General features: G+C 71.4%; 215 protein-coding genes and 2 pseudogenes (2 of these 217 cut by a window edge). 113 read left to right on the forward strand and 104 right to left on the reverse strand.

The genetic code is table 11. The features are described 5' to 3' along the window. The 3 genes from ABD236_RS11325 to ABD236_RS11335 form a co-directional block, all read left to right on the forward strand. Nucleotides 1-62 carry the end of a VOC family protein gene (locus ABD236_RS11325; RefSeq protein WP_344073123.1) on the forward strand. It extends 325 nt beyond the left edge of the window, so the window shows 62 of its 387 coding nt (coding positions 326-387); the start codon falls outside the window, past its left edge; its stop codon occupies nucleotides 60-62. A gap of 128 nt (nucleotides 63-190) precedes the next feature. After that, on the forward strand, nucleotides 191-856 hold the full coding sequence (locus ABD236_RS11330; protein WP_344073125.1) for a nitroreductase: 666 nt from the start codon (nucleotides 191-193) through the stop codon (nucleotides 854-856). A gap of 89 nt (nucleotides 857-945) precedes the next feature. Next, complete coding sequence (locus tag ABD236_RS11335) at nucleotides 946-1308, forward strand: VOC family protein (RefSeq protein ID WP_344073127.1); 363 nt, start codon at nucleotides 946-948, stop codon at nucleotides 1306-1308. A gap of 103 nt (nucleotides 1309-1411) precedes the next feature. Here ABD236_RS11335 and ABD236_RS11340 read toward each other — a convergent pair whose 3' ends face one another. The 3 genes from ABD236_RS11340 to ABD236_RS11350 form a co-directional block, all read right to left on the reverse strand. Then, on the reverse strand, nucleotides 1412-2890 hold the full coding sequence (locus tag ABD236_RS11340; protein WP_344073129.1) for an MFS transporter: 1479 nt from the start codon (nucleotides 2888-2890) through the stop codon (nucleotides 1412-1414). Nucleotides 2891-3245: 355 nt separating this feature from the next. After that, nucleotides 3246-3908 carry a CatB-related O-acetyltransferase gene (locus tag ABD236_RS11345; RefSeq protein WP_344073133.1) on the reverse strand — a complete coding sequence of 221 codons (663 nt, stop codon included), beginning with the start codon at nucleotides 3906-3908 and terminating at the stop codon, nucleotides 3246-3248. Further along, complete coding sequence (locus tag ABD236_RS11350) at nucleotides 3889-5355, reverse strand: MFS transporter (protein WP_344074213.1); 1467 nt, start codon at nucleotides 5353-5355, stop codon at nucleotides 3889-3891. The genes ABD236_RS11345 and ABD236_RS11350 overlap by 20 nt, the downstream gene beginning before the upstream one ends. Before the next feature lie 149 nt (nucleotides 5356-5504). Here ABD236_RS11350 and ABD236_RS11355 point away from each other — a divergent pair, with 149 nt between their 5' ends. After that, nucleotides 5505-6074, forward strand: coding sequence for a TetR/AcrR family transcriptional regulator (locus ABD236_RS11355; RefSeq protein WP_344073137.1), 570 nt, complete (start codon nucleotides 5505-5507; stop codon nucleotides 6072-6074). A 28-nt stretch (nucleotides 6075-6102) separates the two neighbouring features. Here ABD236_RS11355 and ABD236_RS11360 read toward each other — a convergent pair whose 3' ends face one another. Both ABD236_RS11360 and ABD236_RS11365 read right to left on the reverse strand, forming a co-directional pair. Then, nucleotides 6103-7143, reverse strand: coding sequence for a S1 family peptidase (locus tag ABD236_RS11360; RefSeq protein ID WP_344073140.1), 1041 nt, complete (start codon nucleotides 7141-7143; stop codon nucleotides 6103-6105). Nucleotides 7144-7567: 424 nt separating this feature from the next. Beyond that, entirely contained in the window at nucleotides 7568-8149 is a 582-nt protein-coding gene (locus tag ABD236_RS11365; protein ID WP_344073142.1) for a TetR/AcrR family transcriptional regulator, read from the reverse strand. A gap of 32 nt (nucleotides 8150-8181) precedes the next feature. Here ABD236_RS11365 and ABD236_RS11370 point away from each other — a divergent pair, with 32 nt between their 5' ends. From ABD236_RS11370 to ABD236_RS11385, 4 genes are all read left to right on the forward strand, one after another. Further along, nucleotides 8182-8307 (forward strand): hypothetical protein, encoded by a 126-nt coding sequence (locus ABD236_RS11370; RefSeq protein ID WP_344073145.1) that lies wholly within the window; start codon nucleotides 8182-8184, stop codon nucleotides 8305-8307. Nucleotides 8308-8456: 149 nt separating this feature from the next. Beyond that, nucleotides 8457-9629, forward strand: a complete 1173-nt coding sequence (locus tag ABD236_RS11375; RefSeq protein ID WP_344073147.1) for an agmatine deiminase family protein — start codon at nucleotides 8457-8459, stop codon at nucleotides 9627-9629. A 252-nt stretch (nucleotides 9630-9881) separates the two neighbouring features. Next, on the forward strand, nucleotides 9882-10241 hold the full coding sequence (locus ABD236_RS11380) for a hypothetical protein (RefSeq protein ID WP_344073149.1): 360 nt from the start codon (nucleotides 9882-9884) through the stop codon (nucleotides 10239-10241). Between the two features lie 187 nt (nucleotides 10242-10428). Then, the gene (locus tag ABD236_RS11385; RefSeq protein ID WP_344073151.1) at nucleotides 10429-11793 is read left to right on the forward strand and encodes a VWA domain-containing protein; all 1365 of its coding nucleotides are present in this window, start codon (nucleotides 10429-10431) and stop codon (nucleotides 11791-11793) included. Nucleotides 11794-11866: 73 nt separating this feature from the next. On the opposite strand, the gene ABD236_RS11390 is transcribed toward ABD236_RS11385, so the two are convergent. Further along, a complete protein-coding gene (locus ABD236_RS11390) occupies nucleotides 11867-12763 on the reverse strand; it encodes an NAD-dependent epimerase/dehydratase family protein (RefSeq protein ID WP_344073154.1) in 897 nt (298 codons plus the stop codon). A 145-nt stretch (nucleotides 12764-12908) separates the two neighbouring features. On the opposite strand from ABD236_RS11390, the gene ABD236_RS11395 reads away from it, so the two are divergent. Both ABD236_RS11395 and ABD236_RS11400 read left to right on the forward strand, forming a co-directional pair. After that, on the forward strand, nucleotides 12909-13898 hold the full coding sequence (locus tag ABD236_RS11395; RefSeq protein WP_344073156.1) for a GlxA family transcriptional regulator: 990 nt from the start codon (nucleotides 12909-12911) through the stop codon (nucleotides 13896-13898). A gap of 110 nt (nucleotides 13899-14008) precedes the next feature. Beyond that, nucleotides 14009-14755: an endonuclease/exonuclease/phosphatase family protein gene (locus ABD236_RS11400; protein ID WP_344073158.1), complete on the forward strand. Its 747-nt coding sequence runs from the start codon at nucleotides 14009-14011 to the stop codon at nucleotides 14753-14755. 68 nt (nucleotides 14756-14823) lie between these two features. On the opposite strand, the gene ABD236_RS11405 is transcribed toward ABD236_RS11400, so the two are convergent. After that, entirely contained in the window at nucleotides 14824-15678 is an 855-nt protein-coding gene (locus ABD236_RS11405) for a GNAT family N-acetyltransferase (protein ID WP_425543858.1), read from the reverse strand. Nucleotides 15679-15738: 60 nt separating this feature from the next. Between ABD236_RS11405 and ABD236_RS11410 the strand changes: the two genes are divergently transcribed. Next, nucleotides 15739-16383, forward strand: coding sequence for a hypothetical protein (locus ABD236_RS11410; RefSeq protein WP_344073162.1), 645 nt, complete (start codon nucleotides 15739-15741; stop codon nucleotides 16381-16383). A gap of 114 nt (nucleotides 16384-16497) precedes the next feature. Further along, complete coding sequence (locus ABD236_RS11415) at nucleotides 16498-16956, forward strand: hypothetical protein (RefSeq protein WP_344073164.1); 459 nt, start codon at nucleotides 16498-16500, stop codon at nucleotides 16954-16956. Nucleotides 16957-17023: 67 nt separating this feature from the next. On the opposite strand, the gene ABD236_RS11420 is transcribed toward ABD236_RS11415, so the two are convergent. After that, the gene (locus ABD236_RS11420) at nucleotides 17024-17398 is read right to left on the reverse strand and encodes a peptidoglycan-binding domain-containing protein (protein WP_344073166.1); all 375 of its coding nucleotides are present in this window, start codon (nucleotides 17396-17398) and stop codon (nucleotides 17024-17026) included. Nucleotides 17399-17572: 174 nt separating this feature from the next. Here ABD236_RS11420 and ABD236_RS11425 point away from each other — a divergent pair, with 174 nt between their 5' ends. Together ABD236_RS11425 and ABD236_RS11430 are read left to right on the forward strand one after the other, a co-directional pair. Then, nucleotides 17573-17719 carry a hypothetical protein gene (locus ABD236_RS11425; RefSeq protein WP_344073168.1) on the forward strand — a complete coding sequence of 49 codons (147 nt, stop codon included), beginning with the start codon at nucleotides 17573-17575 and terminating at the stop codon, nucleotides 17717-17719. Nucleotides 17720-17761: 42 nt separating this feature from the next. Further along, on the forward strand, nucleotides 17762-18154 hold the full coding sequence (locus tag ABD236_RS11430) for a DUF3662 domain-containing protein (RefSeq protein WP_344073171.1): 393 nt from the start codon (nucleotides 17762-17764) through the stop codon (nucleotides 18152-18154). 168 nt (nucleotides 18155-18322) lie between these two features. On the opposite strand, the gene ABD236_RS11435 is transcribed toward ABD236_RS11430, so the two are convergent. Beyond that, on the reverse strand, nucleotides 18323-19735 hold the full coding sequence (locus tag ABD236_RS11435; RefSeq protein ID WP_344073173.1) for a family 2B encapsulin nanocompartment shell protein: 1413 nt from the start codon (nucleotides 19733-19735) through the stop codon (nucleotides 18323-18325). Between the two features lie 509 nt (nucleotides 19736-20244). Here ABD236_RS11435 and ABD236_RS11440 point away from each other — a divergent pair. Together ABD236_RS11440 and ABD236_RS11445 are read left to right on the forward strand one after the other, a co-directional pair. After that, complete coding sequence (locus tag ABD236_RS11440; RefSeq protein ID WP_344073175.1) at nucleotides 20245-21798, forward strand: hypothetical protein; 1554 nt, start codon at nucleotides 20245-20247, stop codon at nucleotides 21796-21798. 15 nt (nucleotides 21799-21813) lie between these two features. Continuing rightward, on the forward strand, nucleotides 21814-22569 hold the full coding sequence (locus ABD236_RS11445; RefSeq protein WP_344073177.1) for a bestrophin-like domain: 756 nt from the start codon (nucleotides 21814-21816) through the stop codon (nucleotides 22567-22569). Between the two features lie 104 nt (nucleotides 22570-22673). Here the strand turns inward: ABD236_RS11445 and ABD236_RS11450 are convergent, their stop codons facing one another. From ABD236_RS11450 to ABD236_RS11460, 3 genes are all read right to left on the reverse strand, one after another. Beyond that, nucleotides 22674-23288: a DUF3995 domain-containing protein gene (locus ABD236_RS11450; RefSeq protein WP_344073179.1), complete on the reverse strand. Its 615-nt coding sequence runs from the start codon at nucleotides 23286-23288 to the stop codon at nucleotides 22674-22676. A gap of 118 nt (nucleotides 23289-23406) precedes the next feature. After that, nucleotides 23407-23751 (reverse strand): DUF1036 domain-containing protein, encoded by a 345-nt coding sequence (locus ABD236_RS11455; protein WP_344073181.1) that lies wholly within the window; start codon nucleotides 23749-23751, stop codon nucleotides 23407-23409. A 13-nt stretch (nucleotides 23752-23764) separates the two neighbouring features. Further along, the gene (locus ABD236_RS11460; RefSeq protein ID WP_344073183.1) at nucleotides 23765-23992 is read right to left on the reverse strand and encodes a hypothetical protein; all 228 of its coding nucleotides are present in this window, start codon (nucleotides 23990-23992) and stop codon (nucleotides 23765-23767) included. A gap of 417 nt (nucleotides 23993-24409) precedes the next feature. On the opposite strand from ABD236_RS11460, the gene ABD236_RS11465 reads away from it, so the two are divergent. The 5 genes from ABD236_RS11465 (at nucleotide 24410) to ABD236_RS11485 (ending at nucleotide 33302) form a co-directional block, all read left to right on the forward strand. After that, the gene (locus ABD236_RS11465) at nucleotides 24410-25561 is read left to right on the forward strand and encodes a terpene synthase family protein (protein WP_344073185.1); all 1152 of its coding nucleotides are present in this window, start codon (nucleotides 24410-24412) and stop codon (nucleotides 25559-25561) included. A 61-nt stretch (nucleotides 25562-25622) separates the two neighbouring features. Next, nucleotides 25623-26999 (forward strand): FAD-dependent oxidoreductase, encoded by a 1377-nt coding sequence (locus tag ABD236_RS11470; protein WP_344073187.1) that lies wholly within the window; start codon nucleotides 25623-25625, stop codon nucleotides 26997-26999. A 49-nt stretch (nucleotides 27000-27048) separates the two neighbouring features. Next, a complete protein-coding gene (locus tag ABD236_RS11475; RefSeq protein WP_344073189.1) occupies nucleotides 27049-27765 on the forward strand; it encodes a hypothetical protein in 717 nt (238 codons plus the stop codon). A 226-nt stretch (nucleotides 27766-27991) separates the two neighbouring features. Further along, the gene (locus tag ABD236_RS11480) at nucleotides 27992-30160 is read left to right on the forward strand and encodes a M4 family metallopeptidase (protein WP_344073191.1); all 2169 of its coding nucleotides are present in this window, start codon (nucleotides 27992-27994) and stop codon (nucleotides 30158-30160) included. A gap of 250 nt (nucleotides 30161-30410) precedes the next feature. Further along, nucleotides 30411-33302, forward strand: a complete 2892-nt coding sequence (locus ABD236_RS11485) for an ATP-binding protein (protein WP_344073193.1) — start codon at nucleotides 30411-30413, stop codon at nucleotides 33300-33302. 41 nt (nucleotides 33303-33343) lie between these two features. Here the strand turns inward: ABD236_RS11485 and ABD236_RS11490 are convergent, their stop codons facing one another. Then, a complete protein-coding gene (locus ABD236_RS11490) occupies nucleotides 33344-33856 on the reverse strand; it encodes an RICIN domain-containing protein (RefSeq protein WP_344073195.1) in 513 nt (170 codons plus the stop codon). Between the two features lie 391 nt (nucleotides 33857-34247). Between ABD236_RS11490 and ABD236_RS11495 the strand changes: the two genes are divergently transcribed. Next, a complete protein-coding gene (locus ABD236_RS11495) occupies nucleotides 34248-34508 on the forward strand; it encodes a GlsB/YeaQ/YmgE family stress response membrane protein (protein WP_344073198.1) in 261 nt (86 codons plus the stop codon). 80 nt (nucleotides 34509-34588) lie between these two features. On the opposite strand, the gene ABD236_RS11500 is transcribed toward ABD236_RS11495, so the two are convergent. Then, on the reverse strand, nucleotides 34589-35797 hold the full coding sequence (locus ABD236_RS11500; protein WP_344073200.1) for an FAD-dependent monooxygenase: 1209 nt from the start codon (nucleotides 35795-35797) through the stop codon (nucleotides 34589-34591). 82 nt (nucleotides 35798-35879) lie between these two features. Between ABD236_RS11500 and ABD236_RS11505 the strand changes: the two genes are divergently transcribed. Continuing rightward, nucleotides 35880-36488, forward strand: coding sequence for a TetR/AcrR family transcriptional regulator (locus ABD236_RS11505; RefSeq protein WP_344073202.1), 609 nt, complete (start codon nucleotides 35880-35882; stop codon nucleotides 36486-36488). On the opposite strand, the gene ABD236_RS11510 is transcribed toward ABD236_RS11505, so the two are convergent. The 3 genes from ABD236_RS11510 to ABD236_RS11520 are packed head-to-tail and all read right to left on the reverse strand — an operon-like array spanning nucleotide 36480 to nucleotide 40559. Further along, nucleotides 36480-37508 (reverse strand): hypothetical protein, encoded by a 1029-nt coding sequence (locus tag ABD236_RS11510; RefSeq protein WP_344073204.1) that lies wholly within the window; start codon nucleotides 37506-37508, stop codon nucleotides 36480-36482. The genes ABD236_RS11505 and ABD236_RS11510 overlap by 9 nt on opposite strands. Then, a complete protein-coding gene (locus ABD236_RS11515; RefSeq protein WP_344073208.1) occupies nucleotides 37505-38788 on the reverse strand; it encodes a CHAT domain-containing protein in 1284 nt (427 codons plus the stop codon). Before ABD236_RS11515 ends, ABD236_RS11510 begins: the two co-directional genes overlap by 4 nt. Nucleotides 38789-38792: 4 nt before the next feature. Continuing rightward, nucleotides 38793-40559, reverse strand: coding sequence for a TIR-like protein FxsC (locus tag ABD236_RS11520; RefSeq protein ID WP_344073210.1), 1767 nt, complete (start codon nucleotides 40557-40559; stop codon nucleotides 38793-38795). Nucleotides 40560-40759: 200 nt separating this feature from the next. Here ABD236_RS11520 and ABD236_RS11525 point away from each other — a divergent pair, with 200 nt between their 5' ends. The 3 genes from ABD236_RS11525 to ABD236_RS11535 all read left to right on the forward strand — a co-directional run bounded on the left by ABD236_RS11525 (nucleotide 40760) and on the right by ABD236_RS11535 (nucleotide 45386). Beyond that, nucleotides 40760-41056: a trypco2 family protein gene (locus tag ABD236_RS11525; RefSeq protein ID WP_344073212.1), complete on the forward strand. Its 297-nt coding sequence runs from the start codon at nucleotides 40760-40762 to the stop codon at nucleotides 41054-41056. After that, nucleotides 41053-44142, forward strand: coding sequence for a tetratricopeptide repeat protein (locus ABD236_RS11530; protein ID WP_344073215.1), 3090 nt, complete (start codon nucleotides 41053-41055; stop codon nucleotides 44140-44142). The genes ABD236_RS11525 and ABD236_RS11530 overlap by 4 nt, the downstream gene beginning before the upstream one ends. A 194-nt stretch (nucleotides 44143-44336) precedes the next feature. Continuing rightward, nucleotides 44337-45386, forward strand: a complete 1050-nt coding sequence (locus tag ABD236_RS11535) for a trypsin-like serine peptidase (protein ID WP_344073218.1) — start codon at nucleotides 44337-44339, stop codon at nucleotides 45384-45386. 181 nt (nucleotides 45387-45567) lie between these two features. Here ABD236_RS11535 and ABD236_RS11540 read toward each other — a convergent pair whose 3' ends face one another. After that, on the reverse strand, nucleotides 45568-45939 hold the full coding sequence (locus ABD236_RS11540; RefSeq protein WP_344073220.1) for a hypothetical protein: 372 nt from the start codon (nucleotides 45937-45939) through the stop codon (nucleotides 45568-45570). 570 nt (nucleotides 45940-46509) lie between these two features. Here ABD236_RS11540 and ABD236_RS11545 point away from each other — a divergent pair. Beyond that, complete coding sequence (locus ABD236_RS11545; protein ID WP_344073222.1) at nucleotides 46510-47229, forward strand: hypothetical protein; 720 nt, start codon at nucleotides 46510-46512, stop codon at nucleotides 47227-47229. A 202-nt stretch (nucleotides 47230-47431) separates the two neighbouring features. On the opposite strand, the gene ABD236_RS11550 is transcribed toward ABD236_RS11545, so the two are convergent. Then, nucleotides 47432-48202: a helix-turn-helix domain-containing protein gene (locus tag ABD236_RS11550; RefSeq protein ID WP_344073224.1), complete on the reverse strand. Its 771-nt coding sequence runs from the start codon at nucleotides 48200-48202 to the stop codon at nucleotides 47432-47434. Between the two features lie 306 nt (nucleotides 48203-48508). Between ABD236_RS11550 and ABD236_RS11555 the strand changes: the two genes are divergently transcribed. Together ABD236_RS11555 and ABD236_RS11560 are read left to right on the forward strand one after the other, a co-directional pair. Beyond that, on the forward strand, nucleotides 48509-52303 hold the full coding sequence (locus ABD236_RS11555) for an nSTAND1 domain-containing NTPase (RefSeq protein ID WP_344073225.1): 3795 nt from the start codon (nucleotides 48509-48511) through the stop codon (nucleotides 52301-52303). Between the two features lie 124 nt (nucleotides 52304-52427). Further along, on the forward strand, nucleotides 52428-52853 hold the full coding sequence (locus ABD236_RS11560; protein WP_344073227.1) for a DUF3592 domain-containing protein: 426 nt from the start codon (nucleotides 52428-52430) through the stop codon (nucleotides 52851-52853). Between the two features lie 90 nt (nucleotides 52854-52943). On the opposite strand, the gene ABD236_RS11565 is transcribed toward ABD236_RS11560, so the two are convergent. The 4 genes from ABD236_RS11565 to ABD236_RS11580 all read right to left on the reverse strand — a co-directional run bounded on the left by ABD236_RS11565 (nucleotide 52944) and on the right by ABD236_RS11580 (nucleotide 56226). Further along, the gene (locus ABD236_RS11565) at nucleotides 52944-54752 is read right to left on the reverse strand and encodes a DUF6528 family protein (RefSeq protein WP_344073229.1); all 1809 of its coding nucleotides are present in this window, start codon (nucleotides 54750-54752) and stop codon (nucleotides 52944-52946) included. A gap of 317 nt (nucleotides 54753-55069) precedes the next feature. Beyond that, nucleotides 55070-55336, reverse strand: a complete 267-nt coding sequence (locus tag ABD236_RS11570; RefSeq protein WP_344073231.1) for a DUF4235 domain-containing protein — start codon at nucleotides 55334-55336, stop codon at nucleotides 55070-55072. Between the two features lie 6 nt (nucleotides 55337-55342). Next, nucleotides 55343-55858: a DUF3618 domain-containing protein gene (locus ABD236_RS11575; protein ID WP_344073233.1), complete on the reverse strand. Its 516-nt coding sequence runs from the start codon at nucleotides 55856-55858 to the stop codon at nucleotides 55343-55345. Next, nucleotides 55855-56226 carry a phage holin family protein gene (locus ABD236_RS11580; protein ID WP_344074214.1) on the reverse strand — a complete coding sequence of 124 codons (372 nt, stop codon included), beginning with the start codon at nucleotides 56224-56226 and terminating at the stop codon, nucleotides 55855-55857. Before ABD236_RS11580 ends, ABD236_RS11575 begins: the two co-directional genes overlap by 4 nt. A gap of 400 nt (nucleotides 56227-56626) precedes the next feature. On the opposite strand from ABD236_RS11580, the gene ABD236_RS11585 reads away from it, so the two are divergent. The 7 genes from ABD236_RS11585 to ABD236_RS11615 all read left to right on the forward strand — a co-directional run bounded on the left by ABD236_RS11585 (nucleotide 56627) and on the right by ABD236_RS11615 (nucleotide 65667). Then, nucleotides 56627-57616 carry an alpha/beta hydrolase gene (locus tag ABD236_RS11585; protein WP_344073235.1) on the forward strand — a complete coding sequence of 330 codons (990 nt, stop codon included), beginning with the start codon at nucleotides 56627-56629 and terminating at the stop codon, nucleotides 57614-57616. Nucleotides 57617-57630: 14 nt separating this feature from the next. Continuing rightward, entirely contained in the window at nucleotides 57631-59175 is a 1545-nt protein-coding gene (locus tag ABD236_RS11590; protein WP_344073237.1) for a DUF8189 domain-containing protein, read from the forward strand. Between the two features lie 65 nt (nucleotides 59176-59240). Next, nucleotides 59241-60653, forward strand: coding sequence for a DUF8189 domain-containing protein (locus ABD236_RS11595; RefSeq protein WP_344073239.1), 1413 nt, complete (start codon nucleotides 59241-59243; stop codon nucleotides 60651-60653). Between the two features lie 27 nt (nucleotides 60654-60680). After that, on the forward strand, nucleotides 60681-62687 hold the full coding sequence (locus ABD236_RS11600; protein WP_344073241.1) for a DUF8189 domain-containing protein: 2007 nt from the start codon (nucleotides 60681-60683) through the stop codon (nucleotides 62685-62687). A 159-nt stretch (nucleotides 62688-62846) separates the two neighbouring features. Further along, nucleotides 62847-63626: an FHA domain-containing protein gene (locus ABD236_RS11605; protein WP_344073243.1), complete on the forward strand. Its 780-nt coding sequence runs from the start codon at nucleotides 62847-62849 to the stop codon at nucleotides 63624-63626. 6 nt (nucleotides 63627-63632) lie between these two features. Beyond that, nucleotides 63633-65159, forward strand: a complete 1527-nt coding sequence (locus ABD236_RS11610; RefSeq protein WP_344073245.1) for a serine/threonine-protein kinase — start codon at nucleotides 63633-63635, stop codon at nucleotides 65157-65159. An 85-nt stretch (nucleotides 65160-65244) separates the two neighbouring features. Then, nucleotides 65245-65667 (forward strand): DUF6003 family protein, encoded by a 423-nt coding sequence (locus ABD236_RS11615; protein WP_344073247.1) that lies wholly within the window; start codon nucleotides 65245-65247, stop codon nucleotides 65665-65667. Nucleotides 65668-65677: 10 nt separating this feature from the next. On the opposite strand, the gene ABD236_RS11620 is transcribed toward ABD236_RS11615, so the two are convergent. Beyond that, the gene (locus tag ABD236_RS11620) at nucleotides 65678-66256 is read right to left on the reverse strand and encodes a dihydrofolate reductase family protein (RefSeq protein WP_344073249.1); all 579 of its coding nucleotides are present in this window, start codon (nucleotides 66254-66256) and stop codon (nucleotides 65678-65680) included. 277 nt (nucleotides 66257-66533) lie between these two features. Between ABD236_RS11620 and ABD236_RS11625 the strand changes: the two genes are divergently transcribed. Continuing rightward, entirely contained in the window at nucleotides 66534-67328 is a 795-nt protein-coding gene (locus ABD236_RS11625) for a thioesterase family protein (RefSeq protein ID WP_344073251.1), read from the forward strand. A gap of 202 nt (nucleotides 67329-67530) precedes the next feature. Here the strand turns inward: ABD236_RS11625 and ABD236_RS11630 are convergent, their stop codons facing one another. Beyond that, on the reverse strand, nucleotides 67531-67878 hold the full coding sequence (locus ABD236_RS11630; protein WP_344073253.1) for a DoxX family protein: 348 nt from the start codon (nucleotides 67876-67878) through the stop codon (nucleotides 67531-67533). 413 nt (nucleotides 67879-68291) lie between these two features. On the opposite strand from ABD236_RS11630, the gene ABD236_RS11635 reads away from it, so the two are divergent. From ABD236_RS11635 to ABD236_RS11660, 6 genes are all read left to right on the forward strand, one after another. Beyond that, on the forward strand, nucleotides 68292-68927 hold the full coding sequence (locus ABD236_RS11635) for a DUF6629 family protein (protein WP_344073255.1): 636 nt from the start codon (nucleotides 68292-68294) through the stop codon (nucleotides 68925-68927). Nucleotides 68928-69036: 109 nt separating this feature from the next. Then, nucleotides 69037-69363: a hypothetical protein gene (locus tag ABD236_RS11640; protein WP_344073258.1), complete on the forward strand. Its 327-nt coding sequence runs from the start codon at nucleotides 69037-69039 to the stop codon at nucleotides 69361-69363. Between the two features lie 190 nt (nucleotides 69364-69553). Continuing rightward, entirely contained in the window at nucleotides 69554-70144 is a 591-nt protein-coding gene (locus ABD236_RS11645) for a hypothetical protein (RefSeq protein WP_344073260.1), read from the forward strand. Nucleotides 70145-70243: 99 nt separating this feature from the next. Beyond that, nucleotides 70244-70606 carry a DUF1304 domain-containing protein gene (locus ABD236_RS11650; protein ID WP_344073262.1) on the forward strand — a complete coding sequence of 121 codons (363 nt, stop codon included), beginning with the start codon at nucleotides 70244-70246 and terminating at the stop codon, nucleotides 70604-70606. Continuing rightward, complete coding sequence (locus tag ABD236_RS11655) at nucleotides 70603-71169, forward strand: TetR/AcrR family transcriptional regulator (RefSeq protein WP_344073266.1); 567 nt, start codon at nucleotides 70603-70605, stop codon at nucleotides 71167-71169. The genes ABD236_RS11650 and ABD236_RS11655 overlap by 4 nt, the downstream gene beginning before the upstream one ends. A 153-nt stretch (nucleotides 71170-71322) precedes the next feature. Continuing rightward, a complete protein-coding gene (locus ABD236_RS11660) occupies nucleotides 71323-72087 on the forward strand; it encodes a polysaccharide deacetylase family protein (RefSeq protein ID WP_344073269.1) in 765 nt (254 codons plus the stop codon). A gap of 30 nt (nucleotides 72088-72117) precedes the next feature. Here ABD236_RS11660 and ABD236_RS11665 read toward each other — a convergent pair whose 3' ends face one another. After that, on the reverse strand, nucleotides 72118-72912 hold the full coding sequence (locus ABD236_RS11665; protein WP_344073271.1) for an SDR family NAD(P)-dependent oxidoreductase: 795 nt from the start codon (nucleotides 72910-72912) through the stop codon (nucleotides 72118-72120). A gap of 106 nt (nucleotides 72913-73018) precedes the next feature. Here ABD236_RS11665 and ABD236_RS11670 point away from each other — a divergent pair, with 106 nt between their 5' ends. Further along, on the forward strand, nucleotides 73019-73675 hold the full coding sequence (locus ABD236_RS11670) for a TetR/AcrR family transcriptional regulator (RefSeq protein ID WP_344073274.1): 657 nt from the start codon (nucleotides 73019-73021) through the stop codon (nucleotides 73673-73675). A 46-nt stretch (nucleotides 73676-73721) separates the two neighbouring features. On the opposite strand, the gene ABD236_RS11675 is transcribed toward ABD236_RS11670, so the two are convergent. Together ABD236_RS11675 and ABD236_RS11680 are read right to left on the reverse strand one after the other, a co-directional pair. Then, nucleotides 73722-73895, reverse strand: coding sequence for an alpha/beta fold hydrolase (locus tag ABD236_RS11675; protein WP_344073276.1), 174 nt, complete (start codon nucleotides 73893-73895; stop codon nucleotides 73722-73724). Nucleotides 73896-73972: 77 nt separating this feature from the next. Beyond that, nucleotides 73973-74245, reverse strand: a complete 273-nt coding sequence (locus tag ABD236_RS11680) for a DUF3253 domain-containing protein (RefSeq protein ID WP_344073278.1) — start codon at nucleotides 74243-74245, stop codon at nucleotides 73973-73975. Nucleotides 74246-74382: 137 nt separating this feature from the next. Here ABD236_RS11680 and ABD236_RS11685 point away from each other — a divergent pair, with 137 nt between their 5' ends. The 4 genes from ABD236_RS11685 to ABD236_RS11700 all read left to right on the forward strand — a co-directional run bounded on the left by ABD236_RS11685 (nucleotide 74383) and on the right by ABD236_RS11700 (nucleotide 77892). After that, complete coding sequence (locus tag ABD236_RS11685) at nucleotides 74383-75066, forward strand: alpha/beta fold hydrolase (protein ID WP_344073280.1); 684 nt, start codon at nucleotides 74383-74385, stop codon at nucleotides 75064-75066. Between the two features lie 127 nt (nucleotides 75067-75193). After that, on the forward strand, nucleotides 75194-75694 hold the full coding sequence (locus tag ABD236_RS11690; RefSeq protein ID WP_344073283.1) for a VOC family protein: 501 nt from the start codon (nucleotides 75194-75196) through the stop codon (nucleotides 75692-75694). A 64-nt stretch (nucleotides 75695-75758) separates the two neighbouring features. Continuing rightward, nucleotides 75759-76592 carry an alpha/beta fold hydrolase gene (locus ABD236_RS11695; RefSeq protein ID WP_344073285.1) on the forward strand — a complete coding sequence of 278 codons (834 nt, stop codon included), beginning with the start codon at nucleotides 75759-75761 and terminating at the stop codon, nucleotides 76590-76592. A 169-nt stretch (nucleotides 76593-76761) separates the two neighbouring features. Next, nucleotides 76762-77892: a threonine synthase gene (locus ABD236_RS11700; protein WP_344074215.1), complete on the forward strand. Its 1131-nt coding sequence runs from the start codon at nucleotides 76762-76764 to the stop codon at nucleotides 77890-77892. A 133-nt stretch (nucleotides 77893-78025) separates the two neighbouring features. Here the strand turns inward: ABD236_RS11700 and ABD236_RS11705 are convergent, their stop codons facing one another. Then, nucleotides 78026-78550: a MepB family protein gene (locus ABD236_RS11705; protein ID WP_344073287.1), complete on the reverse strand. Its 525-nt coding sequence runs from the start codon at nucleotides 78548-78550 to the stop codon at nucleotides 78026-78028. Between the two features lie 175 nt (nucleotides 78551-78725). On the opposite strand from ABD236_RS11705, the gene ABD236_RS11710 reads away from it, so the two are divergent. Beyond that, nucleotides 78726-79379: a class I SAM-dependent methyltransferase gene (locus ABD236_RS11710; RefSeq protein ID WP_344073289.1), complete on the forward strand. Its 654-nt coding sequence runs from the start codon at nucleotides 78726-78728 to the stop codon at nucleotides 79377-79379. Between the two features lie 28 nt (nucleotides 79380-79407). Here ABD236_RS11710 and ABD236_RS11715 read toward each other — a convergent pair whose 3' ends face one another. Then, a complete protein-coding gene (locus tag ABD236_RS11715) occupies nucleotides 79408-79878 on the reverse strand; it encodes a MarR family winged helix-turn-helix transcriptional regulator (RefSeq protein ID WP_344073291.1) in 471 nt (156 codons plus the stop codon). Nucleotides 79879-80368: 490 nt separating this feature from the next. Between ABD236_RS11715 and ABD236_RS11720 the strand changes: the two genes are divergently transcribed. From ABD236_RS11720 to ABD236_RS11730, 3 genes are all read left to right on the forward strand, one after another. Continuing rightward, on the forward strand, nucleotides 80369-81604 hold the full coding sequence (locus tag ABD236_RS11720) for an MFS transporter (protein WP_344073293.1): 1236 nt from the start codon (nucleotides 80369-80371) through the stop codon (nucleotides 81602-81604). A 199-nt stretch (nucleotides 81605-81803) separates the two neighbouring features. Beyond that, entirely contained in the window at nucleotides 81804-83021 is a 1218-nt protein-coding gene (gene fabV / locus ABD236_RS11725) for an enoyl-[acyl-carrier-protein] reductase FabV (protein WP_344073295.1), read from the forward strand. Nucleotides 83022-83183: 162 nt separating this feature from the next. Beyond that, on the forward strand, nucleotides 83184-84059 hold the full coding sequence (locus ABD236_RS11730) for an NmrA/HSCARG family protein (RefSeq protein ID WP_344073297.1): 876 nt from the start codon (nucleotides 83184-83186) through the stop codon (nucleotides 84057-84059). Between the two features lie 14 nt (nucleotides 84060-84073). Here the strand turns inward: ABD236_RS11730 and bla are convergent, their stop codons facing one another. Continuing rightward, on the reverse strand, nucleotides 84074-85009 hold the full coding sequence (gene bla, locus ABD236_RS11735) for a class A beta-lactamase (protein WP_344073299.1): 936 nt from the start codon (nucleotides 85007-85009) through the stop codon (nucleotides 84074-84076). Nucleotides 85010-85404: 395 nt separating this feature from the next. Between bla and ABD236_RS11740 the strand changes: the two genes are divergently transcribed. Then, nucleotides 85405-86094: an antibiotic biosynthesis monooxygenase family protein gene (locus tag ABD236_RS11740; protein ID WP_344073302.1), complete on the forward strand. Its 690-nt coding sequence runs from the start codon at nucleotides 85405-85407 to the stop codon at nucleotides 86092-86094. Nucleotides 86095-86112: 18 nt separating this feature from the next. On the opposite strand, the gene ABD236_RS11745 is transcribed toward ABD236_RS11740, so the two are convergent. Continuing rightward, complete coding sequence (locus tag ABD236_RS11745) at nucleotides 86113-86655, reverse strand: GNAT family N-acetyltransferase (protein WP_344073304.1); 543 nt, start codon at nucleotides 86653-86655, stop codon at nucleotides 86113-86115. A gap of 315 nt (nucleotides 86656-86970) precedes the next feature. Next, the gene (locus ABD236_RS11750; protein WP_344073306.1) at nucleotides 86971-87834 is read right to left on the reverse strand and encodes a LysR family transcriptional regulator; all 864 of its coding nucleotides are present in this window, start codon (nucleotides 87832-87834) and stop codon (nucleotides 86971-86973) included. A 163-nt stretch (nucleotides 87835-87997) separates the two neighbouring features. Between ABD236_RS11750 and ABD236_RS11755 the strand changes: the two genes are divergently transcribed. After that, on the forward strand, nucleotides 87998-88597 hold the full coding sequence (locus tag ABD236_RS11755) for a short chain dehydrogenase (protein ID WP_344073309.1): 600 nt from the start codon (nucleotides 87998-88000) through the stop codon (nucleotides 88595-88597). Nucleotides 88598-88733: 136 nt separating this feature from the next. Beyond that, on the forward strand, nucleotides 88734-89963 hold the full coding sequence (locus ABD236_RS11760) for a serine hydrolase domain-containing protein (protein WP_344073311.1): 1230 nt from the start codon (nucleotides 88734-88736) through the stop codon (nucleotides 89961-89963). An 83-nt stretch (nucleotides 89964-90046) separates the two neighbouring features. Here the strand turns inward: ABD236_RS11760 and ABD236_RS11765 are convergent, their stop codons facing one another. Continuing rightward, nucleotides 90047-91426 (reverse strand): condensation domain-containing protein, encoded by a 1380-nt coding sequence (locus tag ABD236_RS11765; protein WP_344073313.1) that lies wholly within the window; start codon nucleotides 91424-91426, stop codon nucleotides 90047-90049. A 314-nt stretch (nucleotides 91427-91740) separates the two neighbouring features. Here ABD236_RS11765 and ABD236_RS11770 point away from each other — a divergent pair, with 314 nt between their 5' ends. After that, nucleotides 91741-92325 (forward strand): anthrone oxygenase family protein, encoded by a 585-nt coding sequence (locus ABD236_RS11770; RefSeq protein WP_344073315.1) that lies wholly within the window; start codon nucleotides 91741-91743, stop codon nucleotides 92323-92325. A gap of 77 nt (nucleotides 92326-92402) precedes the next feature. Here ABD236_RS11770 and ABD236_RS11775 read toward each other — a convergent pair whose 3' ends face one another. Together ABD236_RS11775 and ABD236_RS11780 are read right to left on the reverse strand one after the other, a co-directional pair. Then, nucleotides 92403-93443, reverse strand: a complete 1041-nt coding sequence (locus ABD236_RS11775) for a vWA domain-containing protein (protein ID WP_344073318.1) — start codon at nucleotides 93441-93443, stop codon at nucleotides 92403-92405. 199 nt (nucleotides 93444-93642) lie between these two features. Further along, nucleotides 93643-94017, reverse strand: coding sequence for a VOC family protein (locus tag ABD236_RS11780; RefSeq protein ID WP_344073320.1), 375 nt, complete (start codon nucleotides 94015-94017; stop codon nucleotides 93643-93645). 209 nt (nucleotides 94018-94226) lie between these two features. Here ABD236_RS11780 and ABD236_RS11785 point away from each other — a divergent pair, with 209 nt between their 5' ends. Next, nucleotides 94227-95033: a VOC family protein gene (locus tag ABD236_RS11785; protein WP_344073322.1), complete on the forward strand. Its 807-nt coding sequence runs from the start codon at nucleotides 94227-94229 to the stop codon at nucleotides 95031-95033. A gap of 122 nt (nucleotides 95034-95155) precedes the next feature. On the opposite strand, the gene lanL is transcribed toward ABD236_RS11785, so the two are convergent. The 3 genes from lanL to ABD236_RS11800 form a co-directional block, all read right to left on the reverse strand. Further along, the gene (gene lanL / locus ABD236_RS11790) at nucleotides 95156-97894 is read right to left on the reverse strand and encodes a class IV lanthionine synthetase LanL (RefSeq protein WP_344073324.1); all 2739 of its coding nucleotides are present in this window, start codon (nucleotides 97892-97894) and stop codon (nucleotides 95156-95158) included. Nucleotides 97895-97907: 13 nt separating this feature from the next. Continuing rightward, the gene (locus tag ABD236_RS11795; protein WP_180357040.1) at nucleotides 97908-98069 is read right to left on the reverse strand and encodes an SflA family class IV lanthipeptide; all 162 of its coding nucleotides are present in this window, start codon (nucleotides 98067-98069) and stop codon (nucleotides 97908-97910) included. A gap of 195 nt (nucleotides 98070-98264) precedes the next feature. Further along, nucleotides 98265-99260 (reverse strand): GlxA family transcriptional regulator, encoded by a 996-nt coding sequence (locus tag ABD236_RS11800; protein WP_344073329.1) that lies wholly within the window; start codon nucleotides 99258-99260, stop codon nucleotides 98265-98267. Nucleotides 99261-99331: 71 nt separating this feature from the next. On the opposite strand from ABD236_RS11800, the gene ABD236_RS11805 reads away from it, so the two are divergent. Next, on the forward strand, nucleotides 99332-100648 hold the full coding sequence (locus ABD236_RS11805) for an MFS transporter (RefSeq protein ID WP_344073331.1): 1317 nt from the start codon (nucleotides 99332-99334) through the stop codon (nucleotides 100646-100648). Between the two features lie 39 nt (nucleotides 100649-100687). Here the strand turns inward: ABD236_RS11805 and ABD236_RS11810 are convergent, their stop codons facing one another. Then, entirely contained in the window at nucleotides 100688-101233 is a 546-nt protein-coding gene (locus ABD236_RS11810; protein ID WP_344074216.1) for a GNAT family N-acetyltransferase, read from the reverse strand. Nucleotides 101234-101320: 87 nt separating this feature from the next. Here ABD236_RS11810 and ABD236_RS11815 point away from each other — a divergent pair, with 87 nt between their 5' ends. Next, nucleotides 101321-102220 (forward strand): NAD-dependent protein deacetylase, encoded by a 900-nt coding sequence (locus ABD236_RS11815; RefSeq protein ID WP_344073333.1) that lies wholly within the window; start codon nucleotides 101321-101323, stop codon nucleotides 102218-102220. 110 nt (nucleotides 102221-102330) lie between these two features. Here the strand turns inward: ABD236_RS11815 and ABD236_RS11820 are convergent, their stop codons facing one another. The 3 genes from ABD236_RS11820 to ABD236_RS11830 form a co-directional block, all read right to left on the reverse strand. Next, nucleotides 102331-103047 carry a VOC family protein gene (locus tag ABD236_RS11820; protein WP_344073335.1) on the reverse strand — a complete coding sequence of 239 codons (717 nt, stop codon included), beginning with the start codon at nucleotides 103045-103047 and terminating at the stop codon, nucleotides 102331-102333. Nucleotides 103048-103173: 126 nt separating this feature from the next. Next, the gene (locus ABD236_RS11825) at nucleotides 103174-103365 is read right to left on the reverse strand and encodes a hypothetical protein (RefSeq protein WP_344073337.1); all 192 of its coding nucleotides are present in this window, start codon (nucleotides 103363-103365) and stop codon (nucleotides 103174-103176) included. Next, complete coding sequence (locus ABD236_RS11830; RefSeq protein ID WP_344073339.1) at nucleotides 103362-103574, reverse strand: hypothetical protein; 213 nt, start codon at nucleotides 103572-103574, stop codon at nucleotides 103362-103364. Before ABD236_RS11830 ends, ABD236_RS11825 begins: the two co-directional genes overlap by 4 nt. 60 nt (nucleotides 103575-103634) lie before the next feature. Between ABD236_RS11830 and ABD236_RS11835 the strand changes: the two genes are divergently transcribed. Beyond that, nucleotides 103635-103862 (forward strand): hypothetical protein, encoded by a 228-nt coding sequence (locus ABD236_RS11835; protein ID WP_344073341.1) that lies wholly within the window; start codon nucleotides 103635-103637, stop codon nucleotides 103860-103862. A gap of 164 nt (nucleotides 103863-104026) precedes the next feature. Here the strand turns inward: ABD236_RS11835 and ABD236_RS11840 are convergent, their stop codons facing one another. From ABD236_RS11840 to ABD236_RS11865, 6 genes are all read right to left on the reverse strand, one after another. After that, complete coding sequence (locus tag ABD236_RS11840) at nucleotides 104027-106774, reverse strand: alkaline phosphatase family protein (RefSeq protein ID WP_344073343.1); 2748 nt, start codon at nucleotides 106772-106774, stop codon at nucleotides 104027-104029. Nucleotides 106775-106777: 3 nt separating this feature from the next. Next, nucleotides 106778-108136 carry an ABC transporter permease gene (locus ABD236_RS11845; RefSeq protein ID WP_344073345.1) on the reverse strand — a complete coding sequence of 453 codons (1359 nt, stop codon included), beginning with the start codon at nucleotides 108134-108136 and terminating at the stop codon, nucleotides 106778-106780. After that, nucleotides 108133-109158, reverse strand: coding sequence for an ABC transporter ATP-binding protein (locus ABD236_RS11850; RefSeq protein ID WP_344073347.1), 1026 nt, complete (start codon nucleotides 109156-109158; stop codon nucleotides 108133-108135). The genes ABD236_RS11845 and ABD236_RS11850 overlap by 4 nt, the downstream gene beginning before the upstream one ends. A 193-nt stretch (nucleotides 109159-109351) precedes the next feature. Further along, nucleotides 109352-109765 carry a hypothetical protein gene (locus ABD236_RS11855; RefSeq protein WP_344073349.1) on the reverse strand — a complete coding sequence of 138 codons (414 nt, stop codon included), beginning with the start codon at nucleotides 109763-109765 and terminating at the stop codon, nucleotides 109352-109354. 171 nt (nucleotides 109766-109936) lie between these two features. Continuing rightward, the gene (locus ABD236_RS11860; RefSeq protein WP_344073351.1) at nucleotides 109937-110854 is read right to left on the reverse strand and encodes an endo-beta-N-acetylglucosaminidase H; all 918 of its coding nucleotides are present in this window, start codon (nucleotides 110852-110854) and stop codon (nucleotides 109937-109939) included. Nucleotides 110855-111071: 217 nt separating this feature from the next. Next, nucleotides 111072-111809 (reverse strand): SDR family oxidoreductase, encoded by a 738-nt coding sequence (locus ABD236_RS11865; protein WP_344073353.1) that lies wholly within the window; start codon nucleotides 111807-111809, stop codon nucleotides 111072-111074. A 206-nt stretch (nucleotides 111810-112015) separates the two neighbouring features. On the opposite strand from ABD236_RS11865, the gene ABD236_RS11870 reads away from it, so the two are divergent. Beyond that, complete coding sequence (locus ABD236_RS11870) at nucleotides 112016-112831, forward strand: helix-turn-helix transcriptional regulator (RefSeq protein ID WP_344073355.1); 816 nt, start codon at nucleotides 112016-112018, stop codon at nucleotides 112829-112831. On the opposite strand, the gene ABD236_RS11875 is transcribed toward ABD236_RS11870, so the two are convergent. Then, nucleotides 112825-115368 (reverse strand): collagenase, encoded by a 2544-nt coding sequence (locus ABD236_RS11875; protein ID WP_344073357.1) that lies wholly within the window; start codon nucleotides 115366-115368, stop codon nucleotides 112825-112827. The genes ABD236_RS11870 and ABD236_RS11875 overlap by 7 nt on opposite strands. A 362-nt stretch (nucleotides 115369-115730) precedes the next feature. Between ABD236_RS11875 and ABD236_RS11880 the strand changes: the two genes are divergently transcribed. Beyond that, complete coding sequence (locus tag ABD236_RS11880; RefSeq protein ID WP_344073359.1) at nucleotides 115731-116774, forward strand: YihY/virulence factor BrkB family protein; 1044 nt, start codon at nucleotides 115731-115733, stop codon at nucleotides 116772-116774. Between the two features lie 74 nt (nucleotides 116775-116848). Here the strand turns inward: ABD236_RS11880 and ABD236_RS11885 are convergent, their stop codons facing one another. The 5 genes from ABD236_RS11885 to ABD236_RS11905 form a co-directional block, all read right to left on the reverse strand. Further along, entirely contained in the window at nucleotides 116849-118702 is a 1854-nt protein-coding gene (locus ABD236_RS11885) for a PIG-L family deacetylase (RefSeq protein ID WP_344073361.1), read from the reverse strand. A 68-nt stretch (nucleotides 118703-118770) separates the two neighbouring features. Next, nucleotides 118771-119619, reverse strand: coding sequence for an alpha/beta fold hydrolase (locus tag ABD236_RS11890; protein WP_344073363.1), 849 nt, complete (start codon nucleotides 119617-119619; stop codon nucleotides 118771-118773). Between the two features lie 242 nt (nucleotides 119620-119861). Next, the gene (locus ABD236_RS11895; RefSeq protein ID WP_344073366.1) at nucleotides 119862-120338 is read right to left on the reverse strand and encodes an SRPBCC family protein; all 477 of its coding nucleotides are present in this window, start codon (nucleotides 120336-120338) and stop codon (nucleotides 119862-119864) included. A gap of 153 nt (nucleotides 120339-120491) precedes the next feature. Then, nucleotides 120492-121106 carry a GDSL-type esterase/lipase family protein gene (locus tag ABD236_RS11900; RefSeq protein ID WP_344073369.1) on the reverse strand — a complete coding sequence of 205 codons (615 nt, stop codon included), beginning with the start codon at nucleotides 121104-121106 and terminating at the stop codon, nucleotides 120492-120494. Between the two features lie 94 nt (nucleotides 121107-121200). Further along, the gene (locus ABD236_RS11905; protein WP_344073371.1) at nucleotides 121201-122586 is read right to left on the reverse strand and encodes an AMP-binding protein; all 1386 of its coding nucleotides are present in this window, start codon (nucleotides 122584-122586) and stop codon (nucleotides 121201-121203) included. 176 nt (nucleotides 122587-122762) lie between these two features. On the opposite strand from ABD236_RS11905, the gene ABD236_RS11910 reads away from it, so the two are divergent. From ABD236_RS11910 to ABD236_RS11925, 4 genes are all read left to right on the forward strand, one after another. Further along, entirely contained in the window at nucleotides 122763-123194 is a 432-nt protein-coding gene (locus ABD236_RS11910; RefSeq protein WP_344073373.1) for a nuclear transport factor 2 family protein, read from the forward strand. 315 nt (nucleotides 123195-123509) lie between these two features. Beyond that, on the forward strand, nucleotides 123510-123773 hold the full coding sequence (locus ABD236_RS11915; protein WP_344073375.1) for an ABC transporter permease: 264 nt from the start codon (nucleotides 123510-123512) through the stop codon (nucleotides 123771-123773). Between the two features lie 32 nt (nucleotides 123774-123805). Next, nucleotides 123806-124549, forward strand: coding sequence for a hypothetical protein (locus tag ABD236_RS11920; RefSeq protein WP_344073377.1), 744 nt, complete (start codon nucleotides 123806-123808; stop codon nucleotides 124547-124549). 6 nt (nucleotides 124550-124555) lie between these two features. Next, nucleotides 124556-125944: a hypothetical protein gene (locus ABD236_RS11925; RefSeq protein WP_344073379.1), complete on the forward strand. Its 1389-nt coding sequence runs from the start codon at nucleotides 124556-124558 to the stop codon at nucleotides 125942-125944. 81 nt (nucleotides 125945-126025) lie between these two features. Here ABD236_RS11925 and ABD236_RS11930 read toward each other — a convergent pair whose 3' ends face one another. The 4 genes from ABD236_RS11930 to ABD236_RS11945 form a co-directional block, all read right to left on the reverse strand. Then, a complete protein-coding gene (locus ABD236_RS11930) occupies nucleotides 126026-127096 on the reverse strand; it encodes a M14 family metallopeptidase (protein WP_344073382.1) in 1071 nt (356 codons plus the stop codon). Between the two features lie 9 nt (nucleotides 127097-127105). Further along, a complete protein-coding gene (locus ABD236_RS11935) occupies nucleotides 127106-127423 on the reverse strand; it encodes a hypothetical protein (RefSeq protein WP_344073384.1) in 318 nt (105 codons plus the stop codon). Between the two features lie 181 nt (nucleotides 127424-127604). After that, a complete protein-coding gene (locus tag ABD236_RS11940; RefSeq protein WP_344073386.1) occupies nucleotides 127605-128348 on the reverse strand; it encodes a TetR/AcrR family transcriptional regulator in 744 nt (247 codons plus the stop codon). 161 nt (nucleotides 128349-128509) lie between these two features. Beyond that, nucleotides 128510-129442, reverse strand: coding sequence for a hypothetical protein (locus ABD236_RS11945; RefSeq protein ID WP_344073389.1), 933 nt, complete (start codon nucleotides 129440-129442; stop codon nucleotides 128510-128512). Between the two features lie 283 nt (nucleotides 129443-129725). Here ABD236_RS11945 and ABD236_RS11950 point away from each other — a divergent pair, with 283 nt between their 5' ends. Then, the gene (locus ABD236_RS11950; protein ID WP_344073391.1) at nucleotides 129726-131864 is read left to right on the forward strand and encodes a M4 family metallopeptidase; all 2139 of its coding nucleotides are present in this window, start codon (nucleotides 129726-129728) and stop codon (nucleotides 131862-131864) included. Nucleotides 131865-131980: 116 nt separating this feature from the next. Here ABD236_RS11950 and ABD236_RS11955 read toward each other — a convergent pair whose 3' ends face one another. Beyond that, nucleotides 131981-132763, reverse strand: a complete 783-nt coding sequence (locus ABD236_RS11955) for an ArsR/SmtB family transcription factor (protein WP_344073393.1) — start codon at nucleotides 132761-132763, stop codon at nucleotides 131981-131983. A 183-nt stretch (nucleotides 132764-132946) separates the two neighbouring features. Between ABD236_RS11955 and ABD236_RS11960 the strand changes: the two genes are divergently transcribed. Beyond that, the gene (locus tag ABD236_RS11960; RefSeq protein WP_344073395.1) at nucleotides 132947-133810 is read left to right on the forward strand and encodes an AraC family transcriptional regulator; all 864 of its coding nucleotides are present in this window, start codon (nucleotides 132947-132949) and stop codon (nucleotides 133808-133810) included. Nucleotides 133811-133933: 123 nt separating this feature from the next. Here ABD236_RS11960 and eno read toward each other — a convergent pair whose 3' ends face one another. After that, entirely contained in the window at nucleotides 133934-135205 is a 1272-nt protein-coding gene (gene eno / locus ABD236_RS11965; RefSeq protein WP_344073398.1) for a phosphopyruvate hydratase, read from the reverse strand. 260 nt (nucleotides 135206-135465) lie between these two features. Here eno and ABD236_RS11970 point away from each other — a divergent pair, with 260 nt between their 5' ends. From ABD236_RS11970 to ABD236_RS11995, 6 genes are all read left to right on the forward strand, one after another. Further along, nucleotides 135466-136929: an extracellular catalytic domain type 2 short-chain-length polyhydroxyalkanoate depolymerase gene (locus ABD236_RS11970; protein WP_344073400.1), complete on the forward strand. Its 1464-nt coding sequence runs from the start codon at nucleotides 135466-135468 to the stop codon at nucleotides 136927-136929. Between the two features lie 107 nt (nucleotides 136930-137036). Beyond that, nucleotides 137037-138302 (forward strand): MalY/PatB family protein, encoded by a 1266-nt coding sequence (locus ABD236_RS11975; RefSeq protein WP_344073402.1) that lies wholly within the window; start codon nucleotides 137037-137039, stop codon nucleotides 138300-138302. A gap of 50 nt (nucleotides 138303-138352) precedes the next feature. Continuing rightward, on the forward strand, nucleotides 138353-139285 hold the full coding sequence (locus tag ABD236_RS11980) for an aminoglycoside phosphotransferase family protein (RefSeq protein ID WP_344073403.1): 933 nt from the start codon (nucleotides 138353-138355) through the stop codon (nucleotides 139283-139285). Between the two features lie 75 nt (nucleotides 139286-139360). Beyond that, nucleotides 139361-140293 carry a class I SAM-dependent methyltransferase gene (locus tag ABD236_RS11985; RefSeq protein WP_344073404.1) on the forward strand — a complete coding sequence of 311 codons (933 nt, stop codon included), beginning with the start codon at nucleotides 139361-139363 and terminating at the stop codon, nucleotides 140291-140293. Next, nucleotides 140290-140808, forward strand: a complete 519-nt coding sequence (locus ABD236_RS11990) for a hypothetical protein (RefSeq protein WP_344073406.1) — start codon at nucleotides 140290-140292, stop codon at nucleotides 140806-140808. Before ABD236_RS11985 ends, ABD236_RS11990 begins: the two co-directional genes overlap by 4 nt. An 86-nt stretch (nucleotides 140809-140894) precedes the next feature. Beyond that, nucleotides 140895-141803, forward strand: a complete 909-nt coding sequence (locus ABD236_RS11995) for a hypothetical protein (RefSeq protein ID WP_344073409.1) — start codon at nucleotides 140895-140897, stop codon at nucleotides 141801-141803. Between the two features lie 25 nt (nucleotides 141804-141828). Here the strand turns inward: ABD236_RS11995 and ABD236_RS12000 are convergent, their stop codons facing one another. Then, nucleotides 141829-142737 carry a hypothetical protein gene (locus ABD236_RS12000; protein WP_344073411.1) on the reverse strand — a complete coding sequence of 303 codons (909 nt, stop codon included), beginning with the start codon at nucleotides 142735-142737 and terminating at the stop codon, nucleotides 141829-141831. 349 nt (nucleotides 142738-143086) lie between these two features. On the opposite strand from ABD236_RS12000, the gene ABD236_RS12005 reads away from it, so the two are divergent. Next, complete coding sequence (locus ABD236_RS12005; protein WP_344073413.1) at nucleotides 143087-143833, forward strand: class I SAM-dependent methyltransferase; 747 nt, start codon at nucleotides 143087-143089, stop codon at nucleotides 143831-143833. Nucleotides 143834-143896: 63 nt separating this feature from the next. Here the strand turns inward: ABD236_RS12005 and ABD236_RS12010 are convergent, their stop codons facing one another. Continuing rightward, a complete protein-coding gene (locus ABD236_RS12010; protein WP_344073415.1) occupies nucleotides 143897-144514 on the reverse strand; it encodes a LysE family translocator in 618 nt (205 codons plus the stop codon). Nucleotides 144515-144625: 111 nt separating this feature from the next. Between ABD236_RS12010 and ABD236_RS12015 the strand changes: the two genes are divergently transcribed. After that, the gene (locus ABD236_RS12015) at nucleotides 144626-145078 is read left to right on the forward strand and encodes an Lrp/AsnC family transcriptional regulator (RefSeq protein WP_344073417.1); all 453 of its coding nucleotides are present in this window, start codon (nucleotides 144626-144628) and stop codon (nucleotides 145076-145078) included. 28 nt (nucleotides 145079-145106) lie between these two features. Here the strand turns inward: ABD236_RS12015 and ABD236_RS12020 are convergent, their stop codons facing one another. After that, nucleotides 145107-145685 (reverse strand): TetR/AcrR family transcriptional regulator, encoded by a 579-nt coding sequence (locus ABD236_RS12020; RefSeq protein ID WP_344073419.1) that lies wholly within the window; start codon nucleotides 145683-145685, stop codon nucleotides 145107-145109. 70 nt (nucleotides 145686-145755) lie between these two features. Between ABD236_RS12020 and ABD236_RS12025 the strand changes: the two genes are divergently transcribed. Continuing rightward, a complete protein-coding gene (locus tag ABD236_RS12025; RefSeq protein ID WP_344073422.1) occupies nucleotides 145756-146649 on the forward strand; it encodes an NADP-dependent oxidoreductase in 894 nt (297 codons plus the stop codon). Between the two features lie 87 nt (nucleotides 146650-146736). On the opposite strand, the gene ABD236_RS12030 is transcribed toward ABD236_RS12025, so the two are convergent. The 4 genes from ABD236_RS12030 to ABD236_RS12045 form a co-directional block, all read right to left on the reverse strand. Continuing rightward, on the reverse strand, nucleotides 146737-149466 hold the full coding sequence (locus tag ABD236_RS12030) for a glycosyl hydrolase family 65 domain-containing protein (protein ID WP_344073424.1): 2730 nt from the start codon (nucleotides 149464-149466) through the stop codon (nucleotides 146737-146739). Nucleotides 149467-149619: 153 nt separating this feature from the next. Then, a complete protein-coding gene (locus ABD236_RS12035) occupies nucleotides 149620-150699 on the reverse strand; it encodes a hypothetical protein (protein WP_344073426.1) in 1080 nt (359 codons plus the stop codon). Between the two features lie 18 nt (nucleotides 150700-150717). Further along, nucleotides 150718-153900, reverse strand: coding sequence for a hypothetical protein (locus ABD236_RS12040; protein ID WP_344073428.1), 3183 nt, complete (start codon nucleotides 153898-153900; stop codon nucleotides 150718-150720). Nucleotides 153901-154124: 224 nt separating this feature from the next. Then, a complete protein-coding gene (locus tag ABD236_RS12045; RefSeq protein ID WP_344073430.1) occupies nucleotides 154125-154343 on the reverse strand; it encodes a hypothetical protein in 219 nt (72 codons plus the stop codon). A 163-nt stretch (nucleotides 154344-154506) separates the two neighbouring features. Between ABD236_RS12045 and ABD236_RS12050 the strand changes: the two genes are divergently transcribed. The 5 genes from ABD236_RS12050 to ABD236_RS12070 all read left to right on the forward strand — a co-directional run bounded on the left by ABD236_RS12050 (nucleotide 154507) and on the right by ABD236_RS12070 (nucleotide 158536). Then, nucleotides 154507-155052 carry an RNA polymerase sigma factor gene (locus tag ABD236_RS12050; RefSeq protein WP_344073432.1) on the forward strand — a complete coding sequence of 182 codons (546 nt, stop codon included), beginning with the start codon at nucleotides 154507-154509 and terminating at the stop codon, nucleotides 155050-155052. 20 nt (nucleotides 155053-155072) lie between these two features. Beyond that, nucleotides 155073-155825 (forward strand): hypothetical protein, encoded by a 753-nt coding sequence (locus ABD236_RS12055; RefSeq protein WP_344073434.1) that lies wholly within the window; start codon nucleotides 155073-155075, stop codon nucleotides 155823-155825. A 45-nt stretch (nucleotides 155826-155870) separates the two neighbouring features. Further along, complete coding sequence (locus tag ABD236_RS12060) at nucleotides 155871-156917, forward strand: ROK family protein (RefSeq protein ID WP_344073436.1); 1047 nt, start codon at nucleotides 155871-155873, stop codon at nucleotides 156915-156917. Nucleotides 156918-156937: 20 nt separating this feature from the next. Continuing rightward, nucleotides 156938-157903, forward strand: coding sequence for an ROK family protein (locus ABD236_RS12065; protein WP_344073438.1), 966 nt, complete (start codon nucleotides 156938-156940; stop codon nucleotides 157901-157903). Between the two features lie 138 nt (nucleotides 157904-158041). Beyond that, nucleotides 158042-158536, forward strand: a complete 495-nt coding sequence (locus tag ABD236_RS12070) for a hypothetical protein (protein WP_344073440.1) — start codon at nucleotides 158042-158044, stop codon at nucleotides 158534-158536. A 94-nt stretch (nucleotides 158537-158630) separates the two neighbouring features. Here the strand turns inward: ABD236_RS12070 and ABD236_RS12075 are convergent, their stop codons facing one another. Beyond that, the gene (locus ABD236_RS12075) at nucleotides 158631-160043 is read right to left on the reverse strand and encodes a family 2B encapsulin nanocompartment shell protein (RefSeq protein ID WP_344073441.1); all 1413 of its coding nucleotides are present in this window, start codon (nucleotides 160041-160043) and stop codon (nucleotides 158631-158633) included. Nucleotides 160044-160941: 898 nt separating this feature from the next. On the opposite strand from ABD236_RS12075, the gene ABD236_RS12080 reads away from it, so the two are divergent. From ABD236_RS12080 to ABD236_RS12090, 3 genes are read left to right on the forward strand one after another with little or no spacing between them, the layout of a single operon-like run. Further along, nucleotides 160942-162327: a family 2 encapsulin nanocompartment cargo protein terpene cyclase gene (locus ABD236_RS12080; protein ID WP_344073443.1), complete on the forward strand. Its 1386-nt coding sequence runs from the start codon at nucleotides 160942-160944 to the stop codon at nucleotides 162325-162327. A 15-nt stretch (nucleotides 162328-162342) separates the two neighbouring features. Continuing rightward, nucleotides 162343-163215, forward strand: a complete 873-nt coding sequence (locus ABD236_RS12085) for a geranyl diphosphate 2-C-methyltransferase (RefSeq protein ID WP_344073444.1) — start codon at nucleotides 162343-162345, stop codon at nucleotides 163213-163215. A 54-nt stretch (nucleotides 163216-163269) separates the two neighbouring features. After that, nucleotides 163270-163875, forward strand: a complete 606-nt coding sequence (locus ABD236_RS12090) for an ArsR/SmtB family transcription factor (RefSeq protein ID WP_344073445.1) — start codon at nucleotides 163270-163272, stop codon at nucleotides 163873-163875. A gap of 9 nt (nucleotides 163876-163884) precedes the next feature. On the opposite strand, the gene ABD236_RS12095 is transcribed toward ABD236_RS12090, so the two are convergent. After that, complete coding sequence (locus ABD236_RS12095) at nucleotides 163885-164097, reverse strand: DUF4287 domain-containing protein (protein ID WP_344073446.1); 213 nt, start codon at nucleotides 164095-164097, stop codon at nucleotides 163885-163887. A gap of 156 nt (nucleotides 164098-164253) precedes the next feature. Here ABD236_RS12095 and ABD236_RS12100 point away from each other — a divergent pair, with 156 nt between their 5' ends. Both ABD236_RS12100 and ABD236_RS12105 read left to right on the forward strand, forming a co-directional pair. Further along, nucleotides 164254-164874: a TetR/AcrR family transcriptional regulator gene (locus ABD236_RS12100; protein WP_344073448.1), complete on the forward strand. Its 621-nt coding sequence runs from the start codon at nucleotides 164254-164256 to the stop codon at nucleotides 164872-164874. A gap of 41 nt (nucleotides 164875-164915) precedes the next feature. After that, nucleotides 164916-165755 carry an alpha/beta fold hydrolase gene (locus tag ABD236_RS12105; RefSeq protein ID WP_344073450.1) on the forward strand — a complete coding sequence of 280 codons (840 nt, stop codon included), beginning with the start codon at nucleotides 164916-164918 and terminating at the stop codon, nucleotides 165753-165755. 9 nt (nucleotides 165756-165764) lie between these two features. On the opposite strand, the gene ABD236_RS12110 is transcribed toward ABD236_RS12105, so the two are convergent. After that, nucleotides 165765-166715, reverse strand: a complete 951-nt coding sequence (locus ABD236_RS12110) for a MerR family transcriptional regulator (RefSeq protein ID WP_344073452.1) — start codon at nucleotides 166713-166715, stop codon at nucleotides 165765-165767. A 137-nt stretch (nucleotides 166716-166852) separates the two neighbouring features. Between ABD236_RS12110 and ABD236_RS12115 the strand changes: the two genes are divergently transcribed. Continuing rightward, nucleotides 166853-168379, forward strand: coding sequence for an alpha/beta hydrolase (locus ABD236_RS12115; RefSeq protein WP_344073455.1), 1527 nt, complete (start codon nucleotides 166853-166855; stop codon nucleotides 168377-168379). A gap of 67 nt (nucleotides 168380-168446) precedes the next feature. Here the strand turns inward: ABD236_RS12115 and ABD236_RS12120 are convergent, their stop codons facing one another. After that, entirely contained in the window at nucleotides 168447-169403 is a 957-nt protein-coding gene (locus ABD236_RS12120; RefSeq protein WP_344073457.1) for a GlxA family transcriptional regulator, read from the reverse strand. Between the two features lie 91 nt (nucleotides 169404-169494). Between ABD236_RS12120 and ABD236_RS12125 the strand changes: the two genes are divergently transcribed. After that, on the forward strand, nucleotides 169495-170088 hold the full coding sequence (locus ABD236_RS12125; RefSeq protein WP_344073459.1) for an MBL fold metallo-hydrolase: 594 nt from the start codon (nucleotides 169495-169497) through the stop codon (nucleotides 170086-170088). A gap of 89 nt (nucleotides 170089-170177) precedes the next feature. Here ABD236_RS12125 and ABD236_RS12130 read toward each other — a convergent pair. Together ABD236_RS12130 and ABD236_RS12135 are read right to left on the reverse strand one after the other, a co-directional pair. Beyond that, nucleotides 170178-172019: pseudogene (locus ABD236_RS12130) on the reverse strand (glycoside hydrolase family 3 protein); the annotation flags it as partial. Nucleotides 172020-172369: 350 nt separating this feature from the next. Continuing rightward, nucleotides 172370-173209, reverse strand: coding sequence for a LysR family transcriptional regulator (locus ABD236_RS12135; RefSeq protein WP_344073463.1), 840 nt, complete (start codon nucleotides 173207-173209; stop codon nucleotides 172370-172372). A gap of 115 nt (nucleotides 173210-173324) precedes the next feature. Here ABD236_RS12135 and ABD236_RS12140 point away from each other — a divergent pair, with 115 nt between their 5' ends. Further along, on the forward strand, nucleotides 173325-174020 hold the full coding sequence (locus ABD236_RS12140) for an SDR family oxidoreductase (RefSeq protein WP_344073465.1): 696 nt from the start codon (nucleotides 173325-173327) through the stop codon (nucleotides 174018-174020). A 25-nt stretch (nucleotides 174021-174045) separates the two neighbouring features. On the opposite strand, the pseudogene ABD236_RS12145 reads toward ABD236_RS12140, so the two are convergent. Further along, nucleotides 174046-174621 (reverse strand): annotated as a pseudogene (locus ABD236_RS12145) (methyltransferase domain-containing protein); the annotation flags it as partial. A 140-nt stretch (nucleotides 174622-174761) separates the two neighbouring features. On the opposite strand from ABD236_RS12145, the gene ABD236_RS12150 reads away from it, so the two are divergent. After that, nucleotides 174762-175361 (forward strand): DUF6058 family natural product biosynthesis protein, encoded by a 600-nt coding sequence (locus ABD236_RS12150; protein WP_344073467.1) that lies wholly within the window; start codon nucleotides 174762-174764, stop codon nucleotides 175359-175361. A gap of 39 nt (nucleotides 175362-175400) precedes the next feature. Here the strand turns inward: ABD236_RS12150 and ABD236_RS12155 are convergent, their stop codons facing one another. Further along, nucleotides 175401-176396 carry a hypothetical protein gene (locus ABD236_RS12155; protein ID WP_344073469.1) on the reverse strand — a complete coding sequence of 332 codons (996 nt, stop codon included), beginning with the start codon at nucleotides 176394-176396 and terminating at the stop codon, nucleotides 175401-175403. 216 nt (nucleotides 176397-176612) lie between these two features. After that, nucleotides 176613-178064 (reverse strand): amidase, encoded by a 1452-nt coding sequence (locus tag ABD236_RS12160; RefSeq protein WP_344073471.1) that lies wholly within the window; start codon nucleotides 178062-178064, stop codon nucleotides 176613-176615. Between the two features lie 173 nt (nucleotides 178065-178237). Between ABD236_RS12160 and ABD236_RS12165 the strand changes: the two genes are divergently transcribed. Further along, nucleotides 178238-178861: a TetR/AcrR family transcriptional regulator gene (locus ABD236_RS12165; RefSeq protein ID WP_344073474.1), complete on the forward strand. Its 624-nt coding sequence runs from the start codon at nucleotides 178238-178240 to the stop codon at nucleotides 178859-178861. 104 nt (nucleotides 178862-178965) lie between these two features. Beyond that, complete coding sequence (locus ABD236_RS12170) at nucleotides 178966-179430, forward strand: Crp/Fnr family transcriptional regulator (RefSeq protein WP_344073477.1); 465 nt, start codon at nucleotides 178966-178968, stop codon at nucleotides 179428-179430. A 57-nt stretch (nucleotides 179431-179487) separates the two neighbouring features. Here ABD236_RS12170 and ABD236_RS12175 read toward each other — a convergent pair whose 3' ends face one another. From ABD236_RS12175 to ABD236_RS12205, 7 genes are all read right to left on the reverse strand, one after another. Then, complete coding sequence (locus ABD236_RS12175) at nucleotides 179488-180060, reverse strand: dihydrofolate reductase family protein (protein WP_344073479.1); 573 nt, start codon at nucleotides 180058-180060, stop codon at nucleotides 179488-179490. Nucleotides 180061-180310: 250 nt separating this feature from the next. Continuing rightward, nucleotides 180311-183232, reverse strand: a complete 2922-nt coding sequence (locus ABD236_RS12180; protein WP_344073481.1) for a glycoside hydrolase family 48 protein — start codon at nucleotides 183230-183232, stop codon at nucleotides 180311-180313. A gap of 227 nt (nucleotides 183233-183459) precedes the next feature. Next, the gene (locus tag ABD236_RS12185) at nucleotides 183460-184164 is read right to left on the reverse strand and encodes a DUF6766 family protein (RefSeq protein WP_344073483.1); all 705 of its coding nucleotides are present in this window, start codon (nucleotides 184162-184164) and stop codon (nucleotides 183460-183462) included. A gap of 82 nt (nucleotides 184165-184246) precedes the next feature. Then, nucleotides 184247-184687, reverse strand: coding sequence for a hypothetical protein (locus tag ABD236_RS12190; protein ID WP_344073485.1), 441 nt, complete (start codon nucleotides 184685-184687; stop codon nucleotides 184247-184249). Nucleotides 184688-184940: 253 nt separating this feature from the next. Then, on the reverse strand, nucleotides 184941-185138 hold the full coding sequence (locus tag ABD236_RS12195) for a hypothetical protein (RefSeq protein ID WP_344073489.1): 198 nt from the start codon (nucleotides 185136-185138) through the stop codon (nucleotides 184941-184943). Between the two features lie 153 nt (nucleotides 185139-185291). Beyond that, nucleotides 185292-185783, reverse strand: coding sequence for a hypothetical protein (locus ABD236_RS12200; RefSeq protein WP_344073491.1), 492 nt, complete (start codon nucleotides 185781-185783; stop codon nucleotides 185292-185294). After that, nucleotides 185780-188269, reverse strand: coding sequence for a molybdopterin oxidoreductase family protein (locus tag ABD236_RS12205; protein WP_344073493.1), 2490 nt, complete (start codon nucleotides 188267-188269; stop codon nucleotides 185780-185782). Before ABD236_RS12205 ends, ABD236_RS12200 begins: the two co-directional genes overlap by 4 nt. A 231-nt stretch (nucleotides 188270-188500) precedes the next feature. Between ABD236_RS12205 and ABD236_RS12210 the strand changes: the two genes are divergently transcribed. The 5 genes from ABD236_RS12210 (at nucleotide 188501) to ABD236_RS12230 (ending at nucleotide 192721) form a co-directional block, all read left to right on the forward strand. Next, nucleotides 188501-189160, forward strand: coding sequence for a diguanylate cyclase (locus ABD236_RS12210; protein WP_344073495.1), 660 nt, complete (start codon nucleotides 188501-188503; stop codon nucleotides 189158-189160). 206 nt (nucleotides 189161-189366) lie between these two features. Continuing rightward, entirely contained in the window at nucleotides 189367-189753 is a 387-nt protein-coding gene (locus ABD236_RS12215) for a VOC family protein (protein WP_344073497.1), read from the forward strand. Then, complete coding sequence (locus ABD236_RS12220; protein WP_344073499.1) at nucleotides 189750-190391, forward strand: TetR/AcrR family transcriptional regulator; 642 nt, start codon at nucleotides 189750-189752, stop codon at nucleotides 190389-190391. The genes ABD236_RS12215 and ABD236_RS12220 overlap by 4 nt, the downstream gene beginning before the upstream one ends. A gap of 158 nt (nucleotides 190392-190549) precedes the next feature. After that, nucleotides 190550-191410, forward strand: a complete 861-nt coding sequence (locus ABD236_RS12225; protein ID WP_344073501.1) for a DUF72 domain-containing protein — start codon at nucleotides 190550-190552, stop codon at nucleotides 191408-191410. Nucleotides 191411-191536: 126 nt separating this feature from the next. Beyond that, on the forward strand, nucleotides 191537-192721 hold the full coding sequence (locus ABD236_RS12230) for an alcohol dehydrogenase catalytic domain-containing protein (protein WP_344073503.1): 1185 nt from the start codon (nucleotides 191537-191539) through the stop codon (nucleotides 192719-192721). A gap of 38 nt (nucleotides 192722-192759) precedes the next feature. On the opposite strand, the gene ABD236_RS12235 is transcribed toward ABD236_RS12230, so the two are convergent. After that, on the reverse strand, nucleotides 192760-193773 hold the full coding sequence (locus ABD236_RS12235) for an SDR family NAD(P)-dependent oxidoreductase (protein WP_344073505.1): 1014 nt from the start codon (nucleotides 193771-193773) through the stop codon (nucleotides 192760-192762). A gap of 102 nt (nucleotides 193774-193875) precedes the next feature. Here ABD236_RS12235 and ABD236_RS12240 point away from each other — a divergent pair, with 102 nt between their 5' ends. Continuing rightward, nucleotides 193876-194520 (forward strand): flavodoxin family protein, encoded by a 645-nt coding sequence (locus ABD236_RS12240; RefSeq protein ID WP_344073508.1) that lies wholly within the window; start codon nucleotides 193876-193878, stop codon nucleotides 194518-194520. 16 nt (nucleotides 194521-194536) lie between these two features. Here the strand turns inward: ABD236_RS12240 and ABD236_RS12245 are convergent, their stop codons facing one another. Then, entirely contained in the window at nucleotides 194537-195337 is an 801-nt protein-coding gene (locus ABD236_RS12245; RefSeq protein WP_344073511.1) for a SigB/SigF/SigG family RNA polymerase sigma factor, read from the reverse strand. 229 nt (nucleotides 195338-195566) lie between these two features. On the opposite strand from ABD236_RS12245, the gene ABD236_RS12250 reads away from it, so the two are divergent. Beyond that, nucleotides 195567-196067 (forward strand): hemerythrin domain-containing protein, encoded by a 501-nt coding sequence (locus ABD236_RS12250; RefSeq protein ID WP_344073513.1) that lies wholly within the window; start codon nucleotides 195567-195569, stop codon nucleotides 196065-196067. A gap of 19 nt (nucleotides 196068-196086) precedes the next feature. On the opposite strand, the gene ABD236_RS12255 is transcribed toward ABD236_RS12250, so the two are convergent. From ABD236_RS12255 to ABD236_RS12270, 4 genes are all read right to left on the reverse strand, one after another. Further along, entirely contained in the window at nucleotides 196087-196863 is a 777-nt protein-coding gene (locus tag ABD236_RS12255; RefSeq protein ID WP_344073515.1) for a metallophosphoesterase family protein, read from the reverse strand. Further along, nucleotides 196860-197117: a BON domain-containing protein gene (locus tag ABD236_RS12260; RefSeq protein ID WP_344073517.1), complete on the reverse strand. Its 258-nt coding sequence runs from the start codon at nucleotides 197115-197117 to the stop codon at nucleotides 196860-196862. Before ABD236_RS12260 ends, ABD236_RS12255 begins: the two co-directional genes overlap by 4 nt. Then, nucleotides 197114-197812 carry a nucleotidyltransferase family protein gene (locus ABD236_RS12265; RefSeq protein ID WP_344073519.1) on the reverse strand — a complete coding sequence of 233 codons (699 nt, stop codon included), beginning with the start codon at nucleotides 197810-197812 and terminating at the stop codon, nucleotides 197114-197116. The genes ABD236_RS12260 and ABD236_RS12265 overlap by 4 nt, the downstream gene beginning before the upstream one ends. Before the next feature lie 144 nt (nucleotides 197813-197956). After that, the gene (locus ABD236_RS12270; protein WP_344073521.1) at nucleotides 197957-199429 is read right to left on the reverse strand and encodes an aminotransferase class I/II-fold pyridoxal phosphate-dependent enzyme; all 1473 of its coding nucleotides are present in this window, start codon (nucleotides 199427-199429) and stop codon (nucleotides 197957-197959) included. A gap of 185 nt (nucleotides 199430-199614) precedes the next feature. Between ABD236_RS12270 and ABD236_RS12275 the strand changes: the two genes are divergently transcribed. The 3 genes from ABD236_RS12275 to ABD236_RS12285 all read left to right on the forward strand — a co-directional run bounded on the left by ABD236_RS12275 (nucleotide 199615) and on the right by ABD236_RS12285 (nucleotide 202016). Further along, nucleotides 199615-199836: a hypothetical protein gene (locus ABD236_RS12275; protein WP_344073523.1), complete on the forward strand. Its 222-nt coding sequence runs from the start codon at nucleotides 199615-199617 to the stop codon at nucleotides 199834-199836. Between the two features lie 148 nt (nucleotides 199837-199984). Beyond that, nucleotides 199985-200308 carry a plasmid stabilization protein gene (locus tag ABD236_RS12280; protein ID WP_344073525.1) on the forward strand — a complete coding sequence of 108 codons (324 nt, stop codon included), beginning with the start codon at nucleotides 199985-199987 and terminating at the stop codon, nucleotides 200306-200308. Nucleotides 200309-200492: 184 nt separating this feature from the next. After that, complete coding sequence (locus ABD236_RS12285) at nucleotides 200493-202016, forward strand: FAD-dependent oxidoreductase (protein ID WP_344073527.1); 1524 nt, start codon at nucleotides 200493-200495, stop codon at nucleotides 202014-202016. Between the two features lie 78 nt (nucleotides 202017-202094). Here the strand turns inward: ABD236_RS12285 and ABD236_RS12290 are convergent, their stop codons facing one another. From ABD236_RS12290 to ABD236_RS12305, 4 genes are all read right to left on the reverse strand, one after another. Continuing rightward, nucleotides 202095-204164 (reverse strand): catalase, encoded by a 2070-nt coding sequence (locus ABD236_RS12290; RefSeq protein ID WP_344073529.1) that lies wholly within the window; start codon nucleotides 204162-204164, stop codon nucleotides 202095-202097. After that, complete coding sequence (locus tag ABD236_RS12295; protein ID WP_344073531.1) at nucleotides 204161-204712, reverse strand: type 1 glutamine amidotransferase domain-containing protein; 552 nt, start codon at nucleotides 204710-204712, stop codon at nucleotides 204161-204163. The genes ABD236_RS12290 and ABD236_RS12295 overlap by 4 nt, the downstream gene beginning before the upstream one ends. Before the next feature lie 74 nt (nucleotides 204713-204786). Next, on the reverse strand, nucleotides 204787-205200 hold the full coding sequence (locus ABD236_RS12300) for a CBS domain-containing protein (protein ID WP_344073533.1): 414 nt from the start codon (nucleotides 205198-205200) through the stop codon (nucleotides 204787-204789). A 114-nt stretch (nucleotides 205201-205314) separates the two neighbouring features. Next, a complete protein-coding gene (locus ABD236_RS12305) occupies nucleotides 205315-205668 on the reverse strand; it encodes a DUF6479 family protein (RefSeq protein WP_344073535.1) in 354 nt (117 codons plus the stop codon). A gap of 182 nt (nucleotides 205669-205850) precedes the next feature. On the opposite strand from ABD236_RS12305, the gene ABD236_RS12310 reads away from it, so the two are divergent. Continuing rightward, nucleotides 205851-206945 (forward strand): carboxylate-amine ligase, encoded by a 1095-nt coding sequence (locus ABD236_RS12310; protein WP_344073539.1) that lies wholly within the window; start codon nucleotides 205851-205853, stop codon nucleotides 206943-206945. Nucleotides 206946-207005: 60 nt separating this feature from the next. On the opposite strand, the gene ABD236_RS12315 is transcribed toward ABD236_RS12310, so the two are convergent. Together ABD236_RS12315 and ABD236_RS12320 are read right to left on the reverse strand one after the other, a co-directional pair. Beyond that, nucleotides 207006-207386: a hypothetical protein gene (locus ABD236_RS12315; protein WP_344073541.1), complete on the reverse strand. Its 381-nt coding sequence runs from the start codon at nucleotides 207384-207386 to the stop codon at nucleotides 207006-207008. Between the two features lie 75 nt (nucleotides 207387-207461). Continuing rightward, complete coding sequence (locus tag ABD236_RS12320) at nucleotides 207462-208475, reverse strand: DNA topoisomerase IB (protein ID WP_344073543.1); 1014 nt, start codon at nucleotides 208473-208475, stop codon at nucleotides 207462-207464. 231 nt (nucleotides 208476-208706) lie between these two features. Between ABD236_RS12320 and ABD236_RS12325 the strand changes: the two genes are divergently transcribed. Continuing rightward, nucleotides 208707-209156, forward strand: coding sequence for an SRPBCC family protein (locus ABD236_RS12325; RefSeq protein ID WP_344073545.1), 450 nt, complete (start codon nucleotides 208707-208709; stop codon nucleotides 209154-209156). Between the two features lie 80 nt (nucleotides 209157-209236). On the opposite strand, the gene ABD236_RS12330 is transcribed toward ABD236_RS12325, so the two are convergent. Beyond that, on the reverse strand, nucleotides 209237-209581 hold the full coding sequence (locus ABD236_RS12330; RefSeq protein ID WP_344073547.1) for a hypothetical protein: 345 nt from the start codon (nucleotides 209579-209581) through the stop codon (nucleotides 209237-209239). Nucleotides 209582-209791: 210 nt separating this feature from the next. Here ABD236_RS12330 and cpt point away from each other — a divergent pair, with 210 nt between their 5' ends. Then, entirely contained in the window at nucleotides 209792-210322 is a 531-nt protein-coding gene (gene cpt, locus ABD236_RS12335; protein ID WP_344074217.1) for a chloramphenicol phosphotransferase CPT, read from the forward strand. On the opposite strand, the gene ABD236_RS12340 is transcribed toward cpt, so the two are convergent. The 3 genes from ABD236_RS12340 to ABD236_RS12350 form a co-directional block, all read right to left on the reverse strand. Further along, a complete protein-coding gene (locus ABD236_RS12340) occupies nucleotides 210323-210967 on the reverse strand; it encodes a LysE family translocator (RefSeq protein WP_344073549.1) in 645 nt (214 codons plus the stop codon). It abuts the gene before it with no gap. 182 nt (nucleotides 210968-211149) lie between these two features. After that, nucleotides 211150-212394 (reverse strand): MFS transporter, encoded by a 1245-nt coding sequence (locus ABD236_RS12345; RefSeq protein ID WP_344073551.1) that lies wholly within the window; start codon nucleotides 212392-212394, stop codon nucleotides 211150-211152. Nucleotides 212395-212638: 244 nt separating this feature from the next. Beyond that, a complete protein-coding gene (locus ABD236_RS12350) occupies nucleotides 212639-214813 on the reverse strand; it encodes a TerD family protein (RefSeq protein WP_344073554.1) in 2175 nt (724 codons plus the stop codon). A 345-nt stretch (nucleotides 214814-215158) separates the two neighbouring features. On the opposite strand from ABD236_RS12350, the gene ABD236_RS12355 reads away from it, so the two are divergent. Further along, nucleotides 215159-215956, forward strand: coding sequence for a SigB/SigF/SigG family RNA polymerase sigma factor (locus tag ABD236_RS12355; RefSeq protein ID WP_344073556.1), 798 nt, complete (start codon nucleotides 215159-215161; stop codon nucleotides 215954-215956). Nucleotides 215957-216226: 270 nt separating this feature from the next. Then, nucleotides 216227-217738, forward strand: coding sequence for a glycine betaine/L-proline transporter ProP (proP, locus tag ABD236_RS12360; RefSeq protein WP_344074218.1), 1512 nt, complete (start codon nucleotides 216227-216229; stop codon nucleotides 217736-217738). Between the two features lie 70 nt (nucleotides 217739-217808). On the opposite strand, the gene ABD236_RS12365 is transcribed toward proP, so the two are convergent. Beyond that, the gene (locus ABD236_RS12365) at nucleotides 217809-218456 is read right to left on the reverse strand and encodes an HhH-GDP family DNA glycosylase (protein WP_344073558.1); all 648 of its coding nucleotides are present in this window, start codon (nucleotides 218454-218456) and stop codon (nucleotides 217809-217811) included. Nucleotides 218457-218504: 48 nt separating this feature from the next. Continuing rightward, nucleotides 218505-218948, reverse strand: a complete 444-nt coding sequence (locus tag ABD236_RS12370) for a universal stress protein (RefSeq protein WP_344073560.1) — start codon at nucleotides 218946-218948, stop codon at nucleotides 218505-218507. 255 nt (nucleotides 218949-219203) lie between these two features. Here ABD236_RS12370 and ABD236_RS12375 point away from each other — a divergent pair, with 255 nt between their 5' ends. The 3 genes from ABD236_RS12375 (at nucleotide 219204) to ABD236_RS12385 (ending at nucleotide 221394) form a co-directional block, all read left to right on the forward strand. Then, entirely contained in the window at nucleotides 219204-220064 is an 861-nt protein-coding gene (locus ABD236_RS12375; RefSeq protein ID WP_344073563.1) for a hypothetical protein, read from the forward strand. 67 nt (nucleotides 220065-220131) lie between these two features. Continuing rightward, nucleotides 220132-220719 carry an RNA 2',3'-cyclic phosphodiesterase gene (gene thpR, locus ABD236_RS12380; RefSeq protein WP_344073565.1) on the forward strand — a complete coding sequence of 196 codons (588 nt, stop codon included), beginning with the start codon at nucleotides 220132-220134 and terminating at the stop codon, nucleotides 220717-220719. 228 nt (nucleotides 220720-220947) lie between these two features. Then, nucleotides 220948-221394: a lamin tail domain-containing protein gene (locus ABD236_RS12385; protein WP_344073567.1), complete on the forward strand. Its 447-nt coding sequence runs from the start codon at nucleotides 220948-220950 to the stop codon at nucleotides 221392-221394. 92 nt (nucleotides 221395-221486) lie between these two features. Here the strand turns inward: ABD236_RS12385 and ABD236_RS12390 are convergent, their stop codons facing one another. Beyond that, a complete protein-coding gene (locus ABD236_RS12390; protein WP_344073570.1) occupies nucleotides 221487-222896 on the reverse strand; it encodes an aminopeptidase P family protein in 1410 nt (469 codons plus the stop codon). Between the two features lie 139 nt (nucleotides 222897-223035). On the opposite strand from ABD236_RS12390, the gene ABD236_RS12395 reads away from it, so the two are divergent. Further along, the gene (locus ABD236_RS12395; protein WP_344073571.1) at nucleotides 223036-224019 is read left to right on the forward strand and encodes a helix-turn-helix transcriptional regulator; all 984 of its coding nucleotides are present in this window, start codon (nucleotides 223036-223038) and stop codon (nucleotides 224017-224019) included. 9 nt (nucleotides 224020-224028) lie between these two features. Here ABD236_RS12395 and ABD236_RS12400 read toward each other — a convergent pair whose 3' ends face one another. Continuing rightward, nucleotides 224029-224988: a helix-turn-helix domain-containing protein gene (locus ABD236_RS12400; RefSeq protein WP_344073572.1), complete on the reverse strand. Its 960-nt coding sequence runs from the start codon at nucleotides 224986-224988 to the stop codon at nucleotides 224029-224031. Between the two features lie 121 nt (nucleotides 224989-225109). Here ABD236_RS12400 and ABD236_RS12405 point away from each other — a divergent pair, with 121 nt between their 5' ends. Beyond that, nucleotides 225110-226049, forward strand: partial view of a saccharopine dehydrogenase NADP-binding domain-containing protein gene (locus ABD236_RS12405; RefSeq protein WP_344073573.1) — the 5' portion only. It continues 92 nt past the right edge of the window; 940 of the gene's 1032 nt are visible here — the first part of the coding sequence; it begins with the start codon at nucleotides 225110-225112; the stop codon falls past the right edge of the window.

The following is a 226049-nucleotide window of genomic DNA, read 5'->3' on the forward strand; positions in this document are numbered from 1 at the left end:
ACCGGTGGCGGGTCCTGCTGGACCCGGCGGGCCACCCGTTCTGCATCACCACCCTGGTCTGACCCGGGCTCTGACTCTGACAGAGCTCTGACCGGACAGTTCATCAGGCGCCTTCCCTGGGCCCCTTGTTCCTCGGCATCGACCGCCGCCTACCGTGGAAGGGCCGGTCGAGGGAGAGGACGCCGAAGCCGTGGACGTATATGAGGCCGTGGACAGCCGCCGGGCTGTACGGGCGTTCAGCGAGGAGCCGGTGCCCAAGGAGGTACTCGAGCGGGTGCTGGCCGCGGCGGCGCGGGCCCCGTCGAGCGGGAACCTCCAGCCGTGGCATGTCTATGCCGTCTCCGGTGAGCCCCTGGCCGAGCTGAAGAAGCGCGCCACGGCCAGGGCACTCGCCGGAGATCCGGGGGACGCCCGGGAGTATCCGATGTACCCGGCCGAGTTGGCCTCCCCGTATCTCGACCGCTTCTCCGGCGCGGCTGCCCAGCGGTACGAGGCGCTGGGGATCGCGCGCGACGCCCCGGGCAGACCCTTCAAGATCGCCGCCCTGAACTCGCAGGCGTTCGGGGCGCCGCTCGTCCTGTTCTGCTACCTCGACCGGGCGATGGGGCCCGGACAGTGGGGCGACGCCGGGATGTACCTGCAGACGGTCATGCTGTTGCTGAGGGCGGAAGGGCTGCACAGCTGCCCGCAGGTGATGTGGACGATGTATCGCGAGACCGTCGGCCAAGTCGTGGGGGCCGAAGACAGGTTCGTGCTGTTCTGCGGCGTCTCCGTGGGGCACGAGAGGGAGGGCGTGCCACGGATGCGCACCGGGCGGGCGGCCATGACGGAGACGGTGAGCTTCATCGGCCTGTGACCGCCCCCCGGCCGCCGAAGTATTGGCGAGGGACACCGGTGACGGCAGGATGGGGGGGCCGGCCGTCACCACGTAAGGAGCCCGACCTCATGCTCGCTGCCGTCGATCACGTACAGCTCGCCGCTCCGCCCGGCAGCGAGGAGCGGCTGCGGGAGTACTACGGGAACGTCCTCGGTATGACCGAGATACCCAAGCCTCCGGCCCTCGCGCCGCGTGGCGGTTGCTGGTTCCAGGCCGGACCGGTCCAGCTCCACCTGGGTATCGAGACGGACTTCCGGCCCGCCAAGAAGGCGCACCCAGGACTGCGGGTCACCGGGATCGAGGCATACGCCGCCCGCCTGGAGGAGCGGGGCGCGCAGGTCGTCTGGGACGACGACCTGCCGGGCCACAAGCGCTTCTACTCGGAGGACCCGGTCGGCAACCGGCTCGAATTCCTGGAGCCGGTGCAGTAGTCGGGCATACGCGTCGCGGTGGATGCGCACACGCCACGACCCGGGTGCAGGCTGATAGCCCCGGCCCCGGCCGCAGTTGTGGCCGGGGGCCGGGGGGGGTGGCTCAGTCGGCCTGGGTGTCCGTCTGCTTGGGCAGGCAGAACATCAGGGCCCACATCAGGGCGAGGAGGCTGCCGACCCACCACAGGACGGTGATGAAGGCATCTCGGTTGAGTCCCGCGTCGGGTGTGCCCCCGGTGGCGGCGAAGAAGACCAGGGCGGTCAGCGCGGTTCCGAAGGCGATGCCCAGGTGGATAGCCGTGTTGAACAGGCCCGAGGCGGCTCCGGCGTCCTCATGCGGGATACCGGCCAGCGACATGTCGGCGAGCGGTCCGCTGACCATGCCGAGGCCGAAGCCGATCAGTACCACCGGAGCTGTCATCGCCACGAGTGTCAGCTCCGCCTGGCTGCCGGCGACCTGGAACCCGTAGGCGGCCATCGCGGCTAGGGCGATGAGGGCTCCGGCCTGCGGCAGGCGGCGGGCGAACCGTCCGGCGCTCTTCGCCGCGACCGTCGCGCCGGCCAGTTCCCCGAGGGAGAGCAGCACGAAGGCCAGGGCCGCGTGGAAGGGACTCATGCCCAGGCCGTCCTGAAGGTAGAGGGTCCAGGTCATGAAGAACAGTCCGCACAGCAGACCGAGCGCCAGCTGCGCGGCCGTACCACCGGAGAACTGCCTGCCCCGGAACAGGGACAGGGGCACGAGGGGCGCGTTGTCCTGCTTGCGCTGCTGATGGCGCAAGAAGACGCCGAGGACGAGAAGACCGGTGGCGAGCAGGGCGAAGCACCACAGCGGCCAGTGACGGAGGTGTCCCTCGGAGAGCGGGAAGACGATCAGGACGATGGCCGACGCGGACAGCAGCACGCCGGTCAGGTCCAGCCGGTCGGCCCTCTTCACGGTCGACTCGGGAATGAACCGGCGTCCCAGAAGGAGCACGGCGAGCCCGACGGGCACGTTGACCAGGAAGATCGGCCGCCAGGACAGCCCGAACAGGTCCGCCTCGGTCAGCAGACCGCCCATCACCGGGCCCAGGACATTGGCGAGCGACATGACGGCTCCGTACAGGCCGAACACCCTGCTCCGGTTCTGCCCCTCGAAGGTGACATGAAGGGTGGCCAGGATCTGCGGAATCATGAGCGCCGCGCCCACGCCCTGGAGGGCACGGGCGCCGATCAGCACGCCCGGCCCGGCAGCGAGGCCGCACAGCAGCGAGGCCGTGGTGAACACGACGGTGCCGATCAGGAGGATCCTGCGCCGGCCGTAGAGGTCGCCGAGGCGCCCGCCGGTGATCAGCCCGATGGCGATGGGCAGGGAATAGCCGGTGGTCAGCCACTGCACCGCGTCCGGTCCAGCTCCGGTCGACTGCTGGATCGCGGGCAGGGCGGTCAGGACGACCGACTGGTCGATCATGTCCATCAGCTCGGCGCCCAGCAGTACCAGTAGGGCGATCCAGGCGGCCAGGCCCCTCTTCGACGGCCCGGACGTGGGGTGGGTCGGGGGGCCGGTGGTGTGCTGCGGCTCGTTGCCGAGCGCGGAGGAAGACACGAGAGAGGACTCCTGATCCAAAGAGATCGGGAAGCCCTGCCGACAGCCGCACCGGGGCCGAACAACACGAAACCCGGGGCAGACGGCAGAGCTGCACCCGGGAAAAGACAGAACAATGCGGGGGAGGGTGACGCAACTCAGACCAGCGCGACGTCCGCCCCCGAACACGTGCGACATATCGGCACGCGGGGAACACGGACGACTACATGGCCTGGTTGATAAGAAGTCACCTCAAGATCGACGCAGAAGGAACAGAAACTCTCAGAAAGAGCAGGAACTCCGGCTGCTGCTGCCGAGACCTCCGGCGCAGCAGCCTGACCACGATATGACACTTCGGGGCTCTTTGCCCATGGGATTACGCACCCGACCGATCGTCGTGGAGCGCGGCGGCCTCCTCCAGGTCGGTGACGGTCCCCGACATGATCGTCCGTACGTGCCTGGTGATGTGCTGTACGGGCCAGTCCCACCACGCCACGGCGAGGAGTCGGGCGATGTCCGCGGCGTCGTAGCGGGTACGGATGAGCCGGGCCGGGTTGCCGCCGACGATGCCGTAGTCGGGGACGTTGCCGGTGACCACGGCGCCGGCGGCGATGATCGCGCCGTGACCGATCCGTACACCGGGCATGACCGTGGCGCCGTGCCCGAACCACACGTCGTTGCCGACGACCGTGTCGCCCCGGCCGGGCAGGTCGGTGATCAGGTCGAAGTGCTCCGCCCAGGAGCCCCCCATGGTGGGGAACGGGAAGGTGGAAGGGCCGTCCATGCGGTGGTTGGCGCCGTTCATGATGAACCGGGTGCCCGCCCCCAGCGCGCAGTACTTGCCGATGACAAGCCGCTCGGGACCGTAGTGGTAGAGGACGTTGCGCGTCTCGAACGCGGTCGGGTCGTCGGGATCGTCATAGTAGGAGAAGTCACCGACCTCGATCAGCGGCGACTTCACCAGCGGCTTGAGCAGCACCACACGCGGGTGCTCGGGCATCGGGTGGAGCACGGTGGGGTCAGCGGGAACGGGCGGCATCGTGGAGGTGGTTCCTCTCTCGTGGGTCGGTGGAATGTCGCGGCGCCGCGGAGCCTTCCCCGGGCGTGGACCTCGCCAACCACAGGCCGGTGAACACCGCGGTCGTCAAGGTGACGGCGCCGGCCGCGATGAAAGCACTGTCGAGGCCGGTCTCGAAGGAGGCGCCGCCGGACTGCCGGGTGCGGACGACGGCTCCGAGTACCGCCACGCCGAGCACCGCGCCGATCTGCCGGGTGGTGCTGCTGATGCCGGAGGCGAGGCCGCCTTCCTGCGGGCTGACCGCTTGGATGGCCGCTCCCGTCAGCGGTGACAGCGTCAGGGCGAAACCGGTGCCGACGACTCCCAGCCGCCACCACACGTTCCCGTAGCCGGTGTCGGCGTGCACCACACCCAGCGCCAGCAGTCCCAGTCCTGCCAGCGCCAGGCCGGTGGTCACCACGACACGGAAGCCGTACCGGGCGGCGAGCCGGCCCGCGTACGGGCTGACGACCACCATGGCGAGGGACATCGGCAGGGTCTGCAACCCGGCGCGCAGGATCGAGCTGCCCTGGACGTACACGAAGAACTGGGAGAAGAAGAACGACGAACCCATGAGCGCGAACCCCACCACGACCATGGCGGTGTTGGACACGGTGAACAGCCGCTGGCGAAACAGTCGCAGCGGCAGCATCGGCGCACGGCGACGCGCTTCCACGGCGACGAAGGCGCCCAGGAGGACCAGCGCGGCGGTGAAGCTGCCCAGGATCACCGGCGAGGTCCAGCCGCGGGCACCGCCCTCGATCAGCCCGTAGGTCAGCACCCCCACCCCCAGAACGGACAGCACCGTCCCCGGGATGTCGATCGCGGGGGCGCTCGGATTGCGGGTCTCTTCCAGGCTGCGCAGACCGACCAGCAGAAGGACCACGCCGATGGGCAGGTTCACCACGAAGATGGCGGGCCAGCCGAAGGCATCGGTCAGCACGCCGCCGGCCACCGGGCCTGCGGCCAGACCGATGCCGCTGAGTCCGGCCCACAGCCCGATCGTCTTGACGCGTTCTTGCGGTACGGGATAGGCGGCGGCGAGCAGGGCGAGCGAGGCGGGGCTGAGCGCGGCGGCCCCGATGCCCTGGAGCACCCGGCCCGCGATCAGCCAGCCGAGCGAGGGCGCGAGGCCGCACACCACCGACGCGGCGGTGAACACCGCCACGCCGGTCAGGTAGACCCGCTTGCGGCCGAACCGGTCGGCGAAGATACCGCCGGACAGCAGCAGCATGGCGACCAGCAGTACGTACGCGTCGACGATCCATTGCAGACCGGTCAGCTGAGTGTGCAGCCGGTGCTGCATATCGGGCAGCGCCGCTCCCACGATCGTGTTGTCGAGCAGAACCATGAACTGGCCGAGGCAGGTCACCGTGAGCAGCACGCCCCGGTGGGAACGACTGCCTACGACCGCATGCGATGCAGCGATGGGGATCCCTCTCAATCGTCGGTTGCTCCGGCCCCGCTGACGCGGGTGGCGGTGCACCTGAACGCTCTAATGCAGTCGGTGACTGCGTTAGGGGACTATAGGGAGGGTCGGCCCACAAACGCAAGCACTAGCTGCGTTAAGGTGGGGGCATGAGCGAACGACAGCCAGTCCGGCGGCCCGGCGGGCGCAGTGCGCGCGTCGGCGCGGAGGTGCACCAGGCCGTCACCGACCTGATCAGCGAACGCGGCTACGGCAACTTCACCGTCGGCGAGGTCGCGGCCCGCGCGGGCGTGGCCGACAGCAGCATCTACCGCCGGTGGGGCAACCTGGAGTCCCTGCTCACCGATGTGCTGCTCACCCGCCTCAACGCGCAGTCACCGATGCCCGACACCGGGAGCCTGGACGGCGATCTGCGTACGTACGCGGCCACCGTGGCCCGCGAGATCACCGGACCCGACGGTCTGGCGGTGGTACGCCTGGCCGTCGCCCTGTCGAACAACGGTCAACAGGGCATGCGGGCCGGCGACCTCCTCCGCGCCGAACGCATGCGGCAACTCCAGGCGATGCTGGATCGCGCCCGCGACCGCGGGGAGCGCGCACCCGACGCGTTCGGCGTGCTGGATCACATCCTGGCCCCGATGTACATCCGCGTCCTGTTCGGCATGGTCCCGCTCACCCCCGACTACGTCGACGGGCTGGTCGACCGCTTGCTGCTGTGACTCCACTCCGTCCCTGGACCGGCCGTCGCTATACGCGAGCAGGACCGTTTCCGGTGGTGACGAGGGTGAGCCCGTAGCGCTCCAACAGGGGGTTGATCGGCTGGTAGAACGAGGTTCCGCCGGTGGTGCAGTTCCCGGTGCCACCTGACGTGACGCCCTGGGCCTGGTCACCGGCCACGTAGGGCCCACCCGAGTCGCCGTGCTCGGCGCAGACGCTCGTACGGGTCACTCCGGTGACTGTCCCCTCGGCGTGGGCCACGGTGACGTCATGCTGCTCGATGATGCCGCAGTGCCATCCGCTGGTGGAACCCGATCGGCACACGGACGCGCCGACGAGCGCTTCGGCCGACCCCGTGATCTCAAGCTCCCGCGCGCGTCCGCCCTTGACGTACGGGCGCGCCGCCCAAGCGCTGTTGGTGGCCACCCAGGCCATGTCGGCGCCGGGGAACACCGAGGCCCGGAAGACCCCCTGATCCCGTTTGTTGAAGCCGCGGGTGGTGGTGCCCTTCCTCCCGCAGTGACCTGCGGTGACGAAGCCCTTTTCCTTGCCGCGGGTGACGGCGAACCCTACGCTGCACCTGCCCCCGTCCGTCGGACGGTAGAAGGCGTCGCCGCCTCGGATGCCGTGCAGCAGGTGGGGTTGCTGCTGGACAGTCTGGACGCTCAAGAGCGCCGCATCGACTCCGGCGCCGGCGATCAGTTCCCGAGCGGCGGCCCTGCTCCGCGCTTGCACGACCACCCTGTTCGTCCGCACGTCGACGTACCAGACAAGCGTGCCGAGCCCGTGACGGCGCACGGCGGCCCGGTCCAGTCGCGACTTGGCGTTCGTGAGTGCACGAAGGCTGTGCCGCACGGACTTGCCCTCGGCCCCGTCGGCCGCGATCGCGGGCACGCGCGCAGGGTCGGTTGTCGCCACGATGACACGCGAGGAACCTGCCCCCTCCACCCAAGCACCCGCGAACGCCGCGCCCAGAACCCAGGCCAGGCGCCTGGCCACGACCGCCCCCGCCGCCTCATTCCTCAGCCGTGCCCGGGCCTGCTCACGGCTGAGGCCAAGGTCGATCCGCATCGCACCCTGCACATCACGTACCGCACGGCCACGAGCGAGCCCGGCCGGGGCCGCCGTCGACGTGTTGGGTCCGGCACCGAGCACGAGAGTGGCAACGGCCGCGGCAACAACCGCCCATACGGCTCCAGTACGTCCTGGCGGCATGATGCGCCTTCTCATGGTCGAAGGTGTGCAGGAAACCATCTCAATAGTGACTGAATATCACCAAAGAAGGTCAATGCCACGCCGCTCTACGCCGTGAGTCAGGCCTGTGAGTCCCTGCGGGCGCTCCTGACCGCGTACGACGGCAAGACGGTGGCCGATCTTGCCCGCAAGATCTCCTGACGGGCGGTGGTGTACAGATGCTCGCCGGTCTCGCCCTCGAAGACAGCTGTGACAGCCGTGCCGGGTTCTCGGCGACGAGCCAGACCCAGGGGCGCGAGATCTAGCGCTGCCTCAGCCGCGCCAGCTCCACCTCGATGGCCTCCGTCATGAGCGCGCGGGCGTGCTCGATGGCGATTCCACCACTGAGCCACCGCATGCTCAGGCCTTCGAGCAGGGCCGTCAGTCTCTCGGCCGCCGCCGCGAGCGCGGCCGCCGGGGCAAGCGGCTGCACCTGTCCCAGCAGGGCGGCCACCTCCTGCACCCACGCCAGCGTCGCGCGGGCCAGGTCCTCGCGCAGCACGGGATCGAAGACAGCGCTCGCCCGCAACTCGCCCCAGGCGGTGCTGTTCTCGCGTACCTCAGGGGTGTCCTGGAGCTCCAGGAGCAGCACCTGGTCCAGCTCCTCGCGGGGACTCAGCGGCTCCTCGTCCGGACCCTGGGCCGTGGTGTACCGCTCGGCGCGGTCGTTGATGAACTCCAGCGTCTGGCGCAGGACTCCGGTGCGGTCCTTGAAGTGGTAGTAGATCAGGCCGGTGGACACCCCGGCCTCCTCCGCGAGTTCTTCCACGCGAAGGCCGCGGACCCCGCGCCGGGCGATCACCCGGGCGGCCGCTTCCAGGATCTGAGTACTGCGAGACGCCATGTCAGAACCCTATCCGGGCTCCGGAGACACGCGTGCCCACAGCCCACCCTGCCGGTTTCCCCGCGTACGCCGTACTGGCTCAGCACGACGGCCACGACGACCACCACGGCCACGACGGTGACGACAGCCACGGACCCCTCGACAGCGAGCTGATTTGACTGAAAATTCAGTCAGTGCCACAGTGGCGTACGTGCCCGGCCCCCCACCCGCGTGAGGACACGGACCCCGCACACCCGCCGTCGCGCGCCACCCCCACCCGCCCGCCGCATCCGGATACCCTCTCCTGCGCCCACGATCGGAGCACCTCGTGTCCCACCTCTCCCCCACCCGGCGCACCGCCCTGCGCACCCTCGCCGGCATCGGCGGCGGACTCTCCCTCGGCGCCACGGCATGCGACCCCGACAGCTCCTCCCGGGCCGGTGAGACCACCCGCCCGAGTGGGGCAGCGGCCTCCCGAGGCGCCCACGGCGACCGGCGCTTCGGCGCCGAGTGGGAGAGCCACACCCGTACGTTCATGTCCTGGCCGGCCCTCCCCTCCGTCTGGGAGGAGGACCTGCCCTACGTACGCGAGGACATCGCCCGCATCGCCCGCGCGGTCGGGGAGTACGAGGCCGTCGTGGTGTTGGCCCGCCCCGACCAGGTGGCGGCCGCGCAGCGGGCCTGCGGATCGAAGGTCGAGGTCATCGCGCTCCCCGTGGACGACCTCTGGGCCCGCGACATCGTGCCTGTCTTCGTCGAGGACGCGGGCAAGGTCGTCGGCGTCGACTTCAACTTCAACGGCTGGGGCAACAAGCAGGAGCACACCAACGACGCCCAAGTGGGCCGCAAGCTGCTCGCCGAGTACAAGGTCCCGCGTGAACAGGCGCCGCTGGTCGCCGAGGGCGGTTCCTTCGAGACCGACGGCGAGGGAACCCTCCTCGTCACCGAGAGCTCGATCGTCAACGACAACCGCAACCGCGGCAAGAGCCGCGACCGGATCGAGGACGAGCTCATCGAGACGCTCGGCGTGGAGAAGGTGGTCTGGCTGGCGGGCGTCCGCGGCCAGGACATCACCGACGCGCACGTGGACAGCCTCGTACGGTTCACCGCCCCCGGCGTGGTCCTCCTCGACAAGGCGTTCCCCGGCTCTCCCCCGGACTCCTGGTCCCGCTCGGCCGACCAGGCCCGCTCGGTACTCAGCAGGACCACCGACGCACGCGGTCGGCGCTTCGAGATCATCGACCTGCCCCAGCCCGACCTCGACAAGATCACCGGCAAGGGTGACGACTTCGTGTCCACCTACGCGAACTTCTACGTCGCCAACGACTCCGTCTTCCTGCCCAAGTTCGGCGACAAGCAGGCGGACGCGCGGGCCAAGTCCATCCTCCAGGAGCACTTCCCCAAGCGGGACGTCGTCCAGATCAAGATCGACACCATCGCCTCCGGTGGCGGTGGCATCCACTGCTCCACGCACGACCAGCCCGGAAAGCCCGCCGCCTGAACGTGACCGGGAGACGAGGCCAACAGCTCCCGCCACCCCGCCCAGCCGGGTGTAGAGCACGTCCCGTGCGGTGCCGCATGGCTTGTCCGGGCCATTCACCCGGATGGCGGGCGGAGGATCGATACGTCGGCCCACGCGCGGGTGACACCGCGCATCAGGGGCCGCCGTCAGGGGATTTGGCTGAGCAGATCCGGCAGCATGTCGGAGTCCGGCTTCGGGGAGGCCGCCAACTCCCCAGACGGAACGGGTTTCATGCGTCTTCGCCACACCGCCGCCGCCGTTTGCGGTGCGCTCGCACTCCTCCTCACCCAATCGGCGTCCGCGAGCGCCGCCACCGGTCACTTCTCCTACAAGTTCATCGGCCTCGACGGCGCGCCGCAGTCCGTCACCCTCCACGACCCGGTCAGTCCCGGCTGCGTCGTCCTGCCCGAAGTCGCGGACCCGGGCTCCTCCGAGCCTGCCTTCGCCCCGCACAACGACACCGACGAGTGGGTCATGGTGTTCACCGAGCCCGACTGCACCGGCGACTCCTGGACTCTGCGGCCGCACGGGAACCCCGCCACGGATCGCCTCAAGCTGCGCTCGGTGTTCCTGACCGGCCGCACCCAGTGAGGGGGTAGCCGCTGGGGTTCTTGCCGTATCGGGTGACAATGCCCCGCCGGTCGCCGGTCGCTGGTATCGGGCCGTCCCGGCCGGCAAGCGGCCGTTACGGCAAGTCCCCTGTTCACGTCGTCGGCGGGCGCGTAGCCGAGCTGATCAAATATGGGTCGTCGGCGCCAAATCCAGGCACACTGGCCGGATGACGACTACATCTATGGTCCAGGGCGCCAACATTCAGATCGCCGCCACCGTCGTACGCGCCGAACTCGTCTGGAAGCAGGCGGGTGATGGCCTCGACGCCGATGCGTCCGCGCTGCTGCTCACCCAGGAGAGACGGGTCCGCGACGACAACGACCTCGTCTTCTACAACCAACCGCGCCATGCGTCCGGCACCGTACGGCACTTGGGAAAGCACGACGACGGGGACTCCGTCACGGACACGGTGGAGGTGGAACTCGGAGCGCTGGAGCCGGATATCGAGCAGATCTCCCTCTGCGCTTCCCTCGACGGCGGTACGTTCGGTGAGCTCTCGGGGCTGCGACTGCGGCTGCTGGACGCCCAGTCCGGGGTGGAACTCGCCCTGTTCGAGATGGCGGCGACGAGCGAGACGGCGTTCATCGCCGGTGAGCTCTACCGCCGCGGCACGGGATGGAAGTTCCGGGCCGTGGGGCAGGGCTATGCGTCGGGGTTGGCCGGGCTGGCGACGGACTTCGGTATATCGGTGGCCGAGGAGCCCGAGCCCGAGCCCGCGGCGGTATCCGAGCCCGCGGCCACACGCCCCCCGCAGATGCAGCCGCAGAGCGAGGACAGCCTGCCCGTCGACATGCGCAAGCGTCTGGATCTGCGCAAGGAGAAGGTCGCCGTCTGCCTCACCAAGCACGGCGCGCAGGGTGTCTCAGCACGCGTGGTGCTGGTCCTCGACGCCTCGGGGTCGATGAGCAGTCTCTACAGAGACGGTGTGGTCGCCGATGTGGTGGAGCGCATGGCCGCTGTGGCCGCGCAGTTGGAGGACGACGGCACCATGCAGGCCTGGGCGTTCGCCACGGAATCGACCCAGCTGCCCGACCTGCGTATCGGTGAACTGCCCACATGGTTGCAGACCCATGTTCCGGCCGGACGGGGGCCGCGCTTCGAACGGCTGGTGAAGCATCGGGGGTTCTTCGGCCGTCGGGGCCGCGAGGAGATGCAGGACATCGGGTGGGGGAACGAGGAGCAGAAGGTCATCGCCCAGGTCCGCGCATACGTCAAGGAGAACCCGGCGGCCGTGCCGACCCTGGTCCTCTTCTTCTCCGACGGCGGCGTCTACAACGACGTGCAGATCGAACGTGAGCTGCGCAGTGCCGCCGACGAGCCGCTCTTCTGGCAGTTCGTGGGCCTGGGACAGGCCGACTACGGCGTGCTGGAACGATTCGACACACTGACGGGCCGTCGCGTCGACAACACCGGGTTCTTCGCCGTCGACGACATCGCCAAGGTCTCCGACGAGGAGCTGTACGACCGCCTGCTGTCCCAGTTCCCCTCCTGGCTGACGGCGGCTCGGGCGGCGGCCATTCTGCCCGCGTAGTCGGGGAGCCAACGGCGTCATTGAATGACCGGCTACGGGCGGGCCGGAGAGTTCCGGCCCGCCCACCACCCCATCAGCCCGTCAGCGCCTCGCACAGCGTTGAGGGCTTCAGCCCGAAGGTGTCGCGGATGTCGCTGTCGTCCACGGTGAACGGCCGCTCGGACATGTATCCCATCTCGGCGAACTCCCGCCACACCGTGTCGGTGAACGACAGCAGCGCCAGCTCCCGTTCGGTCAGCGACCCAAGCCGCGGTTCGGGCGCTTCGTGCAGGGCCGCGTACTCCACCGCCGCCCGGCGCAAGGTCGTGGTGATGACCGGGGCGTGCCAGGGGCGGCCCCAGGACCGCCCGTTGCCACCGACCGCCACCAGCGCCGCCGCGACGTCCTCGGTGTACGAATACGAGTGCGCCGCGTCGGGGTCGCCCTGGACGAGGGCGAGTTCGCCTTCGCGGACCCGGGGCGCGACCAGCAGCGTGAACGGCGAGACCGCGCCGGGGCCCAGGTACTGGCCGGCCCGTACTTCGGTGACCCGCAGCCGCCCCGCGTCGTGGGCGCTCTTCGCCTGCCGCCACAGCTCGGCCCGTACCCGGCCCTTGCGGGTGTGCGGGGCCATCGGGGTGCGCTCGGTGAGCGGCTCGGTGCTCTGCTGGTAGCCGTAGTGGTTCCCGAGCATCACATAGTCGGCCCCGGCCCGCTCGGTCGCGGCGAGGATCGACGCGAACAGCGGGGGCATGGTCTCCGGCCAGGTGTGGTAGGCGGTCATGGCGGCGTTGAAGACCGTGGCCGCGCCTGCCAGCGCCTCGGCCAACTCGTCGGTGCGGCCCGCGTCCAGGGCGATCCGCTCGATGCCGGGGTGGTCCGGGCCGCTGCCACTGCGGGTGATGAGGCGGACCCGCCTACCGCTGTCGGCCAGTTGTCTGGCGGTCGCGATCCCGGTCGCGCCCGCCCCGATGACGACTGATTCAGCCATGACGTTCTCTCCGTAATCCTGAAGGGTGAACGCCTCCCGCACGGGGAGACGCGGTGCGCGGGGGCCCGGCCGCGAACCCAACTCTGCCCTCCGGCCGCGGGGTAGGGTCAGTGGCCTGAATGCCACGAGGTCCAAGGATCCAGCCATGCATCCCATGCACCCCATGCACCGTGTCGCCGTCCTGGCCGTTCCCGCGGTCAAGCCCTTCGACCTGTCGATGCCGTCGGTGCTGCTCGGCGCCGCCGACATCGGCGGGCATCCGGGCTATGAGGTGACGGTGTGCACCGCCGCACCCGGCGCGCTCGCCGCCTCCGGTGGCATCGACGTGGTGGTCCGGAACGGCCTGGAGGCTGTCGCGGCGGCCGACACCGTGATCGTCCCCTCGACCGCCGCCCGGCACGACACCGAGCCTGCCGCTCTGGACGCCTTGCGGGAGGCGGCCGCCGCAGGCAAGCGCATCGCGTCGATCTGCAGCGGCGCTTTCGTTCTCGCCCAGGCCGGGCTCCTCGACGGCCGGGCCGCCACCACCCACTGGGCCCTGGCCGACGAGCTGCGGCGCGCCTTCCCCGCGGTGCGCGTGGACGCCGACCGGCTGTTCGTCGAGGACGGACCCATCGTCACCGGTGCCGGGTCCGCCGCCGGGATCGACCTGTGCCTGCACCTGATCAACTCCGACTACGGCGCGGCCGTGGCCAACGCGGCGGCCCGCGCGGCCGTCGTCACTCCCGTACGGCACGGCGGGCAGGCGCAGTTCGTGCAGACCCCGCTGCCGGCCGCGACCGACTCCTCCTTGGACGCGGCTCGTACATGGGCACTACGACATCTGGACCAGCCGATCTCCTTGCACGACCTGGCCGGTCACGCGAGGGTCAGCGTGCGGACCCTGACCCGCCGCTTCACCGCCGAGACCGGTGTGACCCCGTTCCAATGGCTGCTCCAGCAGCGGTTGCTGCGGGCCCGCGAGCTGCTGGAGACCACCGATCTCACCGTCGACCTTGTGGCGCGCCGCAGCGGGCTCGGCTCCGGCGAGTCGCTGCGCCAGCACCTCAACCGCCAGATCGGCATGAGCCCGGCCGCCTACCGTGGTGCCTTCTCCCACCGCAAGAGCGTGAAGGCCGGTCGTGACCACCCGTAACCCGGCCCGGACGTGGGCGTTTCGGGTATAGATGGAGATGTTCGCGATCGCCTCTTGGGCGGCTGCCCGCCACACAGGGAAACCCGCCCCACAGGGAAGAAAGGGGAAGCGTGGAGGATCTGCCCAGCTCGGCGACGGAGCCCGACGGCTCCGCGGTCGTGCGCCTGCTCAGCTACAACATCCGCTCGATGCGCGACGACGTCACGGCCCTGGCCCGGGTGATCCGCGCCTGCCGACCCGACGTGGTCTGCGTCCAGGAGGCGCCCCGGTTCTTCCGCTGGCGCAAGGCCGCTGCCCGCCTCGCGAGGACATCCGACCTCGTGTACGTGGCGGGCGGCGCCACCGCCTCCGGCCCCATGATCCTCTCCTCGCTCCGCGCCCACGTGGAGCACACCGAGGACGTCCTGCTCCCCCGCACCCCCGGTCTGCACCAGCGCGGCTTCGCCACCGCCGTGCTGCGCTTCGGCCGGGCCCGGCTCGGCGTGCTCAGCTGCCACCTCAGCATCGACGACCAGGAGCGGTACGAACAGGGCCGCCTGCTCCTGGAGAGGCTCTCCGCGCTGAACGTCCCGCACGCCGTAGCCGCGGGCGACCTCAACGACCGGCCCGACGGCGACACCTTCGGCCTGCTCGCCGGTGCCCTCCAGGACGGCTGGGCGACGAAGCCGTGGGGGCGCGAGCACACCACCCGGCTGGGCGATCCGCTCCAGCGCATCGACGCCGTCTTCGCGACGGACGGCATTCAGGTGCTGGGGTGCGGAGTGCCGATGGGCCTCGCCGGCGTCTCGGAACAGGACCTGCGGGCGGCGACGGACCATCTGCCGGTGCTGGCCGCTTTGCGGGTGCCGCCCGCCTAGCCACGTCATTCCGCAGGCTCTGGCAGGTCAGCCGGGCGTCGAGCCGGGCCTTGAGCCGACCTGTGACCCTACGACCGGGCCGGCTGATTGGCGATCAGAAGGGTGACCCCCGCAGGCCGGAAGCCCAGGTGGGCGTATATGCGGGCGATGGATTCGTCCGCGTACGCGAGGAACACCGTCCGCACCCCGTGGTCGCGGGCGTGAGCGGCCAAGGCAGCCGTGACAGCCGCGCCCAGGCCCTGGCGGCGGGCGGTGGGGAGGGTGGCGACGCCGCCGATCTCGGTGGCGCCTTCGGCCGGGTGGTAGTGGCCGGCCGCGAGAGGCGTGTCGTCCGGCGCGAAGGCGGCTATGAGGACTTTGTGCCCGGCGAGGAGGGTGGGCCTGGCCGCCTCGACCGTGCCGTCCTCGACCAGGTCCTCGGCCGTCGCCGACAGCTCAGCGGGACCCGCCGGACCGACCGCGGTGCCCACCTCCGCGAAGGCCAAGCGGGGCAGCGCCAGCACCTGGGGCAGAGCCGGGTCGTCGTCCGTCACCACGCGCAGCGTGACGCCGTCGGGCAGAGGTGGCTCGGGCAGCGGACGGTGTGGGTCGAGGACCATGAGCGGCCGCTCGTCCACGGGGAGCCCGGCGGCCTCGATACGGGAACGCAGCGCCGGAGCCGTCTGGGCGAGCCACTCGAAGGCTTCCGGTACGCCGAGTTCGCGCTGCCGGGCACGCACTCGGGCGATGTCGTCGCCGGTGCTGGCCACGCCGTCGCCCGCGACGGGCTGCGCGTGGCTCGGGCCGCCGTAGTACGGGGTGCCTGGTTCCTTCCGTACGAACAGCCGCAACGGGCCAAATACCTCGGCGTCTGCGAACAGCAGGGGCACCGCGGCGTAGTACTGCTCGATCCGGACACATAGCGAGTCACTCATGCCACGCATCTCACCATGGGGCATGAGCATGTCGCACCTGAGAGGGCAGTCATCCACTACTCGGAGGAGGTGAAGGAGAACAATCTGACCGACGGAGTCGCCGCGCTGATCAACATTGCGGGAACCTTCATCACCCTCCTCAAGAACAAAGAGGTCGGCGCCCAGCTGCCGCTGGACGCGGTCCAGGCCCTGCGCCCCATGACAACCGACTATCCGAGCTACCGGCGCCAATTGGCGGAGTGGGAGGTGTCGCCGGGGGCGGCCTTCCTGGCCGGGGCCGGTCGGTGGGAAGAGGCGACCGCTGTCGGCGAAGAGGCCATCGGCCTGTACCGGAAACTCGCCGCCGAAAACCCCGGCGACGACGAACTCACCTACCGCATCTCCTGGGCACAAATCGCGGTCGCCATCGACCTCGCAGCCAAAACCGAACTCCAGCCCAAGGCAACCGACCTCACCCTCGCCGCCACCGACAACCTCCGCACCCTCGCCACCAACTGCCATCGCCCTCCTGCGGGAGGCCGTGGACCTCTACACGCCACTGGACGCGGCGGACCACGCCAGCTACGGGCCGAAGCTCGCCGAAGCCAAGAAGCAGCTGGCGGCACTGCAGACCTGACCGCCGTACGGCACGACATCCACGGACCTCAACCACCCCCCAGCGGTCGCGCTGACCACCGCCGCTGGGGGCGTGGCCGTGGCGGCGGCAGCCGCTGAGAGACCTGAAGAAGGGCCTCCATGTAAACTGGCGACAGAATTTCAACAGGCCGAAGAAGCGCAGCGAATTGGGTCCCGAGTCTTCTCGGCGTGCCATTCACATCCCGGGCGACCATGTACATAGAATCCGAACACCTCTCGAACTGGATCGAGAAAGGACGGGCGACCCCGCTCCCCGTCGCATCGAGCCGCTCGTTCGACGAGTATCTGTGCACCCTGCCATGGGGCCCCTCCCGGCTGGACTGGCACAGCATCCCGTTCTCGTCGTTCGACTACCAGGAGAACGGATGGTCGGGCCAGTCGGCCGTCGACTGGGCGAAGTCCAACCGGCTCCTGGACTCCACGCACGCGTTCATCATGTACTCGGCGTCCGAGCCCGGAATCCTCTGCAGTGCCACGGACGCGTTCTACGAACTGGACTACCTGACCATGGGCAGGGTCCACCCCGCATACATCTGCGCGGCCGTCCAGGGCGAAGAGGGACCGGTGCTCTCGTTCGAGAGGTTCGCCGAATGGGACGGGTTCTCCGCCGTGATGACGCCACTGTCCTCGGGATGTACTCGGATGGCATGAGTACGTTAACGCCGCCGCCGGGCTTCCTGGGGCACCTGGTGGGGTGCCGCCAGGAAGGTGGCGGAAATCAGTGGGTGCTGGGCAGGTAGGCGTAGCAGCCGTACATGTCCTTGGTCGCCGAGAGGATGGCGTCGCCGGTCTTGGGGCCGACCACACCGTCCTCCTGAAGGCCCGCCCAGTGCTGGAGGGCGTACACCGCCCCATTGGTGTCCTGGCCGAAGGCGCCGTCCTCGGCGACGACGTGGTACCCGGTCTGGTAGTGCAGCGAGTTGGAGATCTTCTGGACGCACAGCACGCTGTTGTACGCGTTGGCCTTGCCGTAGCCGACCCAGAGGGAGCCGGAGTTGGGGACGGCCTGGGCGGTACCGCCCAGGGCGGCGACAGTGGCCAGGGCGGCGGTCGCGAAGACGAAGGCGCCACGACGCTTGATGGTGTTGCTCAAGGTAACTCCAGTGCGAGAAAGAGCATGGATCGCTGGTCTCCGGAGTTTGCCGTGGTCCTCTAACAGGTCGCCAACACGAGCCTGGCCGGGCCGCGGGGACGCGTTACGCGCCCGTCGGGCATCGTTGCGACGTTGCCGGGTAGACGATCCCCACACAGGTCGAGGGAGGGTCACATGTCCGGATTGATCACGCGTATCAAGCAGTTCACCCGTACTCCCCAGGGACAGCGGGCGATCGCATCGGCCCGGCGCGCCGCCGCCGACCCGCGCAAGCGCGACCAGGCGCGCAAGCTCTTCGGGCGGCTGCGCGGGCGCCAGTGAGGCGGGGGTGAGGGGACGGCCATGGGTATAGCGTGGGGAACGTTGACGCGTTGGGAGCGGGCCCTGGAGCGGTGGCAGAGCGCTCTGCTCTCCAAGGTCCACCGGCAGGAACCGGTCGAGTTGGTCGGCGCGCTGCACGACGAGTGCGACAGCCACGCCGTGGTGTGCAGCCAGGCCCGCGTGGTCGTCCCGAACGCCTACGCGGTGGAGCTGGACACGGTGGTGTACGCGGAGTTGGTACGCCACGGCTGCGCCGACGTGGGAGAGGTGCTGACGGACGACCTCGTACGCCATGGGCGGCGCCAGGGGTATGAGTGGGCGGGGCCGTTGACCATACGCATCACAGCGACTTCGCTTCCTCCCGGCGATCCCTACCGGGTGTACAGCACCCCCATGCCCCATGTACGCGCCGATGCCTTCCCGACGGAGGGCTGAAACACGGCCGTCGGACGGTGTGACGAGCAGGGCGTCAACCGACTCGGCACGACGGACATACCCGCGTTCATGGACCTTCATCGATGCGAGCGTGCCGTTCCTGGAAGCAGCGACGCGCCAGCGCCGGCGCCCCGGGGGAAGGGCCGGTTCCCCCGGGGCCGGGTTGCCTCAGTGCCAGCGGCTGACTTCCACGTTCTCCATCACCCCGAGGGCGTCCGGGACGAGGATCGCGGCGGAGTAGTAGGCGGTGACCAGGTAGGAGATGATCGCCTGCTCGTCGATGCCCATGAAGCGGACGGACAGGCTGGGTTCGATCTCGTCCGGGATGCCGCTCTGCTGGAGCCCGATGACACCCTGCTCGTCCTCGCCGGTACGCATGCACAGGATCGAGGTCGTCCGGGCGTCGCTGACCGGGATCTTGTTGCACGGGAAGATCGGGACACCGCGCCAGGTGGGGATGCGGTGGCCATTGACGTCCATGGACTCCGGCACCAGACCCCGCTTGTTGCACTCGCGGCCGAACGCGGCGATCGCGCGCGGGTGGGCCAGGAAGAGCTTGCTGCCCCGGCGCCGGGAGAGCAGTTCGTCCATGTCGTCCGGGCTCGGCACCCCCTCGTGGGGCTGGATGCGCTGCCCGTAGTCGCAGTTGGCGAGCAACCCGAACTCGCGGTTGTTGACGAGCTCGTCCTCCTGGCGCTCGCGCAGCGCCTCCACCGTGAGCCGCAACTGCTGCTCGGTCTGGTTCATCGGGTGGTTGTAGAGGTCCGAGACCCGGCTGTGGACCTTCAACACCGTCTGCGCGACGGAGAGTTCGTACTCACGCGGCGCGCCCTCGTAGTCCACGTACGTGTGCGGGATCACCGACTCGCCGACATGGCCGGCCGACAGGTCGATGGCCGCCTCGCCGTACTTGTTGGTGCGCTGCTGCGGGACGACCGCCGCACCGTCGAGGTGCGCGCGCAGCGTCTCGGCACGCTCGGCGAGGTTGTCGACGTCTGCCCGGGACAGCGTCAGGACCGTACAGGGAGTGGCCGTCCTGAACGAGTTCTCCCACACCTGGGGCTGCCCGGTCAGGGCGGCTTCACCGAAGTAGGCGCCGTCCGCGAGGGCTCCCAGCACCGTCTCATCGCCGTAGGGGCCCCTGCCGACCTTCTGTACGCGGCCGTGGGCCAGCAGGAAGACCATGTCCTGCGGATCCCCGGCCGTGGCCAGGACCGTGCCCGCCGGGTACTCGCGCTGCTCGCAGCGGCTCGCCAGCTCGTGCAGCACACCGTCGTCCGCGTAGTCGCGCAGCGCGGGCAGCTCCCCGAGCTCCGCCGGGATGACCTCGGTGCGGTCGCCGGTCTGGACGAAGGTGACACGGCCGTCCCCCACCTCGAAGGCAAGCCGCCGGTTCACCCGGTACGTGCCGCCCTGCACCTGCACCCACGGCAGCATCCGCAGCAGCCACCGGGAGCTGATCTCCTGCATCTGCGGCACGGACTTGGTGGTGGTCGCCAGCTTGCGCGCGGCCGCCGTACCAAGGCTCTGTTGACGGGGAAGCCCTCCGGCCCGCACTTCCTGGTCGGAATCAACTGACATGATAAAACCCTCCGCTGACATACGGGATCTGCCGCCACCAGAATCCGCCCGGATCACCATTCGTGTCACCACACCGGAGGGTGAATGAATTTCCTTTCTCACGCCTGAGCGACGAGGACTTTAACCCCTCGCTCGGAGGTACGAACGAAAGCCCGGGATTTCTCACCGAAGTGCCGGTAGTACATACGGATGGAGCATCCTTCCATATGGATTGAGCATTCTTCAGTCAGCGGTATTTCCTCTCTTTCAGGCGTTTCCATTAACCTTATGAGCCGCTGCAATGAGGGCCGTCGACTTCTTGGCGGTCGCGGGCGGCCTGCCGGACGGCGCCGCGCCGCCGGGCGCGCGTCGACGATCGGCCATCAGGGCGACATCGAGCAGGAAATACGATCAGCCCGGCATGCCTACAGCCCCGGCGGGCGCTCCGCGGTGACCATCCCTGTGACAGCGGTCGCCGAGGAAGGGGTGCCGGGATGAGGCTGCGCCGCACACATCCGGCAGGCCGAAGCATGGCGTTCGTCGCCGTCTGCACCTTCGCCGCCGCGCTGCTCGGCACGCTGACAGCTCACGCGCCGACGGCCCGCGCCGGCGGAGTCGGTGAGCACGGCCTTCAGCTGACGGTCACCGTGAACACCCGCCCGGGACTGGGCGCGCTCCAGCCCGGCATCCGGGTGGGAGCGCCCGTGGTCAAGGTCTACCGGCTGACCAACCGCAGCGGGGCCGACCTGTCCTCCGTACGCCTCGCCGACCCGGACGTGCCGCCCTCCACCATCGACTGCGGCGGCTCCGCCCAGCCGGGTCACCTGCGGGCCCTGTCGAGCACCGTCTGCACGGCCCGGTTTCCCGCCGTGCCCGGCCTCCACATCGGATGGACCGTAGCCAGCGGCACCGTCCCCTCCCTGGCGATGGGAATGAAGGCTTCGGCGCGCAGCGGCTATACGGGAGTGGGCGGGAGGCTTTCGCTGGCCGAGAGCTCCCGGCTCACCAGTTTCACCGAGGCCGAGGTGCGTTACGTCCTGACCAACCCCGGCAACAGGGCGGTGTACGACATCCAGTTGACCGATCCCGTGCTGGCGCCGGGCCGTATCGACTGCGGCGGCCGGGCCGGCGTTCCCGAGCTCTCGCCGGGCATGACCGTGACGTGTACGGCGCAGGTCGGCCGGCCCCCGGGTACGTACCACAGCGCGGGCACGGCCGGCGGCAGCGACTGGACGGTCACCCTCGGTCCGGCAGGGGGCGATGAGGGGCCGCCGGTCCTCACCGCTCACGCCGACACCTCCTTCACCCTTCTCCCTCCCCCGGCCATGCCCCCGCCGCTCCTACCGGGCCCGCAGGCTTCCGGCCCGCGGGTTCCCGGTTCGGTGTCTCCCCGGCCTCGCGGTGCCCCCTCAGCACAGCGGTCGCCCACCGTGCCGGGTGCGGCGAGACCTGCCGCGCCGGCCGTGCCCGCCGTGCCCTTCCCCTTCCCCCGCTCCCTGGTGTTGGGGGGTACCGCCACACCGCTGGGGCAGCCGCCCGCGGCACCCGGCGCGCCCGCTCCGGGGGCGCCGCTCGGTGCCGCCGCGCCGCCGTCTCTCTTCACCGCGCCCCTGACCGCTCCCGGCCCTGTGCCACCTCCCGGCGCACTGGCACCTGCGGTACCCCCGGTGCCCCTGGCGCCGCCCGGCATCGCCGCAGTACCGCCTGGCCCTGGGGCGCCGCCCGGAGTTCCCCCGGCACCGCCCGCGGCACCGCCGGACCTCCCCGGAGCACCCCCCGGAGCCGCGGCCGTACCGCCCGCGATCCCTGCCGTACCGCCTGCGGCCCCCGCTGTCCCACCAGGGCCCGGTGGGGGTGTCGTCGGCGCCGCGCCCGTGCAGCCTCCGGCTCCGGTCGCGCCTCCCCAACCCCCGCCGCCCCGGCCGCCCCAGCCGCCCCGTGGCGGCGTACAACAACTGGCGATCCCCCCGAAGCTGCCGCGCGGCAGCAAGGAATCCCCGGACATGTCCATGGTGGTCGTCCTGTTGCTCCTCCTCGTTCCCGGCGCGCTCGCGGCTGCGCTGCTGGGCTCACGCCGCCCGTGATCCAAGGGGAATTCCGTGCCGAACACCTTGCAGAGCCTCGCCGTCGTCGTGGGAGCGGCCATGGTCGCCGCCGCGGTGGTCGTCGTCAAAGGCCGCCTCTTTCCACCGGACCCCGACGAGGAGCCGCGCGAGGACGTCGCCGAGTACATCTCGATGATGGTCGGCGTCCTCTACGCGCTCGTACTGGGGCTCGCCCTCGTGTCCGTGTGGGAGACCAGCAGCAGTGCCTCCTCCCACGTGCAGGCCGAATCCAGCGCGCTGCACGAGACGTACCTGCTCGCCGAGGCCCTGCCCCCGGCCGAGCGCGCGCAGGTGCGCGCCGCCTCCCAGCAGTACGCGCATCAGGTCGTCACCACCGAGTGGCCGCGCATGACAGCAGGCGAGAGCCTCGGCCCCGAGGGCTGGAGAACGCTGGAGCAGCTGCGCGCGGCGAGCCGGCTCCCGGCCACGGCCACGCCCGCCCAGCAGCTCGCCCTCCAGGAGATCCTGTCGCAACTGGGCACCCTCGACGAGGCACGGCGCGGGCGAGAAGGCGATGCACAGAGCAGCCTCTCCCCCGTTCTGTGGCTCGGCCTGATCATGGGCGGGGTGTTGACCGTCGCCTTCATGTTCATCTTCGGCATCCGCCGCAGCCTGACGCACATCGTGATGGTCATGGGCCTGGCCGGATTGATCACGTTTCTGGTGCTGCTCATCCGCGAACTCGACGCCCCGTTCGGCGACATCCTCGGCACCGACCCCTCCGCCTTCACGCGCTACTTCCCGGCGTGACGGCACGCGGTGTTCTCCACCGCGGCCGGGACGAGGAGATGCTCGGGCGCCCTTTCCTCGCCCGGTGGAGCCGGCAGGGCTGCTCGGCGGCCTGTGCGGGGCCGTCAGCCGATCCCGGTGATCATTGATCCCAGCGACAGCAGCAACGCCCCCAGTGCACCCACCGCACCGTAACGGCGCACCTCGATCCGCGTATCCAGTCGACGGACGTACCGCAAGGTGGCGGCGGCGAACGCCAGGCCGCCAACGATGAACCACGGCCCCCACAGGCAGAGATACCAGAGAGTCAGCCCGGCCAGGTCAGGCGCGACCGAGCGGATCCCGGCCTCGACCAGCACACCATGAACGAGGAAGAGACAACCGTGCCAGACGAGCAGCACCGCCGCGCCGCCGCCGCAGAACACCAGGAGACGGCCGACCCGTCTGCCGCGCCTCTGTGCGAGGCCGATACCGATGAGGGCTCCGAAGACCTTCAGAAGACCCGTCACCCACAAGACGGCCACGAACCACGCCACGCGCTCATCGGCGAGTTTCACCAGGGACGGTGACACCGTCGTACGCGCTCCGAAGGTCGTTCCCGTAGCCCAGACGAAACTGGGTACCGCGAACAGGAGCCCCCATGCCGCCGCAGCGAACCCCGGCCAAACGCCCGGGTGTAGCCGGGGTGCCCGGGCCGGGGCCGGGTGTGGTTCGTCGCCAACAGAGAGCTTGATCGTCACGACTCCATCCTGGCAGCGCCATACGCACGCGATGTCATCCGCGCTGACGATCGGCCTCCCCCATACGGGCTACCTCGCGACGGATCTCCCCAGGCACGGCCGTCGTTCCCTCCAGGGGTCAGGGCACCAGATTGACGGTGTAGTTCGTGAACCCATTGACGTCGAACTCGCGGAAACCCTCGTTTCGAGTGGGTGGGTCGCACCGGTTGAGGCACCACTCGAAGGCGGTGTTCGTGACACAGGTGACGACGGGCCCTGCCCATACCGCGCCATCGGCGGCCTCGGCGTGGAAGTACCAGAAGCGGTTGACGGCCGACACGTTCGCGCCGTCCACGGCCACCGTGGCACCCGGCCCGATGTTCCACCAGCCGCGCTTCAGCCAGCCCTCCGGGCAGTTCGGGAAGCGCTTGATGTAGCTCACCGACACGAGCGTGCTGTAGCTGTTGCGGAAGAACAGCGTCATCGGATCTCCCCCTTCAGCTCTCGGTCGGAGTGAGCCGGAAGCTCGGGCCCGCGCTCTCCGACAGCGCGTGCTCCTCGGTCAGCAAGAGGCCCGGCCGGTGGCGGGCCACCCCCTCCGCCTCCACTTCCACGGCCTCCTCGGCCGCGACGGGCGCGGCGGTCGCCCGGTCGGCGCTCGCGACCTCCGCGTCCAGATCCGTGGGGGCCGCCACGCCCGTGTCATCCTCGGGTTGTTCACTCATGCTTCCCCTCCTGCGCTCCATGCCGGGGCCGGTGGACCGGCGTCGACATACCAACAAGCTGGACACTTAGCGTAAACAGCCAACTTCGTTGAGTGACAGGGCGTGCGAGGGCGCGGACGTCGCACATATCGCGACGGGCGAGCGCCATCCGTACGGGAAGCCAACGCGCCCCGCCCCCAGTGGGGCGGGGCGCGACTGACGTGACCGGCGGTACGGGGTGCGCCGGCGATCCCCAGGTCGCGCCGCGAGGACATATGGAAGGCATCAGGACGCCACCCCCTCAATGTTGACTACGAGAGCGACGTGGCTCTTCGGTTGTGTCCGCCGCAGTAGTACCGTGCGCCTGTTTCCTTCGACACCGCACCAGGCTGCCCGCGCGCTCGGCACAGGAGCTACGGCAGCCCAAGGGGGTCTGCCATGAAGCCGGGAACCGACAGAGCCACCCGGCATGCCCAGCCCGGCGTGATCGCCGCTGGCGCGGCGCCCGCGACCGGCCGTCCCGGATTCGACAGACGCCGCCACGACGCGCTGCCCGACGGTATCTGGGCCCTTCGTACTCCCGTGTCTCCCGCCACCGACCTGGCGAGCGCCGCCGACCTGGCGAACAGCCACGTCGTGGCGTGGGCACGCGGGCACGGGCTGGTGCGGTCCGACGCCGCCGAGGACCGCCTCGCCTCCGTGCGCCTGGGGGATTTCGCGGCGCGCGTCCATCCGACGGCCTCGGTCGACGACCTGCTGCTCACCACCGACTGGATCGCCTGGCTGGACTTCCTCGACGACCAGAACGACGACCGTCGCAGCGCCCTGGACCCGCAGCGGTTCGAGGCCTTCCTGGCAGGCGTCGCCGACGTGGTGTCCACCGGTTCCGGCCGCGCGGCCACCGGGCCGATCGGTGACGCGTTGGCCGACCTGTGGGCCCGGACCCGCGACCGGGCCGGGAGCGGGCTGCGCCGCCGACTGCGTCTGCACGTGCTGGAATACCTCACCGGCAACCTGCAACAGGCCGCCTACCGCCGGCTTGGCGACCTCTGCGACCTGACCGAGTACGGAGTACTGCGCCGGGCGGCCGGGGGGATCCTGGTGACGTTCGATCTCATCGAGATCGTGGGCGCTGCCGAACTGGCGCCCTCGGTGTACTTCAGCCGCACCTACCAGCGGCTGCTGACGGCCGCCGCCGACGTCGTGTGCTGGACGAACGACGTCCTCACCGTCGAGAAGGAGACCGCCGCGGGAGACCTGCTCAACCTGGTCACCGTGCTCCAGCGGACGCGCACCCGCACCCGGACGCGCAACGAGGCCCTTGCGCGAGCCCGGGCCCTCCTCACCCGCCGCCTCGACGACTTTCACCGGGCTGAAGAGGATCTGCCGGGACTGTGCGCGGCGCTGGAGTTGGACCGTACGCAACAGCAGGCGCTGGCCGCGTGTGTCGGCCTGTTGCGGGCGTGGATGCGTGGCCACGCCGACTGGGGCATGTCGACGAGCCGCTATGCCTGTCCGCCCGCCGACCCCGGGTATCTGGAAGAGCTCATCCCCGGTTCCGCGCACACCGGGCCGGCCTTGGACACATGATCTCCCGGCGCCCCGCGCCGCGCGGGCGTCGGCGCCGGGGCCTGATGACTGGAGGATGAACATGGCGAACCCAGCGGGCATACGGTTCCCCGGGCAGGCGGTGGTCATCGGAGCGGGGATCGGGGGCCTGACCGCCGCGCGGGTACTCGCCGACCACTTCGAGCGTGTCGTCCTCCTGGAGTCGGGCGTGCTCCCGGCCGTGGCAGGGCCACGCGACGGCGTCCCGCAGGCGCGGCACGTGCACGGGTTGCTGGCGCGGGGTGCGAAGCAGTTGGAGGTGCTGTTCCCGGGTCTCCAGGCCGAGTTGATCGCGGCGGGAGCGCCGCTGTTCGACCACGGTCTGTTCGCCTCGACGACGGTGTTCGCCGGTCTCGTGCCCCGCGCGCGGACAGGTGTACGGGCCCATGGCTTCTCGCGGGACCTGCTGGAGTGGTCGCTGCGCCAACGGGTGGCACAGCATCCGCAGGTCACGCTTCGCGACCGCTCCCCCGTCACGGGGCTGCGCTGGAGCCCGGACGCGAGCCAGGTGGTCGGTGTCCGGCTGGCGGACGACGAGATACTGGACGCCTCGTTGGTGGTGGATGCCTCGGGCCGGTTCTCGAAGCTGCCGCAGTGGCTGGTGGATGCGGGGTATCCGCGGCCGGCGGTGAAGGTCGTCGACGCGGGGCTGGCGTACGCGACCATGGCCTTCGACGCCCCCAGCCAGGACTTCGAAGCCCTGCAACACATGAACAGCGCCCCGGACCTGACCCGGGGCGCCTTCGTCCTGCGCATCGAGGGCGGACGCTGGCTCGCGACCGTCTTCGGGGCTCTCGGCGACCACCCGCCCACCGACGAGACGGGCTGGCGGGAGTTCGCCGCGCAGCTGGGCAACCCCGACCTCGACAAGCTCCTCGCGTCCGCGACGCCCGTGAAAGAGGCCGGCGTCCATGGGTTCAAGCGCACCGAGAACCGTCGCCACGCGTACACGGCGATGCGGCGGTGGCCCCGGCGGCTGGTGGCGATCGGCGACTCGGTGGCAGCCTTTGACCCGGTGTTCGGGCAGGGCATGACCGTATCGGTGCTCCAGGCCCAGGCCTTGGGCGAGACCCTGGCGGGCGCGGACGACCTGGACGCGGTCGCGCGCCGGGCCCAGCGCCGGGTCGCCGCGATCGTACGGACTCCCTGGCTGATGTCCGTCAGCGAAGACCTGGCGTGGCACCACTACCGCGAGCGCGGCTCGCTGCCGCTGTGGCTGCGACCCGCGCTCTGGTACAAACGGCGGCTCCTGCGCCTGGCGGTCGTCGACGCGGAGGTGTACCGCGAGTTCCTGAGCGTTTATCACATGCTCAAGCCACCGACCGCACTCGTCGGCCCGAGGACGCTGGCCAAGGTCCTCTTCAAGGTCCGAGGCCCCGGACAGGGTGAACCCGCGGCGCGGCGCGGCGGCCCCCGGTAGAGCCAGCAAGCAGCCAGGAGCCAACGGCAGAAGCGAAGGGCGGTCGAACATGTCGCAAACTCAGCAGATCAGGTTAGGTGCCTGGGCCGGAATCGCGAACCTCCTGCTCTCCCTGGCCGTCCTGCTCACCACCCGGGACTCCTGGAAGTTCTGGCCGGTCCGCGGTGACTCCGACGCGGAGTACGCGGCCTGGTTCGACCAGCACTCGGCGGGAGCGTTCGCCCAGACCTTCTCCACGAACATCGGCGCGCTCCTGGGCATCTGGTTCGCCTTCTCCCTCACCCGGGCCCTCCGGCTGCCCCATGACTCCCTGCTGTCCTTCGTCATCCGCACGTCGGCCACCGTCATCGTGGCCGGCATGCTCGTCGTGAACGCGATGTTCAGCGTGACGAGCACCCCGCAGCTCATCGACGACCCCCGGTCGTGGCCGCTGCTCCGGGCCTTCACCGAAGCGTGCCTGCACACCTTCTACGGACTGCTCACCGTCTTCGCGCTCTTCCTCCTGGCGGCGGCTGCCGCGATCCACCGGAGCCGGGAACTCCCGGCCTGGACAGGGTGGACGGCGTTCGCGGCAGGCCTCATCACCCTCTCGGGAAGCGCGATCTCCCTCGTACGCGCCGGATGGCTGGCCCCGTTGTCCCTGCCCTCGGTCACGCCGTTCTTCCTCTTCTGGCTGTGGGTGGCGGCCGTCAGCGTGGTCATGCTGCGCCTGCCCGCGCGAGAGGCGCGCGAGCGAGGTGGAGAGGCCGGGGACAGCGAGCGCTGAGCCTCCCCCGCGCTTTCCCCGATAGGGAAACCCCTCGCACCGCGCGCAGTGCCTGGCAGCCGTGCCCGCCCGTTCCGGACACTCATGCGTCGGCGCCTCTCCCCCAAGAGCCGTGCCGACAGCGCACCCGCAGGCCGTGCCTCCCCGAAACGACCTGCCCAGCACCGGCGGACGCGCCCGCGCGTGACCCGCCCACCTGCACGAAGTGAAAGGAACCCCCACTTCCATGGCCATACGAAGAGCCGCGAGATTACTGACGGTCACGCTGGCCTGCGTGTCCGCGTCCGCCATCGCCCTGCCCGCCGCCACGGCGGCTCCCGTGTCGTCCCCGGGGCCCGCGCGGGCCGGGACCGGGGCGTTCAGCGCGGCCGGTTACACGGCTGATCCGGCGCCCGCCGTCCGCAGCCGTGTCGTGGAGGCCGCGCGGAAGGCGCTCGCGGCTCACTCCAAGGACGCCCACAAGGCGGACGGCGACGCGTTCTCGGTGCGCAACCTGGTGGTCGACCGGGACGGGGCGGCATCCGTCCGTTTCGACCGTACGTACAAGGGGCTGCCGACCTACGGCGGCGACGTCGTCGTGCGTCTGGAGAAGGACGGCACCTACCGGTCGCTGGCGACCGGATCGCGGGCTACGGGGGCGGTCTCCACCGAGCCCCGGCTGGCCGCGTCCCGCGCCGCGCAGGTGGCGAAGGAGGCGTTCCGCGGCCGCGTCGACTCGGTCTCCGCCTCGCATCTCGCGGTGCGGATGAAGGGCACCGACGCCGCCCTGGTCTGGGAGACCGTGGTCGCGGGTGTGCGCCCGGACCAGACGCCGAGCCGACTGCACGTCCTCGTGGACGCCCGTACGGGCAAGGTCGTACGGACCAGCGACGAGGTGAGTACGTTCGCCGCAGAGGGGGCGGCGCACGCCACGGCTGCGGCAGCGGCGCCGAGGACCGGCGCCGCTGCCCCCGCGGTCGCGGGAACGGGCGCGACGATCTACAGCGGCAGGGTCTCGATCGACGTCACCCAGAGCGGCAGTGGCTACTCGATGCAGGACCCCTCGCACGGCAACGGCTACACGACCAACCTCAACCACGCCACCAGCGGGACGGGTTCGGTCTTCACCAGCTCCAGCGGAACCTTCGGCAACGGCTCCACCGGCGACCCGGCGTCCGCCGGCGCGGACGCGCACTACGGGGCGGCACAGACGTACGACTACTACAAGAACGTGCAGGGCCGCAGCGGTATCTTCGGCGACGGCCGGGGGGTGCCCTCGCGTACGCACTACGGCAACGCGTATGTGAACGCCTTCTGGGACGGGTCCCAGATGACATACGGCGACGGCCAGTCCAACGCGCGTCCGCTGGTCGAACTCGACGTCGCGGGGCACGAGATGAGCCACGGCGTCAGCGGCGCGCTCACCGGGTGGGACGAGACCGGTGAGACCGGCGGTATGAACGAGGGCACCAGCGACATCTTCGGCACGATGGTCGAGTTCTACGCCAACAACCCGGTGGACAAGCCCGACTACACCATGGGCGAGCTCATCAACATCAACGGCGACAACCGGCCGCTGCGCTATATGTACAACCCGTCGCTCGACGGCCGGTCCCCCAACTGCTGGGACAGCAACAACGGCAGCCTCGACCCGCACTTCTCGATGGGCCCGCTGAACCACTGGTTCTTCCTCACGGCCGTCGGCAGCGGCGACCACGGCTACGGCAACAGCCCCACCTGCAACAACTCCACGATCACCGGACTCGGCAACGACAAGGCCGCCAAGATCTGGTACAAGGCGCTGGCCTCCTACGCCAACAGCAGCGAGAACTACCACCAGGCACGTATCGACTCGCTGAAGGCCGCCGCCGACCTGTACGGCACGCACTGCGCCGAGTACAACACCGTCGACGCGGCCTGGGCCGCGGTCAGCGTCACCGGCGCGGACCCCGTCCCGGGCAGCTGCAACAGCCAGCCGGGCTCGCCCTCGGTGACCAACCCGGGCAACCAGAGCGGCGCGGTCGGCACCGCCGTCTCCTTGCAGATCCGGGCCACCGACCCGGGAGGCAAGGCACTCACCTACAGCGCGAGCGGTCTGCCCGCCGGGCTGTCGATCGGCTCCTCCACCGGCCTGATCACCGGCACTCCGACCGCCGCCGGCACCTCGTCGGTGACCGTCACCGCCAAGAACACCGACAACGCCACCGGCACGACCTCCTTCACCTGGACCATCACCGACGGCGGCCCGCCGCAGGGCTGCGGCAACCTGCCGGCCTGGAGCGCGAGCACCAGTTACGTCCCCGGCGACGAGGTCGCGCACAACGGCCACAAGTGGTCCTCGCAGTGGTACTCGACCGGCGCCGAACCGGGCGCGCCCGGCTCCTGGGCCGTCTGGAAGGACGGCGGCGCCTGCTGAATCACGCTCGTTGAGCGTCCTCAACACCCGTACGTGATCGGGCCGTTGGTCTTGCGACCGGCGGCCCGGTCCGCGTGCGGGCGAGCGCCCGGTAGCGTGGGGATTGGTCTTGACCTTTCCCCAGGAGCGGTCCTACATTCGGCGCGGCGCAATGAATGGCAGGTTCATGATCGCTGACTGAGGCATGAACTCTGCGGGCTGGACCATGACCTCCGCGGCATGGCCAAGGATGTGTCCGGAAGGGCTTGCGATGACCGAGCCGATCACCCTGCCGACAGACGGCCCGGCCCATCCTCGGCCGCCAGCCGTCGAGCGGGATGCCCTGTGCGACACCGTACGGGCCCATCTGCTGCGCGCGGGAGGCGTCCTGCTCACCGGCCCGGCGGGCATCGGCAAGACCACGGTGGCCTCCGAGCTGGCCGCACAGCTGCGCTCGCGCGGCCACCGGGTGCTGCGCTGTTCACCCTCCCCCGCCGAGCGCGACAGCCCCTTCCTCGGGCTCATCGACCTGCTGGTCGGCGTCGGCGAGGACACTCTCGCGGCGCTGGCCGCCCACGAACGGACCGTGCTGGAAACCACCCTGCTGCGCAGCCCGCAGGCCTGGGCAGCCGACCCTCTCGCGCCGACCGGCCCGCTCGGTGGGCGCGACGCGCTCGTCCTGCGGATCGCCGTCCGCAAGGTCCTTTCCGTGCTCGGCGCCGCCGCCCCACTGCTGCTGGTCATCGACGACGCGCAGTGGCTCGACCGGGCCACCGCGGACATCCTCAAGTACGCAGCCCGTCGCGCCGACGCCGACTTGTGGGTGCTCGTCACCGCGCGCACGGGCTCCTCGGGCGACGACGGGGGCCCCGCCGACCGCTCGGCGGGCGCGCAGGAGCTCTGTCCGCAGCCGGTCCGCCGGCTGCCCGTACCGCCCATGACCGCCCACGAGATCGCCGAGCTGTTGGAGCGGCACGACCAGCCCAGCTGGCCCCGCCCGCTCGTCGCCCGCCTGCACCGGGCAAGCGGCGGCAACCCCCGCACCGCGCTGGAGCTCAGCTCCGCTCTGGACGAGCGCGCCCGCAGGCACGAACTGCCCGGCTCCGCCGACCCGCTCCCCGTCCCCGAATCCCTGCGCCGGCCGATCCTCGACCGCGTCGACGCCCTGCCCGCCGGTGCCCGCCGGACGCTGGTCGTCGCGGCCGCCGCCGCGCGTCCCACCGTGGAGCTGCTGCGACGCGCGGGCCGCCACGACGCCGCGGCCGACCTCGACACCTGCCTGCGGCACGGCATCCTCGACGTCCTGCCGGGCACGGACCACGGCGTCATCCGCTTCCTGGATCCGCTGACGCCGATGGTGCTCCAGAGCGAAACCCCCTACGCCCACCAGATGGCCGCACACCGTGCCCTGGCCGACGCCTCCGAGGACCCCGTCGAGCGCGCCCACCACCTCGCGCGGCTCACAGCGGGCCCCGACCCGGCCGTGGCGGCCCGGCTCACCGCCGCCGCCTCGGCGGCTCGCCGTCGCGGCGCTCCCAGGACGGCGGCGCGACTGGGCCGCCTGGCCGCCGAGTACACCCCCGCCGGGCAGGCGCACGCCGACATAGCCCGCAGGCTGACGGCCGCCGAGGACGCCATCGAGGCCGCGGACCTCGACTTCGCCCGGCAGTTGGCGCACGAGGTGCTGGGCGAGGCGCGGCGGCCGGCTGAGCGGGTGCGGGCCTGGAACGTGGTCATCGACTCCTGCGGCCAGGCGATGGCCGAGATCGCGGACGTCTTTCCGGAGGCGGTACGCGACGCCGGTGGCGACCCCGTGCTGCTGGCCCCGCTGCACTACCGGATGAGCTGGCGCGAGTGGATGGTCGGTGGCTCCGCGCCCCGGGCCCACACCCACGCCGTGCGCGCCGCCCAGCTCGCGGCGCGCACCGGCGACCGGCGCACCGAGCTCATGGCGCTCACCCAGCAGGCGGCCCTGGAGCTCTTCCTGGGACTCCCACAGGCCGAGGTGACCCTGGCCGCCGCACTCGCCGCGCCGCACGACGTCCACGCCATGATCCACCACAACGGGCCCCTGTACCTCAAACACCGCTTCCACCTGGTGCACGACGAACTGGACGAGGCCAGGGCCGAACTGCGCACCCTCGTCTACCGGCTGCGCCAGCGCGGCTCGGCCGACAGCCTCAGCCAGTGCCTCATCGGCCTGGCGCAGGTCGAGATCCAGCGCGGGCGCTGCCGCCCGGCCCTGACCATCGCCCGGCAGAGCCTGCGTATCACCGAGGAGTCGGGGCTGAGCCAGGGGCCCGCCTGGTACGCGGTGTCGCTCGCCGAGACGGCGGGCGGCAGCCTCAGCCAGGCGCTCTCCGCGGCGGAGACGGCCCGCCGCCACAGCGAGGACGACGACGACCGGCTCTTCCTGCCCCGGGCGCTGCACGCCGAGGGAAGGATCAGGCTGTTCAGCGGTCAGTACGGGCAGGCCGTCGAACTCCTGCGGCGTACCGCCGCGTTGGAGAGCGCGCAGGGCCAGCGGGACCCGGCGACCCGGCGGTGGCACGCGGACCTGGCGGAGGCCCTGGCGGCCTGCGGCGCGCCGGACGAGGCGGAAGCCGTAGTCACCCGGGCCCGCCGCCAGGCCGAGCGGCTCGGCCGGCCCGGGGTCCTGGCCACGCTCGACAGGGCGGCTGCGACGGTCAGCGTGGCCCGGGGTGAACTCGGCGACGGGGCAAGAGGGTTGGAGCACGCCGCAGCGCGGCTACGGGCCACCGGATACCCCCTGGAGGAGGCGCGCACCCAGGTGACCCTGGGCCGGGTGCGGCGTCTCCTCGGCGACGAAGCCGCCGCCCGCGCCGCTTTCGCGGGCGCGCTGCGGATCTTCACCAAGTCCGGCGCCCGCTCCTGGGTCTCCCTGACCCGCGCCGAACGCGACCGTACGCCGGACGGCTCGGCCTGCGCCCCCGAGGGAGGGTCCTGGGCCGAACACCTCACGACGACCGAGCGCAGCGTCGTGGCCCGCGTCGCCCAGGGTGCCACCAACCGCGAGATCGCGGCGGGCCTGGTGGTCAGCGTGAAGACCGTGGAAGCGGCCCTCACGCGCGCCTACCGCAAGCTGGGCGCCAAGTCGCGCGTGGAGATCGCGCGCATGGTGCTGACACGGCCTGCGGGGTAGGCCTGGGTGGGGGGTGGCCAGGGGCGGCCCGGCGCGGGTCGTCAGCCGTGCCAGAGCTGGGTCGCACCCCCGTAGCAGTCCCACTGCGTCACCGCGGTGCCGTTGGTGTGACTCCACACGGCGTCCAGACACTTCCCGCTGTCCACGTTCACGACCTCGTACCCGTTGCCCACCGCCCGCAGGGTCCACTTCTGCGTCGCGCCGCCGTAACAGTCCCACTGGTTGACGACCGTGCCGTTGGTGTGACTCCACACCGCGTCCAGGCACTTCCCGCTGTCGGTGTTCACGATCTCCTGGCCGTTCCAGCTCCACTGCTGGGTCGCGCCGCCATAGCAGTCCCACTGGTTCACCGCGGTGCCATTGGTGTGACTCCACACCGCGTCCAGGCACTTGCCGCTGTCCACGTTGACGAAGTAACCCCCGGCGGCCGCGAGGCCGGGGCCGACGGGCTGGGGCCGGGCGCCGGCCGGCGCGGCCGCGACGAGACTGCCGCCGATGAGGGACGCGACCCCGACCGCGAGAGCGGCCATGCGCTTGGTGTGCGTGCGTGCCATGAGGTGGTGCTCCTTCGCTGGTGACCACTGGTGAGGTGGGTACGAGCCCGACCCCGGCCGCGTCCTCGGCCCGAGATCGTTGTGGCATGACCCCATCACCATGGGTCCGGCGGTGCTGACGGGGGAATCCCGAGAACTTGGGGATTGACCGCATCCGCCGCTCGGGAGCCCCGACTTCGCCGGCGAGGCCCGACGTCGCCCCACGCGCGGCCGCGCGGTCGTGCCCCTGGACGAGATCCGCCAGCGGCTTCGCACCCTCAGACCCCTCGAGGAACTGTGGGCGCCGTGGTCTCTGCAACATCATGACCAGGGCTTATTCCAGGAGGAGTCGGGGTGTGAGCAAGCGGTGGGCGGGCATCCGTGCAGCGTACGACTTCGAGGAAGGGACGGCATGGAAATCTCCGGCATCATCACCGCCATCATCATCGGCGCCATCATCGGCGTGCTGGGCCGCCTCGCCCTGCCCGGCCGCCAGCACACCGGCTTCCTGTGGACCATCGCCGTCGGCATCGTCGCCGCCCTGGTCGGCACCGCCATCGCCGCCGGATTCGACGTCGCGGACACCAAGGGCATCGACTGGATCGAACTGGCCATCCAGATCGCCCTCGCCGCGGTCGGTGTCGCCGCCGTGGAACGCCTCAAGGCCCGCTGACCTGCGGGGTGAACGCTCGTGTCGGCCGCCCGGCGAGTAGCTCCGGGCGGCCGACACGTGCGTACCGTGACAACCTCCGCCTACCCCCGCGGGCCTCGGACGACGTCGACCGCGGCCAACTCGTCATGGCCGGGCGGCTCCCAGTCGAGGATCGGGGCGAGCGACTTGAACATGGCCGAGGCGGGAGTCAGGCGGAGCAGTAGGTTGCGTACAGCAGTGGCGGGGGCGGACTGCCACTGGGCGGCGGCGCCGATCCGGTCGGAGCGGCGGGCGATCGACTGCGTACGGGGGCGTCGGTCCCGGTCGTAGGCCGCCAGCGCGGACTCCACGTCGGTATGGGTGTCCAGGAGCGCGGCGAGCGTGACCGCGTCCTCCAGTGCCTGGTTGGCGCCCTGGCCCAGGTTCGGGGACATGGCGTGCGCGGCGTCGCCGAGGAGCACGGCGCGACCGGTGGTGAAACCGGCGAGCGGCGGCAACGTATAGATGTCGTGGCGCAGCACCGCTTCCTCGTCGGCGGCCTCCAGCAGTCGGGGAATGGGGTCGTGCCAGCCGCCGAAGCGGCGGCGCAGCTCGGCGAGTTCGCCGCCGGGAGCGCGTCGGCCCTCGGGTGCGTTGGCGACGCCGAAGAGGTAGGTGCGGCCGTCCGCCAGCGGGGCGATCCCCACGCGCTCGCCCCGCCCCCAGGTCTCTCCTCCGGCCGGAAGTCGCCCGCCCGCGTCGACGACGAGACGCCAGCTGGTGTATCCGGTGTAGCGCGGTGCCGGGGCCTGCGGCCACAGGGAGCGCCGGACGGTGGAGTTGATCCCGTCCGCGGCGACGAGCAGATCGGCCTGTGACACGCCCCCGTCGTGCCGGACCTCGACCCGTCGGCCGTGCAGCGCCACCCCGGTGACCCTGGTGCCGCCGCACAGCGTGCCTGCCGGAAGGGCCGCACGCAGGGTGTCGAAGAGGCGGGCGCGGTGAATCATCACCAACGGGCCGAAGCGGCCGGCCAGTTCCTGGGTGTCGGTGCGCGACAGCCAACGGCCCGCGGTGTCCCGGATGCCCGCCTGCGTCTCGACGAGGGCCTGCCCTCGGACCTCGTCGCCCATGCCCAACGCGTCCAGCGCGCGCAGGCCGTTGGGCCACAGCGACAGCCCCGCCCCCACCTCACCGAAGGCGGCGGCGCGTTCCAGCACCTTGACCTGCCAGCCGCGACGGATCAGCGCGAGGCCGGTGGCCAGTCCGCCGATCCCTCCCCCGACCATGATCGCGGAGCGTTCCCCGGCACCGGGAGCCGCTTTGCTCATCGAAATCCCCCCTCTACATCTGTAGTGGACGCCCTTGACTCTACACTTGTAGAGACGCAAGCGGAGCCCAGGAAGGAAACCAGTGACCCAGACCACACTCCGGCGGCAGCGGCTGGCCGACGCGGCGATCAGCACCCTGGCTGATTCCGGGATGCGCGGACTCACCCACCGCGCGGTGGACCAGGCGGCCGACGTCCCTTTGGGCTCGTGCTCGTACTACTTCCGGACCCGCCAGGACCTCCTGCAAGCCGCCGTCGAGCGCCTGGCCGAACTGGACATCGACGAGATCGACGACCGCCCCGCCCTCATCGGGCCCGCGAGCGTCGCCCAGATCGCCGAGGCCACCGCGGACCTCATCCAGCACTGGACCACCGCCGGACGCGAACGCATGCTCGCCCGCTACGAGCTGGCCCTGGAGGCCCCCCGCCGCCCCGAACTCCGCGCCGCACTCCACAAGGCGGGCAGCCGCCACCGGGCCGTGGCCGCACATCTGCTCGCCTCGGCGGGCGCCCCCGACGCCGCCGCACAGGCCAACGCTTTCGTCGCCCTCCTGGACGGCATACTCCTCAACCAGCTCACCGCCGCGGCCCCCCACCAACTCTCCCCCGAGCAGCTGCGCCACAGCGTCCTCACCCTGATCCACACCTGCACCACACCGGCTGGACCGGGGGCGGAACGCCGGTCAGCGTGAATAGTCCGCGAGCGTGAGCAACAGGTGGGCCGACTCGGTGCGTACGTGGTCGGAGTGGGCGCCTGCCGGGTTGAGACGGCGGCCCCGTACGTACACGTCGGAGGCGTCGACGTTGACGAAGCGGTGGTCGAGCGCGGCGAGCGGGTACCGCTCGTCGAGCGGCAGCAGTCGCGTGGTGGACAGGGGGGCTGGTGCCGGGCCGATCCCGGAGTGCCCGATGCCGGGCTGCCGCTCGGCTCGCAGGTGCCAGAAGCCCGTCGCGCGGTCGTGACGGGAGTACGTGGCCACGACCGGGCCCCGCAGAGGAGCCCCCTCGTGTGCCTCACTCGGCAGGAGGTGGGGGAACAGCGAGAGGAACGCGTCACGCCGTGCGGCCATCTGGAACAGCAGCATGCTGTCCGCGGTGAACGGGCGGGTGGACGGGTGGGCGGCCGCGCCCCAGCCGAGGGTGTCGTCGAGGCGGGCGTCGGCCGCCCACTGCACCGCCTCGCACAGGAAGCGGCAGCCGAAGGAGTGGCCGACGAGGTGCAGATACTGTCCGTCCCGATTGGCCATCACCGGGGCGGCCCGGGGGTCGGCGCGCTCGGTGTCCAGATAGCCGAGCAGCCGGCCGAGGATGTGGGCGGCGTGTCCCTTTCCGTCGCGGGCACCCATGGCGTGCGCCCGGTCCCGGATGCGGCGGTAGCCGGCAGGGGTGACCGGGCTGGAGGACGGCCAGCGCACCACGACACACCACGGGCGGAAGCCCTCGGCGGCGAGACCGGGGTAACGGCCCGGCGCCGCTGTCAGGTTGCTCCGTGCCATGGTCAACAGCCGTGTGGCGGTGCGCTGGGCGGCCTTGGGGGAGGTCTGCCAGCCGTGCACGTAGACGAGGATGTCGGTTGCCCAAGCGGGCGGGGCCAGGCGCTCGGCGAAGTAGTCGCGCAGCCATGGCCCGGCCACCGGCTCCCCCGACTCCGCGTCGAGCAGCCACCCCGTCTCGTCCAGGTCCACGGTCGCCACCACGGCGCTGTCGCTCATGCCCCGCCTCCGGGTGCCCGGTCCAGCCGCGCGTCCATGCCGCTGTACAGCCCGTAGGCGAGCCCCAGCGGGTTGCGGTACCGGGCGGCGAAGTGCCGGGCCAGGTCGTTGGTGATGCGGCCGGCGGTCGCCGTGCCACGCAGGTACCGCGTGACGAATGCGAGCGCGTACTCGGCGGCGAACGCCTGCGGCATCGCGATGTGCGGGCCGAGCACGCCCTCGGCGCCGTGGTCGATGAGCATCCGCCCGAGGAACGCCCGGTCGGCGTTGGCCGCGGCGACACCGGTGTGACAGGCGTTGAGCAGCACGAGCGGCCGGAAGCGGCTGTGCCGGTGGGCCGCCCGCAGCTCACGGACGCTGTACCCGTCGAACGGCGTGCCGTCCGTGAGCCGGATGGCCAGGATGGGCGGCTCGGGCTCGTTGGGTATGAAGTCGCCGTGGCACCAGAAGTACGTCAGCTGCTCGTCCAGATCAGGACGTGCGAAGTCCCGGACCAACTCGTCGTACGTCGTACGCACCGTGCACTGTGTGCCCTCGGCCAGCACCGACGCCACCTCCTTCGCCCGGGTCGCCCGGCCCACGCCGGGGTCGTGGTTCAGGCTGACGGTGGGGCGCGGGGGTGCCGTACGGGCCGGACCGAGCCACGCGTAGGCCGCCCCGGTGTGCTCGATCTGGTGCCGGTGGCCGAGGAACCGCGCGAACAGGCCGTCCAACTCCGCTGTGGATGGCGTGGCTTCCCCGCTGGTGCACAGCATCGGCCAGGGCAGTTGCAGATCGGAGTCGAACCGCACCCGGAGCCCTTCCTGGGACAGCGCTGAGCGCAGATAGGAGCGGAACATCTCGGTCTGTACGTCGTCGCCGCCCAGCAGCGTGTCGAAAAGCAGGGATTCCCCGGCCCGGGCCAGATCGGCGACCCGCCCGCACAGATGTTCCTCCGATTCGGCGCTGAGGTCGGCGGCGGTGGCGTACGGGCGGTGCCGGCCCGGAAGATCGCGTCCCTGGGAGTCGACCGGCTGGAAGTCGACGAACCTCCTCTGCCAGTGGGCGCGGAGCCGTGCCGCGGCACTGTGGACGTCCTCGGGCCGCACGCTCAGATCGGCCTTGTGCTCGGTGCCCTGGAGCGCCGCGACCGAGGCGCCGGACATCCGGGCCCGGATCCGGCCGCCGCCGAGGACGTCGAAGCTGACGCGCAGGTCGGGCGGCTCCGTCTCCAGGTGCGGCAGGAAGCGGAAGCCGTCGCTGGGGTCCTGGACGACATGGGTGGTCAGGGAACGGGGCATCGGCTCAGTCCCTCCCCCGGTGCGGTCCCGCCGCCCCCGTGCTTTCTGCCCCGGTGGGCTCGGGGCCCCCGACGTCCAGGTCCGCCTCCACCTGTTGCAGGACGACGCCGGTGTCGTGGTGCAGAAAGGTGAACCGGATCCGGTGTCGGCCGGGCTCGGCTGCCCTGACGCGGAACCTCGCGGGACTGGAGTCCCCAGGACCGTACAGCGCTGTGGCCGGTATGACGTCCGCGCCGCTCAGCGGCACCGCCACGATCTCCAGCACGGGCCGCGCATCCGGGCGCGCCCACGGGTGCCCGTCCTCGGCGACCAGCTCGACCGCCAGGCGCAGGGCAGCGCCGGCACGGGCACGGTCGTCCAGGAGGATCACACGGGCGTGACAACCCGGAAGGGCCGCGGCCGCGGGCAGAACCGGGTTCCTGGCGGGGGCATGGGCCTGCTCGCGGGCCTGCTCGCCCGCCGATCGAGCGGAGCCCGCCGACAGAAGGCTGTCCGGAACGCGGAAGGCGCCCGCAGCCATTTCCCTCGGGCCGAGCAGGCGCGGTCGCTCGGTGTGGGTGCCGCCCGCGGGCGCGTAGACCTCCGCGTATCTCAGGTACTGCTGGTTGGCTGCCTCGACGACCTGGGGCAACAGCCGCCCGAAGGCCTCCATGCTCGCCACGCCGTCGGCCGCGGGCCGGGAGGCGGCCCGCCCCTGGCGCAGCTTGACCGGCATGGTCTCTTCCATCCGGTACGTCAACTCGGCCTCCGCCGCCCGGCTCTGCCGGTCGTCGCGGTTCCACGGGACGACCACGCTCACCCACGGCCGGTGCTCGGCGTCGAAGGCCGCCAGCCGGGCCCGCCGGTCCTCGTCCGTCAGCGCCCAGCGGTCCACCAGCAGGATCTCGGGCCGCGAGGGACGATGCCCGCTGCCGAAGCGCGGCGCCTCCTCGTCGAACGACGACACGGTGACGTTGTAGTTGAGGTTCCGTGCGAGGTCCTGGGCGACATACGCCAACGGCCGTGCGGCGACCGGGTGATAGGGGTTCCAGTCGAGCGGGCTGTCGCCGTAGTACGCGTCGTCACGGCCCTCGGGCAGCTCATGGCGGGTGGGCGCGGCGACCGTGATGTGCAGGCGGCGCGGCGCCGGCGACGCGGCGCCGAACGCACTGGGCGCCGTACGGTAGTCCAGGTGCCGCCCGGGGGCGATCTGGGTCTCGTCGGCGACTCTGACGATGCGTTTGGCGAGCTCGTAGACCGCGCGTTCGTACTCCTCGGCGAAGATGCGCAGCTTGATCAGCCCATAGAGGCCGTCGGTCACATAACGGTCGCCGAGGGCCCGGTGGTTGAACTGCAACCGCTCGGCGGGCCCCGGCAGTTGATCCGGCGGGACCGGCACCCACAGAGCCGGCACGATCGCCTCGACCGGGCGGTTGGTGTGGCCCCGGTGCTGGATGGCGCGCTGCGCGAACGCGTACCACTCCCGACCGCACGTCTCGCTCGCGAAGTAACGCGGCGAGAACAGCGGCACGAACACCCGGCAGGAGGCGAGGGCTCCGCTCAAGCGCTCCGACCAGCCGTCGCCGAAGCGTATCTCCCGGTCCATGAAACCGGGGGGCGCGTCGGCGGGCAGATCCGTCAGGGCCATCACATGGCCGCACAGATCGCGGAAGAGCCGCTCCACCCACATGTCGGGGTCCGCCCCGCCCGCCCCGTACCTCGGCGTCTGCGCGTAACTCAGAAAGAAGTACGGCCGTTGATCGGCCGGACGCCGCTGCGCTGATGCCTGCACACGACCCCCGAAGCTGTTTCCCCGCTCCCCGCTGCGAGGCCAGCATAGGCTGCGCTGTGGGCCACGGTGAAGGCGGCGCTTTCGCACAAAGTGTCGGTCCGGACCTGGGAGTTCGCGAGGGCGGTCGAGGGGCTGGCGGCCCACGGGCCCGTGCGGAAGGATGCGGCGGCGGCAGTGATCATGAGCGACGGGGGCACGGGATGACGACGGACGGCAATGAGATCACCGAGGCGATCGAGCAGTTGCGTACGCAGTTGGCCCAGGCGCAGGAGTACGGCAAGGACGCGCGGCTTCAGTTCCAGATCACGGAGGTGGAGATGGAGTTCCTCGTCGAGGTGCGCAAGGACGCGGGCGGATCGGGCGGCGTCCGTCTCGGCGTGGTCAAGCTCGGCGCCGACGCGAAGGTGGCGCAGGGCACGACCCACCGGCTGCGCCTCAAGCTCGATGTACGCGACACCCTGACCGGGGACCCCGCCACGGTCTCCGGCCGCCGGTGACGGCTTCGCGGGGCGAGGACCGGTACGAGGGCAGTCCGGCGTTGCACCCGGGGCTCGTGGCGGTCACCGCGGGCCCGGTGGACGCGGAGGGCCGCAACGAGTTCTCGTCCGGGCGGCTGCTGGCGCCGTCGCTGGTGCTCACCTCCCGCCACGGCGTGACCTTCACGGACGGCGGACACCGGCCCGACATCACCGTCAGGGCCGTCGTCGGCGGGCGGGGAGCGGTCCGCCTCACCCACCCGGTGCCGGGCGCCGTGGTCTGGCAGGGCGACGCCGGGCTCGACGCGGCACTGCTGCGGCTCGGCACCGAGGCCGCCGTCGTATCGGCTGTGCCCGAGCCGCGCTGGGCCGAGATCACGGGCACCGAGCCGGTCACCGTCGCCGTGACCGGCATGTCGGCCGCGGCGGCGCGCAGCACCGGCGACGACACGGAGACCGAGACCGTACGCGGAGTCCTGGACCCTCTGACGTACACGCGCAGCGACCGTTACGCCATCGACGTGTCGACCGCCTGGCCGGCCGGCTGGGACCAGTGGTCGGGCATGTCCGGGAGCGCGGTCGTCCACAAGAGCGGCGCCCTGCTGGGGGTCGTCGCCTGGAGCGACCGGCCGTACGAGGGACGGCGGCTGACGGCCGTCCCCGTACGGGCCCTGCTCGCGGATGCCGGGTTCCGGAGCGTCCTTCGCGAACTGACCGGCCACGACCCGCTGTTGCGGGCGCTCGACCCCGAACGCCCGGCCGGCTCCGCCCGGATACCGGCCGCTCCGGGTCCGGCCGAGGCGGTCCGTACCACTCTCAAGGCGCCGCCCCGCCAGATCGTGGACCGGGTCGCCGAGCGCCGCCGCCTGCCCGAGCTGGTCGCCGGGAACCTCACCGGGCGGCCCGAGCTGGTGCACGCCATCGTCGGCATGCCGGGCGTCGGCAAGTCGGCCCTGGCCCGGCACCTGGCCCATCAGCTCGCCGCCGACTTCCCCGACGTGCAGTTCGAGCTCGACCTGTACGGCCACACCCCCGACCGTGCGCCGCTGGACGCACACGCCGCGATGGAGGCGCTGCTCACCTGGGCGGGCATCCGTGGCGACGACGCGCCGTCCCTGGACGCGAAGGCAGCACTGTGGCGGAACTGGCTGCACGGCAGACGCGGGCTGCTGCTGCTCGACAACGCGGCCTCGCTCGACCAGGTGTCCTGTTTGCTGCCCGGGGACGACAGCAGTCTGGTCCTGATCACCAGCCGTATCGCGCTGCACGACCCGGACCGCATCACGCTCACCGCGCTCGACGTGCTGCCCGCCGACGAGGCGGTACGGCTCCTGGCGGCGGGCGCCGGACTCACGGCGCGGGAGGCGGCCGACCCCGCCCTGGAGGAGATCTGCCGGGCGTGCGGGTTCCTGCCGCTGGCCGTGCAGGCGGTCGCGGCCCGGCTGCGCTTCGAGGAACCGGCGGAACTGCTGCTCGCCATGCGGGAGACGGACTCGCCGCTGCTGGAGATCCCGGACGCCGACCGGCGGGTCGGTGCGGCGTTCGCGGTGTCCTGGCAGGCGCTGGAGGCGGCGGATCCGGTGCAGGCGGGCGTGTTGCGGGTACTGGCCATGCATCCGGGTTCCGAGCTGGAGGTGGAGGCGTGCGCGGCGATGACCGGGCTGGCGGTGCGCGAGTGCCGCCGCCGCATGGCCGACCTGGCCGAACGGCATCTGCTGCAACGCCACGGCCGGGGGCGCTTCGGCTTCCACGACCTGTTCCTGGCCTACGCCCGCAACCTGGCGTTGCGGCAGGAGCCGCAGGAGCGCTGGGACGAGGCACTCGACCGGCTCTTCACCCACCAGCTGAGCCGGGGCGAGGCCGCCCGGGAGGCGCTGGCCACCGGAGCGGGCGAGCCGGGCGCCGCCCGGGCCTGGCTGGAGGCGGAGCGCGGCAATCTGATCGCCGTGACGGTGGCCGCCGTCGAACGCCGCTCCCCGCACGCCAGACGCCTCGCCGCCCTGGCCCACACCGTCCTGGGCGGCCTCGGCGCCAGCACGGAACTCGCCAGGATCTGGACCACCATGAGGGATGCCGCCGTGGCCGACCACGACCAGCCCAGCCTGGCCGACGCCCTGCGGGGCCTGGCCGACACGGAACGCACACGCGGTCAGTCCAGTGCCGCGCGCGCCAACTACCGGGCCGCACAGGAGCTGTACGAGACCCTGGGCGACCGGCGCGGCGAGGCGGACACCCTGTGGGGTCTCGCCGAGACCGAACGCTCGCGCAGCCGCTACGACGACGCCCGTGCGCTCTTCACCGACGCCCTGCGCGGCTACGAGGAGCTCGACGACCGGGCGGGCCGCGCCGACGCGCACTGGGGTCTGGCCAACGTCAGCGTCTCGCAGGGCCGTTACGAGGCGGCCATCGCCGAGTTCCGCCGGGCGCGCGAGCTGTACGCCGAGCTCACCGACCGCCGGGGCGAGGCCCAGGCACTGCGCGGCCTGGCCGACATCGCGCGCAACCGGGGCCGGGGCGTCGAGGCGCACGAAGGCTACCGGGCCGCCCTGGCCACGTACGAGGAGATCGGCGACGTACGCGGACAGGCCCAGGCACTGCGCGGCCTCGGCCATGTGGCCCGGGTCGACGGCCGGCACGACGAGGCCGCCGACCTCTTCGTCCGGGCCCGCGACCTGTCCCGCCGCATCGGCGACCGGCGCGGGGAGGCCGACATGCTGCGCGGCCTCGGCGACGTCCAGCGCCTGCGGGGCCAGTACGCCCAGGCCCGCGAGACACTGTCCCGCTCCGCCGCCGTCCACCGCGAACTGGGCAACGCGGGCGGCCTCGGCTTCACCCTGCGCGCCCTGGGCGACACCGAACGCGCCGACGGCCACCCGGACCGGGCCCGCGCCGCCTACGACGAGGCCCGCAGCGCCTTCGAACAGGTCGGCTCCCGCCGCGGCCTGGCCGACATCCTGTGCGCCCTGGCATCCGTACTCCCCCACCCCACCGAGGCCCGCACCGCGTACACCGAAGCGCTCGCCCTCTACGAGGAACTCGGCGCGGAGAGCGCGGCTGCGGGGTGCCGGGAGCGGGTGGCGGGGATCGATGGGGGGATGCGGGGGTAGTGGTGGGCCGGGCTTGCCGGGTCTTGCCGGGTCTTGCCGGGGTGGGGGTTTTGCGCGGGCGGCAACCCCACCCCCGCCCACACGTCGTACAGAGCAGGCGGGGCGCTCACGAACCCCCGCCGTACCACTCGGCGGCGTCCTGGTCAGGCAGGCTCCGCCTCCCCCTCGTACGTGAAGTACCGAGAAAGGCAACCATGACAGCCATACGCTCGGCGTTCCCGCCCAGGATCGCCACCGCGGGAGCCCTCCTGTTGAGTGCGGTCACCGCCGCCGTGCTGCTGCCGGCCGTGGCCCTCGCCGCGGAAGCGGAGCCCATCACCACGCATTCCGGCGCCACCACGGAACAGGAGCGCCGTCAGGTCGATGCCTACTGGACTCCCGACCGTATGAAGCTGGCGGGCGCGCTGATCCCCGAGATCACGCCCGTTCCGGAAGACGACAACACGCCCGACGACCCACGGCCGCTGCCCGCCGACACACCTGACCCCGGAGCCACTTGGACGCACGCGGGGGCCGTGGGCAGGAGCGTCGGACGGCTCTTCTTCACCTTTTCCGACGGCTACGACGGCAGTTGCACCGCGACCGTCGTCAACAGCGCAAACCGCAGCACCGTCATCACCGCAGCCCACTGTCTGCGGAGCGTGGGGGCTCCCGGCACCCACGGCACCTGGAACCACAACCTCTATTTCGTGCCGGGCTATCGCAACGGCACGAAACCTCTCGGTGGCTTCAGCATCAAGAGCATGGCCACCTCCTCCCGCTGGAACGCCGACCCGGGCAAGACGACCTCGGAGGACGTCGCTGTCGCCGGGTACGACACCGGCGTGCTCGTCGCCCACCGGTCGGTCGAGGGGCGAAGGATCGCGGAGGTCACGGGAAGCCAGAAGATCGCGTTCACCGAGCCCGTACCGGACGAGTTCGTCCATACCTTCGGATACCCGAAGGGCCGTCTCAACGACCCCTCGGCCAAATACGCCGGATCCCGCATGATCCACTGCGCCGGACCGGCCCGGCCGGGTCCCAAGGCACCCCTCCTGTGGGGTGAGTCCTGCGACATGTCGAGCGGGGCGAGCGGCGGGCCCCACTTCGCGCGGTTCGACCCCCGCACCGGCACCGGCACCGTCGTCGGCGTCACCACCACCTCCGACGATCTCGCGGGCGGCCCCACACCCACCCTCTACGCCACACGTCTGGGCGGCAGCGCCCACCGCCTCTACGACTGGGCACAGACCCGGGTGGTCTGAGACTGGGCACGGACCCCGGTGCTCTGACGACGGCCCGGTTCCCACCGCGCCCTCCGTCACCGGCCTCGGCGGCGCGGCCGCCGAGGCCTTCGCGGGCAACGTCACAAGCCGCCCGTGAGGTGCATCCCGGCGGGCCGGCCCGAGATCGGGCCGGCCCGCCGGGTCCGTCCGTCCCCGACGGTCACTGGCAGAGCACGAACGCCGTCAGTGACTGCGCCGCCGCCCCGGTGTTCCGGCCCCTGACGACCCAGCCGTCCCCGGACGCGTAGCTGTCGGTGAGGAAGATGTCCCAGCCGCTGGTCTGGCCACCGCCACCGGTCGGCGCCGTTCCGGCCGGGCAGTACACGTAGGCACTGCCGTTCGAGCCGCCACCCACCGATACCGACGTGCCGAACACCGGCGCCCCCGCTTGGGCTGCCGACGCCTTCACCGCTCTCGGGGCCGGCTTCGGTGTGCCGGAGCCCGACTCCGACGCCGCCGAGGCCGCGGTCGCCAAACCGACCACCGCGACGATCGCAGCCACCAGACCTGCGGCTTTCCCCCTGATTGCCATACCGTTCCCCCTTTGAAACGGCCGGGCCGGTCGACCCGGCACACCCTCACTGTGCCGGGCCACCCTCCCTCGTGGCCATCTTGTTCCCGCTGAACGGAACACGGGTTGGTTTAACCCATGTGGGTGACACCGCGGCCCGACAGGGAGCCCCGAACGTGTCCTCGTAGCACTTGCGTACGACATCGACGTCGCCCCCTCCCCCCGCCGGAACCCGGCACCTCTGATCAGCCCGGCTATCGGTGACGCGCGGGCGTCAGACCTGCGCGGTTTCAGGCGGTACGAACCGTCGCGTGACGGCCGTTGGTATGACTCCCCGAACTCAGCTCGCCTCATGGAGAGTTGATGACAGCGGGTGCACGACGAAAGCCACCGAGCCCGCCGTTCGCGCGCAACGCGCGCGTGCGGCACCGAAGAAGCAGCCGATCGACAGCCGTCAGGGCACGTCCGATTGGGCCTGGCCCCACGTATGACACACCAGAGGCGCGCATCGCGTCCCAAGGGTGTTCAGTGGAAATGAAAGGCCCTTACCGGGGCATTCCAGGCATTCAGGTAATTGAAAGGTGTTCCACCGTGCATCTGCTCCCCCGTCACCGTCGTCCGCTGTGGCCCCTGGCCCTCATCGCCGCGGCCGGAGTGATCGCCGCGGCGCCGACCGCTGCCGCCGCCACCACGCAGGCGACCTCCCCCGCATCCGCTGCGGCCGAACAGAACCCCACCCCCACACCCCCGGCCCCGCCGCAGGCTCCGGCCGCGCCGGCCACGGAGCAGCACCACGACGCGGCCGCCGCCCAGCCGGCCACGCCGCAGACCCCGGCAACGGACGCTCAGCAGCAGGCGGTCAAGCCCGCGAACCCCGCGGAGAAGCTGCCGGCCAAGCCGGCCGTCCCCGGGCAGAACATGCCCGTCAAGCCGGGGGCACACGACCCCGCGCCCCAGGTGCCGTCCGTCCCGGCCTCCCCCACCACGGTCACGCCGTCCACGGAGCAGCACCACGACCAGGCCGCCGCACAGCCGGCCACGCCTAACAGCCCGGCCGCCCAGGCCACTCCGGACAAGCCGGCCACGCCGCAGACTCCCGCGCTGGACGCGCAGCAGCCGCCCAAGCCCGCGTCCCCCGCCGAGCACAACCCGGCCAAGCCGGCGACCTCCGCGGAGAACATGCCGGCCAAGCCCGCGGCCCCGGCGGAGAACATGGCCAAGCCCGCCGTTCCCGCGGAGAACATGGCCAAGCCCGCCGCCGAGAACAAGCCCGCCGCCCAGGAGTGGCAGCTGCCCACGGCTCAGCCGTAGGTCGCGGCGCCGCACGCCTGACCGAGCGTGCAGGAGAGGGCAGGAGACCCCAGCGGGACCGCTCCCGCTGGGGCCGACCTGCTCTGCGAACCGCCCACCTGCCCAACGAACCACCTGCCCAACGAGCTGGCTGCTCTGCGATCCAGCACCCCCTCCGACCACACCACCCGGCTCCCACCGGACAGTTGCGCGCTCGCCCCGGTCACAGTCTCCGGGCATGCGGCAGTCGCGCAAGGTTCGCGCTGGCCAGCCGCGCCGCGTGCCGGGTGACGGCCGTCGCGGTGACGATCCGGCGGCTGTCGAGGACGGTTGTCCCGATGGCGGCGACGACCTTGCCGGTACGGGTACGGACCGGCGCCACCACACAGGACATCACCACCTCGTCCTCCCAGTGATGGACGGCCGCGCCCTGCTCCTGAGCGGCCCGCACACGCCTGGCCCACTCGGAGGGGACCTGGCCGGGCGGCCGCGTCCAGGCCGGTGCGGCGGCCGCCATGACGACCTCGGCGGCGTTGCCCGGCGGCAGGACCACCCCGTGCCGGTGGGGGAAGACCGGGTCCGCCGCTCCCGGCAGCCCGTCGACGATCACCATATGTCCGGCGACGGGAGCCGCGATGGCGACGGCGTATCCGGTCGAGGCCGCGAGGTGCCGCAGGGGCAGCGCGGCGGCCCGGCCCAGTAAGCGATGGGGTGTCCAGGAGCTGCTCAGGCGGACGATCGTGCCCCCGATGCGGTAGCGGCCCGCCCGTCGCTCCACCGCACCCACCGCGGCGAGCTGATCCAGCAGGCGGTGCGCGGTGGTCTTGGGCAGCCCCGCCTCGACCGCGAGCTCGCTGAGTCCCGCCTCCTCCATCCGGGCCAGTACCTCCAGCAACTGGAAGGCACCTTCCAGGACACTCCGCCCGGCCGGGGCCTTCGCCGCGGTGTGCCGGGCCGCGTCACCCTCCTCCGGTCCCGCGACCCGACCGTCCACCGGCACAACCGAACCTCTTCTCGTGGCACTTGGGCGCGTGGGCATACGGTCGGCGAGCTCCATGGGGACTCCAGAGGTGGAGGCCCCCGCACGTCGCGGCGTGCGGGGCGCCAGGCGTCTTGACGGCGGGCGCGGAACGCGCCGATCAGCCCCGAGCCCCCGCCGCCCACCACACCGGGCCCGGATCGCGCGAGTCGGGATCGCGTCAGCGAGTCTGGCGCAGAGACCACACGCCAAGGGAAGACGTAGTCCGTATCCTTTTCCGGGCGGGATCGTGGATACGGCCGTTGAGCTGGGGGAACCGGAGTGGGTGGCGGTTCGGGTTTCGGGGCGGAGTTACGCCGTCTGCGTGGGGAACGGGGTTTGTCGCTCGCCGAGTTGGCCACGCTGACCCACTACAGCAAGGGCTATCTGAGCAACGTCGAGAACGCCCGCAAGGCCCCTTCCGCCGAACTCGCCCGCCGACTCGACACGGCGCTCGGCGCCGACGGCGAACTGGTGAAGCTCGCCGACGCCCGCCACGAACCCCCGTTCCCTTACCGGGGTCTGGCGGCGTTCGAGCCGGAGGACGCCGACTGGTTCTTCGGCCGCGAGCGGATGACGGCCGATCTGGTGAGCCGGGTCCGTGCCTGTGTGTCCGGTTCCTTGCCGCTAGCGGTGTTCGGCGCCTCGGGGGCCGGCAAGTCCTCGCTGCTGCGCGCCGGGCTGGTCCCGGCACTCGCGCGCGGCGCGCTCGCCACGCCCGGTTCCGCCGACTGGCCGGTGCTGGTGATGACCCCCACGGCCCACCCGGTGAACGCGCTCTGCGAGTCGGTGGCGGAGTCGCTGGCGCTTCCCCTCGAGACGGTACGGAAGCGTGTACGGGAGGGTATCGGTTCCGGAGGGTTGAGTTCCGTGCTGCGGACCGCGCTCGCGGGCCGACGCATGCTCCTGGTCGTGGACCAGTTCGAAGAGGTCTTCGCCGTCTGCGAGGACGAGGCCGAGCGCTGGTCGTTCGTCACCGCCGTCTGCGACGCCGCCCGCCCCGGCCCGGACGCCCTCCCGGCGGCCGTGGTGGTCCTTGGCATACGCGCCGACTTCTACAGCCGGTGCCTGGACCACCCCGAGCTGCTGCGGGCGGTCCAGGACAACCATTTCGCGGTGGACGCGATGGCCCGCGAGGAGCTCGTCGAGGCGATCACCGCGCCGGCCCGGGCCGCCGGGCTCGTACTGGAGGCCGGCCTGACCGAGCTGCTGCTGCGTGACCTCGGCGTGGCCCCCGGCAGCGCCCACACGACGTACGAACCGGGCGCACTGCCCCTGCTCTCCCACGCACTGCTGGCCACCTGGCAGCACCGCGCCGACTCCCGGTTGACCGTGGCCGGATACCAGCTCACCGGTGGTATCCACGGCGCCGTGGCGACCACCGCCGAGCGCGTCTACACCCGGCTGGATCCGACCGCCCAACAGGCGGCCCGCCAGGTGCTGCTGCGCCTGATACGCGTTGGCGAGGACGGCTCCGACGCGCGCCGCCGGGTCGCGCGTGACCGGCTGGTGGAGCAGTGCGGCGGGCAGGCCCCGCAGATCGTGGAGGCGCTGGCCGCGGCCCGGCTGCTGACGCTCAGCGACACCACCGTGGAGATCACACACGAGGCGTTGCTGCGCGCCTGGCCGAGGCTGCGGGACTGGCTCGCGGAGGACCGCCAAGGACTGCGCGCGCTCGACCAGCTCGCCGAGGCAGCAGACGCCTGGGAGGCCCTGCACTACGATCCGGACACGCTGTTCCGCGGCACACGCCTTGCCCTGGCCGGTCAGTGGGCCGCCGACCATCGCGACGCGCTGTCCGAACGCGAGGAGCGGTTCCTGGAGGCGAGCCTGGCCGCCGAGACCGCCGAGCGGCAGGCGACCCGGCGCCGCACACGGCGACTGCGCCAGCTGGTCGGCCTTCTCACCGTCCTGCTGGTGATCGCGTCGATCTCGGTGGGGTACGCCATGGACGCCGAGCACCAGGCAAAGGAGCAGCGCAACATCGCCGTCGCGCGCAGGGCCGCGAGTGAGGCGGCGGCGCTGCGGGAGAGCAACCCCGCACTGTCGATGCAGGTGAGTCTGGCCGCGTATCGTCTGGCGCGGACCGCCGAGACCCGCGACACCCTCCTCGGCTCGTTCGCCCTCCCCTACGCCAGCCGTCTGGTCGGCCACACCGCGGACGTGGTCTCCCTGGCCATCGGCCCCGACGGCCACACCGCCGTCACCGGCAGCGCGGACCACACCGCCCGGCTGTGGGACATCACCGAGGACCACCGCCCACGGCAACTGGCCCTGCTCAGCCAGGCCGACGAGGTCAAAGCGGTCGTCTTCGCCCCCGGCGGCCGGCTCCTGGCCACCGCCGGCGGCCACACCGCCCGCCTGTGGGACGTCTCCGACCCACGCCACCCCCGCGCACTGGCCGAGCTGACCGGGCACGACGACACCGTCAAGGCACTCGCGTTCAGCCCGGACGGCCGCACCCTGGCCACCGCGAGCAGCGACCACACCGTACGGCTGTGGAACGTGTCCCAGCCCCCACACCCCCAGCTCCTCTCGACACTCACCGGACACACCACGCAACTGGGCACCGTGGCGTTCAGCCCGGACGGCCGCACACTGATCAGCGCCGCCGACGCCACCCCCTGGGTGTGGGACGTCAGCGACCCGCGCCACCCCCGCACCATCGGATTCCTCAGCGGCCACACCGGAGGCGTCAACGCGGCGGTGTTCAGCCCCGACGGCCACACCGTGGCGACCGCCGACTGGGACCACACCGTACGGCTGTGGGATCTGACCCGTCCCCGCTCCCCGCGCGCGCTGGCCACCTTGACGGACCACGCGGCCATCGTCTGGTCGGTGGCCTTCAGCCCTGACGGCCGCACCCTCGTGTCGACGGGGGACGGCGCCCGGCTGTGGGACGTCTCCGACCTCGGCCGTCCCGTCCGTATGACCACCGTTCCCGGGTTCCGCGCCGCCGCGTTCACCCCGGACGGCCACACCCTCGCCACGACCGACGTCGACCACACCGCCCGCCTCGTCGACCTGCGCGAGCTCCCGCTGGTCGGCCACGCCAACGTCGTGGTGGGGATCGCCCTCAGCCCGGACGGACACACCCTGGCCACGGCCAGCTGGGATCGCACGGTACGGCTGTGGGACGTCACCGACCCCCGGGGGCGACGCCCGCTCGCGACCCTCACCGGCCACACCAACTTCGTACGGTCGGTCGCCTTCAGCCCCGACGGACGTACCCTGGCCAGCGGCAGCGACGACGGCACCGCACGGCTGTGGGACGTGGCCGATCCCCGCGCCCCGCACCCCGTCACGACGCTGGAGCCCCAGTCCTCGGAAGTAGCCGCCGTCGCCTTCAGCCCGGACGGCCGCCGACTGGCCACCGGCGCGTACCAGAGACTCAAGGTGTGGGACGTCAGCACCCGCGACCACCCCAGGGAGGTGGCCACCCTGGACGGCTTCCCCCATATGATCTGGGCGGTCGTCTTCAGCCCCGACAGCCACACCCTGGCCGTCGGCGGGGGTCAGGGTGTCACCGCCCGCTTCTGGGACATCGCGGACGGCCGTCATCCACGTGAGCTGGCCTTCCCCTTCGGCAGCACCGACACCGTCGCACCCGGCGCCTTCAGCCCCGACCGTACGGTCCTGGCCACGGTCAGCAACAACCTCGACAACGACAACCTCGTACGGTTGGTCGACTTCGGCCGTCCCTCCCGGCCACGGCAGTTGGCCACGCTCACCGGCCACACCGGCAAGGTCCGCGCGGTGGCCTTCAGCCCCGACGGACGCACCCTGGCGACCGCCGCCAACGACAAGACCATCCGGGTGTGGAACATCGCCGATCCACGGCATCCCGCGCTCCGCGCCACCCTCACGGGCCACACCGACAGCGTCACCTCGGTGGTGTACCTGCCCGACGGCCACACCCTGGCCACCGGCAGCGACGACCACACCGCACGGCTGTGGAACACCTCCACCGACGAGGTCGCCACCCGGGTCTGCGCCACGGTTCACCCGGCGATCACCCGCCCCGAATGGGACCGCTACTTCCCGGCGACGGCTTACCGGCCCCCGTGCACCGGTTGAGGCTCACCTGGGGTTGGCCCACGGACAAGCCAGGACCGGCGGGCAGGCCATCGTCGCCGCCACCGACGTCGCACAGGGTGGTGAACGCCGCAACCAACCGCCTGGCGCAGGCGTCGCGTAAGGCATGGAACGCGCATGGCTCGTCACCCTCATTCCCCTGACCATCGGCACGGTCTTCCTCAGCTTCGGCATATACGGCCTGCGCCGCGCCCGTGCGCTGCGCCGCAACGGCGTCACCGCCAGGGCCCGGATCGTGCGCCATGAGGTCGGCCGCAGCGACGAGGGCGGCACGTTCTACTACCCCGTGGTGGCCTGGACGGCACGGGACGGACGCACCTGCGAGTACGCGTCCAGGTTCGGCCGGGGAAGTGTCCGCGGCGGCTTCGGCGTCGGGAGTCACGCCGTGGTCCTGTACGACCCCGAAGCCCCGGACCGGTTCACGATCCAGGGCTGGGACATGAAGGGGGTGGAACTGCTCTTCACCGTGGTGGGAGCGGTCTTCACCACGGGCACGCTGACCGTACTGCTCATCCGGCTGCTGACCCTCTGAGAGCCTGCCCGTGAACCCCGGCCGACCCCGGCCACCGCACCGCCGGGGCGTGCGCGCACCGGCATCGCACACGCCCCTTGCGTCGAGTGGCTACTGGTAGCTCGGCACCATCCACCGCGCGCGGTAGTGCTGGCTCTGGTTCCACCAGCGCGTCAGGTCGGTGTGGCCGCCGGTGGTGACGAAACGCAGCCACGACGTCGTGTAGCTCGGGTTGGTGTTCGACCCCTCGCAGCCGTCCGCGCAGGTCGTCAGCCGCTCCCCGGAGACCGGGTCATTGCCGATGCTCTTGACCAGCGGCTGTACGTTGAGCTCCTTCTCCGCGAGATAGTCGGTGCACCAGTGGTTCTCCATGCCGCCGCCGCTCACCTGCTGGGGCAGGGGCCACCGCAGCGAGCCCTTGTAGCAGCCCGCACTGCCCGACTTGGAGAACTGGACGATCCCCGCGTTCGCCGCCACCCACAGCCGGTCCGGGTCTCCGTACACCGGCTCCAAGTCGTGTCCCCAGGCCGCGGCGAGGCCGCCCGAGGAGATCTGCTGGGGCAGCGCGAAGGGCTCTCCGTCGTCGAGCGTCCCCGTGGCCGGATCGTAGGTGTAACGGACCAGCGCATGCCCGCCGATCGCCCACAGCGAGCTCGTCGACGGGTCGTAAAGGACCTGGTGGGCGGCCTCCAGCGGCTTGGAGGACAGCGGTTTGGCGGGGCCGGGGGTGGGGCTCGTCGGGTCGCCTGTGGCCCGCGCGTACACCGCGACCGTGCCCGTCTTGCTCGACGCGACGGCGACGTTCCCGTCCGGCAGCAGCTCGGCCCCGTGCACATTGCTCACACCGGCGTCACCGACGTTGTACGCCCACTTGTATCCGGACAGCGACGGGTAGGGGATCACCCCGACGAACCCGCTGTTGCCGTCCGTGACCACCATGACCTTCTTGGCCGGGTCACCCTCGGCGTACGCCCCGGCGGGCCGCAGCCGGTGGTCCGTGCCGCCGCCCCAGGCGCGGGTGGGGAAGAGCTTCCCGGCCGGGTCCGCGACCGAGTGGTACGCGTCGGGCAACCAGCGCTGGTACGGCCCGTCGGCCACCTTGCCCGATCTGAAGAACTCGATCGCCGGAACGTCCGCCGGGTAGCCCCCGTTGGCCACCGGCTTGCTGTTGCCCGCGCTCACGACCGACGAGGTGTCATCGAACTCGATCTCCAGCGTGGGCGCGTTGTACGCCGCGTCGCAGGCGTAGACGGACGCGCTCGGGTTCATCGAGCAGAAGTCCTTGTACGCCTTGCTGTCGAGCTCGCCCGCCGACAACTGGATCCCGTAGTTGGGCAGCGCCCCCGTCGAGCTCGTCCACGCGCGCACCATCGCGGTGACGTCGAGGCGGTGGATGCCGTTGGAGGTCGCCGGGTCGAACGGCCGCGCCTCGTCGGCGCATCCCGCGCTGCCCACGCCGAAGTTGGCGGAGGCCTGGTAACCGGCGGTGACGGCGGGCCGGGTGGCCCACGTGACCGTCTTCTCGTTCCAGGCGGCGGCGACCGGGTCGGCGTACATCCACCAGCCGTCACAGGAGCCGGTGTACGAGTTGTAGAGCCGCAGTGCGGCACTCTTGATGGCGACACCCTTGAGCCGGGCGACATCGAACTGCACATAGCTGCGGTAACGGGTGGTCCCGTTGTCGGGCGAACCGATGTGCAGCACGCTGCCGGCGGAGTGGTCGCGCGCGTCGGTGCTGCTGACATACGTGTCCTGCACCCGCTTGACGATGTTGCGCGGCCCGCTCTGCACGACCGGCGAGACGGCCGGCGTCACGGTGTAGGCGTCCTGGGCCACCGCCGCGCCGTCGGAAGAGGTCCGCGCGGTCGCGGGCACCGCGCCGAGGAGCGCGGCGACGAGGACCACGGTCCCGCCTGACATGAGGCGACGTATCCCCCGCCGCCGCACCGAATTTCGTCTCACTTCACACCTTTCGCCTGCTCCCGGCCTCCCTCCGAGGCCGGGGCAACGCTAACGGGTGCGTGTCCTGCGCCGGTCCACCCGGTCGGATACTCCGGGGACGGGCGGGATCAGTGAGCCGCGAACGGACGTGTGATACCGGCCGACCGGCCCGCAGGGACCCAGTGTCGGGGGCCGGCGGAGACGGGTGCGGTCACCAAGCGGCACGGGGCCCGCCCCGGCTGCGGCAGCCGGGGCGGGCCCTTCCTCCACGTGCGCGTAAGCCGGACTCGTACGCTTCAGCCAGGCCAGGTCCCCGTCAGGCTGCGCGTGGCGGTCGCGCCGGCGCGGTCGACCGCCGCCTTGACCCCGGCGAAGATCGCGCCTTGCAGCGACGCGGCGAGCAACACCTCACGCCACGAGCGTTCTTCGTCGGTGGCGTCGGGGGCGTCGTCCTCGTGCCCGAGCATCTTCCACGCCTGCTTGAACAGCGCTCCCGCCGCCATACCGCTGAGGGCTCCCAGCGCCAGGCCGACCGGCTTGTAGGCGATCTTCGATGCCTTCACCCGAACTCATCCCTTCCGACGACGGCAGGCCAGCCACACCACGACAGTCGTGCCCACTGCCGTCAGCAACAGCTTGCGGTGGTCCCGCGCCATCCGCACCCCCTCGGCCGTCTTCTGCCGTACGGGCTCGGGCGCCTTCTCCTCCCACAGCTGACCGGCGTGGGCCGCCTGGACCCGGGCCTGCTCGGCGGCCTGGGCGGCCTTGCCCCTGACCGGGTCGGGCAGCCTGTCCTGCGCCAGATGGGCCAGGTCGGCGGCCTTCACCTTCAGCTCCTCGGCCTTGGCAGTGGCCTGTTCCCTCAGCTCCTCCGCCTTGACGACCGCCTGTTCCCTCAGCTCCTCCGCCTTGGTGGCCGCCTGCTCCTTGAGCTCGGAGGCCTTCTCGTGCGCGCGTGCCTTGACGTCGGTCTTGGCCGCCAGCGCCTCGACCGTCTGTCCGAGCTCGGAGCGGGTCTGCTCGACCTGCTCGCGCAGTTCCTCGGGGCCGGAGGCGGTGGGGTCTCCGTGAGACGGCTCGGTCATCGGTGTGCACTCTCCTTGATCTCGGCCACATCGGCCTTCACGTTCTCGATCGTCTGCTCAGGTACCGGCGGCGCGGCCCGGCCGACCTGCTTCTTCCCGAGCATGGCCATGACCGCGGCGACCACACCCAGCACTGCCGTCACGATCAGCGCCGCGGCCCATACCGGCAGCGGCACCGCCAGTGCGGCGATCGCGGTGGCGACCAGCGACTGCGCCATGAGGAAGCCGACGACTCCGGCGCCGCCGAACAGGCCACCGCCCTTGCCGTAGCGCTTTCCCTTCTCCTTCATCTCCGCCTGAGCCAGCCTCAGCTCGCCGCGTACCAGCTCCGTCAGCTGCTGCGCGGCGCGCTGGACCAGCTCGCCCACCGGCTCCTGGCTCGCGTTGCGGTCCGATCCGGCATGGTGCGGCTGTGTGTTCGACACGGCGGTCACCTCCCGTCCCACTCGTCCTACAGCCGGCCGCATCGTGCGTCCGGCCCTCCGATGAGGACGCGGGTACCCCGAAACGGCGAGTTCAGGGGGCGGGGTGGCCCACCTGCGACGACAGGCATCCGGGCACCCGCCCCCACAAGGTCCGCCCGCCCAGAAGTGTCACCGTTCCCTTCACCTTGAGGGTCCAACGGCCAGACTCCTAGCCCACCCGGGCACCCCCTGTCAGTCCGTAACCTTCCGGATTCTCCGCCCGGCGGCCCCGTCACTACCCTCCGAAGCTCCTGTCACACGGCGGTCGGTCCCACGGCCGCCGCGCTTCCCCCAGGAGGTCACGTTGAGCGCGCACCACCCCACCCGCAGGAGCATCCTCAAGTCCGCCGGCGGGCTCACCGCCGCCGCGGCCCTCGGCGCCGGCGGCGTGCTCGCGGCAGCGACGACGGCCTCGGCCGCCGGCGACGGCTTCGGCCTGCGCATCGTGGACCGCAACGAGGGCGACCCGAGGATGTGGTACTACCGCTTCCAGACCGACGCGATCGGCTGGAACCCCGGTGTCAACGTCCTGCTGCCCGACGACTACCACTGGAGCGGCCGCACCTACCCCGTCCTCTACCTCTTCCACGGCGGCGGCACGGACCAGGACTTCATCACCTTCGACCGCGAGGGCATCCGCCAGTGGACGGCCGGACGGCCGATCATCGTCGTGATGCCGGACGGCGGCCACGCCGGCTGGTACTCCAACCCCGTCAGCTCCAACGTCGGCCCCCGCAACTGGGAGCACTTCCACATCAACCAGCTGCTTCCCTGGGTGGAGGCCAACTTCCGTACCTTCGCCGAGTACGACGGACGGGCCGTGGCCGGGTTCTCCATGGGCGGGTTCGGCGCGCTCAAGTACGCCGCGAAGTACTACGGCCACTTCGCCTCCGTCAGCGCCCACTCCGGCCCCGCGAGCCTGCGCCGCGACGGTGGTCTCGTCGGCCACTGGGCGAACGCCTCGGCCGCGGCCCTTGATCTGAACGGCGGCACCATCTACGGCGCGCCCTTCTGGGACGAGGCCCGGGTGAGCGCCGACAACCCGGTCCAGCGCATCGAGAGCTACCGCAACAAGCGCGTCTTCCTCGTCGCCGGAACCAGCCCCGACCCGGTCAACTGGTTCGACACCGTCAACGAGACCCAGGTGCTCGCCGGGCAGCGGGAGTTCCGCGGCCTGCTCGACCAGGCCCGGATCCCGCACGAGTCGTACGAGGTGCCCGGCGGCCACTTCATCCGCCACGACCTGATGCAGCGCGACATCGACGGCATCATCGACCGCCTGCGCAAGGCGTGACGGGAGGACGTCCCATGTCGTTCACCACTGCGCCACGGCGTGCGCTGCGCCTCGCGCTCGCGGCGGTCGCGGCCCTGCTGCTGGGCCTGCTCGCCGCGGCCCCCTCCTCGGCGGCTGCCCAGGTCCGCGCGCAGACCGCCACCCGGGCGGCCGGTTTCACCGGCGCCTGCCCGACCACCGGCTTCATCTCCCAGTACTACAGCTCGAGCCACAACGGCATCGACATCGCCAACGACCGCGGCACCCCGATCTACGCCGTCGGCGACGGCGAGGTGACGATCTCCGGATACGAGCCCGGCTACGGCCAGTGGATCCGGATCCTGCACCCCGACGGGACCATCACCGAGTACGGCCACATGTACGAACGGGACGTCCAGGTGGGCGACCGCGTCGTGGCCGGGCAGCAGATCGCGCTGATGGGCGCCGAGGGCCAGGCCACCGGCCCGCATCTGCACCTGCGGGTCTGGGCCGACGCGGGCGCGAGCGTGCGCACCGACCCCATCCCGTATCTCGCGGAGCGCGGCATCGACATGCCCTGTACGCCCGGGACCGGCCCGCGTCCCAAGCCGTTGGAGTATCCGGCGGAGTCGGGGCGGATCGTCTCGGCACGCTCGGCGGACGGCCGTCTGGAGGTCTTCGCGGCCGGGGCCGACGGTGTCCACCACGCGTGGCAGCTGGGAGTCAACAGCGGCTGGTCCGAGTGGGAGCCCCTGGGCGGCCCCGGCGGCGCGGAGCTGGCGATCGGCCCCAACGCCGACGGCCGCCTGGAGGTCTTCGCCATCAACGGCGATGTCTTCCAGCACCGCTATCAGCTCTCGCCCTCCGGCGCCTGGTCCGGCTGGGAGAACTTCGGCGGCGGCGGAAAGGACATCGCGGTCGGCGCCAACGGCGACGGACGCCTCGAAGTCTTCGCCTCCGGACCCGTGGGCGTCTTCCACAGATACCAGAACGCGCCCAACAGCGGCTGGTCGCAGTGGGAGGGCACCGGCGGCGGTCCCGCCAACAGCCGTATCGAGATGGAGAAGTCGCCGGACGGGCGGCTTGAGGCCTTCGCGATCAACGGCGATGTCTTCCAGCACCAGTACCAGACGGCCGTCAGCGGCGGCTGGTCCGCCTGGGAGGACTTCGGCGGCGGCGGCCGTGACCTGACCGTGGACCACAACCAGGACGGACGCCTGGAGGTCTTCGCCTCCGGCCCCACCGGGGTGTTCCACAAGTACCAGAAGGACCGCACCAGTTGGTCCGGCTGGGAGTCCACCGGCGGGCCCGCCGACGCGCAGCTGACCAGTCAGCCGACCGCCGACGGCCGGGTGGAGGTCTTCGCGATCAACGGCAGCGTCGCCCAGCACATGTGGCAGACCGGTCTGAACGCCCCGTACGGCCAGTGGGACTCCTTCGGGGGCGGCGGTACGGAGGTCACCGCGGTGGCCAACGCCGACGGCCGCATCGAGGTCTTCGGGACCAGCCGCGCGGGCGTCTACCACAAGTGGCAGACGGGCTTCGCGACCTGGTCCGAATGGGCCTGGCTCAACAGCACCTCCGGCCCCGCCGTCAACTGAGGAGACAGCAGGTGAGAACTGTGCAGCGCGCTCGCAGAGCGCCCCGTCGCGCCATTCTGGCGACCGTGATCTCGTTGCTCCTCGGGGCGGGCGCCCTGGTCGGCGCCTCCCCCGCGTACGCCGCACCGAGCGATCTGTGCGCCCAGGTCGGCTACAACGCGGGGTTCCGCGGCGAGGGTCTGGTGACCGCCGTCGCGGTCGCCCTCGCCGAGTCCAGCTGCGACCCGACGGCGACCAACGTCCAGAACAACACCCCGCCCTCCACCGACCGCGGCCTGTGGCAGATCAACAGCTACTGGCACCGTGAGGTGGACGACAACTGCGCCTTCGACCCCCAGTGCAACGCGAACGCGGCCTTCCGGATCTCCTCCGAAGGCGCCAACTGGCAGCCCTGGTCCACCTACAACGCGGGTGCGCATCTGCGGCACATGGGCGAGGCGCGGGCCGCCGTGGACCGCTTGGGCCACCACGAGCCCGGGCCCGCCCCGCTGGTGTACCCGGCGGAGTCGGGGCGGGTCGTCTCGGCCCGCTCGGCCGACGGTCGTCTGGAGGTCTTCGCGGCCGGAGCCGACGGTGTCCACCACGCCTGGCAGGTGGGGGTGAACGGCGGCTGGTCCGACTGGGAGAACCTGGGCGGGCCGGGCGGCGCGGAGCTGGCGATCGGCCCCAACGCCGACGGACGCCTCGAAATGTTCGCGATCAACGGCGACGTGCTCCAGCACCGCTACCAGCTCTCTCCCTCGGGTGCCTGGTCCGGTTGGGAGAACTTCGGCGGCGGCGGAAAGGACATCGCGGTCGGCGCCAACGGCGACGGACGCCTGGAAGTCTTCGCCTCGGGACCTGTCGGCGTCTTCCACAAGTACCAGAACGCGCCCAACAGCGGCTGGTCGCAGTGGGAGTCCGCGGGAGGCGGCCCGGCCAACAGCAGGATCGAGATGGAGAAGTCGGCCGACGGGCGCCTCGAAGTCTTCGCGATCAACGGTGACGTCTTCCAGCACCAGTACCAGACGGCCGTCAGCGGCGGCTGGTCCGCCTGGGAGGACTTCGGCGGCGGGGGCCGCGACCTGACCGTGGACCACAACCAGGACGGACGCCTGGAGGTCTTCGCCTCCGGACCCTCCGGGGTGTTCCACAAATACCAGACGGACCGCGCCAGTTGGTCCGGCTGGGAGCCGACCGGTGGGCCCGCCGACGCGCAGGTCAGCAGCGAGCGCTCGCCCGACGGCCGGGTGGAGGTGTTCGCCATCAACGGCAGCGTCGCCCAGCACCTGTGGCAGACCGGCGTGAACGCCCCGTACGGCCAGTGGGACTCCTTCGGCGGAGGCGGTACGGAAGTCACCGCCGCCACCAACGCCGACGGCCGTATCGAGGTCTTCGGCACGAGCCGCGCGGGCGTCTACCACAAGTGGCAGACCGGAATGTCGACCTGGTCCGAATGGGCCTGGCTCAACAACAGCTCCGGCCCCGCCGTCAACTGACCCGAACGGCCCCCACGGAGAAGAGCCATGCATCCGATCAGCAGGCGGCGCCTGCTGCGGACGGCCGGGGCGGGAGCACTCGTGCTCCCGCTCGCGGCCCGTACCGCGAGCGCCACGGGCGCCCCGGCCGACGTCCCGCCCCACCAGTGGGTCGACGCCGGCCCCTTCACCCCCGTCCACGACCCCTCCACGCCCGTCCGGAGCCGCTACTTCAACGACCACACGCTCGTCCGCGCGGACGGCCGCTGGCACCTGTTCGCCATCGTCGGCGACAGCGCCGCGCCCGGTCAGGCCCCCGACAGCAGCGCCGAGACCACCTTCGCGCACGCCTGCGCACCGGACCTGTACGGCCCGTGGACCAGCCACCCTGACGCGCTGAGCGTCGATCCCACGTACTACGGCGAACAGCACCTGTGGGCGCCCCATGTGATCGAGTCCGCGGGCACCTACTGGATGTTCTACGCCGCGGGCGGCAGCGCCGGGGCCGCCATCAACCTGGCCACGTCCACCGACCTGTTCACCTGGACCCGGCTGCCGTCCGGGCCGCTGTTCCGGGGCCGGGCGGCGCGCGACCCCATGGTCGTACGGATCGGCGCCGACTGGGTCATGTACTACACCGAGCTCTCCGCCGACGGCCACCACCTGGTCTGCTGGCGCCGCTCCCCGGACCTGCTGCACTGGAGCGCGCCCGGCGCCGCGTTCACCGACGACAGCACCGCCCCCATGGGCGTCTCGGTCACCGAGTCGCCGTACGTGGTCGAACGGGACGGCTGGTTCTATCTGTTCATCGGGCCGCGCGGCGGCTACGACGGCACCGACGTGCTGGCCTCCCGCGACCCGTTCCGCTTCACCCTCGACGGATACGCGGGCCATGTCCCCGGCCACGCCGTCGAACCGGTCACCGACGGGCGCGAGTGGTACGCGAGCGCCGCCGGCTGGTTCCGGCACGGCCTCGGTGTCGCTCCGCTGCGCTGGCAGGACACCCCGCCGACGTGGCAGAGCCCGGACAACCCGGTGGCGGCCCTGGACGTCCACGGCCGGCTGACCGTCTTCGCGCTCGCCGCCGATGACCGCTCGATGCTGCGGCGCGTCCAGCTCGACCCGGACGCCGACACCTGGTCGGACTGGGAGCCGTTCGGCGGCCCCGCCGGTGCGGTGCCCACGCTCGGCCGTGACGCCGACGGCCGCCTGGAGGTGTTCTCGCTCGCCCCGGGCGGCGTCAACCTGCACCACCGGGTCCAGCGCCCGGACGGCGGCTGGGAGGACTGGGAGGAGTTCGGCGGCCCCGCCGGGGCCGCGCCCGCCGTCGCCCGCAACGCCGACGGCAGGCTGGAGGTCTTCGCCCTCAGCCCGGGCGGCGCCCTGATCGCCCGCCGCCGCCAGTCCGCACCGGGCGCCCGGGGCTGGGAGCCGTGGGACGCGGGGTTCGGCGGGCCCGCCGGAGCGCCGCCGGTCGTAGGCGTCAACGCCGACGGCCGCCTGGAGGTGTTCGCCCTCACCCGAGGCGGGACGGCGATCCTGCACCGCTGGCAGCAGAGTCCGGGCGGCGCCTGGTCCTCGTGGGACCGGTTCGGCACGGCGGCGGGTGCGGCCCCGAGGGTGAACCGCGACGGCAGCGGCCGGCTCACGGTGACCGCGCTCGCCCCTTCCGGCGTGGCCGCCTTCCACCGGCGCCAGTCGGTGCCGAGCGGCGGCTGGGACGACTGGCAGCCGCTGTTCGGCTGGTCGGCCGCGGCCCCGCTGCTCGGCGCCAGTGCCGACGGCCGCCTCGAAGGCTTCGCGCTCGCCCCCGGCGGCGAGCGGCTCACCCACCGCTGGCAGCTCTCCCCCGGCGGCGCCTGGGATCCGGGCGAGGACATCACCGAGCCGGGTGTCACACTCGCCGCCTCCCCCTCGCAGGCGGCCGACGCGACCGGCCGTCTGCACCTGTTCGCCGTCACCTCGCAGGGCCGCGTACGCACCCGCGTACAGGAGCGGCCCAGCGGCGGCTGGCGCCCCTGGACCGCCTTCGGCACCCTCACCGCAGCCACCTGACCTGCCCCGATCACCCTTCCCCGTACCGCGAAGCCCCTCTTCCCGCCGTCGCCCCCGCACGCCGAAGTGGCCGATGCCACGCGGTGGAACGCCAGGGGCAGGCGGTAACGTTCCCTGTGTCGGACAACGGGGACGGTCGGCACGCGGGACGGGGGAGCAGTGAGCGGGATTGTCATCCACTTACCGGAGCAGGGCGGCGGCGCCGCCGTGACCCTGCGGCTCGGCCCCGGCGAGCGCGTCCGCTTCGGCCGCGGCTCGGCCCGCACTCCGATCGAACTCCGCCTCGACGACGAGTCGGTCTCCCGCCTCGCCGGGGAGATCCGTGCCACGGACGACCACTGGCAGCTGAGCAACCTCAGCGCCACCCACGGCTACCTCGTGGAGAACCCGGAAGGCGCCGGGGAGTATCTGCGTGTCCCGCCGCGCCGGGTGGGCGCGCCCATCCCGTTCGAGTTCTCCCGGGTGGTGCTGCCCTCCCGCCGCGAAACCCCGCTCTCCTTCCAGGTGTTCGCGCCCGATCACGTCTATGTGGACCCGCAGGCACCCGGCGGCGGCTCCTGGGAGAGCCGCACCCTGACCGCGTACTCCCTGGACGAGACCGCCACGTACTTCCTGGTGCTCGTCGCGCTGTGCGAGCCGTGGCTGCGCGACCGTTCACCGGTCGCCGTGCCGACGACGCCGCAGGTCGTCGAGCGACTGAGCGGCCCCGGCGCCCACCCGGGACTCACGGCCCGCGCGGTCAGTTCGCACATCGACTACCTCGCCGACGAGAAGCTGCGCATCGCCGCCACGCCGGCCGCCGACGGCTCCGACCGCGCGGGCCGCCGCAACGGCAAGCGCGAGGCCGTGGTCGCTCTGGCCCTGAAGTTCGGGATCGTACGGGAGGAGCACCTCGCTCTGTTACCGCCGCGCGCCGAGCCGGCCGAGCGCGGACGGTAGGACGCGATGATGGTGCAGCGGGGGGCGCGTCGGGTGGACAGCGGCGAGCCGGAACTCCTGCCCGCGGGCCACCGGATCGGCTCCTGGGTCGTGGGCGAGCCGATCGGCGCGGGCGGCTGGGCCACCGTCTACGCCGCACGACCGGCAGAGCGGTCCGAGGACGGCGACGGCTCCTCCGGTGACTTACCGGTCCGGCCGGACGAGAGCGAACCGCACGAGACCGCAAGGGACGAGAGCGACGCGTACGAGGTCGCCCTCAAGGTCATGCCGACCGCCGGACTCGCGCCCCGCCAGGCCCGCGGCGTCGCCGAGGCCGCCCGCCGTGAGCTCGAACTCGGCCGGGAGGCGGGCCACCCGAGGCTCGTCCGGCTCCTCGACTCCCTGGTGCTCAGTGCCCCGGACCGGCCCTTGCTGGACGGCGCGATCGTCCTCGTGATGGAGCGCGCCCGGTGCAGCCTGCGCGAGCTGCTCGCCGACCCCGTGACCGAGGCCGAGGGCGCCCGCGTCGTCACCGGCATCTGTGAGGGCCTGGACCACATGCACCGCAGCGGCTGGGTGCACGCCGACCTCAAGCCGGAGAACATCCTCATCGGCCGGGACGGCGAGGTACGCCTGTCGGACTTCGGCTTCGCCATCGAGCTGACCGGCACCCACGGCTGGACGGCCCCCATGGGCACCCTCGACTACCTCCCGCCCGAGCGGTGGCGCGAGCCGCTCGGGGAGCACGGCGTCCAGATGCGGCCCAGCGCCGACATCTGGGCACTCGGCATCCTCATCCACGAGGTGTTCGCCCACGGCGCGCACCCCTTCCCCGGCGCCACACCGACCGCACGGGGCGCGGCCGTACAGGAGTACGCCGAGGGCCGCGCGGCATTACGCATGGACCCTGCCGTCCCGGAGTTCTGGCGGGCCCTCGTCGCCGACTGCCTCGCCCCCACCCACGCGGCCCGCGCCCCGCACACGGCCGGGAGTCTCCTCGCACGGATCCGCACCCACACCGCCGAAGGAGACACCGCGCCTGCCCGCCCCCGCCGATCGCGCGTGCGGCGCCGGCTGGGGCGTGCCGCCCTGCTCCTCGTCAGCGGGTGCGCGGCGGGGGCCGCCGCGCTCTGGGCGTATGCGGGAGGCGACGACGGCGACCGCGAGCCCGCCCGGATCAGGGTGTTCAACGCCGAGCGGGGCTGCCAGGACCGCGCGGACCGCGAGCCGCAGTGCAGCCTCGGCCTCGCGATCGACCCGAAACGGCCCTACACCGCCGACAACGTGGTGGCCACGCGGGTGTGGCACGGCGACGTCCTGGACGCGGAGTGCCAGCTCCCGCAGGGGCAGCCCATCATCGACGAGGAGGATCTGCGCTCCACCGTCTGGTTCCGGGTGCGTCTGCCGGGCGAGCGGGCCGCCACACCCCAGGCCCCCACACCTCAGGTCGCTACACCCCAGGTCGCCACGCCCCGGTCCGGCACGGCCTGGCTGCCGGCCGTCCGTACCAAGGACCGCCCGTCCCTTCCGCACTGCCCCGCACCCGCACGGTGAGAACCGCGACGGCCGGGGAAGGAGCGCGGTGGGGCGTCAGCACCGTGCGACGCCGCTGTCCGTGAGTGAAAGGCGACTGCTTCCGATGGCCGACGACGCCTACCTGTTCCTCCTGCCCGAACGGCACCCCCGGCTGGGTGCGGCACTGGCCGCCGTCGGAGCACTTGAGTGCACGCAGACACCGGCCGTCCACGGCTGGCTCCAGGCCCATGACGTCTCCGCCTCCTCCGAACACGTACGGATCCTGCCCGCCGGGGCGGAGCGGTTCATCCCGGACGGAGTCGAACGCCTGCCCGTGCCGCTCAGCGAGGAGGAGACCGTACGGGTCGAGCAGGAGTGCGCGCCCCAGTCCGTCACGGACATGGAGACCGAGCTGCTGGAGTTCCGTGAGACCACCGAGGACTGGCAGGCGCTCGTGCACCGGGCCCTGACCGCGGGCGTACCGGCCGCGCGCATCGCGCAGCTGACCGGCCTCGACCCGCAGGACATCGCACAGCTGGCGGTGTGACGGCGGCACATCAGGTGTGCAGTGTGGGCCGGTAGACGAGCTCCTGAATGTGTCCGTCCAGGGTCCGGGTCTCGATCAGCTCGAGGTCGAAGTCGGCCGCGCCCTGGAAGACCGGGTCCGCTCCGGTCTCCCCGGTGATCACCGGGAAGAGCGTCACCTGGACCCGGTCGACCAGACCGGCGGCCATCAGCGCCCGGTTCATCGACAGGCTGCCGTGCGAGCGCAACGGCACGTCGGACTCCTCCTTGAGGCGGGCGACGACGTCGACGGCGTCACCGCGCACGATGTTCGCGTCGGGCCAGTCGAGGGGCTCCTCCAGGGTGGTCGACACGACCGTCGCCGGCAGGCTCCGCATCCGCGTGACCCAGGGGTCACGTACGTCGGACTCCTCCGTGCTCGACGCCAGCATCCGCGCGAACATCCGGTAGGTGTTCGCCCCGAGGACCATCCGCTGCTCCTCGCCGTACAGGGCGAGGCGGTGGTCGAGCAGCTCGGGCCCCTGCTTGCCCCAGTAGCCGGTCCAGTTGCCGCCGGCTCCGCCGAAGCCGTCGAGGCTGCAGAAGACGTCGAAGGTGTAGGTGGCCGTCATGATGATCTCCTTCAGGGGGGGTGCGACGGGTCGCGGTCTTTGCTGAGGGAGACTGGACCTCGCGGAGAAACTCATCGCTCCGGACACGCCGGTCATGTTCCTGGACTCCCCGGTCGAGCCGACAGTGAGCTCTCCCGGTCCTCTCGCGCCGCCAGAGGACCGGTCCAGAGGGGGGGTACGAGGAGAGGGTGAGCGGTGGACTTGCGGGGGTGGCACCCGTCACCATGCATGACAGATACACCTATCCCCGTACGCCCACCCCCAGGAGACGCACCCCGTGACCACCGGCATCGTCGCGCGTGAGAGCTACTACGAACGGACGGGCGAGCACGCCTACAAACCCACGGCTCACGCCGGTGGTGCCTGGCAGACCGACGAGCAGCACTTCAGCCCGCTCGCCGGGCTCGTTGTCCACGCGATCGACGGACACCTCGCACAGCGGCCCGAGCGGCTGACGCTCGCGAGGATCAGTTACGACATCCTGGGCCGCCTCGCCCTCGACGAGTGCGAGATAACCGTGGAAGTCGTCCGTCCCGGCCGGACCATCGAACTCCTCGAAGCGACCGTCGTCATCGCCGGCCGCCCGGTCGTCCGCGCCCGCGCCTGGCTGCTGGCCTCCCAGGACACCTCGTCCGTTGCCGACAGCCCCGACGAGCGGCTCCCGGCCCCCGACCAGCTGGCCCCCTGGGCGATGGGTGAGGAATGGAACGGGGGCTACGTCTCGTCCATCGAGGTCCGCCGGACGCCTCCGTCCCGCAAGGGCCGCGCGGCCGCCTGGCTGTCCTCGCGCGTCGACCTGGTCGCGGGCGAGCCGAGCAGCGCCCTCGCCTCGTACATCTCACTGGTCGACACCGCCAACGGCATCGCCGTACAGCAGGACCCGACCGCGTGGATGTTCCCCAACCTCGACCTGACGATCCATCTGCACCGGCAGCCGCGCGGCCCGTGGACGGGCCTGGACACCACGGCGACCTTCGGTCCGACGGGACAGGGGCTCACCAGCAGCGTCCTGCACGACATCGACGGGCCGGTCGGCCACGCGGAACAGATCCTCACCGTCCGCCCGCTGTAGGGGGCGTTCCACACCGCGACGGGCGACGTCCGCCCTCGGCGCCCCGCCGACAGCGCCGCCCCGTCGCGGTGGGCGGCCCTGCCCTCACGACACCGACCGCCCCACCTCCCCCGGCCCCGTGGCGAATCCCGCGACGTTACGGACGAGCCTACGCGGCCGGGAAGTTCGCCTGCCGACAGCTGTGGGGGCACCTGACTACCCTTCAGGCGGCATACGCCAGGCTCAGAGTGGCGATGATCGGCGCGAGGTACAGGATGGGGAACGCGACGGTCTTGTACGAGCGTGCCCGCAGCACCGTGACGACCGCGCCCAGGAAGTACAGCACCAGGGCGACCCCGGCCGCGACTCCGATCGCGGGAACAGCCAGCCCGACCAGCAGGCCGAGCGCCCCGGCCGCCTTGGCCAGGCCCAACAGGGTCCACAGGGAACGCGGGACGCCGTACTCGACGAGCGGCTGGGTGACGAACTCCGCCCGGCGCAGCAGCGAGAACCCGGAGAAGCCGACCCAGGCGGCGGTGAGAACGGCGACGATGACGTAGGCCAGGGACATGGCGGGCTCCTATGCGGGTTGTTTCAGCGGTGTGGTTCACCGCTGTTGTCTCAGCGGACGGTCGGTCTGGAGTGAAGGGACCCGCATCGCTGCGCGCCCTCACATCTCGCTGAACCGCGCGGGCTCCGATGTGTGACACCACCGGCGAAGAAATCTCAAAAAACTTCGGACGGGGGGCTGAGGGGAGACAACCGGCCGTGCGCCAGACGGGCCAGCCCGGGGCTGACCGGCCGGTCCGGGTGGCGGATTGGCCGGTCCGGGTGGCGGATTGGAGCGCCGGGTGGTGGATCGGCCGGTCCGGGTGGCGGATTGGCCGGTCCGGGTGGCGGATTGCAGCGCCCGGGGCGTCGGTCGCGCAAGGTGAGGGCGCCCGGCGCGCGCCCCCGGCTTGCGGCCGCCGTAAGGTTGCCCTCATGTGCTGGAGCGCGACGGCCGATCTCATCGCGGGCGCGGGAATCGCGGCCGTGGGACTCGCCTCGGTGACCTTGGCGGTCCGGCGCCCCCGTGACCTGCCACTGGCCGCACTGCCCCTTCTCCTCGGCAGCCACCAGATCATCGAGGCCGCCGTCTGGCACCACGACGGCGGCACCGGACCCGCCACGGTCGCCTGGGCCGTCATCGCGCTCCCGCTGCTGGCGCTGTGGGCACCGGCCGCCGTGCTGTGCGCCGCACCCCGCACCGCACGACGCCGCCTGCTCGTCCCCCTGGCGGCAGGAGTCGCGACAGCCACGGCGCTCACCTACGCGCTGGCGACCAGAACCGTCACCGCCGAGATCCGCGGCCACACCGTCGGATACTCCCTCGGCCTGCCGCACACAGAACTGATCGTCGCCGGTTACCTCCTCGCCACCATCGGCTCCCTGCTCCTGTCCGGCGACCGGGGTCTGATCCTGCTCGGCGTCCTGGTCGCCATCGGCGCCGCCGTGTCGGCAGCGCTCTGGCGGCAGGAGTACATCTCGACGTGGTGCGCGTCCGCCGCGGTGTGTTCGCTGGTCGTGCTGTTCTGGGTCAGAGGCCGTCGACCCCCGGACGCGGCCACCCGGTCGTAGAAGCCCCATCTACCTCGTTCGGGTGACCGGCACCGCGTCATGGGCTGTGGGGTCATCCCTGCCGGGATCCTGTGAACAGGATCCCGGACCAGCCCGAAGGGGAACAGAGATGAAGGCATTCAGGCACCTGGCGCGGGTGGCCGCGGCCGCCGTGGTCACACTCGCGCTGGCCACCGGCGGGTCGGTCGACGTCCAGGCAGCCAACGGAGCCTTGCATTACGTCAATGTCAACGGAGACGATTTCACCACCCAGAACCCCGCGAGCGGTGAGTGCTTCCTGCTGGTCAGCGGAGCGGTGCACATCGACAACGGCACCGGCTCCGTGGCCATCGTGTACTCGGACCACGGATGTGAAGACGTCCTTGGCTCGCCGCTGGCACCGCACTCCTCTCGCGGCTTCGGCCAACCCGTGCCTCACAGCGTGAAGTTCGCCTGATCACAACTGATCACACCTGATCACAGCGGTCTCCCCGGAAGGCTGCCGTACACCGCACGCCATGAGCACCCGCCGGCCACCCCACTCGGTGGCAGGCAATGCTCGTCCCCCGTCGCGCAATCCCAAACTTTGGGGATTGGTGGGGCGGAGGGGGGCTGCGAGCCTGGGCGGCGACCCTAGGAGGGAACGCATGAGAATACGTCGCCAAGAAGCAAACGCCCCACGTACCACCCGCAGCCGTGCCCGGCGTCTGACCAGATGGCTCGCCGTCGGCGTGGTGCCGGCGGCCGTCCTGGCACTGTCGACTCCCGCGCACGCCGGAGTGCTCGTGTTCTCGAACGGATTCGAGGGCAGCCAGCTCGACAAGTGGGACCACCTCACCGGGGACGACGCCCGCGCGGGTTTCGAGGTCAACACCGCGACCGCCCACTGGGGCCAGAACAACGGTTGGCTCTACGCACGTCAGGGGTGGGCCCGCGAGGGGACCTGGGCCGCGCTCAACGGCATTTCGTGGAACTCCACCTGCGCGGCCCGTATCTACGTCTGGCCGCAGAACGGTGTGCAGTTCGCACTCAGGGTGTGGGACGCGAACGGCAACAAGCTGGGCGAGACCGTGCCCTGGCTCAACGCCAACTCCGCGTACCAGGCCGTCGACACCCCGGCGTGGTCACCGCGTGGCAACACCAACGTCTTCGTCGAGGCCGTGATCAGCTCGTACGACGGGACATCGAGGACCGTGCGTATCGACGACCTCGCGGTGCAGTGCACGACCGACTCGTAGAACTCCCGGGGGCTCCCCCCCCCGCCCGCCCCTCGAAGATGGACAGGTGTCCATGTATTCTGGACATCTGTCCATGAAACTTGAGGGAGCCCTGCGCGTATGGAGACGACCGCGAACGTGCTGGTCGGCCTGGTGGCCGCACTGCACGCGTACATCCTGGTCCTGGAGATGTTCCTGTGGGAGAAGAAGCCGGGCCGCGAGCTCTCCGGCTTTGACGCGGCCATGGCCCGTGCAACCGCCCCGCTCGCCGCGAACCAGGGCCTCTACAACGGCTTCCTGGCGGCCGGCCTCGTCTGGGGTCTGATCGCCACAGACCCGACCGGGTTCCGGGTCCAGGTCTTCTTCCTCTCCTGTGTGCTCGTCGCGGGGGTGTACGGGGGTCTCACCGCCAACCGGCGCATCCTGGTCGCCCAGGCGCTGCCCGGCGCGCTGGCGCTCGGCGCCGTCCTCCTCGCGCGATGACCGCCGTGCACGAGGATCCCCGTGCGGCACGGACCCGGACCAAGCTGCGTGATGCGCTTCTCGAGGAGTGTGCGAGCCGCCCCCTGGCCGAGGTCAGCGTCGCCGCGCTGGTACGCAGGGCACGGGTCGGCCGCGCCACTTTCTACCTGCACTACGCCGACCTGGAGGCCCTCGCCGTCGACGCCTGCGCCGACATCGTCCGCGAAGCGGTGGACGCCCTGCACGCCTGGCGCGGCACGCCCGACCCCCGCACCCCGCCACCCGCGCTGATCACCTTCTTCGACCGCCTGTCTCCGCACGCCGCTCTCTACCGGGAACTGCTGCGCCCGGGCGGCGGCGGACCGCTCGGCCGCGTCCTCCACGAGGACCTGCGCGCCCGCAGCCGTACGGAACGCGCCCTCGCCGGCGCTCCCGAACCGGACCTGGTCGCCTCGGCCGTGGCCGGGACCTTCGCCGGGGTGCTCGCCGACTGGCTGCACGGCCTCATCGAGGCCACTGCTGCCGAGATCGCCACCCGGGTCTGGCGGCTGCTCGTCAACCTGCACCGCACCCCCCTGCATTGACGCTGTCGCGCATGGGCGTCGAGCTGAAGGCCGCCCGTTCCCAGACACCCCAACGGCCGAGCGCATCCGGCGCGACGGGGACTGCCTGAGCACTCCCACGCGCTCTGGAGTCACCCCCCTCCGCCGTACCGGGCCGCGAAACAATCACCCGACGTGAACCCTGCCCCCATCCCCCGCCGCACCGGCCTGCTCGCGCTCGCCGCGCTCGCCGTCACGCCATCGGCCGTCGCGGCACCACTCGGCCCCCTTCCGCGCCCCACCACCCCATGGCCCAAAGAATCGCTCCGACGCATCCCCACGCGCCGGCGCGTCGTCGCGCTGACCTTCAACGCGGCCTGGAACGAGGCCGGCCTCGACACCGTCCTGTCCGTGCTGAGCCACCACGGCCTGCCGGCCACGTTCTTCGTCACCGGACAGTTCGCCGAACGGCACACCTGCGCGATGCGGACCATCGCCGCGGCGGGCCACGGCATCGGGAACCACTCCTACAGCCACCCCGACTACCGGCACATCACGCGCGCACAGGGGCAGTCGGACATGGACCGCGCCGACAGAGCCATCCGGAAGGCCATCGACGCGCCCCCGGCGCCCTTCTTCCGCTTCCCGTACAGCGAGCCCACCGCCAACGGCATCGTCGACGCGAACGCACGCGGCTGGACCAACGTCGAGTTCACCACCGACACCCGTGGCTATGTCGGCCGGACCGGCGGCATGACCGTCGCCCTGGCCGCCGCCCGCGCCGCCGAGACCCTCGCACCCGGCCAGATCCTCCAGATGCACGTCGGCACGCCGGACGAGCAGCGGCCGGAGCCCGTCCTCGACGCCCTGGCCCTGCCTCGGATCATCCGGCACCTCCACGCCAACGACTACCGCGTCGGCGACCTCCGCACCCTGCTCGCGCGCCGCCCGGTGACGTAACACCGAGGCGTCCACGAACAGCGGCGGGTCTCAGAAGTGCGTACCGCCGTCGACGCGCACCTCGGTGCCGGTGATGAACCGGCCGTCGTCCGAGGCCAGCATCGCGACCACCGAGGCGACCGTCTCCGGGCCCGCGAAGCCCTGGCCGATGGCCGGAGCCAGCTTCAGGAACAGCGACATGTCGGCGTCCTCGGGCAGGCCGGGGCCGACGCTCGCCTTCGAGGCGCCGGAGCCGTCGGTCATACCGGAGGAGATGGAGCCGGGCTGTACGGCGGTGAACCGGATGCCCTGCTTGGCGTACTCGGCGGCGAGCGCGTGGGTCATCGACTGGATGCCGCCCTTGCTGGCCGCGTACGCCGCCATGTACGGATGGGCGAACGCGGCCGAGGTGGAGCTGAAGTTGACCACGGCCGGGGAGTCGCCGTTCAGCAGCGCCGGGATCGCCTCACGGATCATCAGGAAGGTACCGGTCAGGTTGACGGCGACGATCTTGTTGAAGTCGGCGAGGGTCGTCTCGTGGGTGTGCGAGGAGCGCAGGATGCCCGCCGCGTTGACCAGCACGTCCAGCCCGCCCAGCGCCTCTACGGCGGCGGTGACCCCGGCGCGGACCGACGCCTCGTCCGCGATGTCCACGACGACCGTCGTCAGACGCCCGGCAGCGGCGCCCGCCTTGGCCCGGGTGTCCTCGAGGCCGGCCTCGCTGACGTCGGCGGCGACGACCAGGCCGCCCTCGGCGAGCAGCCGCAGCACGGTGGCCTGGCCGATGCCGGAACCGCCTCCGGTGATCAGCGCGCGGCGGCCCTCGTAACGGTTGATGACGGTCATGGCACTCCTGCTTTCAAAGGTTCCGGGGCCCGCGTGATGTCGTCGGCGCCCCCTCTGCGGCGTCCACCGTACGCCTTAGTGGCACGTTTTGCCATGTTTGCATTTCATGCCTCACGTGGTGCGACTGACGTACGCTGCTGACGTGACCCAGCTCTCCCTGACCGAGCGCCGCAAGGCCGCGACCCAGCTCGACATCGCCCGCGCCGCCGCCGCGCTCTTCGCCGAGCACGGCCCCGACTCCACCACCGCCGAGGCCATCGCGGGCCGGGCCGGGGTGGCGCTGCGGACCTTCTACCGCTACTTCCGCTCCAAGCAGGACGCCGTCGGCCCGCTGCTCTCCGGCGGCGCCGAGCGCTGGCGCGCGCTGCTGGAAGCCGCCGAGCCGGGCGCGCTGCCCGCGACCCTGGAGCGGGCCGTCGCCGAGGCCCTGTCAGTGCCGGACGAGCATGCCGCCGAGCAGCTGGGCTGGACGCGCGGGCTGCTGCGGGCCGCCGAGAGCGACCCGGCGCTCCGGGCAGTCTGGTACCGGGTGAACCAGGAGTCCGAAGAGAAGCTGCTGCCCGTGCTCACCCGGCTGGCCGGGGCGGGCGCCGACCCGTTGGAGGTACGGCTGGCGGCGGCCGCGGCCACCGACGCCATCCGGATCGCCCTGGAGGCGTGGGCCGCCACCGACGCGCCCACCACGGGCGCGGGCTCCCCCGCCGAGCTCGCCGTCCGCTGCCTGCGGGAACTCACGGGCGGGATCAGCCTGTTGGCCCGCTGACGGGCACGGGTACCGACCGTGCCCGTACGTCGTCAGTTGTCCGTCGTCAGCGCATCAGCTGTCGGGACAGAAACGTCCGTACGACGTCGGCGAACCGGTCGGGGGCGTCGTGGTGCACGACGTGCCCGGCCGGAAGCACGGCCAACTGCGCCTGACCAGCCCGGCGGTCGGCCATCTCCTGGGCGTGTTCCTGCGCCAGGACGACGCAGCCGGCTGCCATCAGCGGCCGCACGGTCACCCCACTGGAGGGAGACAGCGGAGTAGGGGTCGCCCGGAGGAGACGGGCGCGAAGGCGTGTCAGCGGGCGCGGCGGATACGGATCGGGCCGCGGGCCTGGCCCGGGTCGACGGGGTGGCCACCCTGGGTGATCTCCACCTGGCCGGCCGCCACCAGCCGCCGGGCCGCGCGTCGGGCCGGTTCCATCAGCGCGCGCCAGCCGTCGTCGTCTCCGTCGTACACCGCCCGGGCGGCGTCGGAGGGGCAGATCGTCGCGGTCGCGGCACGACGCTCCAGGAGTTCCAGGACGGCGCGCTCCAGGCGCCTGTCCATCTGGCGATCACCGTGGGTCACTCCTCCAGTGTCGCAGGAACAGCGGCGACACGAAGGTCGCCGGGCTGAAAGTCATCGACACCCCCGGGGCATCTTGCCCCCCAGAGATTGCCCAGGTTCCCACCGCCGGTCGAGCGCGGCGGTGGGAACCTGGGTGGGTGACCACATTCGTGTTGATCCACGGCGCCGGCGACGTCGGCTGGTACTGGCACTTGGTCGAGGCGGAGCTTCGGGCACGCGGGCACGGCGTGGTGGCGCCGGACCTCCCCGCAGGCGACGACACGCTGACGCTCGACGACTACGCGGACGCCGTCCTCGCGGCCGTCGGCGGCCACCGCGATCTCGTGGTCGTGGGCCATTCGTTCGGCGCGTTCACCGCGCCCCTGATCGCCGCCCGCCGTCCGGTCGCCTCGCTGGTCCTGGTCGCCGGAATGGTCCCCGCTCCTGGTGAGTCGCCGGAGCAGTGGTGGGCCAACACCGGCTACACCCAGGCCGTACGCCACCAGGCCGCCCAGGACGGCGGCCTGACCGGCAACGACGACCCATACATCGGGTTCTACAACGGCGTGCCGCGCGTACTGGCGCAGGAGGCGCTCAGCAAGGAACGGCCCCACCCCTCACCCGCCGCGTGGGCCCAGCCGTGGCCCCTCGACGCCTGGCCGCCGGTGCCGACGAGATTCGTGGTGTGCGCCCAGGACCGCTTCTTTCCTCCCGCCTTCCAGCGCCGTCTCGCACGGGAGCGGCTGGCTGTCACCCCCGAGGAGATCACCGCAGGTCACTGCGTTGCGCTCAGCCGCCCGGTCGAGCTGGCGGACATCCTCGGGGGTGCGGGCACGAGCTGACCCCACCCCTCGTCACCCACCGTGTCGACATGTTCACGGACAGAAGAGGTTTACTTGAAGTCTCACATTGTTTTATCGTCGCTAGCGAGGCCGCCTCCTCGGCCTCGTCGCCCCCAGGGAGATCCCCATGCCTGTACGCCGCCTCAACCACGCGGTGCTCTACGTACGCGACGTCGCGCGAGCCGTCGAGTTCTACACCGACGTCTTCGGCTTCCGGCTCGACGTCGACATCCCGGGACGCGCCGCGTTCCTCAGCGCCGAGGGCACACTGAACGACCACGACCTCGGCCTGTTCTCCGTCGGCCCGGACGCCCCCGGACCGGAGCAGGGCCGCGTCGGCCTCTACCACCTGGCCTGGGAGGTGGGAACGCTCGGCGAGCTCGTCGAGATCGCCGAGAAGATCAACAAGCGTGGCGCCATGGTCGGGTCCACCAACCACCAGGTGTCGAAGTCGCTCTACGCCAAGGACCCCGACGGCAACGAGTTCGAGATCATGTGGCGCGTACCGCGCGAGGACTGGCCCTCGGCCACCGAGACGGGCCGGCCCAGCGCACTCGACCTCGAAGAGTCCCTCCGGCGCTGGGGCCCCGACCTCAAGACGGGCGCGGCGGCCGGCTCCGCCACCTGACGGCCGACGGGCACCTCGTCCAGGATCGGTCGCGTTATCCGACCGGCGAGCTCAGTGTGGACATATGGACGAAGTTCTGGATGTACGCAGAGCGGGTCCGGTGGACGCTGAGCACCGGGTGTTGCTGCTGCCCGGCGGCTTGTGCACCACGGAGTTCTACGCGGATGTGATGGCTCAGCCGGTGATGGCCGAAGCAGGGCTGGGCATGGTGGCGGCGACGATGCCGGGGTTCGGCCGGACCACCGCCCCGGCCGACCTGTCGATGGAGAACTACGCACGGCTGATGGGTGAGTTCGCGGCAGCCGAGGGCTGCGACGTGGTGGTGGGGCACAGCCTGGGCGCCAACGTCGTGATCGAGATGGCCGCCCTCGGTGTGTGCTCCGACCCCTTGGTCCTCCTGTCGCCGACGTTCTCGCGGGCGGACGAGGCCAGGTTCCTCGGGGTTCTGGACCAGGTGGGGCGGATGCCGGCCCTGGGGCCGCTGGCGTGGACGGCCATGCTGAAGGCGATGCCCCAGATGATGAAGAAGGAGATGCTCAAGCAGAACATCCCGGAGGACCGCGCGCAGGCCCTCGCCGCGGACCTGGGCAACAACGACCCCGCGTTCTGCCGCAACGTCGTACGGCACTACTACGAGTACCTCCACCAGCACCCGTCCCTCGTGGCCCGCCTGCGGGCCTCGGGCGCCCGCGCCTGGGTCGTACGCGGCGACCACGACGACATCGGCCTCAAGGACGAAGAGCGCGTCCAACTGGAGGCGAGCCCGCAGATCACGATGGTGACGGTGCCGGACGCGGGACACATGGCGCTGGTGGAACAGCCCGCGCGGGTGGCCGAGGTGATCGTGGAGGCCGCCACGAGTTCCGCGTCCTCATCTCCTTCTGGCACGAGGCCTTGACGACTGCCGGCGAGGGCAAGTGATCACGGTGGCAAGGCTCCTTCACCGCTCCCGCGATCTTCGTGCGCGAGGCGGTCGATAGGCTCACGCCGTGACGACGCAATGGTCTTCGGCAACCCTTCAGCGCTCGCTGGGCGACCCCACGGTCACCTACCCCCTGTGGCCACCGATGACCAGCGGCTGCCCCCGTACCAGTACCGCCGAGGTCTCCTACCCTGTCGAAGTCGACTACGCCTACGACCAGGTCGACCCCTTTCTGTTCGCCACCGCCGCGGGGCGAGGAGGAGGCCTGGACCGCTGGGCTCCGCTGTTGCCGCCGCTGGCCGCGCCGGGGCTGGGTGAGGGCGGCACACCGCTCATCGAGATCGAGGCCGGCGTCTTCGTCAAGGACGAGTCCCGCAACCCCACTTGGAGCCACAAGGACCGGTTGAACCGGTGCACCGTCAGCGCCGCCGTCACCACCGGGGCCCCGGGCGTCGTCGTCGCCTCCTCCGGCAACCACGGGGCTTCCGCCGCCGCCTACGCCGCCCGCGCGGGCCTGCGCTGCGTCGTGGTCGCGGGCCCCGAACTGCCTCCCGCCGTCGACTCCTTCCTCCACGCCTACGGCGCGGTCGTCCTGCCCGTGCCCTGGGAAGCGAGATGGCCGCTGACGCGGAAGATCGTCGAGCGGACGGGCCTGCACCCGGTCAGCAACCTCACCACCACCCACACCGGACACGCCTTCGGCCCCGAGGGGTACAAGACCATCGCGTACGAGATCCACCAGGATCTCGGCGCCCCCGCCGCCGTCTTCGTCCCCACCGCGTACGGCGAACTCCTCTTCGGTGTCTGGAAGGGATTCACCGAACTCCGCTCGCTCGGCCTCATCGACCGGCTGCCGCGGATGTACGCCTGCCAGCCGACTGCGGCCGCGCCGCTCGCCGAGGCAGTGCGGCGCGGAGTACCGGCGGCGCACGTCACGGTGGGACACACCGAGGCCTACTCCATCGTCTCCCCCGTCAGCGGCTATCGCGGTGTGGTCGCCGTCGAGGACAGCGGCGGCCAGGTCCTCGAACTCAGTGACGCACAACTCGAGGCCGCCCACGGGGAACTCGCCCGGGCGGGCCTGTGGACCGAACTGTCCAGCGCCGCCGGACTCGCGGGTCTGCGTACCGTGCCCGACCTCGACGGCCCGGTGGTCTGCATCTCCACCTCCAGCGGCTTCAAGAACCGCAGCGTCGGCTCCCAGTCGACCAAGACCGTCTCCCCGGAATGGGACGACGTCCGCAGCCGACTGCACGCGGCGGGCATCCGCGACTGATCCCCCCTTCCGTAGTGGTACGACCCGCTCAACAGCGGCAGTCGCGCCCGTACGGACCCTCCGGAGGGTGAGCCACCGGTCATCGTGGTTTCCCACGCCGTGGGGGCCCGCTGGCATGCCGTCACCGCCGCCCCTACGGGTGATAGAGCACCCGCGCCCGCGCCACATCGAGGGGTTTTCCCTCATCGAGCGGCAGGAAGTACTCCCCCTGCCACCTCTGCGTACGGTCGGCCTGGCGGCTGGTCGTCGTCACCCACGGCGGATAGACACGGAATCCGCGCTTCCCACCGGCCCCGGCCCGCGACATGATGCCGCGCTCGCACAACACCGCTCGCGGGAACACGAACTGTCCGAAATAGCCGCTGTCGCGGCTGCTGATGACGACGAGATCGACTCCGTCCTCGGCGTCGAAGGGCCGGATGGGGCCCTCGACGGATCGCTGCCATACGGTGACGAACTGGCCCGTCTTCGTAGGGGTGGTCTTCGCTATGCGGAACCTCACCGCCAGCCCGTCCAGCGTGAACCCATGTGCCGCGTACTCCGCGCTCTCGGGCTCGGGCACCGGTGGCGTGCAGACGAAACCGACCGCGTCGTACACCAGCTCCTTGGCCGTCAGGAGGTCACCGGGAAACCCTGACCAGGGCTGATTCGTCGCCATCCGCACATCCTGCCATTCCGGTCGCCACGCCCCCGCAGGTTCTCGGCGAGCGAGTCCCCGCACGGCTCCCGGCACGGCTCCCGGCTCGTACCCACCACAGACAGTGCCGGTGATAGTCTGCTTCGCTGCCACGTTGCTCAAGGCTTCTTCCCGGCGTGCGGAAGTAGGAGCGCAGATGACGGATTGGGCGGAGTACTGGGACCGTCGTTACACCCATGGCGACATCGGGTGGACCCTTGCCCCTCACCCACTGGCGGTCGAGGAGCTGGCGCTGGTGGCGCCGGACGCGGACCCCGCCAAGCCGGGACACCGGGCCCTCGACCTCGGTGCGGGCGCCGGACGGCACACGATGTGGCTCGCCCGGCGCGGTTGGCATGTGACGGCGGTGGACATCTCGGCGGTGGCCCTGGAGCGTACGAAGCAGCAGGCCACGGCGGAAAACGTAGAGGTGACAACCGTTCTCGCCGACCTGGATTCCTATGAGCCGCCGCAGGACACCTTCGGCCTCGCCCTCATCACGTACGTGCACGTCGAACCGGCACAGCGGGCGATGCTGCTGGCCCGGGCGGCCAAGGCGCTGGCGCCGGGCGGACGGCTGGTGATCGTGGGTCACCACCTCGACAACCTCGGCACGGGGCTCGAAGGGCCGTCCCAGCCGGAGAGGATGTTCACCCCGGAGCGCCTGCGCGCCGAGCTGTCGGGCCTGCGTGTCGAGCGCGCCGCGCGGGTCGCGCACACCGTCACCACCTCGACGGGTGAGCGCGAGGCGTACGCCACCGTGATCAGGGCCAGTCGACCGGATCGCACAGCGCAGACCGCTCCCGCCTGACGCGCCCGGCGTCCTGGGAGCGGCGCCCTCACAGGCCGGGCTGGCGCACCACCACCAGACGCACCAGAAGCTTCCGCAGGGCTTCGCGCTCCTCGGCGGAGAGGGGGCTGAGGAACTCCCGGTGGACTTCGGCGAGCACCTCCTGCGCCTCGCGCAGCCGTACGATGCCCCGTTCGGTCAGATGCAGGGCCAGGCTCCGACGGTCGGGGCCGCGTCTGCGTTCCATCAGCCCCGTCCCCTCCAGCGTGTCGACCAGGGCGACGATGGTCATCCGGTTGATGCGCAGCCTGTTCCCCACCGCTCGCTGGTTGAGGCCGGGTTCGGCCGCGACGACGGCCAGTACGCCGAACTGACGCATCGTCACGTGGAGTGGGGACAGATCCCTCTCGACGAAGACGGTGACCGCCTGGGCGGCCTTGCACAGCAGGAAGCCGTGCAGGTGCTGAAGCCCTTCGAACAAGGGTGGATCCGCGACGCCGAGCTCCTTGCTCACGGTCATTCCTCCGGCCCCCTCCAGCGAGCGCCGGGCACGGCGCACGGTCGGCCCCAGGACACTCGACGGGCCGGTCGGCGTATCCCGCCGCGGTGTGTCCGACAGCAGCACTGACTGTCTTTTAGACAGAAGACCAACGACTTTGAGACACGTCAAGCCTTCAACAGCGGGCAACGCAGGCCGCCTTCGACCGCACCCCGGCGGCTTGGCCTCACTGGCGGCGCCCATCCGAGGAGGACAGAGACCGCGTGCGCCCCGGGCGCGTAACCAGCCGGATGGGCAGCCCGTTGCCTCAACTGGGCCGCTCCACCGGGTGATTGGGCCCGTGAACCCCAGCTCTCGCGTTGACGATTCCCGCAGGCCGCCCCATACTGACCCATCAGGTCCTCTGACTATCAGCGCTATTGATTAATCGGCCTTCCGGGACAGTCATGGAGGCGCGGGTGCACGCGACGACCGCAGCCCGTCAGCAGACCACCGAGCCGGAGGGAAGGCCATGAACAAGCGCACCACCGATGCCCAGGACATGCGGCTCATTTACGCCGGATCGTTCCTCGGCAACTTCGACCGGATCGTGATCACCCCGCTGTTGCTGCCCGCGTCCAAGGGCCTGGGCGTCAGCCTCTCCTCCGTCACGATCGCCCTCACCGCGTATCTGCTGCTGTTCGGCCTGATGCAGCCCGTCCACGGCCTGATCTCCGATGTGTACGGGCGCGTACGGGTCATGCGAGCCGCCCTGGTGGGCATCTGCGTCGCCGATCTGGTGTCCGCGCTCGCCCCCAACCTGGGCGTGCTCATCCTCGGGCGCGCGCTCGCGGGCGCGTCGGCGGCCGCGCTGCTGCCGGTGATGGTCGCGTACGTGGGCGACCGGCTGCCCTTCGCCCAGCGGCAGCGGACCGTGGCGAGCGTGCTCGCGGCCGGGGCCGTCGGCACGGCCGCCGCGACCGTGGTCGCCGGTGTCTTCACCCATCTGTGGAGCTGGCGCGCGGCGATCCTGCTGGTGGCGATCTGCTCCCCGCTGCTCGTCCTCGCCTTCGGCCGGCTGCCGGAGGCCTCCGCCCCGGCGCCGAGCGGGACGAGCGTCTCGGCCCGGCTCGCCATGGTCTTCCGTATCGGCTGGTTCCGCTTCCTCGTGGCCTTCGCACTCATCGAGGGCGCGGCCATGCTGGGCTTCTTCAACTTCCTCAACACCGCACTCCAGGCGGGCGGACACAGCGTCGTGTACGCCGGTCTGGTCACCGGCAGCTACGGCCTGGCCGCGGTGGCGGGCGGCGTGGCGGTACGCGCCCTGGGCCAGCGGGTGACGGCCGCGACCCACTTCGCCGTCGGCAGCGTACTGCTCGGCGTGGGCTATCTGGTCTGTGTACCCACCCAGTCGATGGCGACCGTGCTGACCGCCAGCGTGCTCTCCGGCCTTGCCTTCGCGCTCGTCCAGTCCACCGTGCAGACCTGGGGGACCGAGGTCGCGCCGCCCCAGGTACGGGGCATCGCCACCTCCCTGGTGGCCTGCGCCGTCTACACCGGGGCCGCCCTCAGTACGTATCTGGTGAGCGGGCTGGCGGACGACAAGCGCTTCGGCGCCCTCTTCGCGATCGCGGCGGCCGTCACCGTGCCCGTCGCCCTGGTCGGCCCGGTCGCCCGCGCACGCTTCTCGGCCTCCCTGGCCCAGCGACAGAACGAGCCACTCCCGGCCGGGCCACCGGCGGCGCGCCCCTCGCAGCAGCAGCCCTAGGGGATAACCGCGCGCTGCCGGAACGCCGTTGACGCAGGCGTTCTCGCCGACCGTTGTGACCGAACCCTCCAAGCGCGCCCGATGATCTCTGTGTCCAGCCGTGGGACCGCGCACCCCCCGTACGGGCCCAGACTTGCCGGAGGTGGCCGCTGACCAGGGCGGTTACCGCCGACACTGCTTCCGATCCAAGGACTCCCCCGTGAGCGAACGCGTCATCGCGCCCAAGAACCGCGGCTTCCTCTTCCTCGACTCCCACCCCGCCGGGTGTGCCCGGCTCGTCCACGACATGGGGCAGGCCGTCCCCGCCGGGCAGCCGGTGCGCGGCGACGGTGAGCGGCCGGTGGCGCTGGTGATCGGCTCGTCCGCCGGGTACGGACTGGCCGCCACCGTCGCCGGGCTCGCCCGGGTGGGGATCCGCGGCATCGGCGTCTGCTTCGAGAAGGCGCCCAGCCACCGGCGCACCGGGACGGCCGGCTGGTACCGCACCGCCGCCACCGCCGAGCTCGCCCGACAGCACGGCAGCGACATGGTGTTCCTCAACGGCGACGCCTTCGGCGATCCGATGAAGGAGCAGGTCGCCGCGGTGCTCACCGAACGCTTCGGGGGCCGGCTCGACCACCTCGTCTACTCGGTCGCCGCCCCGCGCCGCACCGACCCCGCCAGCGGGGCGACGTACACGTCGGTCCTGAAGCCGATCGGCGCGGCGAACACCACCAAGACCCTGGTCTTCGACGAGCACGGCGCCCCGGACGTCAAGGACGTGACCACCCAGCCGGCCGAGGGCCACGACATCGAGCAGACCGTGGCGGTGATGGGCGGCGCCGACTGGGAGCGCTGGATCACCTTCCTCGCCGACAGGGAGCTGCTCGCCGACGGTTTCAGCACGGTCGCCCTCTCGTACATCGGCTCGCCCCTGACCGCCGCGATCTACCGTCAGGGCACGATCGGCGCCGCCAAGGCCCATCTGGAGGCCACCGCCCGCCAGCTGAACGAGCGTCTGGCCAAGCTGGTCGGCGGACGGGCCGCGACAAGCGTGAACGGCGCGGCCGTCACGCAGTCCTCCACCGCCATCCCTGGCATCGCCCTCTACACCTCGCTGCTGCGCAGCGTCCTGGGCGCGTCGATGGTCCCGCCGGTCGCCCAGCTCATCGAGCTGTGGGACCAGCTCACCGGCGCCCGCCCGCTCACCCTGGACGAGGAGGGCCGCATCCGCCTGGACACCTGGGAGCTCGCCGACACCGTCCAGGCCGCCGTGGCCGAGCGCTGGCGCAGCGCCACCACCGACACCGTCGCGAACCTCGCCGACCTGGACTGGTTCACGGGTGAGGTGCACCGCCTGTACGGCTTCGACGTGCCCGGCATCGACTACACCGCGCCCGTCGCCACCGACATCCCCTGGCCCACCGCGGCGAACTGACCCCGGCCGGGAGCGCCGGAGAGGGACGACGCGACTCGAACGCGGCCCTGTCGCCTGGATCACATGAATAATCACTGCGCGGCGCAGCGATTGCGCTATTCTTCTGCGTAACGCAGTCAATGCGCCCCACAGTGATATCTGATCCCAGGCCCAGGAGAACCCATGCTCACCGTCGCCGTCACCGGAGCCACCGGCACCCAGGGTGGAGCCACCGCCCGCGCCCTGCTGGCCGCCGGCCACCCGGTCCGCGCGCTCACCCGTCGGCCCGACTCCCCCGCCGCCGACACCCTGCGCGGCCTCGGCGCGGAGATACGTCACGCCGACTTCGACGACCGTGCCTCACTGGCGGCCGCGCTCGCCGGGGCGGACTCCCTCTTCGCGGTCACCACCCCGTTCGGCACGGACACCGACACCGAGGTCCGGCAGGGGACGACCCTCGTCGATGTGGCGGCGGAGGCAGGCATCGGGCACATCGTGTTCACCTCCGCCGCCCACGCCGACCGCGACACCGGCGTGCCGCACTACGAGAGCAAGCGCCTGATCGAGCAGCACCTGCGCGCGGCCGGTGTGCCCTGGACGGTGATCGCCCCCGCTGCCTTCATGGACAACTACGCCGGCGGCTGGACCCTCGACGGGCTGCGCGAGGCCACCTTCGCCTGGCCCATGCCCGCCCACCGGCCGCTCACGCTGATCCCCGCCGCCGACATCGGCGCCTTCGCCGCGCTGGTCCTCCAGCGCCGCGACGAGTTCGCCGGGCGCCGCATCGACATCGCCTCCGACGAACGTACGCCCGCGCAGCTGGCGGAGATCCTCGCCGCCGCCCTCGATCTCGCGGTCACCCACCACGAAGTGCCCCTGGCCTACGTCCGGAAGCACTCGACCGATCTGGCCGCCATGTTCGCGTACTTCACCTCCGTCGGTCTCGACGTCGACGTGGCGGGGCTGCGCCGCGACTACCCCGAGGTCGGCTGGCACAGCTTCGCCGACTGGGCCGCCGCGCAGGACTGGCCCGCCCTGCTCTCCGCCACGCCCCGTTGATCACGGCGCCGTGGCTACGACACCGCCTGGGACACCACCGCCGCCGCGTCCGCGATCAGCTTGTTGTCGTAGTCGGCGTCCCGCGTCCCGCGGTTCGACACGATGGCCATGACGATGGGCGCGCCATCGGGCGGCCAGACCACGGCGATGTCGTTGCGGATGCCGTAGACACCGCCCGCGCCGGTCTTGTCGCCGACGGTCCAGCCCTTGGGAACGCCCGCCCGGATGAGCTCGTCCCCGGTGGTGTTGGTCCGCAACCACTGGGTCAGCTGGGCGCGTTCGGGCGTACCGAGACGGTCACCGAGGACGAACGCGCGCAGGTCCCGGGCCAGCGTGCGGGGCGTGCTGGTGTCCCGTACGGAACCGGGGGTCCACTGGTTCAGCTCCGGCTCGCGGCGTTCGACGCGGGTCACCGTGTCCCCCGCCTCCCTGAGCGCCCGCTCCAGGCCCTTCGGCCCGCCGAGCGCGTCGAACAGCAGGTTCCCGGCCGTGTTGTCGCTGTAGCGCACGGCCGCGTCGCCCAGCTCGCCCAGCGTCATCCCCGTGTCGACGTGCTTCTCGGTGACGGGCGAGTTCGCCACCAGGTCGTCCTTGGAGTACCTGATCAGCTTGGACATACCGGCCAGCCCGTACTTGCGCAGGACGGCTCCGGCGGCAAGCGCCTTGAACGTGGAGGCGTAGGCGAACCGCTCGCCGTCGCGGTAGCCGACCTCACGCCCGTTGCCGGTGTTCACCGCGTACACCCCGAGCCGCGCCCCGTACTTACGCTCCAGGTTCTTGAGGTCCACCACGGGCGGCTTCGCGTCCGTACGCGTGCGTGTCGCCGGGCCGGCGGTGGGCTGCGCCTGTGCGGACGTGTTGCCCTCGGGCTGCGCGCAGGCCATCAGGGGAAGTGTCACGAGCAGGGCGAGTCCGCCCAGCGCGGCGCGTCGGGCACGTGAGTGCTGCATGGTCCAACCTCCGGTCGCGCCGCGGGTGTCAGTACGTATCTGGAATGAGTGGCGCATGCCCCGATCCTGCCCCGGGATGTGCGGTCACCGTTGCTCCGACACAGCGGCGAGGGCGTCGCGAGGATCACTTCTCCAGCCAGCGCCGGGCCATCGAGTCCGTGGAGATCAGGGCGTGCGGGCCTGGCCGCCACGCCGCTGAACACGGCGGCCCGGCCCGTAAGTAGGGACTGCCAGTCCCTGGATCAGCCGGTCTCTCCCGTCCTTCGCACCGCCGCGCCAGTGTGGTCACCGGCGCCGAGACACGGCGTCACAGGAAGTGGAGCAGCCGGTCACCGGCGTGACGAGCCCGACGCCCCGCTGCCACCCACCCGTACCTCACCGGAAGCGAGAACGACATGCCCAAGATCTCCGCCGACGACAAGAACCTGACCGTCCTCAACATCTTCACCACCGACGCCCCGGAGAAGCAGGAGGGTCTGCTCGGCGCGATGCGCGAGATCGTCGACTCGGCGGCCTACCCGGGCTGGATGTCCTCCACCGTGCACGCCGGTGTGGACAAGCCCGGTACCGCCAACTTCATCCAGTGGCGCAGCCGCGCCGACCTGGAAGACCGCTACAACGCCGAGGAGTTCGAGCACCGTACGCTCCCGCTCTTCGGCGAGCTGACCACCTCGATCCGGCTGCTCCAGAACGAGATCGCGTACTCCCAGACCAAGTCGGGCGAGGGCGTCGAGATCTCGCCGCAGCGCTCCGACTACACCGTCATCGCGGTCTTCGGCGTGGAGGAGAAGAACCAGGACGGCCTCGTCGACTCCCTCGGCCCGTCGATGCGGTTCCTCGACGAGGTTCCCGGCTTCGTCTCCCACACCGTCCTCAAGGGCATAGCCGCGCGCGGCTTCGAGGGCTCCTTCGTCATCTCGTACTCGCAGTGGGAGAACAAGGAGGCCTGGGACGCCTACCAGGCAGTCCCGCAGGACGCCAGGCCCGCCGCCCGCCTGGACGCCGAGCGCCGCACCGGCTCGCTCCTGACGTCGGTGGACTCCAACGCCTACCAGGTCGTCCACACCCGCGCGGCCGGCGAGTGAGGAGGGCGCGGTAGCGTCCTACGCTGCCGAGTCCGCCTTCCAGTCCTGGACGAGGAGCCCGAGCAGCACCTCGTCCAGGAACTCACCCAACACCCAGGCCGAGGAGCGCAGTACACCCTCGCGTACAAAACCGTTGCGCTCGGCGGAGCGCAGCATCGCGGCGTTGTCCGACAGCGTCTCGATCTGCAACCGGTGCAGACCGCGTACGACGAACCCGTAGTGGCACAGCACCGCGACCACGTCGGTGCCGTAGCCCTGGCCGCGCGAGGACGGCAGCAGCCCCAGGCCGATGTGCGCGGACCGGTTGTGGGTGTCGATGCCCCACAGCGTGGCCGTGCCGACCAGCGTGTTGCCTTCCAACTCCACCACGGAGAACGGGACGTGCCCCTGCTCCTTGTCGTCCACCACGAGCCGCGGGTCCTTCGCACCGGGCGTGATCGGCCGCCACGGCCCGGCTTCTGCCCGCGAGCCGTTGACCACGTCGTCGTAGAGCTCGGTCCGCAGGATCGGGATGTCGTCGTCGTGGCGGGCGCGCAGCCCGACCTTCTTGCCTCGAAGCATGCGAGCTTCCTATCCGACCGGGCCAGTGGGCGGCAATCCAATAAGCAATCCGATAAGCAATCCAATAAGACGCGCGTATACGCGATGAGGGTGTGCCCGTCGCCCGGTGGTTCGGGCTCGCCGGGGCGGTATTGCCGGAGACGACACCCCCGTATCCCTCTCCGGCAACACCCGCCCGCGGGCGAGGGCGCCGTCGAGAGTCCTCTCCAGGACTCGTCGACGCCTCGCGCCATGAGTCTCCGGCCCGTTCGTAGGGCCGCGCCATGGATTTAGCCTCCGGCTCAATGGTCGTGAGACCGCGCCCTCCCGCTCCTGCTAGGCGCTGACCACTTCGCGTACCGCCGCGAGGAACTCCTCCGTACGCGGGTGCGTGGCGTGGGCCGGGCAGGCCAGGTAGACCGTGGTGGCGGGCGCGTCCGCCACGGGGACGAAGCGCACACCCGGGTGGCCGTGGCTCTCCGCCGTGCCCGCGGCGCCCACGCCGAACGCGCTGCCGGTGGCGATGAGGTTCAGCCACTCGTCCACGTTGCGCACCTCGATCGTGCGGTGCGGGCGCTGTTCCGGGGGCCACAGGTCCACCGAGGCGGTGCCGGTGTCCGGCCACAGGGCCAGGGGCAGGGCCGGGTCGGAGGTGAGGTCCGCCAGGCGCACCCGGTCGTGGCCCGCGAGCGGGTGGTCGTCGGGCAGGGCGGCGACCCGGTCCTCGGTGTAGAGGGCCTCGGTGCGGATCCGCGGGTCGGCGGGGACGGTACGCAGCACCGCCACGTCGGTGTCACCGGTGGCCAGGCCCGCCGTGCTGTTGTCCTGGCGGACCACTTCGAGGGGCGCGTGCGGGTGCGCCTGGCGCCAGGTCCGCAGCAGCGGTACGGTCTGCTGCCCCAGCACCGCGCAGGTGTAGCCCAGCCGCAGCGGCCGGTCGACGGCACGGGTGTCGGCCAGCGCCGCGTCGAGATGCGCGAGGATGGCCCGCCCGTGGCCCAGCAGGGTCCGGCCGGCCTCGGTGAGCTCCAGATGCCGGGAGGAGCGGTCGACGAGGCCCACTCCCACCCGCGCCTCCAGCTGGGCGAGGGTGCGGGAGAGGGCGGGCTGCGTCATGTGCAGCCGGGCGGCCGCGGCGGTGACGGTACCCGCCTCGGCGATGGCGGCCAGAGCCCTGAGGTGACGCAGTTCCACATCCATGCCTCCCCAGCATAGTCGCTGCCCAGATGGCATTTCCGGGGGACGAGCGGGCTCCGTAGCCTCGGGTGCGCCGGGTCGGTGGCCCGGCTTCCTTCCCCGGGGCCCTCCCCCGGGGCCGCCCGCTGTATCCCGGGCGTTCCTTTCAGAAACTGGACGGTGAGTTGTGAGGATTCTTCTGGTCGGCGCGGCCGGCACGCTGGGCTCCGCGGTGCACAAGGCGCTCGCGGAGCGGGGCCATGAGGTGATCGGCGTGGGCCGCACCGGCGGGGACCTGGTCGCCGACGTCACCGACCCGCAGGCCGTGGCCCGGCTGTACGCGCAGGCCGGCCCGCTGGACGCGGTGGCCGTCGCGGCGGGCGACGCCGTGTTCAAGCCGCTGGCCGAGCTCACCGGCGACGACTTCGCGGCGACGCTGCGCGGCAAGGCGCTCAGCCAGGTGGAGCTGGTGCGCCAGGGCGTCCGGCACGTGGCCGCGACGGGCTCGTTCTCACTGATCAGCGGGATCCTCACGGAGGAGCCGATCGTGGCGGGCGCCGCCGCCTCGGCGGCCAACGGCGCGGTGGAGGCGTTCGTACGGGCCGCCGCCATCGAACTCGCGCCGCAGCGGATCAACGCGGTGAGCCCGACGGTGGTCGAGGAGTCGCTGCCCGCCTACGGCCCGTTCTTCGTGGGCATGGAGGCCGTGCCCACGGCGCGCGTCGCCACGGCGTACGTCCGCTCCGTCGAAGGGGCGCAGACGGGCCAGATATACCGGGTGCGCTGAGCACGCACGCCGGCGAGGCCCGCGCGACGATCACCCACGCCCACGACCCGCGTACGCGGGCCCGACGGGTGATCTTCGCGCGGGTCGGAGGCTGTTCTGGGCGGGTGCGCGGATACCGCGGGCCAATACTGCGGACATGCGACCCACCCGCCGCCTCACCGTGCTGCGCCTCGCCGCGGTCACCGCCCTCCTCGCACTCAGCACCCCCGTCTCCGCCGCCGACGGCGCCGTGGGCAGCGGTGGCCACCACCGGCCCTGCGTCAGTTCCCGGCTGCCTGCCCACGGCCCGGCACGGAACGTCCTGCGGATCGCCGAGCAGGCCAAGAGGGAGATGGACCTCAAGTCCGTGATCGTGCGGGTCACGGTCGACGGGCGCGAGCTCGTCACCACCGCGCTCGGCGAGTCCATGACCGGGGTCCCGGCCGACCCCGCCATGCACTTCCGCAACGGCAACGTGGCCATCGCCTATATGGGCACGGCCCTGTTGCGACAGGTCGACGACGGCAAGGTGAGGCTGGACGACCCCGTCGGCCGCTGGGTGCAAGGCCTCCCGCACCACCTCGGTGACCGCATCACCCTGCGGATGCTCGGCGCCTCCACGTCCGGCCTCGTCGACTACGTCACCTCCCCCGGTTTCTCCACCAAGGTCTACGCGGATCCGTTCCGCCAGTGGACGGCCAAGGAACTGGTGGGTGTCTCCACCGCGCTGCCGCTGTGGTACCGCCCCGGCACCAACTGGAGCTACTCCCACGCCAACTTCGTCATCCTCGGCGCCGCGCTGGAGAAGATCACCGGGACTCCGCTCGACGTCCTGCTCCAGGAGCAGGTCATGGGCCCGCTGGGCCTGACCGAGACCCGCAACAGCTTCACTCCCGAGATTCCCAGGCCGGTGCTGCACGCCTTCACCGCCGAGCGCGGCACGTACGAGGAGTCCAGCTTCTGGAACCCCTCGTGGACCACCGCGCCCGGCGCGGTGCAGACCACGAACATCTGCGATCTGGCCCGGTCGGCCTCGGGCATCGGCTCGGGCGAGCTGCTCTCCCGGGCCGGCTACCGGGAGATGCTGAACCCGAGGACGGTGGGTCTGGGGCGCCCGACCAAGACCTGCCCGGCGACGATCTGCCTCCCGCAGACCAGAGCCACCCACTACGGCATGGGTCTGCTCGTCCTCGGCGACTGGATCAGCCAGCACCCGCTGTTCTTCGGCTACACCGCCGCCCAGGCCTATCTGCCGTCCGAGCGCCTGGCCATCGCGGTGACGACGACCAACGGGCCCAAGGCGAAGGGCGGCCACACCTCCCAGGTGCTGACCCAGCGCATCGCCGCGGCCCTCGCTCCGCAGCACCCCATCCCCGACTTCGGCTGAGCCGCGTCCCGTCCCGTATCCGCCTTGCGCCCACCTCCGCCGGGGGTGGGCGCGTGTCTGTGCGGCCGCCCGGGTGGACGAGGTCAGCTTCGGGGCACGGAAGTGATCAGGTCCCGCATCCACTCCACGTACAGCCGCATGTTCTTGTGCGCGACATCGGTGTCCGGGTGGCGGCTCGTGAACCACAGACCTTCGTGGAGCCTGTTGAACCACACGTACACCTTGTCGCCGTACGTCACCCGGCCCAGGGCGTACACCTTGCGCTCGGCCCACCACTTGGACCCGGGGGCGTCCCGGGCGTCGAGGAACGACACGACCGAGTACAGATCGGGCGACGCCGGGTGGAACTCGGGGCCCAGCAGCCCCAGGATGCGGGCCAGCGGCACCCGCGCCAGGCGCCTGTTGGCCCGCAGTTGGGCTCGTACGGCCTTCAGCGCGCCGGAGAAGTCGGACGCCACGGGCACCTCGATCGGGACGGCGCCCACGAACCAGCCCACGGAGTCCGACCACCGTTCCGCGGCCCTCGTGTGGAAGGGCACGACCGTCCGGTAGACCTGCTCACCGCCGATGTGGTGCACGGCGAGGCTCGTCGCGGCCAGGATGCCGACCAGGCTGCCGCCGAAGGGACGGCAGTACGCCTCGAACGCGGCGGCGCTCTCCGCGTCCACGAGCATCTCGCGCACGAGGATCTGGGGTTGCAGGCCCTGGCCGGGATCGAGTCCGAGGTCGACGGGGAAGTTCGGCAGCTGCCCGCCGCACTGGCGGATGAACTCCCGCCAGTGGCTGACGCTGGAGTGGTCGACCTCGATGCGGTCGGCCTCGGCCCGTTCCGTCTCGCAGAAGTCGACGTAACTGGCGGCCGGCGCCTGCTCCTCGGGGCGTCCTTCGACGGCGGCGGTGTAGAGGTCGTGGATCTCGGCGGGGATGCGGAAGATGGAGTAGCCGTCGACGTTGCTGTGGTCGAAGGCCAGGTACACGCTGGTGCAGTCGGGCCGGACGACGGCGGTGTAGAGGAAGTTCGGCCAGCCGAGCGCGTACGCCGCCTCGTCGAACCGGGCTTCGAGATGCTGGACCAGCTGTGCCGCATCGGGGAAGTCGCCGACCACCTCGCGGCGCAGCGCCACGTCCTCGGCGCCGACCGTGAACCGGCGCATCTCCTCCCCGGCCCAGCGGAAGCCGCTGCGCAGTGTCTCGTGCCGGAGTGTCCATCTGCGCAGCGCCTCCTCCAGCGCGTCGAGGTCGACCGCACCCGGAAGGTCGAACGTCGCACCGAGCCAGGTCGGCAGCACGAGATCATCTCGCAGTACGGAGCGGACCGTGCGGAAGTGCGACTCCTGGATGTAGGCAGGGGGTCTCACGTCCTCCGGCTGACCGGTCGCCGCCGCGACGGTTCCCGGACCTAGCGTCCACTCGACCAGCCGTCCGGGCCGGACCTCGCAGCGCTGGATGTCGGTCATTCGCACGGGGCGTCTCCGTTCACAAAGGGACAGGCTCCCAAGCCAACGGCGCGCCCGCGGCGGCCAGGATCGTTTTCCCGGTTTTTCAACGCATCGGATGGCACCTCGCACAACCGTCCAAACCGCCGCAGAGCGGCCCTCCCCGCCCGATCCGCGGACTCGTCGTGGAGCCTCGCATATGCGGCTGAGCGTCTGCGTCATGGTCGCGCGGGGTTCTCCACGATGAAATGAGCTCGAAGCGGCCAAGCGCCAAGTGCCAAGCCCCAAGCACTGAGTGCCAAGTGCCAAGTGAACGCCACGCGGAGGGTTTTATGAGTCACATGGACATGAGTCACATAGAGGTGTCCCACCACACTGGCGCGTCCGCCGCCGGGCCCGTCCGGGCATCGGCCGACAGGCTCACGGGGCTGCTCCTGGGTGCCGCGGCGGTGACGATGGGGCTGATGGCGGGGCTCTTCTTCGCCTTCGACGTCTCCGTGATGCCGGGTCTGGCGAAGGGGGACGACCGCACGTATGCCACCGCCATGCAGAACATCAACGCGGTCATCGACGGCAGCGGCCCCTTCGCCCTGGTCTTCATCGGCGCGTTGGTGCTCACGGCATGGGCCGCGTTCCGCGCCTTGCGCAAAGGACGGCGGGAGACGGGCTGGTGGCTCCTGGCCGCGACGCTCTGCTATGCGGCCGCGCTGCTGCTGACCGTGGGGATCAACATTCCCTTGAACAACAAGCTGGCCGACCTGGGCCACCCCGGCCCCTCCACCGACTACTCGGTGATCGAGGACTTCAAGGGCACCTGGGAGACCGCCAACATCTTCCGCACGCTCCTGTGCCTCACGGCCCTGGGCGGCATCGTGCGCGCCCTGCTGCTGCACGGCCGCGCCACGGCCCGGACCGACATCGGCTGAGGCCGCGAAGGCTGAGAGCCTTGCGGCGCGCCACGCGGCGTGGGGCACCCGCCGTCGATGCGGGCGCCCCGGCCGCGTCAGATCATCAGCAGCAGCCGCGTGTGCGCCACCAGCTTCCGGTTCACACTGGTGCTCTGCACGAAGATCGTGAAGTCGTCGTTGTGGTCCGGCTTCACGCGCGCCTCCGCGTCCGGCAGACCGAGCAGGGCCCGCGCCTCCGGCCCCGTGTACACCCGGTCCGTCTTCTTCTCCAGGACCGCGATCTGCTTGCGCGCCTGGATCTTCTCCGACTTGCTCAGCTGATAGAACGCGCAACCCGTGCGGTAGGTGTGTCCGCACTCGATGACCCAGTCACGTATCGCCGCTTCCCGCGCCACCGGGATGAGCTGGTACTTCGACGGCTCCACCGGCGTGAGACCGGCCGCCTCGATGGTCTCCTTGTTGACCGCGTCGGCTCCCGTGGAGAACACCGCCCGCGAGCCCCGGACGCCCTGGGCGCGGCCCACCATGAAGTTCTCGGTGGCCTGCTGGATGACCCGCCCGGCCTCCTCCAGGCCCCGGGTGCTGGTGGCGTCCCAGATGGCGATGTTGTCCTTCGGGAAGCCGCACTGCATGGCCTCGCGCTTGCCCATCTGGTCCGGCACCAGCACGGCCAGGGTCCAGTTGTCCTGCTGTGTCGCGATCATCTCGGCGACGGCCTTCACCAGTTCACGGGGCTTCCTGCTGGGGGCGTCCGGGCTGTGGTGGCTCGCGTTCTCCTGGCCGTCGGTCAGCACGAACGTCAGGAAGCTGTGGTCGCCGTACAGTTGCGCCGTCTGCGCCAGCTCCCGCTGCGACTTGAGAGCCGCCGCCAGCAGGGCCGTCATCCCGCCGACCCGGTACAGCTCCTTCAGGGACGGCATCCGCAGCACGTCCTTGTCGTAGATGACGCACTCCACCGTGTCCGCGAACACGTACACCGTTACGCGGGTTTCCTGCTCCAACTCCCGCGACCGGCGGGCGAGGTAGGCGATCTGCTGGTCGGCCACCTCGACGACCTTGCGGCTCAGGTGCGACATGGACGAGCTGGCATCCAGCACAAGAGCGACGTGGTTGATGTAGTTCTGGTTTCCGGACACGACAGGTCCCCCCTCGTTCTCTCCGACTTGGATGCTTCGATCCTCCCACCCACCACTGACAATCGATCTTGGATCGCGGTCGGCAGGAGGCCCGCAAGCAGAGGTCGGAGCGAACAAAGAGGCAGACCACCGGGTCGACCGCGCGCTTCGGGCCGCGGTCGTGCCGGTGGTCCGCCAGTGGGTCGTGCGACCGGTGTGCTCAGTGGAGGCAGAGGCAGAAGGGGTGGCCCGCCGGGTCCGCGTACACCCGCCAGTTGGCGTCCGGACGGACCTGGTCCGTGCGCTCCAGCACGGTCGCGCCGAGGGCGAGCACCCGCTTCTCCTCCTCTTCGAGGTCGTCCACGTCGAAGTCCAGGTGCATCTGCTGCGGGCGCTGCTGTCCGGGCCACTCGGGCGGCTGGTAGCCGTCCACCTGCTGGCAGGCCAGCGGCGTCCCCTCGAACCCGTGGACCTCGATCCACTCGGGGTCGTCCGGGTCCGCGACCACCCGACCGCCGAGCAGTTCCGCGTAGAACTGCGCGAGCCCGACCGGATCAGCACAGTCCAGCGCGATCGCTTGCAGCTTTCGAATCACTTGCGACACCTCTCGCTCTTCAACCCCCTACGCAACACTCCGTACGAGACAGGTCGTACCCGCCACCACAGCGGCCATGCACGGGGGTGTGGCGGCACGGCGATACGGCGGACGACGCCCGTTCATCCGTTCGGCCCGCTTGGCGCCGTGGCCACCGGGTACAGAACGCCCCGTCGTCCCACCCCAGCAACACCCGCCCGGAGGCACGCATGCCCGACAAGACCGGACCCTACAAACCCGGCACCCCCTGCTGGATCGACCTGATGGTCCCCGACCAGCAGGCCGCCCTCGACTTCTACTGCGACCTCTTCGGCTGGCAGGGGGAGGTCGGTCCGCCGGAGACCGGCGGCTACTCGGTGTGCCTCCTCAAGGGCAAGCCCGTCGCCGGGATCATGAAGGCGATGAACCCGGACGGCACCGTGCCCGACCCGCTGCCGCCGACCGTGTGGACGACGTATCTGGCCACCGACTCCGTCGACGCCACCCTCAAGGCCGTCACCGATGCCGGCGGCTCCGTCGTGATGGGCCCACAGGACGTCATGGACCTCGGCCGGATGGCCGTCATCACCGACCCGACGGGCGCCGTCGTCGGTCTGTGGCAGGCCGGCACCTTCGACGGCGCGGGCATCGTCAACGAGCACGGCGCGCTCATCTGGAACGAGCTGAACACCGGCGACACCAAAGCGGCCGCCGACTTCTACGGCGCCGTGCTGCCGCTCGAAGCCGCGCCCGCGGGGATGCCCGGCGCCGAGGGGTACATCGCGTTCAAGGTCGGCGACCGCGCGATCGGCGGGATGATGGATCTCTCCGCGCTCCCGCCGGGTGTGCCGCCGCACTGGATGCCGTACTTCGGCGTGGACGACGTCGACAGCATCCAGAACGCCGCCGTACGGGCGGGCGGCTCGGTCCTGGCCCCGGCCTTCGACATGGCAGCGGGCCGTATGGCCGTCCTCGCGGACCCGCAGGGCGGAGGCTTCTCCGTCATCAAGGCCACCGCCCCCGAACAACCGGAATAACCCTTCCGGCCGAGTGCCCCGCCGGCCCGGCCGCCCCGTGGTCCTGCCCCCGCATCAGGAGGCAGGACCACCGGGTGAGTGGGTCGCGAAGCCAGCTCGCAGGAACACGCTGACCTGCTCCGCTAGAGGCGGTCCGGCAAACGGGGTTGGCCGGGCACCGGTCCGCTGTCGCTCCACAGGCGCGGACCACCGTGGTCGCGCAGCCGGCGCAGGAAGGAGAGCACACCTGCGCTGCCTGTCGCCCACCCCGCGCCCGAAGCGGCCAGGGTGTTGTCGGGGAAGACCGGTCGCCGCGGGGTGCCGCCGCTGCGGCACAGGATCAGCCCCGCCACCTCCTCGGCCGCGCGGTTCAGCGTCCCGTCGCCGGTCACCGCCTCGGCGTCGATGAGCAGTTCCCCCACGCCCGCCAGCCCACAGCACTGGGACACCGGGCTCATACGGGGTGCGAGGTCACGGCACGCCCGGGCGCACCGCACCCCCAGGTCCGTCAGATGCCGGTCCCCTTCGTGCCCGCCCGTCTCGATCAGCAGGGTCCCGATCCCGCCGAGCCCACGGCACCACGAACCGTAGCGCCGGTGGGCCTCGGGGCGGGCCGCCAGTGCCAGCAGACGCGGTGTGTACGCGGCGAGTTCGGCCAGTTGCGAGCGGGCCGCGGCCCCGGCGGCGGGATCGCCGGTGAAACGGTGGTAGGCGTGCAGGAAATGGATGACGCCCGCCTGGCCGTGGGCGAAGCCGAACGGGAACGCCGCCTCGGACGCCGCCGCCGAGCGCTGCGGACGGGGCCGCTCCCGCCCGTCCTCCATGGCCAGCAGCGTGCCGACACACTCCTTCGCCGCCGCCAGCCGCGCATCGCCCTCCTCGCGCCGCCCCGCCGCGTACGCTCGCCGGGCCAGCACCAACAGCCCGGTCCCGGCGCCCGCCGCGCCACCGATCTGGTCACCGGTGTCGTCATACGGGCGCGGGCTCGGCGGTGGGACGAACGCCTCGGCCGTGCCGGTCAGTTCGGCGGCGGCTTCGAGGAAGAGGTCCACGCCGGTACGACCGGTGTAGAGCGCGGTGGTCAGGGTGGGCAGGACGGTGTGGTGGGCGGTGCGACGGGCGAGGTCGGCCACCGCCTGTGTGACGCCCGGGTGGTCTCGGTGGTGCAGCAGTTCCAGGCCCACGCCGGCCGCGCCGTCGTACAGGGTCAGCCCGAAGTGCAGCTGTCCGGGGTGGGGCTGTGCCCGTGCGGGCAGATCGGCGGTGGCGGTGACGCAGGTGGCGACCGTATGCGCGATCAGATCGTCCAGGAGGTCGCGGGTGAACCTCGGCGCTGAGGGAAGCCGACGCCCGGTCGCCGCCGGTACCCGCTGCCCGCGCCATCGCCGTGCGCAGGTGACACGCCGTACCGGGTCGGGGTCCATGAGCCCCGCGACGAGTTCGCGTGCCGGACGCCGTGGTACGCCGGGGAGCACGGCGGCCAGACACGCGAGGGTGCGGTCCCGGTTGACGGTGTCGTCGCGGTCGACGACCACCGGGTCCATTCCGGTGAGCGCGAAGTACAGGGTCGCGCCGAGCGCGTAGAGGTCGTCGGCCGGTTCGGGTGGGCGGCCCGCGCGGTACACCGGCATCGAGTAGCCCGGTGTCGCTCCGGCGGGCCGGTCGCCGTGCAGGGCGCTGACGCCGAAGTCCACGAGGTGGGCGGTGCCGTCCTCGGCGAGCACCACGTTGGACGGTTTGAGATCGCCCACCACGACTCCGCGCGCGTGCACCGCTTCGAGCACCGTCAGCAACCGGCGCGCCAGCGCCGTGACTTCGCGGTGGTGCGTCCGCGTATCGGCGGCCTCGGGCGCTGGTGTGTACGGCCCGTGGCCGAGTACGTCGCGGCGCAGGTCGCGGGGCCCGCAGTCGGTGGTGATCAGGTACTCGTCGTCGCCATGGCGGAGGTGGTCGCGCACCTGGGGGACGCCGTCGACCCCAGCGAGGGCGCCCAGCACGGCGTGCTCGTGCCGCAGACGGCCACGGGCGTCGACGCCGTCGGGGCCCTCACCGACGTGGGCCCTGGCCTGTTTGACGGTCACGCGCTGACCGGAGGCGGTGTCCTCGGCGCGGTAGACGTCTCCGTGCGGGGAACGGGAGATGCCCGAGGTGAGCCGGTACCGTCCGCCGATCAGGGGCGTGGGGCGGGGCGGGGGCGGTGTGGCAGCGCGGAACGGGTCGGTGGCCCAGGGCGGTTGGCGGTAGCGCGTGCCCGCCCGGCCACGGAAGGGCTCTCCATCGGGCCCGGTCATCACGAGCGCCGCGTCGTCGGTGCCCGTGGTCCGGAAGGGCCCGTAGCGGTAGTAGACGGGGGCGTCGGAGCGGATCTGGCGGTCGCTGAGGACCCGGGGGGCCGGTCGCCCGGCCAGGACACGGGCGAGTTCGCCGCCGAGCGCGGTCACATCCCGTGGTCGCGGGTAGACGGTGACCGCCTTGCCGACCAGTGCCGCGTCGAGCGCCCCGCTGTTCATCAGGCCCAACACCGTGGCTTCACGGGCGAATTTGGCGTCGCAGACATAGCGCAGCAACACCGGGGTGATCAGGTCCGCGACCTGGGAGAGGTCCTCCGCGCGGGCGGATATGTGCAGTTTCCAACCGTGGTCGGGGAGTTCGCTCGCCGTGGCGCGGGGAGCGAACACGTACACCCACTGGTCGTCGACGGCGAGTCGCCGCCCGCTGCCGTCGAGCAGGTGCCCGAGCTGCTCGTCGAGGCCGAGCTGTGGCCCTGGACCGCCGGCCGGGGGCACCGCGTTCCCCGGCCCGCCGTACGGGCCTGTGCCGTGCACGCCAGTGGCGGCCGCCCCGGACAACTCCTCACCGGCCGAGGCCGGTCCGGCCGCCACTGGTGCTCCTCGCCTAGTCGCAGGCGAAGCGGGTCGTCGCCGTCACCCAGGGGTCGGCCAGACACGCCTGGAGACCGCGGCTGGGGTCCGCCTGCTCCTCGAAGGGGATCTCTTCTTCCTCAACAGCCACGTCGAGGGGGCCGGCGTCGCGGATCTGGAGTGCCACAGGGCTCATGACGGTCCTTTCTGTGTGCGGAACGAGAAGGTTTGGTGGAGAGATTGTCAAGCGCATGCCAGTTTCACCGAAGTCGAACTCACGGGCAAGAGGCGGGACTTGAGTTCTTGTACGCGACGGCCGCAGGGGGGCGACCACTTGGCCGGGGTGTACGGCCCCGTACCCCTCGGGACTCCCACCCCCGAAGGCAGGGTCTCAGCCCTGCCAGGACCTGTCCGCGCGGAAGGCGCGCCGGTATGCGGCGGGCGTGGTGCGCAGGGCCTCGTGGAAGCGTCGGCGCAGATTGACGGCCGAGGAGAGGCCGACCCTGCGGGCGATGGTCTCGACCGGCAGATCGGTCTCCTCCAGCAGCGCCCGGGTCGCGGCGATCCGCCGGTCAAGCAGCCAGCGCCCGGGGCTGGTGCCCAGCTGCTCTCCGAAGCGGCGGGTCAGCGTGCGGGGCGAGACCTGCGAGCGGGCGGCCATCTCGGCGACGCTGACCGGCTGGTCGAGCCGCCCGGACAGCCACTCCAGGAGCGGCCCCAGCGAGTCGGCGACCGGTCCGGAGGTGGGCAGTTCGGCGTACTGCAACTGGCAGCCCTCGCGGTGCGGCGGCATCACCATCTGCCGGGCGATCCGCATCGCGTACGCGGCGCCCTGGTCGGCGCTCACCAGGTGCAGGCAGAGGTCTACGCCGGCGGCGGAACCCGCGCTGGTGGCGACGTCGCCGTGGTCCACGTACAGCACCGCGGGGTCGACCAGGACCTGCGGGAAGCGGGCGGCCAGTTCGGCCGCGCGGGCCCAGTGGGTGGCGGCCCGGCGACCGTCCAGGAGTCCGGCGGCGGCGAGCACGAAGGCGCCCGAGCAGAGGCTGACGATCCGGGCGCCGCGCCGGTGCGCCCGGCGGACCGCCGCGGCCACGGCGGGCGCCACCTCGGTGCCGGGCGGCTGCTGCCAGCCCGCGACCAGCACGGTGTCCGCGCGCTCCAGCGCGTCCAGGCCGTTGGCGACCAGCATGTCGTAGCCGTCCTGGGTGCGTACCGGGCCGGGGTGTTCGGTGCAGACCTCGAACGTATAGCGGGCGGGTATCTCCGGGCCGTGGTCGCCGAACACCTCGCTCGCGCAGGCCAGGGTGAAGGCCGACTGCGGGGGGTGGAGCAGGGCCACGACCCGGTGCGGAGCAGGGGACTTCGGCCGCGGTCGGAGCGTCATGGCCGGAAAGTACCTCATCATGTCGGTGGGGACACTGGGGTTTGGCAATTGGTCCAGTCCAATAATGTACGGTGACCACCGCGCAGACGCAGACCCATACCGCCCGCACCTCGCCACCGACCCCTCGGCCCCCGCTCTGGGACCGGCGCTTCACGCTCTACTTCGTCGCCCGCGCGGTCTCGCTGGTCGGCGACGCGATGATGCCGGTGGCCGCCGCGCTCGCGGTCGGCGCGCTGTACGGGGTGTCGGGGGTCGGCTACGTCCTCGGCATCTGGACCGGGACGTTCGTCCTCCTGGTCCTGTTCGGCGGGGTGTTCGCCGACCGGTTCGGCGCACGACGGCTGATGGTCGGCGCGGATCTGGCCAGGGTGCTCACCCAAGGGGTGCTGGCCGTCGCCTTCTTCGTCGGGACACCGCCGTTCTGGCTGCTGGCGTCCATGGCGGCGCTGGCCGGCGCGGCCGTCGCGATGTTCATGCCGGGCGTGAACGGGATGGTCCCCCTCGTCGCCCGTGACCCCCAGCGCGCCAACGGCACGCTCAAGGTGGCCGACGCGCTCGCCCATCTGCTCGGCCCCGCGCTGGCGGGCCTGCTGATCACCTTGACCGGCGCCGGGACCGTCTACGCGATCGACGCCGGGACCTTCCTGCTGAGCGCGCTCTGCCTGGCGCTGCTGCCTCTCACCAGGGCCACCGCGCCCGCGTTGTCCGGGCCCGGCGCGCCCGTCCACACCCGCGGCTCCCTCCGCCGCGATCTACGCCAGGGCTGGCAGGAGTTCCGCGCACGCACCTGGATGTGGGCGGTGATCCTGATCTGGGTGGGTTACGGCGTCCTGCTCTTCGGCCCGCTGGTACCGCTCAGCTCGGCGCTGATCAGTGACCGGCTCGGCTCGAACGCCTACGGCGTGGCGGTCTCCTTCCTCGGCGTCGGAACCGTGCTCGGCGGTCTGCTGGCGCTGCGGCTGCGCCCCTCCCGGCCGCTGGCCGCCGGTGCCGTGGCGATGGCGCTGTACACCGTGCTGCCGCTCTGCGTGGCACTGGACACCGGCCTGCCGGTGCTGCTGGCGGGCCACGTCCTGGGCGGTGGCGCCTGGGCGTTCTGGTCCGTGATGTGGGCGACCAGTGTGCAGACCCACACCCCGCCCGCGGTGCTCAACCGCGTGACCGCGTACGAGCAGGCCGGCTCGGTGTCCGGAGTGGCGCTCGGCCAGATACTGGCGGGCCCGGCCACCGCGCTGGTCGCTCCGGAACGGCTGATGCTGGTGTCGGCGGGGGTGTGCCTGGCGGGCTGCGCGGCCCTGTTCGCGACCCCGGCGATCCGCACCTTGCGCCGGGTCACGCCCATGGACGGGGGCGAGCCGCGGGCGCCCGGCGGCCCGGACGGAAAGTGACCCGGCCGACGCCCGCGCCCGGCCGCCGTCCCGTTGTCCTCAGAGAGCGGGCGGCTCGTCGTGCAGCAGCCGCTGGAAGAGGTGGTGGTCGCGCCAGGCGCCGTTGATGTGCAGATAGTCGGGCGCGGTCCCGTACCGCTGGAATCCCGCCTTGGTGAGCACGCGCTGTGAGGCGAGGTTGTCGACCAGGGTGCCGGCCTCGACGCGGTGCAGACCGAGTTCCTCGCGGGCGACGCGGCAGACCTCGTTCACGGCGGCCGTCGCCAGCCCTCGGCCGGCCCACGCCTGGTCCACCCAGTAGCCCAGTCCGCCGCTGCGGAACGGGCCGAGCGCGATGCTGCCGAGGTTGACCGCTCCGACCGGCGTGCCGGTGGCCGTCTCGATCAGGACGTACGGGCGCATACGCCCTGCCTCACGCTCCGCGAGCAGGCCGCGGATCCTGTCGCGCTGGCCCCGCTCGGTGAAGAACTCCTCGGGCCGATACGGCTCGAAAGGCCGCATGCGCTCCCGATTCCGGCGAAAAGTCTCCGCCAGCCCCGCCGCATCCCCCGGCGAGATCTCACGTATCGCCACCCCGTCGATCATCACGCGCGCAGCATACCGGCGCGGCCGGTGCAGGGCCTGGGGCGCTGACGGCTGATAAAACGCCCGCCCGTTTCGTACGCTGGCCGTATGCGCATGCGTCCCACGCTGAGCTGGACCCCCGACGCGAGTCTGCCGCCCGGCACCTCGGATCCGGGGCCGGTCGCCGACGCGCTGAGCGCCGGCGGGGTGCTGGTGCTCAGCGGAGCCGGGCTCTCCACGGAGTCCGGCATCCCCGACTACCGGGGCGAGGGCGGCAGCCTCAGCCGCCACACCCCCATGACCTACCAGGACTTCACCGCCGGCGCCCACGCCCGGCGCCGGTACTGGGCGCGCAGCCACCTCGGCTGGCGTACGTTCGGCCGTGCCCGCCCCAACGCCGGGCACCGGGCCGTGACCGCGTTCGCACGGAACGGGCTGCTCAGCGGTGTGATCACGCAGAACGTCGACGGACTGCACCAGGCCGCGGGCAGCGACGGCGTGGTGGAACTCCACGGCAGCCTGGACCGGGTCGTCTGCCTCTCCTGCGGCGACTTCAGCCCGCGCCGGGAGCTCGCCCGGCGCCTGGAGGAGGCCAACCCGGGTTTCGCACCGGCCGCCGCCGCGCTCAACCCCGACGGCGACGCCGACCTCACCGACGAGCAGGTCGGGGACTTCCATGTGGTGCCCTGCACGGTGTGCGGCGGCATCCTCAAACCGGACGTGGTGTTCTTCGGCGAATCCGTACCGCCGCGGCGGGTCACACACTGCCGCACGCTGGTGGCCGAGGCGACATCCCTGCTGGTCCTGGGCTCTTCCCTGACGGTGATGTCCGGGCTCCGTTTCGTACGCCAGGCCGCCCAGGCCGGGATCCCGGTGGTGATCGTCAACCGGGACCCGACCCGCGGCGACCAGCACGCGCTCACCCGCGTCGCACTTCCGCTAGGGACGACCCTCACCACCGTCGCCGAGCGCCTGGGCATCCTGGTGGACGCCCCGGCGACGGCCTGACCGGGCGGGCCATCGGACTGCCGGTTGTCGAGCTGTCGGGCTGTCGGGCTGTCGGGCTGTCGGGCCGGCACGCAAGCAGCTGAGCCTCACCGCTGCCTGGCAGCGGGCCGCTAGTGAGTCCCCTGGATGGCGAACTCGTTGCCGTCCGGGTCGCACATCAGCGTCCGGCCGCCGTCGTCCTCGCCCGCGCGCGTCGCTCCCAGCGAGACCAGGCGCTCGACCTCCGCTTCCCGGTCGGCGTCGGCGGGGAGCGCGAGCTCGAGGTACAGCCGGTTCGTGCCCTGCTTCGGCGCCACCGGAGGGCCGCCCCAGGTGATCTTCGTGCCGCCGTGCGGCGACTGGATCGCGGTCTCCTGGTCCTGGTCCCAGACCAGCGGCCACCCCAGCGCCCGGCTCCAGAAGTAACCGACCTCCTGGCTCCCGTCGCAGGCCAGCGCTCCGATGAAGCCGGTGTCGGCGAGGAAGTTGTTGCCCGCCTCGATGACACAGAACTCGTTGCCGTCCGGGTCGGCGAGCACCACATGCCCCTCTTCCGGGAGTTGGCCCACGTCGATCTGCTTCCCGCCGAGCTGCAGCGCCCTGGCCACGGTCTCCCGCTGCCCCTCCGGGGAGGCGCTCGTCAAGTCGAAGTGCGCCCGGTTCTGGTTGGTCTTGGGCTCCTGGCTCGGCAGGAAACGGATACGGAACCCGGCGGCGTCGGGAGGCAGGATCGCGACCTCGTCGCCCGGCCCGTCGGCCAACTCCCAGTCCAGGACCCCGGACCAAAACCGTGCCAGCTCCGATGGGCGGGTCGCGTTGAAGCAGATCGCGAACAGTCGACTCGTCATACCCCGTGCGTCTCCGATCCCCTGAAGGGGCCGGCACGGCGCTGCGCCCGGCCCGCGAACGCAGCGTAGAGGGGCCGCGTGGCCCTCGCATCCGGATTTCCCCTGCCGAGGGGAGCCGGGGGTGCGCTAGCGGTCGGCGGTGGCGTCGGGGCCGGGGCCGGGGCCCAGCGGGCGGCGGCCACCGCGTGCGGGGCCCGGGTCAGGCGGGGTCCCGGGGCCGCCGGGGGTGGTGAGCGGGCGCCCGTCGGCCGTGCGGGACTGTTCGTCGTCGTCGGCGGCGCGGGGGCCGGTGCCCAGCGGGCGGCGCGTGGTGGTCACGAGGTGAAGTCTTCCAGGGGTCCGGGGCTCAGCACGCCGCGGGCCCGGAGGTCGTCGACATCGGGCAGATGAGCCTGGTCCAGGGGGCCGGTGTCCAGGTCGGCCTGCGCGGCCTGGACGCGGGGGCGGGGTTCGGCGGGCGGCGCGGGCGGCGCGGGCGGCTGCGGGGCCTGGGGGCCGGAGCCGAGGGGGCGACGGGTGGGAGTCACGGCGGGAGTATCCCACCTGGGCTTTTGGCTGCAAATTCGAACACGCGGTCTAATGCCGCCATGGCGACGTTCCCCTTCCCCCGTGACCTCGTGACAGCCCAGATGGCCTGGTACGACGCGTACCGGCAGCTGACCCAGCCCGCGCCGGGCGGGACGGCGGCCGCCCGGCGCAGGCTCCAGCGGCTGTCCGTCCTGATCGCCGCCCACCCGTACTGGGGGCCCACCGGGCCGTCACCCGCGGCGCGGATGGCGCTGCGCGAGCACGCGCGGCGGGAGGCCCGGCCCTGACCGGACGCGCCCGCCCCTACCCCGCCTCGACGTCGCTGCCCTCCCAGTCCGTCATCGGTGAAGGGCCGAACGGGCAGTCCTGGAGGCACCGTTGCCCGCCCGTGGCACAGACGGGGCCCCGGCCGGCGTCGGCGCCGGGCGGGGCCCCGTTTCTGTCGGCTGCCTCAGTCGCGGTCCGCCGACGGGATGTAGGCGCCCGGCACCTCCTCGGGCGCGTAGAGCTTGTTCTCGCCGGGGTACGGCTTCACCCACCCGTGCGTCTCGTACCAGGTGAAGTGGTTCATCTGCTCGGGGTTGGCGAAGTCGGGTCTGGCGTCGGGCCCGGTCAGGCGCTGGTGCGACTTCCAGCTCTCCCACCGCGCCACGAGCCGCTGCTTGTCCGCCGGCACCTTCGCTGTCGGTACGGGCGCCACGGCGGGGTTCGGCGGTGCCGGGGTGTCCTCGCCGCAGGCGGGCGGGGTCTGCAGACCGGCCGTCAGCGAGGTGCGGTTGGGCAGCGCGGTGAACGGCGTGGGGTCCGGCTTCGCGGTGAACGCCGCGGCCATCGGGCTGGCCGCGCTGTCCTTCTGGTTCATCGGGTGGATCCCGAGGATCTGCTCGATGGTGCGGATCATCGTGATCTGCGAGTAGTAGTGGCTGTCGACGGCGCCGTGCCGGGCCCAGGGGCTGATGATCTGGATCGGGGCGCGGTGGCCGTCGATGTGGTCGAGTCCGGCCTGGGAGTCGTCCTCGACCAGGAAGATCGCGGAGTCCTTCCAGTACGGGCTGTGCGAGATCGTCTCGACGAGCCGGCCGACCGCGAGGTCGTTGTCGGCGACCTGGGCGGCCGCGTTCGGCGGCCCGCCGGTGTGGTCGCTGGAGAACCAGAACATGTTCAGGTCCGCGGGCCCGTTCTTCTCGAAGTCCCGCTTCCAGATCTCGTACCGGTAGATGTCCGGAACGGCGGTGTCGAACTTCGGGAAGCCGTGCACCGACACGTCGTTGAGCGACGGGATCGGCGAGGAGGACAGCAGGGGGTAGCCGGTGTCGCTCCCGGTCGACCGCATGTTCCTGGTGTCGCAGTACAGGTTCTGCCAGCTCGCGTCCGCCGGCTTGGTGAGGAACTCCTGGAACTCGCCGAAGTCCCGGACCGACTTCTTGGCGGCCTGGGCGCCGGTCCACAGGAACCCGGTCCGCTGGTGGCCGAGGGCGTCGTTCTCGGTGTCGTAGCTGCGCGCGTACTCACCGGCCGAGGACTCGGTGTACTCCGGGTCGTCGGCCTGCATCAGCCAGTTGTGGCCCTCGGCGGAGTTGGTACCGATGTCGTACGTGTTGTCGTACAGCCCGAACTGTTTCGCCAGCGCGTGCTGGTTGGGGGTCACGTTCTCACCGAACTCGGTCAGCGAGGGGTCGCCGTTGCCCTGCGGCATGTCGCCGTAGACCTGGTCGTACGTCCGGTTCTCCTTCACGACCAGGAACACATGCTTGATCGTCGACGGGTCGCCGAGCCGGATGGGGACGGGCACCGGCTGCGCCTGGCCGCCGCCCTGCGCGACCGAACCGGCGGTCCAGCCGTTCTGCTGGAACACGGTGGCCGTCTGGGCCTTGATGATGCTGTCCTTGGGCAGCAGGAAGCGCTGGAGGCTCGACGTCGTGTCGTGGGTGCCGTGTCCGGCGCGGCTGGTGGGGCGGCGGGCGTCGATGCCCCGGGTGTTGGAGACCAGCACCTCGTTGCCGGCGGTGGCGATCTCCGCAGGGAAGTAGTCCGTGGGCAGCAGGCCCACATAGCTGACCGGTTCCTGCGGGGTGGTGAAGCGGTAGACGGCGACGGCATTGGCACGGCCGAGCGTCACCAGCAGCCGGCCGTCGCGGGAGAACGTCACCGCGTTGGGCTCGTAGCCGACGGACGCCTCGGGCCACGGCCTGGTGGAGATGGTCTGGACGACCTTGTCCTTGGCGGTGTCGATGACCGAGACGTCGTTGGTGGCCGTGTTGGTGACGAACAGCGCGCCCTTCCCCGCGTAGAGGGCGGTCGGGTGCAGCCCGACGTCGATGCTCGCGACGGCGGCGCCCGGATTCGCCAGATCGATGACGCTGACGGTGCCGGTGGTGGTCGCGGCGGTCACCGGGTCGGCGGGCACCTGGGTGTGGTACGAGTCGCCAGTGGTGTCGCCGGGCCGCGCCGGACGCCCGCCCTCGTTGCTGACGTACAGCTTGGAGCCGACCCTGGCGACACCGCGCGGGGCGTTGCCCACGAGCCAGCTGTGCTGGACGGTGCCGGTCGCCGCGTCGAGGGCGACGACCCGGTTCTGGCCGTTGACCGCCGCGTACACGGTGGAGCTGTCCGGCGAGAACGCGGCCCCGGCCACCAGCGCGTGCCTGGGCCCGTCCGCCGGGATCCTGACGGCCACCGGGTCCGCGAGGCTGCCGTCGGCGGTGACTGTGAACTTGGTGTAGCCGTCGGTCTGGCCCAGCCACAGCTGCTTGCCGTCGGGCGAGTACGCGGGGCCTTCCTGGCCCACGTCGTTGCCGCTGATACGCAGGTCGGCGGCGGCGTTGTTGCCGATGACCTGCTGGAGCCTGCCCCGCCTCAGATTCACGATGTCCAGTGCCATCCCGCCGTCGGCGACGGTGGCGGCGAAGTGGGTGCCGTCCGGACTGACCGTGGACGACATGATCTTGCCGTTGTCGATGACGAAACGGGCTCCGTACGGGGCGATGAACTGGTCGCTGGAGATGACCTGCCCCTGCCGGGTGACCTGGCCGACCTGGGCCGTGCCGAACTGGGTGGTCTGGGCGAAGGCGGTGCCCGCGAGGGCGAGCGCGACGGCGGCGACGCCTGCCGTCGCCAGGGGGGTACGTCGGCGGATACGTCTGCCGACCGTGCCGGGGTGCCCCTTCTCGGCACTCCGACGGCGGCGTGTGACCTGCATGAGTCATCCCTTCGGGGTGGCGGAGAGCAGCTCGACACTGCCGTCGAACTGCCAGAGCGGGTTCGGCGCGTCCCCGGTCGCGGTGCGCACCAGGAAGTAGCCGTTCACTTCCTTCGGCCCGTCGCCGTCCGCCACGAACCGTCCGTCCGCGGCGACGTCGAGCTGGTAGACGGCCTGGCCGGTGGTCCCGACGCCGGGGAGGTGCCAGGAGACGACGCAGCGCCAGTCGTTGCCCGGCCCGTGGGCGCCGGTCCTGACGTCGCCCTTGGTGCACGCCGCCGTGGCCTTCAGCTGTGCCTCGGTGACGTCCGGGCGGTTGAGCTGCTCGGTCTGCGTCCGGTAGAGGTGGGCGAACGCGGTGGCGAGCGAGCGCTGGACCTTTTCCTGCTCGATGCCGGAACCGGTGGCCGTGGTCGCCGCGGCGACGACGGCCACCGTCGCGGCGAGCAGCCCGGCGAACGGCAGGACCGCGACGGCGAGCGCGCGACGCCCGGGCCCGTCGTGCTCCGGGCTGGTGAAGTCGCGCCGTACGAAGAGGAAATAGGCCAGCGCGGTGGCGACCGCCGCCCACAGCAGGCCGACCACCACACCGATCAGAAGCGGGCCGCCCTGCACGGGGCTGGTGAACAGCCCGTTCCAGGCGATGAAGGCGTACCCGGGCAGGGCGAGGCGTACAGCCACGGGCAGCGGCAGTATCTGGGCGAGCTGCATTGCCAGCGCGACCAGCGCCGGCAGCAGCAGTCCCATCGGGGAGCGGCCCAGGGTGACCGACCCCAGCAGCCCGATCCCGGCGAGGGCCAGCGTCGGAGCCAGCACACAGAGCCAGGCGAGCAGCACCTTCCCGGCGGCGTCCGACGGAGCGAGCGTGTGCCCGTCGAGGCCGACCAGCGGATGGCTGCCGACCGCCGCGAGCCCGCCGACCGTACTGGAGCAGGCGAGACCGGCCACCAGCACGAGGATGACGGTGAGGCCGGCCAGGGCCTTCGCCGCGAAGATCCGCCGGGGCGAGCGCACCGCCACCAGGAGGTGACGCCAGGTGCCGAGCCGGTCCTCGGCGGCGAAGACGTCGCCCGCGACGACCGAGGTCAGCAGAGGCAGCGCCCAACTGCCCGAGAACCCCAGCGTCACCAGCGGGCCGGCCCACCCGGTCGCGTGCATCCAGCGCCCGAAGAGCGTGTCCGTGGGGAGCGTGCTCTGCTGGGCCACGGCGGCGACGAAGACGCCCGGCACGATCCAGCAGGCGAGGACCAGCAGGCGTACGCGCCACTGGGAGACCAGCTTGACCAGCTCGAAGCGGTACGCGCGCACCACCGGGACGCGGCGGGAACCGGCGGTTCGGGAGGCGGCGACGGCCACGGTCATCGTCCGGCCTCCTGGGCGTCGGTGGGCCGCGTCGGTTCTCGTTCGACCGGCTCCTGAGCGACGCGTTCAGCTACGCAGCCCGGCCCGGACTCGACGACGCTCTCGGTGAGGGCGAGGAAGGCGGTTTCGAGCGGGGAGGTCACCGGGGCGAGCTCGCGCACCGCGATGCCCGCGTGGACCACCCTGCGCACCAGCTCGTCGAGGGCGGGAACGCGGGCGCGCACGACGAGTACACCGGTGTCGCGCCGCCCTTCGGCATCGTTGACGGTCCGGATCCCCTCCGTCTCGGCCGCCAGCCGGCGGGCGGCCGCCGGGTCGGAGGTGAGCAGCCGGTAGTCGAGTTCGCGGTTCTCGGCGGCCAGCTTGCCGAGCGGGCCGGAGAAGGCGACTCTTCCGGTGGCGAGAATGGTGACCTCGGAACACAGAGCCTCGACGTCATCCATACGGTGGCTGGAGAGCACGACGCCGGTGCCGTCGGCGGCGAGCCGGGTCAGGACGCGGTGTACGTGTCTCTTTCCGGCCGGGTCGAGTCCGTTGGCGGGTTCGTCGAGGACGAGCAGCCGGGGCCGGGTGAGCAGGGCGGCGGCGAGCCCGAGCCGCTGGCGCATCCCCAGGGAGAAGCCACGGACCCGGTCGTCGGCGACATCGGTGAGCCCAACCTCGTCGAGTACGGCGTCGATCCCGGCCGTCCGCGCGTCGTGGCCGCGCAGGGCGGCCAGCGCGGCGAGGTTCTGCCGGGCCGTGAGCGAGGGGTAGAGGCCGGGCCCGTCGACGAAGCCCGCGACACCGTCGGGCGCGGCGAGCTGCCGCCCAACCCGCGTACCCAGGATCTCCAGACGCCCGCTGTCCGCGACGGCGAGTCCCAGCAGCACCCCGAGCAAGGTCGTCTTGCCCGCGCCGTTCGGTCCGACGAGGCCGTGGATCTGCCCCCGCGCCACATCGAGATCGACACCGTCGAGCGCGATGACGTCGCCGAAGCACTTGGTGATCCCACGGGCCCGCACCGCCGGCAGTGTGTCCATGAGTCCCTTCTTCCAGAAGAAGCCCCAACAGAACATAGGGAGGACACAAGACGCGTGCAGGGGCGGCCAGTTGAAGCCAGAAGGAACGGAAGGCGACCGTCCGCCGACGCACCGAAAGCGAACGGGCTTTGAGGCCGGCGAGAACGCCGACAGCCCGCGGCCGGAGTGGCCACGGGCTCAAGGTGTACGGGGGTCAGCGAACGGTCACGTTGAAGACCGGCGACACGGCCTTCCCGTTCACGATGCGCAGCTCGTTCTTGCCCTTCAGACCCAGCTTGACGCCCAGCGAGTAGGTGCCCTTGGAGCTGAGCGGCGTCACGGCGGGCAGGCTGACCCAGTTCTTGCCCTGCTTCTGCTGGAGGACCATCTTGCTGCCCGCCTTCAGGCCGGTCGCGCTGCCGTTGACCCGGAACAGCTGCCACGCCTTCACCGAGGTCACCGAGGGCTTGGCGGTGATGCTGACCTTGACGCCGGTCGCCTGCGCCACGGAGGCGCCGGCCACGGCCGGGGTGGCGGCCGAGGCGACGGTTCCCGCGAGAACGACGGACACGGCGCTGATGACGCCCACGGCAGCGATACGCAGGGAGTGCCGCTTGGTGATGGCCATGAGATTCCCTCTCAGTCGAAAAGCCCCAGTTCTCACGGTTCGGTGAGTTGGTGCTGTTTGCTCGCTTCTTGCCTGAGAAGATGCCCCTCGCCCAGAACGCGTTGCCCCACGTTTGTCACCGTCCTGCAACAGCCCCCACAGGCTCCCGGCGACGCTCCCTCCCCTCCTCGCTCAGGGTGTGTACACCGCGTCACTCCCGTACAGCTGCCGCGTGAAGGCGGAGACATAGGTGTGCCGGTCGGAGCCGTCGAGGTTGTACGTGAGGTAGACGCCGTAGCCCTCACCGACGGTCCGCCGGGCCAGGCTCGCCGCAGTGCTCGACGACGTCGCCTGGATGTCGACGGCCGCCGGTGACAGGTTCGCCTTCGGGAGGGCGATGCCGGGCACCCCCCAGGTTCCGTAGTAGGGGTTCCAGGCATAGGTGAACTTCGAGGAGATGTTCACGCCGCCGTAGGACAGCCTCGTCGCCGACGGGCCGATGTTGTAGAGCGAGATCAGCTTGTCGGGCATGTTCTGGCGCAGCGCCGAGACCAGGTACACGAACGAGCTGCTGTTGGGCTGGCCGGTGCCGTTCCTGCCGTACTCCGCGTACTCGTCGTCGAAGTCGATGCCGTCGAGGCCGTAGGTGCTCACGGCGTCCGACAGCTGCTTGGCGAACGCCGAAGCGGCCGCCTTGGAGGGGAAGTTGGCGAACCCGGCGCCCTCGTGGTTGCCGAGCACCGACAGCATGACCTTGATGCCCTTCGCCTGGAGCGGGCGGATCTGGGTCGCCGCGTTGTCGAGCACACGCTGCACGTTCGGGTTGAAGTACAGGTACGCCGACTTCCTGGCGGTGTCGTAGTTGATGTTGGCGGCGAAGACCACCGCGATGTCGAAGACGTTGCCGGCGCCGTTGGCCAGTTTATACTTGCCGACGTTGAGCATGCTGTCGCTGTTCACCTCGATGTACGCCACCGAGATCGGCCCCTGCTTCTTCACCGCGGGCGGCCCCGCCGCGGCGGTGGTCGCCGTGGCGCCGACCGCGAGTGCCGCGGCGGCCAGGAGCGCCAGTGCCGTCGTCCGTGCTGTGCTGCGGCGCGCTGTGCGCATTGCCGATCAGCCTCCCGTCGCATGGCTCGTGTGGTCATCCACCAGCGGCAGGCCCGCTCCACTGCTGCCCCGCGGAAGCGAGCGCCTGATCCTGATGCCGTACGCGACCGCCCACTCCGGCCGAACCGGAGCCTGCCATACCGCAGGTCGGCCTGAACAGAGGGAGAGCGTCGATTGATCGATAACTCCCTCTACTTGTCTCATATATGATGCTCAGTCAGCTCTGGGCGGTGGGCCGGACCACGATCTCGCTCACGTCGACGTCCGCGGGTTGCTCGATCGCGTACGCGATGGCGCGGGCGACCGCCGAGGGCGCGATCGCGATCCGGTCCCGCATGTCCGTGATGTGGGCCCGCACCTCCGGGTTGCTCGACGCCTCCGCGAAGCCGGTCCCGATGGCGCCGGGCGAGACGGTCGTCACCCGCAGACCGTCGCCGGCTTCCTGGCGCAGGCCCTCGCAGATGGCGCGGACCGCGACCTTCGTCCCCGCGTAGACGGCCATCGCGGGCACGACGCGGAACGCGGCCGTGGAGGCGACCGTGACGAAGTGGCCCGTGCCCTGGGCGCGGAAGACGGGGAGCGCGGCGCCGATGCCGTGCAGCACGCCCTTGATGTTGACGTCGACCATCTGGTCCCACTCGTCGACCCGCAGGTCGTCCAGCGGCGAGATCGCACCGGAGCCGGCATTGGCGACGAGGACGTCCAGCCGCCCGAACCGCTCGCGGGCCAGCGCGACCAGGGCGTGCACATCCTCGCGGCGGGTCACGTCCGTACGGATCCGCACGGCCGTCCCGCCCGCCTCCTCGATGCGCGCCACCAGATCGGCCAGCCGCCCGGAGCGCCGCGCGCCCAGGACGAGCCGCGCGCCTCGCTCGGCGAGCAACAGGGCGGTCGCCTCGCCGATACCGCTGCTGGCCCCGGTCACGGCCACGACTTTGCCGTCGATGCCCGACACGGCTTCCGATGCGACTTCCGACACGGCCTCTGACACGGCTTCCGATGCGGCTTCCCGCCTGGTTTCCGGCGCGGTTTCGCGCCCAGTTCCCGTCATGGCGACTTCCTCGTTCCTGCTCGGTGTCTGCGCTGTCCAGCCCGAGTCTGCGAGGTCGTTAGCCTGGTATCCAGAATGCTCTTATCCTGGAACCAGGGGTGCCATCCACCGTGCAGACGCCAGCGGCCCACCGTCGTGAGCTGGGAGCCTTCCTTCGGGCCCGCCGGGAACGGATCACCCCCGGCCAAGTAGGGCTTCCCGAGACCGGCCGACGGCGGACCCCGGGGTTGCGGCGTGAGGAGCTGGCGGTGCTCGCCGGGATCAGCGCCACCTGGTACACGTACCTGGAGCAGGGCCGCGACATCCGCACCTCGGACCAAGTCCTCGGCGCCCTCGCCCGCGCGCTGCGGCTCGACGCGCTGGAGCGCGCACACCTCTTCCGGCTCGCCGGGCACGCCGCCGCGCAGTCCGAGGAGCCGGAGCCGCTGTCCGCCGAGGCGGCGGCTGTCCCCCTGCTGCTCCAGCCCAACCCTGCGTACATCATCGGCGGCACCTACGACGTGCTCAGCCACAACCAGGCGGCCGAGGAGCTGTTCCCGGGGCTCCTCGCGCCGGACGGGCGCGCCAACTTCGCCCGCTGGGTGTTCCTCGAACCCGCTGCCCGGGAAGTGCTGGTCGACTGGGAGGTGGAGGCCCGCGGGCTGCTCGCGCGGCTGCGGACGCTGGCGGGCCGCCATCCCGGCGACCCGCGCCACACGCGGCTGGCCGAGGAGCTGAGCGCGGGCAGCGTGGAGGCCCGTGCGTGGTGGCCGCAGTACGACGTGGAGGCCCGGCGCGGCGGACGCAAACGGCTGCGGCGCCCCGGCGGTGCCGTGGCCGACTTCTCGTACACGGCGTTCCATCTGGCCGAGGCGCCGGAGCAGACGCTGGTGGTGTACTCCGAGACCGGCCCGCACCCGGGCCGGTCCTCGGGACGGGATCAGTAGGCGGTGGTGACCGTGACGCCGCTGAACGCGGTCTGCGCGTACAGGCTGATGTAGCGGTATCCGGCCGTGGTGTTGGTGACGGTGATGCTCTCGGTGTTCCCGCTGTTCGTCGAGCGGGCGGTGTACGCCGAAGGGGCCGCCCACGTGTTGGGGTTGTAGTAGAGGTCGGCGTTGCCGGTGCCTCCGGCGGTCGTGACGCGCAGCGTGACGGTGCCGGCCGGCAAATACAGGTACAGGTAGTCCAGGTCCCCCGCCGCGGCCGAGCGGCCCGCGCGCGAGCAGTTGCGGCCCAGGACGCGGGTATCGGCGTCAGTGCAGGCGGGCAGGGCGCCGGTGAGGGTCACGGACTTGGTGCTGGTGGCGCTCAGGCCCTTGGCGTCGGTCACGGTCAGGGAGATCGTGTACGTGCCGGGGGCGGTGTAGGTCTTGGACGGGTTGGTGGCCGTGGACGTGGTGCCGTCGCCGAAGTTCCAGGAGCGCGCGGTGATGGTGCTGCCGGTGTCGGTGGACCTGTCGGTGAGGTTCACCGACAGGCCGGAGACGGTCGCGTCGAAGGCGGCGGTGGGCCCGTTGCCCGTGCTGCCGCAGGCTCCGGCGGCGCAGGCGTCCAGCCAGGTGGTGAAGTCGGCGTCGTAACGGGTGCCGATGCCGGTGCTGTAGACCGCGTAACCGCCCGCGTAGTCACCGGCGCGGAACCTGGCCAGCATGTTCTGCACGTCCGCGGGGTGTTTCTCGATCATGTAGCGGGTGGCCAGATAGCCCCACGGGTAGGTGCGGGTCAGATCCGCGTTGGCGTAGGTGCTCTGCCACAGCGTGCTCAGCGCGTAGGTGTGCTGTGCGGCGTCGGTGATGGCCTCGGTGTCGGGCAGGCCCCGGTAGCTGTAGGAGACGTACTCGGCGAAGCCCTCGATCCACCAGATGTCCGGCACGGCCTGCCCGGCGTCGAAGTCACCGGCCATGTCGTAGCGGCCGTCGAGGTAGTGGGTGTACTCGTGGTTGAGGTTCCAGATGTCGCCGGGGAAGCCGTCGCCGACGCTCTTGACGTAGGAGAGGAAGCGGGCCTGGTTGGCCGGGTCGGCTGGGTTGCCCTCCAGGTACTCTCCCCCGTTGTTGGTGCTGTTGCCGAAGATCCAGCCGGAGTAGGTCTGGTAGTCCTTGGGGCTGGCGAACGTGACGATCTCGATGGTGGTGTTGTGGTCGTCGGCGACCGGCCCGTTGTCCTTGACGATGGTGTGGAAGTACGCGTCCTGCCCCTGGAGGCTGGCGCAGGCCGCGGTGAGGGCCGCGTTGGTCAACGACTGGGCGCGGAAGGTGTGGGCGGCGTCGCAGCGGTAGGTGATGGGCAGCGCGGCGGCGGTCAGCCGGCCGACGAAGTCGCAGGTGCCGTAGTACGAGCACTGGGCCTTGTCGTAGGTGTCGGTCATGGCGGCGACGCCCACCCACAGGGGCGCGGTCGCGCCCGTGATCGACGAGTCGCCGAGCAGGCCCTTGGCCAGCGGCCTGACCTTGGCTTGCAGGGCGGGGGTGTCGAGGAAGCGCGCGGTCTCGGTGCCGGCATTGGAGTCGAGGTAGAACCAGGTGTCGTTCAGCTTGTCGCGGTGGTTGTGCGCGAACGAGCTCAGCGTGTCGATGATGCCCGGATCGGCGGTCACGGCCGAGATGAAGGCCGGGTTCCAGTGGCCGCGGAAGATCGGGGTGAACACGTCGTTGACCGCCGCGTCCATGCTCCAGTACGCGTCGTAGGAGCTGTTGTAGCCGTTGAGCACCCTCTGATACGTCTTCAGATAGCGCGGCTGCTCGCCGGCGCTGTCCGTCAGGATGATGACCTCGCCCAGGACGTCGCCGTGGGCGGAGCTGACGTCCGTGAAGTGCGGCGACACGAAGAAGGTGTCCAGCGCCGCCTCGGTCGCCGAGGCGAGGCTCGCCCCGTACGGTCCGACGTCGGAGGGGTGGTTGTACTGGACGTAGTACCCGGCGCGCAGGAACAGCACGAGCTGCCACACATGGGTGGAGTTGTCGCCGGGATAGGTCCGTGCGGTGTTCTGGAACGCGTTGGCGATGGTGACCATCTGCGCTTCACGGAACGCGTTGCGGGCGTCGGTGCCGGTCAGCGCGAACAGGGTGTTGACGCAGTTGGTGGTCGACGCCTGGACGAAGGAGACCAGGGCCGCACCGCTGCGGCTGCCGAAGTCGCCCGGTGTGCAGGAGGCCGCGGTCAGGCCCTGCGGACGGCTCGGCTTCGACGCAGCGGTACGGTCCGGCACCGGGTTCTGCGGAGGCCGGTGCCTGGCGTCGAGGGAGCTGCGGCGCTCGTCGGCCCGGTCGGAGACGGCCGCCGCCGAACCGACCGGCGGCGGGGCGGTGGGTGCCGTGGGCCGGGCGGCGTTCGCCTTCGCGGGCTCCGGGGCCGGTGCCCGGCGGTCGTCCGCCGTGGCGCGGCCCGCCTGGGCGAGCATGGCTATCGACAGACACAGGGCGAGCGCGAGTACGAGCAGGCCGCCGAGACCACGTCTCGGGCGTATGGATGGGGTGTTCACGTGCCGCCTCCCAGCGGAGTGAAAGCCGCGCTGCCGCGCGCGGCGGTGGGGGGTGCCGCGGGCTGTCTGGCCGGTCCGGGCCGCCCTTGTGCGTACGGGCGTGTCCGGGCAGGCTTCGCCGACCCGCGGGCCTTGCTGATCCGTTGGCTTGAATGCGACTGGGTGGGTCGCAGTCAGAAAAATTGCACATGTCACATTGCTTGTGAAGAGAGCGCGAGCAAACCGGCGGCAATTCCTGGGAGTTGAAGGCCGCGCGGGCTGCGGGCGACGCCGCCCGGAGGCGGCGTCGGCACCGCCCGGGCGGGCGGTGGACCACGCAACCCCGCACGTGACATCGGCGCTCGTCGGGGTACCCGCCCCGCATGGCGAAGTGGCGTCTTCCAGGGCGAAAAGACAACAGCGGTACCGACGGGGCGCGATCGGAGCCCGGTCCGCCGCCCGAGGTGGAACAGGCGGAGCCAGACACTCCGGCAGCGCTTCCGAAACGGGCGTGGGGGGCCGTGCTCAAGGGCAGCCTGCGGGAGTTCAGGGACGACGAGCTGAGCGACCGCGCGGCGGCGCTCACGTACTACGGCGTCCTGTCGCTCTTCCCCGCCCTGCTGGTGCTGGTGTCGCTGCTCGGCATCACGGGGCAGTCCACCACGGACAAGGTCCTGCACAACGTCCAGCGTTTCGCGCCCGGTTCGGCCCGCGACATCCTCACCAAGGCCGTGCGGCAGCTACAGGACAGCGCGGGACTCGGCTCGGTGATGGCGATCGTCGGCCTGGTCCTGGCGGTGTGGTCGGCTTCCGGCTATGTGGCGGCGTTCATCCGCGCGGCCAACGCCGTCTACGAGATGCCCGAGGGCCGTCCGATCTGGAAGCTGTTGCCCGTACGGATCGGACTGACCGTGGTCCTGATGGTCCTGGCGGTGCTCAGCGCGCTCATCGTGGTCTTCACCGGCGGCCTCGCCCGCCAGGCGGGCACCGCCCTCGGCGTCGGTAGCGCAGGCCTGACGGTGTGGTCGATCGCCAAGTGGCCGGTCCTGGCCGCCCTGGTCACCCTGATGATCGCGCTGCTGTACTGGGCGTGCCCCAACGCCAAGGTGAAGGGCCTCAAGTGGGTCACCCCGGGCAGCTTCCTCGCCCTGCTGATCTGGATGGTCGCCTCCGGCGGTTTCGCCTTCTACGTCGCCAACTTCGCCTCGTACAACAAGACGTACGGGGCCATGGCAGGAGTGATCGTCTTCCTGGTGTGGCTGTGGATCACCAATCTGGCGATCCTGCTCGGCCTGGAGTTCGACGCGGAGATCGTCCGCCAACGGGCGATCGCCGGGGGCCTGCCGCCGGACGAGGAGCCGTACGCACCGCCGCGCGACACCAGGAAGTGGGACGAACACGACCGGCGGCGACTGGGAGAGGCGTGATCGCAGTGCCACTGGGAGCTGCCGGCCCGGGGAACCGGGGCCGGAGCGCGCCCACGTCACCGGCGGGATGCCGGTCAGTCTCCCTCCGGCGGACGGCGGGGGCCGCCCGCGAGGGGGACGCCGGTGCGCCGGGCCTGTTCGAGGGAGGCCTTCGAGTCGCTGCTCCGGGCCGCCTCCTGGGGGATCCGGGCGGGCTGTGCCGGGTGGTCGGGCGGCGGGACGTATCCGGGCAGGCGCAGCGTGCCCCAGACGTACGGGTCGGCCTGGGCACTGCCGTACGGGGACCAGGCCAGGCGCGTCTGACCGGTCCGGTCCGCGGTGTCGGAGTCGTAGAGCAGGACGTTGGCGGCGAGCCGGTCGGGGTCGACGGAGGCGGGCAGGATGTCGAGCGGGATCCTGACCTCGACCGAGTAGCCGCGGTACGGATCGGTCACCGCGGAGGCGACGGCCATGCCCGGGGCGGTGCGGCTCGCGGGCCCCTGCCGGTTGTCGGCGTCGCGCTCCGCGCAAGGGCCGCTGCCGCCCTTGGTGAAGGGCAGGATGCCGGTCTTGAACGTCGTCGAGGTGTCGTCGGAGCGGCCGCGCGGGTCGAGGGCGATCTCGACGGCGTCGGTCCGCCAGTGGCGTTTGCAGTCGGCCACGGCGTCGAGGGCGTACCCCTTGACGTCGTCCGTCACCCGGACGAACACGTACAGGTCACCCGCCCGGCGAGAGAAGCGGACATCCGTCGCGCAGTCCTTCTGGTCGGCGCACCGCGCGCCCTCCCAGTGCGTGAGCCGCAGAGCGGGGCCGGGGTACTCCTGCGGTCCGGCGACCCCGTCCACCACCGGGGCCTCGGCAACGGCGGGGACGTCGGTGGAGGGGTTGGCCGGATAATCGGGCTGGGCGTCGTTGGCGAGCCACGGCATACGCATCCGTCGCGCCCAGGCACGGAAGTCGGCGTACAGCGGGCGCAGTTGGGAATCTCGCGGTAGCGGACCCGACTGGTCGTGTGCGGCGGGGGCGGGTGGGGTACGGCGGTCGGCCAGGACGGTGAACCACTCGCAGGGCAGCTTCTCCCGAGGCGTTTCGACCTTCGGCGGCAGGGAGGCGAAGCCCTGCGTGACGTACTCGCGGGTGGCGTCCCGCTCGATCTGGGCCCAGGTCGTACCGTGGTGCCCACGCGACGCCGTCCCGGTCCACACGCCGATGACGGGGAGCCCGGTATGCGGATCGCTGCCCCGATACCTGCCGCACGCCTCCCCCACCGGCCCCAGGAAACCGCCGTTGGTGGCGAGCAGCCGCGACGGCTTCCAAGCGGCGTATTTCTCCCGTGTGATCTGCTCGGGGAACGCCTTCGGGTCACCGGCGATCCGGAACGCCTCGACGGCGAGGCGTGCCGCCTCCTGGTGCCCTCCGTGCTGGCGGAAGGGCCGCGGGTCCATGACCACCACCTCGCGCGGTGTGGTCGCCCGGATCAGCCGGACGAGCCGCGAGAGGGTGTCGGCCGGCGGCTGGGGCGGCCGGTTCCACACGGCGGCGGTCAGCGGAGCCGACAAGGTGTACCAGAAGTCCGGCTTGTCGAGATAGAAGACGTTACGGATGCCGGCCCGCCGGACGGCTTCGCGCTCCTCGCCCTCGCGGATCAGGCCGAGTGCGGCGCCCTCTTCGGTGCCGACGGCGTTCCCGCCACCCTCGCCCCGGGTGACGGTGACGACACCCGTACTCAAGCCCTGCCGCTCCCGCCACTGGCCGAAGGCGGCCAGGGACGAGGACTCATCATCCGGGTGGGCGCCGACGAACAGGACGTCGGTGTGCGCCCTCTCCGTGGAGGCCGTCGGCACCGGCACCGCCCGCGCCGTGTCGGCCGCGAGAGGCAGCACGCCGCCGACCACACCGAGCGCCGTACACCCCGTCCACAGCACTTGTCGGAGTCCGCGTCGCAGCAAGGCAGCCCTCCCTCGTCTCCGCCAGTGTGCGAGAGGCGGCGCCTCATGTCACCACCGCCCCTACGCTATTAGGCCGTCCCGCCTTGTCGGTGTCCGCCGCGCCCGCCCGCCAGCACCCCGCGCAAGGTCTCGGCGAACTCCTTGGGGTGACCGAGGAACCCGCCGTGGTCACCCGGGAACTCGACCGGCTTCGTACCGAGCAGCTCGGCGAGCGCGGTGGAGGTCGGGTGCGTGAGCAAGTGGCCCGAAGCGGCACCGAGGCCCACGACCACGCGAGTGGGGCCGCCCGTGAGCGCGGCGGCGTCGGGGAGATAGCGGGTGGTGTGGCGCAACTCGTGGGCGAAGAAGCGGGCGCTGTCGGCGAGGTCCTGCTCGGAGGGCTCCCCCGGCGGCGCAGCCGCTGCGCCACCCTCGCCCGCTGCGACGTCGAACCCGGCGTTGGCCATGAACTTCAGCCACGCCGCCCCCACTCCCTCCCGGTGGAAGGTCGCGATGATGTCGTCGGTCGCGGCGCGCTGCCGGGCGGCGTCGGGCAACAGCTCGAGCAGGGGCGGCTCGTGGGCGACGAGCGTACGTATCCGTTCCGGATGCCGGGCGGCAAGGGCGAGCCCGGTCACCGCGCCGCCACTGCTGCCGAACACGTCGGCGGAGTCGGCACCGAGGGCGTCCAGGAGAGCGACGACGTCGTCCGCCCGCAGCTCAGGGGTGGAGTCCTGCTCAGGGTCGTCGAGGACACTGCCCGAGATGCCTCGAGGGTCATGGGTGACCACGGTGTACTCACCGGCGAGCGCGTCCGCCAGCGGCGCGAACGCCGCCGCCGACATGGGCGCCCCCATCACGAGCAACAGCGGCCCCTCACCGCGCACTTCGTAGTGCAGGCGTGCGCCGGTGACGGCGAGGGTGTGGTGCGTGGCCATGAAGGTCGTCCTTTCTGTCGGGCTGCCGCGGGTGCGCGACGGCCGCAGGGAAGACTCGGACCGGGCCCGGAACTCATCGCTCTGCCGGGGAACTTGTGGAGATCTGGCTGTTGAGCCATCTGCCCACAGTCCCCCTGCTGGGCAGTACGTTGCGTGGACCGGGGCGGAGGAGGCCGAGACGGTGGGGAAGCCGGCCCCGGCCGCCCGTGCCCCGGCCGCCCGTGCCCCGGCCGTTCCGAGGCCTACCCGCCGCGGACGAGCTCGGCCAGATGACGCAGCGAATCGCTGAGATGCTCCGGGCCGAACGGCGGGAACTGGATGTGCTCCCGGATGGACTGCGGCACCGCCGACCAGTCGTAGGTGAGCGTCACCTCCGTCTCGGAAGGCCCCAGCGGCACAAGGTCGTAGCGCCAGAGCCAACCGCCGAACGCCAGGTGCCCGCCACTCTTGTCCATCCCCGGCAGCCAGCCGATGGCACGCTCCGGCTCGAACACGTGGATCTTGTTGGCCATCCGGTAGTCGCCGTCCGGGTGGTTGGGGTGGTACATGTCCATCCGGAAGACCTGCCCCAGCTCGGACAGTGGCGCGGGGTCAACGGCTTCCCGCACCCAGCCGGTGCCGTCGATCGCGGAGTGGGTCCTCGGGTCGGCCAGCGCCGCGAACACGTCGGCGGCGGGCACGGCGACGGTGAAGGTGGCGCTCATGTTGTCCTGGTCCACGGTGTGCACGCTCCTCGTGATGTCCTTTCCGGCCTCCTGCGACTGCAGAAGGATGCGTTCCCTCCCTACAGACGGCTCGACGGGGCGGAACTCATCGGTCGTGGGGAAGGGACGACGACCCAGCGCTCGCCCCACGGCCGGACACGTCACGAGTCACGAGTCACGAAGAGGCTGCCGTATCCATTCGTGCCACTGCCCGGCCAGGACGAGTGCGGCCAGCCTCCCGTAGCCGCCGCCACCCGGATGTGCTCCGTCGCCCGCCAACGCCTCGCCCGTCCAGACGGGATCGGCGGCGAGTTCCGACGTCGTGGCGACGAACGGCACATACCGCTCCCGGCAGGCGCCCTCCATCGCGTCAGCGAGTGCCACCGTACGCCGCAGATGGGCATCGCCCGCGTCAGCGACCGGCGGTGGGCCCACCACGAAGGGCGTGACGCCGCGGTCCCGGCAGCCGTCCAGGAGCAGTTCCAGGTTCCTCACGCACCGCGCGGCCTCGACGCGTACCGCCCCGCCCTCCTCCACCATGTCGTTGCTGCCGAAGGAGACGACGAGCCGGTTGTCCGCGCCGGGCAGGAAACGTGGCAGCGCTTCCCGCCGCCAGCGCTGGAGAACGTCTTCGGAGGTGTCGCGCCGGAGGCCGAGATTGAACGCCGTCATGCCTTCGCCCGTGGCCTCCAGCACCCGTCCGATCCACCCGCGGTACTCCGGATCGCCGACGCCCTGGACGAAGGAGTCCCCGACGAAGCAGATGCGTATGTCCTCGATCATGCGCAGACGCTAGCCAGGGACCGGGCCGCGTCCGCGTCTGTTCCAAGGGGTGGACGGGGACGCCGCCGCCACGGCCCCGCCCCGCCCCGCACGATCAATGCTCGGCTCCGGTGTCTCGCCTGCTGCTCCGGTGGGCAACCAGCGAGTAACCACCTCCCAGACCACCCTCCTGCGTACGGCGCGCGAAGTTTCCCGTACGGAAATAGCCGTCAGCCGTGAAGGCCCGCGCGTTCTCGTCGGGGGCCCGGTAGTAACCCCGCGAGGTGTACGGGCCGCGTACGAGAAGTTCGCCCACCTCTCCCTCGCGCACATCCTCCCCGGCCGCGTCCACCAGGCGGAATTCGTCGTCTGGCGAGAGCGGGCGGCCCTGTGCGGCGAGTACGGCGGTGTCGGGATCAGCGGGCCGGGTCACGGTGAGGGGCCCCTCCGGCATGACGAACACCTGCTGTAGACGGCACCCCAGATCACGGCCTGTCCGCTCGGCGGTCTCCCCCGGCAGAACTCCGCCCCCGACCTGAAGCAGGCGCAGGCTGCCCATGTCGGCCTGGCTGTTGGGGAGTTCGTCGAGCCACTGCTGAACGTGGGCGGGCCGGAGCGACGTGATGGTGACCCGTTCCCGCTCGACGGCCGGCAGGCATACGGCGGGGGCCGGGTTCTCGGCCAGGACGACGGTGCCTCCGACGGACAGCGTGCCGATGATGCCGGGGCAACCGAGCGCCAAGGCGGAGCCGGCCGGCAGCGCGGCGAGATACACGTCGTTCTCGGTGAGCGACACCAGCTCGGCGGCGGCCCGCGCCTGGTAGACGTAGTCGTTGTGGGTGCGCGGAACGAGCAGCGGCGCCCCCGCGCCATCCGCGCCGGCGAGGAAGAACGCCACCTGGTCGGCGCTCTGTGCGAGCGCCGGCTCGGGCGGGGCGTCGACGGAGCCCAGCGGGGAGTAGTGGCAGCCGGACGGGTCGGTCGTCATACCGCCGTACGGGGACGAGGTGCCCGGCGCCTCGAAGGTGAACACCTGGCGCAGGAACGGCCCTTGGGCCGCGATGTCCGCGGCCGTCGCCATGTGGTCGAAGCCCTGCTCCGCCGAGGGGCCGACATAGCCGACCGCCTGGGCCACCCGTACGACATGAGACAGCTCGGCCGCGCGGTACGACAGCGGGCAGAGCACGGGGTGCGCCCCGAGGCGTATCAGCGCGAACACGGTGGTGACGAACTCGGGTACGTTCGGCAGCTGGACGACGACCCGCTGCCCGGGCCGCAGGCCGCGCAGCCGGAATCCGGCGGCCATGCGGTCCACACGACGGTTCAGGTGGGCGTATGTGGTGCGGGTCGCGCCGTGTACGAGCGCGGTGCGCGGCCCGTGCTCAAGAGCCCAGCCGCGCAGCAGGTTGTCCAGGGTGTGGCCGCGCCAGTGCCCGGCCGCCCAGTAGCGGTCGACGAACTCCGGGGGCCAGGGCGTACAGCCTTCGAGCATCGGTGTCATTCGCCTCGCGCCCCCTCTTGCGCGCCGGAGCGCCCTCCGCCGCCTCGACCTGGCAATCCAATCCGGCAAGGCCGCTGGCGGGCAATGTGTCTTCCCACCCAAGGACACGGACGGCCATCAGCGGAAGGTCCAAGAAGTACCGCTGGTTGACGGGCCCGGGCCCTACCCTGATACGTATGTCGCAGCCCCCCAATGTCGAAGCGGCCATCCGGTACCACGAGGCGGTCGCGCGCGGAGCGACCGGCGAGGAGCTGGCGCGCTTCTTCCATGAGGACGCGGTGCAGCATGAGCTCCCCAACGTCCTGTTTCCCGATGGCGTACGCCGTGATCTGCCCGCTCTGCTCCAGGCCGCCGAGCAGGGCCGCAAGGCGGTCAGCGAGCAGCGGTTCGAGGTGCACGGGGCGATCGCCTCCGGTGACCAGGTCGCTCTGGAGGTGACCTGGACCGGCACGCTCGCCGCACCCCTGGGCGGGCTGCCCGCCGGACACGTCCTGCGCGCCCATATCGCGGTCTTCCTCGAATTCCAGGACGGCAGGATCCGCGCCCAGCGCAACTACGACTGCTATGAACGGCTCGACCGGTCGGCCGGGACGGGCCCCGCCGACTGAGCTCGGCCCCGCTCCTCGCCCACGCTCCGTTACGGAGGACAGGCACGCGGTCCACGTGATCTGGCCCCGGCAGACCCTTGACCCCGTTCTTCGCCGCGCGGAGACTGGATACGAAGTATACGAAGTATGCGTGCCTTGTAGGCATACACCCGTTACACCGGGAACGCCCAGCCTCCGGCTCCGTGCCCCGGTCGGTCGGCGCACGCGCCCGCGGCGGCGGCGCGTCGGCGAGAAGTCACCCGCGCTCCCCGCGCGAGGGTCACGCCCGCGGACGGGCAGCAGCGGCGGGGAGTCATACAGACGGGAGGCTGCGAGATGCCCTTCCACACCGACCGAACCATCCGTCCGCGCTTCTGGCTGGAGATCGCCCTGGGCAGCCTGTCCGCGGCGCTGCTCCTGGTCACGCTCGTCTGGCGCGACTGGATCGAGTTGCTCTTCGACGCCGATCCCGACGCCGGCAGCGGAGCCGTCGAATGGCTCATCGTGGCCGCGACGGCCCTGGTCACCGTCCTGTGCGCGCTCGGCGCGAGGATCGAGTGGCGCAGAGCCCACCCGGCCACCGCACACGCCGTGCGCTAGCGGCACGGGCGCAGGGCGAGAGGAGGATTGCCATGCCTGAGGATGTCACCGCACTCATCCGGCAGGCCCCGTTGAGTTTCCTCGGGACGGTCACCCGGCTCGGCAGCGCACGTATGACGAGCGTGCCGGCCGACGACCGCACCGCCGTGGTCCAGGTCGACCAGGTGCTGCACGCACCCGACGCCTTCAAACGGCTCGCGGGCAGTGAGGTCACCGTTCAGCTGTCCGGCGAGCTGGACCCGCCGGCCGTCGGCGAGGCGGCCGCGTTCTTCACCCAGGGGATGGTCTACGGCGAGAGCCTGGCCGTGACCGAGGTGGGGCGGCTGCCCGCCGACGCCGTCCAGGAACACGTCGCCCTCGCTGCCACCAGCGCCAACGCCATGCCGTTCTCCGCGCTGCAACGCGACATCCGCGACGCGGACATGGTCGCCCACGCCGACGACGCGGACGCCGTGGTGATCGGCGTCGTGGTGAGCCTGGAGCAGGCGGACGGCTTCCAGCCGTCCGAGCACGCCCCCGACTGGTGGCGTGCCCAACTGGACGTGGCACACGTGGAACAGGGCGAGGTCCCCCCGGGGCGGCTCGCCGTGCTCTACCCCAACAGCCTGGACTTCCGCTGGTACAAGGCGCCCAAGCCGAAGGCCTCGCAGGAGGGGATGTGGATCCTGCACGCGACCTCCGGCGACCTGAGCCGGCAGGCGCCCTTCCAGCTCCTCCACCCCACTGACTACCAGCCGGTGCAGAAGCTCGACGCACTGCAGGCGGCACGGAGGTGAGCCCGCATGTCCACCCTCAAGGTCGTCAACATCACCCCGGTCGCGCTCAGTGGCGACACGACCCAGGACGGTGAGCCCAACCTCGCGGTCAACCCCGAGAAGCCCAAGGAGATGGTCGCGACCGCGTTCACCCCCGACCCGATGGGAGGCTCCCTGGCTCCGATCTACGTCTCGACCGACGGCGGGGACACCTGGGTGCTCCGCAGCATCGTCCCCGGTGGCACCGACGACCTGGGCACCGGCGACATCTCGGTCAGCTTCGCGTCCAGGGGCGGAACCCTGTACGCGGGCATCCTCAACGGCCAGGCGGCCGAGGCCGACATCACCAGGATGCAGATCCTGCGCGCCCCGAGCATCGCCTCGACCGCGACCATGGACATCCTCGTCAGCCGCGACGAGGAGGACCAGCCCTGGGTCGTCGCCGGCAGCATCGGAGCCAATGGCGCGGCACACGACCGCGTCTACGTCGGCAACAACAACTTCGGCCTCGGCAGCAAGCAGACCGCCACCGTGGACGTCTCGGGCAACGCCCGTACGGCCGCGGCCCCGGCCGGATTCGTCGCCACCGCGATCGAGCGGCGCGGCACGGCGGGCCAGGACGGGCCGCCGGTCCGGATCGCCCTGCACCCCGGCGGTACGGTGTACGCGGCGTTCCAGAGCTGGCAGAACACCCAGGGTCTCAACATCACCTTCGACGTCGTCGTCACCCGCGACGACAGCGGCGGCCTCGGGGCCCACCCCTTCCAGGACCTCAAGGACACGGTGGACCACGTCGTCGGCCAGCGGGTGGCGACCGGACGGTTCGTGAAGTTCAACGCCATGATGGGCCAGGAACGCCTCGGCGGCGATCTGTCCATCGCGGTGGACCCCACCGACGCGGGCAGCGTCTGGGTCGCGTGGTGCGACCGCGTGGGCGGGGTCACCGGCGTCGACTACACCCTGCACGTGCGGCACTCGGCCGACCACGGCCAGACCTGGTCCGACGACGTACGCACCATCACCGACGCCAAGAACCCGGCGCTGGCGGTGAACTCCGACTCCCTGGTCGGGCTGACCTACCAGCAGTTCACCCAGGCGCAGTGGGTGACGGCACTGGAGCTGACCGCCGACGGCTGGCAGACACCGCCGCAGCGCCAGGTGCTCCACCAGGCACCGGCCAACGTCCCCGCCCGGCAGGGGCTGCCGTTCCTCGGCGACTACATACGGCTGCTGTCCGTCGGGAAGGACTTCTACGGCGTGTTCTCGGGGAACAACACCCCTGACAACGCCAACTTCCCAGCGGGTGTGTCGTATCAGCGCCACGCCGACTTCGTACACCACCAGCTGCTCGACCTCGACAACGTGACCCGGGTGCCGCCGTCGATCGATCCGTTCTTCTTCCACCGGGCCGCGTAGGAGCTGTCATAAGCCCTGTCGTCCCTGTCGTCGAGGCACCCGCTCGCTGGGCGGGTGCCTCGGTTCACGTTGCGTACGGTGTCACTCCTGGGTGGTCAGGCAGAACTGCACCAGCCCGGCGTCCACGTCCAGGATGATCCGCTTCATCTCCTGCCACGGCGGGTGGAAGTCGGTGCCCCACTCGACGGTGAAGGCGAGGACCTTGCTCTTCGCCGGGTCGACGAAGTGGCGGGAGAAGGCGTAGTCGTCGCTGGTCCCACTGGTGGGGTACAGGTGGAAGGCAGACATCGGGGTGTATGTGCGGCCGCGTACACCGTGCAGGGCGTGGCAGAAGCGCTCCGCGAGCAGAACGGCGCTGTCGGCGTCGCCCTTGGGGATGTACTCCGCGTAGGCCAGGTCCCCGGCGACTCCGCGCTTGCCGTCGTAGGCGGAGTTCAGGAAGTTCTTGTCGGGGTCGAGCGACTGGTTCTCGTCGTCGCCCCAGACGAAGAGGATGTCCTCGGAGTAGCTGTGCACGTCGACGAACCAGCGGGTCCTGGGGAAGGTGTCGAGGAGCCAGCGCACATTGCGCGTCTCGGGCTCGGAGAACGCGCTCGGGCCCTCGTACACCTGGACGTCGCACGGGTCGGTCGAGACGCGTGGGCCCGCCGTAGGGTCGAAGGCGGTGGTGAAGTCGAAGAGGAAGTCGAAGTTGCGGTTGATGTCGACGCCGACGCAGGCGGGGCTGCCGCCCGAGTTCGCCGGGTTGCGGTTCTTGCGCCACATCGGCTCGACGGTCTGGCTGTAGTGGCGGCCGTCCGGGTTGACCAGCGGGAAGACGACGACATCAAGGTTGTCCAGGATGCTCCCCACCTGGGCGGCGGTGAAGCTGGTACCGCCGTAGCCGAGACCCGAACCGGTGCTGTGGGCTTCCAGCAGGTCGGCCGCGAGGTGCACGAGGATCTCGCAGCTGCCCCACTCGCGGGCGTGCACACCGCCGATGAGGACGACGCTGTCGTTGGTCCCGGCGGGGGCGGTTCCGATGCGCAGGGCGTGGCCCGTACGGCCCTCGACAGAGGGCTCGGGCAGCTCGATGAGCTCGCACTGGGCGGGGAACGCGGTGGCGAGGCTGGTCACGGCGGACTCGACCTCGGTGATGTTGAGATACGACATGGTGCCCTCCTAGGCGTCCTTCACCTTGAGGGCCAGTCCGCGCGGCACGGCGTCCGCCGGGGCGAACCGGTCCCCCTCACCGACCTCGGCCTGGCGTGCGCGTCCCGTGGCCGCGGCGTCCTCGAGCGTCGTGACGACCACACCGTCACGGTCGAGGGCCTCGGCTTCCTCGGGGGTTACATAGGCGTCGATGCTGAACGTGCCGTCCTCGCCCTGGCGGGGGCGGCCTCCGACGTCGGGACGGGCCTCGCGCAGCAGGGTGCGCAGGGTTTCGGCGTCCTTGGCCGTGACACGGACACGGATGTTCTCGTACGGAGCGGTGGACATGGCGACCTCTTCCGGGCGCCCTCGGGTCCCGCATCGGGGATGCCGACTCTCACCTCGCAGGTCCTGCGACGGGCCGGCGACGGGTCGCACATCAGCGATGCCGACGGCGGGCGCTGACGTACACGTATGTCGGAAACGTATGTCGGAAGCTCGGGATATGCCCGATGTATACCTTGTATCTTCAGCGTGCGCTTTTGCCGTAGAACGAGTCAAGGGGGGCGTCGGGCATACGGCTCAGCAGGCCGTCCAGGCCCGCGAGCATCTCCTGTTCGTCGTCGTACTCGGTGAACTGCGGCACCAGCGCGCGCAGCCTCGGGTACTGGGCGGCGGGCAGCCGGTGCAGGCCCAGGCGCAGCATCGGGTCCGGCTCGTCGGGGTCGTCGACCACCTGGCGTTTGTCCACGAGGAGACAGCCGAGGTTCCAGGCCACGACCGCGCGGTAGATCCGCAGGGCTGTGGCGTCGTCGAAGCCGGCCCGGCCGAGGACGGCGAGGATGTGCTCGGTGAGCTGGAGGGCGGGTGCCGGGCGCCGGGACACCGGCACGCTCAGCGGGCGGGTGGCCACCAGGGGCAGGATCTCGGGGTGGGCGTGGGCCACCACGGCGAAGGTACGGACGATCCTGCGCAGCTCCGTGCGCCAGGCCTGCTCGGCCCGTTCCGCGTCCGGGCCGGCGCGGGACTCCTCGGCCGTACTCCTCAGATGCTCGTTGACCTCGGCGAAGAACGCTTCGACGAGGCCGTCGACCAGGGCTTCCTTGCCCGGGAAGTAGCGGTAGAGGGCCATCGACTCCACCCCGAGGTCGGTGGCCAGGCGGCGCATGGTGAGCGCCGCCAGTCCGTCCCGGTCGACGAGCGAGACGGCCGCGGCGAGCACCAGCGGACGGCTCAGCCGCCGCCTTTTCTCCGAGCCGTCCTGTGCGGTCATGTCCGCACCCCTGTCGCGTACGTACCGGCCCCGCGGGCCACACCCGGCGGTCCGGTCGGGAGGAATACGACCAAGGATACAAGGTAAACAGGGGCAATACACTCTTCAATCACCCAAACCGGACCCTGCGCGCCGCTGACGCCGAACCGCCGGAGCGCCCGTTACTCCCACTCCCAGCGCATGGCCTCGAAGCCCGGGCCGGGGTCCTCGACCGTGAACGCCGCACGGCCGGACGCGCTGATCCACACCTGTTCGGCAGGGGACATGGGACCGCCGGCGGTGGTGCCGGAGTAGCGGTGGCACCGGACGGGGACGGCCTCGGGGTGGAACTGGACCTCCAGGGTGTAGAGCCGGGCCGGCGCACGGAAGCCGGTGCCGACCTCGCTGGTACGGGCGCCACTGGTCCCGAAGACGTAGGTGTACTCGATCACGTCGGTCTCGCCCTTGGTGAGCACCCGGTCCAGGAGCAGCTCCGCGACCAGCAGCGGTACGGAAGTATCCGAACGGACCCGGCCCTTACGGGCATTGCGGATGCCGACGATCTCGGGGAGCTCGCGCTGCGGGTCGTCGCCCCGGCTGATGAGCATGAGCCGGTCCACGCGCTCGTGCTCGGCCCGCAGCACCATGGTGACCGTCAGCCGCCGCTCGGCCCCGTTCTCGTCGATCTCGTACCGGTCGTGCACGGCGAGCCGGGTCAGCCCGTCGTCGGTGGAGCCCAGCGCGTCCAGCAGGCCCGGCAGGCTCTTGTACTGCTGCCACAGGTCCTCGGTCCCAAGGGTCCGGGGCGCGCGGTTGACCCAGCGGCCGCGCGGGCGCTGGGGGCCCAGCAAGGAGACCAGGGAGTCGCTGGGGAGCCCCAGCAACTCCTCCAACAGCCGCACGGCCTGGCGGGACTGAGGGCGTTCGGGACGGCTCCGGCCACGCCGCCAGTAGCTGAGGGTGGTCACGCTGACGGCGACTCCCCGGGCCGCGAGCCGGTGCTGGATGCGTTCCAGGCTGAGGCCGCTGGCGCGCACGGCGCAGTCGAGCGCGGCCTCGAACGGGCCGTGGCGCAGGGCGTCGGCCAGCTCGGGCGGCGGAGGTTGAGAGGGCACAGGTGATCCGTCCTGCATGCCGTGCGGGGGTAGCACATGCTAGCGACTTCCAGCCAAACGGCAGGTGACACAGGTCACGATGTGAACAGTCTTGAGCGGGGCCCCGGTTGCCCGGGGGCGACCACCGACCGTCCGTTCTGCGCCGCCCACACGCGTCCATCAGCGCAGGAAACAGCGCGGATACACGGGCGTTACTTGTCATGGCCGTTTCACAGGGAACCGTATTAAACAGAATTGGCATCTCATTGCCCCGCACCGGCAAATCCCGCCATTCTCCCGACCCATGAAACGATCTCTGCTCGTCGGTTCGCTGTCCCTCGCGGTCAGCGGCCTCCTGATAGCCGGTGCGGGCACCCCCGCCTCGGCGGCCAAGGGCCCCCGGACCGTCACCCCCAAGCCGAGCAAGGCCCAGGCCCTGCACGACGCCACCGCCCAGGTGGCCGCGACCCCCGGCGCGGTCCGGGCCGGCGCCCACGACACGTTCGTGTCACACGACGTGACGATCGACAAGGACGGCACCCGTCACGTCCACCTCGACCGCCGCTACCAGGGCCTGCCGGTCCTGGGCGGTGACGTCATCGTGCACTCCGCCCCCAACGGAGAGCTGCGCTCGACCTCGCTGACCCTCAAGACCCCGCTGTCGCTCTCGGTGACGCCGAAGGTCAGCAAGCAGAGCGCGGTGGCCGTGGCCGTCGCGCAGTTCAAGGGCTCCAGGAAGGGCAGCAAGGCCGACCTCGTCGTGGACGCGACGGCGGCCACGCCGACGCTCGCCTGGCAGGTCGTCGTCGACGGCACCGCGCCCGACGGCTCGCCCAGCCACGTCCACACGCTGGTCGACGCCACGACCGGCAAGGCCGGGAAGACCTGGAACACCTTCCACAGCACGGTGGTCCCGGGCCACACCGCGAACGCGCCGCAGACCACGGCCGTCGCCGGTGCCGCCGCCTCGGGTACCGGCCACGGCTACCAGGTCGGCGACGTCACGCTGGGCACCAGCAGCACCTCCGGCGGTTACGAGCTCAAGGATCCGACCCGCGGTAACGGGGAGACGCGGGACGCCCAGAACAAGACCGTCACCAACGACTCGCCGCCGGCCGGCTGGGGCGTCGCCTTCACCGACACGGACAACGTGTGGGGCAACGGCACCCTCAGCGACCGCGCCACCGTCGCCGTGGACGCCCACTACGGCATCCAGGCCACCTGGGACTACTACAAGAACGTCCACGGCCGCAACGGCATCAAGAACGACGGCGTCGGCGCCCGCTCCTTCGTCCACTACGGCACCAACTACGACAACGCCGGCTGGGACGACGCCAGCTTCAGCATGATCTACGGCGACGGCGCCGTGGGCCAGAAGCCCTTCACCGAGCTGGACGTGGCCGGCCACGAGATGAGCCACGGCGTCACCGCGGCCACCGCGGGCCTGAACTACTTCGGCGACGCGGGCGGCCTCAACGAGTCCACCTCGGACATCTTCGGCACCCTCGTCGAGTTCAACGCCAACAGCCCGGCGGACAAGCCCGACTACCTCATCGGCGAGAAGATCAGCTCCACGCCGCTGCGGTACATGGACGACCCCAAGAAGGACGGCGTCTCCCAGAGCTGCTGGACCACCAACACCAAGAACCTCGACCCGCACTACTCGTCCGGCGTCGGCAACCACTGGTTCTACCTGATGGCGGTCGGCTCCGGCTCGTCCACCTGGGGCAACAGCCCCACCTGCGACGGCGGCACCGTCACCGGCCTCGGCAACGACGCCACCGGCAAGATCTGGTACCGCGCCCTCACCACGTACCTGACGGCCGCCTCCACCTACGCGGACGCCCGTACCGCGAGCATCAAGGCCGCGACCGACCTGTACGGCGCCTCCAGCACCCAGTGCGCCACCGTGGAGAAGGCCTGGAGCGGCGTCGGCGTCGCCCCGACCGCGACCACCTGCGGCGGCACCACCACCCAGCCGCCGAGCGGCTCCAACCTGCTGCTCAACCCCGGCTTCGAGTCGGGCGCGACCAACTGGACCGCGTCCTCGGGTGCCATCACCAACGACACCGGTGCCACCGCCCACGGCGGCTCGTACTACGCCTGGCTGGACGGCTACGGCTCCTCGCACACCGACACCCTCTCCCAGTCGGTGACGGTCCCGGCGACGGCCACGGCCCCGAAGCTCTCCTTCTGGCTCGCCATCGACACCAAGGAGACCGGCAGCACCGCGTACGACACCCTCAAGGCGCAGGTCGTCTACGGCACCACGACGACCACCCTGGCGACGTACTCCAACGCCACGCCGAGCGGCTATGTCCAGCGCACCCTCGACCTGTCCGCCTTCAAGGGCAAGACGGTCACCATCAAGTTCACGGGCACCGAGGACTCCTCGCTGGCCACGAGCTTCCTGATCGACGACACGTCGGTCACCACCGGCTGACCACCGGTCACCACCGGCTGATCCAGCACACCCCGACTGCGAGCGGCCTCTGATACACGGCCCGGACAGGACGCCCCCAACGTCCCGTCCGGGCCGTTCTCTCTGCACGACGCGGCTCAGCCTCGGAGCGGTTCGCCCGTCTCCAGCAGGCTCTTGAGGCTGGAGAGGATGGGCGGCCACCCCTGGCTGCACATCGAGTGCAGGGTGCCGGCCCGGTCGAAGTCGTGTGTGACGGTGAGTTTGACCTGGTCGCCCTCCGACTCGATGTCGAAGGTGACCTGCGAGCGGCGCTCGGCGGCGAGCTGGGCGCGCACGCCCTCGCTGATGCCGACCGCCTCGGCCCACTGCGGGGTGAAGGTATGCCAGGTGTAGGCCAGTCGGCGGTGCGGCTGGTAGGTGAGGACGACCTGGTCGGGGTGGGAGATCTCGACTCCGCCCTGCTCCCAGACGAGGGGCGACCCCTCGGCCCAGTCGGTCCTGAAACGTACACCCCAGTAGCGGTCGGTGAAGGCCGGGTCGGTCAGGGCCTGCCAGAGCCGCTCGGGAGTCGTGCGGATGTAGGTGGTGTAGACGAACGTCTTGCTGTCCATGAGGGGTTGCTCCAATGCTCGCTTCAGGTCCGCGAGGGCGTTCACGCGCTCCCGGTCGAACCGGCTGATCCATCGCTCCGCGAGGGCGTTGATCGGAGCGGCGTTGAGGTAGTGCAGCTTCTCCCTGCCCCGGCGCACGGTGACGACCAGCTCGGCTTCCTCCAGTACGGCCAGGTGCTTGCTGACCGACTGCCGGGCCATCTCCAGGCCCTCGCACAGCTCGCGCAACGTCTGTCCGTTGCGGTCCCGGAGGCGGTCAAGCAGCCTCCGTCGGCTCGGGTCGGCCAGCGCCTTGAACACCGCGTCCATCACTGGTCACCCCCAGTCATGCAACCGCGTGGCTGCCTTTCCATGATTGGCAGCCGATCGGCTGCCTGTCAAGCGGACTGGTCCGGCCGAGCTCGTCGCACCCGACCGGGTCGGGCACAGGATGTCGGGTCCGGCAGGGTGGTTCCTTCCTAACGTGAGTGAGCGAAAGGGAAGGAGACCGGGGTGCTGGAGCGGCTGAACCAGGCCATGGAGCGCATCGAGGCGCAGCTCGACCAGCCGGTCGACGTGGCCGAGCTGGCGCGCGTCGCGGCGACGTCGGAGTACCACTTCCGTCGGATGTTCTCCGCGCTGGCGGGTGTTCCGCTGTCGGAGTACATCCGCCGCAGACGGCTGACCGTGGCGGGCGCCGAAGTCCTCGCCGACGAGCGGACGCTGCTGGACGTCGCCACGCGCTACGGCTACGGCTCGGGCGAGGCCTTCGCCCGTGCGTTCCGCGCCTTCCACGGTGTGGGACCGGGCGAGGCCCGGCGGACCGGCGCGGCGTTGCACTCGCAGCCCCGGATGTCCTTCCGACTCACCGTCGAAGGGAGCAGCAGTATGCGATACCGGATCGTGGAGAAGGAGGAGTTCCGTGTGGTCGGCAAGAAGGCCCGGGTCCCGCTCGTCCACGAGGGGGTGAATCCGGCGATCGCCGAGTTCATCCGGGGCATCGGTCCCGAGGTGCTGGGACGGATCAGCGGCCTGTCCGACCAGGAGCCGGCGGGCGTCGTCGGGGTGAGCGACCAGCTCGACCCGAGCCGGGCGGAGGGGACCGAACTCGACTACTACCACGGCGTGGTGACGGGCGCCGAGGCGCCCGAGGACATGGACGCCCTCGCCGTCCCGGCCGGCACATGGGCCGTCTTCGAGAACTCGGGCCCGTTCCCGCAGGCGCTCCAGTACCTGTGGCGGGACGTCTTCACGCAGTGGTTCCCGTCGAACCCGTACGAGAGCAGGCCGGGCCCTGAGATCCTGCGGGTGGAGCTGTCGGAGGACCGGACACGGGCGGACGCGGCGCTGTGGATTCCGGTGCGGCGGTCGGCCTAGGGGGTACGGCGGCCCGGGTTCAGGCCCGGGCCGCCGGCCGTCGTCTCCGAGGGGACCGTCACCGGCACCGGCGTGCGCATGACCCCATCACCCGACGTAGACGCCCGGCACACCGGGAGAACGTCAGAAGCGGACGATGCCTCCGACGTCCGCGAGGCGGCAGTCGGGAATGTTCTCGGCGGCCCGGAGCAGGAAGTTGAGTTTCTCGATGCGCTCGCCCGTACGCGGGGCGCCGTTCTTCTGGATGGGGACCTGTAGTCCGACGGAGAGGTCCATGACGATGTCGTCGACGACTCCGCCGGAGCGGCCCGAGGGGACGGCGAGGAGCCCGTGGCGTACGGCGGTGTCATACGTTTCCAGGGCTTCGGTGATGGTGCCGACCTGGTTGGGTTTGAGGACGAAGCCGTCGACGGCACCGGCCGCGAGCGCCTGTTCCAGGCGGGAGCGGTGGGTGGCGATGAGGTCGTCGCCGAGGACGAGGGTGCGGGTGAGCTGGGAGACGGCGTGGGCGAAGCCGTCCCAGTCGTTCTCCTCCAGGAGGTCCTCGACGAAGACGATGTCGAAGTCCTCGGTCAGGCCGCGGGTGTAGTCCACGAGCTCGGCGGAGCTCACCGGCTTGCCCTTGAGCTCGTAGGCGCCGGTGGTGGAGTCGTACATCTGGCTCGAAGCGCAGTCGAGCGCGTAGGCGACCTTGTCGGCGCAGCCGGAGGCGTCGACGGCCTCCTGGATGAGTTCGAGGACGACGCGTGGGTCGTCGCAGGGGGCGCGGTAGCCGTACGAAGGGGCGATACCGGCCGATGTGCCGGTGTACTTCTCGATGACGGCGCCCAGCCGGTCGAAGACGCGGATGCCGGTCTCGACGGCTTCGGCGATGTCCGCTGCCCGGTAGGGCACGACGATGAACTCGTTGAAGGCCTGGACGATGTCGCCGCAGCGGCCGCCGTTGACCACGTTGAAGCTGGGCACCGGCACGGTGGTCAGCTCGGTCCGGGCGATGGTGCGGTAGACGGGCCGGCCGGCGACGGCCGCCGCGGCGCGCAGACAGGCGACGGACACGGAGTAGACGGCGTTGCCGCCGAGGCGGGACTTGCGCGGGGTTCCGTCGAGTTCGACCAGCAGGCCGTCGAGTGCCGCCTGGTCGCGGACGTCCCTGCCGATCAGCGCCGGGGCGATCACCTGGCGGACGTTCTCCACGGCCCGGTGGACGCTGAGTCCGTCGTATGTGCCGGGGTCGTTGTCCCGCAGGACCAACGCCTCGTACCCGCCGACCGACTGACCGGTGGGGCTGGCCCCGCGTCCCGCATGGCCGGTGCGGGTCCGCACCTCGACCTCGACCATGGGGCGGTGGTTGCAGTCGAGGACCTGCCGTGCGTGTACGGCTTCGATGGATGCCATGAGGTCATTGTGGTTCGCGAGCGCGGGTCCGGCCCGGTGGACCTGCCCCGGTGGGGTGTGCCGCCTTCGACGAAGCAGGACCGCAACGGTGATACGCGCCACCACCGGCGCGGCCATTGTGTCGCGCCACCACGTCGTCCCACCGGACGACAGCTCCCAGGATTGCGGGACCCGCCCCCACACCCGCGCTTGGAGCCCCCCACATGCTCGACAGTAAGCGTCCCCGTGTAACGCGTGTAACGCGTGTAAGAAGTCTTCTGGTGGCAGCCTCGGCGGCGGTCGCGTTGGCCCTGAGCGCGCCCGCCGACGCCGTCGCGGCCCTCCCCTCCCCCACCCAGGGATCCCTCCCACCGCTCACCATCGGCTCGGTCTACGCGTCCGGCGTCTCGTCCGGCGGCTTTCTGGCCAACCAGCTGCATGTCGCGCACTCCGAGATCTTCAAAGGCGTCGGCATCTTCTCCGCGGGCGCCTACGACTGCGCGCAGGGCAGTCTCACCACCGCGTTGTACGCGTGCATGGACACGCTCCTGCCCCGCAGGACTCCCGCGCAGTTGGAGCAGGAGACCCGCGACCGGGCGGCCTCCGGCAGCGTCGGCCCGGTCGCGAACCTGTCCGGCGCCCCGGTGTGGCTCTCCCACGGCAGCTCCGACCGGACGGTGAACCGCGCGGTGAACGACGATCTCGCGACCTACTACCGCGACTTCGGGGCCGACGTCTCCTACGACACCTCATCGAACGCCGGACACGCCTGGGTCAGCCCCCTCGGCGAGGTGGCCTGTGCGTCCACGGCGTCCCCGTACGTCAACAACTGCGGCGGCGACCCCGAGAAGGACATGCTCACCCATCTGTTCGGCAGCGTGCGGCCCGCCACCACGGCCGCCCTGACCGGCAGACTCGTCCAGTTCGACCAGAACGCCTACGCACCCGGCGCAAGCGCCTCCGCGATCAGCATGGGCAACGAGGGATTCGTCTACGTGCCGCGGTCCTGCGAGACGGGTGCGTCGTGCAGGCTGATGGTGGCTCTCCACGGCTGCTACCAGTACTACGGGCTGATCGGCGACAAGTTCATGGCCCAGGCCAACCTCAACGAATACGCCGACACCAACAGCATGGTCGTCCTGTATCCCCAGGCCACCACCGCGAGCGACAACCCTCGCGGCTGCTGGAACTGGTGGGCGTACGGCGGTGACACCCACTACGCCGACCGGGGCGGCCGGCAGATCACCGCGATCACGAACATGGTGAACGCGCTCGCCGGTGCTCCCACTTCGCCGTCCCTCCCGGCCCCGACCGGCCTCACCGCCACCGCTGCCACCGCGAACTCGGTGGCGCTGACCTGGAACCCCGTCGCGGGCGCGGCCGCGTACAACGTGTACCGCGACGGCAGCACAGCCAACACGGCCCCAGTCGGCGGCACCTCCTACACCGACACCGGTCTGGCCTCCGGCACCGCCTATACCTACACCGTGGCCGCCGTCGACGGTTCCGGCGCCGTCGGCCTCCGTTCGGCCCCGCTGACGGCGTCGACCACCGCGGCCACACCCCTGCCGAACTGCTGGACCACGGACAACGTCGCCCACAACCTGGCCGGGCGGTCGTACTTCATCGGCGACAAGAGCTACGCGATCGGCACCGGCCAGTACATGGGCCCGCACACCTCGACCGCCCTGAGCAGCCTGCGTCTGCGCTCCCCCGGCTCCTGGGAGGTCGTGCCGCACTGCTGAGGAGGTGCCCGCGCCCGCCCCCGGTCGATGTCACCGTCCGGAGGCCGGGCGCTGCCGCCCTCTCCTGGCGCTTGCGTCGGGATCGAGACAGCGGTCCAATGCTGAGGATGACTGCCGTGGGCGGACGAGACTCCGCAGACGCCGGGGCCGCAGGGTGCGCCAACCCTCTCGAAGCGCTGTCCCTCGAACAGCTCCGCCGACGCCGGAGCATGAAGTGGCGCGCGCATCCGCCGGACGTGCTGCCCCTGTGGGTCGCGGAGATGGACGTGCCCCTCGCACCCCCGGTCGCACAGGCTCTGCACGAGGCCATCGATGCCGGGGATACCGGATACCCGGCCGGAACGGAGTTCGCCGAGTCACTCGCCGACTTCGCCTCCCGCCGCTGGAAGTGGGACGGGGTCGCGGTCGACCGCACCGCCGTGATCCCGGACGTGATGATGGGCGCCGTGCAGGTGCTGCGGCTGATCACTGGCCCCGGCGACCCCGTCATCGTCAACTCCCCCGTGTACGCGCCCTTCTACGCCTTCATCGCCCACGACGACCGCCGGATCGTCGAGGCCCCGCTGGGGCAGGACCTCCGGATCAGCCTGGATACGCTTCAGGAGACCTTCCGGCGCACCCGGGAGCGGAGCGGCGCCAAAGGAAAGATCGCCTACCTCCTCAGCAGTCCGCACAACCCCACCGGGACGGTGCACACCGCTCAGGAGCTCACGGCCGTCGCGGAGTTGGCCCGGCGGTACGGAATCCGGGTCGTCGCCGACGAGATCCACGCCCCGCTCGTGCTGCCCGGCGCCGAGTTCACGCCCTACCTCAGCCTGCCCGGGGCCGAGGACGCCTTCTCGCTCATGTCGGCGACCAAGGGCTGGAACCTCGCGGGGATCAAGGCCGCTCTCACTGTCGCCGGGCCGGAGGCCGCGGCCGACCTGCGCCGGCTGCCCGAGGAGGTCAGCCACGGAGCCAGCTTCCTGGGCGTCATCGCCCATACGGCGGCCTACCGCCACGGCGAGGAGTGGCTGGACGCGCTGCTGGCAGGCCTCGACGCGAACCGCGCCCTGCTGGGCCGCCTCCTCGCCCGGCATCTGCCCGGCATCGGCTACGCCAGGCCGCAGGGAACCTATCTGGCCTGGCTCGACTGCCGTTCCCTCGGTCTCGCTCCGGAGGAAGGTTCCACGGACCTCGCGGTCGTGACCGACCTGTCCGGCCCCGCCAAGCTGTTCCTGGAGGACGCCAGGGTGGCGCTGTCCTCCGGCCACATCTTCGGAACGGGCGGCGCCGGACACGTACGCCTGAACTTCGCCACCTCCCGGTCCGTCCTCACCGAGGCGGTCACGCGCATGGGGCGCGCCGCCGCCGACCACTCGCGTCGGCTCTGATGTCAGCGCCGGCTTGGTGCGGGTGGGGGGAGAGCGCGTATCGTGCCCGGATGATCGCGATACCGGACGAGTTCGCACGTACCACGATCGAGCGTGAGGGAGAACCCGGGGCGCGGTGGCTCGCCGGACTGCCCGGGGTCGTGGAGGAGTTGCTGGGGCGCTGGGAGTGTGTGCCGGACGGCCCGGTCATGCACGGCGGCGTCGGCGTGATCGTGCCGGTACGACGGCCGAGCAGGGAGAACGCCGTACTGAAGGTGTCGTTTCCGCACCCCGGCAACGTCCACGAGCCGGACGCCTTCGTGGCGTGGGGCGGGCGCGGGGCCGTCCAGCTGTATGAGCGCGACGACGAGCGGTTCGCGATGCTGCTGGAGCGGGCGCACACGTCGACGCTGGAGCAGGTCGCGGACGGCGATGAAGTGGTGACGGTCGCCGGGCGCCTCAACCGCCGTCTGGCCGTCCCCGCGCCGCCGCACCTGCCCCGGCTGCGCGAGCGGGCGGACGCCTGGGAGGAGGAGCTGCTCAATGACGCCGCCGAGCTGACCCACGCCCTGCCCCGCGCTGTGGTCGACGCCGCCGTGGCGACCGCCCGCGAGCTGGGCCGGACCCAGCCGGACACCCTTGTCCACGGCGACCTCCACCCCCGGAACATCCTGCGTGCCGAGCGGGAGCCGTGGCTGGCGGTCGATCCCAAGGGGTACGCGGGCGATCCCGCCTACGACGGCGGCACCCTGCTCAAGTCGCGCGCGCTGACCCTCCTGGAAGCGGATGATCTGGGCAAAGCGGTCGATCGCATCCTGGATGTGTTCGCCGAGGCCGCGGAGGTCGACCGGGAGCGGGTGCGGCGGTGGGCCCAGTTCCATGCGGTGCAGGCCGCGTTCTGGGCCCGTCGGCACGGATTCCGGGTGGCACGCAGTGGGCCGCTGCTGGACGGGATCACCGAGTTCGCCGACGGGCTGGCGGAGTTGCTCACGCGCCGCGTGTAGGGCGCGATGGCCAGTGGTGTGCGGGAGGCTCACCAGGTGAGGACGTGAGGACGGGAGGCCGTAGGGTTCTGCCCCGTGCCCGTGCTTGAGATATCCGACCTGATCACGGCGGTGGACCCGCGGAGCGGACGCCGTCTCCCGGTCTCCCGTGGCGAGGTCATCCGCCGACTCGACGAGGCGGGAGACGCCCGTGCCGCCCGCATCGTCGCCGGGCTGCCCGTGGACCGGGACGGGCTGCTGGACCCGTGTGCCGTGGACAGTCTGCTGGTCGGTGTGCACGCCGAGCTCCAGCGGCTCAGCGAGGAGCTGCGGATCGGCGACCGCCTCCTCCACCTGCTCGACCCGCTCTTCCGGGCGATACGGGAATCCAGCGGGCCGGGCCCGTACCGCCTGGTCGACGTCGGCTGCGGCCTGGGGTACGCGGTGCGCTGGCTGGCGGCGACCCACGCGCTGGGCCCGGACGTCGAGCTGGTCGGCGTCGACCTGGATGCCGCGCTGGTGGCGGAGGCCGACCGGCTGGCCCGCGCCGAGGCACTGGACTGCCACTTCGTCCACGGCAACGCCTTCGACCTGCCCGAGGCGGCGACCGTGTACATCTCCACCGGCGTGCTGCACCACTTCCGCGGCCCCGCCCTGACCGAGTTCTTCCGGTCCCAGGCCGCCTCTCCCGCGCTGGCCTTCTGCCACTTCGACATCGCCGCGACCAGCCTCGCCCCCATCGGCGCGTGGATCTTCCACCGCGCCCGGATGCGCCACCCGCTCGGCCGCCACGACGGCGTCGCCTCCGCACGGCGCGCCCACAGCGACGAAACCCTGCTGCGCGCCGCCGACGTCCCCGGGATCACGCCGCTGCTGTACGAGCCGCGTGGCGCGGCCAACCCGTTCTGCACCACCCTGCGCCCGATCATCGGCGTCCGCCCCCAGCTGGAAGACCCGTTCCGCCGGTCGCTCGGGCGGGCCGCGCGCCGGCTGTTCGACGCCGACCACCTCGTGGGACGAAGCCGATGACGCCCGCCGTGCCGCTCGCCCTGCTGGGCCTCGTCGACGCGGCGTTCAGCGGCTTCCGCGCGTACGCGGGCCGCGACGCCCGCATCCGCAAGCGCCGGGCGACCGCGCGGGCGGCCCTTCGTGGCCTGGCCACGGGGGCGGGCCTGCTGCTCGCTCCCGTACTCGTGGCGGCCCTCCTGCTCCTGACGGCGGCGGACCGATCCGCGACGTACGACGCCCTGACCGCGGGCGGCACCGGCTACCTCGTCCCGCTCGCCGTCTACGCCACAGCCGTCCTGCTCTCCCTCGCGGCCTACCTGGTCCTGCCGTTCCGCGCGAGCACACTCGCGGTGGTCATCGGACTCGGCCCGCTGACGCTGCTGCGCCCCGTGGTCATCGCGACCGCCTGCGCCGGCGCGCTCCTGAACGGTGGCGGCCGACCCGCCCTGCTGCTCGGCGCGATCGCGGGGGCGGCGGTACTGGCGGTCGAACCCGTGGTGCACCGCCGCTGGTACAGCGAGGTGCTCAGACCGTAGCCCTGCCGCGAAGTCCCCTGTCCGCGCCCGCTCGACCTGCGAAAACCCCGGTGCGACCGGTCAGTTCGGCAGGAGAGACTGGGCCGATGGAACACCACGACGAGGGACAGCCCGACGAGTACGAGGCGGCCGAGGAGGAAGCCCTCTACCTCAACCGCCGTCACCCCCTAGTGGCCAACGGCCTCCGCCTGCTGGAACACGCGGCGAGTGCCCTCGCCGACGAGGAGCCCGACCGGTACGAAGCCCTCTACCCCGTACTCCACCTCCACACCGCGGCCGAGGCCCTCCTGCGTGGGCGCCTGGCCATGCACTGGTCGGGTGACATCTGGCCCGCCCACAACGGGGACCAGGACAGCAACCGGCGTACGCGCGGCGAGTACCAGGGACTCGGTCTGCACCAGGCGGCGGGCATCGCCGCCGGCTGGTGTGAGACCGACATCGAGGCGGCGCGCACGGACCTCATGGCGTGGGAGTACGTACGCAACAGAGTGCTTCTGTCCTCGGACCGCGACTGCGACAGCCTGGTGGCGATCCGCTGCCGGGCCCTTCCGGTGCTGGAGCTGATGCTCGCCGTGGTGGAGACCGACGTCCTCGGAGAGCTGAGGGAGGACCTCACCGCCCAGTACGCGCGTGCCGTACGACGCTCACTGCGCCGGGCACGCGCGGCCACCGCGCGCGTCCGGGAAGCGGTGGAGGAGAGCCGTCGTGCGATCGCTCCGGAGCTGGCCCACTGGGAAGTGGTGGTCCCGTGCCCCTACTGCGGCCAGTTCGCCGTACCGGCGGGCCGGGACATGACCGAGTGCCTGCTGTGCGGACGGGACTTCGGCTTGTGCGCCTACCACGCGGCGGGCGACCTCGCCCCGCTGGCACCGGCCTACGAACCCGAACAGTGCCCGGACTGCGGCCACCACTCCATCCTGTACACCCCGACCGCCGCCCGGCCCGATGTCGAAGCGGCCGTGTGCATGGTCGATGGACAGGTGATGTGGGGTTGAGGGGGCCGGCAGTCGACTGCTGCCGTCAGACCCCGCCCTCGATGAGCGTCCAACCCGATGACACCTGGGCGAGCGAACCCACGTTGCGGTAGGTGCCGTTGACCAGGGTCGACGTCCAGGAGGTGCCGTCGCTCTTGTAGAAGAAGAGGCTGTCCGAGGTGCGGCCCACCTTCTCCCAGATGCCGGAGGTGCCGATCTTGTTGAAGTGGATGTTCGAGCCGTTGGTCGCCCTGGAGACACGGAATTCGAGTTCGTCTCCGGCCCGGGCCAAGGAGAGCACGGAGTCCTTGGTGGCGGTCAGCTCGCCGAGGAAGTCGTCCCTCGGGATGCCGCCCTTGTCGCGGTAGAGACCGCCGGCGAGGGTGCCGTAACCCACGTTGCTCCAGGGGAAGTCGCCCGACCCGTGGCGGGCCGCGGAGATCAACGTGTCGCACGAGGCGGCCATGGTGTCCCAGCCCGTGCTGAAGTTGTCGTACACGCGCATCTCGCGGTATCTGCCGTTGGTGAGGGTGCCGGTGACACCCACGCCGGTGTCCGCGTTGTAGAACAGCACGGAGTCGCCGGACGCCTTGACGAAGGTCCAGCCCGTCGAGAAGCCCTCGTAGGAACGGGTGCGGTGGTAGCGCCCGCCCCTGAAGGTGCCGACCTCGGCGGCCCCGGTGTCCGCGTTGTACAGCACCAGCGAGTCGCGGCTCGCGGCCGCGTGCGTATAGCCGGTCGGGAGGTCGAACCCCGCCTTGTACTGCCAGCGGCCGGCGGAGAGGGTGCCGGTCCCGGCCGAACCGGTGTCGGCGTTGTAGAACAGGATCGAGGTGCTCGGCGTCGTCCGGTCGCAGTACGGCGAGGTGGCGGACGCGGGCGCCACCGGACCGGCCAGCAGAACGGCCGTGGCGGACGTGGCGGCGGTCAGCGCGGCCACCAGGGTTTTCCTCATGATGCTCCCCTTTTCCTCGCACGGGGGTGCCTACGACACCGGGGTTCACCACAGTCCTCGTCCATGGTGCGCCGCCCACCGCCCCGGCGCATCTCGGTGCGCTCTCCTCCAGCAACCCTTGTCGTGGTCCAGCTCCCCCTCCCGCCGCCCGGCCCGGGCAGCTTGCGGCTCCGGGACAGAGGTGTTGGGTGATACGAGTCCGCAAGCCCAACTTCTTTGTGGCATCCGCCAGTACGGCCCTCGGACCAGCCGGGAGCAGACTTTCTGCCACGACCGCGGCCCGACGAGTCCCTCGTTCCCGGGGGCCGGTGGGGTCGCGTACCGGATGACGTACATGAGGGGGCGGCGCGTGAGCGTGCAGCAGCAGTACGACCAGATCGGCGAGGCGTTCGAGGGGTTCAAGTCCCTGCCGCTGATCCGTTGCGGAGAGGTGCCGAGCGTCCTGGACCTGGTCGGGGACGTGAGCGGCAAGTCGGTGCTCGATCTGGCGTGCGGCACCGGTTTCTACAGCAGGGAGTTCAAGCGGCGCGGCGCCACGGACGTCTTCGGTGTCGACATCTCCGCCGAGATGATCGCCGCCGCGCGGAAGATCGAGCAGGCGGAGCCGCTCGGCGTGCGCTACGAGGTGGGCGACGTGGGTGAACTGCGGCCGCTCGACGAGCGTTTCGACGTCGGCCTGGCCGTGCAGTGTCTCAACTACGCCCAGACCCTCGCGGAGATGGAGCGGATGTGCCGCAACATCCACCGCAGTCTGGTGCCGGGCGGTGAGTTCTTCATCTTCTGCCAGAACCCCGACTACCGGTTCGGCAGTCCGCCCCTGGACAAGTACGGGTTCCGCTGCGAGCCCACCGGCGAGGAGGTCGAGACGGGCATCCGGTCGCGGGTCACCGCTCTCCTCGACCCGCAGCCGATCAGCATCGTCGCCACGGCGCCGCGCCACGAGGTGTACGAGCGGTGTCTGCGGGCGGCCGGGTTCAGCGCCATCGAGTGGGTCCCGCTCCAGGTGTCCGAAGCCGGGATACGGGAGTTCGGCGAGGACTTCTGGGCCGATCTCCTCGCCAACCCGCCGCTGGAGATGCTGCGCTGCCGAGCCTGAACCGCCGGCGGGTCACCGGGGGGCCTACCGTACGCGAAGGTGTACGCGTGGGGCGTGAGCCGCTCAGGCGGCCACGCACTCCGCCAGCAGAAGCCCGCCGATGCCGATCATCATCGCCCCGGAGACCCGGGTGACCACCCGGGCGGCCGAGGGCCGGGCCCTCAGCACGGTCCGCGCGAGCACGCCGACGGTCAGGTAGACGACGGCGCAAGCGGTGAGGTGCACCGTGCTGAGCAGCCCGGTCTGCGCGGCGACCGGCCACCCCGCATCCGCGTCGAGGAACTGCGGGAACAGCGAGAAGTACAGCAGCAGCGCCTTCGGGTTGAGGCCGCTGATCCCGGCCCCCTTGAGCACGACCTGCCGGCGGGAGGAGTCCACGGCCCGGTCGGAAGCGGCCAGGGCGGCGGGCTGCCGCAGCACACCCCAGCCCAGCCACAGCAGATAGCCCGCGCCGACGACGGTCAGCGCCGTGAGCAGGGTCGGTGAACTCGCCACCAGCACCGCCAGGCCCGCGACGGCCACCAGCGCGTACGCCGCGTGTCCGACGATCAGCCCGGCGACCGCCGGAACGACCGACCGATCGCGCAGGCCGGCCGATATCGCATAGGCCCAGTCCGCGCCCGGAGTGACCACCAGCAGCAGGTCCACAGCCAGAAAAGCCGCCAGTGTGGTCGTATCCATGAATCGTTCCCTCTCACGCTCTTCAGTACGTGAGGAAGGCTAGGTCCGATTCCCTCGAAAGTGTTTCCGGATTTGGCTCATGATCGCGCCTTCTGAGGGAGAATATTCTCCATGGACGCCCTGGACCGGAAGATTCTTACCGAGCTACAGCTCGATGGCCGTCTCACCGTCACGGAGCTCGCCGCCCGCGTACGGCTGAGCGTGTCGCCGTGCCACCGGCGGCTGCGCGACCTGGAGCGCGAAGGCGCGATCCGGGGATACCGGGCGGTGGTCGAGCCGGGCGCCGTGGGACTGGACTTCGAAGCCCTCGTCTTCGCCACGCTGCGCTGGGAGGACGCCGACACGGTCACCTCCTTCGAGGAGGCGGTGACCGCCATCCCGCACATCCTCCAGGCGCAGCGCCTCTTCGGCGAGCCCGACTACCTTCTGAGGGTCGCCACCACCGACCTCAGCGCCTTCCAGCAGCTCTACGACCAGCAGCTCGCGCGGCTGCCCGGGGTGCAGCGGCTGACCTCGACGCTCGTCATGAAGAACGTCATCGACCACCGCCCGCTGCCCGAGTAGCCGGAGACGGCCACCTGGGCGGCGTACGTCAGGCAGTACCGCTCGCCGCCCAGGCGGCCTCGATCATCTCGAAGATCTCGTCCACCGCCGCCTGCGGATCCGCCGCCCCACGGGCCAGCGCATAGGCGTCGATCACGAACCTGGCGATCGTCCGGCAGGCCGTGGGGGTACGCGCCGGACCGGGATCGGCGGCGATGGCCGTCGCGAGCGACTCCGCGTGGCGCAGCCGCATCGACTCCTCGTACTCGCGCAGGGCGGGTGAACCGTCGATCATGCGCCAGACCGGGTCGGCGCCCTCCCCCGTGCAGTGCCCCACCAGCACATGGATCTCGCGGCGCAGCGCGGGCATGAGCGGCTCGCGCGGCGCCCGGCCGGTGACCGCCCGGGTCAGGCGCTGCTCGAAGTCCTCGTCCTGCTCGAAGACCAGCGCCTCTTTGGAGGCGAAGTGGGAGAAGAGCGTGGTGACGGCTACGTCGGCCTCCGCTGCCACCTCGCGGATGCCGACCGCGTCGTACCCGCGTTCGAGGAAGAGCCGCAGGGCGGTGTCGGCGATCTTCTGACGGGTGGCTGCTTTCTTGCGCTCACGGCGTCCGGGGGGCACGGTCACACCCTGACGCTATCAGATACAAATCCGTATCTGTTCCAAAACACTAACCGTTAGTGTTACGGTCCCCGGCATGAAGAAAGTGAGCTTCGCCGAGTTCGGCGGCCCGGACGTCCTGCACCTCATAGACGCCGAGGAGCCCCACGCGGGCCCCGGCCAGATCCGCATCGCCGTCCGCGCGGCGGGCGTGAACCCCGTCGACTGGAGGATTCGCGAGGGCCAGGTCCTGGGGGCCCACCCGACCCGACTGCCCTCGGGAGTGGGTCTCGACGCCTCCGGCGTGGTGGACGAAGTCGGTGAGGGGGTCGAAGGGGTAGAGGTCGGCGCCCCCGTGTTCGGCGAAGGGGCGAGCACATACGCCGAGTTCGCCGTGCTGTCGGCCTGGGCCCGGATGCCCGAGGGCCTGAGCTTCGAAGAGGCGGCCGGATACCCCTCCGTCGTGGAGACCGCGCTGCGCGTCATCGGCCAGGTCGGTGTGCGGCCGGGGCAGACGCTGCTGGTGAGCGGGGCGGCGGGCGGTGTCGGATCGGCAGTCCTCCAGATCGCCCGCGAACGCGGTATCACGGTGATCGGCACGGCCGGGGCCGCGAACCAGGACTATCTGCGCGGCCTGGGCGCCCTCGCCACGACGTACGGGGACGGCTGGGTCGAGCGGGTGCGGCGGCTCGGCCCTGTCGACGCGGCCCTCGACCTGGCCGGTTCGGGCGTGCTCCGCGAGCTCGTCGAGCTGACCGGGGACCCGCGGAAGGTGGTCACCATCGCCGATCTCGACGGCCCTGAGCTCGGTGTCCGATTCTCCGGTGTGGCGGGGAGCGTCACGGAGGCACTCACCGAGGCCGCCGACCTCATCTCGCGGGGCAAGCTCCACATCCCGGTCCAGAAGTCTTACACCCTCGCCGAGGCCGCGGCGGCGCACATCGACAGCCAGGCCGGGCACACCCGCGGGCGCCGGGTCATGGTCGTCTGAGCCGCGCCCCGGACGGCTGCGGGCCCTGGCCCCGCAGCGCTGATGCCGCCCCCGCGAGGGCGGCATCAGCGTTCATCGGTCCGGCGCCTAATTAACCGTCAGCTCCGCGATTCCCGGACGCGTCTTGGCCCCGGCGTCGCCCTGCACCGTGACCCGTACATACCGCGCGAGGCGGACGTCACCCGCCGCGGCGCGCTGCCAGTGCCGGCCGTCGAGGGAGAGGTCGACGGTGTAGGCGGTGGGCTTGGTATCGGTCCAGGTGGGGGTGACCTTCTTGACGCGGACGGGCTTGGCGAGGTCCGTCGTCAGCTGTCCACGTGCGCCGTCGGGCACCCAGGCCGTGGCCGTGTTGCCGTCGACCGCGGCGCCCGCGTACATCCCGGGCTGCTGGGACGAGGCCGTGGCGGTGGTGCAGCGGGCCGCGTTGGTGGTGGGTGTGAGGTCGGGGCGGCGGGTCTTGAGGACGGCCGGAACGTTCCTGCTGACGATCTGCTCGCCCTGCGGGGTGTCGAGCGTCATCGGGGCGCCGCCGGTCAGGCGCACGGTGGTGCGGTGGGCGCCGATCTCGATGTCGTAGGTGCGTCCCTGCCAGGTCAGGCTGTGCAGCGTGACGCCACGTCCGAGCTGCGGGGGCAGCATGGGGTCGAGGTGGAGGCGGTCCTCCCGCATCCGCATACCGGTCAGGCCGTTGGTGAAGACCTGGAGGAAGCCGCCCTTGCCGGTGAGGAAGTCATGGGCGGGCGAGCCCGCGAGAGGGTCCTGGGCGCCCGCCTTGTCGCCCCGGGCCTCCGAGAACTGGTCGAAGGGGCCGCGTACGAACGGCTTGATGGAGCGTTCCAGATAGGTGTACGTGGAGCAGCCCGGCTCGCCGATTCCGGCGGCGTCGATGGCGTGCACCGAGTCCGTCATGGCCGGGCCGTCCGGGTCGGTGCGCTGGGCGTAGTAGTCGAGGGTGGCGGCGCCGGCGCCCTCGGGCATCGGCCACTCCAGCGGGTACATCAGCAGGACCGTGTCGGCCTGCTTGATGGTGCTGCCGCCGTAGCCGTCGTACTGCCGGAACACCTTGCCGCGCGCGTCGTAGGGGATCCGGATGCGGTCGGCGATCGACTTCCACGCGGCGGGCGCCCGCTCGCCGAGCAGTTCGGCGGCGCGGGTGGCGTGGCGCAGGGCGGTGGCGGCCCCGGCGTTGGTGAAGACCGCGTCGTCCACACCGTTGCTGTACTCGTCGGGCCCGGCCGTGTCCTTGATCGAGTAGCTGCCGTCCGGGTTGGCGCTGACCCGGCCCGCCCAGAACTCGGCGATCCCCCGCAGCACCGGCCAGCCGCGCTCGCGCAGCCACCGCGTGTCCTTGGTGGCCAGGTAGTACTGCCAGGTGGCCAGGGAGATGTCGGACTGGAGGTGGATCTGGGTGCGGCAGTGCGGCGGGTCGACACTGTGGCACTCCTTGGCCAGATCGCCCGAACTTCCGCTGTTCCAGGGGTAGAAGAGGCCCTGATAGCCGAGCCTGCGGGCGTTCTCGCGCGCGCCGGCACGGGTGCGGTAGCGGTAGTCGACCACGGACTTGGCGAGTTCGGGCCGGGTGGCGAGCAGCCCGGGGTACATCCAGGTCTCGGCGTCCCAGAAGACGAGGCCCGCGTAGTTGTCGCTGGTCAGGCCCGCCGGAGCGATGCTGTTGGCCGCGCCCTCGCGGGTGTTGGAGAGCAGCCCGTACTGCGCGGAGCGCACCCACGCCTGCATCTCGGGCTGTCCTGCCACCTCGATGTCACTGCGCCACAGCCGTGACCAGGCGGCGGTGTGCGAGCGCAGCAGGGCGTCCCAGCCACGGTCGGCGGCGCGCCGCGAGGTGGCGGTGGCGTCACGGCGCGGGGCGCGCGAGGTCAGCGCCGTGTCGACGCCGACGTACTTGGTGAAGTCGTAGGACTGCCCGCTCCGGACGGGCAGGGTGAGAGCCTGATGCGCAGTCATCTGCTGTGCCGACTTGGCCTGTTGGACCCTGGTTCGGTCCGCTCCGTGCCCGGCGCGCAGGGTGGAGGCGACGGCTCCGTCGACGTTCGTGCCCTCCGTACGGAACGCGACGTCCATGGTGGGGGCGGTACGGGACCCGGCGCTCCGGTCGCCGCCGCCGGTCTGTCGCATACGCCGCGCGCCGCGCCCGTCCAGTGTGTCGGTGACGGTCGCCTCGCCGCTCCAGTGCGGCGTCATGCTCATCCGTACGGCGCCCACGTGCGGGTCGACGCGGTCGGTGAGGACCTCGTAGACGAGGTCGGTGCGGCGGCCGTCGGCGGCGGTCCAGGTCAGTGACGTACGGACCAGGCCGCAGTGGAGGAAGAGAGTCTGACGATAGTGGGAAATGCGGCCGGGCGATGTCGAAGAGTTGAAGGTATCGCTCCGCGCCCCGCCGGTGGTGACATCGAGCGTGGTCCAGGTCGGCAGGGCCGCGACGGCCTGTCGGTCCCCGGCGGTCCGCTGGTTGTGCGCGTACAGGCCGGACACGAAGGAGCCGTCGTAGCGCGGGGTGAACAGCGGCCAGCCGGTCTTGGCCTTGCTGTCCGCGTAACCGGCGCCGTGGGGAGGCACCCGCTGCCCCAGGTAGCCGTTGCCGACGAAGGCGTGGTGGTCGTCCGCCGCGCCCATACGGGTGGTGCCGAGCGTCCAGCTGTCGCCGGTGCGGCAGGTGGGGGCCGTGTCGGCGGTCGCGGCGGCGGTGTTCCGCGCTGTCGAGGAGGCCGCCGCCGGGGCGGAGGTGACCAGCGCGCCGGCCAGCAGCACCGCGGTCAGCCGGGCGGCGCGCGGCCGCACACCGAGGGAGTACGTCATTGTTCTCCGTCACTCTGGTTCGCCTGCGAAGGGTTCTGGGACCATAAATTTCCTGAACGATAGACGTCAATAGCTGTGCATTACTTGTCAAGTGTCGAATCTATGGAGGTGTGGTCGACACATGGTGGCAGTCTCCCCCGGCGGCACCCGCGCTCACTGGAAGAGATGACCGAGGTCCTTCACCCATTCGTCGAGCTGCCGCCGCACCGCGCCGACGTCGGTCGACGCGGCCTTCAGCAGCGTGCTGGCGCAGGGGCCCGCGGCGCTCTGACCCGGGTAGGGGCCGCTGGCGTCGATCGGGACCGGCGCGCGGGCCATGGCGGAGGACAGGGTGGTGACGAAGACCGTGGCGACCTCGCGCGCCGCGCCCTTCATATGCTGGCAGGCCTTCTCCGCGGCGGGGCCGAACAGCTCACCGGAGGGAACCCACCGCGTCGCCGCGTACCACACCGCGAACTCGTAGAGCTTGTCGCTGAGTCTGTCGACGAGGTCCGTCTTGTTGCCGATCCCGGCCGCCGTCACCGTGCCGCCGAGCGCGGTGGCGAAACGAGCGGCACGCGAGGCCCACTCGGCCCTGCTGCCCAGCGGGAGATAGTCGGCGAGCGCGTCCGCGATGCCCTTGCCGCGCGCGTACTGCGGGGGCCCGCCCGGAGTCGTACCGCAGGCGACCAGGTATCCGGCCGCGTCGCCCTCCAGATTGTCCATCACCCCGTAGTCCGAGGTGCGGTTATGGAAGATGACCTCCACGCCGGCCGGCCGTACGATCCGGCGCTTGGCGAGGTTGGCGGCGCCACCGCCGAGGTCGCCCAGCCAGGTCACGATCTCCAGGCCGGTGCCGCCCTGGCCCGCGAAGGTCATCGTCCGCAGCGTCTGGCTCGACCGCACCTCCAGCCCGATCAGCATGTGTCCGATGTCGATGCCGCGCCCGTGGTCATGGATGCTCTGGCTGGCCTGGAGGTCGGCCATCAGCGTGGTGCCGGTGAAGGCCGGCCGGGGGTCGGCGGGCAGCGTCGCCCCGGTGTACGTCAGGAACCCGAGGTTGCGGATCTGCGCACCGCCCATGCTGCGGACGGACTCCACCTTGTAGTCCAGGCTCCACGGTGTGCCGTAGTAGACCCCCCGCAGTGTGCTCACCCGGTCCAGCGGGCTCGTCTGACCGGCCTTTTTGATCAGTAGGTCCTCCGCGGCCCGCAGCAGTGCGACCACGGTGCCGAACGAGGTGGCCTTCGCCATGCCAACCGCTCCTGTCCCTCAGTTCTCCACCCACTCGCCCGACGCGTCCTTGCGCCAGACGGGCAGCTCGTCGTCGTGGCGCAGCCTGACCAGGGTCGTGGGGATGCGCACCCGCCACGGGGCGCCCTGCGGGACCTCGTCGCCGGGACGGCCGAGCCGCTCGGCCAGTTCGTCGGCGATGGGCAGATAGAGCGGGCTGGTGATCGCGGGCAGCGGGCCGCCGTTCCACAGCTCGCCGAAGTTCATGTAGTGGTCGACGGCCCCTTCGAAACCGGGGCGGATCGGTACCGTCACCCGGCAGAACCCGGCCTTGAGGAACTGGTTGAACTGTGGGTCCGGGTCCTCGTAGCTCAGCCGCTCGTCCCACTGGTTCTTACGGCCCCAGAAGTACGGGTACGCCACCCACGTCAGGTGCTCCCACTCGATGGCCTGCTCGAAGAACCGTACGTACGCGCCTTCGGCAGCGGCCTCGGCCACGTCGATCTGCGGGATGTCCCGGCCGTCGGTGCGCACCACGTTGATCGAACCGAACAAGTCGAAGTGCTGGTCGGTGAGGATGCTGATACAGCTCTTGCGCAGTTCGTCGGCGACGATGAGCTGGTTGGCCAGCGGGTTGCGGCCCTTGATCGGCACCCCGGCCTGCAACTGGAGCGCGGCGAGCTGCTGTTCGTACTCCGAGAGGCGCGCGAGGTAGGCGGTGGTGAGTTTGGCGTGGGTCTCCAAACGCCACTTCTCCATGGCCCGCTCGGTGCGCTGGCACTTCACCTCGACCCCGACGGCGACACCGGAGATCCGCCAGGTCTGCACGGCGACCGGGACGGAGTCGCGCTCCTGAGTCATCGGCGCCGTCCACAGCCAGTCGCCGTACTTGAAGCGGTGGGTCCGGCTGCCGACGAGCACGTCGACGCTGCAGTTCTGCTGCCAGAGGTTGAACAGCGCGCCGCAGGAGACCTGCACGGCCATATAGCCGTCGTCGATGCCGATCTGTCCCGAGTGGGTGTAGTCGGTCTTGCTGTCGCCGCCGCCCGCCTTGAAGTCGAAGGACTTCGTGCGGTACATCTCCGGCGGCGGCGCCACGTCCGTCGCGTGGTAGAGCTGCACCCACTGGGCGAAGTTGAGCTCGGTGAGCTGGTCGGGCCGCAGGGTGAACGGGACGGGCTTGGCGAGGTCCACCGCGCTGGCGTGCGCCGACTGGAGGGTCTCGATGAAGTACGCGGCGGGCTCCGGCACCATGAAGTCGAACATGCTGCGCAGCCCGTAGTTGTACATCTGGGCCTCGTAGACCTTGTTCACCCACTGGTAGACCCCGGAGATGTTGCCTCCGCCGTTGCGGTTGTCCAGCCCGTGGGTGTTCTTCTCGGTCACCTCGGTGGTGATACGCAACGACGTGCGCTGGAGGACGCGCTCGGAGATCCGGTTGGAGCTGCGCTGGGTCACGTCCTGCGCGAAGGTCGCCGCCGACTTGGTGGCCTCCTCCTTCGAGCGGGACAGCGAGCCCTCGACGGAGGCGTTGAACTCGACCGTCGGCCCGTACTTGCCGGACACCGTCAGACCGGCTTTGAGCTGCGCGTCCTCCTTGATGACGGCGCTGGCCTCCCGGGTCATCTCGAACCGGTCGGTCGACTCCAGCTCGCGTTCCTCGGCCGTGATGGTCTCGGTCTCGGTGAACGTGATCTGCTCGGTCTCCTGCCGCCGGGTGTGCTCGCGCTGCTTGCTCTCACCGCGCAGCACGTTCTCGATGTGGGCGACCTCGGCGCCCTCGTAACCGACCAGCTGCTGGCGCACCAGGATCAGGTCCGCCACACCGGAGGGGGCGACGGTGCCGCGCGTGTGCGGGATCCGCTCGTCCACCAGCGGTACGGCCTCCGGCAGCAGCTCCTCGCCGACGACCAGGTCCGTCCACGGCGAGGGGAGCGGGGTCGAGACGGTGACGAGGGTGTCCCCGACGCGCTTGACGCTGCGCCGCGTCGGACGGCCCACCAGGGTCTCCAGCTCCGCGCCGATGGAGACCCGCTCGTCCTCCAGCAGACCGACGATACGGTCCAGCGGCTGGGTGTTCACCCCGATGCCACGCTCCGACAGGAGGGTCTTGGTGGCCGGGCTCAGCGTGTCCAGGGCGCTGGCCCGCAGCCGGAAGCCCAGGTCGCTCAGTTGCAGGGGCGTGAACGGCGGGGTGCCCGACAGCAGGTCGGTCTTCGCGCCGAAGACCTGGCCCGCGAGCAGTGCGGCGCCCTCCACGGGCGGCACCGGCGGGGGCTGGGCCGGAGGGTCGCCCGCCGCGGGATCGGCGACGGGGTGGGTCTCGGCGGCGCCGGACGCCTCCTCCCCGGTGCCGGGGCTGAGCGGGGTGGCCGGGACCGGGCCCAGGGCGCGCAGGTTCGCCTCGCCGAGGCGGCTGTGGAAGCTGATCTGCCGGACCAGCTCGGCCGGAGGCTGGAAGTCGGCCCCCGGCACGGAGCCCTCGCCGCCCGTCTGCGAGGTCGCCTGCAGATGCTCTCCGCCCAGCCCGGTCAGCTCCCCCACCGCGTCCCGCAGCTGCTTGTGGGTGGCCAGCAGCTGCGCGGCACGCTCACGGCGGCGCGCCGCGGCCTGTTCGTCCTGCTCCCGCTGGCGGGCCTCGGCCGCAGTCGTCGAGAGCTCGGGCTCCAGGCCGGTGGCCCTGGGCAGCTTCACCGACCGGGCCAGCGCCCGCCGGGCGTCGTCCGCCTTGGCCGGGAAGACCGGGTCGGAGACCAGGCGCGCGATCACCTCCAGGTAGCGCAGCTGGTCCGTGAGAGCGGCGATCGGCCGGCCGTGCTCGGTCGGCAGGTACTTGATCGCCAGCAGACTGTCCCGCAGCCGCGACACCGAGTCCTGATACGGCTGCCCGCCGACCACGGCCGCCGGCTCGGCCCCGTACGCGTCGCGCACGGCCTTGACCACGGCGAGCCGTAACGCGTTCGCCGGCCCGGGAGGCGGACTCGCCAGCAGGCGTCCGAGAGCGGCGGCGAACGCGGTGGTCTGCGCCGCCAGCGGCGTCTTCGCGGGTGCCCCGATGAATCGGGGCGACGCGACGAACTCCCCTGCCACGCGGCGCAGTTCCGTACGGGGTGTGCTCGATCCGGACGCGGTGGCGAGCGCGTCCTGGAAAGCCGACTGCTGAGCCAGTTCGATACTCGGCTGATCCGGGTCCTGGCCGACCGCGGGGCGGATCAACGACATACGGAATAGCGGTTCCATAGAGCTCTCCAGTAAGGCTCGACCGGTCAGCGCGTGCGGCACGGCGGCGGACACCGGTTCCACGGTCCAGGCAGGATGCCAGGACACCGCCGAACGGCAAACGCTTCGTTCCGCTGAGCGGAACGCGGGCCGGCGAACGGGCCCCTGCCGGAAGGCGGACGTGCGTGCCGCACCCCACGGACCAGGCAAGACCCGAAAGACAGGCCCTAGCGCCCGAACACCACATACACCCCTGCCACCACGGTCGCCAGCAGCCCCCCGCACACGGTCACCTCCACCGACGACGTCAGCACATACGTCCCACCGACACTCGCCGTCACACCGTTCACCAGGGCCACCAGCTCGGCGGCACGCGGGCGCCTCGCGGTGGGGCGGGCGGTGTCGACGTCGCGGCTCCTGCGGCCCTTGGTCGTCCTGCGCTGCATGATGTTCCGCCTCCTCACGCTCGTACCCAACAGGCCGGTGAGGGAAGGCCGTTGTGCAACAGGCTCTCCGGAAAGGATCCGGAGAAAAGGGTGTCCGCGTCTTGCACGGATCCGCCCCGCCGCCCGCCCTATAGGAGTAACCGACGTCCCAGGGGGTGGCCGCGTGAGCGTGGAAGAGAAACCGGGGCCGGATCCCGCCGCGCCGGACGGCTTCGACACCTTCTACCGCAGCGAGTACGCCGGCATCGTGCGCACCTTGCGCAAGGGCGGCGTCTCGCCGGAGGAGGCCGAGGACGCGGTGCAGGAGGCGATGCGTCAGATGCTGGCCAAGTGGCCGTCCGACTACGTACGCCCGGCCGCGTGGGTCCGCAAGGCGGCCTGGAGCGCCTTCTATTCGAAGGTGAGCCGCGACCGCAGGCGACAGGAGTTGGAGACCGTCAACGCCCTGCGGGACGCCCGGGCCCGCGTGCCGGAGGCGGAGGCCGATCCGGACGAGAAGGAACGCGTACTGCTGAGAATCGCCGGTCTGCCACCGCGCCAGCGCGAGGTGCTGGCGCTGTACTACGACGGCTTCTCCATCGGGGAGATCACGGCCCAGCTCGGCTGCAAGCCGGACACCGCCCGCAGCAATCTGCGCCATGCCAAGGAAGCGCTGCGCAAGGCGCTCGAACAGGAACTGGGGCCGGAGCACCGCCCCGACGCCATCTGACGCAACAGAAGGAGGTCCCCGTGTCCAGGAACGAGAAGCGGAATGCCGCGGCCCGCCGAGTGCCCGCCAAGGATCGTCAGGGGCGCCGGGACCCCGCACGCGATGTGCACCCGGCCTTCGGGCGCTATCTGCGCGCGGTCGACGACGAGGTGCGCCGCACCCTCACCGGGGAGGAGGTCGACCGTCGGCTGGGCCAGCTGCTGCGGGCGCACGCCGCACGGCCGGCGCCCGCGCCGCCCGAGGACACGGACGCGGCCCTGCTGGAGCCACGGGCGGCGTGGGCCGCGTACGGCCGGCGCGCGGTCGTGCTGTGGCTGACGGTGGTCACCACGGCGGCCGACCCCCGGCTGCGGCTGACCGGCGACGACATCGACGAGATCACCGTGGAGACGGTCGCCCGGGCCCTGAGCAGTCTGCGCGACGAGTCCCCGCAGCCCGAGCTGATCCCGGCACCCCAGGAGGCCTCCACCACGGTGAAGACGGTGTTCCTGAGCGAGTGCGTACGCCATCTGCCGTATGTGCACGAGTGCCACTGGCTGATGAGCGAGGACGCGCCGTTCGACGGGCTCGACGACCGGAGCGGCACGCCGGTCGTGCCGATGCTGTGGCAGTGCGCGACCCAGGGCCGCGCCCACACCCTGCACCGACTCGGCCTCGACCGGCCGGGAAACGCGGACCGGGAGAGGCGCGACATCCTCAAACTGACGCCCGCCGCGATCCGGTCCGCCGCCGCCCGCTACCCCGACGCGGTCGACCCCGCCTCCCTCTGCTGACGCACAGGCCCGTACGTACGCCCTTTCCGAGCAGGACAGACGGCCATGAACGATCCGCACGTACAACAGATACTGCGCCGCTCCTACGAACTGGACCACGGCTACTACGCGGTGGGTGTGGAGCTGCTGCCCTACAAGCTGGTGGGTGTGATGGCCCAGACCGACGGCAGAGTGACGGCCAGGGCCCACAAGAACCTCACCGTGATGGAGCCGCAGGACGTGGTCGAGCACATCGCCGAGCTCACCGCGCACCTGGTCGCGGACGCCCTGGGCAGCAGTTTCCCGCGTCGGCGGATCTGTCTGGGCGTCCAGCTCGGCGGCCCCGTGGACACCTCGACGGGGCTGGTGCGGCGCTATGCCAACCCTCCCGACGACCACGGCAAGGACAAACCTCCGCCGTACGCGTGGGTGGACTTTCCCCTGGGCACCGCACTGCGGACCGCCACCGGCTGTGTCACCGCCGTGGACAACGACGCACACGCCTTCGCCGCCTACGAACAGCGCTTCGGAGTGGGGACGGACAGCCCCACCTTCGGTGTCGTGCTGATCCGGGACGGCGTGGGCGCGGGCATGGTCGTCCAGCACGAACGCCTCGCCGTCCCCCTGGAGTTCGGGCATCTGCGAGCCTCCCGGCGCGGACGGCTCTGCGACTGCGGTATGCGCGGCTGCATCGAGAGCCAGGCCGGGGCGCGGGCGCTCACCGCCGTGGTCAGGGAGCGCACGGGCTGCCGGCGGGACGGGCTGGAGGGCGCGATCGGCCTCGCCGAGAGCGACGAGCCGCAGGCCGCACCGGCGCTCAGCGCCTTCCGCAGCGCCGGCGCCGCCATCGCCTTCGGGATCGGCCAGCTGCTGAGCCTCTTCGGCCCCGCCCAGATGGTGGTGTACGCCGCCCGGGACCTGATCACCCCGGGGCCCGGACGGCTCGCCGCCAACGCCTTCCTGCACGAACTGCACCGCTCTCCCACCTACGCCTTCCAGACGTTCCGGGAGTGCCAGGTGGTCCCCAAACCGCTGCAACCCGTGCTGGGCGCGCACGGCGCGGCCCTCATCGCCCTCCAGAACTGTTTCGGCGTCCGCCTCCGTTCCCGCTAGGACCCTAGGAGCACCCCCTCATGGCCCTTCCCCGCTACGCCATCGGACTCGACGTCGGCGGCACCAAGATCGCGGCCGGTGTGACGGACGCACACGGCGAGGTCATCGCCAAGATCACCCCTCGCCCCTGCCCCGCGTCCGAGCAGGACGCCGTGCTCACCGCCGTCCTCGACGTGATCGAGGAGCTGAGAGATCCGTACGGTACCGCCGGCGGCGTCGGCGCGATCGGGGTCGGCGCGGCGGGCCTCGTCGACTGGCCGCAGGGCCGTATCCGTACCGCTCCCAACTCCGGCTACCGCGATGTGCCGCTGAGGGCACTGCTCCAGGACGCCACCGGGCTGCCCACTGTCGTCGACAACGACGCCAACACCGCCTGCTGGGCCGAGTACCGTCTGGGCCACCGCGCTCCGTACATGGCGTTCCTCACCGTCGGCACCGGCGTCGGCGGCGGTGTCGTCCTCGCCGACCGGCTGTTTCGCGGAAGCTCCGGCATCGGTACGGAGATCGGCCACATGGTCGTCGATCCCTACGGGTCACAGCGGTGCGGCTGCGGCACCGTGGGCTGTCTGGAGGCCCTGGCGTCCGGAACCGCGCTCGGCCGCTACGGGGGCGCGGCCGCCGCCCTGGACCCCGGCGGCACGCTCGCCACGCTCGCCGGAGGCGCCTCCCACGTCACCGGGGAGACCGTCTCCGCCGCCGCGCTCCAGGGCGACCCGACGGCTCTCGCGCAACTGGAGCGGCTCGGCCACTGGCTGGGCATCGGGATCGCCACGCTGGTCAACCTCTTCGACCTCCAGCTGATCGTGCTCGGAGGCGGCGCCGCCCAAGCGGGCGACCCGCTGCTCAAACCGGTGCGGGCGAGCTTCGAACACTTCGTCACCGCACGGGCCCACCGCGAGCTGCCCGACATCGTGCCCGCGCGGCTGGCCACCGACGCCGGCTGGATGGGCGCCGCACTGCTCGCGCTCGAGGCCCAGGGGGGATGACGCTACGCATTCGGCGTAGGAGCAGTGGCTGAGGTGGTGGCCGTGCCTCACGGTGTGGACCAGGAAGGGCGGCGTCGTCTGCCGTCGCCCCGCCACTGCGTCGAACAGCCGCCCCCTCGAACAGGAGATCTGTCTCTGATGCGTGCCACCTGGACCGCCGCCGCCCTGGCCGCGGCACTCACCCTGACGCCGGTCGCCTCGGCCGCCGCGGTCGCGCTCCCCCGCAGCGACACCCCGCAGCCGATCACGACCCCGGCCCTGCCGACGGGACAGCCCGCCGCGTCCGCCCCGTCCCTGCCGACCCTTCCCACCACTCCGGCTTCGCCGGTGGCGGAGTCGGTCACCTCGGGCAAGGTGCCGGGCGCCGTGCCCGCGACGCCCACCGACGGTGGACCCGTCGGCGGGCTGCTGCCGATCCTGACGGGGCTGTTGAACACCGTCACGAACCTCCTGAGCAACCTCCTCGGGATCAAGCTGGCCCCGATCAAACTGCCCGAGCTCCCCTCGTTGCCGGGCGGACTCGAAAAGAGCAGCGCGACGACCCGTCACCTCCCCGCCGACAAGATGGCGGAGCTCCAGCGGACGCTCGACGCCCTGCACGCCGCCGAGGCCGCCGCCCGCCCCGCCTCCTGACGGCACCTCCCGAAGACGCGGCCGATTCGGCACACGGCGGTCCCGGCCCAGGCACGCCGGGCCGGGACCGCCGCGGCACACGTCCGAGACGGTGTCAGCGCCAGCGGCTGACTTCCACGTTCTCCAGGATGCCGAGGGCGTCCGGGACGAGGATCGCGGCGGAGTAGTAGGCGGTGACCAGGTAGGAGATGATCGCCTGCTCGTCGATGCCCATGAACCGGACCGACAGACTCGGCTCGATCTCGTCGGGGATCCCGCTCTGCCGCAGCCCGATCACACCCTGCTCGTCCTCACCCGTACGCATACACAGGATCGAGGTGGTGCGCTCCGGCGACACGGGGATCTTCCCGCACGGGAAGATCGGGACACCGCGCCAGGCCGGGAGCCGATGACCGTTGAAGTCGAGCGACTCCGGCACCAGGCCGCGCTTGTTGCACTCGCGGCCAAAGGCGGCGATGGCGCGCGGGTGGGCCAGGAAGAATTTGTTGCCGCGGCGGCGGGAGAGCAGTTCGTCCATGTCGTCGGGGCTGGGCACACCGTCATGGGGCTGGAGGCGCTGCCCGTAGTCGCAGTTGGCGAGGAGGCCGAACTCGCGGTTGTTGACGAGCTCGTCCTCCTGGCGCTCGCGCAGCGCCTCCACGGTGAGCCGCAACTGCTGCTCGGTCTGGTTCATCGGGTGGTTGTAGAGGTCCGAGACCCGGCTGTGGACCTTCAACACCGTCTGGGCGACGGAGAGTTCGTACTGGCGCGGGGCACTCTCGTAGTCCACGTACGTGTGCGGGATCACCGACTCGCCGACATGGCCGGCCGACAGGTCGATGGCCGCCTCGCCGTACTTGTTCGTACGCTGCTCCGGAAGCGCGGCATAGGCGGAGAGGTGGTCGCCCAGCGATGTGGCGCGCTCGGCGAGGTTGAGGACGTCCGCGCGGCTCAGCGCGAGGACCGTGCAGGCGGTGACGGCGCGCGCGGTGGCGTCCCAGGTGGCGTCGTCGGAGACGAGGGCCTGCTCGCCCAGGTGGGCGCCGTCGGCGAGGACACCGAGGACCGCCTCGTCGCCGTAGGGGCCGGTGCCGACCTGCTCGACGCGGCCGTGGGCCAGCAGATAGACGGTGTCCACCGGGTCGCCCCGGGTGGCCAGCACTTCCCCGGCGGCGAACTCGCGCTGGTCGCAGCGGTTGGCCAGCTCCTCCAGCGCCGTCTCGTCCTCGAAGCCGCGCAGCGGGGGCAGCTCCCCCAGCTCGGCGGGGATGACCGCGACCCGGTCGCCGGTCTGTACGAAGGTGATCTTCCCGTCACCCACCGAGTAGCTCAGCCGCCGGTTGACCCGGTACGTACCGCCCTGCACCTCCACCCACGGCAGCATCCGCAGCAGCCACCGGGAGCTGATCTCCTGCATCTGGGGGACGGACTTGGTGGTCGTCGCCAGATTCCGCGCGGCGGCGGTACCGAGACTTTGTTGTTCGCGTTCCCGATCCACCGACGACTGCGGACTTGCATCAACCGACATGAGGGCCCTTCCTCCGTACGTAGAACAGTCAGGGACAGCCTGACCCCCGAAAAGGGAGACCGCTATTACACGAAAGAGTTAAAGGACCCCGCCAACTCCCGTGAATGGACCTGAATTTGGCCATTCTCAAACATTGCGGCGTGAACCAGGGGAAGGAGTTGAGGATCTCCGGCGCAATACAGGGTAGCGGCGATACGCCCCGCCTCCGTGTCGCGCCGCGCTCACTGGCGTACCACCGGATCGCAGACGTACCGACGACGCACCCTCGTTCGGCTCGCCGAGGCCCCAAGGGGCCGGGCGCCGCACCGCCTGCGTGCCGGATCCGCAGGTCCGTGAAGGTGCGCGCACGGCAAACTCCCGGGAGCCAGCGTCACCAGATCGAATGACAACGGGCCTTCCTGGAGCGATGGTTCGGTGATCCGCCCTACCCTGTTCGTGGATCTGGAGGGGCTCCCTCCAGTCATTCCTATGTAATTTCGCTTTCCTGCGGCTTCCTGCGGCTACGGACGGATGCGCACCCCACGTGCACATACAACTACCCCGCCGCCAATATCGAATGAAGAGACCTACCGATGACCGTGGACACCAGCCCGACGACTGTGGACACCCGCGTGTGGCGGGAGCCGCGCCCGCAGTCCAGACGCCTCTCCGCGACTGCACGGGCCCTGGCCACCACGGCCCCATCCGCCTCACGGATGCGGGAGTTGACCCTTCGCTGAGCGCCACCGGGCCGCTGGTCACGCGTCCACCCGCCGCCGGAGCCGAGGAGACCGCCCGCCCCGCCCGTACGGCGACCGCGCTCCGCTCACCGGTCACACACGCGCTCGCACCCGGCCGCCCGGGCCTCCCGGGCGCTGTCAGCGTGCTCGCAACAATCCGCTCACCCAAGGAGTCATGGATGCCCGGTCCCTCTCTCTACCCGGTGCCGACACGGGGCCCCCAGGCCGTGGCACCGCCAGCCCCGCCCGCTGAAGCCGACCACCGCCACCAGGGCGAGGCAGTGTGCGTCGACGAGGTGGTGTGCGTCCAGGAACCACCGCCGGCCGCCGGCACGGTGACGCCCCCGGCGCCGCAGGACCGGGCGGGCGAGGTGGCACAGGAGGAGGCCGGCACCGCCGCGCCCCCGGCCGCCCAGGAAGGTGACGGCGTGGCGCCGCAGGAGTGCGCGAGCGACGGGGCACTGGAGGACGGCGCCAGAGGCGATCCGGACCTGGCTCGCGAGGTCCTGGAACGCGCCCTGAGCGGCCCGAACGGCCTGGGGACGGCAGGTCTGCACCTGGCGCGGCGCGCGCAGCCGCTCCCGCCGTGCCGGGAGATCCCGGGCCTCTACTACCACCCGGTGCCCGAGCCGGACGCGGTGCGGGTCGCGGAGGTGGGCCGTCGGATCAAGGACTGGGCGGTGGACGAGGTCGAGCTGTATCCGCCGGAGTGGGAGGACCAGTTCGACGGGTTCTCCCTGGGCCGCTACATGGTCGCCTGCCACCCCGACGCCCTCACCATCGACCACCTCATGGTCGCCACCCGGCTGATGGCCGCCGAGAACGCGGTCGACGACTGCTACTGCGAGGACCACGGCGGCTCACCGGTGGGCCTCGGCGGACGCCTCCTGATGGCCCACACCGCTCTCGACCCGGTGCACACCACCAAGGAGTACGAGGGGCCCTGGGCCGACTCGCTGCACAGTGACGCCCCCCGGCGGGCGTACCGCTCCGCGATGGACTACTTCCTCCGGGCCGCGAGCGCCTCCCAGGCCGACCGGTTCCGGCACGACATGGCCCGACTGCACATGGGCTACCTCGCCGAGGCCGCCTGGGCGCAGACGGATCACGTGCCCGAGGTGTGGGAGTACCTGGCGATGCGCCAGTTCAACAACTTCCGCCCCTGCCCCACCATCACCGACACGGTGGGCGGCTATGAACTGCCCGCCGACCTGCACGCCCAGCCGGCCATGCAGCGGGTCATCGCGCTCGCCTCCAACGCCACCACCATCGTCAACGACCTCTACTCCTACACCAAGGAGCTCGCCGCCCCCGGCCGGCACATGAACCTGCCCGTGGTGCTCGCCGAGCGCGAGAGCCTCGGCGAACGCGACGCGTACCTCAAGGCGATCGAGATCCACAACGACCTGATGCGCGCCTTCGAGGCCGAGGCCGCAGCCCTCGCCCTGGCCTGCCCCGTCCCGCAGCTGACCCGCTTCCTGCGCGGGGTGGCCACCTGGGTGGACGGCAACCACCACTGGCACCAGACCAACACCTACCGCTACGGCCTGCCCGATTTCTGGTAAGCAAGGAGAACCATCGTGCCCAAGACAGCCGAACCCACCACCGCCACCATCCCCGGCCCGGCGACGCCCTACCAGGGGGACATCGCCCGGTACTGGAACAACGAGGCACGGCCGGTGAACCTGCGCCTCGGCGACGTGGACGGCCTCTACCACCACCACTACGGCATCGGGGCCGTCGACGAGTCCGCGCTCGCCCAGCCCCACGACAGCGACCGCGAGGCGAAACTCATCGCCGAGCTGCACCGGCTGGAGTCCGCGCAGACCGACCTGCTCCTGGACCACCTCGGGAACATCGGCCCGGACGACCTCCTGGTGGACGCCGGATGCGGCCGCGGCGGCTCCATGGTGATGGCCCACCAGCGCTTCGGCTGCTCGGTCGAGGGGGTCACCCTCTCCACCAAGCAGGCCGACTTCGCCAACCAGCGCGCCCAGGAACTCAGCATCGACAAGTCGGTGCGCGCCCACGTCTGCAACATGCTCGACATGCCCTTCGGCAACGGGCAGGCGGCGGCCTCGTGGAACAACGAGTCGAGCATGTACGTCGACCTGCACGACCTTTTCGCCGAGCACGCCCGCGTCCTCGCCCCCGGCGGCCGGTACGTGACCATCACGGGCTGCTGGAACCCCGTCTACGGGCAGCCCTCCAAGTGGGTCTCCCAGATCAACGCGCACTTCGAGTGCAACATCCACTCGCGTCGTGAATACCTGCGGGCCATGGCCGACAACCGCCTCGTCCCCCAGACGATCACCGATCTCACCGCCGCGACCCTGCCCTACTGGGAGCTGCGCGCCACCTCCTCCCTCACCACGGGCATCGAGGAGGCGTTCCTCAACTCCTACAAGGACGGCTCCTTCCAGTACCTCCTGATCGCGGCCGACCGGGTCTAGGCACGTCCGAGGAGTTCCGGGCGGCGCGAGGAACGCGGCCCGGAGCTCTTCGTCGTGGAGGTCGCGAGGATCACGGCCTACTACGACCTCGCGGTGGCTCCCTACTGGCCCCAGCTCCTCGGCGCCGCCCACACCGACCGCACCGGGCGCGCCCTGCTCGCCGCCGACGCCGGGACCGGTGAACTCCTGGCCACCCTGCACCCCGAGATCACCTGGTCCGCGCCGCTGCTGCACGTGCCGTGCGACGCGGACTCCGACCTGCGGCTGGACGGCCGGGGCCTGCTGCTCGTCCCGACGTTCTTCTGGCCCAAGCCCTTGGTGCTACGGGACAACGCCGTGCCGGACCGGCCGCTCGTCCTGTACTACCCCATCGCCCGCGACCTCGCCGCGTACCAGGCCGTCTGGGCCGCCGCCGGGCCCACTCCGGACGGCGCCCTGCCCGCCCTGCTCGGTGCGACTCGGGCACGCGCCCTGCACGCGGCGGCGACCCCGGCCAGCACGACCGAGTTGGCCCGGCGCACCGCCACGTCCCCCGCCACCGCCAGCCACCACGCCGCGGTGCTGCGCGCGGCGGGCCTGCTCACCACCGAGCGCGCGGGCTCAGCGGTACGCCACCGGCTGACCCCGTTGGGGCGGGCGCTGCTCCAGGGGACGGGGTGAAGTGCGGGGCTACGCCTTGGTGTCCTGGGCCCGTGCGTGGGCGACCAGGGCGTTGGCGTGGCCGTGGCCCAGGCCGTGTTCGGCCTTGAGCCAGGCGACGAGTTCCATGTGCTTGGTCAGGGGCGAGGCGCGGAGGATGTCCATCCACTCCGCTATCGGGCGGCCGTGCTTCTTCTCGATCGAGGGGAAGTAGCTGGCGGGGCCGTTCTTGGGTGCGGTCATGGGGGTGTTGCCTCCCTGTCGGTTCGGTGCGCGGGGTTTGTCCTGGGCGGCCCACTCCGCGGCGACTCAGAACTAGACGGTGTAGTACTCGCTGGAACTGGACGGTACAGTACTCATGTCGAAACTAGACTGTCCAGTACTAGGAGTGGAGGTGGCGTGGAAGCCAACGAGCAGGGGCGGTCGGCCCGCAAGCACCAGGCGATCAGGGAGGCGGCGACCCAGGTCTTCATGGCGAAGGGCTACGCCGGCACCAGCATGGACGACATCGCCAAGCTGGCCGCGGTGTCCAAGCAGACCGTCTACAAGCACTTCGCGGACAAGGAGAAGCTGTTCGCGGAGATCGTCCTGGCCACCACCGACCGGATCGACGCCATGATCGACCTGGTGGCCGACATCCCCGCCGAGGCCGCCTCGTTGGACGAGAACCTCGCCCGGCTCGCCCGCCGGTTCGTCGCCACCCTCACCCAGCCCCAGGTCCTCCAGCTGCGACGCCTGGTCATCGCCAACGCGGAAGCCTTTCCCGACCTGGGCACTGCCTGGTACGAGCAGGGCTTCGAGCGGGTCCTGGACACACTGGCCGGCACCTTCCGGCGCCTGACCGAGGAGGGGCTGCTGCACATCGACGACCCGCTCCTCGCCGCCAACCACTTCGCCGGGCTGCTGCTGTGGATCCCCGTGAACAAGGCGATGTTCACCGGCTCGCCCCAGCACACCGAGGCCGACCTCGACCACTACGCCGCCGCCGGCGTCCGTGCTTTCCTTGCCGCCTACCGCTGATCACCGCAGCGCCGCACTCATCCGCACCTCTGGGGGCCCATATGTCCTGTTCCGAAGTCACCGTGGTACGCGACGGCGTCCGCCTCTCCTGCCGTGACTGGGCAGGGCAGGGCGCACCGGTCGTCCTGCTCCACGGGCTCGCCGGACACGCGGGCGAATGGGACGGACTCGCCCGGGACTTGAGCCCGCGGCACCGTGTCGTCGCCGTCGACCAACGCGGCCACGGCGCCAGCGAACGGCAGCCGCGCGAGGTGACCCGCGCCGCGTACGTGGCCGACGTCATCGCCGTCGTCGACCGACTCGGCCTGGACCGCCCCGTCCTGGTGGGCCAGTCCCTCGGCGGCCACACCGCGATGCTCACCGCCGCCGCGCACCCGGAGAGGATCGGCGGGCTCGTCCTCGTCGAGGCGGGCGCGGGCGGGCCGAGCCCCGACACGCCGGCCGAGGTCGGGGCCTTGCTCGACGCCTGGCCCACTCCGTTCCCCTCGCGCCGGGCCGCGACGGAGTTCTTCGGCGGCGGCCCCGCCGGCGAGGCCTGGGCCGCCGGGCTGGAGCAGCGGGACGGCGGATGGTGGCCGCGCTTCGACCGCGAGGTGATGACCGCCTCGCTCGCCGAGAACGCCACGCGCTCCTTCTGGGACGAATGGGCCGCCGTCACCTGTCCGACGCTCGCCATCTGGGGCCAGCGGGGCATCATCGCGCCTGAGGAGATCGACCGCATGCTCCGGCACCGGCCCGCGACCACGGCCATGAGCGTCCTCGGGGCCGGGCACGACGTACACCTGGAACAGCCCGAGATCGTACGAGAAGCAGTCCAGAGGTTTCTCGCCAGGACTTCGCAGACGGTCGTACCCGGCCGGAGCGGCCTCAGCCGCGCGTGAGCCCCGCGCTCACGCGGCCGCCCCGGACGCCTGCGCGGTCAGCGCCGTGACCAGCCAGTCGTGCGTCACGCCGGGGGTGGGCACCGGCCGGCCGTCCGTCGATCCGGTCACCTCGGCCACCAGCTCCCAGTACCGGTCGATCCGCGGATCCGTCGTCAGCCAGCCGCCGAGCATCCGCCGGAAGCCGGGGGTGTCCCGGGTGCCCCGAGAGGCCGCGTACGCCTCGACGAAGCAGTCCAGCGCCTCCCCCGCACGCGGCGCCCGCCCCCACCGCAGCTGCGCGCCCGCCAGCTCGTACGCCTCGGCCAGGCCCGAGTACAGCACTTCCGGGCGGAAGTCCGGCGAGGCGGTGTGCGCCGCGGGCTGGCAGGGCGCGCCCGCGACGCACGGCCGGGTCACGAACGCGTTGAGCCGGGCGAAGGCAAGCACCTGCCCGGGCGCCGGGTCGTCCGGCGGTGCCGGGACCGCCACTTCGAGGAACGCCGATCGGGCGCCCGCCGCCATCCGGGGCGGCAGCCAGGCCCGCCAGAACCGCACCAGCGGGTCCGTGCTCGGCGGCGCGGCCACCGCGCCCAGCAGCCGCAGCCGGTCGGCGCGCTCCTGCGGCGCGCACTCCTGGACCAGCCGCAGGGCCGCCTCGCGCCACCGCAACGCCCGTATGTTCTCGCCTAGTTCCCGCAGCCGGCCCGCGACGGCCGCCTCCAGTGCCTGCCCGCCCGTACCGTCGTCCTCTTCGAGGATCCGCTGCACCTCGGGCAGCGGGAGGTCCAGCGCGCGCAGCGAGTGGATCAGCCGCAGCCGCTCCAGCGCGGCCTCGCCGTACCGGCGGTGGCCGCCCGAGCTGCGGGCGGCCTCCGGCAGCAGCCCGCGGTCGGAGTAGAACCGAACGGTCTTGACGGTGACGCCCGCGTGCTCGGCCACTTCACCGATGCTCCACAGGCCGTCGGGGGACAACGGCACTTGAACCTCCCTCAGGGGGAGTTCCTACCGTACCGGTGAGCGCGGACGGCCGATCGAGGACCACGGGGGTGCCGTCCGCGCGCAGACTCCTCGGACCAGCGGGTACGGGGGCTCGGCCAGAGGGAGAGGAAAGATCCATGACCGCATTCATCCTGGTGTCCGGTGTGTTCACCGGAGGTTACGTGTGGGAGCAGACGGCGGCGCGGCTGACGGCGGCGGGCGCCGAGGCCCACGCGGTGACGCTCGGCGGCCTGGGCGAGCACCGGGCTGCCGCGGGTCCCGCCACGGATCTGGAGACGCACATCGCCGACGTCCTTGCGGCGATCGACGCCGTCGGCGCGGAGCAGGACCTCGTGCTCGTCGGCCACGACTACGGCATCCATCCCGTGGTCGGCGCCGCCGACCGGCGTGCCGAGCGCGTCCGGCGGATCGTCCACGTCGACGCGGGCATGCCGATGGACGGGGTCCCGGCGCTGGCCGCCGTGCCCGACCAGGCGCTGCGCGAGGAGCTGACGCGCCTCGCCGAGCAGGGCGGCGAGGCGGCGGCCGGGCTGCTGCCCGCGCCGGCCTGCGCCGCAGAGTGGCAGCGGTGGGGCAGCACCGCCGGGGTCACCGACGAGGCGCTGGAGCGGCTGACCCGGCTCGCCGCGCCGCAGCCGCTGGGCACGCTGTTCCAGCCGCTCCGGCTGACGGGTGCGGTGGCGGCCGTGCCGACCAGCGCCGTGCTGTGCAGCGGCAACGGGGCGGGGATCGAGCTGGTCCAGAACCTGGTGAACATGGGCCAGCCCGCCCTCCAGGCGCTCGTCGACCCGAGGGTGTCGTTCTTCGAGATCGCCACCGGGCACTGGCCGATGCTCTCCTCCCCCGTTGAACTGGCCGGCGCGCTGCTGGCCGCGGCGGCGGGCGAGGGCCGCCGGCTGACTGCCCCCGACAGCGAACTCCCGGCGTATCTGCGGCCGTTCCCGCTGGAGGTGCCCGAGGTGCCGCGCGAGCGCAGGGGGAGCGTCGACCTGTACGTACCCGAGGTTGCCGGTGACGGGCCGCTGCCCGCGGTGCTGTTCGTCCACGGGGGCCCGGTGCCCGCCGACGCCGTGCCCACCCCCCGGGACTGGCCGATGTACACCGGATATGCCCGTCTCGCGGCGGGCCAGGCAGTGGTGGGCGCGGTGCTCGACCACCGGCTGCACGACATCACCGACTACCCGCGTGCGGCGCGGGACGTGGCGGCGGCGGTGGAGTTGCTCCGCGCCGACCCCCGGGTCGACCCGGACCGTATCGCCCTCTGGTTCTTCTCGGGCGGCGGGCTGCTCACCGCGCCATGGCTGGGCACTCCTCCGGCGTGGCTGCGCTGCCTGGCCGCCACCTATCCGGTCCTGGCGCCATTGCCGAACTGGGGTCTCGGCCGGAGCCCGTTCCGCCCGGTGGACGCGGTGCGCGAGGCGGGCGGCCTGCCGATCGTGCTGACCCGGGTGGGCCTGGAGATGGCCGAGATCGCCACGACCGTCGAGGAGTTCCTGGCCTCGGCCGAGGAATGCGGGGCCGACGTGGAGATCGTCGACGTACCCGACGGCCACCACGGCTTCGAGACCAGCGACCCCGGCGACGAGTCGTGCGCGGCGATCCAGCGGGCGCTGCGCTCGGTCCTGGGCCATCTGCTGGGCTGACCGCGTCGGGGCCGTGGCACACCGTGCCGCAGCCCCGTGGCCGGGCCAGCCGTGAGGCTCCGCGTCGCTACAGCGTGCTGCTGAACGCGCGCCGGTAGGAGCGTGGTGGCACGCCCCGGCGCCGTACGAACTGCTCCCGCAGCACGGCCGCGCTCCCGTAGCCGACGCGGCGGGCGATCTCCTCGACCGGGAGGTCGGTGGTCTCCAGGAGTTCCTCGGCGCTGCCCAGGCGCAGGTTGCGCAGCCAGGCGTGCGGGGTGGTGCCGGTCGCGGCGGCGAAGCGGCGGGCGAAGGAGCGTGGGCTCATCATGGCGCGGCGGGCCAGCTCCGTGACGGGCAGCGGCTCGTGGAGGTTCTCGCGGGCCCAGGCCAGCACCTCGGCGAGCCGGTCGTCCTGGCTGTCCTCGGGGACGGGCGCGGCCACGTACTGGGCCTGGCCGCCGTCGCGGTGGGAGGGCAGCACCATGTCCCGGGCGACGCCGTTGGCCAGGGCGGCGCCGTGCTCCCGCCGCAGCAGATGCAGGCACAGGTCGAAGCCCGCCGCCGCTCCCGCGCCCGTGACGACGCTCCCCTCGTCGATGTAGAGCGCGTCCGCCTCCACCGTGACTTCCGGGTGGCGGTCGGCGAGCAGGGCGGCGAACCGCCAATGGGTGGTGGCCCGCCGCGCGTCGAGGATTCCGGCGGCGGCCAGCGCGAACGTGCCCACGCAGTGGGCGGCCATCAGGGCGCCGCGCTCGTGCGCGGCGCGCAGCGCGTCGAGCACGTCAGGGCCCGGTGGGGTACGGAACTCGGCGCCGGGCAGCGCGATGACCAGGTCGGCACCGGCGATGCGGTCCAGTCCGTGGGCGATGGCCAGGGGCAGTCCGCTGTCGGCCGGCACCGCTCCGGGCCGGTCGGCACAGAGCGCGAAGTCGAAGCCGGGAAGCGCCGGTCCGTGCGGGCCGAACACCTCGGTGACGATGCCGACCGCGAGCATGCCCACGCCGGGCGGGACATAGGCGGCGACGGTCCGGAAAGGAGGCATGGCCGCAGTCTGCCACGGTTGGCACGAATCCTGCGATCAGCGGCAGATCTGCCACTCGTGGACCGCCGCCGCTCCCGGCAGGATTCAGGGCATGACAAACGCACCGCTCGCCCGCAGCGCCACCTACAAGGTCCTCACCACCGGCTACGTGGGCTCCACCGGCCCCGGCGTCGCCGCCACCGTCTCCTACGTCTCCGACGCGGGACGCCACATCGTCTTCGACCCGGGCATGGTGGCCGACCACGACGACATCCTGGCCCCGCTCGCGGAGTTGGGCCTGGGCCCCGACGACATCACCGACGTGGTGCTCAGCCACCACCACCCCGACAACACCATGAACGTGGGCCTCTTCCCCCGCGCCCGGGTGCACGACCACAAGGTGGAGTACCAGGGCGACCAGTGGAAGAACCGCGACGCGGAGGGCTATGAACTCACCCCCTCCCTGCGGCTGATCCGTACTCCGGGCCACAGCCACGAGGACATCACGCTGCTGGCGGGCACGGACTCCGGTGTCGTCGCGTTCGCCGGTGACCTGTGGTGGCACGCGAACGGCCCGGCGGACGACCCGGTCGCCCCGGACCGCGAGGTCCTGCGCGCCTCCCGGCTGCGGGTCATCGCGGCGGCCGACCTGATCGTGCCGGGCCACGGCAGCCCGTTCCGGGCCGACGCCGACACACCGCGCTGAGCGCCGCCGGGGCCTGCCACGAACCGCGATGCCGGCCGCGCTCGGTGCGACGCGGCCGGCATGAGGTGGGCGGGCAGGGCTCAGCGCCCGGTGGTCAGCCCGTATCCGTAGCGGAACAGCGGGTCGTAGTGCGCGTCGCCGATGTTGACCGGCTCCTGGGCCTCGCTGCGGGGCCAGCTGACGGGGAGCTTGCCGGTGAAGGGGCGCTTGCCGAACAGGACGTCGGCGACTCCCGCGCCCTCGCTGCCCGGCAGCCAGGACATGACGAAGGCGTCCGTCTGGGGCAGTTGGTCGGTGATGATCTGCGGGCGGCCCGCCACGTCGAGGACGACGCACGTACGGATCGCGGAGCACACGCGGTCGATGTTCGCCCGGTCCGTGGCGGAGAGGTTGAGGGTGTGTCCGCCGGTTCCGACGTCACCGACGCCTTCCGCGTAGGGGGTTTCGCCGACGACCACGATGCCGACGTCGTGTCCGGCGGTGGGGGCGGTCGCGTCCGCGCTGTACGTGACGTCCTTCGCCTGTTGCCGGATGCCCTGGAGGAGGGTGGTGCCGGGGAAGGCGGTGTTGCCCGACTGGCCCTGCCAGGTCACGGTCCAGCCGCCGGCCTGGTTGCCGAGGTCGTCGGCGTTGACCCCGGCGACGTAGATACGCTGGGACGGCTTGAGCGGCAGGGTGCGGTGGTCGTTCTTGAGCAGCACCTGGGACGCGGCGACCGCGCGGCGGGCGACGGCCCGGTGGGCGGGCGAGCCGATGGTGCCGATGTGGGAGCGGTCGGTGAAGGGGTGCTCGAACAGGCCGAGTTGGAACTTGGCGCGCAGGATGCGGGAGACGGCGTCGTCGATACGGGACATCGGCACACGGCCGGCCGCGACCTCGGCCGTGAGGGTCTGCTCGAACTGGGCAGCGTTGTAGGGCTGCATGAACATGTCCATGCCCGCGTTGACGGAGGTGCGGACCTGGGTGGCGAAGTCGCCGGGCAGTTGGGTGACGGCGTCCCAGTCGCTGATCAGAAACCCTTCGAAGCCGATCTTCCGCTTCAGGACGTCGGTGAGCAGCTCCTTGCTGGCGCTCATCTTGACGGGCTGGCTGCCGGGCACGTCGGTCCACTGGACGGACGAGTAGGACGGCATCACGCTGCCCACGTCATGGACCTGGACGGCGGTGACGTAAGGCGCCAGGTCCACGGCGGCGAAGCGCTGGTGGCTGGTGATGGTGGTGCCGCGGTCGATGGTGTAGTCGCCGGTGGTCGAGGTGCCGTAGGTGGTGTCGCCGTCGCCCGCGTAGTGCTTGACGGTGGCCAGCACCCGGTCGGACCGGGTCAGGTCCTTCTCGCGGGTGCCCTGGAAGCCGTCGATGGCGCTTTCCATCCGCTGCACCAGCGCGGGGTCCTCGCCGAAGCTCTCGTACGTACGGCCCCATCGGTCGTCGCGGGCGACGCACACACAGGGCGCGAAGACCCACTGCGGGCCGGTGGCCCGGGTCTCGGTGGCCGTGATGTGCGCTTCCTCCGCCACCAGTCGGGGGTCCCTCGTCGCGCCCATGCCGATGTTGTGCGGGAAGATCGTCGCGCCCGCGAGGTTGCCGTGCCCGTGGACGGAGTCGACCCCGTACAGCAGCGGGATGTGCAGCCGGGTGGCGAGCGCGTGCCGCTGGTAGCCATCCACCATGTCCGCCCACGCCTCGGGGGTGTTGGGCGTCGGGGTGGAGCCGCCGCCGGAGAGCAGCGAGCCGAGGTTGAGGTCCGTGATGCGCGTGGGGTCGGCGTCGACCGAGCCGCGTTCGGCCTGGGTCATCTGGCCGATCTTCTCCGCGGTCGTCATACGGCCGAGCAGGTCATGGACCCGGTGCGCCGTGGAGAGTTCCGGGTCGAGGTAGGGCAGCGCCCGGCCTTCGGAGGCGGTGGTCGTGGAGTCGGGAGCGGCCAGCGCGGGGGCCGCCGGGACTGCCGTGGCGACCAGGGCCGCCGCGGTCAGGAGCAGGCCCGCGGTACGTCGTCGGCCGGTGGTGCGCGTGCGCGATAGCGAGCCGCGTAGGGGCTGATGTCTCACGTCGGTACCTCCTTGGATGTGACCGCTTCCGCATCCGCACCCCACGCCCGCGTACACGCACACCCGGATGGTGGGGGTGCGGAAGGCTGAGAGCGCTCCCAGATCAGCAACACCGCAACAAATGAAGCCAGTGGGGCTGATTGGCTGTCAAGCGGCGTAACTGCGTTCACTTTATGAAGTGACCCCGGTATGCCTCTGACAAGCGGGAATGGTCAGAGCCCGTCGGAGCTTCAGGGCAAGGGGCCGGGCTCCGCACCGCCGGAGTGCGCTCGCAGTGTCACGAGGGCGATGTCCACGAAGTCCGACACCGGGTCCGCGCAGTCACCCTCCGGCACCGCCAGACAGGTCTCCACCGGCGGGGTGTCGATGACCGGCAGATAGACGAGTTCGGGGCGGGAGTACGAGCGGGCGATGCTGACCGGGACCAGCGCGACGGCTTGGCCGGAGGCGATGAGCTCGAACTTCTCCTCCAGTGACGACGTCCGGCGCGTCCTGGCGTCGAGGATCGGCTCATCGTCGAGGTCGGCCGAGGTCAGGGCGGAGCGGGCGGCCAGCGGATGCGTCACCGGCAGACACGCGACCTTGGTCTCGTGACCGATGGGGACGGTGTGCAGCCCTGTGTCGTCGAAGGGGCGGCGCAGGTACGCCACGTGCGCGCGGCCGTCCCGGAGCGGCGTGTCGCGCTCCCACCAGCGCAGCGGGAAGACGTCGATCTCCACCTCGGGGTGGCTCGCCGTGAACGTGCGTATCGCGTGCGAGACATGCAGGCCGGGCGAGAAGGCGACCACGAGCCGCTGCCGGCCGCGCTGGGCCTCGTACACCCGCCGCAGCGCCACCTCCACGGTGGTGGTGATCTTTGACGCCTCGTCATACAGCCGGCTTCCCGCCGGGGTCAGCTCGACGCTGCGGGTCGACCGGGTGAACAGCTCGCACCCCAGCTCCTGCTCGAAGGCGCGGATCTGCCGGCTGAGGACCGGCTGCGCGATGAACAGCGCCTGGGCCGCACGACCGAAGTGCCGGTGCTCGGCGACCGCGACGAAGTAGCGGAGCTTGCGCAGATCCAGATCCATGCCGTCACGGTATCAATGCGGTCGAAAGGGTATTGGACGCCCGGCCGGGCCCCTTCGGAGACTTGTGCCGTGGCACGCGAGACCGTCCCGCCGCCCCGACCCCGCGAGGAATCACATGAACGACACCCGCAGGACCGCCCTTGTCATCGGGGCCTCCCGGACCCTTGGACTCGGGCTCGCCGCCGAGTACCTGCGGCGCGGCTGGGACGTCATCGGCACGGTACGCGGCTCGCGGCACACCGGCCTCCACGACCTCGCCCACGCCTTCCCCGGGCGGCTGACCATCGAGTCACTGGAGATGACCGACCCCGAGCAGACAGCGGCCCTGCGCGAGCGTCTGCGGGGCCGCACCCTCGACCTGCTCTTCGTCAACGCCGCCATCACCCGTGGCGACCTGCCGATCGGCGACGTTCCGACGGACATGTTCACCGAAGTCATGATCACCAATGCGCTCAGCCCGATGCGCGTGGTGGAGACGCTGCGGCCATTGGTGACACCGACGGGAACCATCGGCGTCATGTCCTCCGACCAGGGAAGCATCTCCCTCAACACCGAGGGCGGGCAGGATCTGTACCGCGCCAGCAAGTCCGCGCTCAACCAGCTCATGCGCTGTTACGCGGCTCGCCACACCGACAACACCCAGACGCTGCTGCTCATGGACCCGGGCTGGGTCCGCACCGAGCTCGGCGGCCCCGGCGCCGAGCTCAGTGTGGCGGAGAGCGTTCCCGGTGTGGTGGCGACGATCGAGCGCCAGGAAGGGAAGCCCGGCCTCCACTTCCTGGACTTCGAGGGGCAGGTCGTGCCCTGGTAGGCCCGCTGCCACGACCGCCGGCCGGTCAGACGCGGTCGGCCGCGATCAGCAGGTAGTGGAAGCTGCCCTCCCGGTACGCGGTCAGGAACGGGTCCTCGACGCCGGTGGCGAGGGAGGACTGGGCGCGCAGCTCCCAGTACGGGATCGTGGCGGCCGTGAGGTCCACGACGTTCATGGGGACGAGACCGTTGGCGGCCATGGCCTTGAAGTAGGCACTGCGGGGGTGGATGTTGCAGGTGTAGTGCTCGTCGATACGGCTGACCGCCTTGGAGCGGCCACCGGTCACGTCGTTGTAGCACCCGGTGATGACGACGTAGCGCCCGCCGAAGGCGAGCTGGCGCGCATGCTCGGAGAAGAGCTCGTACAGGTCCACGTACATGGTGGACTCGTTGTTCCAGATGCCCTGGAAGGCACCGCTCGGGAAGCCGGTGTCCAGCATGTTGCGGAAGTGGTAGCGCACCTTGTCGTCCACCCCGCGCTCGCGGGCCTGGCCGTTGGCGAAGTCGACCTGCTGCTGGGAGATGGACACAGCTTCCGCCCGGCGCTGGCGACGCTGGGGGTGTGACCGTGCGAGATGAGCAAGCCCGCCACCGTCCTGGCCGGGCACGGCCGGCGGCACCGGCGGCACCGGCGGGCTCGGCGCCGCCGTCGACACTTCGGCGAGCACCGAACCGTTCGGCGACTAGCGTGCGAAGCCATGCGCGGGAGACGCCCGCGCCCAGCACACCCAGGAGCGACCCCGTGCCCGACACCGACCTGAAGCGCCGGCTCGCCGTGCGGTTCCGCCAGGTCAACGGCGACCACCCGATGACCGACGAGGACGACGTATACGTCAGCGCGCAGTTCACACCGCTGGCGGAGCTGTGTGCGACCCATGGCCGTGACGTCGACGCGGTCCGCCGCCTCATGCTGGCGCGGCGGCTGCCGCTTCCGGGCTATCTGCGCTCCGACGGCACCGAGATGGTGTCGGCCGACTTGTTCGCACTCGCCGACGAGGCAGGTGGTGTGGAGCCGCTGGAGGCGTGGTTCACCGCCCACTGGTCCGATCCGCTCGCCGGCCGGGCGGAGTGGAACGCGTACCTCAGCGGACAGTACGTGTGTCTGCACTCGGTGACCCCGGCCGCCATTCAGCGCAAGGAGTCCCTGACGGCCGCGATCGGTGCCGCGGCCGACGAGGCGGATGCCGGTTCAGCGCAGTGGTCCGAGCGGCTGCACGCTCTGATCGACGAACTCGACGCGCTGGAACCGGCGTTCACCGCCTATGACCGTCTCCGCTTCGGCGGCCCCACCTCCCGCGACACCTGCGTCACCGCGATGCGCGCCCGCTTCCCGCGCTCCTGAGTACACCCGCGTCCGTGGGCCTGCTCACACCTCACGCGGTCACACCCCCAGCGTCGCCAGCGCCGGGCGGAAGCTGCTGCTCGCGCCGGGAACGAGCTGCGGGGCGGTCCAGGTGGTGCCGCTCAATCGGCTCCACCAGACGCGCTCGTCGCCCTCGACACCCTTCCAGGTCATGTGGACGGAGTCGCCGTAGACGGTGAGTGCGGGGCCGACACTGGTGTTGGCGTTGGGCACCGGCTGCGGGGCGGTCCAGGTGGACGACCCCGGGTAGAGCCGGCTCCACCAGATCCGCTGATCGCCCGCCGCGCCTTTCCACGCCATGTGCAGGCTCCCGTCGTACGGTCCGGTCAGGGCGACCCCGGCGCTGGTGGAGGCACCGGCGATCGGCTGCGGACCCGTCCAGTTGTTCCGGCCGCTGGAACCGCCCAGATAGGTGTTCCACCAGATCCGCTGGTCGCCCTCGACGCCCTTCCACGCCATGTAGAGATCGTTGTAGCCGTTCTTCCTGACCGCCAGCGCGGGCGCGAAGCTGGTGCTGGCGTCGGGGACCACCTGGGGGGCCGTCCAGCCGCCGAAGTAGCTGTTCCACCAGATGCGTTGGTCCCCGGTCACCCCTTTCCAGGCCATGAAGAGCCCCGCGTAGGGGGCGACGGCGGGGCCTACGCTGCTGCTGGCGCCGGGCACGGGCTGCGGACCGCTCCAGCCACCGCCGTCGTACCAGCTCCACCAGACGCGCTCGTCGCCCTCGACACCCTTCCAGGTCATATGGAGCGGCCCACCGCCCTGCCCGGCCAGGGCGACCCCGGCGCTCGTGAAGGCATTGGGCACCGACTGCGGGCCGGTCCAGCCCCCACCGCCGCTCTGCAGGCCGTTCCACCAGATCCGCTGGTCCCCCGTGACGCCCTTCCAGGCCATGAACGTACCGCTGTCGGCGAGCGCCTGGCCGCGCTCTCCCCGTACGGCCGCCGACGCCACCGGGGCAGCGAGGCCGGTGAGACCCGCTGCCGCCACGGCCAGCCCACCCGCTCGCAGCACGCTCCTGCGGCTGAGCGATTCGCGCGATGCCGCCGCCCGGTCTCCCGCACCCGGAAGTCCGTCTGCCGTCGATCTCCTCATACCCGCTCCCGCTGTTGTGAGATGGCCATGCCCTGACAACTGACAAACCTGACCCTGGCGTTGGAGGCGGCAGCGCGACAACCCCCAGAACTGGGGGGTGACAGCCGCCTGCACCCCCCTTCCCGCAGGTTGACCTCAGCGGCCGGTCTCCTCTCCCGCCCACACCCCGGGGGTCCGCTTCGACCAGGGGCTGGCCTGTTCGAGTTGGGCGGCGAGGCGGAAGAGAAGCCCTTCGCGTCCGTACCCGGCGGCGAACTGCATACCGATGGGAAGGCCTGTCTCGATGTCGGCTGTCAGCGGCACCGACATGGCGGGCGTGCCTGCCACATTGAACGCCGCGGTGAACGGCGAGAGGTCGAAGAGGCGGCGGATCCAGCCGAGTCCGTCCAGCGCCGCCGCGCCCCCTCCATGAGTCCCCAACGGCACGGGCAGTTCCGGGACGGTCGGGGTGAGCAGCATGTCGTACGACGTGAAGTGCCGTGCCAGGCTTCGGGCCACCCGGTTGCGGACCGCCAGCGCGGTCACGAGCTGGGGGCCGCTGACGCGCCTCCCGTAGTGGTAGCCGGCGAGGGTCACCGGTTCGAGGGTGGAGGAGTCGACGGGCCGGTCGAAGGCAGCGGCCAGCTCGTCGACCCAGGCCGTGAGATTCGCCGTCAGCAGACAGGCGTTGGCCTGAACGTACTCCTCCCACCCGGCGCCGAGCCCGGCCTCTGCCTCCTCCACCCGGTGGCCGAGGGATTCGAGCAACAGCACGGTACGGGACAGGGCGTCGGCCACGGGTGGGACGGTGCGGCGGCCGCCCCACGCCTGGGCCAGCACCCCTATCCGCAGCGAGCCCGGGGAGCGGGTGACTTCCTCGGCGTACGGGCGGCGCGGCTCCTCGGCGAAGTAGGGGTCGCCCCTTTCGGGCCCGCGGATCTGGTCGAGCAGCACCGCACTGTCACGGACCGTACGGCTGACACTCCCCTGCACGGCCAGCCCGTTGAAGACCTCGTCGACGTCCGGGCCCATGGAGACCCGGCCACGGGTGGGCTTCAGCCCGAAGAGGCCGTTGTAGGCGGCGGGTATGCGGATCGAGCCGAGGGCGTCGGTGGCGTGCGCGACGGGGACGACCCCGGCGGCCACGGCCGCGCCGGCTCCCCCGCTGGATCCGCCCGCGCTCCGCGCCGGGTCCCAGGGGTTGCGGGTCGGCCCGTACAGCACGGGCTCCGTCGTGGTGCTGTACGCCATCTCCGGGGTCGTGGTGCGCCCGAACGTCACGAGTCCGGCGCGGCGGAAGCGCCGCATGAGGAAGGAGTCGGCGTCGGCGACGTGGTCGGCCGCGAGACGGCTGCCGAGCTCCGTGCGCCTCCCGGCCATGGTGACGGCCATGTCCTTGATCAGGAACGGCACTCCGGCCAGGGGCGCGCCGCCGGGCGTGGGCGCGTCGTCGGTCGGCCAGGTCTCCGCGATCGCGTTGATCCGGGGGTCGACCACCCGGGCCGCCTCGCGTGCGGCGGTTTCCGGCTCGGTGGGGCTCACCTCGCCTCTGGCCACCAGCTCCGCGAGCTCCACCGCGTCGAACTTCACGTACTCGGTCACTTTCACTGCCACTCCCCACGCGAGAACGATACCGTTGCGTGCTCTTCGATACCGATCGGTATCGCATGGCACGGACTGGTACCGTAACAGGAAGTGAGGGGCTCACAAGTCGGGCTCGTTCGCCGTACGGGCTCGTCGGCGACACGGGCTCATGACGGACCGGACGCAAGGGAGCAGTCATGGCATCGACCGCCAGCAGGCCGGGCAGAGTGGCCAAGCTGCCGCCCCGTGAGCGCATCCTCGACGCGGCGGAGGAGCTCTTCCAGAGCGAGGGGATCCTGCGGGTGGGCGTCCAGGCGATCGCCGAGCGGGCCGAGACCACCAAGATGGCGATCTACCGGCACTTCGAGACCAAGGACGCGCTGGTCGCCGAGTGGCTGCGGATCCTCGCCGCCGACTACCAGGCGGCCTTCGACCGGGTCGAGGCGGCCCACCCCGACCGCCCCAGGGAGCAGATCCTCGGTCTGGCCCGCTTCATCGCCGAGGGGCTGCCGACGCTCTCGCACCGGGGGTGCCCGTTCATCAACTCGCTCGCCGAGCTGCCCGAGCGCTCCCACCCCGCGCGGCAGGTGATCGAGCAGCACAAGGCCCTCCAGCTCCGCCGACTGGTCGCCATGTGCACCGGCGCCGGGCTGCCCGACCCCGAGCAGGCGGCCGCGGAGATCACCTTCGTGCTCGAAGGCGCGCAGGTCAGCACGCAGAACGGCAGCGTCGACCGGGCCGGGGAACGGCTGATGCGGATCGTCGAGGCCATCGTGGACCGGCACCGCGCCGAGACCTCGCGGGTGGCCGCCGCGGGCTGACCGCGCCCGTAGGGGCGGGCTTCGCCCGGGCGAATCCGGCGCCGTCCCGCGCAGAAGCGGCGGCAGGGCGACACTGGAGGGGAAACCGGACAAGGAGGCCGTCCATGAGCAATCCGACCTCGATCACCACCGCGCTTCCGGTCGAGTACCGCGACCGCCTCATGAGCATCGCGCACGAGATCAATTTTCCCGCCTCGACCCGGCTCTTCAACGAGGGCGGCCACGCCGACCGGTTCTGGATCGTGCGCTCCGGCACCGTCACCCTGGACATGCATGTGCCCGGCAGACGCCCGGCCGTGATCGGACAGCTGGGATCCGGCGAGCTGGTGGGCTGGTCGTGGATGTTCCGGCCGTATGTGTGGCAGCTGGGCGCCGAGGCGATGACTCCGGTGCGTACGTACGAGTTCGACGCGGCCTCCGTACGCACCATGATGGACGACGACGTCGCCTTCTCGGCGGCGGTCGGAGCGTGGGTGGGCCGCGTCCTCGCCCACCGGCTGCACGCGGCCCGCATCCGGCTGCTCGACCTGTACGCGCCGCACGGCAGCGGAAGCGACAGCCTTCTGTGACCCCGCCCCCGCCCCCGCCCCCGTTCCCGGGCAGCCGGACGGACCGCGCGGCCCCCGTCAGCGCACGACGTCGAACACGTTCTTCTGGAGACCGTTGGCGTAGGCCTCGTGCTCGACGAGCTTCAGCTTCTGGGTGTCCTTGTCCGTACCGCTGAACAGGCGCTTGCCCGCGCCGAGCAGGAGCGGGAAGACCAGCAGGTGGTAACGGTCGATCAGGCCGGCGTCCGAGAGGCTCTGGTTGAGGGCGGCGCTGCCGTGGACGATGATCGGGCCGCCCTCGGTCTCCTTGAGCGCGGCGACGTCGTCGAGCGAGCGCAGGATCGTGGTCTCGCCCCAGTTGGTCACCAGGTCGTCCTCGGCGAGGGTGGTGGAGACGACGTACTTCGGCATCACCTTGTAGTCGGCGAAGTCCTCCATGTCGGGCCACACCGCGCTGAACGCCTGGTAGCTGGTGCGCCCCAGCAGCATCGCGGTGGCTTCCTTCTGCTCACGGCCCTTGATCTCGAAGGCCTCGGGGAGGAAGTCGATGCCCTTGAAGGTCCACCCGGCGTTGCGGTAACCGGCCTCGCCGCCCGGGGAGTCAACGACGCCGTCGAGCGAGATGAAAGCCGTGCTGATCAAGGTGCGCATCTGGGTTCCTCGGTGTCTATGTATAGGAATTCGGCTGCTCAGGCGGGTGCGCGGCGCCCACACACACGGCCGCCGCGCACCAACCATGATCTATGACTGGGAGCCTCCGGAAAACTCATCGGCCCGCACGCGTTTTTCCGGTGCTTCCAGGAGCTGCCACGCGCGGGGCGCTCGACCCGAGGGCATGAGGGCCCCGGCCCGTCCCTGCGGGGCGGGCCGGACGGACCGGGGCCACGGAGCTGTCAGCCGGTCATTCGAGCAGCTCCGCGTACGCGCCCATGGCCATCGCGATATCGGCCTGGGCCCAGAACCGGTGGTAGGTGAAGACGGGCGCGGCGCCGCCCTTGAGATAGGCCTCGACCTTCGACCAGGCCGGGTCGTTCTTGTAGAAGGAGCGCAGGGAGGTGAAGGTGGACGCCGAGTCGATCCTGTCGCCGTTGGGCATCGTCCCGCTCCAGCCGCTCGGCACGTACACCGGGTCGGCGAACCGCTTGTAGTCGGTACGGGTCTCCGGGGTCGCGATGCCCAGCGCGTCCTGGTTGTGGTCCCACATACCGTCGAGCAGCTTCTTCGCCATGCTCTTCGCCGCCGGGTCACCGGACTTGGCGCCGTAGTAGCTGAGCGTCTTGGCGTAGGCGGCGGCGACGCCCACGTCGTCGGTGTAGTCGGCGACGGTGACGTGCAGGCCCGCGTTGGCGCCGGGGGACGCCGCGTTCCAGGTGTCGGGCTTGCCGGACCACTGGAGGGTGGACGGGATGCGGTAGGTGCCATCGGGGTTGACGGTCGTCTTGGACAGCGCCCAGGCGACCCACTTGTCCAGGACGGCCTTGGCGGCCGCGTCACCCGTCTGCTGGTAGTACTCGGCGACCCGCTCCATCGACCAGGCCTGGAAGCCGAACCACTGGTTGGAGGGCGGGTCGTGGTAGACGGGGGCCTCGTCGTAGTACATGCCGTAGAAGGTGGGTGTGCCGGCCGGGGCGGCCGCGTACCGGCCCTGCCAGCTGTTGGTGGCGCCGCCCGCGATGGCACCCTCGTCGGACTGGAGCCAGCGGTAGAACTCCAGCTGCCGCTTCAGGCTGGTGCCCCAATCGGCGGCTCCCGTCGCCGACTTGGGCTTCAGGTCGGCGTACGAGCTGAGCGCCCAGGCGGCCAGGGGGTTCTGGTAGCCGCCGTGCACATGGCTGGATCCGATGCGCCAGGCCCAGCCCGCCGAGGTGTCGGTGGCGCCGCCCCAGGCGTAGTACCAGGACAGCAGATAGCTGGAGCTGTTCTTGCCGCTGCCCGCCGGGCAGGTGGTGGGCCCGACGCAGTTGCCCTGCTGCTTGAAGTACTTGTCGTACATCGCGTAGCGCAGGTAGTCACCCATCTTCGCCGCCTTGGCGACGGTCGCGGTGACCGAGGCGCCCTTGCCCTGCTGCTTGGCCCATACGTCCGCCCAGTAGGCGGCCTGCACGGCGCGTGCGTCGGCGTCGGGGGCGTCCGTGAACTTCCACTGCTTCGCGTACGAGGAGTCCTTGGTGAACAGGTCCAGGTACCCGTTCTTCCCACCGTACTTGAAGGTGTCACAGGTCGGCTGGGGGATGGTCTCCCAGACGGACTCCTGGGGGCCGCGCTGGAAGGTGTTGATGTAGGAGGGCCCGGCGGCGCTCGGCCCGGCCTCGCAGCTGCCGGGGGCGTTGCCGTACCCGTAGACGTTGTCGACGTCCTCCAGCCAGTGCATGCCGTAGATGTCGTCGGTGCCGTACGCGCTCCTCAGCTCGCCGGCGATGGGGTCGTTGCCGACCGGGACGGACGGGTCGAGCTGAGCCGGGTACTGCGAGGGCAGGTCCGCCTCGGGTGCGTATGTGGCCGGCTTCGAGGCGTTGTAGAAGGAGTTGGTGGGCTGGTCGGTGTGGCCGGGGATCATGTATTTCTCCATGGTGTCCCAGGCACCGTTGAACTTGGACCAGTCACCGCTGACCTTGCCGTACATGGCCTGGAGCCAGATCAGATAGCTGTAGGCCTCCGACGTCGTCTCGTGCCCCTGGTCGGGCGCCTCGACGATCAGCGTCTCCACGGAGTGGTACGGGATGCCCTTCGGCGAGAAGTAGCCGTTCGCCGGGTCGGTGATCTTCCCGTACAGCGAGAGGAAGCGGGCGTCGTACGTCTTGGACGCGGCCAGTTCGGTGGCGGTGACCTCGGCCCGGGTGTGGCCGGGGGCCGTCGCCGCGAAGACGGCGGCGCCGGTGCCGGTCGCGTCGGCGGTGACCGTCGCCTGCTGGGCGGTGTTCCAGTTCGACGGGGTGAAGACCAGGCTCGCGCCGGAGGTGAGGGAGAGCCCGGTGTTTCCGGAGGCGCGGGCGACGCTCACGGTCACATCGGCGGTCGGCTGAGTGGACAGCTTGACGCCGAAGGTCGCCGACTTGCCCTGCTGGACGGCCAGTTGGGCGGGTGAGACGACGACGGCGGGGCCGCTGGTGACGTGGATACCGACGGGCGCGGACTCGGCCGAGGCGCCCAGGCTGTCATACGCCTTGGCGTACACCGAGTAGTCACCCGCCGCGAGCCCGGTCGCGGAGAAGGAGTAGGGCGCGGTGGTGTCGGTGCCCAGGAGGGTGGTGTCGCTGTAGAACTCCACCTTGCTGATCGATGCCCCGTCCGCACCGGCCGCCGTCGCGGCGAACGGGACCGGGTCCCCCACCGTGTAGGTGGCGCCCGCCGCCGGGCTGGTCAGCACGGTGATCGGGGGTTGATGGGCGCCGGTGCAGGGGGTGCCGTTGACGGCGAAGGCGGTGGGCGCGGTGTTGGTGCCGCTGTAGGTGAACTGACCGCCGGTGGTGACGGCGCCACCTGCGGCGATGGTCTTGTTCCAGTCGGCGGCCCGGACGGTAACGGTCTTGGCGGACTGCGTCCAGGTGCCGTTCCAGCCGTTGGTCAGCTGCTGGTTGCCGGTGTACGCGTACGTCAGGGTCCAGCCGTCGATGGCGGCGGAGCCCCGGTTGGTCACCGTGAGGTCGGCGGTGAAGCCGGACCCCCAGTCGTTGGTCTTGTAGTCGACACCGCACTGGACAGAGGCGGCGTGAGCCGCGGGGACAGCTCCGGCGGCGATGGCTCCGAGGGGTATCGAGAGTGCGGTGGCGTAGGTGAGGAGCAGGCGGCGTAAGCCTCGCCTGCCTCTGGTGCGCGAGGACATGTGGGGGTCACTCCAAGCGGCTCGGTGACGGGGACGCGGTGCTGTGCGCGAACTAGGAACCTGTGGGAGCGCTCCCAAACTGCATGAGCCGAGGAGGGGCTGTCAAGGGGAGTTCTGCGATTGGACGGAGAATCCCTATGGGGCGCGAGATGCCCCAACTACCCATGGCCGAGGGGCTGTCCATGGGCTGAGGTCCGCAGTGCTCACGCCCCCGGGCCCGGGGGGCCTCAGCCCTCGAGGCCCGTCGCGCTGTGGGGCGCGCCGACCGGCTTGGACTCCGGGGAGCCGCGCTGGCGGAGGTAGACGGAGAGGACGACCATCGCGGCGACCGCCAGGAGTTCGGACTGCCAGTTCTGCAGCGTTCTGGACCAGAACTCGGGTGACACCAGGTAGGAGCCCCAGCTGATCGGGTCCTGGAGCTGGCGCAGTTGCTGTTCGTTGTGGGCGGCCACTCCCGAGATCGACTGGGCGAGCCAGGACAGCACGAACAGCAGGCCCATCAGCATGCCGAGGGAGCGGGAGTAGACCAGCTGCCGCCAGTCCTTGGTGCCCGCCCAGCGCGGGGAGTCCTCCCGCGCGTGGTCGCCCATGCGCTGGTCGCGGTCGGATTCGGGGCCTTTCTCGTGCAGCTTCTTGGACTCGGGGGAGCCGCGCTGGACGAGCCAGACCGTGCCGAAGATGTAGAGGAAGAACTGGAGGAACTCCGACTGCCAGTTCTCGGTGACATCGACGGCGAAGTCCGAGGACATCATGTACTCGCCGAGGCTCAGCGACTGGAGGTCGTCGACCGCGAGCTGTTCGTTGAACTCGGCGTGTCCGGCGAGCGCTTGCCCGAGGAAGGTGAGCAGGAACGCCGCTCCGAAGGCGAGGGTGAGGCTGTTGTCCTTCCAGAAGCTGCCGCGCCGTTCGCGTCCCTGACTTTGCCGGGTCATCGGTACATCGCCCCGATCGCGATGAAGTACCCCAGTCCGCCGAAGATGACGACGAGGCAGGTGAAGAAGAGTGCGCGCATGCTCAGCCGCCCTTCACGGCACAGCGGTAGGGCTTGTCGCCGCCCGATGGCGTGCAGCCCGCCGCCACGACCTTCCATCCGCCCTTGAACTGCGACAGGAACAGCTTCTGCCCGCCCGCGCTGATCGCGGCCTGCCGTCCGTACACCTCGGCGCTGTCGCCCGGGCGGGCGGTGGGCAGTTGCCGTCCCGCCAGCGCCTTGTCGCAGGGCACCCTCGCGTCCTCTTCCAGCTGCTCGCGCGTCCCCGGGGCCAGCAGGTCGCAGGCCGCCGCGAAGGCGCCACCCGCTACCGCCCGCTGGAACGCCCGGCCCGCGTCCAGCACCCCGTTCACCCGGGCCGAGCTCGCCCCGCACCCTGTCAGCAGGGCGCCGACCACGCCGGCGCAGAGCGCCGACGCCGCGCCTCGGCGCAGTGCCGGGCCGGGTCCGGGAGCCCGTGTCACCGGCTGCCGACGCTCCATAAGGCCGCCGGCTCCAGGGGCGTTCTCCGGCACCCTGTGGTCCTCGCACGGGGACACGGTCACGGCCACGGAACTCCTCCCATGTGCGGACTCGGACGGGCAGAGAGGGCGAAAGGTTTCGCTATCCCTACCCGCCCGAGCACGACCGCGCCGCTCACCGAGCCACTGTCCCCCGTCCGGACCACACCGTCCTGCACCCCCGTCGAGGACGACCGCCGCCCCGGCCCCTGGCGGTTCAGGCCGCGTCCGACTCCCGGCGTCCGGTCCGGGTACGGGTCGCCGGGTCCTCCTTGCCGCCGGGGATCAGCCGCAGGTGGCGGGTGCGGGCGTGGCGGGCCGGCTGGGGGGCGCGGGTCAGCCATTCCTCGACGCGGTCCATGCCGTACAGCAGCGCTGCTACGGTCGGCAGCAACAGGCACGCAACAATGAACATGGTTCCGGACTCCTCGGAGAAGACGGCCGTTCACGGGTGCCCGCATCTCTGCGGGTAACGGGCCGGTCGTGTGAAGGTCCGGTGTTGGTTCCTCTGCGGTCCTACGTGCTCATCGATACGGTCCCACGCGCCTGCCGATACGCCACCACGCCCTCACAGAGCCGTCAAGATCTGGGGCGACAGGGTTTTGATCATGGTGTTGGTCCAGCGCATCTGCCGCAGCGTCCGCGGGTGGCAGGAGGAGGCGAGGCCGAGGAGCCTCTCGTCGCCGCCTGCTTGGGCTGCCTGGGCGAGCATCTCCCAGTGCAGCGAGTTGGCGGCTGCGGCCAGATGCAGTTCGCGCAGGTCGCGCAGGAGGAGAAGGCCCGGCTCCGGCGCCCGGTCCGGCGGTTCGGCGGATGCGCCGCACGGTTGTGCCGCGAAGCCGGAGGAGGACGCGTCGGACGGCTCGCTCAGGTTCAGGTCGTAGGCTCCGGCGGCCCGGCCGAGCCGCTGGACGTGCTGACGGGACCAGGCGGCGAGGTCGGTGGCGACGTGCTGGACCTCGTGTTCGCCCTCGTGGCGTCGGGCCACGGCGGCGAGTTCGCCGGCCAGGTGCCGCTCACCGTCGTGGAGCACACCCAGGACGAGTGCGATGCCTTTCATCGGCTGTTCCCTCCCCGTTCGCTCCCGGTCGGGGCATCGGTCTGTGACACCAGGGCCGCCTCTCCCCCGGCGGTGCCGGGCACCCCGGCCGGGTCGGCCGGGGCCGAGGCGGTGGTGGTCGGCGCCGGAGCCGCTTCGCCGCTGCCGCGTTCGACCAGGCGCAGCGCTGCCGCCGCCGTCTTGAACAGCGGCTGCTTCGAGACGGGGTCCCAGTCCGTGACCGTCGTCTCGTTCGCGGCGCGGCCGGGCGCGCCGGCGCCCGGGCCATGGCCGCCCGCCGTGTCCCAGTAGCCGTAGTGGAAGGGGACGAACAGCAGGCCGGGCCGGATATCGGTGACCCGCAGACGTGCCCGCAGGGCGCCTCGCGAGGTGGCCACCTCCATCAGGTCGCCTTCGTGGAAGCCGAGCCTGGCCGCGTCGGCGGTGGAGGCCTCGACCCACACCTCGGGCGCGGCGGAGGCCAGTTGGGGCGCCCGGCCGGTCTTGGTGCGGGTGTGGAAGTGGTAGATGGTCCGGCCGGTGGTGAGCTGGAAGGGGTGGTCCTCGTCCGGTGCCTCGTGCGGCGGCAGATACGCGCAGGGCTTCAGCATCGCCGAGCCTTCGGGGTTGGCGGCCCGGTAGTCGGCGGCCTCGTTCGCCGCGCCGGTCACCAGGTCCTTGCCGTACGACTCGCAGGCCTGCGGATCCGCCCAGCTGATCCCGTCGGTGTAGAGCCGCTCGGTGCCCTGGGGGGACCGCTCGTCGCACGGCCACTGGATGCCGGTTCCCTCGCGCAGCCGGTCGTAGGTGAGGCCGGTGTAGTCGCAGGGCCGTCCGGCGCTGCACCGCTTCCACGCCTCGAAGGCCGACTCGGGGTCGTGCCAGGTGACGAGGGGGCCGCCGTCCTTGTCGCGGAAGTCCATCCGGGCCGCGTAGTCGAGGAAGATGTCCAGGTCCCGTCTGGCCTGACCGGGCGGTTCGACGGCCTTTTCGGACAGGTGCACGGTGCGGTCCGCGTTGGTGAGGGTGCCGGTCTTCTCGCCCCAGGTGGCCGCGGGCAGGACGACGTCGGCCAGCTGGGCCGTCTCGGTCAGGAACAGGTCCTGGACCACGACGAACAAGCGGTCCTGGGCGAGGATCGAGCGGATACGGGCGAGTTCGGGCAGGGATACGGCGGGGTTGGTGCCGCTGATCCACAGCATCCGGATCGAGCCCTGTTCCGCGTAACGGAACATCTGCATGGCGTGGGTGGGCGGCGCGTAGTGCGGGATGCGCTCCGGTTCGACGTTCCACACCTTGGCCAGGTCGGCGACGTGCGTGTCGTTCTGCCAGTTGCGAAAGCCCGGCAGGTCGCCGTTGGCGCCGCACTCGCGGGTGTTCTGGGCTGTGGGCTGCCCGTTCATCTGGAGGACGCCGGCCCCCGCCCGGCCGAGCATGCCGCGGATCAGGTGCAGGTTGTTGACCTGCACGGCGGCAGCCGTGGCCTGGTGCGACTGGTAGACGCCCTGGAGCACCGTGGACATCAGGCGCTCGGCCGAGCCGATGACGTGCGCCGCCCGCCGGATGTCGTCGGCGGGGACGTCGCAGATCCCGGCCGCCCACTCGGGCGTACAGTCCTCGACGCCGGCGGCCAGGTCGTCGAAGCCCACCGTGTGGGCGCCGATGAAGTCCTTGTCGATGCGGCCGGTGCGGATGATCTCGTGCAGCAGGGCGTTGAGCAGTGCCACGTTGGTCCCGGCGCGCGGTGCCAGATGCACCGTCGCCTTGCGGGCGGCCGGAGTCGGGCGCGGGTCCACACACACCAGCCGGGGCGGATCGCTGCCCTCCAGCCGGTCGAGCACGCGCATCCACTGCACCGGCTGGGTCTCGGCCACGTTGTGCCCGAACAGCGCGATGACGTCCGCGTGGTCGATGTCGTCGTAGCTGCCGGGCTGGCCGTCGCAGCCGAAGGACTCCTTCAACGCCTCGGCCGCGGTGGCGGTGCACAGCCGGGTGTTGCCGTCCAGGTGGTTGGTGCCGATGCCGGCCCGTGCCAGGACGGCGAGGGTGTAGTACTCCTCCAGGAACAGCTGGCCGCTGGTGTAGAAGCCGATCGAGCCCGGCCCGTCGTGGTCGAGGAGATCTTTGGAGCGGGCGACGACACGGCCCATCGCGGTGTCCCAGTCGCACTCGACGAGACGTCCGCCCTCTCGGATCAGGGGCCGCGTCAGCCGGTCCGGGGAGGAGTTCGCCTGCCAGCCGAAGAGGTCCTTCGGCCCCAGACGGCCGTGGTTGACCCGGTCCGTCGCCCGGCCCCGCACCCCGACCATGCGCCCGTCCCGCACGGCGATGTCCATCGCGTCGCCGTCGGAGTGCAGGATCGACGCCGACCCCACCCAGCGCTCCACATCACCCGGCTCGACCCCCTGCGCCAGATGGGTGTCCACCCGGGTCGGCCATGCCTCATGTCGACCGTACGGTGTACGGCTGCCCCAGGGCTGCGCGATCCGGTCCACCGACGGGTCCATGTCCGCCTCCCAGCGACCTTCTGCGGCGCCCGTGCACCGACCGGTCATCGGTACCCCTCGCGGTGCACTTGTAACGCCGGGCGTCGCGCCTCGCGGCGGCCACCGCGCCTCGGCCGAAAGATCACCGTGCCCGGGTTTTCGGCGCGCGAGGCCGGTCACCCGGGGGGAGGCTTGTCCCGTACGAGGAAGATCACGACGGAAGCACGCGACGAGAAGGCGAGACGGATTGCCATGCCGAGTCCCCACGCACGCGTCCTCACCGGTCTGCCCGCCCGTAGCTGGGCCCGCTGGCGGCGAGGCCGTGACCTCCCCCTTTCCACGCCCGTGTCCGGGACCGAGGAGGCCAGTCGGCGGTTTCTGCTCTACGGTGTGCTGCCGCTGTGGGTGGTGCCGGGGCTCGCGGACTGGTGGATGCACCGGCGCACCCGTATCGAGGACACCTCGGGGGTGCGGGAGTCGGCCGTGCACGCGCTGATGATGTCCGAGGCCGGCCTCCCCGTGACGGTGGGGTTGCTCGCGAAGATCAACCCGTTGGTGCTCACCACGATGGGCGGCGCCGCGCTGGCGCACGGCGCCACCGCGCTGTGGGACGTGAGCATCGCCACCAAGGAGCGCGAGGTCCGCCCGATCGAGCAGCACATCCACAGCTTCCTCGAAGTGCTTCCGCTGACGGCGATGGCGTTCGCCGCCTGTCTGCACCCCGAGGCGGTCCGGGCGACGCTGCGGGGCGGGCCGGGCCCCGACGACTGGAAGCTGCTGCCCAAGGAGAGGCCGCTCCCCGCCCGCTATCTGGCCGCCCTGGCCGCCACCATCAGCCTGGGCGTGGCCCTTCCGTACGCGGAGGAGATGCGCCGTTGCCTCCGTGCTCGGCGCATGCGGATGGCCGGGTGAGCCGTCTCCCCTGAGCACCGGGCCCGTCCGCTCGGGCGTAGATCATGTCCGCCTTCAGGGCGATCCAGTGGCTGCCCGCGCCCGGGGACCCACTCCCCTCCCAGAAGGGCTTCCCAGGCGCGCCCGCGCCCTGTTACGATCCGACCCGGTTCGGAACGAAACTCCGAGCGGACCATCTGATCTACCTGATCTGAGAGGCTCTTCTCATGCTGCGTGTCAAGGACTTCGACCACCTCGTCCTCAACGTCCAGGACGTCGAGCGCGCCCTCGCCTTCTACACCGGGACGCTGGGCCTCGAGCCGGTGCGCGTGGAGGAGTGGCGGGCCGGAAAGGTCCCGTTCCCGTCCGTCCGGATCAACGCGAACAGCATCATCGACCTGTTCGACCGGCCGCGCGGCGAGTCCAACGTCGACCACATCTGCCTCGTCGTCGACCCGATCGACTGGCAGGAGGTCATCGCCTCCGGCACACTCGACGTCTTCGAGGGCCCCGATTCCCGCTTCGGCGCGCGCGGCTCCGCCACGTCCGTCTACATCAAGGACCCGGAGGGCAACACCGTGGAGCTGCGCTGGTACCCGCAGGACGCCGAGTGAGCGCCGGGGGCCGGCCACGCGACCCGGCGATCGACGCGGCCGTCCTGACCGCCACCCTGGACATCCTGCGCGCCCACGGTTACTCGGGCTTCGCGATGGAAGCGGTGGCGGCCCGGGCGGGCACCACCAAGGCGGCCATCCGCCGCCGGTGGCCCCGCCGTCAGGACCTGCTCATCGACGCGCTCGCCTCGGTCATGGCCGTGCCCCCGGTCCCCGACAACAACTGCACCCGCTGCGACCTGATGCAGAGCGTGCGGCTCCTGGACGCGGCGCTGCACGAGCGCCTGCCCCGCGCTGTCCTGGCACCGCTGGTGGCCGACTGCGCCCGCGACCCGGAGCTGCACCAGCGGCTCACCGACGTCCTCGTCCTGCCCAGCAGACAGGCCGCGACGACCGCCGTGGAAAGGGCGGTCGCGCGCGGCGACCTCCGCCCCGACGTCGATCCGCACGTCCTCGTCGACCTCCTCGCCGCCTCGGTCTACCAGCGGGCGCTCCTCGGCGAGACGGCGACGGCAGGACCGTCGGCCGGCGACATCGTCGACCTGCTGCTGCGGGGGGCCGCGGTCGACTTCGACGACCTGGTCCGCATCAGCCGGACCCCGGCCCATCTGCGCGGCCACCCCACGGCCCACCACTGAGAGATGGCCCTGAGAGCCTGCCTCTGAGGACGAGAGCAACCGCCATCTCGGGGTACTGGGCATGCGTCACCGCGTTCGGGGCCGTGCCCCCGGACCGCCACCAGCGCACCTGGCGCGTGTCTGCCCCTGGAGGCGTCCATGCCGCTCCCCCGCCGCTCATGACCGGAATCCTGGTAGGCGCCTGTTCCTGGGCCAATCCGGAGCTCGCGTCCTCCGGTTGGTATCCGCCCGGCTCGCGCGACGCCGAGGGCCGGCTGCGTCACTACGCCTCACGGTTTCCCGTGGTGGAGGTCGACTCCACGTACTACGCGCTGCCCAGCGCCCACAACTCCCGCCTCTGGGCCGGGCGCACGCCCGCGGGCTTCACCTTCGACGTGAAGGCCTTCGCGGCCCTCACCGGGCATCCCTTCCCCGCCCGCGCGCTCCCCGCCGAGCTACGGCCAGTCGGGCCCCCCGCCGCGCGGCTGCGCCCGAGCGAGCTGCCCGAAGCCATCCTCGACGAGTTATGGGCCCGGTTCCACGCGGGCATCGAGCCGTTGCGCGCCGCCGGGCGGCTCGGGAGCGTGCTGTTCCAGTTCCCGCCGTGGTTCCGCCCGGGCGCGGCGGCGCGGGCCCGTATCGAGGAGTGCAGGAAGCGGGCCGAGGTGCCGATCACCGTCGAGTTCCGGCACCCCAGTTGGCTCAGCGACGGCCAACTCGACGACACCCTGCGCTTCCTGTCGGAGCTTCAGATCGCCTTGGTGGGCGTGGACGCCCCGGGCATGCCCGCTGTCGCCGAGGCCACTTCGCCGCAGCTGTCCGTCGTACGGTTCCACGGCCGCAGCCCCCACTGGGGCACCGGCTCGAAGGAGGAGCGCTACCGCCACCGGTACACGGCCGAGGAACTGGAGCCCTGGGTCCCGCGCCTACGGGCACTCGCCCGTCACGGCGCCCGGGTGCACGCGCTGTTCAACAACTGCTGCGGGGACGCGGCGGTCCGGGCGGCGGAGACGATGGCGCAGCTGCTGGCAGCGCGGTAGCGGCCGTGCGCACGGGCACTGTCGGTGCCGGCGGCCGTTACCCCTCCTCCCCGGCGGGCACCCGGACGCCGAGGAAAGGGCCCACACGCGGCCACCGACGACCTAGAGCGGCAGGAGCAGCACGTCATGCGCGCACTTACTTGGCAGGGCAAGCGGGACGTCCGGGTGGAAACCGTTCCCGATCCGCGGATCGAGCGGCCGGACGACATCGTCGTACGGGTCACCTCGACCGGGATCTGCGGGTCCGACCTGCATCTGTACGAGCTGTTCGGGCCGTATCTGGACCCCGGCGACATCCTCGGTCACGAGGCGATGGGCGTCGTCGAGGAGGTCGGACCGGAGGTGTCGCAGGTCGCCCCCGGAGACCGGGTGGTCATCCCGTTCAACATCTCGTGCCGTGACTGTTTCATGTGCAACAAGGGCCTCCACTCCCAGTGCGAGACCACGCAGGTGCGCGAGCGCGGCATGGGGGCGTCGCTCTTCGGCTACACGAAGCTGTACGGGCAGGTGCCGGGAGGGCAGGCGGAACTCGTACGCGTCCCGTTCGGCGACAAGCTGCCCATCAAGGTGCCCTACGGTCCGCCCGACGACCGCTTCGTCTACCTCTCCGACGTGCTGCCCACCGCGTGGCAGGCGGTCGCGTACGCGGACGTACCCAAGGACGGCACGGTCGCCGTTCTGGGCCTGGGACCCATCGGCGACATGGCCACCCGGATCGCCCAGCATCAGGGCGCCCGTACCGTCATCGGCGTCGACCTCGTCCCCGAGCGCCTCTCGCGCGCCCACGCGCACGGTGTGACCTGCCTCGATGTGCGCCGGGGAAGCGAGGAGGTGGCGGAGGCCGTCCGGGAGCTCACCGAGGGGCGCGGCGCGGACGCCGTCATCGACGCCGTCGGCATGGAGGCGCACGGCGCGCCGTTCGCCAAGGCCGCGCAGTGGATGACCGGTCTGCTGCCCGACGCGGTGGCCCAGCCGCTGATGGAGCGCGCGGGAATCGACCGCCTCTCTGCCCTGTACGCCGGCATCGAACTCGTCCGCCGGGGCGGCACGTTGTCCCTGTCGGGGGTGTACGGCGGGGCGGCCAGCCCGATGCCGCTGCTGACCATGTTCGACAAGCAGATCCAGCTGCGTATGGGACAGGCCAACGTATGGCGCTGGGTGAAGGACATCCTCCCCCTGCTGACGGACGAGGACCCGCTCGGCGTCGACTCCTTCAAGACGCACGCCATGCCCCTGGAGCAGGCGCCGAAGGCGTATGCGATGTTCCAGGCGAAGGAGGACGGCATGGTCAAGACACTGCTCAAGCCCTGACCCTGCCTGTACGGACCCTGCCGTACGCCGGTGCTGTGCTAGGTGGCGCTCGTGGGCGGCCCCGGCGTCATCTGGTTGTAGCGGCGTGCGGCGCGGTCGTTGAGGGCGCTGCCCAGCTTGCGGAGCTTCTCCGGCCAGCCTCCGCGAGGGACGTCCTTGAGCGCGTGCCCCTGCCGGATGCGCCCTGCGTCACCCGCCGCCCCACCGGCGTCGGGCAGGAACCGGTTCGCCACTCCCGACAGACGTGTCACGACGGTGGGGGCCACCCCATGGGCCAGTCCGGCGGCGTGGGCCGCCGGGGTCAGGACGACCCGGGTGCGGCGGCGCTCCAGCGCCCGTACGACCTTCTCCGCCGCCCGCTCGGCGTCCATCGAGACGACGGGCGCGCCCGCGAGGCCGGAGAACCAGGCGAACTCGCGCGAGGACTGGCCCCCGAACTCGGCCTGGAGGTGGGAGCCGGTGCGCATCAGACCGGGGTGGACCGTGGTCACGGAGACGCCCGTGCCGTCCAGTTCACTGCGCAGTCCCTCGCCGAGCGCGCCCACGGCCGCCTTGGCGCAGGAGTACGGGAGCAGATGCGGGACGGCGAGCAGGGCGCCCACCGAGCCGATGAGCGCGAGGCGGCCACCGGCGGAGCTCTCGCGCAGGTGGGGCAGCGCGGCCATGGACACATGGACGGCGCCGTCGAAGATGGTCGACATCGCGTCGTGGAACGCGTCGGCGTCGAGTGCGTCGACCGGGGCCACCTGGATGACGCCCGCGTTGGCGACGACCAGGTCGAGCCCGTTCTGGTCGGTGGCGACCCGCCGTACCGCCTCCGCGACCGCCGTCTCGTCCCGTACGTCGCACACCTGGGTCGACGCGGGGACTTTGGTGTGCCGCTCGATCCACTGGGCCGCGCGTTCGAGCTCCGCCGCGTCCCTGGCGGCGATCGTCACCTGGCAGCCGCGCACGGCCAGCCGGGCCGCGATCAGCAGCCCCAGTCCCCGCGAGCCACCGGTGACCAGCGCGGACTGCCCGCTCAGGTCCTTCTTGGTTCCGATTCCCACCATGGGTCACACCTCCAGTCGCACACCCGCCGGGTACCCCCTCGCGTCCGTCGAAGACGGGAAGAAGGCTGGTACGAATCGGAGGACCGGGGAACTGGTCTGTTCATGGAACCAGCACAGACCCCTTCCGAAGCCACGTCCACGACCCCGCTGCGCGCGGTGGCACTGGTGTGCTCGCTGCGCCCCTCCCCCGCTCCCTCCAGCTCCCAGCTCCTGGCCGAGCAGACCATGGAGGCGCTCAAGGAGCACGGGGTCACCGGAAAGGTGATCCGGGTGGCGGACCACGACGTCAAGCCGGGTGTGGAGACCGACATGGGCGACGGCGACGCGTGGCCGGGCATCCGCGACACCATCCTCGCCTCCGACATCCTGATCCTGTCCACTCCCATCTGGCTGGGCCACCCGTGCAGCCTCGCCCAGCGCGTCCTGGAGCGCCTCGACGCGGAGATCGGCGAGACCGACGACGAGGGCCGGATGCTCACGTACGGAAAGGTCGCGGGGGTGTGCGTGGTCGGCAACGAGGACGGCGCCCACAAGGTGAGCGCCGACCTGTTCCAAGGCCTCAACGACGTGGGTTTCAGCCTGGCGCCCAACGCGGTGACGTACTGGGTGGGCGAGGCCATGCACGGCACCGACTACCAGGACCTCGACAAGACTCCCGAGAAGACCGCCGCGACGACGGCGACGCTGGCCGCCAACACCGCCCACCTCGCCCGCCGCCTCAAGGCGGCGCCCTACCCGGCGAGCTGACCTCGGCGCGCGGGTCTCACGCGGCCTCTCCGGGTGCGGCGCACATCGCCTCGTCGCGCAGGCTCTCGCAGCACTGCCGGAGCAGCCGGCAGACGTGCATCTGGGAGATGCCGAGCTCGCGGCCGATGTTCTTCTGCGTCATGCCCTGGAAGTAGCGCAGATAGAGGATCCTGCGTTCGCGGGCGGGCAGCGCGTGCAGACCGGGCTTGGCGGACTCGCGGTCGATGAGGGTGTCGAGGGCCGGGTCGTCTGCGCCCATGGCGTCGGCCAGGGTGCACGGGCTCTCGCTGCCGCTCTGCTCGGCGTCCAGGGACAGGGCGCGGAAGCTCTGCAGGGCCTCCATACCGGCCCGGACGTCGGCTTCGCTCAGCCCGGTGTACCCGGCGATCTCGCGGACGCCCGGCTCGCCGCCTCCCGCGTCCTGGAGCTCGTGCCGCGCCTCGCGGACGCGGTTGCGCAGCTCCTGGACACGGCGGGGCACATGCACGGTCCACATGTGGTCGCGGAAGTGCCGCTTGATCTCGCCGGTGATGGTGGGAACGGCGTACGCGATGAAGGCGGTGCCGTGCGAGGGGTCGAAGCCGTCGACGGCCTTGAGCAGTCCCACGGCGGCTGTCTGGCGCAGGTCGTCGGCGGTCTCGCCGCGGTCGCGGTAGCGCCCGGCGAGCCGTTCCGAGAGCGGCAGCCAGGCACGGACCAGCTCCTCGCGCAGGGCCGTGCGCGCGGCTCCCTCCGGCAGGGCGGCGAGCCGTACGAAGGCCTCGTCGGTGCGGGGGGTGTCGTCATACGTGCGGTGGGTGTCACGACGGGTGGGCATGACTTCCGCTCCTCGGGAACGCGGGGTTCACCTTCTGGTGGAACGGGGCGCGGGCCGGAAATCCCGCGCTCACGTCCCGCGCCGGCCGTTCCGCGGGGGCGTATGTCCGCTGGAGCGGGAGTCATGCGCTCGAAAGGGGGGAAATTCGGGCAATTTTCCCTGGGTGTGAGGGTGACCTGCGGGGTACCTGACGGACGCCGTTGGAAGGCAACGACGAAAGGGAGCCGTCATGTCCACCGATGCCATCGTGCTTCTCAGGGACGACCACAAGGAGATCCGCAAGCTGTTCCGGGCCTTCCAGGCCGCGGGTGCGGATGCGAAGGCCACCAAGCACAACCTCGTCGACAAGATCGTGGAAGCCCTGACCGTCCACACCTATATCGAGAACGAGGTCATGTACCCCAAGGTCCGGGTGCTCGTCCCGGACCTGGAGTCCGACATCCTGGAGTCCTTCGAGGAGCACCACGTGGCCGACCTGCTCTGCGCCGAGCTGGACCTCATGGGCCCTGACGACGAACGCTTCGACGCCAAGACGACCGTGCTGATCGAGTCGGTGAGCCACCACATGGACGAGGAGGAGAGCGACTGGTTCCCCAAGGTGCGCGCGGCTCTGGGCCGCAAGGAGCTCCAGGAGATCGGCGCGCGCATGATCGAGGTCCGCGCCAACGCCCCCCGGCGCCCGGCGCAGCCCGGCGCGCTCAAGAAGGCCGCCACCGCGCTCTTCGGATAGCGATCCGTTCAGCGGTCCCCTACGCCACCGGGCCCGCCGAGGAGGCCGCGTCGCCACTCGGCGGGCCTGCGTCGCGGCCCGGCAGGCTGTAGACGTGGAAGGCCCCTCCGATCACGGGCTGCGCCACGTTGCGCACCCGCACTCCCCCGCTGGTGCGGCCGTGTTCCGTACCGGAGTGGGCGTGACCGTGCACGGCGAGGTCGGCGCCGGCCGTGTCGATGGCCTCGGCGAGCAGATAGCTGCCGAGGAACGGATAGATCTCCGGGGGCTCGCCGGCCAGCGTGTCGGGGACGGGCGAGAAGTGCGTCAGGGCGATCCGTACGTCGCACTCCCGCTGCGCCAGGTCCTCCAGGGCCGCGCGCAGGGTGTCGGCGCGATGGCGGGAGTAGCGTACGAACTCCTTCATGACGGGTTCGCCGAACTCGCCCGCGCAGCGGCCCACGAAACCGCCGCCGAAGCCCTTGGTGCCGGCCACGCCGATCCGGTGGCCGCCGTGCGTGACGACGGTGGCCTCGCCCTCCAGGACATGGGCTCCGGCGTCCTTGAGGATCTCCGTCACCAGCTCCGGCTTGTCGTCGTGGTGGTCGTGGTTGCCCAGCACCGCGACCACCGGGACGGCCAGGTCCTTGATCTCCCGCGCGACGACCCGCGCCTCCTCCGCCGTCCCGTGCCGGGTGAGGTCACCGGCCAGCAGCAGGACGTCGGCGCACTCCGGCAGTGTCTCGAAGGCGGGGCGGAGCGTGCCCTCGTTGTCCGGGCCCATATGGATGTCGCCGACGGCCGCGATCCGGGTCATGGCAGGTCCTCCGCGTGGGCGGGCGCCGCTGTCTCCGCGACGACGATGTCACAGTGCACGGGCAGGTCCGCGAGCACGTCGCGGGCGGTACGGATGATGTCGTCGCGGCACTTGGCCGACGGCACGGTCCCGGTCAGCAGGACCGCCCCGCCGCGGGCCTCCGCCCGTACGCCCAGCTCGCCCCACTCACCGGCGGCGAGCCGGTCGGCGAGGTGGGCGACGCGGTATTCCAGGCTCTCCGGCTGGTCTTTCATGGCTGCTCCCGCGGGGGTGCGGAGGACTGCTCGGGTTCGATGACGTGCAGCCGCTCCAGGAGGAAGAGGAACGCGGCCGGCATCGGCTCGTCCGCGCACCGGCGCCGCACATCGCTCCAGTCCACCTTCTCGCGCAGTGCGCGGGCCACCGGAAGCACGGCCCCGAAGTCGCAGTGGTGTTCGGAGAAGGCGCTGTTCAGGCTCACCAGTACATCGGTCGCCGAGAGCACCGGCATGTGCACGGAGTCGACGGACAGATCCTCGGCGCGCGCCAGCAGGTCCACGTCGACCGGACGGTGGGCCAGCTCGAAGATGAGGTCGACGTCCTGGTCGAAGCAGGTGGTCTTCAGCAGCCAGTCCTCCGGCGGGCGGTGGACGTCGAGCCCGGCCTCGCGCAGGGACGCGGCCACGGCTTCGGCGTCTTCGGGAAGCACGCAGAAGTCAGCGTCGTGCTGGAGCCTTCCGCTGCCGCCGTGGGCGTAGACCGCCACGCTCCCGGCCAGCGCGAACTTGTGCCCGGCCCGCTTCAGGATGGCGCCCACCTGCTTGGCCGCCTCCAGGATCGCCTGGCTGTGGTCGCGCGGCAGCTCCTGCTCCTTGCGCGCGGGGGGCCGGGTGGACTCCTGGGTGGCGAGGGGCAGCCCGGGCGTGGCGTCGTCACGGCGGCCCGGCGTGTCCTGTCCGTTCGTCCTCATGGCCACTTCCTTCGGCTGGGTTCGTGAACCGCGAACGGCCTGGTTCGTGAACCGCGAACGCCTCCCCGGTACCCGCCCTCGTCGCCATGACACCCCGCCCTGCGGGCAGCGGCCGGACCTCCCGCCCGGTGCGTCGCGGGCCCGTCAGTCCTCGGCGACGACCCGTACGGTCTCCAGCTGTGTGTCCGCCGCGTCGGGGAGGTTCATCCCCGCCTCCACGCCACTGCGCAGATAGCGCAGCACCGGCTCGGTCAGTTCCTCACCCGGCAGGACCACCGGGATGCCCGGCGGGTACGGCGTGATCATTTCCGCCGCGACGCGCCCGGCCGCCTCCTTCCAGGGCACGTCCTGCGTGGTGCTGAAGTAGGCGTCCCGGGGCAGCCAGGACTGCTTCATCCGCAGGTTCCCGGGGTCGGGGACGGCGACCTCGGGCGCGGGCCGCAGCGCGTCGGCGTGGTCGACGAGGTCCCTCAGCGCGGTGAGCAGGCGCTCGGTGGTGGCGGCGTCGTCGGCGTGGGTGAGCTGCGCGCTGATCCGCCGGTGGTCGAAGAGGTGCAGGTCGATGTGGTGCCGCGCGCGCACCCAGTCGGCGGCGCGATAGCCCGTGGTGCCGAGCCGCGCGAGGTCGATGACGACGGGCAGCGGGTCGAACTCGGCCGCGAGTCCCGGGCCGCAGAAGTCGTCCTCGTCGTTGACGTGCAGGCCGTCGATCGCCTCGATGCTCGCGCGCACCTCGCCGGCGAGGTCCAGGGCCCGGCCCATCAGGTCGTGGCCGTGCAGGGCCATCTGTCGGCGCCAGCCGTCGATGCCCGCGTACAGCAGCACCGAGGGGCTGGTGGTGCCCAGGAGGTCGGCCCGGGAGGCGAGCGCGGCCGGGTCGATGAGGTTGCCCTGGAGGTGGAAGACGGAGCCCTGTTCGAGGCCGCTGCCCATCTTGTGGATGCTCGTGACGCACACGTCCGCTCCGGCGTCCATCGCCCACGACGGAAGCGCCCGGTGGAACGGCAGATGCGCCCCCCACGCCTCGTCCACGATCAGCGGGCGCGAGCGCCGGTGGCACACCTCGGCGATCTCCTGGAGCGCGGCGGCCGACCCGTACGGGGTGGGGCTGGTCACCAGGGCGCCCCGGGCGTCGGGGTGCTCGGCGAAGGCCTGCTCGAAGGCGGCGGCCGAGGGCGGGTGCGCGAGGTGGCGCTCCCGGTCCCACTGCGGCTCGATCCACACCGGCTCGATGCCGGACAGGATCAGACCCGCGATCACCGACTTGTGCGCGTCACGGCCCACCAGGAGCTTCTGGCCGTGCGCGGCGACGGTGAGCATGGCCGCCTTGACCGACAGGGAGCTGCCGCAGGTGGAGAAGAAGGTGTGCTCCGCGTGGACCGCGTCCGCCATCAGCGCCTCGGCCCGTTCCAGGACCCGGCCCTTGGTGCGCCGGTCGTCCAGGCCTCCGCTGGCCAGCACATCGCCGTGGAAGACGGCGTCCCCGAGCACCGCCCGCACGGCGGGGTCGGCGCCGCGCGCCTGTTTGTGGCCGGGCGGGGTGAAACCGAGCTCGTCCGCCTCGCGGTAACGGGCGAGCGCCTCCAACACCGGCGCCTCGTGGTGATCCAGATGCATGAGGGCCGGGTGCCCCACAAGCCGCTCCCGGTAACCCGGTCCACCACCGAACGGGTGCGAACGCGGCGATTCGGCCGAACCGGTCTCCGTACCCCGGACCCGTGTCATTCGCCCCGGGCCGGGCACCCGACCAGAGCCGGGGAACCGGCGTTGCACGGTGCGTTGTCAGAGCGAAAGGCAGATCCATGAGCCACCACACCCCCTCGGGCAAGGACGACAAGGGCGGCCCCACCGGCGAGCAGGACACCGCGCTGGACGAGGTCTTCCGGGAGATCGAGGAGGCGGCGACCAGGCCCGAGGCCCCGGAGCGACGGGAGCACGGACACCCCGGCCGCGACGAGGACGACGGCGAGGCCGGGGACGCGCTCACCCCCAACACCGATGCGCAGAAGCGCTCCGGCTCGTAGGCCGACCGCGCGACACCCGTGAGCCGATCGCGCGACACGAGCCCGCCCCCGTGAGGCGCTGTGCCACCCACGGCCCTTCGCCGATTGCGGGGTGACCCCCAAGAGCAGATGGTGAACACACAGTCATCCGAGCAGTCAAGGAGTCGACATGCCTCGCGGATCCAGCCCCAAGCGGGAACGCCAGTACGAGCACATCAAGGAAAGCGCTGAACAGCGCGGCGAGAGCGGCAAGCGCGCCAAGGAGATCGCCGCCAGGACCGTCAACAAGGAGCGCGCCCGCTCCGGCGAGTCCAAGACCGCCAGCAAGAGCTCCACGCAGGACATGTCGTCCTCCAAGCGCGGCGGCCAGCGCTCCCACAGCGGCTCCCAGGGCCCCACGTACGACCAGTTGTACGCGGAGGCCCAGCGCCGCAACATCCACGGCCGCTCCGACATGAACAAGGCGCAGCTCCAGCGCGCACTCGGCCGCTGAGCCGATCGGATCACCGGACAGACGCATCACCGAAACCGACGGACACCGGCCCCGGGGTGGGACGCCAGACGCGTCCCACCCGGCCGTCGGTGTCGAGGGAGCCGAAAACCGCCTGGTGAGACGCCTGGTACGGGCGGGGGGACGCTGGAGGTGTCGACGGCCTGCCGACGGGCACCCGGCGCACATGAACGCAACGCGGACTACCGGCGGATCGTATTGGATCGACACCGCTCCCGGCACTCCGTATCCCCCTCTGGACGGGGATACCGAAGCAGACGTGGTCGTCGTCGGAGCGGGCATCGCGGGCCTCAGCACCGGGCGTGAACTCGCACGTGCCGGGCTGAGCGTGGTCGTCGTCGAGGCCGGTCGGATCGCCCAGGGCGTCACCGGCCACACCACGGCCAAACTCACGGCACTGCACTCACTGGCCTACGACCGGTTGCTGCGTACCCGTGGCGCGGAGGCCGCCCGCCTGTACGCGCGGTCGCAGACCGACGCCATCGAGCACGCCGCCCACCTCGTGGACGAGCTGGGCATCGACTGCGACTGGGAGCGCGTCCCCGCGTACACCTATCTGCGCGACACCCACCGCACCGGCGAACTGCGCGCCGAGGCGGAGGCGGCACGTGCAGCGGGACTGCCCGCCGAATTCGTGACGGAGACGGGTCTGCCCTACCCGGTGGCAGGTGCCGTACGGCTGGCGGACCAGGCCCAGTTCCACCCGCGCACATACCTGCTGGCTCTCGCGGACGACCTGTGCGCCCACGGCGGCCGGATCCACGAGAACACCACTGTCGTGGACCTGGACGAGGGGGAACCCTGCCGGGTGACCACCGGGGCCGGAGCGACGGTGACCGCCCGCGACGTCGTGGTGGCCACCCACTACCCCGTCTTCGACCGGGCTCTGCTGTTCACGCGCCTGGCCACCCACCGCGAACTCGTCGTCGCCGCCCCGATCGCGGCCGACCGCGACCCGGAGGGCATGTACATCACCCCGGAACTCAACACCCGCTCGGTGCGCACCGCGCCCTACGAAGACGGCCGACGGCTGCTCATCGTCACCGGCGAGAGTTTCACCCCCGGCGCGCAGGGCACCCCCGCCCGGTTCGACCGGCTCGCCGACTGGGCCCAGCAGCACTTCCCGGGCATCACCGCTACCCATCGCTGGGCCGCCCAGGACACCGACCCTACGGACCAGGTGCCGCTGGTCGGCCGCCTCCACCCGAGGGCCTCCCATACGTATGTGGCCACCGGGTTCGGCGGCTGGGGCATGAGCGGCGGGATCATGGCCGGCCGTCTGCTCACCGGGTTGATCACCGGTGAACGGCTGCCGTGGAGCGACCTGTACGACCCGACCCGCATCCTCAGCGCCGTGCGCCAGGCACCCGCGTTCCTGCACCACCAGACCAAGGTCGCCCGGCACTTCGTCGGTGACCGGCTGCGCCCGCCGCAGGTCAAGGGCGTCTCCGACATCGAACCGGACAGCGGCGCCGTGGTGCGTGTCGACGGCGAGCGGTGTGCCGTCTACCGCGACGAGAAGGGCGAGGCGCACGCCGTGTCGGCGCGCTGCACCCATCTGGGCTGTCTGGTCTCCTTCAACAGCGCGGAGCGCACCTGGGAGTGCCCCTGCCACGGGTCCCGCTTCGACACGGACGGAAAGGTCGTCCAGGGCCCGGCGACGCGTCCACTGGATCCCCGGAAGCTGTGAGCGACGTCCGGCGCGCGCTTGGGCCCCACGCGTACTTCGGCCCCATGGGACTTCCCATGGGGCCGAAGTACGCGCGGCTCAGTGCCGCAACGGCGGGCGGTTCCAGTGGCGGTGGGCGGCCACGGCCTCGATGAAGCTCCGGGTGAACTCCTCACCGTCACCGGACGACGGGGCCGAAGCGGTCGCGACGACTCCCTGCTCGTCGGCGGGGACACCCAGGCGCTCCAGCAGCGCCACCGACGAACCCAGCGCCCCGATCGGTTTGCCGTGGCGGTAGGCGTCCCGGACGAAGCGCACGACCGCCTCCTCGGCGAGCAGCGGCGACTGGCCGGGCGGCCCGTCCGGCAGCAGCACCGCGTCGTAGAGAACCGAGGCGACCGTCGGCAGGGCCCGGTCGACGACGTAACCGCTGCCGTCCAGACCGGTGATCTTGCCGTCGTGCGGCGCGATGGCCTCCACGGTCGCACCGCGCGAGGTCAGCGCCTCGCGGATCGGTGCGAGGTGTTCCGTCTCCAGGCCGTCGGCCACCAGCAGGGCGATCTTCCGGGTGCGGATGGAGCCGTCGCCGCGCAGGGACTCCAGACTGAGCGCGGGCGAACTCCCCTTGTGGAGAGCGCCGTTCTGCTGCGGCGCCGGGACACCGATGCCCTCGGCCACCGCCGTGGCCAGCCCCCCGTCCACCGACGCCAGCACCTCGACGGTACGGGCCCGTACGCTCATCGCCTCGACCTTGCCGAGTTCGAAGCGGAAGGCGTCGACGATGTGCTGCTTCTCCCAGTCGCTCATGCTGTTCCAGAACAGCGCCGCCTGGCTGTAGTGGTCCTGGAAACTGGCGCTGCGGCGCCGGATCGTCTCCCCGTCCACGCGCTCCACATGGTGGCGGTAGGCACCCGCGGCCGCTCCCGCGACGGCCGGGCAGCCACCGCCGAGCGAGTTGGGCGTGTAGCTGGTCCTGCCGGAGTGGACAGCGCTCTGGTGCGGGCCGTCGCGGTGGTTGGTCCGTACGGGGGCGACGGGCCGGTTCACCGGCAGCTGGGCGAAGTTGGGGCCGCCCAGGCGCAGCAGCTGGGTGTCCAGATAGGAGAAGTTCCGCGCCTGGAGCAGCGGGTCGTTGGTGAAGTCGATGCCCGGCACCACGTTGGCGGTGTGGAAGGCGACCTGTTCGGTCTCCGCGAAGAAGTTCTCGGGGTTGCGGTCCAGGACCATCCGGCCGATGGGCCGCACGGGCACCTGCTCCTCCGGGATCAGCTTGGTGGCGTCCAGCAGATCGAAGTCGAAGGCGAACTCGTCGTCCTCCGGCACCAGTTGGACGCCCAGCTCCCACTCGGGGAAGTCGCCCTCCTCGATGGCCTGCCACAGGTCACGGCGGTTGAAGTCCGGATCGCGCCCCTGGCACTCCTGGGCCTCGTCCCAGACGAGCGACTGGACACCGAGCTTGGGCTTCCAGTGGAACTTCACGAAGGTCCCGTTGCCCTCCGCGTCCACGAAGCGGAAGGTGTGCACCCCGAACCCCTGCATCATCCGGTAGCTGCGCGGAATGGCACGGTCGGACATCAGCCACATGATGGCGTGCAGCGTCTCGGGCTGGAGGGACACGAAGTCCCACAGCGTGTCGTGCGCGGAGGCGCCGGTGGGGATCTCGTTGTGCGGCTCGGGCTTCAGCGCGTGGACGAAATCGGGAAACTTGATGCCGTCCTGGATGAAGAAGACCGGCACATTGTTGCCCACGAGGTCGTAATTGCCCTGCGAGGTATAGAACTTGGTGGCGAAGCCGCGTATGTCCCGTACGGTGTCGGCGGAGCCGCGCGGGCCCTGCACGGTCGAGAACCGGACGAACACCGGGGTCTTGACGTCGGGATCCTGGAGGAACGCGGCCTGGGTGAAGTCCGCACACGACTCGTACGGCTGGAAATACCCGTACGCGCCGGCGCCCCGCGCGTGCACCACGCGCTCCGGGATCCGCTCGTGGTCGAAGTGGGTGAGCTTCTCCCGGAAGTGGAAGTCCTCCAGGAGGGTGGGCCCGCGCTCACCGACCCGCAAGGAGTCGTCGGTGTGGTCCACCACGACTCCCTGGTCGGTGGTCAGCGGGCCCGACGCGGGGTCCTCGGCCTGGTGGGCGTCGCGCTGTACGCGCTGGGCGTCGGTCACCTGGCGGTCCTCTCGGCCTTGTCGAACTCCTTGGTGAGCGCCTCGCAGAAGGCCGGCAGGTCGTCCGGCTTACGGCTGGTGATCAGGGTGTTCGGTCCGTGGTCGCAGACCTTCACCTGCTCGTCCACCCAGTCGCCGCCGGCGTTGCGGATGTCGGTCCGCAGGCTCGGCCAGGACGTCAGCACCCGCCCGCGCACCACATCGGCCTCCACCAGCGTCCAGGGCGCGTGGCAGATCGCCGCCACCGGCTTGCCCGCGTCGAAGAACGCCTTGGTGAACGCCACGGCCTTCTCGTCCGTCCGCAGGAAGTCGGGGTTGGCGACGCCGCCGGGCAGGACGAGGCCGTCGAAGTCCGCCACGTCCGCCTCGCCGACCACCTCGTCGACGGGGAACGTGTCCCCCTTGTCGAGGTGCTCGAAGGCCTGGATCTCCCCCTTCTCGGTGGAGACCAGCACGGGCACGCCGCCGGTGGCGTGCACCGCCTGCCACGGGTCGGTCAGCTCTATCTGCTCCACGCCTTCCGGCGCGACGAGGAATGCGATCCGCATGTGTGCTCGGTCCTTTCCGTGTGGGTGGCGCCGCGCCGGTCGGGGCGTGGCGCCGGTCCGTGCTCTCCGGCGCGTCAGCTCGACAGGACTTCGAGGAGGTCGCCCACCTGCGGCGAGGGCAGGGAGCGCGCCACGTCGGCCAGGGCGACCATGCCGACCAGGGTGTGGCCGTCGATGACGGGCAGCCGCCGGACCTGGTGGGCCTTCATCGTCGCGAAGACCTCGGCCACGTCGTCGTCGGCGCCGATGGTGACGGCCTCACCCTGGGCGAGGTCACCGGCGGTGGTCTCGGCGGGGTCCTTGCCGGCGCCGAGCACCTTGACGACGATGTCACGGTCGGTGATCACGCCCTTCAGCCGGTTGTCGGCGCCGCAGATGGGCAGCGACCCCACGCCCAGCTCCGTGAGCTTGACGGCGGCGTCCAGGACGGACTTCTGGGCCGCGGCGCACTCCGCGCCGGGCGTCATGATGTCGCGTGCGGTGGTCATGTGCTTGCTCCTCGCTCCAATGCGGGTGGATGGGTCGATGGCCGCCGGGTGCCCGCTCCACCCCGACGGACACGCGGGGGACGTGCCGGGTCCAAGACGGCGTGCCAGCCGGTCTCACCCACCGGCGGGACCGCGACCCCCACGATCACGGTCGTCCGCCGGTGGTTCCTCCCGGTCCCCGGCCCGCCGGGTACCGGAGTTTCCGAAGCCGGACAGTCTGTGCGGGGTCAACCGGTCGGTGTCACGCGGCACGTCGTCCGGCTCGCGGCGCTCGACGATCTCGCCCACCGGCCCCGAGTCGGGCAGCCGGGGCTGCTCCTCGGGGCGCGGCACCCGGGCGCGCCTGCGCTGCTGCCCGCGCCACACCAGCGCGATGAGCAGCGCCACGATGATCACACCAACGACGAAAGGGGCCACGCCGACCGCCAGGTCGCGGCCCGCTGCCAGTTCTGTACTGCGCAAGGTCATGACTGCCGGGTACCCGGCAGATCTCCCCGAAACGGGGTGTTCCGCCAAACGTGCCGTACAGGGCATCGCCTTCAGGCCGTAAGCCCCTACGGTGTCGAGCCGTACGGCCCCTCTTCGCCCCAGCCCGGACCCACGGGCGGTGAATACGGTTCACACTACCCGCACAGGGGTACCCGGAGGCCATGATCACGTTTGGGGTCGAAGAAGAGTATCTCCTGGTGCATCCCACCACCGGACTGCCGGTCGCCCGCTCCGAGGGCGTACGGGCCGCCGCCGGCCTGGGCCCCGCCGTCGACGAGGAGGAACTCCAGCCCGAACTGCTCCAGGCGCAGGTCGAGGTCGCGACCCCGGTCTGTGTGACCCTGGAGGAGATCGGCGGCCATCTGCTGCGTCTGCGCCACGCCCTCGGGTCCGCCGCCGAGGGCCTCGGCTGCCGGCTGGCGGCCGTGGGCGCCGCCCCGGCCGTGGGCGCCGCCCCCGTGCCCGTCACCGAGCGCCCCCGCTATCTGGCCATGCACACCGACGCGGGGCAACTCGTCGACGAGCAGCTGATCAACGGTATGCATGTGCACGTCGGCGTACCCGACCGCGAGGTGGGCGTCGCCGTGCTCAACCGTATCCGCGTCTGGCTGCCCACGCTCCTGGCGATGTCGGTCAACTCCCCCCTCTGGGAGGGCCGCAGCACCGGATTCGCCAGCTGGCGCACTCTCGTCTTCAGTCGCTGGCCCGTCAGCGGCCCGCCGCCGTACTTCACCGGCCTCGAGGACTACGAGAGCCGCGCACGTGCCCTGAAGGCGGCCGGGGCCATCATGGACAACGGCCAGCTGTACTGGCACGCGCGGCTGAGCGAGCACTTCCCCACGGTCGAAGTCCGCTGCCTCGACGTGCAGTTGAGAGCCGACGACGCGGTGCTGCTCGCCGGCATCGTACGGGCCCTGGTGACCACCGCGATGCGCGAGCAGAAGGAAGGCGTACCCATCCCGGAGTGCCCGGGCGAGCTCCTTCAGGCCGCCACCTGGCGCGCGGCCCGCGACGGCCTGTCCGGCAAGCTGGTCGCCCCCGACGGAGAGCTGCGCAGCTGCGGTGACGTGCTGTGCATGCTCACCCAGCACATCGGCCCCGCCCTCGAGGCGGCCGGCGACTCCCGCGAAGTGAACGCCCTGCTCCACCGGTTGCTGCGGGAGGGGACGGGTGCGGACCGGCAGCGGAAGGCGTTCGCCGAGGGCGGGCTGCCCGCGGTGCGCGATCTGATCACGAGCCAGAGTCTGCTGGCGTGAGCCGTCCTGGGTTGTCGACGTGAGTCGTCCTGAGTTGGCGACGGGCGTCGATGGGTGACGTCACCCACTCCGCAACTGGAGCTGCACATCCACTTCCTGGTCGCCCGAGGCCGTACCGTCGTCACTCACCTCGAAGGCCCGGCTCAGCGTGGAGCGCAGCCGCCCCACCGCCCTGGGGCCGCCCTGCATGTTGACGATGACGCTCTCCTCCAGGGCCACCGGATCCACCTCGTCAGGGAGGTGGGAGGTGTCGACCATCACGGTCCACACGGTCGGATGCGCGGCGAGGTGCCGCGTGGAAGGAACCGTCACCCCCCGCTCGGAGGGGAACCACCGGTCCAGGCTCACGAGCACCGCCTCGGCGTCCTCGGGCGAGCAACCACCGAGGACCAGGTGTACGTGCTGCGCCGACGGCACATCGGTACCGAGGGTGGATTCCATGATCCGCCCCTCCTCACTCTTGGCCCCCTGGCCTCCCGCGAGTACCCGCACCACGTGGATGAAACGGCACCCCGGTCAGCTCAGCAGCCGCAGCACGGCCTCCTCGATGGGCCCCTGGGTCGCCGGGTGACCGTAGTGCGCCCCCTCACCGAGGCCGCCGAGGTCCTTCGCGATGGTGTGCCCCTCCTCGTACAGCTCGATGACCCGCGGATCGATGTACGAGGAGCGGCACACCGCGGGGGTGTTGCCGAGGTAGTGGCTCACCTCGCGCACCACTCGCACCACGGCCCGGCGCTGTGCCGTCCGCGAGTGCCGCGCCACGGGCTCGGAGACCGCCAGGCCGACGGCGGCGAGGACGGTGGCGTGCCAGGTGCGGAAGTCCTTGGCGGTGATCTCGACACGGGACAGCCTTCGCAGGCAGTCGTTGAGGTCCGCGCTGTGCACCTCGTGCCAGGCCCGCCCCTCCCAGTACGCGAACAGCCGCGCTCCTTCGCTCTTGCGCCGCAGCAGCGCCCGTACCGTGTCGTACGCGGGCTGGTCGACCAGGGCCCGCGTCTGCCGCTTGGCGCCTTTGGCCGGGTAGGAGAAGCAGATCTGTCCGCGCTCGCACGCGGCGTGCTCGCGCAGCATGGTGGTGAGTCCGTAGGTGTGGTTCTCGCGCGCGTAGTTCTCGCTCCCCACCCGGAAGAAGCCGAGATCGAGGAGGCGCACGGCGCACGCGAGCACCCGGTCCCGGCCGAGTCCGCGACCGGCGAGGTCCTTGGCCACATGCTTGCGCAGCCGGGGCAGCGCCTCGGCCACCTCGCGTACGTGGGCGTGTTTGGCCTCGTCCTGACGGGCCCGGAACTCCTCGTGGTAGAGGTACTGGCGCCGGCCCGCGTCGTCCGTGCCGACCGCCTGGAGGTGTCCGTTGGGCCACGGGCAGATCCATACGTCGGTCCAGGCCGGCGGGATGGCGAGCGCCCGCAGTCGGCGCAGCTCGTCCAGGTCGCTGAGGGCCGTCCCGTCCCTGCCGAGGTAGCGAAAGCCCCGGCCGTGGCGCACCCGGCGCAGGCCCGGGCCGTGGGGATCGCTGGTCCGCAGCCGCATCCGGCCTCCTCGAACGACGACGCGCACAGGCACGTACACACGCACACCCGGACGCGCACCCGGACCAAACCCCCTGGCCCGGTCGGCGCCGCGTCCTCGCAGGTACCCCCTGCCCCGGCGCCGCACACCCCCGCGCGTCGTTCCGCATACCGGCCGAGTGAGGACGTGGGAGCGGGGTACCCGCTCTGCTCAGACGACCCCGATAGGCACCCGAGACACAGGAGGCAGTGCATGTCGCAGGTAGAGCAGTCCGTCGAGGTGGACGTGCCGGTCCGTACGGTGTACGACCAGTGGACCCAGTTCGAGTCCTTCCCCCGGTTCATGGACGGGGTGGAACGCATCGAGCAGCGCACCTCGACCCTCACCCACTGGGTGACGAACGTGGACGGGGTGAAGCGGGAGTTCGACGCCGAGATCACCGAGCAGATCCCCGACGAGCGGGTCGCGTGGACGACGGTGAGCGGTGACGTACGGCAGGCCGGGGTGGTCACCTTCCACCGGATCAGCGACACCACCACGAAGGTGATGCTCCAGATGGAGTTCGACCCCGAGGGCCTGGCGGAGACCGTCGGCGACAAACTCGGCTTCGTCAAGCGCCGGGTGACGGGCGATCTGAAGCGCTTCAAGGAGTTCATCGAGGGGCGCGGGAGTGAGACCGGGGCGTGGCGCGGCCAGGTGTGAGACGCGGGCGCGGCGCGGCCCGGTGTGAGACCGGGGCGCCCCGCGATGGGGGACCCACCTGGGGAGGCTCGGCACAGGGACTACCGGGCCTCCCCCACCCAGTCCTCGGGCAGCAGCGGCGCGGGGATGAGCGCGGCGAAGGCGACTTGCGCCATGGCCTGGAAAGCCAGGGGTTCGGGGGTACTGGCGGCCATGAGCGGCCAGGCGAATACGCTCAGGGCGATCGCCAGCAGCACGCGGAACCGGACCACGTCCATGCGGCGATGCACGGTCACGGCACAGACCGCGACGAGCAGGGTCGGGACAGCGACGATCAGGTGCAGGCCGGCCCCCACCCTCATGCTCTCCAGGAACGACAGGTCCCACCCGGCCGTATGCGTGATGGCGATCCAGGCCACGACGTACAGCAGCAGATACGTCGCCACGCATCGCCCCATACGTCCGAGTACGCGCCCCACTCTGCGCTCGGTCATCTCGTCGACGGACACACCACACCCCCGCGTCGCATAATTTGAACGCGTTCAATCTAGCGTGTGAACAGGCCCGTCGGCGACAACTCCCGGCAAGGGGGCCTGTGTCGATATTCACTACGCACCAGACGGAAAACGTCCTACCGTGGCGCGGTGAAGACTCAGATGATCATCCTCAACGGTGGCTCCAGCTCGGGGAAGTCCGGGCTCGTCCGGTGCCTTCAGGAGGTGCTGCCGGATCCGTGGCTGGCGTTCGGGTGTGACGCTTTCGTCGACGCCCTGCCCGCCACGATGCAGGCCTCGGACGACGGGATCGCCATCGCCGAGGACGGTGGGGTGAGCATCGGCGCGGACTTCCTGGCGCTGGAGGCGGCGTGGCGGGAAGGCGTCGTGGCGATGGTCCGCGCGGGCGCCCGGGTCATCATCGACGACGTCTTCCTGGGCGGGTCCGACTCGCAGCGGCGATGGCAGAAGGCCCTGGGCGAGCTGGAAGACGCGGCCGTGCTGTGGGTCGGCGTCCGGTGTGACGCCTCGGTCGCCGCGGGGCGTGAGCTCGCACGCGGAGATCGTGTGCGGGGCATGGCCGCGGCGCAGGCGACCATGGTGCACGAGGGCGTCTCGTACGACCTGGAGGTGGACACCACGCACACCGAGTCCCTGGTGTGCGCGCGCACCATCGCCGCCCGCGTCGGCTGATCAGTCGGCGCGGCCCGTCGCCGCCACCGTCACGCCGAGACCGATCATCGCGATCCCGCCCGCGCCGCCGACCATCGAGAGGCGGCGGTCCGAGCGGGCGAGCCACGAGCGGGCCGCCGCGGCGCCCAGGCCCCACAAGGTGTCCGTGATCATGCCGATGCCTACGGGGACCAGACCCAGCACCATCATCTGGAGCGGGACGTGGCCCGCCGAGTGGTTCACGAACTGCGGGAGCACCGCCGCGAAGAACACCACGCCCTTCGGGTTGGTGACGCCCACGAAGATGCCGTCCAGCACGGTGCGCAGATCACCGCGCCGCTCCCCCTCGGGGGCCGCCATGTCCGCCGCGCGCATCTCCTTGCGATGCCGGAACGCCTGCACCCCGAGGTGGACGAGATACACCGCCCCGGCCAGCTTCACACCCAGGAAGAGCGTCGCCGAACTCTCCACCAGCGCGCCCAGGCCCCAGGCCACGGCGACCACCAGGAGATACGAACCGACCAGGTTGCCCAAGACCGTGGCGAGCGCCACGCGTCGGCCGTGCGCGAGGGCCCGTCCGATCACGAACAGCACGCTCGGCCCCGGAATCACGATCACCAGCAGCGACATCGCCGCGAACGCGAGCAGGCTCTCCGTGGACACCATGTATCCGCCACCCCCTGTGCTTGTCCCAGAGGTCATGGAAACAGACGAAGGCCCCTGCGCTCTAGGCACATCCACCCACCGATATCAGCGCGCACAGACAGCCACCTCCCCTGTACGCATCAGGGCTCGGGCCGCCGAGCGCCGTCCCGCCTCGTCACGCATCGGACAGGATGGCGGCGCCCTCACGTCAGGCTCGCCGCCTGCTCCCCCGCCTTCCCCGGCATCGCCGCGCGCCGCGGAAGCAGCAGTGGCGTGGCCAGGAGCAGGATTCCGGCGGCCGCTATCGCGGTGCGGGGGCTGGTGGCGCTGGCCAGCAGGCCCCAGCCGGCGGTGAGCGTCGCGATGGCGGCGCTGCTGCTGATCGACCACGCGGCGAGAGTACGGGTGACCTTGGCGGGGTCGGTGTGTTCGAGCCGATACGTGGCCAGCACCGGGTTGAAGAGGCCGCAGCAGGTGACCAGGCCGAGTTGGACGGTGACGATCAGCACGATCCCGGCGACGCCCGGCCCGACGAACGCCAGCCCGACGGGCCAGCACGCACGCAGCACCCCGGCGGTGAACAGCACCCTGTGCTGCCCGAACCGGGCCGTGAGCGGGCGTGCGAGGCGGGAGCCGATCAGGCCCCCGACGCACGGGGACGCGAAGACGAGACCGTACTGCCAGGGCGCGAAGCCGAGGTCGCCGAGCAGGAGGACGGCCATCAGCGGCTCGGCGGCCATGATCAGGCCGTTGACCGCGAGGGTGTTCAGGAACAGCGGGCGCAGGGTGGGGTGGGCGAGGATGTGGCGCCACCCCGCGAGCAGGTCGCCCGCTCGCAGCCGGGCTGCCGCCTTCGGTGCGGGGTGCGGTTCGGTCCCGCCGATGGCACGGATGCCCAGGGCCGAGAGCAGATAGCTGACGGCGTCGGCGACGACGGTCGTCACCGGGCCGAGCAGCCCGATCGCGGCCCCGCCGAGCGGCGGTCCGACGGTGGTCGCGGTCCATGTCGTGGACTCGAACCGGCTGTTCGCGACGAGCAGGTCCCGCTGCGGCACCAGCGCCTTGAGGTAGGCGCCGCTCGCCGCCTTGAACGCGATGTCGGCGGCGGCCGTGACGACGGAGACGACGAGCAGTTGGGTGAAGCTCAGCCCGCCGAGCGCGAAGGCGACCGGGACGGTCATCAGCGCCGCGAACCGCACCAGATCCATCGCGATCATCACCGGCCGCTTGCGGCGGAACTCCATCCACGGCCCGAGCGGCACCGCGATCAGCGCGCCCACCGCCCGCCCGGCGGCGGCCAGCACCGCCACCTGGGCCGGCCCCGCGTGCAGGACGAGGACCGCGATCAGGGGAAACGCACCGAACCCGAACCCCGTACCGTACGCGCTCACCGCGTACGCCGCCCACAGCCACCCGAACCGCCGCCCCAGCGCCCGTCTGCCCCTCATACCCGGCGCACCTCTCCCCCGTCCGCGGACAACCCCGTGCTGACCGCCACCATCCAAGCGAGTGGCGTACGCCGAGATCAAACAACCGGCCGGGCGCCAAGCCACAACACCGCTCCCGACACGACAACGCCGGGATGCCCATGGCACCCCGGCGCGATGTCGAAGGCGAGGAAAGCGAACGGACTAGCTCAATGGGATGGGAGAAGGAAGCCCGTTCATGGCCTCGCACAGCTCACAGTAACAGTCACCCGGGGATCAGGTCGCGCAGGTTTTCCGGGGTCAGGACGCGCGAGTCGGGGTGCAGGCCCTCCGGGCGTTCCAGGCCGATGTACGTGACGGGGCCCTCGGGCACCGACGCGCCGTCCCACAGCGTGGTGGCCGTCGCCCGGTCCGCCATCAGGCCCGTGAGGTAGCGCACCGTGAGGTGTTCGCGCTCCGCGAGGCCCCGGAGCAGGGTGGCTACCGAGACCTGGTTGCCCTCCACCCGGTTGGAGCTCGGGGTGCCCCTGAGATACAGGTGCAGCCACTTCGCGTACCAGCGGCCGTCGTCGCCGCGGACGAACGTCAGCGGCATCGCCACACGGCCCGGGCCGCGCAGCTCCGACTTCATCCGTACCGTACGCGGCTCGAAGGGGCGCCCCTTCTGCTCGGCGTCGCGCAGCATGAAACCGAAGAACGACTCCTCGACCTGCTCGAACCCCTCTCCCGAGAAGATGTAGACCTGCGGGACGACATGCGTGCCGCGCACGGCGCCGAGGCGCAGGTTGATGAACTCCGAGGCGCCCTCGGCCGCGTCCGTGATGTCACCGGAGTGCTCGCCTTCGAGCTCGGTGAGCGCGGTGTACGAGAGCCACGCCACGGTCTCGTACGAGGCGTCCAGCATCAGCGCCGAAAGGTCGAAGTCGGTGCTGCGGGCGGTCTGCTTCCAGTGGACGAAGAACCGCAGCAGCTCGCCGTCGACCCGGGACAGCGAGCCACGGGGCAGCACCCCGAGACCGGCCGCTGTCGCCTTGCCGCTGAGCGGCAGCGCCACGTCGAGGACCTCGGGGTCGATCAGCAGGTGCCCGGGCGCGGGCAGACGGCGGCGCGTCTCGGCGTCGAGGGCGGCGATCAGACGCTCACGCTCGGCCTCGGGCACGGGCGGGCGGGTGTCGTCGCTCACCCAGGCACGGCCGAGGCGGTTGATGAAGACCCGGCGCGCGCCCCCGGGGTCCGCGCGGTTGTGGAGGTGCTCGCGCGTCGACAGGACGACCCGGCCGGACACCCGGGGGGCGCCCCGCTCGGCGGCCGCCACCACCGCGTCCCGCTCCTCCTGGGTGGCACACACGCGCAGCAGATGGTCCAGCGCGCGGAACAGCTTGCCCGGTGCCGACTCCAGCAGCCGTGTCGCCCCCAGGACGTCGCCCGCGCCGAGCAGCTCCGCCACCCGGCTGTCGAGCGAGCGGGCCTCCTTCTCGCCCCGGGCCACGGCGAACACATCGGCGGCGTGCGGCCAGCGCGTCGCGTACTCGTGCGCGTGCAGCCGCTCGCCCAGACGCTTGAACGCCTCGCGGTGCGCGGCCACGTCGGCGAGCTTGGCCGGGGAGGCGCAGACCACCGCGTCGAGACCGGCCAGCAGCGCGCGGCGCACGGCGCGCGACGGCGAGCGGAAACGGGTCGGCTCCAGGAGCGTCACATCGCCGCCCGACAGCGCGCAGGCCAGCCGGAGCACATCGGTGACGGTGTCCACGAGGAGCCCCGCACCGGCCTCCAGCCGGGCCCGGTTGACCACGGCACGGTTCTCCCGGACCGGTATCTCCCCGGGCTGCGGCCCGTCCACGCAGTGCTCGGCGAGCGCGGCCAGGTCGGCCAGCCCCTCGTCGCCCAGCGGTGTGGTGCTCCCGGCCAGCGCCAGGTACAGGGCGCTGACCTCCTCGTCCAGGGCTGCGCCCAGGTGCAGGACGGTCAGGCGGTCACCGGCCGCCGCGATCAACTCGTCGTGCGCGGCGAGCAGCTGCGCGTACGTGTGCTGGTAACCGCCGTACGCCGGAAGGGTCAGCAGGTCGAGGACGCCCGTGCTCAGCTGGGCGAGCACGCTGTCGCGCGAGGCGTCGTCGGTGAGCGCCTCGCTGACGCACCGCGTCCAGAAGTCCAGGGTGTCGGGCACATGGGCCGGAAAGTCGATGAAGTAGGCATTGTGCTGGACGTGGTCGCCCACCATCGCGCGGACCGTGTCCAGCGTCCTCACCGCGGTGTCCACGACCGTTCCCTCGGACAGGGCCGACAGATGGCCCAGTGCCTCGGCCGACAGCTTGAATCCCACCGACATCAGTATGGCGTCGAACTGCCGCGCCGCGACAGCACCTTGACCCGCGGGTCCGCAGGGGGCGGGGAGGCGGTGGGTGTGCCGGATGACCAGGGGTTCGAAACGGTGGACCATCCCGGGATGATCCCAGAGCCGTACGAACCGGCGCACTCGTGTTTTCGAACGGCCGGGGCGGCGCATCGCCTCGGGCAGGGGCCCGGCCGCGCAGCTGCCCATGGTTCGAGAGGCCTCCCCTGGGTCAGCCGGTGCCTCCCGCGCGCCCCGCCGCGCCGAACTCACCCAAGCGGCATGAAACGACCAGGTTTTCGATTCGGGCGGCAGGGCAAGCGCGCATCGTGCTTCGGACCGGAGGCACGCCCGCAGGACACGTGTGTCCCGGCGGCGCCTTCTCCGGAAGACGCCCTGGGTTCACGAGGTTCGACGGCGGTCCCACACCCCCGACGTGAAGGAGCCCGTGCCATGCCCACGACCCGTACACGCAAGCGCGCCCACACCGACGCCCCCGACACCGTCGACGCCTTCGCCCGCCTCAACGCCCTCGGCGACGGTCCCGAACACGACGCGCTGCGCGAGGAACTGGTGGCCCGGTGGATGCCGATGGCCCAGCGTCTGGCCGGCAAGTACCGCGACCGCGGCGCCGAGCTGGAGGACCTGTACCAGGTCGCGGCGATGGGCCTGGTGAAGGCCGTCGACCGGTACGAGGCGGCCCGCGGCGCGTTCGAGGCGTACGCGGTGCCCACCATCAACGGTGAGCTCAAGCGCCACTTCCGCGACTCCCTGTGGGCCGTGCACGTGCCGCGCCGGGTCCAGGAGGCGCGCAACAAGGTCCGCGCGGCGCGCCGCGACCTCCAGGCCGTGCGCCCGGGTGAACCCACCATCGCCGAGCTCGCCGCGCACTGCGGACTCGGGGAGGACGACGTCCGGGACGGCCTCGAGGCCCTGGAGTCCTTCAAGAGCCTCTCGCTGGAGGCCGAGTCCGGGGGCAGCGACGGGGACGGACTGGCGCTGGCCGACACCCTGGGGACGACCGAGTCCGGCTATGACGCCGTCGTCGACCGGGAGGCGGTCAAGCCCGCTCTGCGGGCCCTGCCCGAGCGCGAGTCGAAGATCCTCTACATGCGGTTCTTCGACGACATGACCCAGAGCCAGATCGCCGCCGAGCTCGGTATATCCCAGATGCACGTCTCCCGGCTCCTCAGCCGCACCTGCACCCGGGTGCGCCGTGAGGCCCTGGCCGGATACCGCGACGCCGCCTGAGCCCGGGCGCCGGCTCCTGGGAGCACGCCGTACGCGCACTTCTGCCGGCCCGCGCCCCCGGAGGGGGGTACGGGCATGCCGCGAGCACGCCGGGCTCCCGCGCGGGCGTTCACCCGGAGGGAGCACCGGAACATGCCCCGGTGACGTACCGGCTCGAAGAATGAAGGGTCACCGGCGTTGCGGCGCGCCCCCGGCAGAGAGGCCCTCCCCATGCCAGGACCCACTCGGCGACCTCCCGGTCCGCGCCGTGGCCACGCCCGGACCGACCAGCTGCTCCGCACCCTGCTGCGGCGCCGCAAGCGGACGCTGAGCAGCGCGGACGTCACGGTCGCCGACCGGCCCCAGGTGCGCCGCGCGGTGACGGCGGCAGCCCTCGGCAACACCATGGAGTGGTTCGACTTCGGGGTCTACGCCTATCTGGCCGGGACCATGGGCAAGGTCTTCTTCCCGGCGAGCTCTCCGGGCGTCCAGGTGGTCTCGACGTTCGCGACCTTCGCCGCAGCCTTCCTGGTCCGGCCGCTCGGCGGGCTGGTGTTCGGCCCCCTCGGCGACCGTATCGGCCGCCAGAAAGTACTCGCGGCAACCATGATCATGATGGCGGCGAGCACCTTCGCGGTCGGCTTCCTGCCCACGTACGCGGCGGTCGGCGTCGCCGCACCCCTGCTGCTCCTGCTCTGCCGGCTGGTGCAGGGCTTCTCGACCGGCGGCGAGTACGCGGGCGCCACCACGTACATCGCGGAGTACGCGCCCGACCGGCGCCGGGGATTCCTCGGCAGCTGGCTCGACTTCGGCACGTTCGTCGGCTACGCCCTGGGCTCCGGCCTGGTCACCGTCCTCACGGCCACGCTCGGCACGCAGGGTCTCGAGGACTGGGGGTGGCGCATCCCGTTCTTCGTCGCGGGGCCGCTCGGCCTCATCGGTCTGTACATGCGGCTGAAGCTGGAGGAGACCCCGGCCTTCAAGAAGGAGGCCGCCTACGCGGCGGCCGAGGGCGAAGAGGGCGCGGTGGCGGAAGCGGCTCCCACGGCCCGGGACACCCTCAAGGAGATCTTCACCCAGCACTGGCACGCGGTGCTCATCTGCATGGGTCTGGTCCTGCTGTACAACGTCACCAACTACATGGTGACCTCGTACCTCCCCACGTACATGACCGTCGCGCTGGGCCAGAACGACACCACGGCGCAGCTGCTGGTGCTGTGCACCATGCTGCTCGTGGTCCTCACCATCACCACCGTGGGCCACACCTCGGACCGCTGGGGCCGCCGGCCGGTCTTCCTCGCGGGCAGTGTGGCCCTCGTCGTGCTGGCGGTGCCGGCGTTCCTCCTCATCCGCCAGGGCGGCATCCTGCTTCCGGCGCTGGGGTGCGCGATCCTGGGCCTGCTCCTGGTCTGCTTCGCGGGCACCGCGGCCTCCACGCTGCCCGCGCTGTTCCCCACCCGGCTGCGCTACGGCGCCCTGTCCATCGCCTTCAACATCTCGGTGTCGCTGTTCGGCGGTACGACCCCGCTGTTCGCGTCCGCGCTGGTGGAGGTGACGGGCAACGACCTGGTCCCGGCCTACTACCTGATGGTGGCCGGCGTCATCGGCTTCGTCTCCACGCTGTTCCTGCACGAGACGGCGGGCAAACCGCTGCGCGGGTCCGGCCCGATGGTCGAGACGGCGGGCGAGGCGCAGCGCGTCGTCGCCCACAGCCGCACGGCGGCCGGCCGCCAGGCCCGGGACATCTGGATCCGGCTGCGCCACCCCTGGGCGCACCACCCGCCCGAGGACCGCCGCGACTGACCGACCCCGGTCAGCCGGTGACCGGGTGGGCCGAGCGGCCGTCCGCGTCGCCGGTGACACCGCGAGAGCCTCAGTCCGTCTCGGTCTCGCGCAGGGCCTCGGCCGCCCCGCTGGAGAGTTCCACCCGTACGAGCGCGGCGGCCAGCCTGGGCAGGTCCTCGGCCGCGACGAGCCGCGCCAGGCCCTCGGGCGAGTCGGGAAGCCCCAGCTCACCGGCGGCGTGGCGGGCGCGGGTGTCGAAGGCGGGACGCAGCTCGGGCCATACGCCCTGGGCTTCCCGGCAGAAGATGCCGGCCCCCACCGGCCCGATCCGCGGGACCTCCTGCAACAGCTCCCGCACCCGGTCCGGGTCGCCGTCGGCCTCCTCGCGCAGTCGCCGCAGGTCTCCGTGGTACCGGTCCAGTACGAGCTCGGCCCCGGCGCCGAGGGCGGTGGAGGTGCTCTCGTCGTAGCGGCGGTAGTGCGCACGGCCGAGTGCGTCTACCCGGGCCTGCCAGGTGGCCGCGGCCATCGCCTTCGGCGTCCGCATCCCGGCCCCGAACAGCTCGCGGGCCGCGGCCACCGCGATGTCCGCCTTGATACGGACCGAGAACAGCACGCAGAGGGTGAGCAGTTGGTACAGCGGCGCCGGTGTGTCCCGCAGCCGGATGCCCGCTTCCTCGGCGTGGGTCGTGCCGTACTCGTCCAGCAGGTGCTTCGCCGTCACTCGCGGTGCCATGGCGCTCCTCCCTGTCTATCTGTCACTGCGCGCCCCCCGTTTCACGCCCTACGCGGTGCCCTCGCGGACGATGACGACCGGGCACGCGGCGTGCTGGGCGCACTGGAGGCTGACCGAGCCGAGCAGCAGCCGGGCGAAGCCGCCCCGGCCACGGCTGCCGACCACCAGGAGCTCCGCGCCCTCCGCCGCGCCGATCAGCACCTCTGCCGGGTTGCCACGGACAATGTGGCTGGTCAGGGCCACATCCACGGCCTCACCCAGTACGGAGACGAGCTCGTCGGCGAGATCTCGCCGCGCCTGCTCCTCGTCGAGGTCCGCGTCCACCGCCGGAGCGGACCAGCCCGCCGCCCCGGGCACGTCGTAGGCCGCCACCGCGTCCACGGTCGCGTGGATGAGCCGGGCGTGGTTCACCGCCCACCGCAGGGCCTCGTGGGACGCCTCGGAACCGTCGACACCCACCACCAGGCGAGGAAAGTCACTGTTGGTATCCATGGCCGCACACCTTCTCCAGGACTGACGCCCGAGGTGTGTCCGCGCACAAGGGCCAGGGCGCGCCAGTCCTCTCTAGTCGCGCGAGTACCCCTCGCCCCGGCTGTTACACACGCGGCGGCGCGCCGGTGACGGTGCCGGGTTCGCCGGGCGGAAACAGCCAGAGGGACAGATTCCGCTTTCGTCATGTACCTGTTGAGATCATGACATACCGGATACACTCCACAGGTCCGGTCGGCCGGTCGAGTGGGTGGGGACATGACGGAGACACCGAACGACACGTACATAGACCTCTCGGGCCTCGGGCTCACCACGTCCTATCTGCTGCCCTCGGGGAGCCCGATGCCGGCGGCCGTCCACGGGGTGAACCTCGCGCTCCCCAAACCGCTATGGGTGTCGATCGGGGCGGGCGGACCCGAGTACCTCGACGCCGCCCTCCTGTTCGGGCTGCGCCAGGGCGGCCGGCTGGTCCTGGGCGGGGCGGTCACCGGTGCGCCCGTCGTCGCCGCCGTGCGCCAGATCGCGCTGGAGCGGATCGCGGCCACCCTCCAGCAGAACCTCGCCCAGCAGACCCCGCCCTCGACGTCCACCTCCTCCACGGACGAGGTGGACGTCGAGGAGAAGCCGTCGGGGCGCGGGCGCTGGGAGGACTCCGACGAGGAGGCGACCGCCGCGCCACCGCCGCGGCAGCAGCCCGTACGGCAGACGCCGGCCGCGCGGCCACCTCAGCAGCAAGCCCCTCGGGGTCCGACGGCGCAGGAGATCGGCGCGCGGATGGCGCCGGGGCAGCGGTTCGTGACACCGCGCGGGCGCGCCTGCCACTTCAGCGAACGGGGCGACAGCGCCGTACGGCACTTCGGCGAGTACCTGGCCTCACGGAAGGAGCAGACCGCCGTCTTCTTCTCCAACGTACGGCGCTACTCGCCCCTGGAGTACTGGGAGACCCTCCTGGCCATGTGCGACACGGCGATCGACCTGCACGCGATGGGCGCGGCGCGGGACGGGCAGAACTGCGTGGTCATGGATGCCGACGGGCGCCCGTGGACCATCGGCATCGTCCAGGCCGAACGCGAGTACCGGCTGACCCACGCGCACTTCGAGAACTACCAGAACAGCTGACACCCGAGGTACGAAGAGGGCGGGGCCCGCTCTTCGTTCGCGCGGCCGATGGTGTACGAAGTCCTTCGTGAACGAACAGATCCAGCCCTCGACCGTCCGTGTGTTCATAGCGCTCGCCCCGCCCGACGAGGCGAAGGAGGAGCTGGCGCGGGAGCTGCGGCCGGCCTACTCCAGCTATCCGCGGCTGCGCTGGAACCGTATCGAGGACTGGCACATCACACTGGCGTTCCTGGGCGAGCTCCCGGTGGCGGCCGTTCCCCTCCTTCAGCCGCCGCTCGCGGAGCTCGCGGCGGCGAGCCACCCCCTGGAACTGGCGCTGCGCGGTGCCGGACACTTCGACGAGCGCGTGCTGTGGAGCGGGATCGAGGGCGACCTCAACGGGCTGCACCTGCTCACCAAGGAGGTCCGCGACGTGATCAGGGCGTGCGGGATCGCCTTCGAGGACCGGCCGCTGCGCCCGCATCTGACGCTGGCCCGCGCACGCCGCGACGACACCTCCAGCGTGGTGGAACTCGCCGCCGCACTCGCCCCCTTCACCGGTCGGCCGTGGCGGACGGAGCGCCTGCACCTGGTCGCCAGCAACATCGGCCGGGGGCCAGGACCCATCCACTACCGGGACATCGAGGCATGGCACCTGGGCGGGCAGCCGTCCTGACGGCTCGGGGGCGCGTGGCGGCTCGGTTCACGCCGGGGCGCGTGCGCGCCGCGACTTGACGGTGTGTCACCTTCTCCTTTTGGTCAAGCATTGAACTTCCGCGTTCGGCTGGCCGGATCCAACCGCCAGAGTGTGGTCTCCGGCCGAAAACCGACCGTACACGCAGTACATCCGCACATCCCGGCACCCCGCGCGCATCGCGGAGGCGCCGTGAACAGGGGGGCTCACATGTCTTCTCGCCGCACCGCCCACGTCCTCGCGCTCGCCCTGGCCGCCGGGGGCATCACCGGCGCGGTGGCCGTCCCCGCCACGGCCACGACGGTGGCTCGTTCGCCGATCACGCTCGGAGCGATCCAGTACGACAGCCCCGGGCGCGACGACCGTTCCCAGCGGTCCCTGAACGCCGAATGGGTCACCGTCACCAACACCGGCAGCGGCGCGGTCAACCTGCGGGGGTGGACCCTGACCGACCGCTCCCGCCACACCTACACCTTCGGCGGTCTGCGCCTCGCCGGACACCAGTCCGTGAGAGTCCACACCGGCATCGGCCGCGACTCCGGACACGACGTCCACCAGAACCGCCGCGACTACGTCTGGAACAACTCGGGCGACACCGCGACCCTGCGCGACAACCACCAGCACGTCGTCGCCACCCGGTCCTGGGGCCGCCGCTGACCACCACGGGCCGGTGCCGCCGCCACGGCGCCGGGGAGGAGGAGGCCGGCACCCCCGAGTTCGCGGGGGTGCCGGCCGGCCCGGTGGCACGCTCAGCCCGCCAGGCGCGCCATCCACTCCTCGACCTCGTCGGCCGAGCGCGGCAGCCCCGCCGAGAGGTTCTCGTGGCCGTCGGCGGTGACCAGCAGGTCGTCCTCGATGCGGACACCGATGCCGCGCCACTCCTCGGGCACGGTGAGGTCGTCGGGCTGGAAGTAGAGGCCGGGCTCGACGGTGAGCACCATGCCCGGCTCCAGGGCGCCGTCGACGTACTCCTCGTTGCGGGCGTGGGCGCAGTCGTGGACGTCCAGGCCCAGCATGTGGCCGGTGCCCGCCATCGTGAAGCGGCGCTGGAGGCCGAGTTCGTACGCGCGCTCCGCCGGGCCCTCGATGAAGCCCCACTCGACGAGCCGGGCGGCCAGGTGGCGCTGGGCGGCCTCGTGGAAGTCGCGGTAGGCGGCGCCGGGCTTGACGGCCGCGAACCCGGCCTCCTGGGCCTCGTACACCGCGTCGTACACCTTGCGCTGCACGGCCGTGAAGGTGCCGTTGATGGGGAGGGTGCGGGTGACGTCGGCGGTGTACAGGCTGTGCGTCTCCACACCGGCGTCGAGCAGGAGCAGCTCCCCCGGGCGGACCGGGCCGTCGTTGTCCGTCCAGTGCATGATCGTGGCGTGCTCGCCCGCGGCGCAGATGGAGCCGTAGCCGAGCGCGTTGCCCTCCAGGCGCGCGCGACGGAAGAACGTGCCCTCGATCCACCGCTCGGAGGTGGCGACCGCCTGGGAGAGCTCGCCGACCACGTCGGTGAAGCCGCGCACCGTGGAGTCGACGGCCTTGCGCATCTCGCCGATCTCCCAGTCGTCCTTGACCAGGCGGAGGTCGCTGAGCACCTCCTCCAGCTCGTCGTCGCGGTCCTCGTCGGTGGCGACGGCGGCCTCCAGGGCGGGGTCGACGCCCCGGACGATCCGCGTCGGCACACCGGAGGCGGCCAGGTCGTCGGCGAGCGTCCGCACGTCCCGGCAGGGCAGTCCGAGCACGAGCTCCGACTCGGCGAGGGAGCGGCGCCGACCCATCCACAGCTCGGCCGTGTAGCCGATCCAGAACTCGTCGGTGTCCCTGCTGTCCCGGGCGAGCTGGTAGCAGTGGGCGTCGTGGCCGCCGTCCGCCCGCGGTTCGAGGACGAGCGCGCAGTCGCGGGCCTGGTCGCCGGTCATGTGGACGTATCCGGTGTACGCCCGGAACGGGTAACTGTCGTCGTTGGAGCGGGTCTTGAGGTTGCCCGAGGGGATCACCAGACGCTCTCCCGGGAAGCGCGCGGAGAGCGCCGCGCGGCGGGCGGCGGCGTACGGGGCCTGCGCGTCGGGCACGAGGTCGTGCCGCTCGGTGTCCGCCCACCCGGTCCGCATCAGCGCGGACAGCTCCTCGGAGATCCCTGAGTAGAGACCGTTCTTCCGGCCTTTCGCCACGGCGTACACCTTCCCCTGAACGACGTCTGTGGGTGCCTTTCCCGCGGGACGGTACTCCGCGCCGCGCGCCCCGGGCGCCGAGGAGTGCCACTGGCACGGATCGGCCACACCGGTGGCCCATACCGCCGATAATGCGGCCATGACGAACGCGAGACTCGGCGAGGCCCTGCGGCTTCTGGGCATCGGCCGGCCGGCGGGCCAGGTCTATCTGGCCCTGCTGGAGCTGGCCCCCGCCCCCCTGAGCACGATCGCGGCCGCGGCCCGGCTGGACGGGGCGGAGCTCGCCAGGGCCTACGGGGAGCTGGTCGACGCCGGTCTGGCCAGTGCCGCCGAGGAGGGCGCGGACGTGGTGGCCCCGGTGCCGCCGGCCGCCGGTCTGGAGATCCTGGCCCGGCACCGGGCGGCGGAGGTCGAGGAGTCCCGTATCGCCGTGGGCGGCGCCTTCGAGTCGTTCCGGCGCCAGCGGCTCGCCGCGTACAACGACAACCTGGTGGAGGTCGTCACCGGCGACGCCGTCGGCCCCCGGATGCGCCAGGCCTGGGCCAGCGCCCGCGAGCAGATCCGCCAGTTCGAGTCCCCGCCCTACTTCCCCCTGTCGGGCGCCACGGACGACGCCCTGGCCACGCTCGCGCGCGGGATCACCCAGCGCGTCGTGTACTCCCGGGAGTCCCTCGAATACCCGGGCCACCTCAAGGCGGCCATCGAGCCGTGCGTCAACGCCGGCGAACAGGCCCGGGTGCTGCCGTCGGTGCCGGTCAAGCTCGTGATCATCGACGAGGCGTACGCGCTGGTGTCGCTGTCGATCAGAGAGGCGGACGTGGTCAACAGCATGCTGGTCGTCCAGCCCTGCGGCCTGCTCTCCGCACTCATCGCCCTGTTCGAACAGTCCTGGCACAACGCCCTCCCCTTCCACGGCACCACCACCCGCCCCGGCGGCCTGCCCCCCGCCGACCGCCGCCTCCTGTGGCTCCTCGCGGGCGGCGCGAGCGACGAGGCCATCGCCCGCGAACTGGACCTCAGCCGCCGCACCCTGTTCCGCCGCCTCCAGGTCCTGATGGCCCGGCTGGGCGCGGCGAACCGCTTCCAACTGGCGTTGCAGGCACAGCGGCAGGGGTGGTTGTAGGGTCCCGGACTACCGCCCCGCGCCGGCGCGCTCCCGCAGCCGGAAAGTCCGTCGATAGGCGTCCGGTGGCACCCCCACCGTGCGGTTGAAGTGGCGGCGCAGGGTCGTGGCCGTGCCCATGCCCGTGGCTGTCGCGATGGAGTCGACACTGTCGTCCGTCCGCTCCAGGAGTTCCTGGGCGCGGCGGATCCGCTGGGTCAGCAGCCACTGCAACGGGGTGGTGCCGGTCGCCGCGTGGAAGTGGCGGGTGAGGTTGCGGGAGCTCATACGGGCGCGGCGGGCCAGGTCCTCCACCGTCAGGGGGCGGTCGAGGCGCTCCAGCACCCAGGGCAGCAGGGCGGTCAGCGGATGGTCTTCGCGGGCCGGGACCGCCGTGGTGACGAACTGGGCCTGGCCACCCGAGCGGTGCGGCGGCACGACCAGGCGGCGCGCCACGGCGTTGGCGACCGACGAGCCGTGGTCGCGGCGGACCAGGTGCAGACACAGGTCCAGCGCGGCGGCCTTGCCCGCGGAGGTGAGGACGCTGCCGTTGTCGACGTAGAGCACGTCCGGGTCGACCTGGGCCCGGGGCCAGCGCGCGGCCAGGGCGTCGGTGTGCGCCCAGTGCGTGGTGGCGCGCCGCCCGTCCAGCAGTCCGGCCGCGGCCAGGACGAACGCGCCCGTGCACAGGGACGCCACCCGCGCGCCCGCCTCGTGCGCCGTGCGCACCGCCTCGACCAGGTCGGCGGGCGGCTCCACGTCGACGTCGACCCAGCCGGGGACGATCACCGTGTCGGCCTCGCGGAGCCGGTCGAGGCCGTGGTCGGGTTCCAGCACGAACCGGCCCAGCCGCACCGCGCCGCTCCCGCAGACCGCCATCTCGTACCAGGGGACCGAGACGCTGTCAGGGGCGGAGCCGAAGATCTCGTACGCCACGGAGAGTTCGAAGTGCAGCATCCCGTCGGTGACTGCCAGCGCGACCGTCGTCATGTCCGGAAGTGTACGGGTCATGTCGTTCCAGACACTCACGGACGAGTGATCACCCGCGCCAGGATGGTCGTCGTCGATCGGTCCGGGGCGCTCGCCGCGGGCCTCACAGGAGGAGAAACCCATGGTGGCGGGGCAGATGGTGGTCGTGTACGGCGCGTACGGACACACCGGCAGGTTCGTGGTGGCTCAGGTGCGGGAGCGCGGGTTCGTACCGGTGCTGTCCGGGCGGGACACCGAGAAGCTGAAGGCGCTGGCCGTCTCCGCGCACGGGCTCGAGGTGCGGCCGGCGACGGTCGACGATCCGGATGTGCTGGACCGCGCGCTCTCCGGTGCGGCGGCCGTGATCAACTGCGCGGGGCCCTTCGCCACGACGGCCGCCCCGCTCATCGAGGCGGCGCTGCGCGCGGGGATCCCGTACGTGGACGTGGCGGGCGAGGTCGAGGCCTCGCTCGACACCTTCGCGCACTTCTCCGACCGGGCCGCTGCCGCCGGAGCGGTGGTGGTGCCCGCGATGGCCTTCTACGGCGGGCTCGGCGACCTGCTGGTCACCGCCGCGATGGGTGACTGGGAGAGCGCGGACGAGGCGCACATCGCGTACGCGCTGGACAGCTGGCACCCGACGGCGGGGACACGTGCGGCGAGCGCGGTCTCCCGGGCGCGGCGCGGCGGCCGGCGCCTGCGCTTCGCCGAGGGGCGGATGGAGTACCGCGACGACAGCGCGCCCACGCTGGACTGGGTCTTCCCCGACCCGCTGGGCGCCAGGACGGTGATCGGGGAGTTCCTGACGGCCGATGTCGTCACCGCCCCGGCCCATCTGTCCGTGGCCGAGTTCAGCACGTACATGACGGTCGACGCGGTCAGGGACGTGCTCGCCCCGGACTCCCCGGCGCCCGTCGCCGTCGACGAGGACGGCCGGTCCGCGCAGACCTTCCTGGTCGACGTCGTGGTGCGCTCCGGCGGCCGCGAGCGGCGCGCCGTGGCGAGGGGCCAGGACATCTACGCCGTCAGCGCACCCCTCGCGGTCGAAGCGGTGCACCGCGTCCTGACCGGACGGACCAGGA

Origin of the sequence: Streptomyces crystallinus (assembly GCF_039521265.1) — a bacterium.
GTDB classification, from domain to species: domain Bacteria; phylum Actinomycetota; class Actinomycetes; order Streptomycetales; family Streptomycetaceae; genus Streptomyces; species Streptomyces crystallinus.

Coding starts and splice junctions, on each gene's coding strand:
- ABD236_RS11925 (WP_344073379.1), top strand. CDS start 124,556: ATGTCCACCCTCAAGGTCGTCAACATCACCCCGGTCGCGCTCAGTGGC.
- ABD236_RS12170 (WP_344073477.1), top strand. CDS start 178,966: ATGAGCAATCCGACCTCGATCACCACCGCGCTTCCGGTCGAGTACCGC.
- ABD236_RS12270 (WP_344073521.1), bottom strand. CDS start 199,429: ATGCATCTGGATCACCACGAGGCGCCGGTGTTGGAGGCGCTCGCCCGT.
- ABD236_RS11360 (WP_344073140.1), bottom strand. CDS start 7,143: ATGCGGATCGACCTTGGCCTCAGCCGTGAGCAGGCCCGGGCACGGCTG.
- ABD236_RS11820 (WP_344073335.1), bottom strand. CDS start 103,047: ATGACGAGTCGACTGTTCGCGATCTGCTTCAACGCGACCCGCCCATCG.
- ABD236_RS11940 (WP_344073386.1), bottom strand. CDS start 128,348: ATGACCGCACAGGACGGCTCGGAGAAAAGGCGGCGGCTGAGCCGTCCG.
- ABD236_RS11785 (WP_344073322.1), top strand. CDS start 94,227: ATGCCCGACAAGACCGGACCCTACAAACCCGGCACCCCCTGCTGGATC.
- ABD236_RS12215 (WP_344073497.1), top strand. CDS start 189,367: ATGCTGCGTGTCAAGGACTTCGACCACCTCGTCCTCAACGTCCAGGAC.
- ABD236_RS11840 (WP_344073343.1), bottom strand. CDS start 106,774: ATGCAGGTCACACGCCGCCGTCGGAGTGCCGAGAAGGGGCACCCCGGC.
- ABD236_RS11455 (WP_344073181.1), bottom strand. CDS start 23,751: ATGACGCTGTTCTTCCGCAACAGCTACAGCACGCTCGTGTCGGTGAGC.
- ABD236_RS11690 (WP_344073283.1), top strand. CDS start 75,194: ATGCCTGTACGCCGCCTCAACCACGCGGTGCTCTACGTACGCGACGTC.
- ABD236_RS12180 (WP_344073481.1), bottom strand. CDS start 183,232: ATGTCCTCGCGCACCAGAGGCAGGCGAGGCTTACGCCGCCTGCTCCTC.
- ABD236_RS11750 (WP_344073306.1), bottom strand. CDS start 87,834: ATGGATGTGGAACTGCGTCACCTCAGGGCTCTGGCCGCCATCGCCGAG.
- ABD236_RS11495 (WP_344073198.1), top strand. CDS start 34,248: ATGGAAATCTCCGGCATCATCACCGCCATCATCATCGGCGCCATCATC.
- ABD236_RS11995 (WP_344073409.1), top strand. CDS start 140,895: ATGGAACACCACGACGAGGGACAGCCCGACGAGTACGAGGCGGCCGAG.
- ABD236_RS11855 (WP_344073349.1), bottom strand. CDS start 109,765: ATGGCCATCACCAAGCGGCACTCCCTGCGTATCGCTGCCGTGGGCGTC.
- ABD236_RS11620 (WP_344073249.1), bottom strand. CDS start 66,256: ATGACGGCCACCTACACCTTCGACGTCTTCTGCAGCCTCGACGGCTTC.
- ABD236_RS11380 (WP_344073149.1), top strand. CDS start 9,882: ATGCGTCTTCGCCACACCGCCGCCGCCGTTTGCGGTGCGCTCGCACTC.
- ABD236_RS12300 (WP_344073533.1), bottom strand. CDS start 205,200: ATGACCACCGCACGCGACATCATGACGCCCGGCGCGGAGTGCGCCGCG.
- ABD236_RS11655 (WP_344073266.1), top strand. CDS start 70,603: ATGACCGCCGTGCACGAGGATCCCCGTGCGGCACGGACCCGGACCAAG.
- ABD236_RS11510 (WP_344073204.1), bottom strand. CDS start 37,508: ATGAGCGACAGCGCCGTGGTGGCGACCGTGGACCTGGACGAGACGGGG.
- ABD236_RS11950 (WP_344073391.1), top strand. CDS start 129,726: ATGAAACGATCTCTGCTCGTCGGTTCGCTGTCCCTCGCGGTCAGCGGC.
- ABD236_RS11560 (WP_344073227.1), top strand. CDS start 52,428: ATGGAACGCGCATGGCTCGTCACCCTCATTCCCCTGACCATCGGCACG.
- ABD236_RS12365 (WP_344073558.1), bottom strand. CDS start 218,456: ATGGCACCGCGAGTGACGGCGAAGCACCTGCTGGACGAGTACGGCACG.
- ABD236_RS12395 (WP_344073571.1), top strand. CDS start 223,036: ATGACGAACGCGAGACTCGGCGAGGCCCTGCGGCTTCTGGGCATCGGC.
- ABD236_RS11990 (WP_344073406.1), top strand. CDS start 140,290: ATGACGCCCGCCGTGCCGCTCGCCCTGCTGGGCCTCGTCGACGCGGCG.
- ABD236_RS11815 (WP_344073333.1), top strand. CDS start 101,321: ATGCGCATGCGTCCCACGCTGAGCTGGACCCCCGACGCGAGTCTGCCG.
- ABD236_RS11630 (WP_344073253.1), bottom strand. CDS start 67,878: ATGTCCCTGGCCTACGTCATCGTCGCCGTTCTCACCGCCGCCTGGGTC.
- ABD236_RS11920 (WP_344073377.1), top strand. CDS start 123,806: ATGCCTGAGGATGTCACCGCACTCATCCGGCAGGCCCCGTTGAGTTTC.
- ABD236_RS11810 (WP_344074216.1), bottom strand. CDS start 101,233: ATGATCGACGGGGTGGCGATACGTGAGATCTCGCCGGGGGATGCGGCG.
- ABD236_RS11500 (WP_344073200.1), bottom strand. CDS start 35,797: ATGAGCAAAGCGGCTCCCGGTGCCGGGGAACGCTCCGCGATCATGGTC.
- ABD236_RS11645 (WP_344073260.1), top strand. CDS start 69,554: ATGAGAATACGTCGCCAAGAAGCAAACGCCCCACGTACCACCCGCAGC.
- ABD236_RS12040 (WP_344073428.1), bottom strand. CDS start 153,900: ATGTCGTTGATCCGCCCCGCGGTCGGCCAGGACCCGGATCAGCCGAGT.
- ABD236_RS12245 (WP_344073511.1), bottom strand. CDS start 195,337: ATGCCCACCCGTCGTGACACCCACCGCACGTATGACGACACCCCCCGC.
- cpt (WP_344074217.1), top strand. CDS start 209,792: ATGATCATCCTCAACGGTGGCTCCAGCTCGGGGAAGTCCGGGCTCGTC.
- ABD236_RS11440 (WP_344073175.1), top strand. CDS start 20,245: ATGGCGTTCGTCGCCGTCTGCACCTTCGCCGCCGCGCTGCTCGGCACG.
- ABD236_RS12315 (WP_344073541.1), bottom strand. CDS start 207,386: ATGGAATCCACCCTCGGTACCGATGTGCCGTCGGCGCAGCACGTACAC.
- ABD236_RS12310 (WP_344073539.1), top strand. CDS start 205,851: ATGATCACGTTTGGGGTCGAAGAAGAGTATCTCCTGGTGCATCCCACC.
- ABD236_RS12080 (WP_344073443.1), top strand. CDS start 160,942: ATGCCCGGTCCCTCTCTCTACCCGGTGCCGACACGGGGCCCCCAGGCC.
- ABD236_RS12135 (WP_344073463.1), bottom strand. CDS start 173,209: ATGGATCTGGATCTGCGCAAGCTCCGCTACTTCGTCGCGGTCGCCGAG.
- ABD236_RS12035 (WP_344073426.1), bottom strand. CDS start 150,699: ATGGCGAAGGCCACCTCGTTCGGCACCGTGGTCGCACTGCTGCGGGCC.
- ABD236_RS11795 (WP_180357040.1), bottom strand. CDS start 98,069: ATGAGCCCTGTGGCACTCCAGATCCGCGACGCCGGCCCCCTCGACGTG.
- ABD236_RS11850 (WP_344073347.1), bottom strand. CDS start 109,158: ATGGACACACTGCCGGCGGTGCGGGCCCGTGGGATCACCAAGTGCTTC.
- ABD236_RS11980 (WP_344073403.1), top strand. CDS start 138,353: ATGATCGCGATACCGGACGAGTTCGCACGTACCACGATCGAGCGTGAG.
- ABD236_RS12345 (WP_344073551.1), bottom strand. CDS start 212,394: ATGAGGGGCAGACGGGCGCTGGGGCGGCGGTTCGGGTGGCTGTGGGCG.
- ABD236_RS12235 (WP_344073505.1), bottom strand. CDS start 193,773: ATGGTGGGAATCGGAACCAAGAAGGACCTGAGCGGGCAGTCCGCGCTG.
- ABD236_RS11900 (WP_344073369.1), bottom strand. CDS start 121,106: ATGATCGAGGACATACGCATCTGCTTCGTCGGGGACTCCTTCGTCCAG.
- ABD236_RS12075 (WP_344073441.1), bottom strand. CDS start 160,043: ATGTCGGTTGATGCAAGTCCGCAGTCGTCGGTGGATCGGGAACGCGAA.
- ABD236_RS12165 (WP_344073474.1), top strand. CDS start 178,238: ATGGCATCGACCGCCAGCAGGCCGGGCAGAGTGGCCAAGCTGCCGCCC.
- ABD236_RS12200 (WP_344073491.1), bottom strand. CDS start 185,783: ATGAAAGGCATCGCACTCGTCCTGGGTGTGCTCCACGACGGTGAGCGG.
- ABD236_RS11395 (WP_344073156.1), top strand. CDS start 12,909: ATGCATCCCATGCACCCCATGCACCGTGTCGCCGTCCTGGCCGTTCCC.
- ABD236_RS11935 (WP_344073384.1), bottom strand. CDS start 127,423: ATGTCCACCGCTCCGTACGAGAACATCCGTGTCCGTGTCACGGCCAAG.
- ABD236_RS11880 (WP_344073359.1), top strand. CDS start 115,731: ATGGCGAAGTGGCGTCTTCCAGGGCGAAAAGACAACAGCGGTACCGAC.
- bla (WP_344073299.1), bottom strand. CDS start 85,009: ATGCAGCACTCACGTGCCCGACGCGCCGCGCTGGGCGGACTCGCCCTG.
- ABD236_RS11470 (WP_344073187.1), top strand. CDS start 25,623: ATGGCGAACCCAGCGGGCATACGGTTCCCCGGGCAGGCGGTGGTCATC.
- ABD236_RS12210 (WP_344073495.1), top strand. CDS start 188,501: ATGCCGAGTCCCCACGCACGCGTCCTCACCGGTCTGCCCGCCCGTAGC.
- ABD236_RS12115 (WP_344073455.1), top strand. CDS start 166,853: ATGACCGCATTCATCCTGGTGTCCGGTGTGTTCACCGGAGGTTACGTG.
- ABD236_RS11800 (WP_344073329.1), bottom strand. CDS start 99,260: ATGACGCTCCGACCGCGGCCGAAGTCCCCTGCTCCGCACCGGGTCGTG.
- ABD236_RS11540 (WP_344073220.1), bottom strand. CDS start 45,939: ATGGCAATCAGGGGGAAAGCCGCAGGTCTGGTGGCTGCGATCGTCGCG.
- ABD236_RS11745 (WP_344073304.1), bottom strand. CDS start 86,655: ATGCTTCGAGGCAAGAAGGTCGGGCTGCGCGCCCGCCACGACGACGAC.
- ABD236_RS11480 (WP_344073191.1), top strand. CDS start 27,992: ATGGCCATACGAAGAGCCGCGAGATTACTGACGGTCACGCTGGCCTGC.
- ABD236_RS11910 (WP_344073373.1), top strand. CDS start 122,763: ATGTCGCAGCCCCCCAATGTCGAAGCGGCCATCCGGTACCACGAGGCG.
- ABD236_RS12120 (WP_344073457.1), bottom strand. CDS start 169,403: ATGCCTCCTTTCCGGACCGTCGCCGCCTATGTCCCGCCCGGCGTGGGC.
- ABD236_RS11700 (WP_344074215.1), top strand. CDS start 76,762: ATGACCAGCGGCTGCCCCCGTACCAGTACCGCCGAGGTCTCCTACCCT.
- ABD236_RS11600 (WP_344073241.1), top strand. CDS start 60,681: ATGCATCCGATCAGCAGGCGGCGCCTGCTGCGGACGGCCGGGGCGGGA.
- ABD236_RS12045 (WP_344073430.1), bottom strand. CDS start 154,343: ATGCAGCGCAGGACGACCAAGGGCCGCAGGAGCCGCGACGTCGACACC.
- ABD236_RS11615 (WP_344073247.1), top strand. CDS start 65,245: ATGGCCGACGACGCCTACCTGTTCCTCCTGCCCGAACGGCACCCCCGG.
- ABD236_RS11525 (WP_344073212.1), top strand. CDS start 40,760: ATGACGACGGACGGCAATGAGATCACCGAGGCGATCGAGCAGTTGCGT.
- ABD236_RS12355 (WP_344073556.1), top strand. CDS start 215,159: ATGCCCACGACCCGTACACGCAAGCGCGCCCACACCGACGCCCCCGAC.
- ABD236_RS12240 (WP_344073508.1), top strand. CDS start 193,876: ATGGAACCAGCACAGACCCCTTCCGAAGCCACGTCCACGACCCCGCTG.
- ABD236_RS12280 (WP_344073525.1), top strand. CDS start 199,985: ATGCCTCGCGGATCCAGCCCCAAGCGGGAACGCCAGTACGAGCACATC.
- ABD236_RS11465 (WP_344073185.1), top strand. CDS start 24,410: ATGAAGCCGGGAACCGACAGAGCCACCCGGCATGCCCAGCCCGGCGTG.
- ABD236_RS12285 (WP_344073527.1), top strand. CDS start 200,493: ATGAACGCAACGCGGACTACCGGCGGATCGTATTGGATCGACACCGCT.
- ABD236_RS11915 (WP_344073375.1), top strand. CDS start 123,510: ATGCCCTTCCACACCGACCGAACCATCCGTCCGCGCTTCTGGCTGGAG.
- ABD236_RS11425 (WP_344073168.1), top strand. CDS start 17,573: ATGTCCGGATTGATCACGCGTATCAAGCAGTTCACCCGTACTCCCCAG.
- ABD236_RS12230 (WP_344073503.1), top strand. CDS start 191,537: ATGCGCGCACTTACTTGGCAGGGCAAGCGGGACGTCCGGGTGGAAACC.
- ABD236_RS11485 (WP_344073193.1), top strand. CDS start 30,411: ATGACCGAGCCGATCACCCTGCCGACAGACGGCCCGGCCCATCCTCGG.
- ABD236_RS11365 (WP_344073142.1), bottom strand. CDS start 8,149: ATGGCGTCTCGCAGTACTCAGATCCTGGAAGCGGCCGCCCGGGTGATC.
- ABD236_RS12350 (WP_344073554.1), bottom strand. CDS start 214,813: ATGGTCCACCGTTTCGAACCCCTGGTCATCCGGCACACCCACCGCCTC.
- ABD236_RS11515 (WP_344073208.1), bottom strand. CDS start 38,788: ATGCCCCGTTCCCTGACCACCCATGTCGTCCAGGACCCCAGCGACGGC.
- ABD236_RS12205 (WP_344073493.1), bottom strand. CDS start 188,269: ATGGACCCGTCGGTGGACCGGATCGCGCAGCCCTGGGGCAGCCGTACA.
- ABD236_RS11715 (WP_344073291.1), bottom strand. CDS start 79,878: ATGACCGTGAGCAAGGAGCTCGGCGTCGCGGATCCACCCTTGTTCGAA.
- ABD236_RS11590 (WP_344073237.1), top strand. CDS start 57,631: ATGTCGTTCACCACTGCGCCACGGCGTGCGCTGCGCCTCGCGCTCGCG.
- ABD236_RS12375 (WP_344073563.1), top strand. CDS start 219,204: ATGACGGAGACACCGAACGACACGTACATAGACCTCTCGGGCCTCGGG.
- ABD236_RS12030 (WP_344073424.1), bottom strand. CDS start 149,466: ATGACGTACTCCCTCGGTGTGCGGCCGCGCGCCGCCCGGCTGACCGCG.
- ABD236_RS12250 (WP_344073513.1), top strand. CDS start 195,567: ATGTCCACCGATGCCATCGTGCTTCTCAGGGACGACCACAAGGAGATC.
- ABD236_RS11635 (WP_344073255.1), top strand. CDS start 68,292: ATGTGCTGGAGCGCGACGGCCGATCTCATCGCGGGCGCGGGAATCGCG.
- ABD236_RS12105 (WP_344073450.1), top strand. CDS start 164,916: ATGTCCTGTTCCGAAGTCACCGTGGTACGCGACGGCGTCCGCCTCTCC.
- ABD236_RS11930 (WP_344073382.1), bottom strand. CDS start 127,096: ATGTCGTATCTCAACATCACCGAGGTCGAGTCCGCCGTGACCAGCCTC.
- ABD236_RS11390 (WP_344073154.1), bottom strand. CDS start 12,763: ATGGCTGAATCAGTCGTCATCGGGGCGGGCGCGACCGGGATCGCGACC.
- ABD236_RS11650 (WP_344073262.1), top strand. CDS start 70,244: ATGGAGACGACCGCGAACGTGCTGGTCGGCCTGGTGGCCGCACTGCAC.
- ABD236_RS12175 (WP_344073479.1), bottom strand. CDS start 180,060: ATGCGCACCTTGATCAGCACGGCTTTCATCTCGCTCGACGGCGTCGTT.
- ABD236_RS11640 (WP_344073258.1), top strand. CDS start 69,037: ATGAAGGCATTCAGGCACCTGGCGCGGGTGGCCGCGGCCGCCGTGGTC.
- ABD236_RS12400 (WP_344073572.1), bottom strand. CDS start 224,988: ATGACGACGGTCGCGCTGGCAGTCACCGACGGGATGCTGCACTTCGAA.
- ABD236_RS12340 (WP_344073549.1), bottom strand. CDS start 210,967: ATGGTGTCCACGGAGAGCCTGCTCGCGTTCGCGGCGATGTCGCTGCTG.
- ABD236_RS11355 (WP_344073137.1), top strand. CDS start 5,505: ATGAGCGAACGACAGCCAGTCCGGCGGCCCGGCGGGCGCAGTGCGCGC.
- ABD236_RS12385 (WP_344073567.1), top strand. CDS start 220,948: ATGTCTTCTCGCCGCACCGCCCACGTCCTCGCGCTCGCCCTGGCCGCC.
- ABD236_RS11675 (WP_344073276.1), bottom strand. CDS start 73,895: ATGGCAGCCGGCTGCGTCGTCCTGGCGCAGGAACACGCCCAGGAGATG.
- eno (WP_344073398.1), bottom strand. CDS start 135,205: ATGGCATCCATCGAAGCCGTACACGCACGGCAGGTCCTCGACTGCAAC.
- ABD236_RS11695 (WP_344073285.1), top strand. CDS start 75,759: ATGGACGAAGTTCTGGATGTACGCAGAGCGGGTCCGGTGGACGCTGAG.
- ABD236_RS11710 (WP_344073289.1), top strand. CDS start 78,726: ATGACGGATTGGGCGGAGTACTGGGACCGTCGTTACACCCATGGCGAC.
- ABD236_RS11845 (WP_344073345.1), bottom strand. CDS start 108,136: ATGACCGTGGCCGTCGCCGCCTCCCGAACCGCCGGTTCCCGCCGCGTC.
- ABD236_RS12370 (WP_344073560.1), bottom strand. CDS start 218,948: ATGGATACCAACAGTGACTTTCCTCGCCTGGTGGTGGGTGTCGACGGT.
- ABD236_RS11490 (WP_344073195.1), bottom strand. CDS start 33,856: ATGGCACGCACGCACACCAAGCGCATGGCCGCTCTCGCGGTCGGGGTC.
- ABD236_RS12025 (WP_344073422.1), top strand. CDS start 145,756: ATGAAGAAAGTGAGCTTCGCCGAGTTCGGCGGCCCGGACGTCCTGCAC.
- ABD236_RS11760 (WP_344073311.1), top strand. CDS start 88,734: ATGCGACCCACCCGCCGCCTCACCGTGCTGCGCCTCGCCGCGGTCACC.
- ABD236_RS11335 (WP_344073127.1), top strand. CDS start 946: ATGCTCGCTGCCGTCGATCACGTACAGCTCGCCGCTCCGCCCGGCAGC.
- ABD236_RS11720 (WP_344073293.1), top strand. CDS start 80,369: ATGAACAAGCGCACCACCGATGCCCAGGACATGCGGCTCATTTACGCC.
- ABD236_RS11905 (WP_344073371.1), bottom strand. CDS start 122,586: ATGACACCGATGCTCGAAGGCTGTACGCCCTGGCCCCCGGAGTTCGTC.
- ABD236_RS12095 (WP_344073446.1), bottom strand. CDS start 164,097: ATGACCGCACCCAAGAACGGCCCCGCCAGCTACTTCCCCTCGATCGAG.
- ABD236_RS11610 (WP_344073245.1), top strand. CDS start 63,633: ATGATGGTGCAGCGGGGGGCGCGTCGGGTGGACAGCGGCGAGCCGGAA.
- ABD236_RS12195 (WP_344073489.1), bottom strand. CDS start 185,138: ATGTTCATTGTTGCGTGCCTGTTGCTGCCGACCGTAGCAGCGCTGCTG.
- ABD236_RS12275 (WP_344073523.1), top strand. CDS start 199,615: ATGAGCCACCACACCCCCTCGGGCAAGGACGACAAGGGCGGCCCCACC.
- ABD236_RS11665 (WP_344073271.1), bottom strand. CDS start 72,912: ATGACCGTCATCAACCGTTACGAGGGCCGCCGCGCGCTGATCACCGGA.
- ABD236_RS11835 (WP_344073341.1), top strand. CDS start 103,635: ATGGCGACGTTCCCCTTCCCCCGTGACCTCGTGACAGCCCAGATGGCC.
- ABD236_RS12185 (WP_344073483.1), bottom strand. CDS start 184,164: ATGACCCGGCAAAGTCAGGGACGCGAACGGCGCGGCAGCTTCTGGAAG.
- ABD236_RS12260 (WP_344073517.1), bottom strand. CDS start 197,117: ATGAAAGACCAGCCGGAGAGCCTGGAATACCGCGTCGCCCACCTCGCC.
- ABD236_RS11975 (WP_344073402.1), top strand. CDS start 137,037: ATGACTGCCGTGGGCGGACGAGACTCCGCAGACGCCGGGGCCGCAGGG.
- ABD236_RS12070 (WP_344073440.1), top strand. CDS start 158,042: ATGCGTGCCACCTGGACCGCCGCCGCCCTGGCCGCGGCACTCACCCTG.
- ABD236_RS11770 (WP_344073315.1), top strand. CDS start 91,741: ATGGACATGAGTCACATAGAGGTGTCCCACCACACTGGCGCGTCCGCC.
- ABD236_RS11740 (WP_344073302.1), top strand. CDS start 85,405: ATGCCCAAGATCTCCGCCGACGACAAGAACCTGACCGTCCTCAACATC.
- ABD236_RS11385 (WP_344073151.1), top strand. CDS start 10,429: ATGACGACTACATCTATGGTCCAGGGCGCCAACATTCAGATCGCCGCC.
- ABD236_RS11405 (WP_425543858.1), bottom strand. CDS start 15,678: ATGCGTGGCATGAGTGACTCGCTATGTGTCCGGATCGAGCAGTACTAC.
- ABD236_RS12125 (WP_344073459.1), top strand. CDS start 169,495: ATGACAAACGCACCGCTCGCCCGCAGCGCCACCTACAAGGTCCTCACC.
- ABD236_RS11890 (WP_344073363.1), bottom strand. CDS start 119,619: ATGGCCACGCACCACACCCTCGCCGTCACCGGCGCACGCCTGCACTAC.
- ABD236_RS12060 (WP_344073436.1), top strand. CDS start 155,871: ATGAACGATCCGCACGTACAACAGATACTGCGCCGCTCCTACGAACTG.
- ABD236_RS11670 (WP_344073274.1), top strand. CDS start 73,019: ATGCCTCACGTGGTGCGACTGACGTACGCTGCTGACGTGACCCAGCTC.
- ABD236_RS12000 (WP_344073411.1), bottom strand. CDS start 142,737: ATGAGGAAAACCCTGGTGGCCGCGCTGACCGCCGCCACGTCCGCCACG.
- ABD236_RS11730 (WP_344073297.1), top strand. CDS start 83,184: ATGCTCACCGTCGCCGTCACCGGAGCCACCGGCACCCAGGGTGGAGCC.
- ABD236_RS11435 (WP_344073173.1), bottom strand. CDS start 19,735: ATGTCAGTTGATTCCGACCAGGAAGTGCGGGCCGGAGGGCTTCCCCGT.
- ABD236_RS12015 (WP_344073417.1), top strand. CDS start 144,626: ATGGACGCCCTGGACCGGAAGATTCTTACCGAGCTACAGCTCGATGGC.
- ABD236_RS12305 (WP_344073535.1), bottom strand. CDS start 205,668: ATGACCTTGCGCAGTACAGAACTGGCAGCGGGCCGCGACCTGGCGGTC.
- ABD236_RS12265 (WP_344073519.1), bottom strand. CDS start 197,812: ATGAGGACGAACGGACAGGACACGCCGGGCCGCCGTGACGACGCCACG.
- ABD236_RS12325 (WP_344073545.1), top strand. CDS start 208,707: ATGTCGCAGGTAGAGCAGTCCGTCGAGGTGGACGTGCCGGTCCGTACG.
- ABD236_RS12140 (WP_344073465.1), top strand. CDS start 173,325: ATGAACGACACCCGCAGGACCGCCCTTGTCATCGGGGCCTCCCGGACC.
- ABD236_RS11345 (WP_344073133.1), bottom strand. CDS start 3,908: ATGCCGCCCGTTCCCGCTGACCCCACCGTGCTCCACCCGATGCCCGAG.
- ABD236_RS12065 (WP_344073438.1), top strand. CDS start 156,938: ATGGCCCTTCCCCGCTACGCCATCGGACTCGACGTCGGCGGCACCAAG.
- ABD236_RS11955 (WP_344073393.1), bottom strand. CDS start 132,763: ATGGACGCGGTGTTCAAGGCGCTGGCCGACCCGAGCCGACGGAGGCTG.
- ABD236_RS12320 (WP_344073543.1), bottom strand. CDS start 208,475: ATGCGGCTGCGGACCAGCGATCCCCACGGCCCGGGCCTGCGCCGGGTG.
- ABD236_RS11535 (WP_344073218.1), top strand. CDS start 44,337: ATGACAGCCATACGCTCGGCGTTCCCGCCCAGGATCGCCACCGCGGGA.
- ABD236_RS11705 (WP_344073287.1), bottom strand. CDS start 78,550: ATGGCGACGAATCAGCCCTGGTCAGGGTTTCCCGGTGACCTCCTGACG.
- ABD236_RS12225 (WP_344073501.1), top strand. CDS start 190,550: ATGACCGGAATCCTGGTAGGCGCCTGTTCCTGGGCCAATCCGGAGCTC.
- ABD236_RS11575 (WP_344073233.1), bottom strand. CDS start 55,858: ATGACCGAGCCGTCTCACGGAGACCCCACCGCCTCCGGCCCCGAGGAA.
- ABD236_RS12010 (WP_344073415.1), bottom strand. CDS start 144,514: ATGGATACGACCACACTGGCGGCTTTTCTGGCTGTGGACCTGCTGCTG.
- ABD236_RS11565 (WP_344073229.1), bottom strand. CDS start 54,752: ATGTCAGGCGGGACCGTGGTCCTCGTCGCCGCGCTCCTCGGCGCGGTG.
- ABD236_RS12255 (WP_344073515.1), bottom strand. CDS start 196,863: ATGACCCGGATCGCGGCCGTCGGCGACATCCATATGGGCCCGGACAAC.
- ABD236_RS11415 (WP_344073164.1), top strand. CDS start 16,498: ATGTACATAGAATCCGAACACCTCTCGAACTGGATCGAGAAAGGACGG.
- ABD236_RS11475 (WP_344073189.1), top strand. CDS start 27,049: ATGTCGCAAACTCAGCAGATCAGGTTAGGTGCCTGGGCCGGAATCGCG.
- ABD236_RS11460 (WP_344073183.1), bottom strand. CDS start 23,992: ATGAGTGAACAACCCGAGGATGACACGGGCGTGGCGGCCCCCACGGAT.
- ABD236_RS12295 (WP_344073531.1), bottom strand. CDS start 204,712: ATGCGGATCGCATTCCTCGTCGCGCCGGAAGGCGTGGAGCAGATAGAG.
- ABD236_RS11860 (WP_344073351.1), bottom strand. CDS start 110,854: ATGCGCACAGCGCGCCGCAGCACAGCACGGACGACGGCACTGGCGCTC.